The organism is Psychrobacter sp. AH5 (assembly GCF_040371085.1).
Taxonomy (GTDB): Bacteria; Pseudomonadota; Gammaproteobacteria; order Pseudomonadales; family Moraxellaceae; genus Psychrobacter.
The window spans coordinates 1,441,787-1,672,472 of sequence record NZ_JAMBMT010000001.1 but is presented as its reverse complement, the minus strand read 5'-3'; the positions used below and the strand labels follow the sequence as shown (position 1 = coordinate 1,672,472).

General features: G+C 42.8%; 189 protein-coding genes, 3 tRNA genes, 2 other RNA genes, 4 pseudogenes and 1 CRISPR repeat array (2 of these 199 cut by a window edge). Of the genes and pseudogenes, 121 read left to right on the top strand and 77 right to left on the bottom strand.

Annotation, left to right across the window (positions count from 1 at the left end):
* The 7 genes from M0N77_RS07020 to M0N77_RS06990 form a co-directional block, all read right to left on the bottom strand.
* Nucleotides 1–909, bottom strand: the 5' portion of a protein-coding gene (locus M0N77_RS07020) for a putative DNA modification/repair radical SAM protein (protein WP_353104520.1). 360 nt of this gene lie to the left of the window's left edge; 909 of the gene's 1,269 nt are visible here — the first part of the coding sequence; the start codon lies at nucleotides 907–909; the stop codon falls past the left edge of the window.
* Between the two features lie 183 nt (nucleotides 910–1,092).
* Complete coding sequence (locus M0N77_RS07015; RefSeq protein WP_353104519.1) at nucleotides 1,093–1,848, bottom strand: hypothetical protein; 756 nt, start codon at nucleotides 1,846–1,848, stop codon at nucleotides 1,093–1,095.
* Nucleotides 1,849–2,019: 171 nt separating this feature from the next.
* On the bottom strand, nucleotides 2,020–2,496 hold the full coding sequence (gene greA / locus M0N77_RS07010; protein ID WP_353104518.1) for a transcription elongation factor GreA: 477 nt from the start codon (nucleotides 2,494–2,496) through the stop codon (nucleotides 2,020–2,022).
* Between the two features lie 252 nt (nucleotides 2,497–2,748).
* Nucleotides 2,749–6,006 carry a carbamoyl-phosphate synthase large subunit gene (gene carB / locus M0N77_RS07005; protein WP_353104517.1) on the bottom strand — a complete coding sequence of 1,086 codons (3,258 nt, stop codon included), beginning with the start codon at nucleotides 6,004–6,006 and terminating at the stop codon, nucleotides 2,749–2,751.
* A 35-nt stretch (nucleotides 6,007–6,041) separates the two neighbouring features.
* Nucleotides 6,042–7,007, bottom strand: a complete 966-nt coding sequence (locus tag M0N77_RS07000; RefSeq protein ID WP_353104516.1) for a restriction endonuclease — start codon at nucleotides 7,005–7,007, stop codon at nucleotides 6,042–6,044.
* Nucleotides 7,008–7,009: 2 nt separating this feature from the next.
* Nucleotides 7,010–8,251 (bottom strand): glutamine-hydrolyzing carbamoyl-phosphate synthase small subunit, encoded by a 1,242-nt coding sequence (carA, locus tag M0N77_RS06995; protein WP_353104515.1) that lies wholly within the window; start codon nucleotides 8,249–8,251, stop codon nucleotides 7,010–7,012.
* 271 nt (nucleotides 8,252–8,522) lie between these two features.
* On the bottom strand, nucleotides 8,523–9,086 hold the full coding sequence (locus M0N77_RS06990; RefSeq protein WP_353104514.1) for a phosphatase PAP2 family protein: 564 nt from the start codon (nucleotides 9,084–9,086) through the stop codon (nucleotides 8,523–8,525).
* Between the two features lie 142 nt (nucleotides 9,087–9,228).
* On the opposite strand from M0N77_RS06990, the gene M0N77_RS06985 reads away from it, so the two are divergent.
* The 12 genes from M0N77_RS06985 (at nucleotide 9,229) to M0N77_RS06930 (ending at nucleotide 25,102) form a co-directional block, all read left to right on the top strand.
* On the top strand, nucleotides 9,229–9,765 hold the full coding sequence (locus M0N77_RS06985) for a gamma carbonic anhydrase family protein (protein ID WP_353104513.1): 537 nt from the start codon (nucleotides 9,229–9,231) through the stop codon (nucleotides 9,763–9,765).
* Between the two features lie 114 nt (nucleotides 9,766–9,879).
* Entirely contained in the window at nucleotides 9,880–10,587 is a 708-nt protein-coding gene (locus M0N77_RS06980; RefSeq protein ID WP_353104512.1) for an HAD family hydrolase, read from the top strand.
* A 75-nt stretch (nucleotides 10,588–10,662) separates the two neighbouring features.
* Nucleotides 10,663–11,758, top strand: a protein-coding gene (gene prfB, locus M0N77_RS06975; RefSeq protein ID WP_353104511.1) for a peptide chain release factor 2 whose coding sequence is annotated in 2 segments (ribosomal slippage) — nucleotides 10,663–10,734 and nucleotides 10,736–11,758 — 1,095 coding nt in all. Because the reading frame shifts where the segments join, the coding sequence is not laid out codon by codon here.
* A 92-nt stretch (nucleotides 11,759–11,850) separates the two neighbouring features.
* Nucleotides 11,851–12,135 carry a pyrimidine/purine nucleoside phosphorylase gene (locus M0N77_RS06970; protein WP_353104510.1) on the top strand — a complete coding sequence of 95 codons (285 nt, stop codon included), beginning with the start codon at nucleotides 11,851–11,853 and terminating at the stop codon, nucleotides 12,133–12,135.
* A 202-nt stretch (nucleotides 12,136–12,337) separates the two neighbouring features.
* Nucleotides 12,338–13,471 (top strand): DNA topoisomerase IB, encoded by a 1,134-nt coding sequence (locus tag M0N77_RS06965; protein ID WP_353104509.1) that lies wholly within the window; start codon nucleotides 12,338–12,340, stop codon nucleotides 13,469–13,471.
* Between the two features lie 193 nt (nucleotides 13,472–13,664).
* Nucleotides 13,665–15,335 (top strand): AMP-binding protein, encoded by a 1,671-nt coding sequence (locus M0N77_RS06960; protein WP_353104508.1) that lies wholly within the window; start codon nucleotides 13,665–13,667, stop codon nucleotides 15,333–15,335.
* Nucleotides 15,336–15,392: 57 nt separating this feature from the next.
* On the top strand, nucleotides 15,393–16,178 hold the full coding sequence (locus M0N77_RS06955; protein ID WP_353104507.1) for an SDR family NAD(P)-dependent oxidoreductase: 786 nt from the start codon (nucleotides 15,393–15,395) through the stop codon (nucleotides 16,176–16,178).
* Nucleotides 16,179–16,392: 214 nt separating this feature from the next.
* Nucleotides 16,393–16,953, top strand: coding sequence for a L,D-transpeptidase family protein (locus tag M0N77_RS06950; protein WP_353104506.1), 561 nt, complete (start codon nucleotides 16,393–16,395; stop codon nucleotides 16,951–16,953).
* 335 nt (nucleotides 16,954–17,288) lie between these two features.
* Complete coding sequence (gene clpB / locus M0N77_RS06945) at nucleotides 17,289–19,886, top strand: ATP-dependent chaperone ClpB (protein WP_353104505.1); 2,598 nt, start codon at nucleotides 17,289–17,291, stop codon at nucleotides 19,884–19,886.
* A 253-nt stretch (nucleotides 19,887–20,139) separates the two neighbouring features.
* Nucleotides 20,140–21,396, top strand: a complete 1,257-nt coding sequence (locus M0N77_RS06940; protein WP_353104504.1) for a PQQ-dependent sugar dehydrogenase — start codon at nucleotides 20,140–20,142, stop codon at nucleotides 21,394–21,396.
* Between the two features lie 145 nt (nucleotides 21,397–21,541).
* Entirely contained in the window at nucleotides 21,542–23,191 is a 1,650-nt protein-coding gene (locus M0N77_RS06935) for a BCCT family transporter (RefSeq protein ID WP_353104503.1), read from the top strand.
* A gap of 255 nt (nucleotides 23,192–23,446) precedes the next feature.
* Complete coding sequence (locus M0N77_RS06930) at nucleotides 23,447–25,102, top strand: BCCT family transporter (protein ID WP_353104502.1); 1,656 nt, start codon at nucleotides 23,447–23,449, stop codon at nucleotides 25,100–25,102.
* 181 nt (nucleotides 25,103–25,283) lie between these two features.
* Here M0N77_RS06930 and M0N77_RS06925 read toward each other — a convergent pair whose 3' ends face one another.
* From M0N77_RS06925 to dnaQ, 7 genes are all read right to left on the bottom strand, one after another.
* A complete protein-coding gene (locus M0N77_RS06925) occupies nucleotides 25,284–25,643 on the bottom strand; it encodes a DUF3144 domain-containing protein (protein WP_353104501.1) in 360 nt (119 codons plus the stop codon).
* 104 nt (nucleotides 25,644–25,747) lie between these two features.
* Nucleotides 25,748–26,914 (bottom strand): methionine adenosyltransferase, encoded by a 1,167-nt coding sequence (metK, locus tag M0N77_RS06920; RefSeq protein WP_353104500.1) that lies wholly within the window; start codon nucleotides 26,912–26,914, stop codon nucleotides 25,748–25,750.
* A gap of 276 nt (nucleotides 26,915–27,190) precedes the next feature.
* Nucleotides 27,191–27,886: an endonuclease III gene (nth, locus tag M0N77_RS06915; RefSeq protein WP_353104499.1), complete on the bottom strand. Its 696-nt coding sequence runs from the start codon at nucleotides 27,884–27,886 to the stop codon at nucleotides 27,191–27,193.
* A gap of 67 nt (nucleotides 27,887–27,953) precedes the next feature.
* Nucleotides 27,954–28,808 carry an RnfABCDGE type electron transport complex subunit B gene (locus tag M0N77_RS06910; protein ID WP_353104498.1) on the bottom strand — a complete coding sequence of 285 codons (855 nt, stop codon included), beginning with the start codon at nucleotides 28,806–28,808 and terminating at the stop codon, nucleotides 27,954–27,956.
* 92 nt (nucleotides 28,809–28,900) lie between these two features.
* A complete protein-coding gene (gene nudC, locus M0N77_RS06905; protein WP_353104497.1) occupies nucleotides 28,901–29,875 on the bottom strand; it encodes an NAD(+) diphosphatase in 975 nt (324 codons plus the stop codon).
* Nucleotides 29,876–29,894: 19 nt separating this feature from the next.
* Entirely contained in the window at nucleotides 29,895–31,577 is a 1,683-nt protein-coding gene (locus M0N77_RS06900) for a hypothetical protein (RefSeq protein WP_353104496.1), read from the bottom strand.
* Nucleotides 31,578–31,647: 70 nt separating this feature from the next.
* Nucleotides 31,648–33,240: a DNA polymerase III subunit epsilon gene (gene dnaQ, locus M0N77_RS06895; protein WP_353104495.1), complete on the bottom strand. Its 1,593-nt coding sequence runs from the start codon at nucleotides 33,238–33,240 to the stop codon at nucleotides 31,648–31,650.
* A 308-nt stretch (nucleotides 33,241–33,548) separates the two neighbouring features.
* On the opposite strand from dnaQ, the gene M0N77_RS06890 reads away from it, so the two are divergent.
* On the top strand, nucleotides 33,549–34,118 hold the full coding sequence (locus M0N77_RS06890; protein WP_353104494.1) for a hypothetical protein: 570 nt from the start codon (nucleotides 33,549–33,551) through the stop codon (nucleotides 34,116–34,118).
* Nucleotides 34,119–34,194: 76 nt separating this feature from the next.
* Nucleotides 34,195–34,497 carry a hypothetical protein gene (locus M0N77_RS06885; protein ID WP_353104493.1) on the top strand — a complete coding sequence of 101 codons (303 nt, stop codon included), beginning with the start codon at nucleotides 34,195–34,197 and terminating at the stop codon, nucleotides 34,495–34,497.
* A gap of 116 nt (nucleotides 34,498–34,613) precedes the next feature.
* Here M0N77_RS06885 and M0N77_RS06880 read toward each other — a convergent pair whose 3' ends face one another.
* A complete protein-coding gene (locus M0N77_RS06880) occupies nucleotides 34,614–35,108 on the bottom strand; it encodes a YkvA family protein (protein ID WP_353104492.1) in 495 nt (164 codons plus the stop codon).
* A 194-nt stretch (nucleotides 35,109–35,302) separates the two neighbouring features.
* On the opposite strand from M0N77_RS06880, the gene M0N77_RS06875 reads away from it, so the two are divergent.
* Entirely contained in the window at nucleotides 35,303–36,520 is a 1,218-nt protein-coding gene (locus tag M0N77_RS06875) for an LD-carboxypeptidase (RefSeq protein ID WP_353104491.1), read from the top strand.
* A 280-nt stretch (nucleotides 36,521–36,800) separates the two neighbouring features.
* Here M0N77_RS06875 and M0N77_RS06870 read toward each other — a convergent pair whose 3' ends face one another.
* Entirely contained in the window at nucleotides 36,801–37,733 is a 933-nt protein-coding gene (locus M0N77_RS06870; protein WP_353104490.1) for a hypothetical protein, read from the bottom strand.
* A gap of 724 nt (nucleotides 37,734–38,457) precedes the next feature.
* Between M0N77_RS06870 and M0N77_RS06865 the strand changes: the two genes are divergently transcribed.
* The 6 genes from M0N77_RS06865 to M0N77_RS06840 all read left to right on the top strand — a co-directional run bounded on the left by M0N77_RS06865 (nucleotide 38,458) and on the right by M0N77_RS06840 (nucleotide 43,424).
* Nucleotides 38,458–39,150 (top strand): inovirus-type Gp2 protein, encoded by a 693-nt coding sequence (locus M0N77_RS06865; protein ID WP_353104489.1) that lies wholly within the window; start codon nucleotides 38,458–38,460, stop codon nucleotides 39,148–39,150.
* A 197-nt stretch (nucleotides 39,151–39,347) separates the two neighbouring features.
* A complete protein-coding gene (locus M0N77_RS06860) occupies nucleotides 39,348–39,638 on the top strand; it encodes a hypothetical protein (RefSeq protein WP_353104488.1) in 291 nt (96 codons plus the stop codon).
* A 55-nt stretch (nucleotides 39,639–39,693) separates the two neighbouring features.
* Nucleotides 39,694–40,689, top strand: a complete 996-nt coding sequence (locus M0N77_RS06855) for a DUF932 domain-containing protein (RefSeq protein WP_353104487.1) — start codon at nucleotides 39,694–39,696, stop codon at nucleotides 40,687–40,689.
* 123 nt (nucleotides 40,690–40,812) lie between these two features.
* Complete coding sequence (locus tag M0N77_RS06850; protein ID WP_353104486.1) at nucleotides 40,813–41,952, top strand: lambda-exonuclease family protein; 1,140 nt, start codon at nucleotides 40,813–40,815, stop codon at nucleotides 41,950–41,952.
* Nucleotides 41,953–42,092: 140 nt separating this feature from the next.
* The gene (locus M0N77_RS06845) at nucleotides 42,093–43,004 is read left to right on the top strand and encodes a hydrolase or metal-binding protein (RefSeq protein ID WP_198328700.1); all 912 of its coding nucleotides are present in this window, start codon (nucleotides 42,093–42,095) and stop codon (nucleotides 43,002–43,004) included.
* A 168-nt stretch (nucleotides 43,005–43,172) separates the two neighbouring features.
* Nucleotides 43,173–43,424, top strand: coding sequence for an AlpA family transcriptional regulator (locus M0N77_RS06840; RefSeq protein ID WP_198328699.1), 252 nt, complete (start codon nucleotides 43,173–43,175; stop codon nucleotides 43,422–43,424).
* Nucleotides 43,425–43,673: 249 nt separating this feature from the next.
* Here M0N77_RS06840 and M0N77_RS06835 read toward each other — a convergent pair whose 3' ends face one another.
* Nucleotides 43,674–45,488: an NAD(P)/FAD-dependent oxidoreductase gene (locus M0N77_RS06835; protein WP_198328698.1), complete on the bottom strand. Its 1,815-nt coding sequence runs from the start codon at nucleotides 45,486–45,488 to the stop codon at nucleotides 43,674–43,676.
* 345 nt (nucleotides 45,489–45,833) lie between these two features.
* Here M0N77_RS06835 and M0N77_RS06830 point away from each other — a divergent pair.
* Nucleotides 45,834–47,058, top strand: a pseudogene (locus tag M0N77_RS06830) (IS3 family transposase).
* Nucleotides 47,059–47,614: 556 nt separating this feature from the next.
* On the opposite strand, the gene M0N77_RS06825 reads toward M0N77_RS06830, so the two are convergent.
* Nucleotides 47,615–48,598: a polysaccharide deacetylase family protein gene (locus M0N77_RS06825; RefSeq protein ID WP_198328696.1), complete on the bottom strand. Its 984-nt coding sequence runs from the start codon at nucleotides 48,596–48,598 to the stop codon at nucleotides 47,615–47,617.
* Between the two features lie 140 nt (nucleotides 48,599–48,738).
* On the opposite strand from M0N77_RS06825, the gene M0N77_RS06820 reads away from it, so the two are divergent.
* Nucleotides 48,739–50,151: a cytosine permease gene (locus tag M0N77_RS06820; protein WP_353104485.1), complete on the top strand. Its 1,413-nt coding sequence runs from the start codon at nucleotides 48,739–48,741 to the stop codon at nucleotides 50,149–50,151.
* 106 nt (nucleotides 50,152–50,257) lie between these two features.
* On the opposite strand, the gene M0N77_RS06815 is transcribed toward M0N77_RS06820, so the two are convergent.
* Entirely contained in the window at nucleotides 50,258–51,154 is an 897-nt protein-coding gene (locus M0N77_RS06815; RefSeq protein WP_353104484.1) for a competence protein CoiA family protein, read from the bottom strand.
* A gap of 111 nt (nucleotides 51,155–51,265) precedes the next feature.
* Here M0N77_RS06815 and M0N77_RS06810 point away from each other — a divergent pair, with 111 nt between their 5' ends.
* From M0N77_RS06810 to M0N77_RS06780, 7 genes are all read left to right on the top strand, one after another.
* The gene (locus M0N77_RS06810) at nucleotides 51,266–52,342 is read left to right on the top strand and encodes a hypothetical protein (protein WP_353104483.1); all 1,077 of its coding nucleotides are present in this window, start codon (nucleotides 51,266–51,268) and stop codon (nucleotides 52,340–52,342) included.
* Nucleotides 52,343–52,585: 243 nt separating this feature from the next.
* On the top strand, nucleotides 52,586–54,625 hold the full coding sequence (locus tag M0N77_RS06805) for a class I SAM-dependent DNA methyltransferase (RefSeq protein ID WP_353104482.1): 2,040 nt from the start codon (nucleotides 52,586–52,588) through the stop codon (nucleotides 54,623–54,625).
* Nucleotides 54,625–55,947: a restriction endonuclease subunit S gene (locus M0N77_RS06800; RefSeq protein WP_353104481.1), complete on the top strand. Its 1,323-nt coding sequence runs from the start codon at nucleotides 54,625–54,627 to the stop codon at nucleotides 55,945–55,947. The genes M0N77_RS06805 and M0N77_RS06800 overlap by 1 nt, the downstream gene beginning before the upstream one ends.
* A 3-nt stretch (nucleotides 55,948–55,950) precedes the next feature.
* Nucleotides 55,951–59,013 carry a type I restriction endonuclease subunit R gene (locus M0N77_RS06795; protein WP_353104480.1) on the top strand — a complete coding sequence of 1,021 codons (3,063 nt, stop codon included), beginning with the start codon at nucleotides 55,951–55,953 and terminating at the stop codon, nucleotides 59,011–59,013.
* A 2-nt stretch (nucleotides 59,014–59,015) separates the two neighbouring features.
* On the top strand, nucleotides 59,016–59,669 hold the full coding sequence (locus tag M0N77_RS06790) for a SprT family zinc-dependent metalloprotease (RefSeq protein ID WP_353104479.1): 654 nt from the start codon (nucleotides 59,016–59,018) through the stop codon (nucleotides 59,667–59,669).
* A 132-nt stretch (nucleotides 59,670–59,801) separates the two neighbouring features.
* Complete coding sequence (locus tag M0N77_RS06785) at nucleotides 59,802–61,898, top strand: DUF262 domain-containing protein (protein ID WP_353104478.1); 2,097 nt, start codon at nucleotides 59,802–59,804, stop codon at nucleotides 61,896–61,898.
* Nucleotides 61,899–62,071: 173 nt separating this feature from the next.
* Nucleotides 62,072–62,968 carry a DUF6615 family protein gene (locus tag M0N77_RS06780; RefSeq protein ID WP_353104477.1) on the top strand — a complete coding sequence of 299 codons (897 nt, stop codon included), beginning with the start codon at nucleotides 62,072–62,074 and terminating at the stop codon, nucleotides 62,966–62,968.
* Nucleotides 62,969–62,989: 21 nt separating this feature from the next.
* On the opposite strand, the gene M0N77_RS06775 is transcribed toward M0N77_RS06780, so the two are convergent.
* From M0N77_RS06775 to M0N77_RS06755, 5 genes are all read right to left on the bottom strand, one after another.
* Nucleotides 62,990–64,354 (bottom strand): integrase arm-type DNA-binding domain-containing protein, encoded by a 1,365-nt coding sequence (locus tag M0N77_RS06775; RefSeq protein ID WP_353104476.1) that lies wholly within the window; start codon nucleotides 64,352–64,354, stop codon nucleotides 62,990–62,992.
* Between the two features lie 162 nt (nucleotides 64,355–64,516).
* A tRNA-Leu gene (locus M0N77_RS06770) sits at nucleotides 64,517–64,603 on the bottom strand.
* A 148-nt stretch (nucleotides 64,604–64,751) separates the two neighbouring features.
* Nucleotides 64,752–64,825 (bottom strand) — tRNA-Cys (locus M0N77_RS06765).
* 144 nt (nucleotides 64,826–64,969) lie between these two features.
* Nucleotides 64,970–65,104 carry a putative transporter small subunit gene (locus tag M0N77_RS06760; RefSeq protein ID WP_353104475.1) on the bottom strand — a complete coding sequence of 45 codons (135 nt, stop codon included), beginning with the start codon at nucleotides 65,102–65,104 and terminating at the stop codon, nucleotides 64,970–64,972.
* Nucleotides 65,105–65,209: 105 nt separating this feature from the next.
* Entirely contained in the window at nucleotides 65,210–66,859 is a 1,650-nt protein-coding gene (locus M0N77_RS06755; protein ID WP_353105590.1) for a sodium:solute symporter family protein, read from the bottom strand.
* A 335-nt stretch (nucleotides 66,860–67,194) separates the two neighbouring features.
* Between M0N77_RS06755 and folD the strand changes: the two genes are divergently transcribed.
* The gene (folD, locus tag M0N77_RS06750) at nucleotides 67,195–68,091 is read left to right on the top strand and encodes a bifunctional methylenetetrahydrofolate dehydrogenase/methenyltetrahydrofolate cyclohydrolase FolD (RefSeq protein ID WP_353104474.1); all 897 of its coding nucleotides are present in this window, start codon (nucleotides 67,195–67,197) and stop codon (nucleotides 68,089–68,091) included.
* Between the two features lie 120 nt (nucleotides 68,092–68,211).
* Here the strand turns inward: folD and corA are convergent, their stop codons facing one another.
* Both corA and M0N77_RS06740 read right to left on the bottom strand, forming a co-directional pair.
* Complete coding sequence (gene corA / locus M0N77_RS06745; protein WP_353104473.1) at nucleotides 68,212–69,426, bottom strand: magnesium/cobalt transporter CorA; 1,215 nt, start codon at nucleotides 69,424–69,426, stop codon at nucleotides 68,212–68,214.
* A 41-nt stretch (nucleotides 69,427–69,467) separates the two neighbouring features.
* A complete protein-coding gene (locus tag M0N77_RS06740; RefSeq protein ID WP_353104472.1) occupies nucleotides 69,468–69,857 on the bottom strand; it encodes a DUF2237 domain-containing protein in 390 nt (129 codons plus the stop codon).
* A gap of 495 nt (nucleotides 69,858–70,352) precedes the next feature.
* On the opposite strand from M0N77_RS06740, the gene M0N77_RS06735 reads away from it, so the two are divergent.
* The 12 genes from M0N77_RS06735 to M0N77_RS06680 all read left to right on the top strand — a co-directional run bounded on the left by M0N77_RS06735 (nucleotide 70,353) and on the right by M0N77_RS06680 (nucleotide 86,484).
* The gene (locus M0N77_RS06735) at nucleotides 70,353–71,678 is read left to right on the top strand and encodes an ATP phosphoribosyltransferase regulatory subunit (protein ID WP_371834191.1); all 1,326 of its coding nucleotides are present in this window, start codon (nucleotides 70,353–70,355) and stop codon (nucleotides 71,676–71,678) included.
* A 202-nt stretch (nucleotides 71,679–71,880) separates the two neighbouring features.
* Nucleotides 71,881–73,170 (top strand): adenylosuccinate synthase, encoded by a 1,290-nt coding sequence (locus M0N77_RS06730; protein WP_353104471.1) that lies wholly within the window; start codon nucleotides 71,881–71,883, stop codon nucleotides 73,168–73,170.
* 267 nt (nucleotides 73,171–73,437) lie between these two features.
* Complete coding sequence (ndk, locus tag M0N77_RS06725; RefSeq protein WP_353104470.1) at nucleotides 73,438–73,869, top strand: nucleoside-diphosphate kinase; 432 nt, start codon at nucleotides 73,438–73,440, stop codon at nucleotides 73,867–73,869.
* Between the two features lie 414 nt (nucleotides 73,870–74,283).
* The gene (gene rlmN, locus M0N77_RS06720; protein WP_353104469.1) at nucleotides 74,284–75,510 is read left to right on the top strand and encodes a 23S rRNA (adenine(2503)-C(2))-methyltransferase RlmN; all 1,227 of its coding nucleotides are present in this window, start codon (nucleotides 74,284–74,286) and stop codon (nucleotides 75,508–75,510) included.
* A 227-nt stretch (nucleotides 75,511–75,737) separates the two neighbouring features.
* Entirely contained in the window at nucleotides 75,738–76,655 is a 918-nt protein-coding gene (gene pilW, locus M0N77_RS06715; protein ID WP_353104468.1) for a type IV pilus biogenesis/stability protein PilW, read from the top strand.
* Nucleotides 76,652–77,464: a RodZ domain-containing protein gene (locus M0N77_RS06710; protein ID WP_353104467.1), complete on the top strand. Its 813-nt coding sequence runs from the start codon at nucleotides 76,652–76,654 to the stop codon at nucleotides 77,462–77,464. Before pilW ends, M0N77_RS06710 begins: the two co-directional genes overlap by 4 nt.
* A 35-nt stretch (nucleotides 77,465–77,499) precedes the next feature.
* A complete protein-coding gene (ispG, locus tag M0N77_RS06705) occupies nucleotides 77,500–78,615 on the top strand; it encodes a flavodoxin-dependent (E)-4-hydroxy-3-methylbut-2-enyl-diphosphate synthase (protein ID WP_353104466.1) in 1,116 nt (371 codons plus the stop codon).
* Between the two features lie 134 nt (nucleotides 78,616–78,749).
* Nucleotides 78,750–80,045: a histidine--tRNA ligase gene (hisS, locus tag M0N77_RS06700; RefSeq protein ID WP_353104465.1), complete on the top strand. Its 1,296-nt coding sequence runs from the start codon at nucleotides 78,750–78,752 to the stop codon at nucleotides 80,043–80,045.
* Between the two features lie 97 nt (nucleotides 80,046–80,142).
* Nucleotides 80,143–80,967, top strand: coding sequence for a tetratricopeptide repeat protein (locus M0N77_RS06695; protein WP_353104464.1), 825 nt, complete (start codon nucleotides 80,143–80,145; stop codon nucleotides 80,965–80,967).
* 167 nt (nucleotides 80,968–81,134) lie between these two features.
* A complete protein-coding gene (gene bamB, locus M0N77_RS06690) occupies nucleotides 81,135–82,340 on the top strand; it encodes an outer membrane protein assembly factor BamB (protein ID WP_353104463.1) in 1,206 nt (401 codons plus the stop codon).
* A gap of 398 nt (nucleotides 82,341–82,738) precedes the next feature.
* Complete coding sequence (gene der / locus M0N77_RS06685) at nucleotides 82,739–84,181, top strand: ribosome biogenesis GTPase Der (RefSeq protein ID WP_353104462.1); 1,443 nt, start codon at nucleotides 82,739–82,741, stop codon at nucleotides 84,179–84,181.
* A 386-nt stretch (nucleotides 84,182–84,567) separates the two neighbouring features.
* Nucleotides 84,568–86,484, top strand: coding sequence for a HAMP domain-containing sensor histidine kinase (locus tag M0N77_RS06680; RefSeq protein ID WP_353104461.1), 1,917 nt, complete (start codon nucleotides 84,568–84,570; stop codon nucleotides 86,482–86,484).
* A gap of 52 nt (nucleotides 86,485–86,536) precedes the next feature.
* On the opposite strand, the gene M0N77_RS06675 is transcribed toward M0N77_RS06680, so the two are convergent.
* Together M0N77_RS06675 and M0N77_RS06670 are read right to left on the bottom strand one after the other, a co-directional pair.
* Nucleotides 86,537–87,703: a D-alanyl-D-alanine carboxypeptidase family protein gene (locus tag M0N77_RS06675; RefSeq protein WP_353104460.1), complete on the bottom strand. Its 1,167-nt coding sequence runs from the start codon at nucleotides 87,701–87,703 to the stop codon at nucleotides 86,537–86,539.
* Between the two features lie 525 nt (nucleotides 87,704–88,228).
* Nucleotides 88,229–88,663 (bottom strand): MCR_0457 family protein, encoded by a 435-nt coding sequence (locus M0N77_RS06670; protein WP_353104459.1) that lies wholly within the window; start codon nucleotides 88,661–88,663, stop codon nucleotides 88,229–88,231.
* A 533-nt stretch (nucleotides 88,664–89,196) separates the two neighbouring features.
* Here M0N77_RS06670 and M0N77_RS06665 point away from each other — a divergent pair.
* The gene (locus tag M0N77_RS06665) at nucleotides 89,197–89,988 is read left to right on the top strand and encodes a peptidoglycan DD-metalloendopeptidase family protein (protein ID WP_353104458.1); all 792 of its coding nucleotides are present in this window, start codon (nucleotides 89,197–89,199) and stop codon (nucleotides 89,986–89,988) included.
* A 163-nt stretch (nucleotides 89,989–90,151) separates the two neighbouring features.
* Nucleotides 90,152–92,326 carry an ATP-dependent helicase gene (locus M0N77_RS06660; RefSeq protein ID WP_353104457.1) on the top strand — a complete coding sequence of 725 codons (2,175 nt, stop codon included), beginning with the start codon at nucleotides 90,152–90,154 and terminating at the stop codon, nucleotides 92,324–92,326.
* 7 nt (nucleotides 92,327–92,333) lie between these two features.
* Here M0N77_RS06660 and M0N77_RS06655 read toward each other — a convergent pair whose 3' ends face one another.
* Nucleotides 92,334–92,678, bottom strand: coding sequence for a multidrug efflux SMR transporter (locus tag M0N77_RS06655; RefSeq protein WP_353104456.1), 345 nt, complete (start codon nucleotides 92,676–92,678; stop codon nucleotides 92,334–92,336).
* Between the two features lie 309 nt (nucleotides 92,679–92,987).
* On the opposite strand from M0N77_RS06655, the gene M0N77_RS06650 reads away from it, so the two are divergent.
* From M0N77_RS06650 to M0N77_RS06630, 5 genes are all read left to right on the top strand, one after another.
* Nucleotides 92,988–94,241, top strand: a complete 1,254-nt coding sequence (locus M0N77_RS06650; RefSeq protein ID WP_353104455.1) for an FAD-dependent oxidoreductase — start codon at nucleotides 92,988–92,990, stop codon at nucleotides 94,239–94,241.
* A 113-nt stretch (nucleotides 94,242–94,354) separates the two neighbouring features.
* Nucleotides 94,355–94,693, top strand: coding sequence for a RidA family protein (locus M0N77_RS06645; protein WP_353105588.1), 339 nt, complete (start codon nucleotides 94,355–94,357; stop codon nucleotides 94,691–94,693).
* Between the two features lie 335 nt (nucleotides 94,694–95,028).
* Nucleotides 95,029–95,520 (top strand): hypothetical protein, encoded by a 492-nt coding sequence (locus M0N77_RS06640; RefSeq protein ID WP_353104454.1) that lies wholly within the window; start codon nucleotides 95,029–95,031, stop codon nucleotides 95,518–95,520.
* A gap of 204 nt (nucleotides 95,521–95,724) precedes the next feature.
* On the top strand, nucleotides 95,725–96,153 hold the full coding sequence (locus M0N77_RS06635) for a tetratricopeptide repeat protein (protein WP_353104453.1): 429 nt from the start codon (nucleotides 95,725–95,727) through the stop codon (nucleotides 96,151–96,153).
* A 186-nt stretch (nucleotides 96,154–96,339) separates the two neighbouring features.
* Nucleotides 96,340–97,866 (top strand): acetyl-CoA hydrolase/transferase family protein, encoded by a 1,527-nt coding sequence (locus tag M0N77_RS06630; RefSeq protein WP_353104452.1) that lies wholly within the window; start codon nucleotides 96,340–96,342, stop codon nucleotides 97,864–97,866.
* Nucleotides 97,867–97,984: 118 nt separating this feature from the next.
* On the opposite strand, the gene M0N77_RS06625 is transcribed toward M0N77_RS06630, so the two are convergent.
* Nucleotides 97,985–99,190 (bottom strand): glycerate kinase, encoded by a 1,206-nt coding sequence (locus M0N77_RS06625; protein ID WP_353104451.1) that lies wholly within the window; start codon nucleotides 99,188–99,190, stop codon nucleotides 97,985–97,987.
* 124 nt (nucleotides 99,191–99,314) lie between these two features.
* On the opposite strand from M0N77_RS06625, the gene cobT reads away from it, so the two are divergent.
* From cobT to M0N77_RS06595, 6 genes and pseudogenes are all read left to right on the top strand, one after another.
* On the top strand, nucleotides 99,315–100,397 hold the full coding sequence (cobT, locus tag M0N77_RS06620) for a nicotinate-nucleotide--dimethylbenzimidazole phosphoribosyltransferase (RefSeq protein ID WP_353104450.1): 1,083 nt from the start codon (nucleotides 99,315–99,317) through the stop codon (nucleotides 100,395–100,397).
* Nucleotides 100,398–100,456: 59 nt separating this feature from the next.
* Nucleotides 100,457–101,266: an adenosylcobinamide-GDP ribazoletransferase gene (gene cobS, locus M0N77_RS06615; RefSeq protein ID WP_353104449.1), complete on the top strand. Its 810-nt coding sequence runs from the start codon at nucleotides 100,457–100,459 to the stop codon at nucleotides 101,264–101,266.
* Nucleotides 101,267–101,444: 178 nt separating this feature from the next.
* Nucleotides 101,445–102,011: a histidine phosphatase family protein gene (locus tag M0N77_RS06610; RefSeq protein ID WP_353104448.1), complete on the top strand. Its 567-nt coding sequence runs from the start codon at nucleotides 101,445–101,447 to the stop codon at nucleotides 102,009–102,011.
* Between the two features lie 178 nt (nucleotides 102,012–102,189).
* Complete coding sequence (locus tag M0N77_RS06605) at nucleotides 102,190–102,708, top strand: DUF308 domain-containing protein (RefSeq protein WP_353104447.1); 519 nt, start codon at nucleotides 102,190–102,192, stop codon at nucleotides 102,706–102,708.
* A gap of 136 nt (nucleotides 102,709–102,844) precedes the next feature.
* Nucleotides 102,845–103,344: pseudogene (locus tag M0N77_RS06600) on the top strand (GNAT family N-acetyltransferase).
* Between the two features lie 104 nt (nucleotides 103,345–103,448).
* A complete protein-coding gene (locus M0N77_RS06595; protein WP_353104446.1) occupies nucleotides 103,449–104,309 on the top strand; it encodes a universal stress protein in 861 nt (286 codons plus the stop codon).
* 74 nt (nucleotides 104,310–104,383) lie between these two features.
* Here the strand turns inward: M0N77_RS06595 and M0N77_RS06590 are convergent, their stop codons facing one another.
* A complete protein-coding gene (locus M0N77_RS06590) occupies nucleotides 104,384–105,382 on the bottom strand; it encodes a helix-turn-helix domain-containing protein (protein ID WP_353104445.1) in 999 nt (332 codons plus the stop codon).
* Between the two features lie 175 nt (nucleotides 105,383–105,557).
* Between M0N77_RS06590 and M0N77_RS06585 the strand changes: the two genes are divergently transcribed.
* The 3 genes from M0N77_RS06585 (at nucleotide 105,558) to M0N77_RS06575 (ending at nucleotide 109,165) form a co-directional block, all read left to right on the top strand.
* Nucleotides 105,558–107,363, top strand: coding sequence for an acyl-CoA dehydrogenase (locus M0N77_RS06585; RefSeq protein WP_353104444.1), 1,806 nt, complete (start codon nucleotides 105,558–105,560; stop codon nucleotides 107,361–107,363).
* 43 nt (nucleotides 107,364–107,406) lie between these two features.
* On the top strand, nucleotides 107,407–108,210 hold the full coding sequence (locus M0N77_RS06580) for an SDR family NAD(P)-dependent oxidoreductase (RefSeq protein ID WP_353104443.1): 804 nt from the start codon (nucleotides 107,407–107,409) through the stop codon (nucleotides 108,208–108,210).
* Nucleotides 108,211–108,403: 193 nt separating this feature from the next.
* Complete coding sequence (locus M0N77_RS06575; protein WP_353104442.1) at nucleotides 108,404–109,165, top strand: SDR family oxidoreductase; 762 nt, start codon at nucleotides 108,404–108,406, stop codon at nucleotides 109,163–109,165.
* A gap of 107 nt (nucleotides 109,166–109,272) precedes the next feature.
* Here the strand turns inward: M0N77_RS06575 and M0N77_RS06570 are convergent, their stop codons facing one another.
* Nucleotides 109,273–110,535: an alkane 1-monooxygenase gene (locus tag M0N77_RS06570; protein WP_353104441.1), complete on the bottom strand. Its 1,263-nt coding sequence runs from the start codon at nucleotides 110,533–110,535 to the stop codon at nucleotides 109,273–109,275.
* Nucleotides 110,536–110,755: 220 nt separating this feature from the next.
* Here M0N77_RS06570 and M0N77_RS06565 point away from each other — a divergent pair, with 220 nt between their 5' ends.
* On the top strand, nucleotides 110,756–111,931 hold the full coding sequence (locus tag M0N77_RS06565) for an AraC family transcriptional regulator (RefSeq protein WP_353104440.1): 1,176 nt from the start codon (nucleotides 110,756–110,758) through the stop codon (nucleotides 111,929–111,931).
* Nucleotides 111,932–112,023: 92 nt separating this feature from the next.
* On the opposite strand, the gene purH is transcribed toward M0N77_RS06565, so the two are convergent.
* The 6 genes from purH to mrcB all read right to left on the bottom strand — a co-directional run bounded on the left by purH (nucleotide 112,024) and on the right by mrcB (nucleotide 119,640).
* Nucleotides 112,024–113,604, bottom strand: a complete 1,581-nt coding sequence (gene purH / locus M0N77_RS06560) for a bifunctional phosphoribosylaminoimidazolecarboxamide formyltransferase/IMP cyclohydrolase (protein WP_353104439.1) — start codon at nucleotides 113,602–113,604, stop codon at nucleotides 112,024–112,026.
* Nucleotides 113,605–113,819: 215 nt separating this feature from the next.
* Nucleotides 113,820–114,119 carry a DNA-binding transcriptional regulator Fis gene (gene fis / locus M0N77_RS06555; protein ID WP_353104438.1) on the bottom strand — a complete coding sequence of 100 codons (300 nt, stop codon included), beginning with the start codon at nucleotides 114,117–114,119 and terminating at the stop codon, nucleotides 113,820–113,822.
* Between the two features lie 48 nt (nucleotides 114,120–114,167).
* Nucleotides 114,168–115,091, bottom strand: coding sequence for a DUF3426 domain-containing protein (locus M0N77_RS06550; RefSeq protein WP_353104437.1), 924 nt, complete (start codon nucleotides 115,089–115,091; stop codon nucleotides 114,168–114,170).
* 80 nt (nucleotides 115,092–115,171) lie between these two features.
* The gene (gene prmA / locus M0N77_RS06545) at nucleotides 115,172–116,098 is read right to left on the bottom strand and encodes a 50S ribosomal protein L11 methyltransferase (RefSeq protein ID WP_353104436.1); all 927 of its coding nucleotides are present in this window, start codon (nucleotides 116,096–116,098) and stop codon (nucleotides 115,172–115,174) included.
* A 101-nt stretch (nucleotides 116,099–116,199) separates the two neighbouring features.
* Nucleotides 116,200–117,057, bottom strand: coding sequence for a tetratricopeptide repeat protein (locus tag M0N77_RS06540; protein WP_353104435.1), 858 nt, complete (start codon nucleotides 117,055–117,057; stop codon nucleotides 116,200–116,202).
* 135 nt (nucleotides 117,058–117,192) lie between these two features.
* Complete coding sequence (gene mrcB, locus M0N77_RS06535; RefSeq protein WP_353104434.1) at nucleotides 117,193–119,640, bottom strand: penicillin-binding protein 1B; 2,448 nt, start codon at nucleotides 119,638–119,640, stop codon at nucleotides 117,193–117,195.
* Between the two features lie 349 nt (nucleotides 119,641–119,989).
* Here mrcB and M0N77_RS06530 point away from each other — a divergent pair, with 349 nt between their 5' ends.
* Nucleotides 119,990–122,806, top strand: a complete 2,817-nt coding sequence (locus M0N77_RS06530) for a heavy metal translocating P-type ATPase (protein ID WP_353104433.1) — start codon at nucleotides 119,990–119,992, stop codon at nucleotides 122,804–122,806.
* Nucleotides 122,807–123,060: 254 nt separating this feature from the next.
* On the opposite strand, the gene M0N77_RS06525 is transcribed toward M0N77_RS06530, so the two are convergent.
* Nucleotides 123,061–123,783 carry a Bax inhibitor-1/YccA family protein gene (locus M0N77_RS06525; protein WP_353104432.1) on the bottom strand — a complete coding sequence of 241 codons (723 nt, stop codon included), beginning with the start codon at nucleotides 123,781–123,783 and terminating at the stop codon, nucleotides 123,061–123,063.
* A 364-nt stretch (nucleotides 123,784–124,147) separates the two neighbouring features.
* Between M0N77_RS06525 and M0N77_RS06520 the strand changes: the two genes are divergently transcribed.
* Nucleotides 124,148–125,254, top strand: coding sequence for an NAD(+) kinase (locus M0N77_RS06520; protein WP_353104431.1), 1,107 nt, complete (start codon nucleotides 124,148–124,150; stop codon nucleotides 125,252–125,254).
* Nucleotides 125,255–125,318: 64 nt separating this feature from the next.
* Nucleotides 125,319–125,630: a DUF1315 family protein gene (locus M0N77_RS06515; RefSeq protein ID WP_353104430.1), complete on the top strand. Its 312-nt coding sequence runs from the start codon at nucleotides 125,319–125,321 to the stop codon at nucleotides 125,628–125,630.
* Nucleotides 125,631–125,745: 115 nt separating this feature from the next.
* Here the strand turns inward: M0N77_RS06515 and M0N77_RS06510 are convergent, their stop codons facing one another.
* From M0N77_RS06510 to M0N77_RS06490, 5 genes and pseudogenes are all read right to left on the bottom strand, one after another.
* On the bottom strand, nucleotides 125,746–126,120 hold the full coding sequence (locus M0N77_RS06510) for a HopJ type III effector protein (protein ID WP_353104429.1): 375 nt from the start codon (nucleotides 126,118–126,120) through the stop codon (nucleotides 125,746–125,748).
* Between the two features lie 188 nt (nucleotides 126,121–126,308).
* A pseudogene (gene csrA / locus M0N77_RS06505) lies at nucleotides 126,309–126,476 on the bottom strand (carbon storage regulator CsrA); the annotation flags it as partial.
* 383 nt (nucleotides 126,477–126,859) lie between these two features.
* Nucleotides 126,860–128,146, bottom strand: coding sequence for an aspartate kinase (locus tag M0N77_RS06500; protein WP_353104428.1), 1,287 nt, complete (start codon nucleotides 128,144–128,146; stop codon nucleotides 126,860–126,862).
* A gap of 269 nt (nucleotides 128,147–128,415) precedes the next feature.
* Nucleotides 128,416–131,088, bottom strand: a complete 2,673-nt coding sequence (gene alaS, locus M0N77_RS06495; protein WP_353104427.1) for an alanine--tRNA ligase — start codon at nucleotides 131,086–131,088, stop codon at nucleotides 128,416–128,418.
* Between the two features lie 160 nt (nucleotides 131,089–131,248).
* On the bottom strand, nucleotides 131,249–132,910 hold the full coding sequence (locus tag M0N77_RS06490) for a TIGR00341 family protein (RefSeq protein ID WP_353104426.1): 1,662 nt from the start codon (nucleotides 132,908–132,910) through the stop codon (nucleotides 131,249–131,251).
* Nucleotides 132,911–133,244: 334 nt separating this feature from the next.
* Between M0N77_RS06490 and M0N77_RS06485 the strand changes: the two genes are divergently transcribed.
* A complete protein-coding gene (locus tag M0N77_RS06485; protein ID WP_353104425.1) occupies nucleotides 133,245–133,457 on the top strand; it encodes a hypothetical protein in 213 nt (70 codons plus the stop codon).
* A 151-nt stretch (nucleotides 133,458–133,608) separates the two neighbouring features.
* Here the strand turns inward: M0N77_RS06485 and M0N77_RS06480 are convergent, their stop codons facing one another.
* The gene (locus M0N77_RS06480; protein WP_353104424.1) at nucleotides 133,609–134,997 is read right to left on the bottom strand and encodes a L,D-transpeptidase family protein; all 1,389 of its coding nucleotides are present in this window, start codon (nucleotides 134,995–134,997) and stop codon (nucleotides 133,609–133,611) included.
* Between the two features lie 378 nt (nucleotides 134,998–135,375).
* Here M0N77_RS06480 and prmB point away from each other — a divergent pair, with 378 nt between their 5' ends.
* The gene (gene prmB / locus M0N77_RS06475; protein WP_353104423.1) at nucleotides 135,376–136,551 is read left to right on the top strand and encodes a 50S ribosomal protein L3 N(5)-glutamine methyltransferase; all 1,176 of its coding nucleotides are present in this window, start codon (nucleotides 135,376–135,378) and stop codon (nucleotides 136,549–136,551) included.
* A gap of 85 nt (nucleotides 136,552–136,636) precedes the next feature.
* On the top strand, nucleotides 136,637–137,740 hold the full coding sequence (gene aroC / locus M0N77_RS06470; RefSeq protein ID WP_353104422.1) for a chorismate synthase: 1,104 nt from the start codon (nucleotides 136,637–136,639) through the stop codon (nucleotides 137,738–137,740).
* A 135-nt stretch (nucleotides 137,741–137,875) separates the two neighbouring features.
* On the opposite strand, the gene M0N77_RS06465 is transcribed toward aroC, so the two are convergent.
* From M0N77_RS06465 to M0N77_RS06455, 3 genes are all read right to left on the bottom strand, one after another.
* Nucleotides 137,876–138,085 (bottom strand): hypothetical protein, encoded by a 210-nt coding sequence (locus M0N77_RS06465; RefSeq protein ID WP_353104421.1) that lies wholly within the window; start codon nucleotides 138,083–138,085, stop codon nucleotides 137,876–137,878.
* A gap of 100 nt (nucleotides 138,086–138,185) precedes the next feature.
* Nucleotides 138,186–139,913: a two-component system sensor histidine kinase CreC gene (gene creC / locus M0N77_RS06460; RefSeq protein ID WP_353104420.1), complete on the bottom strand. Its 1,728-nt coding sequence runs from the start codon at nucleotides 139,911–139,913 to the stop codon at nucleotides 138,186–138,188.
* A gap of 2 nt (nucleotides 139,914–139,915) precedes the next feature.
* Nucleotides 139,916–140,704 (bottom strand): response regulator, encoded by a 789-nt coding sequence (locus tag M0N77_RS06455; RefSeq protein ID WP_353104419.1) that lies wholly within the window; start codon nucleotides 140,702–140,704, stop codon nucleotides 139,916–139,918.
* A 277-nt stretch (nucleotides 140,705–140,981) separates the two neighbouring features.
* Between M0N77_RS06455 and M0N77_RS06450 the strand changes: the two genes are divergently transcribed.
* From M0N77_RS06450 to M0N77_RS06405, 10 genes are all read left to right on the top strand, one after another.
* A complete protein-coding gene (locus M0N77_RS06450) occupies nucleotides 140,982–141,653 on the top strand; it encodes a dienelactone hydrolase family protein (protein WP_353104418.1) in 672 nt (223 codons plus the stop codon).
* A gap of 180 nt (nucleotides 141,654–141,833) precedes the next feature.
* Nucleotides 141,834–142,192: a transfer-messenger RNA gene (ssrA, locus tag M0N77_RS06445) on the top strand.
* A 163-nt stretch (nucleotides 142,193–142,355) separates the two neighbouring features.
* Nucleotides 142,356–143,597, top strand: a complete 1,242-nt coding sequence (locus tag M0N77_RS06440; RefSeq protein WP_353104417.1) for an integrase arm-type DNA-binding domain-containing protein — start codon at nucleotides 142,356–142,358, stop codon at nucleotides 143,595–143,597.
* A 119-nt stretch (nucleotides 143,598–143,716) separates the two neighbouring features.
* Nucleotides 143,717–145,027, top strand: coding sequence for a hypothetical protein (locus tag M0N77_RS06435; protein WP_353104416.1), 1,311 nt, complete (start codon nucleotides 143,717–143,719; stop codon nucleotides 145,025–145,027).
* 191 nt (nucleotides 145,028–145,218) lie between these two features.
* Nucleotides 145,219–145,509 carry an AlpA family phage regulatory protein gene (locus tag M0N77_RS06430; RefSeq protein ID WP_353104415.1) on the top strand — a complete coding sequence of 97 codons (291 nt, stop codon included), beginning with the start codon at nucleotides 145,219–145,221 and terminating at the stop codon, nucleotides 145,507–145,509.
* A gap of 3 nt (nucleotides 145,510–145,512) precedes the next feature.
* Nucleotides 145,513–145,755, top strand: a complete 243-nt coding sequence (locus tag M0N77_RS06425) for a helix-turn-helix domain-containing protein (protein WP_353104414.1) — start codon at nucleotides 145,513–145,515, stop codon at nucleotides 145,753–145,755.
* A 2-nt stretch (nucleotides 145,756–145,757) separates the two neighbouring features.
* Complete coding sequence (locus tag M0N77_RS06420; RefSeq protein WP_353104413.1) at nucleotides 145,758–146,294, top strand: KilA-N domain-containing protein; 537 nt, start codon at nucleotides 145,758–145,760, stop codon at nucleotides 146,292–146,294.
* Nucleotides 146,281–146,811 (top strand): hypothetical protein, encoded by a 531-nt coding sequence (locus M0N77_RS06415; protein WP_353104412.1) that lies wholly within the window; start codon nucleotides 146,281–146,283, stop codon nucleotides 146,809–146,811. Before M0N77_RS06420 ends, M0N77_RS06415 begins: the two co-directional genes overlap by 14 nt.
* A complete protein-coding gene (locus tag M0N77_RS06410) occupies nucleotides 146,804–146,986 on the top strand; it encodes a hypothetical protein (protein ID WP_353104411.1) in 183 nt (60 codons plus the stop codon). Before M0N77_RS06415 ends, M0N77_RS06410 begins: the two co-directional genes overlap by 8 nt.
* Nucleotides 146,983–149,100 carry a DUF3987 domain-containing protein gene (locus M0N77_RS06405; RefSeq protein WP_353104410.1) on the top strand — a complete coding sequence of 706 codons (2,118 nt, stop codon included), beginning with the start codon at nucleotides 146,983–146,985 and terminating at the stop codon, nucleotides 149,098–149,100. Before M0N77_RS06410 ends, M0N77_RS06405 begins: the two co-directional genes overlap by 4 nt.
* Before the next feature lie 380 nt (nucleotides 149,101–149,480).
* Here the strand turns inward: M0N77_RS06405 and M0N77_RS06400 are convergent, their stop codons facing one another.
* Genes M0N77_RS06400 through M0N77_RS06390 form a run of 3 tightly spaced genes read right to left on the bottom strand, consistent with a single transcriptional unit; the run spans nucleotide 149,481 to nucleotide 151,759 of the window.
* Nucleotides 149,481–150,371, bottom strand: a complete 891-nt coding sequence (locus M0N77_RS06400; RefSeq protein WP_353104409.1) for a hypothetical protein — start codon at nucleotides 150,369–150,371, stop codon at nucleotides 149,481–149,483.
* Nucleotides 150,372–150,377: 6 nt separating this feature from the next.
* Entirely contained in the window at nucleotides 150,378–151,214 is an 837-nt protein-coding gene (locus M0N77_RS06395) for a hypothetical protein (RefSeq protein ID WP_353104408.1), read from the bottom strand.
* Between the two features lie 47 nt (nucleotides 151,215–151,261).
* Nucleotides 151,262–151,759 carry a hypothetical protein gene (locus M0N77_RS06390; protein ID WP_353104407.1) on the bottom strand — a complete coding sequence of 166 codons (498 nt, stop codon included), beginning with the start codon at nucleotides 151,757–151,759 and terminating at the stop codon, nucleotides 151,262–151,264.
* Between the two features lie 633 nt (nucleotides 151,760–152,392).
* On the opposite strand from M0N77_RS06390, the gene M0N77_RS06385 reads away from it, so the two are divergent.
* From M0N77_RS06385 to M0N77_RS06375, 3 genes are all read left to right on the top strand, one after another.
* Complete coding sequence (locus M0N77_RS06385; protein WP_353104406.1) at nucleotides 152,393–152,773, top strand: hypothetical protein; 381 nt, start codon at nucleotides 152,393–152,395, stop codon at nucleotides 152,771–152,773.
* 375 nt (nucleotides 152,774–153,148) lie between these two features.
* A complete protein-coding gene (locus M0N77_RS06380) occupies nucleotides 153,149–153,448 on the top strand; it encodes a helix-turn-helix domain-containing protein (RefSeq protein ID WP_353104405.1) in 300 nt (99 codons plus the stop codon).
* A gap of 76 nt (nucleotides 153,449–153,524) precedes the next feature.
* Nucleotides 153,525–156,785, top strand: a complete 3,261-nt coding sequence (locus M0N77_RS06375) for a type ISP restriction/modification enzyme (protein WP_353104404.1) — start codon at nucleotides 153,525–153,527, stop codon at nucleotides 156,783–156,785.
* An 875-nt stretch (nucleotides 156,786–157,660) separates the two neighbouring features.
* On the opposite strand, the gene M0N77_RS06370 is transcribed toward M0N77_RS06375, so the two are convergent.
* Entirely contained in the window at nucleotides 157,661–157,900 is a 240-nt protein-coding gene (locus tag M0N77_RS06370; protein WP_353104403.1) for a hypothetical protein, read from the bottom strand.
* A gap of 287 nt (nucleotides 157,901–158,187) precedes the next feature.
* Here M0N77_RS06370 and M0N77_RS06365 point away from each other — a divergent pair, with 287 nt between their 5' ends.
* Nucleotides 158,188–159,114 carry an IS30 family transposase gene (locus M0N77_RS06365; RefSeq protein ID WP_353104402.1) on the top strand — a complete coding sequence of 309 codons (927 nt, stop codon included), beginning with the start codon at nucleotides 158,188–158,190 and terminating at the stop codon, nucleotides 159,112–159,114.
* 111 nt (nucleotides 159,115–159,225) lie between these two features.
* Here the strand turns inward: M0N77_RS06365 and rplI are convergent, their stop codons facing one another.
* The 5 genes from rplI to ppsA all read right to left on the bottom strand — a co-directional run bounded on the left by rplI (nucleotide 159,226) and on the right by ppsA (nucleotide 164,467).
* Nucleotides 159,226–159,741, bottom strand: coding sequence for a 50S ribosomal protein L9 (gene rplI, locus M0N77_RS06360; RefSeq protein ID WP_353104401.1), 516 nt, complete (start codon nucleotides 159,739–159,741; stop codon nucleotides 159,226–159,228).
* Between the two features lie 20 nt (nucleotides 159,742–159,761).
* The gene (rpsR, locus tag M0N77_RS06355; RefSeq protein WP_010198808.1) at nucleotides 159,762–159,992 is read right to left on the bottom strand and encodes a 30S ribosomal protein S18; all 231 of its coding nucleotides are present in this window, start codon (nucleotides 159,990–159,992) and stop codon (nucleotides 159,762–159,764) included.
* A gap of 16 nt (nucleotides 159,993–160,008) precedes the next feature.
* Nucleotides 160,009–160,398, bottom strand: coding sequence for a 30S ribosomal protein S6 (rpsF, locus tag M0N77_RS06350; RefSeq protein ID WP_353104400.1), 390 nt, complete (start codon nucleotides 160,396–160,398; stop codon nucleotides 160,009–160,011).
* A 299-nt stretch (nucleotides 160,399–160,697) separates the two neighbouring features.
* Nucleotides 160,698–161,738 carry an RDD family protein gene (locus M0N77_RS06345; RefSeq protein ID WP_353104399.1) on the bottom strand — a complete coding sequence of 347 codons (1,041 nt, stop codon included), beginning with the start codon at nucleotides 161,736–161,738 and terminating at the stop codon, nucleotides 160,698–160,700.
* A gap of 344 nt (nucleotides 161,739–162,082) precedes the next feature.
* Nucleotides 162,083–164,467 carry a phosphoenolpyruvate synthase gene (gene ppsA / locus M0N77_RS06340; protein ID WP_353104398.1) on the bottom strand — a complete coding sequence of 795 codons (2,385 nt, stop codon included), beginning with the start codon at nucleotides 164,465–164,467 and terminating at the stop codon, nucleotides 162,083–162,085.
* 442 nt (nucleotides 164,468–164,909) lie between these two features.
* Here ppsA and M0N77_RS06335 point away from each other — a divergent pair, with 442 nt between their 5' ends.
* A complete protein-coding gene (locus tag M0N77_RS06335) occupies nucleotides 164,910–165,749 on the top strand; it encodes a pyruvate, water dikinase regulatory protein (protein WP_353105587.1) in 840 nt (279 codons plus the stop codon).
* A gap of 220 nt (nucleotides 165,750–165,969) precedes the next feature.
* Complete coding sequence (gene sthA, locus M0N77_RS06330) at nucleotides 165,970–167,619, top strand: Si-specific NAD(P)(+) transhydrogenase (RefSeq protein ID WP_353105586.1); 1,650 nt, start codon at nucleotides 165,970–165,972, stop codon at nucleotides 167,617–167,619.
* Between the two features lie 92 nt (nucleotides 167,620–167,711).
* On the opposite strand, the gene M0N77_RS06325 is transcribed toward sthA, so the two are convergent.
* The 5 genes from M0N77_RS06325 to M0N77_RS06305 all read right to left on the bottom strand — a co-directional run bounded on the left by M0N77_RS06325 (nucleotide 167,712) and on the right by M0N77_RS06305 (nucleotide 174,160).
* Nucleotides 167,712–168,938, bottom strand: a complete 1,227-nt coding sequence (locus M0N77_RS06325; protein ID WP_353104397.1) for an ABC transporter permease — start codon at nucleotides 168,936–168,938, stop codon at nucleotides 167,712–167,714.
* The gene (locus M0N77_RS06320) at nucleotides 168,938–170,203 is read right to left on the bottom strand and encodes an ABC transporter permease (RefSeq protein WP_353104396.1); all 1,266 of its coding nucleotides are present in this window, start codon (nucleotides 170,201–170,203) and stop codon (nucleotides 168,938–168,940) included. Before M0N77_RS06320 ends, M0N77_RS06325 begins: the two co-directional genes overlap by 1 nt.
* A gap of 6 nt (nucleotides 170,204–170,209) precedes the next feature.
* A complete protein-coding gene (locus M0N77_RS06315) occupies nucleotides 170,210–171,394 on the bottom strand; it encodes an efflux RND transporter periplasmic adaptor subunit (RefSeq protein WP_353104395.1) in 1,185 nt (394 codons plus the stop codon).
* A 79-nt stretch (nucleotides 171,395–171,473) separates the two neighbouring features.
* A complete protein-coding gene (locus tag M0N77_RS06310) occupies nucleotides 171,474–172,349 on the bottom strand; it encodes a YihY/virulence factor BrkB family protein (RefSeq protein WP_353104394.1) in 876 nt (291 codons plus the stop codon).
* A gap of 146 nt (nucleotides 172,350–172,495) precedes the next feature.
* On the bottom strand, nucleotides 172,496–174,160 hold the full coding sequence (locus M0N77_RS06305) for a TolC family protein (protein ID WP_353104393.1): 1,665 nt from the start codon (nucleotides 174,158–174,160) through the stop codon (nucleotides 172,496–172,498).
* Nucleotides 174,161–174,450: 290 nt separating this feature from the next.
* On the opposite strand from M0N77_RS06305, the gene glpK reads away from it, so the two are divergent.
* From glpK to ppiC, 9 genes are all read left to right on the top strand, one after another.
* A complete protein-coding gene (gene glpK / locus M0N77_RS06300; RefSeq protein ID WP_353104392.1) occupies nucleotides 174,451–176,061 on the top strand; it encodes a glycerol kinase GlpK in 1,611 nt (536 codons plus the stop codon).
* Between the two features lie 515 nt (nucleotides 176,062–176,576).
* Nucleotides 176,577–177,125 carry a hypothetical protein gene (locus tag M0N77_RS06295; RefSeq protein ID WP_353105585.1) on the top strand — a complete coding sequence of 183 codons (549 nt, stop codon included), beginning with the start codon at nucleotides 176,577–176,579 and terminating at the stop codon, nucleotides 177,123–177,125.
* Nucleotides 177,126–177,516: 391 nt separating this feature from the next.
* Complete coding sequence (locus M0N77_RS06290; RefSeq protein ID WP_353104391.1) at nucleotides 177,517–178,539, top strand: endonuclease/exonuclease/phosphatase family protein; 1,023 nt, start codon at nucleotides 177,517–177,519, stop codon at nucleotides 178,537–178,539.
* Nucleotides 178,540–178,753: 214 nt separating this feature from the next.
* Nucleotides 178,754–179,446, top strand: a complete 693-nt coding sequence (locus M0N77_RS06285; RefSeq protein ID WP_353104390.1) for a TetR/AcrR family transcriptional regulator — start codon at nucleotides 178,754–178,756, stop codon at nucleotides 179,444–179,446.
* A 232-nt stretch (nucleotides 179,447–179,678) separates the two neighbouring features.
* A complete protein-coding gene (gene arfB, locus M0N77_RS06280) occupies nucleotides 179,679–180,092 on the top strand; it encodes an alternative ribosome rescue aminoacyl-tRNA hydrolase ArfB (protein ID WP_353104389.1) in 414 nt (137 codons plus the stop codon).
* A 107-nt stretch (nucleotides 180,093–180,199) separates the two neighbouring features.
* Nucleotides 180,200–180,883 carry a cupin domain-containing protein gene (locus M0N77_RS06275; RefSeq protein WP_353104388.1) on the top strand — a complete coding sequence of 228 codons (684 nt, stop codon included), beginning with the start codon at nucleotides 180,200–180,202 and terminating at the stop codon, nucleotides 180,881–180,883.
* Between the two features lies 1 nt (nucleotide 180,884).
* Complete coding sequence (locus M0N77_RS06270) at nucleotides 180,885–181,547, top strand: glutathione S-transferase (RefSeq protein ID WP_353104387.1); 663 nt, start codon at nucleotides 180,885–180,887, stop codon at nucleotides 181,545–181,547.
* Between the two features lie 159 nt (nucleotides 181,548–181,706).
* Nucleotides 181,707–182,420, top strand: coding sequence for a hypothetical protein (locus M0N77_RS06265; RefSeq protein ID WP_353104386.1), 714 nt, complete (start codon nucleotides 181,707–181,709; stop codon nucleotides 182,418–182,420).
* Nucleotides 182,421–182,955: 535 nt separating this feature from the next.
* A complete protein-coding gene (gene ppiC / locus M0N77_RS06260) occupies nucleotides 182,956–183,234 on the top strand; it encodes a peptidylprolyl isomerase PpiC (protein WP_353104385.1) in 279 nt (92 codons plus the stop codon).
* 120 nt (nucleotides 183,235–183,354) lie between these two features.
* On the opposite strand, the gene M0N77_RS06255 is transcribed toward ppiC, so the two are convergent.
* The 3 genes from M0N77_RS06255 to M0N77_RS06245 all read right to left on the bottom strand — a co-directional run bounded on the left by M0N77_RS06255 (nucleotide 183,355) and on the right by M0N77_RS06245 (nucleotide 185,380).
* Complete coding sequence (locus M0N77_RS06255) at nucleotides 183,355–183,966, bottom strand: class I SAM-dependent methyltransferase (RefSeq protein ID WP_353104384.1); 612 nt, start codon at nucleotides 183,964–183,966, stop codon at nucleotides 183,355–183,357.
* A gap of 1 nt (nucleotide 183,967) precedes the next feature.
* Nucleotides 183,968–185,041, bottom strand: a complete 1,074-nt coding sequence (locus M0N77_RS06250) for an HNH endonuclease (protein ID WP_353104383.1) — start codon at nucleotides 185,039–185,041, stop codon at nucleotides 183,968–183,970.
* A gap of 264 nt (nucleotides 185,042–185,305) precedes the next feature.
* Nucleotides 185,306–185,380, bottom strand: a tRNA-Gly gene (locus M0N77_RS06245).
* A 249-nt stretch (nucleotides 185,381–185,629) separates the two neighbouring features.
* Here M0N77_RS06245 and M0N77_RS06240 point away from each other — a divergent pair.
* The 3 genes from M0N77_RS06240 (at nucleotide 185,630) to M0N77_RS06230 (ending at nucleotide 188,554) form a co-directional block, all read left to right on the top strand.
* Nucleotides 185,630–186,331 (top strand): IS1 family transposase, encoded by a 702-nt coding sequence (locus M0N77_RS06240; RefSeq protein WP_353104321.1) that lies wholly within the window; start codon nucleotides 185,630–185,632, stop codon nucleotides 186,329–186,331.
* 153 nt (nucleotides 186,332–186,484) lie between these two features.
* A complete protein-coding gene (locus M0N77_RS06235) occupies nucleotides 186,485–188,143 on the top strand; it encodes a thiamine pyrophosphate-binding protein (protein ID WP_353104382.1) in 1,659 nt (552 codons plus the stop codon).
* Nucleotides 188,144–188,278: 135 nt separating this feature from the next.
* Entirely contained in the window at nucleotides 188,279–188,554 is a 276-nt protein-coding gene (locus tag M0N77_RS06230; RefSeq protein WP_353104381.1) for a DUF4031 domain-containing protein, read from the top strand.
* 61 nt (nucleotides 188,555–188,615) lie between these two features.
* Here M0N77_RS06230 and M0N77_RS06225 read toward each other — a convergent pair.
* A pseudogene (locus M0N77_RS06225) lies at nucleotides 188,616–189,284 on the bottom strand (DsbA family protein).
* A 306-nt stretch (nucleotides 189,285–189,590) separates the two neighbouring features.
* Between M0N77_RS06225 and M0N77_RS06220 the strand changes: the two are divergent.
* Nucleotides 189,591–190,127, top strand: a complete 537-nt coding sequence (locus M0N77_RS06220) for a cytochrome b (protein ID WP_353104380.1) — start codon at nucleotides 189,591–189,593, stop codon at nucleotides 190,125–190,127.
* 154 nt (nucleotides 190,128–190,281) lie between these two features.
* A complete protein-coding gene (locus M0N77_RS06215; protein WP_353104379.1) occupies nucleotides 190,282–190,713 on the top strand; it encodes a PACE efflux transporter in 432 nt (143 codons plus the stop codon).
* A gap of 39 nt (nucleotides 190,714–190,752) precedes the next feature.
* Here the strand turns inward: M0N77_RS06215 and M0N77_RS06210 are convergent, their stop codons facing one another.
* Nucleotides 190,753–192,255, bottom strand: a complete 1,503-nt coding sequence (locus M0N77_RS06210; protein WP_353104378.1) for an ATP-binding protein — start codon at nucleotides 192,253–192,255, stop codon at nucleotides 190,753–190,755.
* Nucleotides 192,256–192,313: 58 nt separating this feature from the next.
* On the bottom strand, nucleotides 192,314–193,030 hold the full coding sequence (locus M0N77_RS06205; RefSeq protein ID WP_353104377.1) for a response regulator transcription factor: 717 nt from the start codon (nucleotides 193,028–193,030) through the stop codon (nucleotides 192,314–192,316).
* A gap of 182 nt (nucleotides 193,031–193,212) precedes the next feature.
* Between M0N77_RS06205 and M0N77_RS06200 the strand changes: the two genes are divergently transcribed.
* The 4 genes from M0N77_RS06200 to M0N77_RS06185 all read left to right on the top strand — a co-directional run bounded on the left by M0N77_RS06200 (nucleotide 193,213) and on the right by M0N77_RS06185 (nucleotide 200,116).
* A complete protein-coding gene (locus M0N77_RS06200; protein ID WP_353104376.1) occupies nucleotides 193,213–193,731 on the top strand; it encodes a hypothetical protein in 519 nt (172 codons plus the stop codon).
* Between the two features lie 337 nt (nucleotides 193,732–194,068).
* Nucleotides 194,069–196,316: a CRISPR direct-repeat array (repeat unit 28 nt; unit sequence TTTCTAAGTCACCTATGCGGTGATTAAG).
* Nucleotides 196,317–196,716: 400 nt separating this feature from the next.
* On the top strand, nucleotides 196,717–197,058 hold the full coding sequence (locus M0N77_RS06195; protein WP_353104375.1) for a 4a-hydroxytetrahydrobiopterin dehydratase: 342 nt from the start codon (nucleotides 196,717–196,719) through the stop codon (nucleotides 197,056–197,058).
* 123 nt (nucleotides 197,059–197,181) lie between these two features.
* Nucleotides 197,182–198,588, top strand: coding sequence for a Na+/H+ antiporter NhaC family protein (locus M0N77_RS06190; protein WP_353104374.1), 1,407 nt, complete (start codon nucleotides 197,182–197,184; stop codon nucleotides 198,586–198,588).
* Nucleotides 198,589–198,739: 151 nt separating this feature from the next.
* A complete protein-coding gene (locus tag M0N77_RS06185) occupies nucleotides 198,740–200,116 on the top strand; it encodes an MBL fold metallo-hydrolase (RefSeq protein ID WP_353104373.1) in 1,377 nt (458 codons plus the stop codon).
* Nucleotides 200,117–200,197: 81 nt separating this feature from the next.
* On the opposite strand, the gene M0N77_RS06180 is transcribed toward M0N77_RS06185, so the two are convergent.
* Nucleotides 200,198–200,911, bottom strand: a complete 714-nt coding sequence (locus tag M0N77_RS06180; RefSeq protein ID WP_353104372.1) for an SIMPL domain-containing protein — start codon at nucleotides 200,909–200,911, stop codon at nucleotides 200,198–200,200.
* Nucleotides 200,912–201,131: 220 nt separating this feature from the next.
* Here M0N77_RS06180 and ffs point away from each other — a divergent pair.
* The 10 genes from ffs to msrB all read left to right on the top strand — a co-directional run bounded on the left by ffs (nucleotide 201,132) and on the right by msrB (nucleotide 213,325).
* Nucleotides 201,132–201,228, top strand: an RNA gene (ffs, locus tag M0N77_RS06175) — signal recognition particle sRNA small type.
* Between the two features lie 150 nt (nucleotides 201,229–201,378).
* On the top strand, nucleotides 201,379–202,197 hold the full coding sequence (locus M0N77_RS06170; RefSeq protein WP_353104371.1) for a DNA polymerase III subunit psi: 819 nt from the start codon (nucleotides 201,379–201,381) through the stop codon (nucleotides 202,195–202,197).
* 144 nt (nucleotides 202,198–202,341) lie between these two features.
* Nucleotides 202,342–203,451, top strand: a complete 1,110-nt coding sequence (gene serC, locus M0N77_RS06165; RefSeq protein WP_371834221.1) for a 3-phosphoserine/phosphohydroxythreonine transaminase — start codon at nucleotides 202,342–202,344, stop codon at nucleotides 203,449–203,451.
* Nucleotides 203,452–203,789: 338 nt separating this feature from the next.
* A complete protein-coding gene (locus M0N77_RS06160; protein ID WP_353104369.1) occupies nucleotides 203,790–205,634 on the top strand; it encodes an extracellular solute-binding protein in 1,845 nt (614 codons plus the stop codon).
* 89 nt (nucleotides 205,635–205,723) lie between these two features.
* The gene (gene gloB, locus M0N77_RS06155; RefSeq protein WP_353104368.1) at nucleotides 205,724–206,503 is read left to right on the top strand and encodes a hydroxyacylglutathione hydrolase; all 780 of its coding nucleotides are present in this window, start codon (nucleotides 205,724–205,726) and stop codon (nucleotides 206,501–206,503) included.
* A gap of 59 nt (nucleotides 206,504–206,562) precedes the next feature.
* A complete protein-coding gene (locus tag M0N77_RS06150) occupies nucleotides 206,563–207,633 on the top strand; it encodes a microcin C ABC transporter permease YejB (protein ID WP_353104367.1) in 1,071 nt (356 codons plus the stop codon).
* A complete protein-coding gene (locus tag M0N77_RS06145; protein WP_353104366.1) occupies nucleotides 207,633–208,706 on the top strand; it encodes an ABC transporter permease in 1,074 nt (357 codons plus the stop codon). Before M0N77_RS06150 ends, M0N77_RS06145 begins: the two co-directional genes overlap by 1 nt.
* A 1-nt stretch (nucleotide 208,707) precedes the next feature.
* On the top strand, nucleotides 208,708–210,369 hold the full coding sequence (locus M0N77_RS06140) for a dipeptide ABC transporter ATP-binding protein (RefSeq protein WP_353104365.1): 1,662 nt from the start codon (nucleotides 208,708–208,710) through the stop codon (nucleotides 210,367–210,369).
* Between the two features lie 122 nt (nucleotides 210,370–210,491).
* The gene (locus M0N77_RS06135) at nucleotides 210,492–211,805 is read left to right on the top strand and encodes an iron-containing alcohol dehydrogenase (RefSeq protein WP_353104364.1); all 1,314 of its coding nucleotides are present in this window, start codon (nucleotides 210,492–210,494) and stop codon (nucleotides 211,803–211,805) included.
* Nucleotides 211,806–212,098: 293 nt separating this feature from the next.
* Complete coding sequence (gene msrB / locus M0N77_RS06130; protein ID WP_353104363.1) at nucleotides 212,099–213,325, top strand: peptide-methionine (R)-S-oxide reductase MsrB; 1,227 nt, start codon at nucleotides 212,099–212,101, stop codon at nucleotides 213,323–213,325.
* Between the two features lie 130 nt (nucleotides 213,326–213,455).
* Here msrB and folE read toward each other — a convergent pair whose 3' ends face one another.
* Complete coding sequence (gene folE, locus M0N77_RS06125) at nucleotides 213,456–214,064, bottom strand: GTP cyclohydrolase I FolE (protein WP_353104362.1); 609 nt, start codon at nucleotides 214,062–214,064, stop codon at nucleotides 213,456–213,458.
* A gap of 286 nt (nucleotides 214,065–214,350) precedes the next feature.
* On the opposite strand from folE, the gene M0N77_RS06120 reads away from it, so the two are divergent.
* Nucleotides 214,351–215,160, top strand: a complete 810-nt coding sequence (locus tag M0N77_RS06120; RefSeq protein ID WP_353104361.1) for an enoyl-ACP reductase — start codon at nucleotides 214,351–214,353, stop codon at nucleotides 215,158–215,160.
* A gap of 114 nt (nucleotides 215,161–215,274) precedes the next feature.
* Nucleotides 215,275–215,955, top strand: a complete 681-nt coding sequence (locus M0N77_RS06115; protein ID WP_353104360.1) for a YoaK family protein — start codon at nucleotides 215,275–215,277, stop codon at nucleotides 215,953–215,955.
* 108 nt (nucleotides 215,956–216,063) lie between these two features.
* Here the strand turns inward: M0N77_RS06115 and M0N77_RS06110 are convergent, their stop codons facing one another.
* Nucleotides 216,064–216,222, bottom strand: a complete 159-nt coding sequence (locus tag M0N77_RS06110) for a hypothetical protein (RefSeq protein WP_353104359.1) — start codon at nucleotides 216,220–216,222, stop codon at nucleotides 216,064–216,066.
* Nucleotides 216,223–216,384: 162 nt separating this feature from the next.
* On the opposite strand from M0N77_RS06110, the gene M0N77_RS06105 reads away from it, so the two are divergent.
* Nucleotides 216,385–217,806, top strand: coding sequence for a DASS family sodium-coupled anion symporter (locus M0N77_RS06105; protein ID WP_353104358.1), 1,422 nt, complete (start codon nucleotides 216,385–216,387; stop codon nucleotides 217,804–217,806).
* Nucleotides 217,807–217,905: 99 nt separating this feature from the next.
* Here M0N77_RS06105 and M0N77_RS06100 read toward each other — a convergent pair whose 3' ends face one another.
* Entirely contained in the window at nucleotides 217,906–219,078 is a 1,173-nt protein-coding gene (locus M0N77_RS06100; protein WP_353104357.1) for a cupin domain-containing protein, read from the bottom strand.
* Between the two features lie 164 nt (nucleotides 219,079–219,242).
* Here M0N77_RS06100 and M0N77_RS06095 point away from each other — a divergent pair, with 164 nt between their 5' ends.
* Nucleotides 219,243–219,425 carry an NF038104 family lipoprotein gene (locus M0N77_RS06095; RefSeq protein WP_353104356.1) on the top strand — a complete coding sequence of 61 codons (183 nt, stop codon included), beginning with the start codon at nucleotides 219,243–219,245 and terminating at the stop codon, nucleotides 219,423–219,425.
* Here M0N77_RS06095 and M0N77_RS06090 read toward each other — a convergent pair.
* The 3 genes from M0N77_RS06090 to mnmA all read right to left on the bottom strand — a co-directional run bounded on the left by M0N77_RS06090 (nucleotide 219,422) and on the right by mnmA (nucleotide 222,797).
* A complete protein-coding gene (locus M0N77_RS06090) occupies nucleotides 219,422–220,057 on the bottom strand; it encodes a DUF2238 domain-containing protein (protein WP_353104355.1) in 636 nt (211 codons plus the stop codon). The two genes, M0N77_RS06095 and M0N77_RS06090, sit on opposite strands and share 4 nt — an antisense overlap.
* A gap of 33 nt (nucleotides 220,058–220,090) precedes the next feature.
* Nucleotides 220,091–221,482, bottom strand: a complete 1,392-nt coding sequence (gene purB, locus M0N77_RS06085; RefSeq protein WP_353104354.1) for an adenylosuccinate lyase — start codon at nucleotides 221,480–221,482, stop codon at nucleotides 220,091–220,093.
* A gap of 88 nt (nucleotides 221,483–221,570) precedes the next feature.
* A complete protein-coding gene (gene mnmA / locus M0N77_RS06080; RefSeq protein ID WP_353104353.1) occupies nucleotides 221,571–222,797 on the bottom strand; it encodes a tRNA 2-thiouridine(34) synthase MnmA in 1,227 nt (408 codons plus the stop codon).
* 192 nt (nucleotides 222,798–222,989) lie between these two features.
* Between mnmA and ispF the strand changes: the two genes are divergently transcribed.
* From ispF to M0N77_RS06045, 7 genes are all read left to right on the top strand, one after another.
* Nucleotides 222,990–223,481 (top strand): 2-C-methyl-D-erythritol 2,4-cyclodiphosphate synthase, encoded by a 492-nt coding sequence (gene ispF / locus M0N77_RS06075; RefSeq protein ID WP_353104352.1) that lies wholly within the window; start codon nucleotides 222,990–222,992, stop codon nucleotides 223,479–223,481.
* 142 nt (nucleotides 223,482–223,623) lie between these two features.
* Complete coding sequence (gene grxD / locus M0N77_RS06070; RefSeq protein WP_353104351.1) at nucleotides 223,624–223,974, top strand: Grx4 family monothiol glutaredoxin; 351 nt, start codon at nucleotides 223,624–223,626, stop codon at nucleotides 223,972–223,974.
* Nucleotides 223,975–224,149: 175 nt separating this feature from the next.
* Nucleotides 224,150–224,680 carry a hypothetical protein gene (locus M0N77_RS06065; RefSeq protein ID WP_353104350.1) on the top strand — a complete coding sequence of 177 codons (531 nt, stop codon included), beginning with the start codon at nucleotides 224,150–224,152 and terminating at the stop codon, nucleotides 224,678–224,680.
* A 165-nt stretch (nucleotides 224,681–224,845) separates the two neighbouring features.
* Nucleotides 224,846–226,741: a tRNA uridine-5-carboxymethylaminomethyl(34) synthesis enzyme MnmG gene (gene mnmG / locus M0N77_RS06060; RefSeq protein ID WP_353104349.1), complete on the top strand. Its 1,896-nt coding sequence runs from the start codon at nucleotides 224,846–224,848 to the stop codon at nucleotides 226,739–226,741.
* 38 nt (nucleotides 226,742–226,779) lie between these two features.
* On the top strand, nucleotides 226,780–227,739 hold the full coding sequence (locus tag M0N77_RS06055) for an AEC family transporter (protein ID WP_353104348.1): 960 nt from the start codon (nucleotides 226,780–226,782) through the stop codon (nucleotides 227,737–227,739).
* 89 nt (nucleotides 227,740–227,828) lie between these two features.
* Nucleotides 227,829–228,038: a ChaB family protein gene (locus M0N77_RS06050; protein ID WP_353104347.1), complete on the top strand. Its 210-nt coding sequence runs from the start codon at nucleotides 227,829–227,831 to the stop codon at nucleotides 228,036–228,038.
* A gap of 30 nt (nucleotides 228,039–228,068) precedes the next feature.
* Nucleotides 228,069–229,121 carry a Gfo/Idh/MocA family oxidoreductase gene (locus M0N77_RS06045; protein ID WP_353104346.1) on the top strand — a complete coding sequence of 351 codons (1,053 nt, stop codon included), beginning with the start codon at nucleotides 228,069–228,071 and terminating at the stop codon, nucleotides 229,119–229,121.
* A 290-nt stretch (nucleotides 229,122–229,411) separates the two neighbouring features.
* On the opposite strand, the gene M0N77_RS06040 is transcribed toward M0N77_RS06045, so the two are convergent.
* Nucleotides 229,412–230,059, bottom strand: coding sequence for a hypothetical protein (locus tag M0N77_RS06040; RefSeq protein WP_353104345.1), 648 nt, complete (start codon nucleotides 230,057–230,059; stop codon nucleotides 229,412–229,414).
* A 510-nt stretch (nucleotides 230,060–230,569) separates the two neighbouring features.
* Nucleotides 230,570–230,686: the 3' portion of a hypothetical protein gene (locus M0N77_RS06035; RefSeq protein WP_353104344.1), read on the bottom strand. 48 nt of this gene lie beyond the right edge of the window; only the last 117 of its 165 coding nucleotides appear in the window; its start codon lies beyond the right edge, outside the window — the gene reads right to left on this strand; it ends in the stop codon at nucleotides 230,570–230,572.

Here is a 230,686-nt window from a genome sequence, read left to right as displayed (position 1 = left end):
AACGATTTCATGCGCGCCAAAACCATAAAAACGCATCAGCCAGTCTGCTTGATACAGACGATTCTCACGTATCATTGGCACCGGCGTCCCAATCGCTGGCAGACGTGAATCCGTCAACATCGGTACATAACCGGAATAATAAACGCGCTTGAGATCATACTGTTTATAAAAGTGACTTGAGAGCTGAATCACTTGCAAATCAGTCTCGTTGCTCGCGCCAACGATCATCTGGCTAGTCTGCCCTGCTGGCACAAATTTTGGCGCTTTTTTATGAGTTTTACGGCTCTCTTTAATGGTGATGATTTCAGTTTTGACCGTCTCCATCGGCGCTTTAAGCTCATCGTGCGACTTTTCTGGCGCTAATAGAGCCAATCCTGATTTGGTCGGAATTTCAATATTGACGCTTAAGCGATCGGCATAAAGTCCGGCTTCTAGTAGTAATTCTTTGGAGGCGCCAGGAATGGTCTTCAGGTGAATATAACCGTTAAAGCGCTCACGAGTACGCAAGATTTTTGCCACTTCCACCAAGCGCTCCATGGTGTAGTCGCCACTTTTAAAAATACCTGAGCTTAAAAATAACCCTTCGATATAGTTACGGCGATAAAATTGCATGGTCAAATCAACCACTTCTTCTACACTAAAAGCGGCGCGCGGCGTGTCGTTACTTTTGCGAGAAGTACAGTAAGCGCAGTCATAAATACAATGATTGGTCAGTAAAATCTTAAGCAAACTGACGCAGCGTCCGTCTTCGGTATAACTGTGGCAGATACCGGTGGCTGAGGCATCGCCAAGACCGCCGCCTTGGTTTTTGCGCGTGCCAGCAGAGGAGGAGCAAGAAACATCATACTTAGCGGCATCGGCCAAAATATTGAGCTTACCTTGAAGTCTTTCGTAATTGATGGTTGCCATAAGTGCAAATTACCCATTCATTAATAGAATACTATTTTAGCAAATGGCTCTGTAAGTCACTGTAATTATTGAAGAATTGGTAAAGATATGCGACAACTGTTGTCGCTTGATGGCATATAAAAAAAGGCCTTGAACCAACAAGACCTTTTATTAATTTTATTGCAAGCTATTTAACACAAGTCATTATTGCACTTTAGCGCGAATAACTACCGTCTGTGGAGAGTTGGCAGGCAAGCTAGCTAAGTTCCACTTTAGACCAGAATAATTCTCTTGCACTACGACAGTATTGCCGACTTGTTGAATGGTTTGATAGCTATCGCCGCCAGTCGTCGCCAAAGTAGGTAGCGGACTGTTTAGCGACACCACTCTAACGCCATTGGGCAGCGAGACCATAGCATTGATATCACTAATAGGTCGCGTGCTACTATTGGTATAAGTGGTGTGGTATTCGATGATGTCACCTGGCTTAATACTATTGGCAGGCACCGCCACATCACGGCCATTACTATCTTTTAGAATCTTCATCACTTTGGTGTTGGCATTAACGATACCAGGAGTGCTAAAAGTTGGATTTAACTGCAAAGCGTCCAAAGTTAGCGTGGTCGTAGACGGACTGGTAATCACTTGACTAGTCACGGGGCCGGTAGTAACTACATCGGTAGTGATCATGGTCGATGAGCCTTGATGAAGGGTATAGCGCGGCACAGTAGTCACTTGCGTCACAGCATAAGGCATGCCGTCACGCATACTAATACCGCTTGGCGTACTAGTAATAGTCGCAACTTTACCGTCAGAGTATTGCTCAACGACAGTAGTGCTGCCAGTGACCGGCTGATTAATAGTAATCTCAGAGGCGGCGCTAGCGCTAAAACTCAATAGCATCAAGCCGGTCACGCCAGCCGCCAAAACCGTCTTTTTGATAATATTATCTACGCTCATAATAAAGTCCTCAAAATAAATACTCAGCTATTGGATGAAAATCTAACTGATTATCTGCTAAATATAGAGGGCTAGAACAGTAGCATTGTGTAATTGGAATAAAAAAGACCCCAAATGATAAAGGAGAATGCCTTTAATCCGTTGAGGTATTTTAAGAAAGGCTGAGCTAAATTAGCTATAGATCACTTTCATCACTTCGTACTCGACCACACCTTTAGGGGTTTCGATACGCACTTCATCGCCTTCAAATTTGCCGATTAAGCCGCGAGCGATAGGCGAGTTGACTGAGATTTTGCCAGCCTTAAAGTCTGCTTCATCGTCGCCGACGATTTGGTAGCGTTTTTCCTCTTCAGTGTCCATGTTTTCAATAACCACGGTCACGCCAAAAACCACTCGACCTTCTTGTTTTAAGGTTGAGGTGTCGATTACCTGAGCGCCGCCAAGTTTGGCTTCGATATCACGAATACGCGCTTCACAAAAGCCTTGTTGCTCACGAGCGGCGTGATACTCCGCGTTTTCTTTGAGATCGCCATGTTCACGAGCTTCAGCAATAGAGGCGGTGATACGCGGACGATCCACCGTTTTTAATTGTTTAAGTTCCGCTTCTAGAGCGGCGTGTCCTTCTGGAGTCATAGGGTAACGTTGCATGTTTTTTCCTTAAACCAATAACAGCACACCATCTCCTACTCCCAGTGAATAGTGAGATGGTGCTGTTATTATGACAATGAGTGTGCCATATAATATAGGCATAATATGGGGGTAAAACGACCTAATAAAAAGCATAGTAGCAGTGATGCCACTATGCTCTTTACAAAACTTTAAGAAGTACGATTTACAATAAGCTCTAATCTACTGAATTTATCAAGTTAAGTCAATAGAATATAACTACCCCTCAAAGCGCTACTGAGCGACAGGCTTAGCTTGTGCATGTAAGTCTTGTAGCTTATAAACCGCAAACGGCAAGTCAATAGCGTAAGATTTGCAGACCGCTTCTGCTGCGCCTAGTGTGGTGACATAAAACACTTTACCAAGTAGCGCGCTACGGCGAATAGAGAAGGAGTCCTCTTGCGCTTGCTTACCTTCAGTGGTATTAATAATCAAATCAATCTTGCCGTTTTTGACCGCGTCAACGATATGCGGGCGACCTTCGGTGACTTTATTAATCTGCTTACACTCAATACCATTATCCGCCAACACCGCTTGCGTGCCCGTCGTCGCGACGATCTCAAAGCCATAGTCTTTAAGCTGACGCGCCACAGGGACGATTTGTTCTTTGTCGCTATCACGCACCGAGATAAAGACCGTTTTGGTCTCGCCCTCAACAGGCAATCCGGGCAGGCGCTCATTACTACCGATAACGGCTTTATAAAAGGCCTCGCCAAAGGTTTTACCTACGCCCATGACCTCCCCAGTCGATTTCATCTCAGGACTTAGAATAGGATCAACGCCTGGGAATTTGGCAAAGGGAAAGACTGACTCTTTTACCGCATAAAATGACGGCACAATCTCAGTAGTAAATCCTTGGTCTTTTAAAGAAGTACCCGCCATACAGCGAGCGGCCACTTGTGCTAATGAGGTACCGATGCACTTTGAAACGAAAGGCACGGTACGAGCGGCGCGTGGATTGACTTCCAAGATATAGACGGTTTCACCTTTGACCGCAAACTGCACGTTCATCAGACCGACGACGCCAAGCTCTTTTGCCATAGCAACCGTTTGCTCGCGCATCACATCGCACAGCTCATCCGATAATGAATAAGGCGGTAATGAACACGCTGAGTCACCAGAGTGCACGCCAGCCTGTTCGATATGCTGCATGATGCCGCCGATCACTACGTCAGTACCGTCACAGACACAATCGACATCGACTTCAACAGCATCATCTAAGAAGCGATCAAGGAGTACTGGCGCTTCGTTCGACGCTTGTACTGCGGTGCGCAAATAGTGCTTAAGCTCGTCTTCGTTATAAACGATCTCCATCGCCCGACCGCCTAATACGTAAGAGGGGCGTACTACTAGCGGATAACCGACGTCTTTGGCTTTGATTAAACCATCCTCTAAGCTAGTGGCCAAAGCGTTGGTTGGCTGCACTAGGTTTAACTGCTGAATCATGTGCTGGAAGCGTTCGCGATCCTCAGCGCGGTCGATAGCATCAGGGCTAGTACCGATGATGTTGACGCCAGCTTGCTCTAGCGCGCGAGCAAGTTTCAGTGGCGTCTGTCCACCGAATTGCACGATAACGCCATCAGGTTGCTCAATACGGACAATCTCTAATACGTCCTCTAAGGTGATGGACTCAAAGTAGAGGCGATCTGAGGTATCATAGTCGGTCGAGACGGTTTCGGGGTTGCAGTTGACCATGATGGTCTCATAGCCATCTTCGCGCATGGCAAGAGCCGCATGGACGCAGCAGTAGTCAAACTCAATGCCTTGACCGATACGATTCGGGCCGCCACCTATGACCATGATTTTCTTTTTATCGGTTGGATTGGCTTCACATTCGCTATCGTAGCTTGAGTACATATAGGCGGTGCTGGTGGCAAACTCTGCCGCTGCGGTATCGACGCGCTTATAGACCGGATGGATATTCAAATCCCAACGCTTGGCACGTAGCTGCTTTTGCGAGATACCCAGTAGTTTGGCTAAACGCAGATCAGATAAGCCTTTGCGCTTAAAGCTACGCAGGTTTTTCTCATTTAAATCACCAAACCCAAGCGCTTTGATATGCTCTTCGGTTTTAATAATGTCTTCGATTTGTACCAAGAACCAAGGATCGACGTTAGTGAATTTAAACACTTCATTGACGCTCATGCCGATACGAAAAGCATCGCCGATATAGAAGATACGATCAGGGGTGGGTACCGTCAAACGATTGATAATCTCGCTACGGGCTTTTTCAGGTTTCACTGCCGCTAAGTCAATTTGCTCATCGAAACCATCGGCGCCAGTCTCAAGGCCGCGCAGCGCTTTTTGCATCGACTCTTGAAAGTTACGGCCGATAGCCATCACTTCACCGACTGATTTCATCTGCGTCGATAAGATATTATCCGCTTGCGGGAACTTCTCAAAGTTAAAGCGTGGAATTTTGGTAACGACATAATCAAGCGTTGGCTCAAAGCTAGCAGGAGTAGCGCCGCCAGTGATATCGTTTTGCAATTCATCCAAGGTATAACCAATCGCAAGCTTCGCCGCGATACGGGCAATCGGGAAGCCGGTTGCTTTTGAGGCTAGTGCTGATGAGCGCGACACGCGCGGATTCATCTCAATGACCACCATGCGACCATTTTTTGGGTTAATACCAAACTGCACGTTAGAGCCGCCGGTCTCAACCCCAATTTCGCGCAGTACTGCCAGTGAAGCATTACGCATGATTTGATATTCTTTATCGGTCAAAGTTTGCGCGGGCGCCACAGTGATAGAATCGCCGGTATGCACACCCATCGGATCGAAGTTCTCAATGGTACAGATGATGATACAGTTGTCGTTTTTATCACGTACTACTTCGGTCTCGTACTCTTTCCAGCCGATTAGTGATTCATCAATCAACAGCTGATGAGTAGGCGATAAGTCAAAACCGCGCTCACAAATCTCGATAAACTCTTCGCGGTTATAAGCGATACCGCCGCCTGAGCCGCCCATGGTATAAGAGGGACGAATAATACACGGATAGCCCATTTTTTCTTGAGTGGCAAACGCCTCTTCCATGGTATTTGCGATCTCAGCGCGCGGACACTCAAGGCCGATACGCTTCATCGCTTTGTCAAATAAGTCGCGGTCTTCTGCCATCTCGATGGCGTCTTTGGTCGCACCGATTAGCTCACAGCCGTATTTTTCTAACACGCCATTACGGTCCAGCTCTAGGGCACAGTTGAGTGCGGTCTGACCGCCCATGGTTGGCAAGATAGCATCAGGGCGCTCTTTATCGATGATTTGCTCAACGGTTTGCCAAGTAATCGGCTCGATATAAGTGGCATCAGCCATTGCCGGATCGGTCATGATAGTGGCTGGGTTTGAGTTGACTAAGATCACTCGGTAGCCCTCTTCGCGAAGGGCTTTACACGCCTGCGCGCCTGAATAGTCAAACTCGCAAGCTTGACCGATGACGATGGGGCCGGCGCCAATGATAAGAATGCTTTTTATGTCGGTACGTTTTGGCATAATGTTTTTAAGTCCTATTTTGGCGGGTGGGGATTTCAATTTAAAATAGTGTGTTCAGATTTAGTTAAATTGGTATCATCAGGCATATTATCCCAATAATCTGTATCAAGTTTTTTTATGCTAATAGTTTGTTCAACCTGAACACCTAATCCATATTTATAAATATATTCAGCAAGTTTTTGACCGTCTATTAAAGCAATTCTTGCATTAGATAAATTTTGCGCGTAAGCAATTGCATCGGCAGAAAATCTTGAAGTAGTTATGAATACGCCTTTGTTTGCGTTATCACCAAGCAAGGCACCGGCGAAACTCTGAATGTCTGGACGTCCAATAGCGCTGGCTTTGTTATAACGTTTTGCTTGAATATGTATTCTTCCTAAGCCTAATACATCTTCATAAATTTCACCGTCAATACCACCGTCTTTGACATACTGTGTCACTCGGCCTGCTTTTTCAACTGCACCGCCATATCCCATTTTTTGTAGAAGCTCAACAACTAGACGCTCAAAAGATAAAGGCGTTTTAGTTAAAATAGTATCTAATATTTCGTCATAAGTTTCTTGGCGAATAGTTTCATAAGAAGCATACAACTGTTCTTGAGGTGTATTGGTGTTTTGATTAGGATGCTTATCTTGAATATCTCGTGTTAACAAGGTTTGATTTGATTTCTCCGCTTGTCTTTCTGCCATTTTTTGCTTAACAAAGATATTAATATCTTCGTTACTCTTATTTAAAAAGGATTTTCCTAAACCATTGAGTTTGTAGTAACCCCTTTTTGGTCTATGTAACATTCCTGTAAGAGCGAAATAACTTAATGCCCAAGAAATCCTATCAACTAATATAAGTCCATTACCTGATTCATATTCCTCGGATGCTTCTTCCTTGGTTAGGTTAAAATGTTTTATAAGAGGTTCTGTAAACTCAGATTTTTTCCATACTTCACCATCATTTAGAAGCATCAGTATAGGCTTTCTCAAGTCATCAAAATGTGGAATACTCATTGCTATTTCTTAGCCTTTTCCATCATCCCAGCAAACTTAGCAAACAATTCAGCCGCATCATGCGGGCCAGGACTGGCTTCTGGATGGCCTTGGAAGCTAAATACTGGCTTATTGGTTAGCTCAATGCCTTGGTTAGTACCGTCAAAGAGTGAGCGATGAGTGGACTTTACATTATCCGGCAAAGTGTCTTCATCGATTGCGAAACCGTGATTTTGACTGGTAATCATGACTACGCCCGTCTCAAGATCTTGTACCGGATGGTTGGCACCATGATGGCCGGTTTTCATCTTGATAGTATTGGCACCGCTGGCAAGTCCGACAAGCTGATGACCTAAGCAAATGCCAAAGGTTGGAATGTCGGTTTCTTCGATGATATGACGGACGCTATCGATAGCATAGCTACACGCCGCTGGATCACCAGGGCCATTTGATAAAAAGATACCATCTGGATTCATCGCGATGACGTCTTCAATAGGCGTTTGCGCCGGCACAACGGTGACTTTACAGCCGAGGTCTACTAGCATACGCAGGATATTGGTCTTGGTGCCGAAGTCATAAGCTACCACGTCATATTTATGCTCAATATGCGTACCTAACTGTTTGAAGAAGCCACCGGTACCGCTGTCATGGCTGCCCGGCGCATCACGATTAAGCAAGGTGTCTGATAATTCCCAAGTGCCTGCTGTCCACTCAAAGCCTTCAGGATGGCAACATTCTTTTGCCAAGTCCATGCCTTCTATACCAGCGAATTCTTTGGCCAGTTGTAGAGCTTTTTGCTCGTCTTCAGGGCTGATTTCATTCCCGTTAGAGGCGGTCAAGATACAACCGTTTTGCGAGCCTTTTTCACGTAGTAAACGAGTCAATTGACGAGTATCAATCTCAGCGATAGCGACGGTATCGTGACGCTGTAAATAGTCGCTAAGCGATTCGGTGCTGCGAAAGTTAGAAGTGGATAAAGTCGCATCACGAATGATTAGGCCTTCAGCCCAGACTTGATGCTTATAATCGACGTTACCCGATTCACCATCTTCATCATTAGTACCAGTATTGCCGATATGCGGATAGGTGAGGGTGACCAATTGACGCGCGTAGCTTGGGTCGGTTAGGATTTCTTGGTAGCCAGTCATGGCGGTATTAAAAACCACTTCACCGACCCTATGACCGCTGCTACCGATACTTACCCCTCGAAAAATCGTCCCATCTGCTAATGCCAAAATTGCTTGTGTTTGTGTCGATGAATTCAAGGGTTTGCCTCCGCTATTTATGTTGATTGCCGTCATTTTTGTAGAAGTGAATTTGGTAATGAATCGATAATTTATGCTTATTTTTATGAAGCGATAAAATCAACTACAGTCAAAATTTTTCCACAAAAAAGCGAGAAGACAAATAGATGAAAAGATACTTGGTTCACATATTGGTGAAGAGTAACTTACATCATGTCCACTCGCTTAGGCACAGATTTTGAGCATTGTACTAAACTTTGATAATGAGAGCTAGTACTATTATTAAAGTAAATCATTTAAATTGATAGTTGACCGTCAAGCCATAATAATCGGGCGATAAATTAGGCGCAATGAGCAGCTGATCGTTATAGTTGGTGGTAAAATACCAGCTGCTTACCATGCCCAAAGCCGCTCCCGCTAACACATCTACTGTATCGTGCTCATCTGCTTCTAGCCGACTATAAGCGACAAAACCTGCGCCTAAATAGGCCGGAATGCTATACTCAAGTCCATAACGCTGATGGATGAAGCTTGCGCTCTGAAAAGCTGCTGAGGCATGACTAGAAGGAAAAGAATTATCACCGTCGCCATTGGGTCGCTCTTTATCAATAACCGCTTTTAGCGCATAAGTGGTCGCCACAGTAGTACCAAAAGCCTGATAAAACTGCTCACGGCCTTGCTTGTCATCCTTATAATAAGTGCTACCATAAGCGATAGCTGGTATCGCTATGGCAACGACACTTCCTGCTTTCTCTAAGCTCGAGTCGCTGCCTGCATAACTGGTTGTCAGTAAAAAAGGGCTACTGGCCAATAGCAGCAGCAAGACAGAAGAGCGAGTTGTTACACGAAGAGTCATGGCAGGATTTCCAAAGAGGCTTTTCACTATCACTATCAAAGTGCTATTATTCGCAGCGTTAGTGAGTGAGTCTTGAGCGGCCTTATTTTAGGACAACTGGCTCATAAAACCTATAAAATTTTTATAATTAACAAGGATCGTTATGATTTATCAATATTTAGATAAAAAACCTGAATTTGCTTCTCCCTTTAACGGTTGGGTCGCTGATACCGCTCGCGTCATTGGCGATGTGTACTTAGGTCACAAGGCCAGCGTTTGGTTTGGCACGGTAATTCGCGGTGATAACGAGCGCATTCATATCGGCGACTACAGTAATGTACAAGAAAACAGCGTTATCCATACTGATGCTGGTATCGAAGTAAAAATCGGCGATTATGTCACCATTGGACATTTAGCGATGCTGCATGGCTGTGAAGTCGGTGATAACAGCCTAATTGGTATTGGTGCGGTAGTCTTGAATAAAGCCAAAATTGGCAAAAACTGTATTATCGGTGCTAAGGCCTTAGTCACCGAAGGTAAAGAGATTCCTGATAATTCGCTGGTGATGGGCGCACCTGCTAAAGTAGTGAAAACCTTAACTGATGAGCAAGCGGCGATGCTCAAGCTATCAGCCGTGCATTACGCGGATCGTTGTCAAAAGTTCAAAACCGGCCTGATTGAGATGCAGCAGCCAGAATAAAGCCAAAATACTTTTATAGTTTTTAAATGTTTATAGTTTCTAAATGTAAGCAAGCGTCTTAATTTAAGGCGCTTAAATGAGCACGTTATCCCTTATCCCCAGCGAGTCTATTTTATGAATAAGCCTTCTACCCCAAGCCTCAATGATGAGCGCATCTTAGCGTTATTTGATCTCGACCATACTTTGCTCGATGTCGATAGTGATTATCTTTGGGGCGAGTATATTGTCAAGCACGGCTTAGTTGATGAAGCGGAGTATCGCACCGCTAATCAGAAATTTTATAATGACTATATAGAAGGCACGCTTGATGCGACTGAGTACAATGAGTTTGTCGCGCAGTTTTTAGCAAGTTTACCGATGGACAGGCTACACGCGCTACGAGAGGATTATATCCAGTCTGAGATTGAGCCGCATATCCGCCCCAAAGCGATGGAGGTATTATGTCAACACGTTGAGCTTGGTCATGAGGTGGTGATTATCTCAGCGACCAATGATTTTGTGGTCTCAGCGATTGCTAAGCGCTTTGGTATTGAGGCGGCTAATGTATTATCAACGCCATTAGAGATTAAAGATGAGCGCTACACCGGAAAACTCACCGATAAGCCGAACTTCAAAGAAGGTAAAATTTATCATCTTGATAAATGGCTGGGTAAGCAGCAAATAGATGGTAACAAGTTCGATAAAACCTATGCTTATTCTGATTCCAAAAACGACATTCCATTACTGGAGTGGGCGGATGTCGCGGTTTGTGTCTCGCCGGATGATGCATTACATGCGCACGCTTTAGCACATCGCTGGGCGGTTGAGGATTGGTCGATTTAGAGCTATTTAAAAGTACTCTACAAGCTATACCTTTTATTAAAATGAAAACTATATAACCTCAAAATAGGAACCCCGATGGAAATCAACCCCTACCAAGAGCAAATCAAAGACTTATCCGAGCGTGGACAGGACCTGCGGAGGTATCTTTGACTTCGATGGTAAGCAAGAGCGCCTAGAAGAAGTCAATTTAGAGATGGAGAGTCCCGATCTTTGGAACGATCCCGAGCGCGCGACCAAAATCAGTAAAGAAAAAAGCCAGCTCGATAGTGTCATCGATGTGGTGGTGTCACTTGAGACCACGCTTGAGGACGCAGCAGCTATGCTAGAGCTCGCGGTCGAAGCGGATGATAAGTCGCTACTTAAAGATGTGCAATCAGAATTAGACGATGCGGAAAAACGCGTCGCTGATTTGGAGTTTCGCCGGATGTTTAGCGGCGAGATGGACCCAAACAATTGCTATTTAGATATCCAGTCGGGTAGCGGCGGCACGGAAGCGCAGGATTGGGCGGAGATGCTACTACGCATGTACACGCGCTGGGCGGAGTCGCACGGCTTTAAGGTAGACGTCATTGAGGTGTCTTCCGGTAGCGTTGCCGGTATTAAATCTGCCACTATTGAGATCAAAGGCGATTACGCTTTTGGTTGGCTACGTACTGAGATTGGCGTACACCGTCTGGTACGCAAGTCGCCGTTTGATAGTAATAATGGTCGTCATACCTCGTTCGCTGCGGTGTTTGTGTCGCCTGAGATTGATGATGATATTGAGATCGATATCAATCCCGCTGATCTACGTATCGATACTTATCGCTCATCAGGCGCGGGTGGTCAGCACGTCAACACCACGGATTCGGCGGTACGTATCACTCATGAGCCAAGCGGGGTGGTGGTGACGTGTCAAAACGAGCGTAGCCAACACGGTAACAAAGCCACGGCGATGAAAATGCTGCGTGCCAAGCTCTATGAGCTAGAGATGCAAAAGCGGATGGCGTCGCAACAAGCGGTGGAAGATAATAAATCCGATGTGGGTTGGGGTAGCCAAATCCGCTCGTATGTGCTCGATGATTCGCGGATTAAAGATCTGCGCACTGGCGTTGAGACTTTTAATACGGGCGCGGTATTGGACGGCGATTTAGATCAATTTATTGAGGCTAGTCTCAAAGCAGGTTTGTAAACTTTATTACAAAGTAAAATGCTGGGCTAAAGCACCAGCCTACAATAATTAAATTTTAATATTAACTGTTTAATAAACCTTAAGGAAAAATAATGCCAAGCGTGAATAACTATTTTGATAATAAAGTGACCTCTATTGCTTTTCAAACGGCAACGAAGCCTGCGACTGTCGGGGTGATGGAGATAGGCGAGTACGAATTTGGCACTAGCGAGTTTGAAACTATGAGTGTGGTTAGTGGCGCATTAACCGTTAAGCTACCCGATAGCGAAGAGTGGCAAACCTTTAACGCTGGCGAGCAATTCACCGTTGAAGCCAATCAAAAATTTAACGTTAAAGTCGAAGTCGAGTCCGCTTATTTATGCACTTACGGTAAATAATGCTATTAAACCAAAACTAATATGACCAAAAACGTCAAGCTCATCGTTTGGCGTTTTTTTATGGCGATCTATTAGAGAAGTTTACCTTTACATAGCGCTATATATTATCGGCGTCAATTTAACAGTAAAAAGCGCTTTTATTCATTATGCTTAAGCCTTAGCAGTTATCATAGGCAACGAGAAATATTAAGGATTTTCACTTATGGCGAATAAGGCTCAAGCAAAGGCTGCTGTAGATCTGCGCCACGATTATGAGCGCTTAGCCAAGCGAGCAAAACTGCGTTATGTCAGTGATGATGAACCAGGCTTCACCCGTCGTCGTCATGGACGCGGCTTTACTTATCGTGATCCAAATGGCCAGACGGTTAAGGATAAAAAACTGCGCCAGCGGTTTGAGGCTTTAGTGATTCCGCCTATGTGGTCCGAGGTGTGGATTTGTCGTCATGAAAACGGTCATTTGCAATCGACAGGGCGTGATGATAAAGCACGCAAGCAGTATTTGTATCACAAGCTGTGGGATAGCGTGCGCGATCAGGCCAAGTTTGCGGCGATGATAGGGTTTGCAGCCGCGCTCCCTAATCTACGGGCGCAAGTTGAAAAGGATCTAGAGGCACAAACCTTATCGCATGATAATGTACTAGCGGCAGTGGTCAAGCTGCTCGAGACCACTTTGATCCGTATCGGCAATAGTCGCTATGCTAAGCTAAACAAAAGCTATGGTCTTAGCACCCTGCGTAGCAAGCATGTCTCTGAGACTGATAATGGTCTTGCTTTTGATTTTGTCGGTAAAAGCGCCAAAGCTCATCATATCGAGCTGCAAGATGAGCGTTTAATCGATATTGTCCAGGCCTGCTCAGAGCTGCCAGGCTATCAGATTTTTAAATATCTAGACGATAATGGCGATAAGCAAGTGGTTGACAGCTCCGATGTTAATAGTTATTTGCGTCAGCATCTTTGTGAGGATATTAAGACTGAATCGGACTGCACGAATAGACTCTATAGCGCCAAAGACTTTCGCACTTGGATGGCTAGTGTGCTGGCGGCCAGTTATTTATATGACGAGCTGCAGAACGGTGAAGGCGAAAAGATTTTAGCCAGTGCGCCTGATAGCAAATTGCGTCAAAATCTAGTCACTGAGATGGTAAAAAGTGTCGCAGAAGAGCTGGGTAATACGCCGACAGTGTGCCGCAGCTCTTATATCAACCCCATCATTATTGATAAGTTCTTGGCGGGCGAGTTCTTTGAGGCGTATAAACAGGCGCGACGTGGACGTACCAAAAACTATCAAAGCGTGGAGGAAAAAGCGCTGCTTGGTTTCTTATCTAGTATAAATTAATTTTTAATACTAACTGTCGCAGTTAGTGTCATACATTTATTAAAACCGATACGCTACGTATTGAATTAATAATCAAAATACGTTACTAATAGAGCAAGTTATCAAAGTATGGCAAAGCACTTGGTAGCTTATAATTTTTAATAATGATCGCTCAAGCTTATAAGCTTGACGGCTTTTGCTAAAGGATTAGCTTATGACCTCTACCACCTTCACTTCCCAAAACTATTACGAGTATTATAATAATTTTGATATGTCGTCACTACTGACAGAGATATTTGGCGATTATCCTGAGGATCGTCTTAATGCCTACATGGCTTGTTGTGGCCGTCATATTCGAGCAGGACAAGGCAATAAAATAGCGCTAGTACATGAAGATACCGCCAATAACATTACTCGTATGAGTTTTGCTGAGCTTGATAAAGCCAGTGCTCAGGTGGCTAATCTATTGCAGTCTTATGGCGTAAAAGTAGGCGATCAAGTCGCTACGATGTTGCCTCGCACCCCTGAGCTATTGGTTATTGTGCTGGCAACTTGGCGCATTGGAGCAGTGTATCAGCCGCTATTCACCGCCTTTGGCTATGATTCGATTAAGTATCGCATGGATAAAGCTGATACTAAAATTGTCTTTACCAATAGTGAGAATCGTAGCAAATTTGCCGATTTAGCAAAGCAAGCAAAGATGGTATTGGTTGGAGAGAATGAAGATCAGCAGTGGCCTGACGATGATTATCATAATAGTGTCGCAGGCCAGGCGCAAAGCTTTGCGCCAGTAGAACTTAAGACTGATGCGCCGTTTTTGCAGATGTTTACCTCAGGCACCGTCGGCAAATCGAAAGGCGTCAGCGTACCTTTAGCCGCATTGCCAGCGTTCTATCTGTATATGCGTTATGCGATTGATTTACAGGAGTCGGATAACTATTGGAATATGGCCGATCCGGGCTGGGCTTATGGTCTTTATTATGCGATTACAGGGCCATTATTATTAGGTATCACTACTCACTTTAATGAAGCAGGCTTTGATGCTGCTGATACCCGCGACTTTATGCTGCGTCATAAAATTACCAATTTGGCCTCATCACCGACGGCTTTTCGTATGATGAAATCAAGCGGGGTTTTCCAAAAACCCACTGATGAGCATAGCGATGAGCACCCTTCGTTACGTGTCGCCAACTCTGCAGGCGAGACTTTGAACACCGAAGTCGTCGGCTGGGTTGAGAGTCATTTGGGCTGCAAAGTTTGCGATCAATACGGACAGACCGAGACGGGCATGACTTGCTGTGAGCATCATGCACTTGAGCATAAGTGTCCGGTAGGTTCGATGGGGTTGGCGCTGCCTGGTCATAGCTTGGCGGTCTTAGGTGAGGAGATGCAAGTACTCCCAGATGGCGAGCAGGGGCAGCTGGCGGTAGTGGTTAGTCAGTCGCCAGCCTTTTATTTCCAAGGTTATAGCTGGAATGAGAAGCAAGCCTTTTTTGGCGATTATTACCTGACAGGCGATGTGGTTGAGCGCCATAGCGATGGTACTTATTGGTTCTCAGGCCGCGACGATGATATTATTACTACCGCCGGATACCGCGTAGGGCCGACCGATGTCGAAAACAGTGTCATGGAGCATGAAGCGGTCGCTGAATCTGCGGCGGTGGGCATAGCTGATGAAGCGCGTGGCCAGATTATAAAATCCTTTGTGGTGCTCAAAGAGGGTATCGTAGGCAGTGATGAGATTGCACAGCAAATCAAAGCCTTGGTAAAAGAGCGACTATCGGCTCATGCTTATCCGCGTGAGATTGAGTTTGTTGAGGCTTTGCCCAAAACCCCAAGCGGCAAAATACAGCGCTTTTTATTACGCAGCTTGTCCGAAGGTTAAACCAGCAGTTTCAGCCATTTATTGATAGCAACTTTCAAAAAGGTTTAAGGAATATTTATGCAAATTAAGGACAATAGCTTTTTGGTGACAGGCGGGGCGTCAGGGTTAGGAGAAGCAGTGGTTCGCGCTATTGCTGCGCAAGGCGGCAAGGTGGTTATCGCTGATCTTAATGAAGAGACGGGTAAGGCTTTGGTCAGCGAATTAGGGGACAAAGTGCGTTTTGTGCGCTGTGATGTCACTAGCGCTGATGAGGTGCAAGCGGCGGTAGACTTAGCGGAACAAGACTTTGGCGGACTTCAAGGCTCTATCAACTGCGCGGGTATAGCGGTGGTACAAAAGCTGTTAGATCGAGACAATAATCCCGCCGATTTAGAGGCTTTTACTCGCGGCGTCACTATCAATCAGGTCGGTTCATTCAATGTTGCGCGCTTGGTGGCCTCAAGTATCGCTAAGCGTGTCGCGGCTAATGCTAGCACGAACACGGAACAAAACGCGGATAATGGCATTATTATCAATACTGCCTCTATCGCCGCCTTCGATGGGCAAGTGGGGCAAGCCAGTTATGCCTCCTCCAAAGCGGGCGTGGTCGGGATGATGTTGCCGCTAGCGCGTGAGCTGACTCGTCATGGTATCCGCGTGATGACTATTGCCCCAGGCGTATTTGCGACGCCAATGATGGAGAGCTTACCGGAAAAAGCGCGTACGCAGTTAGAGGGTGCGGTTCCTTATCCTAAACGCTTAGGTGTCCCAAATGAGTTTGCCAAACTAGTAAGCCATATTATCGATAATGCTTATCTCAATGGTGAAGTCATTCGCTTAGATGGCGCGATTCGGATGGTATAGTAAATATTTAGTAAAATAAACGCTTAAGATTATAAAGTGCTACTGGTATAAACCTTGTTTGCTACGTCCCCACAGGCTGCGCAATAATCATGCCAGTAGCGCTACGTTGTTTTTAAACTGTACTTATTATCGCGTTCTTTATTTATTCATAATCTCTGCACAAATTTGACATAGTTATTTGCTACCTTTAATAAAACTATAAGAAGCTAAAACTATGTCATTTTCTTATCTAACTTCCCGAAAAACCATATTTATCTGTTTGGCTATGCTGACACTTATGGTAATTGGTGTACTAAGTGTGAGTGCGCTAGCCGTTGCAAAGGACGCTGCTAAAACCATTCCTGCTAGTGTCACAATCGACAAAGTCTATGTCGATAAATCTGAGCGCGTATTAAAGCTATTGAGCGGCGACAAGGTAATCAAAACCTACCACGTTGCTTTAGGGGATAGTCCGGTCGGTCACAAGCAGCAACAAGGCGATGAGCGTACGCCTACTGGTCATTACATCCTTGATTATAAAAATGAGAACTCTATTGCTCATCGCTCCATTCATATCAGCTACCCCAATACTACTGACAAAGCCCGTGCCAAAGAGCTTGGCGTCAGTCCCGGCGGCAATATTATGATCCATGGTCAGATGAATGGTTTTAGTCATTTGGCATGGTTTAACCAGCAGCGCGACTGGACCGATGGCTGTATTGCCGTTACCAATGCTGAGATGGATGAGATTATGGCAGTTTATAAAGCGGGTATGCCTATTGAGATTGTCGAGTAGAGATAAAAGGGTTTGAGGTAAGTCGAGGTAGCGTACTTTTAAGCATTATATCAGTTTATAGTGATTGAACTATACTGACAGCAGCTAAATCAGGAGCTAAATAGAATAAGAGCCTTTTAAATTATAGGTAATTTTTTAATTTGGTCTTGAAATATTGGTCATTAATAGTTACTTAATTGTCATGGATTTATACCACTGCTATTAGTAAGGTTTTATATTTAATTTGCTTGAAATGCTAAGCCGTATCCCTTATATAGATAGCAACCAAAGGCAAACAGATGAGTCTAGTACTTATAAAAATCGGTTGCCAATTACAAATTATCAGAGGATAACATATGAGATTTGAGAAGTTTACGCAAAAACTGCAATCTGCCATTCAAGAGGCGCAAAGTCTAGCGTTAGGTCGTGACCATACTGGCATTGATCCGGTGCATTTATTAGCCGTGCTACTACAAGATGAGTCTAATATATCGATTTGCCAGCAAGCAGGCGCTTCTATTCCAGCTTTGAAAAACGGTGTGGCAAAAGCATTGGACAATCAAGCAACTATTAGCGAACCGACGGGCGATGTCAATCTAAACCCAAACTCCGTTAAAGTATTGAACCTTGCCGATCGCCAAGCACAAAAAGAAGGCGATGACTTTATCGCGACTGAATGGGTATTATTGACCTTAGCAGAGCAGGGCGATACCAAAAAAATATTTGAAAGTGCAGGGGTGACCGCTGCCAAATTAAAAGCGGTGATCGAGCAGTTGCGCGGTGATGAAACTGTCAATAACCAAAACGCTGAAGATCAGCGTGATGCGCTAAATAAATATACCATTAATTTAACTGAACGCGCGGAGATGGGTAAGCTTGATCCAGTGGTTGGTCGTGATGAAGAGATCCGCCGTACTATTCAAGTCCTCTCGCGCCGTACCAAAAATAACCCCGTGCTTATCGGTGAGCCAGGGGTGGGTAAAACCGCTATCGTTGAGGGTTTGGCACAAAAAATTATTAATGGGGACGTACCAGAAGGTCTACGTCATAAAGAAGTATTGTCGCTAGATTTGGGCGCCTTAATTGCCGGGGCGAAGTTCCGCGGTGAGTTTGAAGAGCGACTCAAAGGCGTGCTTAGTGATTTGGCTAAGCAAGAAGGTAATGTCATCTTATTTATCGACGAGCTGCATACCATGGTGGGCGCAGGTAAAGCCGATGGCGCAATGGACGCTGGTAATATGCTCAAGCCTGCTCTTGCTCGCGGCGAGCTGCACTGTGTTGGCGCAACCACTCTTGATGAGTATCGCCAGTATATCGAAAAAGATGCCGCCCTTGAGCGCCGGTTCCAAAAGGTGCTGGTCGATGAGCCAAGCGTTGAGGATACCATTGCTATCTTGCGCGGTCTCAAAGAGCGCTATGAGCTGCACCACGGCGTCGATATTCAAGATAGCGCTATTATTGCAGCGGCGCGCATGAGTCATCGTTATATCACCGATCGTAAGCTGCCGGACAAAGCCATTGATTTGGTCGATGAGGCAGCAAGCCGCTTACGGATGGAGATGGATAGTAAGCCTGAGTCTTTAGGTAAGCTTGATAGCCGTCTGATTCAGCTCAAAATGCAGCGCGAAGTGCTCAAAAACGAAGAAGATGCTGGCGCAAAAGCGGAACGTAAAGCTTTGGATCAGCAAATTGAAGAGCTTGAAAAAGAATACGCCGATCTCAATGAGATTTGGCAAGCTGAGAAGGCACTGGTTAAAGGTAGTCAGCAGCTCAAAGACGAGCTAGATAAAGCACGTATCGCTTATGACAAAGCCAGTCGTGAAGGTGATTATGAGACCATGAGTCGCCTGCAATATGAAACCATTCCTCAGCTAGAGCGCCGTATCACTGAGTCAGATTTGGCTGAGCAAAAAGAGCAGACAGGTGAGAATAGTGGTATTAAGCTGCTGCGTAATAAGGTCACTGATAATGAGATTGCCGAAGTGGTTAGCGCCGCCACCGGTATTCCGGTTAGTAAAATGATGCAAGGCGAGCGCGATAAACTCATAGCGATGGAAGACAAGCTGCATGAGCGCGTCATCGGTCAAGACGAAGCGGTACAGTCGGTGGCAAACGCGGTACGTCGTAGCCGCGCGGGATTATCAGACCCGAATCGTCCCTCAGGATCGTTCTTGTTCCTTGGACCAACGGGCGTGGGTAAGACTGAGTTGACTAAATCATTGGCCAATTTCTTATTTGATAGTGAAGACGCGCTGATCCGTATCGATATGAGCGAGTATATGGAGAAGCATAGTGTTAGCCGTCTCGTCGGTGCGCCTCCTGGCTACGTAGGCTATGAAGAAGGCGGTGCTTTAACAGAAGCGGTACGCCGTAAGCCTTATAGCGTGGTGCTATTTGACGAAGTCGAAAAAGCGCATCCCGATGTCTTTAACATCTTACTGCAAGTGCTCGATGATGGCCGTTTGACTGACTCGCAAGGCCGAGTCGTGGATTTTAAAAATACCGTTATTATCATGACCAGTAACTTGGGCTCGCATAAGATTCAAGAGATGGTTGGTGAGAGCTACGAGGATATCAAGGCAGAGGTGATGGAGTCAGTGGGCGAGCATTTCCGTCCAGAGTTTGTGAACCGTATCGATGAGATTGTGGTTTTCCATGCCTTAGGTCAAGCGCAAATGGCAGGTATTGCTGATATTCAGATCGATCGTCTACGCACACGTTTGCAAGATCGTGAGCTTGATATCGCTTTATCTGATGAAGCGATGAATCAGCTAGTGGCGGTAGGTTATGATCCGGTTTATGGCGCGCGTCCGCTTAAACGTGCCATCCAGCAAGAGATCGAAAACCCACTATCGCTAAGACTGCTGGCCGGTGATTTTGTCGCTGGTGACATTATCAAGGTCGATGTCGGTCAAGATGACAAACTCACTTTTGATAAGCTTAGAATGAGTTAATAGCGTTTTAGCTTACTAATTTTTAATCTAACCCTTTATCTGCCATAGTAGATAAAGGGTTTTTTGTTGCGTATATTGTATCTAAGGATGCCTTTATCTGTTCTCTTTAGGCTGCGTGTACCAGCACCGAGCTATCTTTTACAGGGATAAAGTGACAAAACGCTGAGCTAAAGACACTGCCTGCTTCAGATAGCTACAATGTTAACAGTGCGATGCTAAAAGTGCGATTATAAAAATGCAAAGGATGAATATTATGTTAATAAATAGCCTAAGTATTAAAAAAAGCCAAACTATTTTATCATTGACTATAAGCGCCTTACTATTTAGCACGTCAGCTTGTTCTGAGCCGACCAATAATGCTACACATATAGCCAGCGCTAGTGATAGTTCTAATAGTTCTAACAAGCAAACTAATGAGCAATCGAGCGCTAGCAAACCTAGCTTTACTACGCAAACCATCGCCACTTTTGATGAGCCTTGGGCGATGAGCGCTTTGCCTAAAAGCGCAGGTGAGAATGAGCCAAAACTACTAGTCACCCAAAAAACAGGCGAGCTATTTATCGTTGATACCGCAACTGGCAAAAAAGTAGCAATCGCAGGTGTGCCAAAGGTCGCTTATGGCGGGCAGGGCGGACTTGGCGATATCATTCTAGCTCCGGACTTTGCCACTACTAATAACGTCTACCTTAGTTATGTCGAAGCAGGTACAGTCAGCGAGAGTAATAAATATGGCGCCAAAGTTATCAAAGCAAAGTTTGCCGGAGTAGACAGCGTCAACCCAAGTCTACAAGCGATAACCCCCATCTGGCAGCAGACACCTAAGGTTGAAGGCCAAGGTCACTATAGTCATCGATTGCTGTTTTCTCCTGACGGCAAATATCTATATATCAGCTCAGGCGATCGTCAGCAGAAAGATCCAGCGCAAGATATGAGCGTCAATTTAGGCAAGATCATTCGCCTATATCCTGACGGCTCTGTACCGGCGGATAATCCTTTTGCCAGTAATAAAGACATTAGTAGTCAGTTTTGGAGTATAGGACACCGTAATGTATTAGGAATGAGCTTTGATAATAAAGCTCAGCTTTGGGCGCATGAAATGGGGCCAAGAGGCGGGGATGAGTTTAACTTGATTAATAAAGGCGCTAATTATGGTTGGCCGTTAGTGTCCAATGGTCGCAATTATTCAGGTACTGATATTCCAGATCACGACACTCGTCCTGAATTCGCTGCGCCCAAAATCAGTTGGACACCAGTCATCTCTCCCTCTTCAATGAGTATCTATAGCGCAGGCAGCCATAACGACTTTCCTACTTGGGAGGGCAATGCGCTACTTAGCGGTCTGTCCTCACAAGCTCTGATTGTAGTGACTATGGACGCTACTAATCAAGTGTCAGAGCGCTATCGTTATGATATGAATGAACGCATTCGCAGTGTTTTAGCGGTCGATGGCGAGGTGTTTTTATTGGAGGATGGTAATAATAGTAGATTATTAAAACTGATAGCTAGTTAATTATACAGCGGTTTAAAGCCGCAAAATGGTGGAATAATACGAAGGCTACTGACGTATTCCTATTTGGTTATAGTAGGTAATCTATTGATAATAAAGGGTTACTTTGTTAAAGTAACTTTCCTAAAAAATTAAGGTTACTAAACAGATGGATCATGTCAAGGTCGAAAGATTGGGCCCGTTTCCAAGAGTTAATAAACCTGTTTTTATCACCTCAGGTCTGTTAATTGTCGGTTTTATTATCTTTGGTACGTTTTTTACCGAAACAGCCGGCGCACTATTTAGCTTTTTACAAAGCTTTATCACTACCAATTTTGGTTGGTTTTTTATTTTACTAATGAACGTCGCTTTGGCGTTTTGTATTTATCTTATTGCGAGTCGCTATGGTGATATTCGCTTAGGTAAGCAAACGGAGCGCGCGCAGTATCCGCTATTTTCTTGGATTGCTATGCTGTTTTCAGCGGGTATCGGTATTGGACTGGTGTATTGGGGTACCGCCGAGCCGCTATATCATTACATGGCGCCGCCAGTGGGAGACGCGGAAACTATAGAGTCCGCCAAGCAAGCGATGAATATCTCCTTTTTGCACTGGGGTCTACACGCTTGGGCGATCTATACTATTGTTGCTTTAGCGCTAGCTTATTTTCATTTTAGACGCGGTTTACCGCTCTCTATTCGCTCCACTCTTTATCCTATTTTAGGTCAAAAAATATACGGACGTTGGGGTCATACGGTCGATATTTTAGCGGTATTTGGCACAATGTTTGGGGTAGTCACTTCTTTAGGCTTAGGGGTGATGCAGATCAACTCAGGTCTTGAAGGCTTGTTTGGCATTCCTAATAGTATCGGCGTGCAGTTTGTCATTATTACCTTTGTGACGCTGCTGGCTTGTGGTTCACTGATGCTAGGTTTGGATAAAGGCATCAAGCGCCTGAGTGATATTAATATGGGCTTTACTGGCGTATTGTTAGCCTTTATGGTTATCCTTGGCCCAACGCTATTTATCTTTGATAGCTTTTTTGAGAATATCGGTAATTACTTAGCGGCGGTGGTTCCTCTGAGCTTTTGGGGTGAGGCTTATAGCGGTACAGATTGGCAGGCAGGCTGGACGATATTTTATTGGGCATGGTGGGTCAGCTGGGCTCCATTTGTTGGTGTGTTTATCGCTCGTATCAGCCGTGGCCGTACTATTCGCGAGTTTGTCTTAGGGGTACTACTGATTCCTATGACTATTTTGTTTTTTTGGTTCACCACCTTTGGCGGCGTTGCTATCCATATGGAGCTATTAGCAGCTTTGGATCCTTTGTTGGCTAGCCCGGGTCTAGTCGAAGCGGTACAAGCCGATACCGGTAGCGCTATCTTTAAGCTGGTTGAGTACTATCCATTGACCAAGCCGATTACTTTTTTGATTGTCATTATGATTGTCTTATGGTTTGTGACGTCATCGGATTCAGCCAGTTTTGTCATTGATATGTTGACCGCGGGCGGCGACACTAATCCGCCTAAGATCCAGCGTCTATTTTGGGCCATCATGCAGGGTCTTATCGCCGCTATATTATTAGCAGCAGGAGGCTTAGGCGCGCTACAAGCGGCGGCTATCGTAGCTGGTCTACCTTTTGCTATCGTCGTTTTTGTGATGATGTATGCGCTATGGCGCGGCCTTGGCCGTGATCGCTTGATATTGTATCGCGCGCAGCAGCAATTTATAACTGACGAGTCAGTCGATCATAATACTGCTGACGAATTTACAGATGAGCATCTGCTAAAAGGTCCGCCAAAGATTGTGCAAGGTGATTAGTCTTTCATCTTGCGCTAAATGCTAGAGCTACAAGCCCCAATCTATAACTAGGTTGGGGTTTTTTTTATCAAATGAGCTAATAGCTAACGCTAGCTAATCTCACTTTTTAAACCTCAAAAACCAACTCAGCTTCACAAATTAAATTTGATTATCACCCAAATATATCTGTATATTAAAAAAGCTTGCAACAGCGTTGCATTTGATAATTAGGCCATATCTTGATATGGTGACGCAATTTTATACTTTGGAAAGTCTATGGATCACGTAAAAGTTGGCCGCTTAGGCCCTTTTCCACGGGTAAGTAAACCGGTGTTTTTGACCTCAGCGATTTTGATTTTAGTCTTCATTATCTTTGGTGCTTTTTTTAATGCCCAAGCTGAAGTGCTCTTTAATGCCGCAAAAGCCTTTGTCTCTTTGCGCTTTGGTTGGTTCTTTATTGTGGTGGTGAACTTAGCTTTAGTCATGAGTATTTACATGATATTTAGCCGATATGGAGATATCAGATTAGGTCATCAAACCGAGAGGCCTGAGTATAATTTAGTCTCTTGGATTGGTATGTTGTTCTCAGCTGGTATCGGTATTGGCTTGCTGTATTGGGGTACTGCCGAGCCTCTTTATCACTTTATGGCGCCGCCTTTAGGGACGCCTGAAAGCGTTGAAGCAGCTAAGCTTGCGATGAACATCTCCTTTCTACATTATGGTCTTCATGTCTGGGCGATCTATGGCATGGTGGCGTTAGCTTTGGCCTATTTTCACTATCGGGTCGGTTTGCCATTGGCTATTCGCTCAACACTATATCCGCTCATTGGTAAAAAGATTTATGGCCCTATGGGGCATACGGTAGATACGCTAGCGGTATTCGGTACTATGTTTGGGGTAGTGACCACGCTAGGCCTTGGGGTATTACAGATTAACTCAGGCCTTGAGAGCTTATTTGGTATTCCAAACAACATCACCGTACAGATTATTCTAATTGCCTTCATCACAGTATTAGCAGGGATGTCGCTGTTTTTAGGATTAGATAAAGGCATCAAGCGTTTAAGTGATATCAATATTTTATTCACCGCTGTGCTGTTAAGCTTCGTGATTATCTTAGGGCCTACGCAGTTTATTTTTAATAGCTTCGTTGAAAACGTCGGTAATTATTTACATCAAGTGATTCCGTTAGGTCTGTGGACTGAGTCTTATGAGGGTCAAGAAAACTGGCAGTCGTCTTGGACTATTTTTTATTGGGCTTGGTGGATCAGTTGGTCGCCATTTGTTGGTGTGTTCGTCGCTCGCATCTCACGTGGCCGTACTATTCGCGAGTTTATCTTAGGCGTGTTATTTATACCTATTACTATTTTATTTTTATGGTTCACCGCTTTTGGTGGCTCAGCAGTACACTTGGAGTTGATGGCAGCAATCGATCCTAACATAGCAAGCCCAGGTTTGATCGAAGCAGTAAAAGCTGATACTGGTAGCGCTATCTTCAAGCTAATGGAATCTTATCCACTAACCTCAGCGGTAAACTTGCTCATTGTGGTTATGATCGTACTTTGGTTTGTGACTTCCTCGGATTCTGCTAGTTTCGTTATCGATATGCTAACCTCTGGCGGTGATACTAACCCACCAAAGATACAGCGTCTATTTTGGGCAGGTACTGAAGGCGTTATCGCTGCGGTACTATTAGCAGCGGGCGGCTTAGGCGCTTTACAAGCCGCTTCCATTGTTTCAGGCTTTCCATTCGCTATTGTGATTATGATTATGATGTACTCGCTGCTGCGTGGTTTGAGCCGAGATCATCTGATTCTTTATCGCAATCAGCAGTGGTTTATCACCGAAGAGTCAGCAGAGCATAACTCCGCTAATGAGTTCCGTGATGAGGAGCTGTTAACTGGTCCTCCAGCTATTGAAAAGACGGATGAATAAGTGTTAATTTAATAATTCGTTGCCCAAAAATTAGTCGCTTGATTATAAGATTTCAATAAAAAATGCCTAGCTTATCTAGATAAGCTAGGCATTTTATTTTAATGATAATAATCTAGGGCTCGCTTGTACTTAGCTTTGGAGGATAGGCTGTTTTTATTTATAAAGACTTTATTAAACAGTTTTATTCAGCATTGCCGTTTTTATTGAGCTGTACATAATTATCAAAGTTCTGTGCATAATCGGTCAAATTGTCACTTAGCATTTGACGGTACTGCTTGACATAAAATTCAATAATATCTTCTTTTTCTTTGGCAAAATCCTCACCTTTTACAAAGCCAATAGAAGCAACTGAAGCGCTATAACGCGCCGCGGCATATAGTAGAGATGCGCCAACTTGTCCGGAATGCGCTTTTTCGCCCAGTTGACTATTTGCCACGCCAATAATCTCATCAGCTCGTTGATAAAAAGACTGCATTTCAGGAGTAATCTCAACGCTGTTATCGGTGTTTTCCGTATCGTTTTGTACATTATTATCGGACATAAAAGACTCCTATTAGGTGATATTAATTAAATCGTGTCTTATCTAAATGGTGCAAGTTAAGTGGTGCAATGCCAATGTTGTCAGTCTGGGTCTAGTACTGGCAATTATAAACCCGCATCGGCCTTTAGAATCTCAGCTTTATCGGTTTTTTCCCAAGTAAAGGCCGTCTCAGAACCAGGACGACCAAAGTGTCCAAAAGTAGAGGTTTGCTGATACATAGGCTGCAATAGATTAAGCATACGAGTGATACCATAAGGGCGCAAGTCAAAATGCTTACGAATCAGGCGAATGATCTCATCGTTATCGATTTTATTGGTGCCAAAAGTATTGATAGAGATAGAAGTCGGCTCTGCTACGCCGATGGCATAACTGACCTGAACTTCACAGCGATCAGCAATGCCAGCAGCGACAATGTTTTTGGCGACATAGCGTACCGCATAAGCCGCGCTACGATCGACTTTAGAGGGATCTTTACCACTAAAAGCGCCGCCGCCATGACGAGCCATACCGCCGTAAGTGTCAACGATGATTTTTCGACCTGTCAAGCCGGCATCACCTACCGGACCACCAATGACAAATTTACCGGTTGGATTAATATGATAGCGTGTGCCTTTGTGCAGTAGCTCGGCGGGTAGCACTTGCTTGATGATATTCTCCATCACCGCTTCTTGTAGATCCGCTTGTGAAATACTTGGATCATGCTGGGTTGAGAGCACTACCGCATCGATAGCGACAGGGCGATTACCCTCGTAGTTTAGCGTGACTTGCGCCTTAGCATCAGGACGTAACCACGGCAGCTCACCGGCGCGGCGCAGCTCAGATTGACGCTGCATCAAGCGATGAGCGTATTCAATAGGGGCGGGCATTAACACTTCGGTCTCGTTACTGGCATAACCAAACATCAAGCCTTGATCGCCAGCGCCTTGTTCTTCTGGGCTGCTACGATCAACGCCTTGCGCAATCTCAGGCGACTGTTTGCCAAGCATATTGATAACCGCACAGGTTTCGCCATCAAAACCTAAGTCTGAATGATGATAGCCGATACCATTGACGGTATCACGGACGATACGTTCAAAGTCGATATTGGCGGTGGTTGAGATCTCGCCGGCTAGCACTACTGCGCCCGTTTTTACTAAGGTCTCGCAGGCCACACGAGCATGCAGATCTTCACGCAAAATGGCGTCAAGTATGGCATCGGAGATTTGATCAGCCATTTTATCGGGATGGCCTTCACTGACAGATTCTGAGGTAAATAAACTATATTCACGCATAATGGGATCGCTTAATGGCAGGGACTGTTACAAAAAATCAGTCATTATTAAATGTTATAAAAATAAAAAAAGTGGCTCAAAAAAATTACCATATCTTACCGTGATTTGCCCCAAAACTCTAGGGTGTCTTTGCGACTCAAGCAAACTAGCAAATCTCTTGATCGGGATAAACAAATCTAAATTTTCAAAATTATTGAATAGTAGTGCATTACAAATTGCTATGATGGGTTGTAAATCTAAGCACTTATACCCTTAAAAAGCTATAAACCTAAATGATTATAATTCCAAAAATTTAGCCTTATCCTTAAACATGCACTCTTCATAAACCGGACATTGACCACATTTTGGCGTGCGCGCCTGACAAGTATAACGCCCATGTAAAATCAAATAATGATGAGCGTCTAGCAGCATATCTTCTGGAATACGCGCCACTAACTTTTTCTCAACAATTAACACGTTTTTACCGGTCGCTAGGCCAGTGCGATTACCGACACGGAAGATATGAGTATCGACCGCCATAGTGGGCTGACCGAAAGCGGTATTAAGCACCACGTTAGCCGTTTTGCGCCCAACGCCGGCAAGAGATTCTAGATCTTTACGATTATCAGGCACTTGGCTATCGAACTTATCGATCAGATCACGGCAGGTCTTGATAACATTTTTGGCTTTAGCGTTATAAAGGCCAATATTCTTAATATAGGGTTTTAGACCTTCTTCCCCTAATTCCCAAATCGCTTCGGGAGTATTGGCTACCGGATAGAGCTGCTGGGTAGCGATATTGACACTGACATCTGTCGCCTGCGCGGAGAGGATAACTGCAATCAATAGCTCAAAGTTACTATTGAACTGCAGCTCAGTGACAGGCTCCTCTATAGTCGCCGCTAGTTTGTCAAAAAAAGGTCGTACATTACGCTTTGGCATCAGTCTTGAGGGCGGCGTATCGGCGGTTTTATGTTTGACAGTTTTACTCATAAAAGGGGGTCTTTATTTGCTGTGAATTCTTAGTGTAAAAGCTTTAGGGAGAAAGTAGCTTGAGGCTTTACAAGCCGGCGAGCTCATTTTGCAGAGCGATAAGCTCGCTTTGTTTTTTATCATTAGGCCGGAGGCTCAGCTGTTTTTCTAGCTTTTTAATCTTGCTACGCAGCTTGGCAGCTGCAATAGTTTGCTTGGCTTGTTGCTCACTGATATCTAAAGCTTGGCTCGCTACATTATTGAGTTTGGCTTCCACCATACTAACGACTGGCTTGGCATTACTACTGTCGGCTAGCTGCTTGGTCACGCGCTGCAAATGCGTATGATAACGCTGACGCAGATCCTGTTGCTCCTCTTCGCGTTCAGTCTCGGACAGCTGACGATGGACGGTCACCAAATCAATGCAATCCACCGGACAAGGCGCTATACATAGCTCGCAGCCGGTACAAAGATCGGTAAAGATAGTATGCATATGCTTACCAGTACCGACGATAGCATCGACCGGACAGGCAGGAATACACTTTGTGCAGCCAATACAGTCGTCTTCACGAATGATAGCGCGCACCTCAGTTGGGCGGCTAGTAGCAATATCTATCGGCCATTTTGATGGCTCAGCAATGACCGGTGCACTGCTATCGCTGCTTTCATCAGAGTGGATAATGCTGCCAATAGCGTCAGTCACTGGCTGTCCACCAGGCACACATTTATTATACGGCTCATTGTCGACCACAATCGCTGCCGCATAAGGCAGACAGCCATCAGGATGATCGCAAAGGCCGCACTGAGTCTGCGGTAAGCAGCTATCAATACGCGCAATCTTATTTTGAGTAGCCGCCGGTAGCGTCTCAATCGTCAGGGTATCGAATAAAATAGGCAAATTCGTCAAGCGTGTTAATAAGGGCTTAGCGTGGTTATCAGACATTGAATACTGACCTTAAAGCGGACATAAATAGCAGTAAATAATAATGGGAATAAAAGGATTAGGATGAGACTAATACTAATGGCAGTTCATAGTTAACAAAGCTCAACTCCTTGTTCCTCAGCGATTTGAGCAATCAATTCGTAGGCGATGCTACCTTTAAAAGGTATCTTCGGCAAGTCTGATAAATCAAAGAAATCGGCATGAGAGAGCTCATCTTCTTGCCAAACAATCTCGCCACTGGCGTAGTCAGCTCGAAACCCTAGCATTAAGTTTGAAGGAAAGGGCCAAGGTTGACTACTAACATAACGAATATCAGTTAAGTGTATATTCACCTCTTCATAGACTTCACGAACCACGGCATGCTCTAGGCTTTCACCGACTTCGACAAACCCAGCAATCAGCCCGTATTGTAGCGGCAGGCTAGTCTGACCATAACGATGGTGATGCGCGAGTAGTACTTGCATCTCGCCTGTTTGCGGATTGGGGCGGGTAATAGCGGTAATAATGCAAGGCTGTACACGCGGATATTGGCGTAAGCGACAAACGCTACAAACCATCGCCCGCTCACCGGTTTCGGCTGCAGCTACAGGCGCACTACAGCGACTACAAAACCGAGTATCCGCTTGCCAACGCAGCAGCTGAATGGCTTGGCTGAGCTGATCGGCTAGCGCAGGCGCAAGCTGAGTGACGAGCTTACGGTAGGAGATAAAAGCGTATATAGGCGCTACTTTATCACTCTCACTCTCTAAAGCCGTCTCTACTATAGTTTGTAGATCAGCACTGGCGGTTATCTTTGGCAGCGTTAATTGATGCAGGCGAGCATAGTCATAACTTATAGCGCTGGTTGCCGGTGCACTGCTAAGCTGAGCTTGGCTGATTGCACAATCTTTATCATCCTGTTGCCAGTAACTAGGCGCTAAGCTCTCTAGCAGCTCAACCCGGCCTAATTGATAACGGGGCTGCTCACTAGTTAGCTCAGCTGCTAGAGGGAGAGCAAAAGGCTGCCAACCATCCAAAGTATGGCGACATAAGATAGCTTCTTTTTCAAAAACAAAGGTATGACTCATTTAAATCAATCCGGAATAATTAGGCGGCTAGTAGCTGACTCAAGCTGTGCTGACCGACATCTAGCGAGCGCTTATTCACCGGTCTATTATGCTCAAAACCATCTAATCGGTAGTCCACGGACATTAGCACATCTGCTATACGGCTAAGCATTTGCTCATCAAATGGCTGCTCAGCTGATAATTGCTGCTGTATAAAGCTGGCGAGCTGACTAAACATGTAAGATAATGTAGGTAGCGCCAAAAATCGTAAAGCTCCTGCCACTTGATGGATCAGCTCTGGTATCGGTGTTAGCAGCGCTAGCTGATTATTACCTTCTGCTGAATAATCTATAATCGCTTGCTCAGCTTTTATAATATTACTGCGACTTTCTTGTACTAAAATATCATAAGCAGTATCAAGCTGATGCAAAGAGATTTGCTGACTATTGAGCGATAAGTTAATAGCGCCAGGCGTATGCATTTTTGCCATTGCGATAGCAGCGTTTTCGGCAGCCATCAAAGCCAATAACAAGTCATCAAAATCCTCAGAGATAGGATTATGCCAAGTTGCTACTGCTTGAGCGGCCTGAGTCAATAAAGCGGCGGTATCGTTTAGATTAAACAGGCTTAATGTGGAGCTTAGCTCCTTTATGTTGGTTGCAATATCCTTGGGCTGTATAGGCGTAATACTAATATCATCTCTACGAGCATAGCTATCGACTTGTTCTTTGATGATACTGATTTTTTGTTGAATTAAGTCATTAGAGATATCTGTTATGGCACGATTAGGGCCAAATAAGAAGCGTTTCATCTGTTCAAGCTGCGGTAAGTCGAGCTGATTATTGGCGTACTGCTCACGTAGTTTAAGCGATGGAGCATTTTCACGACTACAAGCAAAGCTGACAAGATCGGCAAAGCGAATATCCATCACCGGCAGATAGCTATTAAACTGCTGCTCTAGATAGATCAACAGATGTTTTTGACTCAAAGAGAGTGGTAGCAGCGTCTCGATATCGGTAACGGCTGCCAAAGCTGCTTGCCAAAATAGACTGTTACTATATCCGGCTATCAAAGCACAAGCGCTGCTCATAGCCTTAAGCTTTTCGGCATCGCTTGCAGATATCTTGCCGTCTTTATTGGTTAATAATACACTCAGACCGCTACGATAGACGTTAGTGAGCAAATGACTATCTAGCCCTAGCGAGTCTAGCGACTGAAAGTTATTTTCAGGATTAGCGATGATGACGCTACTACTACCAAAATTGGCAAAGTGATCTGCGGCAATAGGCTGTTTATTACTATAAGCATTTAGCTTATTAATGATAGGCAGCAATAAAGAGGGCTCTACCGTTTCTGTCAATAGCACAAACTCTATGTAGCGATCGAGCGTGATTATGGCCTCTGAGAGATCCATAATAAGCGCGTCATGGTGGTGATCTTGACTGTCATAAAGCTGCTGCATGCCTTGGGCAATAGCGGTGCTTAAAAACTGACCGCCTTTGAGGGAGATTAGCTGAAAAATGTTTGATAGCTGGGTTAGTACTTCTATTGAATCAAGAAGCAGCGGTGCTTGCGAGTTGTTATCATTAAAATCGCTTAGATGAATCTCCGCGTTTTTTAGAGTGACTATAATCTCACTATGCAATAAATGTAGGGAAGGTAAGTCAAAATTAGTGATACTAAGCGTAGGGGCGCTTAAAGTGGTTTTTTCGGATTGACTCATAGTTTTCCCTTATAAATTATAGATAATACCGTTTAGAGTGAATAACTTTCCCTGTGCTATCTTGTCGTACTTACCAATGAGCTAGACTGTCGCTCATTACTGGATAATCAGCGGCAAGGTTAGTAAACCAATCTTGATTGGCCTGCTCATCTTTACTAGACTCTAATAGTAGTGCCGCTAGGTTAGCAAAGTTGGCATGAGTGGTTTGACCATCCTCGCTGATACTATCCTCTTCAATCGCTAATGACACCTGACCACCGGTCATCGCCAAATAGACTTCAGCCAAAATCTCCGAATCCAGTAAAGCGCCATGAAAAGTACGGTCTTGCTTACCGACATCTAAGCGGCGAACTAGCGCATCAAGAGTGTTTTTTTGCCCCGGATATTGCTGTTTTGCCATGAGTAGGGAGTCAGTGACTTGCACTCGCTCAGCAAAATCGTTCAGGCCAACTTTAGCAAATTCCATGTTCAAAAAGTTCATATCAAACGAAGCATTGTGAGCGATAATCTCAGCACCATCCATAAAATCATAAAGCGCTTGTGCCACTTTATCAAAGGTCGGTTTATCTGCCAAAAAAGCCTCAGAGATACCGTGAATACGAATGACCTCTTCATCCATCCCGCGCTGCGGATTGATATAGACATGCAGCTTCTCACCAGTAAACTTACGACCGACTAGCTCTACGATACCGACCTCTATCACTCTATCGCCTTTTAGCGCGTCAAGTCCGGTAGTCTCGGTATCCATAATTAGCTGACGATTACTCTCACCTTTGTGAATAGGCTTTGGCAGTAACGGCTGAAAATACGGATTGGCACGGCTAGTATCACCATCGAATTTTGGTAAATCAGCTTCTTGAGCGGCAGAGTGCTGCAAAGTAGTATCATCAGTCATAGCATGGCCTGTAGTCGTGTTACTTACAAAGTTAGGTGGTTGATCTTTATCTGCCACTTCATTGATCTCTTCATCCTCAATATCTTCAATATCTTCAATATCTTCAACATCGTCAAATTCATCCAGACCTAAAGGATCAAAGCTCAGCCAATCGTCTTTATCAACCTTATTAATAGCTGCATTATTTACTGGCGCGCTAGCAAGCGCTTTTTTTTTATCAGTATCAGTATGTGTTTGGCTGATAGTAACCGTAGAGGAGGGCTCGCTACTAGCTGTGACTCCAAGATTGGCCAGCTCATCGGCTTTTTCGTTACCCGCGTGACCTGCGTGACCTTTGACCCAGTGCCATTCTACATTACGATGTTGGCGCAGAGTATCTAGCTGTTGCCAAAGATCTTGATTAGCGACTGGTTTTTTGCTCGCTGTTTTCCAGCCGCGTTTTTTCCAGCCCTCAATCCAATCAGTAATGCCTTTTTGTACATAGCTTGAGTCGGTCCAAATCTCTAAAGTTGTCTCAATCGGACTGTGCTCTAAAGCTTTTATCGCGCCCATCAATTCCATACGGTTATTGGTAGTCATGGCTTCACCGCCATACAAATCCTGCGTGTGTCCATCACTAAAGATAAGATGCGCGCCCCAACCACCTGCGCCAGGATTGCCTTTACAAGCGCCGTCAGTAAAAGCGATAGTAGTATTAGCTTTAGCTGCCAACAGGTCAGCTGATTTGGCGGTGAGAGAGTTAGGGCGGATAGAAGGATAATCGGACATATAAATTCAAGGCTCTGGCAAAGGCAAAATCAATGGCAAAATCGATGGCAAAAATAGTGCCACTATTTACTATAAAAGGTGCTCACGATTATAGCAAATCTGGGCTTGATAGGGCGATTACAATACATAAAACTGTAATACCACATATCTAAAAAGCAAGGCTTGGGTTTTTGAGTTAAAATAACGCTTATTGAGCAAAATAACGCCAATTTTTTGACAATTTATCTCTACTCTTTGACGCCGCTTTAAGCTCAAACCAAAGAAGCTAAAACCAAATACCACTTCACTCCCTAATGCAGGAATACCTCATGATGCCTAGACGCTCAAAGGTCACTAATCGCTCATTTTTCAATCTTATCTGCTCTGCTATAGCTAGTAGCCTACTAATACTCGCGCTAAGCGGCTGTAATAATAGTAGTACTGATACCGAAATGGAAGCAGCTACAGTGGCAACGCAGACAGATCTGTCATTATTTGCAGGGTGCTATACGGTGAGCTATGACGAGCCTGCGCAGATTAAAGTCAGCGAACAAGATGGTAATTGGGTGATGCAAATGAAGGAGCCAGCTAGCGCTAATCGAGTTTGGGATGATCCAGAAGCCTTGGAGCTGATTGACAATAGCGAGATTCCCAAGTTTTTCTCTATTGATCCGGATAATGTCGATGCGGTGATCGCTCGTCCTGATAGAGTGTTAGTATTAGCACATGTCAAAAGCGCTTATGCCAATATCGATCCGCTACTTGATAGCGAGTATTTATCTTATATCTACAAAGGCGCAAACACTATCTACCGCGTAGAATGCGATGAGGTCAATACTGATATATTAGCTGATCCACACGCCGATATCGTCATAGATAATGTCAATGAGAGCGTATAAAGTTTGAATGTAAATCAAGTAATATAGCCTAAGCGGTACAAGCTAATCTTTAAATAATAAGTCTAGAGCATACGTTATGAATTTTTTGAGTTATGTAATATTAGGTGGTCTCTCTTATGGCGCTGGTTGGCTCATTCGCACTAAAGTATTAGATGAAACCACTCCAGATGAGCCTTACAGTTTGAAGCATCCGGCTATCTTGGGTTATATGGGCGGGTTTTTTATTATTATGCTAATCATCTCTTGGTTGATTGGCCGCTATTTGTTAGGTCATATTACTATTGATTTGCCCTTTATTATCGTCAATAGTTTGGTGGCGACTTTTGTTTTCTCCTTTGGTGTTAATCCAGAAAAGTCACGTTATGATTTACCAAAATAGTGGCATATCAAAACGATAATAAAAGTAACACGCTCAACAACAATAGCTTGTTGAGCGTGTTTTTTGATTTAATATTTATTTTGTCAAAGCCTTAACAAACTCAATAACAAAGTGAGTTAAGCTTTTTGTTTGCCATCATTGCTGTTATTATTTTCTTTATCTTTTACCTCTGCGCTTTTTTCTTCCTCGTCCGTGTCTGATTTTGAGCTTTTTTTCGTAGTTTTTGTTTTATCCTTGGTCGTCTCTGACTGCTTGTCTTTCCATTTTTTGTATTTTAATAAGTCTTTTTCTATTAGCTTGAGACAAAAGCCTAATACTAAGGCGTCATCCACTTGGCCAATAAATGGGATAAAGTCTGGAATGATATCAATAGGATTTATCACGTACAATAAACCGACTACCGCCGCTGAGATGGTCTTATAAGGAATATCGCGATAATGACCCTGATAATAGTCTTTGACTAAGCTTACTAGCAGTAATAAGTCCTTCGCGTAGCGCTCAAGTCCGCGGCCATTCTCCAGCTGATCGTTTATTTTATCCTCTTTACTGACAATCAGTTTAATACTGTCGATCAGACCTTTTTCATCTTGTGGTTTGTCTTTATCACTCATAGTTATAATCCTTGTTTATGATGGGCTTGTTACTGCTTTTATTACTATAGCAAGAGTAATGGCAAGCGCCAAATAAAGGGGTAAGGTAAAATGTAGCGTTTTAGTGCTGTAGTTATTATTAGATACTGCGTCAGTAAGCTTACTATTAGTACCAACAGCGGCTTTACATAGACTATTTTTATAGAGTAAAAACAATGAGCAATACCTTTTTTGAGCTTAATCGTCGACAGTTCTTGCGGCACATAGGAGTAGGGGTAAGCGCCAGTTTGCTGGCTAGTCAAAGTATGGTCAGTGCTTGGGCGGACGAGGATTTATTAGGCAATAATACTGCCGCGTTTACTAAAGATGAGCTGCCAATCGTTACGGTAAGTGAAAATTCAAGCTATCAGCAAGTTGCTCAGACTAACCAATGTATTGCTGCTAGTATTGATACTAGGCTATTTGCAAGCTCCAATGTCGGTAGTAATGAGGCTCGTAATAAAGTTGCCTTGCAGCGGGTGGCCTGCGCTGGATTTAAAGTACAAAACCCTGAGGTAGTCAGCCGCCAGTATTTGCGCTTTGCAGGTACCGATACGCGGCGGGCAAGCGACTTACAAAATATCGCTACCGGCGCGATCAAAGCGCCTAAGCTACTGCTCGGAGTGCGCGGCGGTTATGGGGCCTCGCGCATATTACCATTGATTGACTGGACGACGCTTGGTCGTGTTATGAAAGAGCGCGGCACTATATTGGCAGGCTTCAGTGATGTCACGGCTATTCAATGTGCGTTACTTGCCAAAGGGGGCATGAGCTCGCTTGCCGCCCCTATGCTGTATAGCGAGTTTGGTAAAAATAATCCTGATCAACTCAGCTGTCGCAATTTTGTAGAAGCGCTCAGCAATCCTCGCCTGACTATCGATATTAATAGTGCTGAATTAACCAATCCCAAACTGCCTACTATCTTGGCCAATAAAGAAACGCAAACGATAACGGGCACCATCTGGGGTGGCAATCTCAGCGTCGTTTCTGCTTTGACTGGAAGTGAGTATCTACCCCGTATCGATGGCGGTATTGTGTTTTTAGAGGATGTTGGCGAGCAGACTTATCGTATCGAGCGCATGCTTTATGAGTTGTATCTAGCAGGGGTGTTTAAAAATCAACAAGCGATAGTGTTTGGCGCGTTTTCTGGTACGGGTGAGGACAGCTATGACAAGCGTTTTGATGTGGCAACCGTAGTTCATCAGCTGCATAAGCTCACTGGGCTACCGATTTATAACGGTATGCGCTTCGGCCATATCGCCCAAAAGGCAAGCTTCCCGTTGGGAGCGACTTGTCAGATCCGTGCTAATTTGACTGGCGGCTATCAGTTAAGCTTTTTGGACTATCCGACTATTAATGCTAGTGCTATTAATGTTGAGGGGTTGTGGGCTTAGATAAGGTGGTATTAGTAGCCAAACTTGTGCTCAAGCTCATCAGCCTAGCTGTGAGATATTAAAGAATTTTTAGCCAAAAAAAAGGCTTCCAAATAATTGGAAGCCTTTTTATTTACTACTATAATGGTACCCGGAGCCGGAACGATGCTTTATACTTAAGCAATTGATTTTTATAAATATTTTAAAACGCTGGATCTATAGTGTACACAATGGTGTACATGAGATTATTACTTCATTATTTGTTAATAGTGATCAGATAAATAAATTTTATCACAACATACTAAATATTAGCAGTCTGATGAGCTGTCTCAATAATATCAGTAAGCATTTCAACTGAGCTTATACCGTAAGCTCTGGATAATTCGGACAACTGCTTTTTAGCTTTTCTTGTTAGAAGAAGATCCTGTGCTGCTTCTACGTCTTTTTTGTCTCTGAATTTTTTCTGACTCCATGCCTTACGCATACTTGAGATAAAGTATTTTTTATGAGCAGTAGGTATATATTGGAGATTTAAATTATGAAAATTATCCATTGCATCTAAGCTTGCACAAACTCTGGCAAACATATCTTCATTAGTTTGAGCCAAAAATAGCTTAGCGCCTATTAGCATACCAGCCTTACGAAGATAATCTGTAGCCCAATATAGTTGATCTGTATTTTTAACATCAATCCAATCTATATATTTATTTTCCGTAAGTATTGTATGATGAAGTGCTTTCGTATTATTAATAATTTTTATTTTATTTTCTAAATAAAAGTTATGACGATTAATAAGGCGTGGTTTTTTACTATCATTTGAATCAAATGGCAGGTTAATTTGATCATTTTGTTCTAACAATATGAAAGAGCAGTCTATGCCAGTTATTAAGTAATCCTCATAGTTGCTAATATCATTACTAGCAAAATGTATCATTGGCATAAGATGTTCTTGGTAATAGTTATAGAACCATAGAGATGTTCTTAAGTCTTTCGTTATCCAGTCTATGTTGTCTTGAGGTAATAAAACACCTTTCAAATCATTAAGTAGATCTAATAAATCTTCTTCATCTAAGTTTACTTGATCAATTGCTCTGAGCAGATAGTCTTTATTCCTAATTATAATAATTTCGTTATTATGGAACTGTAGAATACTCAGAAAAATAGCTATCTCTCGTTCTGTTAATTCATTAACTTTATGTAGCAATTTATCTTTAGTAGTTTGATCACTTGACATAGGAAGTTCCATATAGTTGAGGTCGATTTACTTATAAATTGTAAGTATTTAAGTGATATCAGAATAAATACCATAAGACATTATAATATCATATCAGTGCTTTTATCGTAGTATTTATAGTAATACTATTCCAACTATGATCCTTATAAATTGCGGATATACTCTACTTACGTAGCAATCTGCTAATTATATATCTTTAATGAATAGTGGTAATTTTTTATCAATCAATTACTAAACCACAAAATCAGGATTTGATTTAACTGTTTCAATTGCAAGCAATTAGCTAACTCCATCTTCACAGTCTTACCTAAAACACAGTAATTTGCTGTGTTGGGTTTTTAATAAACCCAAGGCTAGCTTACAGAAAACTTGATTTTGGATACTCATGGAAAGACGGTACGATAATATAGGTTATATTAAGTACTGCTTAACTAAGGCGGATGCTATCCGCACTTAACAGTAAAAAAATATACAACCCTATGAATATATGTAGCACCCATTCAACTTTATATTCATAGGAAAACAAGACATGATCTATTCACCTGTTAATCAGTCTCAACTCATCTCTAACGTCGACAGACTGGTTAGAGATGTATTATTTGGTACCATCAATTTCCAACAAATCAAAAGTCAGTTGAACGAGTTCTATTATTCGTTTATGATCAGCCTTAATTCTGAAGACAGATACTCAAAACCACTCCAAGCATTTATAGAAACCACCAATATGATTATTGGTAACGATTATCCTTACAACGTCTTTTGGGATGATGAAAAAACAGGGCTGTTTATTAAGTTACTACCAAATTATAAAAAGACCATTAAGCAAGATTACAATGCGTGGCGTTATCAAAGTAATCAAAACAGCAAAAGCTTAGAGCCTAATATCAGAACCCTTATCGCAGATCATCCAAGATTGTTGTTTGTGAGAGTGGATTTAAAATACATACAAGAGATCAGTCATCACATTACTATCCGTGATTTTGACTTTCATATGAAAAAGTTAAGAGATGCCATTCATAATGGCGATACTTGTTTTAAGCATTTACTTCACCATGCTTGGTCATTAGAACATGGTGAAGACAATGGTGGCTTTCACTGTCATCTGCTATTGATCTTTGATGGTTCAAAACATTACAAGGACAGTTATTTGGCTGATCAAGTTGGACAAAAATGGCGAGAGATTACTGAGGGCGTTGGCTACTGCTTTATCTTAAATACTAAAGAATATAAGGAAGGTCTTGCACGCTACGGCAAACTTGGTATCGGGATGATCCATCGTAACAACATGCAAGAAGTCGAGAATGCGGTTAATGCTGCTTTGTATTTAACCCGTCCTGATAAGCGTGATAAAAGTTATCAACGTCTTAAGGTGTCTGTACCCAACATGAATACCTTTGGGCAAAGCATGCTTCAATAGCTTAGTAAAAGGGAATCAATGTAGGAAAAGCGTAGAGGTACTATCTCATAGCAAAGTAATCTTAGGTATATAGTACCCCTATGAGATAAGACAGGTAGCCTCGCTTACCTGTCTGTTTAACACTCACTCATTCATCCTAGTTAAAGGTCTGCTTCATTGCAGGCCTTTTTTTATGCGCAATAAAAAAGGAGTTCTCTATGAGACCGATCTGCCCTCACTGTCATTCATCAAACGTCACAAGTAATCTACCTAGTGCAAGTTCATCTACTATCTTTGAGCAACTGTGTTCACAATCTACCCTTTCAGGGCTTGGCGTGAGTATCTGCAAGTACTACAAAATCAATTCAACGATCGGTGTGGTGATAGGGTCAGCAATGGCATCTGCAATCAGCTTGGCTAAAGACAAGCGACAGCAGCCACCGTTGATCACTTTATCTGAAAGACCCCGTTATTCATGTCATACCTGCTTATCAACCTTTACGTTCTAAAGTACCCCTACAACCCATTAAGTAAAACCATTAAACAATAAAAAGGAAATTAATCATGGCACATTTAATCGAATCAATGGCATACGTTGGCGATACCCCTTGGCATGGACTAGGGCAAGAGTTGTCACCCAAGCAGCCTATCGAAGTCTGGGCACGTGAGGCGGGTATGGATTGGCGTATTGAATCATCGGATGTCAGCTACATGGCAACCAATGATAAAGGTCAAAACCTGATCATGCCTTTTGACAATAACAAGGTACTGTATCGCTCTGATAATTTAGAGCCGTTATCAGTAGTCAGTCAACGCTATCAAGAAGTACAACCCAGTGAGATTCTAGAGTTTTATCGGGATCTGACCGAGCAAGCAGACTTTGAGCTGGAAACGGCAGGTGTGTTAAAAGGTGGTCGTAAGTTCTGGGCCCTCGCTCGAACTGGTCAATCAGCAACACTACGTGGCGGCGATGTCAGTCATGGCTATTTGCTATTAGCAACCGCCTGTGATGGGACATTAGCGACCACAGCACAGTTTACTAATATCCGTGTGGTATGTAATAACACCTTAGCGATTAGCTTAGCTGATGGCTCAGGAGGCGTGGTCAAAGTTCCGCATAGTACTACCTTTGATGCCGACAAAGTCAAACAGCAATTAGGCGTATCCGTTAGCCAGTGGGATGACTTTAATTATGAGATGAAGCAGCTCACCAATAGACGAGTAACCCAAGCAGAAGCCGCCAATTATTTAAATCGGGTGTTTAACGATGTCAAAGACGATGGCCTTATTCTGTTTAATACCGCTAAGAAGGAGAAAGAAGCGGTTCCGAATGCTCGCGCCATGAATCAGGTGATGACGATGTTTAACGGTCAAGGACGCGGTGCGGATTTAGATTCTGCTAAAGACACCGCTTATGGCTTACTCTCTGCGATGACAGAGTTTGTCGATCATGAACGCCGTGCCATGTCGCAAGATCATCGCCTTGACTCAGCTTGGTTTGGTGCCGGGGCAAAGCTTAAAGATAAAAGCTTGGATGAAGCGCTGCGCTTAATTGCCTAATCTCTTAATGACTTTGTTTACTTGATGAATCAACCACGCCTTTAAGCGTGGTTTTTTTATGCCGTCAGCAAGGTTATTTGAATTAACTAATTACCAATAATAAATCTAACGAAGGAGTTCATTATGAACATGATCGCATTAAACAATACAACTACTCAGCCAAGAGTTAAACGTGTAACCGTTAAGGGCAAAGCATCGCGAATTGCTAAGCCTGAAACCAAGGGTAAACCAGCAGAGCTAACGCTAAAGCAAAATGAAACGGTTGGTAGACCTACTCAAGCAAATACATCAACCACAGCTAAACGTTTGGTCAACACCAAAAACCTAAGTCGTGAAGACTGGCTGCAATTTCGTAAGCAAGGTATTGGCAGCTCGGATGCTGCTGCTGCCTGTGGTATTCATCCTTACCTTTCCATGCTTGAGCTATGGATGATTAAGACAGGACGTATGAGCTCAGATATCGATGAGAGCTTAGAGGGCTACTCACCGCTGTATTGGGGCAATACCCTAGAGCCAATGGTCGCTAAATACTATCAAGAGCATACAGGTAATAAGGTACGCCGCGTAAACGCGATCTTGCAGCATCCTGATCCTGACAAAGCCTTTATTCTGGTGAACTTAGACTATGCTATTACAGGGTGTACAGAGGCGCAGATACTAGAGTGTAAAACTGCTGGTGAACATGGTGCTAAGCTATGGAAGCATGGCGTGCCTTTATATGTCACCTGCCAAGTACAGCACCAGTTGGCAGTCACAGGTAAACAGGCTGCTCATATCTGCGTGCTGCTTTGTGGTCATGAAGCGAAGATTTATAAGGTTGAGCGTGATGAGCGCTTGATTGCATCCATCATCGAACATGAGCGGTTATTCTGGCAGTATGTGGAAGCCGATACCCCGCCAACGCCTGATCATTCTGAATCCGCAGCGAGAGCATTAAAGCAGCTGTATCCAACCCCTGAGCCATCAAGCAAGGTTGATCTGCGAGAGGACGATGGTGCCAATAAGTTATTTGAGCAACTGCTTAGCTACCGTGACTATATGCAAGAGCTAGAGCAGCGTCATGACCAAGTGAAGCATCAGCTGCAAAGCTTAATTCAAGATAATGAGGTCGCAGTGTTCGAGAAAGGGGCTATCTCGTGGAAGCGCTCTAAAGACAGTATTGGCTTGGATAGCAAGGCGGTCATTAAAGCCCATCCGGAATTACTCGAGCGGTTTAGTAAAACCCGTCAAGGCAGCCGTCGATTTGTTATTCTTAATGACTAAGCTATCAGTCATTTAATTATTAACACATTCATCAACCACTCAAAGCCAATCAATCAAAGTAAGCACATAATAGCCCATCCGTCATAGGTGGGCTTTTTTATGGCTAAACAAAACCTATCAAACACAAAAGGAACATGACTATGATTAAAGGTCTAACTATTACCCCACCAGTTTTAGGTCGTATCAGCATTGGGCGTGTCATTGTAAAAGATGGCAAACGCTTACCTGCTAAAGACGATCAATTCACCATTACCAGCCAAGTTCAAAACAAGGATGGCTGGATCAATCATCCACTTGATGCAAAGCTACGCGCAAATAGTGACGGTAAATTGAGGCAAATACCAGTACGCATGCTGTTTAACGATCCGACACTAAACCTGAGAGCTGAGTACACACTGTTTGATCGACAAACTGGACGACCACTCTGCGTCGGTGACGGTGAGCAGTGTCAACGTCGAACGAATGGTGGCGTTGAGCAATTGCCTTGCCCATCACCTGATCGTTGCCCATTAGCACAAGGCGGTGCTTGTAAGCCGTATGGCAGGCTATACGTTAATCTCAGTGAAGATGATGAGCTAGGAACATTCATCTTTCGCACCACAGGCTTTAATAGTATTAGAACGCTTGCAGCAAGGCTGAGCTACTTTGCTGCGGTATCAGGCAATAAGCTGTCATGTCTACCACTGCAATTAACGCTAAGAGGCAAAAGCACCACGCAAAGCTATCGCACACCGATTTACTTTGTGGACCTGACCTTGCGTGATGGGGTAACACTTAAAGATGCGGTACAACATGCCAGAGTGATTGATAATGAGCTAAGTGAACACGGCTTTGATCAAGCGGCACTAGAGGAAGCAGCAAAGCTTGGTTATGTGAACTCGTGCTTTGAGGTTGATAGCGATGGTCTGCTTGATGTGGTTGAAGAGTTTTATCCAGTAGAAACAGATGACATCAGTAGCAATCAGCAAGGTAATTATCAGAATGGGTTAGCCACTCGTAACGTGAATAGCATTGAGAAAGGATTACGACAAAGCGTGACAGCGGTGAGTTAAACCTATCAAGCCAAATAGGTGACATAAAGAGGAGCGGATTCATTCTGCTCCTTTTTTTATAGTTTCGTTCAAGGCTAACGGTCGGACTGTATAGGATGCCGTAAAAAAATATAGGACTCCCTAACTGTATGAGAGATAACGCTCTCATTAACTTACAAGGAGAAAACAATGGATAATTTAAACGCAGCACAGCCAGTAATCGAGCAATGCAATCATATACCGCAGCTACTTAGTGTCAAAAAAGTCATAGAATATACAGGTATCAGCCGCTCAACTATCTATGCAATGGGCGACGTAGATTCTGATCAATATGATCCAACATTCCCTAAAAAGCTCCAACTGACACAAGTGAGAGTAGCTTGGGTGGCAAGTGAGATTGCGGAGTGGATTAATACTAAGATTGCTGAGCGTTCAGCTTAGATGTATCTGACCGCTCTAGCCCTAAGAGTAGGGCGGTTTATTTCTTGTATTTAGCATTAGTAAAATAAAAAAGTAGATATTTTAGAGGTATTAAAAATCCTAAAAAAGTGTAACGAGGATGTTATCTGTATAGATAAAGCTGTTTTTAACAATAGTAGCTTACCTAATAAAAAAGCCATACTGAATTACATCAGCATGGCCTTTAAAATTACTACTTTTTATAATTTACTTTGAGTAGTGGCGTTCAGATCACTCTAAGTGGTGAACCTCCTGTAAACCATAAACTGGCGTTTCTATCCCTTCCATTCTGGCTTTAAGTTGCAATGATAAGTATTGAGAGTAATGTCGCGACTGATGAAGGTTTCCACCATGGAACCATAACGCATCTTGTTGCGTTGGTCTCCACATATTTCTTAGCTCGCCTTCCCAAGGACCTGGGTCTTTAGCGGTATCTGAGCCCATTCCCCAACATTTACCAACTTTATCGGCTACCTCTTGTGAAATAATTTTTGCAGCCCAGCCATTCATGGAACCATATCCGGTCGCATATACAATTAAATCGGCTTCTAACTCCGACCCGTCAGTTAAGACTACTGAATTAGATTTGATATGATCGATACTTACATTGGATTTAAGTTTTATTTTACCTTTCGCTACAAGATCAGAAGCACCTACATCAATATAATAACCAGAACCTCGACGTAAATATTTCATAAATAGACCAGTATGATCTTCACCAAAGTCAAGCATAAAGCCTGCATCGGTTAGCTTTTCATAAAAGTCAGCATCTAGTTCCGCCACTCTACGGTAAACGGGCTCATGAAATTGTGGCATGATTTTAAAAGGTATTGAGCCAAAAGTGAGGTCTGCCTTATATGTAGTTATTCCTTTTTCAACCGCTTCTTCAGAATATAAGCCACCTAATACTTCTTCCATTAATGTGTCTGATTTAATAATATGCGTTGAGGAGCGTTGTATCATAGTTACGTCTGCGCCATTTTCCCAAAGGGCGGCACAAATATCATGCGCTGAGTTATTGGCACCTAGTACAATACATTTCTTTCCTCTATAAGCCTCACCACCTGGGTGTTGGCTTGAGTGATGTTGCTCTCCAGAAAAATCTTCCATGCCAGTAATTTCTGGAATATTTGGTAGTCCTGACATACCAGTAGCTAAAACCAATTGCTGAGGGTGTAATGTTAAACGCTCACCCGCTCTATCAACCTCTACATTCCACTGCTTTAGTTCTTCATCAAATTCAGCGCTAATACACTCAGTTGACCCCCAATAGTTCAACTCCATAATCTTAGTGTACATTTCCAGCCAATCACCAACTTTATCTTTTGGAGTAAATACTGGCCAGTTCTCAGGAAAAGGAAGATAAGGCATGTGGTCGTACCAGACAGGATCATGCAAACATAATGACTTATAACGATTACGCCACGTATCACCTGGTCTAGGCTGCTTATCAATAACAATTGTTGGAACTTCGAGTTGTCTCAAGCGAGCTCCTAAACCTATACCACCCTGTCCACCACCAATGATTAAGCAATAAGGTTGCTCGCTATAACCAAGGTTCTTCTCTTCAGCTTCACGTTTTTCCTGCCACGTTAAACGATTGGGGTCAGCACCGTGTTCAGCACCTTTTGGGCGTAATCTTTTACGCTTTTCAGGGAAGTCTTTGAGCTCAACCATAGTCGTTAATAAGGTCCAAGCTTTGCCGTTACGCAGACGCAAATGTCCATAGCCTTTCGCCACCTTAGTGTTAAAGCTTATCCAAGCTTCTATAACGCCATCATTTTCTACCGCTTCTCCATCAAGCTTCCAGTTATACGGTTCAGTCGTTTCTAAAGTATGTGAAAGCATGTCTTTAATTTCATCTTGACCTTCTAACGTTTTTATATTCCAAGTGAATGAAATTAAATCACGCCAAAATCCTTCTTCTTCAAAATACTCTGCTGCTTTGTCTATATCTTTTACACGCAAGGCTTGATCAAAACCTTCCAGCCAATTAGTTACTTGTTGACTTACAGATAGCTCGCTATCTAATTTTTGAATAGTCATAAATTCCTCTCCATGGTTATTTTTATTTACTCTATTGCTGAAATCCATATGCAGCAGTAAAAATTTTACTAATCGCTAAATAGCATGCTTTTCAAAGTGAGTCGAAAAGTATAATCTGTTGATATAAGTGAGAATCATTTCAAAAAAAGAATATACCAAATAGAAAGTATATTTTTTACGGACAATATCTGCTTGTAAGAGCTATAGCTCTTAAAAACTATATCTCTTAAAGACTATATCTCTTACAAGTAGGTATTGTCAATTATAGCGTACGGTTGTTTGAACTATGCTGAATAAACCGTACACCTAAACTTGGTAAACTAAGCACAATAACAGGAGTTTACCATGACCAAGAAAATTAGAACTTACAGCCCAGAATTTAAAGCAGAAGCCGTCAAGAAGATAGCAGACAATAACGGCAATATTTCAGCGACCGCAAAGCAGCTTGGCATCGCCATGCAGACCTTATCAAACTGGCACAGTAAAGCCAATCAAGGCAAACTTATCGGCACAGAACAATATGATCCTGAGCTTATGGCAGCTATTCAGGAAATAAAGCAGCTCAAGCGGCAGCTTAAAGTTGCCGAAGAGGAGCGCGAAATACTAAATGAGGAGGGATAAAGCGAAGCACTGCTTCGCCCCGACGCAAGGTGAGAGCTATGCTCGAGTTGGCGACGGCGTACTTCGCGAAAAACAGTTAGTAAAGTACGCCTTTATCAAAGACAACCAGCAAGTCTTTAGCATCAGTAGAATGTGCCGCGTACTCAGCGTTAAACCATCAAGCTACTACGACTGGCTGAGTCGTGAAATCAGCTGTCAGCAGATACACCGCAATCAGTGCGAGCTACTAGTTAAAGCCGCTCATAGTGAAGCTCGTGAGCGCTATGGTGTTGATCGACTGCATGCCACGCTCACCGAGCAAGGGCATAATATTAGTCTATACATGGTCAGAAGCATCAAAGAGGAACACGGCATCAAATGCCGTCGTCACAAGCGTTTTAAAGTGACAACCGACTCTGATCACAACAAACTTGTCTATGACAACGTGCTCGATCAGAAGTTTGATACCAATCGTCCCAATGAATCTTGGGTTAGTGATATTACTTACATCTGGACAAATGAGGGCTGGCTGTATTTAGCAGGCGTTAAAGACTTATACACTAAAGAGCTTGTCGGTTACGCTATCAACAAACGCATGACCGCAGATTTGGTCTGCCGTGCACTCAATATGGCTATTAAGAACAAACGACCCAGCCAAGGGCTAATAGTCCACTCTGACAGAGGCAGTCAGTACTGTAGCCACGCGTACCATAAGATCATCAAGCAGCATCAGTTTACAGGTTCAATGAGCGCTAAAGGTAATTGCTTTGATAACGCGCCCATAGAAAGCTTCTGGGGCATATTGAAGAATGAGCTAGTATATCACCAGGACTATAAAACAAGATTTGCAGCTATCAGCGATATCGTTGGATATATTGAGCTGTATTACAACCAAACGAGAATTCAAAAGGGCTTGGGCTATAAATCGCCAAGACAGGTGTGGTTTGATTATTATCGTCAAGCTGCGTAATTAAAATCTCCCAAGTTTAACTGTACGGATTTGACAGCAGGGGTCAGTTCTCTGATATTCTACAACCTCGATACTATATGGTATTCATACTCACTTTCAATTGGATTGCTTTAGGATAATGATTGAAAACATTAGCCTTTTCAACTGCCTAAGAGTGATGTTGTTTAGTTTTCAGGTATGCATTTCTTATTGTTTCTGGGGATACGAAAACATTTTTTTAGCTATACACATGTTGATGGTTATATTGAAATAAAGAGGGGTTCTATAAATGAAACTAAGTCAACTTAGCAGTATGTTGAATCTTGTGATGATGGAGTTTCCCTGAAAATTGTGTAACTGCTTATAATCCACTAACCAAAGAATAGGTAATGAGTAAAGTTTACGACATTTCGATCCTAACTGAACAGTCGAAAAGGTTAAGGCAGTTTATGTGGGTAGTGAGACAAATCTCAGAATAATATACTAAAAAACCTCTTAATTTCATTAAGAGGTTTTATTCTAATATCACTAACTATCTATATTTAAACCCTAAAAGTATAAAACCGACGTATGTCACTTACTTATTAAGGCAATCTTCTGGAGATGCAGGACGTGGAACCTGCTCAATGAATTTTTTTGCAATATCATCTCTATGCATAAATACTACGTCTTCTTTAGATTGTGCATAGCGAATAAATTCAGCCAAACCATGTGCACGTGCTGGGTTTCCAGTAATGCGCGGATGTATACCAATAGACATCATACGACCACAGTCGTCGCCATCTTCTAACAATTGGTCCAACATACGTGATGCTGTTTCAACAAAGTCTGATGGTGCTCCAAAGCCTGTACCTATGATATATCGACAGTCGTTACTGACTAAGGAATAGGGTATTACTAAATGTGACTTTCCATCCACAAAAGTCCAGAATGGTAGATCATCACCATAGTAATCTGAATCATAAGTGAAACGTCCATCTTCGACTAAAAGCTCACGCGTGTTAACTGACATTTCACGGCAATACCATCCTATGGGCTGTCGTCCAAGTGTCTTTTGGAAAGAGTCCATTGCTAAATTTATGAGATCTTTTTCTTCTTCACGTGAATACTCATAATGATCAATCCAACGATAACCATGACCAACAATCTCGTCTTTGCGCTCATTCATTTTTTTTGCAACATCAGGATTGCGTTCAAGTGCTACGGCTGCAGCAAAAAAGGTTGCTGGAACTTTATAACGATCAAATATTCTAAATAGACGCCAAATGCCTGCTCTAGATCCATATTCATACATTGATTCTTTAGCAAGATCACGCTGATCATCTACTTCAAACGGTAACTCATGCATGCCATCATTCATACCATCGCCCATAGCAAAGGTTTTCTCAGACCCTTCTTCATAGTTAACAACGATATTAATTGCGACTTTCGCACCGTTATTCCATCTTATTTTTGGAGGGTGTTCTCCGTAACCTTGTATTTCGCGATTGGGTCCGCTCACATTTGGTAGATCGTCGTTACGATACCAATGATTTTTTGAAAGCTGCTCTTTTCTAGACATATTAACTCCCTTTAATAAAGATATTCTTCCTATATACCCTATAACAAAGAAGTGAGTAAGTAAATCTTTACATTTGTCATTATATGTTGTAATGATATAGAGAATGAGGATGTTAAAAAACTTCAATGGAGGGAATACGTATGTCTGATCATCTACATACAGCTCAGTTGGATGAGCAAGATAGTCATGAAGAACATATGCTTACACCTGTGCCAACCAGTGAAAGACGTTCATGGTGGGCGATGTTTGCGATTTGGGTAGGTTTTGGCTATGTACCTACGGGACTTATTATTGGAGGACTATTAGCAGGCCAAGACGGCAATCCCGGAATGTCTTTTACTGATGCTCTGATTGCTATATCAGTTGGAGAGGGGGTCTTACTAGTACTTACGTTTTTACTTGGTTTTGCCGCTATGAAGACTGGATTGAACCTTTCTCTTATATCTCGCATTTCCTATGGTAAAAAAGGCATGATCCTACCTATGCTAATTATGGCTTGTTTAACTTTAGGTTGGTTTGCTTCAATTGTAGGTATGGTAGGTGATATCTTCAACGTAGCACTAGGAGATGTAACAGGAATAACTGTTATTAATGGCCTTAGTCTAGAATATATTTTAATTTGTTTAATATGGGGAGCTGTTTTTACGTATTCTGCATGGAAAGGTATAGCTGCAATTGAAAAGATTTCAAGTTTCGCGGCACCATTTGTTTTGGTCATCGCTATAGTTGCTTCTTATATAATGGTCAAACAGTTTGGCGGTTTTGATAAAGTGATGGTTGAGGCTTCAACACGAGAAGGGTTATCACGAGGTACTGCAGTTACTGTGATGATTGGTGCTTGGATCGCTGGCGTTATTATGGGTGTTGATATCTTTCGTTATGCTAAACGTACGTCACATGTTTTTATTGGTGCAATGGCCTGCTTCGTATTAACTAACCCTCTTCTGAATGTTGTCGGTTATTTAGGTGCTATAACAACTGGAGATGCGAATTTTATAACGTGGATGGTACAAAATGGGCTTGTCTTAACGGTAATGGGTGTTACATTATGGGTCGTAGCTCTTTGGACGACTAACATGTCTGAGCTTTACTGTAATGCTTTATATATCGGCCCTTCAGCTGAGTCTATGGGCATTACATTACCACGTGGTAAAATCGTTATTACAATGGGAGCTATTGGTAGTGTATTAGGGGCGTTAGGCTTTTATAGTTATTTTTTCAGTGATTTTATTACAATTCTAGGAGCCGCATTTGTGCCCTTGGCAGGACCAATCCTAGCAGATTTCTACATCATTAGACGTTCTGAATATGCGACAGCAAATCCTAATGATATGCCACCAGTACGATGGCCTGCCATAATTTCATTCATAGTTGGAGCGATTATGGGAGTTTTATTTCAGTATAAAATATCTATACCATTTGATTTCCCCGCAGGTCTAGCGGCATTAATAATTACCTTTGTTTTACATATTGTTCTATCTTTTGCTATGTCTTCGCGTGCTGAACAAAAGCAAGTCATAAGTCCTGGTTTTTTATCTCCTATTTCAAATTAATCTAGATATGATAGAGTTTAGACAAAAACTCCTATAGTTTGTTATAAGGTAAGGCCTTACTATCAATGCTGATAGTAAGGCCTTACCTTGAATGCACTGGATTAGCTCATTGCTTGGGGGAGCTATCCATCTCTTGTAATCGTCGCAAGACGGTGTCTGAAAACGGCTTAAAGTAATTCCATGACTTATATTTTTGGTTGTACTGACCACCGCCTTCGTTACGCCATTGCTTTAGTATCTCAATGACATCATGGTTGTAGGTCACACACTTAATAGATACCATGCCTGAATTAAAGACCCTGACATCTACCCAAGCGTGTTTGATGGTAAAGCGATAGATGGTATAGCCTTTATCAAAGCTTCCGTTGTTATTCTCATCAGTACTGCTCTGGCAATTATAAAGAGGCTCAGGTGATGGTGCAGGGGCTATTGGTACTGCTAACGATTTCGGTGCTGGAAATATCCACTGCTTATTACTGACACAGTCTAAAATGTAATCTTTGGCTTCCTCACTTGGCAACTCAATACCTTGTGTGATGATTCCTCTCAAATCGATCTCAACGGTCTTAATACCTAATTGCTTAATAAAATCCGCTTTATCGGTATCGATGAAAGAAGTCACAGCAACTTCAATAAACATCATTTCCCCGTCAACCGTTGCGACTATATCAGGCCGAATACAGCCAACAGCTTGTTCCTCAATCAGCTGATCAAACTCCCAAGTTTTATCCTCGCTATTTTCGTCATCAGGTAGTGATGGCAGTGTTAAATACCTCTGTTCCATAATGACTTGCTTGGCAAACTTGTGTAGGATACTTTCAGGGTGGATAGTGCAGCTTTCCTTATTGTTGAGATGCGCAAAATGATGCTCATTTTTCTCACCTTTACGAGCCACTACAGGCTCACCACATTCAAAGCAAAAACACATACAAGCCAGCCCTCGCTCGACTTGCTTAATATTGACGATTTGCTTTTGCTCATTAACAGCGATTGACATTGACATAGTTACCATCCTCTTGTTAGTTGGTTAGGAGTGAGGTAATTATGAGAAGAATTCTGCCTCTGGAACAGACTGCTATAGGGGATATAATAGGGTTTTAATCGGTATTTATCTATGAAAAACATACACTTAGTTGTTTTTGAAGAGCTCAAAAAACAATTGCTTAATTTTCCAAGAAATACTTTTTATGATCATTGTCTAAGAATAATAGTTGACGCACAGCTCAACAAACTAAAATATTCAGATGAAGAGTTTGAGCCTGAGAAGCTATCGAGGCAAGTTATTTACGCCAAAGCTAGAGGCGTAAATGAAAATACTGTAAGCAGTGAAATCGCTAAAAATAAGATAAAAACGGATAGATTAAATATAGAGTTAGTAAAGTTTATTGAGTCACAACCAGACTGTGAACAGGCGTTTAATGATATAGGCTATTTGCCAGAAGTTATCTCATCTTTATCAGAGGGTGGTGCCAAGAACAGAACCCTCGTATGGATGAGCATTAAAGCTATTGAAAATGAGGAAGTAGATGAAGAGCAGATAGCTGGATCTGCCGTCATTGACTCTGATGACATTGAGGATGATGAATATTTAAGTAGTGTTACTTATGAGCGAAAAGCGGCTTCTGAGATTAAGCCATCTTTATTCACTCGGCTTTTCTTCAAAAAGGGTGAGCTAAAGATCTTAAGCTTTCGAGGCGTTTTGCTAATGGTTTTGCTGATGCTAAGTTTTTTATTGGATATCTTTATTGCTATATTTTCCTTACTCGTCATCTTATTGCTAAGCGACTTGCCAAATTTTAAGCTTTGGCAAGCCATAATTTTTGTAGCATTCATTCCTCTGGCTTATCTTAACTGGCGATATTTCTTTGTGCCGTTATATAGACTGCCTTATTACCGTGTTGTTAAAGCGCCTATGTTCTTTGCAAATATTAATGTCGTAAATGCGGATATCGAGATGTATTGGGACAAAGATAGGCTGAATGTAGCGAGAGTCACAGAGTTTACTGCAACTTGTCCAATTTGCTCAGGATTGATAGAGCTTGCTGATGGCAAGCCTGATCAAAAGCAGCCGCTAGTAGGACGCTGTAGAGAAGCGCCTCATGCACATGTATATAGCTTTGATCGGATGACGATGAAAGGATGGTTTTTGGGAGTGGATAATTTGCTAAGATGTGAAAATCCAAATACTTAAATATTGGTGATCTACGAATTTTAGTAGGTGAGGTATCATAAAGTAATTAGTAATTAAATAGATAAGTCGTTTAATTGCGCGACACAAATTGACGTTTTAAATGGTGGAAGGATTGTAAATTAGTATCCAATGAACCACAATGTAATGATACATGTAAGGCATCATGATCTAGTTTTAAACATCTTAATCAAATTTTTTAAATATATCTGAAGCAATTATAGGCAGCAGTTTAACGGAGCAAAAATGATTAGTAAGCAAGCATTAGGTAGTACTCTTTTTGGAATGGCAGATATTCTACGAGATAAAGTTGAGGATTATAAGTCATATATACTATCACTCCTATTCTTTAAGCGCTTATCAGACAACTATGCTTGGGAGATTGAGCATGGCATCAAAGAGTTTGTAAAAGAGTATGGCGTAGAGCCTAATGAAAAACAAAAACAAAAAATTATTAAGGACAAACACGACTTTATTATTCCTGAAGGTCATTTTTGGACAGATGTCCGAAACGCACCATTGGATAGAAAAAACGATGCTTTAAATAAAGCCGTTAATGCAATTGCTGATGCTAACCCATCACTTAAGGGCGTCATCAATACAGTACGCTGGAATGAGCCATCTCCAGATGGTTCTGGTGGTAAAAAGTTGCATCCTGAGGTTGTTAGCCTTCTAGTTAGCTATTTGGATGCAGTAGATTTAAGTAATAGAAATGCTTCAGTAGATATACTTGGTGATGCTTATGAATACCTGATTAAGCGATTTGCAGACGAAAATAAAGGTGGCACTACGGCTGGGCAGTTTTATACCCCGCAAGAAGTCGTTGATATTATCGTGCGTTATCTAAAGCCTCAAAAAGGCACTACATTATACGATCCAACTTGTGGTTCTGGAGGCTTCTTAATTAATGCCGCCAAATACATCAAAAAAACCACAGGATCTCAAAAAAACATTCGGTTATTTGGGCAAGAGGATGTGTGGAATACTTGGGCAATTGCTAATATAAATATGATTCTTCATGGGTTAGACGCTTCTATCGAAAAAGGGGATACTCTAAAAGACCCTAAATTTACTGAAGAAGATAATAGTTTAGCTATAAAGAAATTTGATTATGCCACTGCTAATTTCCCATTCTCACAGGAAAACTGGTGGAAGAACGGTGAACCTAAGAAGAACAAAAAGGGTAAACCTGAAACTAATAAGGATGGCTCTCCTAAACTGAGCTATCCAGGTAAAGAAGAGTTCAGTGATCAATATAAACGTTTTGATTATGGCATTCCGCCTTATTCAAATGGTGATTTCGCATTTCTACAGCATATCGTTGCCTCAATCAATGAAAATGGTAAGGCTGGTGTAGTATGCCCACAAGGGGTATTGTTTCGTGGTCAGCCTGAAAAAACGGAAGAAGAGGATGGACAGAACCGCAAAGCGGATGATGAATATTTAATTCGTCGTGGTTTTTTACAAGGTGCAGTTAATAAGGACGGTGAGTTCGTTAAGGGCGTCAACATTATTGATGCCATAGTCGTATTACCGAGCAACTTGTTTTATGGAACGACAATACCTGGCTCAATCTTGCTTATTGATAAAAATAAACCAGAAGAGCGCAAAAACAAGGTGCTGATGGTCTATGCTGCTAGAGAGGGCTGGTATAAAGAAGAGTCCAATATGAATACGCTTATGCCGCAAGATATGCTGCGTATATCTACCATATTAGAGAGCTGGGGTGATATAGAAATAGCCAAAGCGTGGATAGACTCGCAAAAAACGCGGCTGCGTGAACTTATTGATGAAGAGCTAGCTTTTAAACTAAATGAAATAGAGATTGATAGTATTGATGACATTGAGTTTGCTAAGAATAAAATAATAGAAGCGGATGAGCAGATATTAAAGCGAGAGTCTGAAGATAAAAAGCCAACTAAAACGATGATCAATAACAAAGTAAAGGGCGAAGATTTACTCGAAAAGCTGATCTTTGAAAAAGAACAAAAAATATCAGATGCTCAAGAGCAAGCAAATAAAGAGCGACTGGCTATTGATGAGGTCGAAACTGAGTTATTAACTGTACTAGCTGATCCACAGCTAAGTAAGCGTTATTTCTCTGTAGTAGATATGGAAGAATTGGAAGAAAACGAATTTAACCTTAATATTCCACGTTACGTTGATACTTTTGAGCCTGAAGAAGAAATTGATTTAAAAGAAGCAGTTTCAGACTTTAAGTCGTCATTAGTTATTGAAAGTTCGTTTGATGACTTACTTAAGGAACTAATGGAGGTAATTCAATAATGAAAAAAGTTATTGAAAATTTGCCTATAGGCTGGACTGAAAAGCAATTGAAAGATAACAACACCTTTATGCGTCGTGGCAAGTCTCCTATTTATAGTGAAGATGATCAGGGCTTGTTTGTCGTTAATCAAGATTGCATTAGATGGAACTGCGTTAATTTAGAAAAGGTTAAATATCATGTAGTACCTAATCAGATAGATGATTCTTTCTATTTGCGTGAAGGGGATATTCTAATCAACTCTACAGGTACAGGTACTATAGGTAGAGTAAATCAATGGTCATACTCTGACGTTCAGGCAGTTGCGGACAGTCATGTTACTGTACTAAGAACGACGGAAGATTCCATTGATAGTACATATGCTCGCTACTTTTTGACATCTGAACTTGGTCAACGATATTTGGAGTCGGTCTGCTATACAGGATCAACAAATCAGATCGAGTTATCAAAACGTTATTTTTCAAAACTTAAGCTACCCTGTGCTCCACTTCCTGAACAAAAAGCTATTGCTGGCATTCTGTCTACAGTAGATGAATCTATTGAAGCAATAGAGAATAGTATTCTTTCAGCAGAATGCCTTAAAAAATCACTAATGCAAAATTTACTAATTGGCAAGTTGAAGCCTGATTGGACTTGGCGAAAGGAAGATGAGTTCTATAATGATGATAAGCTTGGAAAAATCCCAAAAGGCTGGTCTGTAGTAAAAGGAAATATAATTACTACAAAAATTGCTAAAGGCCAATCACCTAAATGGCAAGGATTTGACTATCAATCTTCAGGCATACTGTTTATAACAAGTGAAAACGTTAGAGATGGATATATTGATGTATCTAAGCCAAAATATCTACCAATTGAGTTCAATAATAAAATAAAAAACAGTCAGTTAATTAAAGGCGATATCTTAATTAATATTGTAGGAGCTTCTATCGGACGCTGTGCAGTCTATGATTTGAATGTCAAGTGTGCTAATACAAATCAGGCAGTTTGTGTTTTTAGGTCTAATGAAGGTAACGATAGTAAATTTTTAGCCTATTATCTACAAACTGACAAAACACAGAGAAGGCTTCTTGGTTCGCAAGTTGAAACCGCACGAGCAAACTTATCTTTAAGTGATTTTAGGAAGTTTAAATTTGTAATACCTGAGTCACTTACTGAGCAAGTTTTAATTGCTGAAAATATAGATAAGGTAAACAATATTGTAGTTTCTAAGAATGCTAAAGTAAAAACTCTTAAAAGTTTAAAAAAATCATTAATGCAAAACCTATTAACAGGAAAAGTCCGAGTGGATGTGGACAAAATAAATAAGCTATTGGATAAGGCGTAAGTCATGGGTAAACTGTCAGAACTTAAAGGTGTTGAGAAGCCAGTCACGGAATGGTTATCTAAGATGGGTTGGGTCTTTGAAAGTTGTAATGACTTAAAAAGGTATAACCGACCAGTTGCCAATCCTATTATCGACACAATTCTTATTGATAAAGTCGCTAGTATCAATCAGGTTTCAGTCGATATCGCCGAGAGAGTGGTAGAGCAGTTAACTCACAACTTTAATAATTTTAACCCGACTCTTGGAAACGAAGCTTTTTTAGAAAAGCTTGTAAAGGGTATTACTTTATCAGTAGACGGTGAGGATAAAGATTTCTGTTTTATTGATTTTAATGATATTTGGCAAAATAGCTTTATCGTCACCAACCAGTATTCAGTACAAGGCTTGGAATTGGTAAGGACGGATATCGTCCTGTTGGTAAATGGTATTCCATTAGTGCCTATTGAAGCAAAACAACGAGCACGCAAGGGCACGAACTGGCTCGAAGGTGTTAAGCAGTTTTCTACCTACAAACAACGTGCTGATAAATTCTATATGTGTCACGGCTTTGGTGTGGCATGTAATGGGCGCATTGCAAAATACGGTATTCTAGGCGCATCTTCGTCGTATTTCAACGAATGGAAGAGTACTTTGTTAGAAACAGATTATCCCAACCCTATCTTGGATGAAAATAATGATCTATGCCATACCTCAATAAATGAAGAAGATGGTTTTTATCACTTCGATGTAGAGCGCTTACCTAACGGTAAAGTCTTAGAGCAGATGAAGCTTGGTATAGTTGGTCTGTTACAACCAGCTCGAGTGCTAGATATTGTTAAAAACTTTTTGGTCTTTGAGCGAGCTGAAAGCAGTGTTATCAAGAAAGTAGCACGCTATCAGCAATTTCGTGCGGCTAATAAAATCGTGCACCGAGTTGCAGAGTCGGATTTAAAGCAAGGTGTAATATGGCATACTCAAGGGTCAGGCAAAAGCTTGACCATGCTATATACCGCTTATAAGCTTCGCAATACTCCCTCACTTAAAGATCCAACCGTATACATAGTAGTCGACCGTAAGGGGCTTCGAGAGCAAATAGGTGGGACTTTCGATGATTGCGACTTTCCTAATGTTAGGCCTGTCCACAACATCGGCGATTTAAAATATATTATTGATAAATCACCAGCAGGGGTGTTTATCACTACAGTGCAAAAATTTAGAGAGCTTGGTAATGTCCAAGACTCTCGAGATAACATCATTATACTTATTGATGAGGCACATCGTACTCAGTATGGTAACTTTCAGATAGAGCTACAAAACGTTTTGCCTAACGCGCGTCGTTTTGCGTTCACCGGCACACCAATCCCCAAGACTCATCAAGAATTTGGTATAAAAAAGGAAGAAGGCTCTCATGAGCATTATCTAGACAAGTATAGCATTCAAGACGCTATCGAAGACGGAGCTACTGTACCCATTCGCTACACTTTCGGTCCGCAAGAATGGTTTCTTGACAAAGATAAGCTCAAGCAAGGCTATGATGAGATTGCGGCTGATTTAAGTGAAGATGAAAAGAGACTAGTAGAGAGAAGAGTTCAGGCGTGGAAGGTTTTTTTAAAACATCCTGATAGAATCGAAGTTCTTGCCAAAGATATTGCTCACGATTTCAAAGAAGGTGTTGAGCCTCAAGGCTATAAGGCACAGCTAGTAGCCTGTGATAAAGAAGCGTGTGTTCTTTACTATAATGAGCTACTAAATTATTTTGATCAATCAGAAATGACGATTATCTTCTCTACAGGTAATTATGAAGAAGGTGAGAAGTACGAGCTGTTCAAAGATCATTATAAAGAAGATAAAGAACGTCGTAAATTAATTACGAACTTTAAAAAACGTATTACTCCTAAAGAATTGAAGAGTGGTAATAACCTTAAAATCATTATTGTTTGCAATATGCTTCTTACTGGATTTGATGCACCCATTGAACAAACCATGTATTTGGATAGTCCAATTAGAGACCACAACTTACTACAAGCAGTTGCTCGTACTAACCGCCCTTATGATGACAAAATATCTAATCTATCTAAAGAGTTTGGTCGCATTGTGGACTATGTTGGCGTATTCCAAAACTATAAAGCAGCTTTAAATTATGATCCTGAAGACATCGGAGAGTTTGAGGATGTTGAGAGTTTAGTAGATCAGTTTCCTAAGGTTTTAGAAGCGGCATTAAAGCCTTTTGAAGATATAGAGCTAGAAGATAGTTACGAATGCTCAATGGCAATTGTACGCAAATTAAATGAATTAGACCAAGGCAAATTTGAACAGGATTATAAAGAAGTACTTCAGTTATGGGAGGCAATATCACCACATCCTAAACTAAGAGAGTACCGCAATAAGTATCTATGGCTCAATGTAATATATGAGATTTATCTGGAAGAATTTAAACGCTTGGACTTCGATGCTGAGATATATGCAGCTAAAACTAGAAAGCTGATAGAAGAAAGCGCTCAATTAATTGACTTTAAGGGACATCTGCCTGAGGTCACTATTGATTCGAACTATCTGGATGAGTTAAGACAAACTAAGTTGTCTCCATCAGATAAGGCAGAAAAAATTATACGTGATATTGAAACAGTCATCCGCAGGAATGAAGTAAATAGTGCAGCATATGTTGAGTTTCAGAACCGATTGGATGAGCTAGTAAAAAAGAAAAATGAAGAAAATCAGGCGATTGAGCAGCTTTTACTTGAGCTAGGAAAGCTTTACGATGAACTTGATGATATTGCTACCTTGCCTCAAAAAATGGGATTTGCAGATAAAGGGACGTTTGAGATCTATGCCCACATTAAAAACGCCAATCTAATTAGCTTTAATGATGAGTTAACCAAAGAGCTTGCTAAGGATATAGTAGAATTAATTGTTAAAAGGAAAATTTACATTGGTTGGCAGGATATACCTAAAGAAGTTACACGTTTGCAGGTTTATATTGAAATATTTGCAGCTTCAGACAAATACCAAGAGTTGGGTATTGAAGATGACTCGCAACTTATGGATGCTATTATGCTGAGTATTATTAAGTATTTTGGATTAAATTAAAAATGTCATCAAAGAATTACATAATAGAGAAAAAAGATGTTAAACACGCCAGAATAAGGGTGTCAGAAGATGGACAAGTCAGAGTTCTTGTGCCGACTTCATTTGCTGATAATGAAATAGAGGCATTAATTACTAAGAAATCAAAATGGGTCACTAAGCAGCAGTCTTTTTTTAGTAAGAAAATCCAGATTGAGTTGGGCCGTAACCAACTCTTAATGTTTGGTAACAGGTACTCTTACTTCTACGATGAAACTTGTAGTACTAAAGTCATCATTGACCATGAATATAAGACAATTCGAGCCAAAAAAGATCTGCTAGATCCCGTTGTTCAAAAAAAGTGGTATAAGGCTGAAGCCAAAAAATACTTAGTGCCTAGAACTAAAGAGCTAGCAGGAAGGTTGAATTTCACTTACAAAGCTGTCTACATTAAAGATCAAAAAACTAAACTAGGAAATTGTTCTAGTGATAAAAATATTTCTCTAAATTGGCGTTTGATTAAGGTGCCAACTCTAGTATCAGATTATATTATCATTCATGAACTTGTACACACAAAAATCATGAATCATTCAGCTAAGTTTTGGACGTTATTAAAGTCACTGTATCCTGATTATAAAGAGGCGATTAACTGGCTTGATAAATACGGGAATAGCTTATAAGCATACAGTAACAATATAGAGGGTTCAATCTACCTCGTTATTGGAATCAATTAAGCTATACCCAAATTCTGAAGTTATTGTAGTGATCAATTAATAAATGACAAAATTAATATCAAGGAAATATTTACAGCTATGAAAGCAACAGAAGCCAAACTCCTTAAATTCCTGCAAAAGTCACCACAATTTGTTATTCCTATTTATCAGCGTACCTACTCATGGACCGAGCAACAGTGCCAACAGCTGTGGGATGATATCATTCGAGCAGGTAGTAATGACGCTGTAGGAGGTCATTTTATTGGATCTGTTGTTTATATCGAGCAAGGTTTATACCAAATATCAAGTCAGTCTCCATTGTTAGTTATAGATGGACAACAGCGCTTAACGACGGCTATGTTACTGTTAGAGGCTTTATCAAGGCATCTTGGTGACAGCGAGCCAATAGAAGGGTTCTCAGCAGAAAAGTTACGTAACTACTATTTGCTTAATCCTTATGAAAAAGGTGAACGCAAATATAAATTAATATTGACACAGACTGATAAAGACAGTCTTTTGGCGTTAGTAACACAGAAGCCACTTCCAGAGAATCATTCACTTCGTGTTGAAGAAAATTTCAATTTCTTTGATAAGAAGATCGAAAAACTGAATAATAATTTGGAACAACTCTGCCGTGGTTTAGCTAAGCTAATTATTGTTGATATCGCTCTAAGCCGAGATCAAGATAATCCACAGCTGATTTTTGAGAGTATGAACTCTACTGGTAAGGCATTGAGCCAAGCTGATCTGATTCGTAACTTTGTACTAATGGGGTTAGAACCAGAACATCAAGCTAAACTATATAATAATCATTGGCGACCGATGGAAATTGAGTTTGGTCAGGAAGGATATGGCAGCTATTTTGATAGTTTTATGCGCCATTACCTTACTGTTAAGACTGGGGATATACCGCGTATCGACGGTGTCTATGATGCCTTTAAGCAACACGCGCAAAATGCTGAAACAATGGGCTTAGGTGTAGATCAGCTAGTAGCAGATATCCACGCATTTGCAAGCTACTTCTGTGCAATGGCACTAGATAAAGAGGCTGATAATCAACTGTCTATGGCGTTCAGAGACTTGCGTGAATTAAAGGTCGATGTAGCTTATCCATTATTGCTTGAGTTATATGACGACTATAGTCAAGGGCAGCTTACTAAAGAGGACTTCCATACAGCAATTCGCTTAATTGAAGCTTATGTATTTCGCCGTGCAGTCTGTGCTATTCCTACCAACTCTCTAAATAAAACCTTTGCCACTTTTCATAAATCTTTGGATAAAGAACGTTATTTAGAAAGTTTTAAAGCGCATTTACTAGGATTGCGTTCTTATAAGAGATTTCCACGTAATGATGAGTTTAAGCGTGATTTAGTTCTCCGCGATTTGTATACCATACGTAGTAGAAGTTATTGGTTACGCCGTTTGGAAAATTTTGAACGCAAAGAGCGTGTTCCAGTGCACGAATATACCGTCGAACATATCATGCCTCAAAATGAAAAGCTTTCCAAAGAATGGCAGAATGAGCTTGGTGAAGAATGGGTACGAGTGCATGAAACCTATCTACATACCTTGGGCAACTTAACACTCACTGGTTATAACTCTGAATATAGTGACCGTCCATTTACTGATAAACGCGATATGTCAGGTGGTTTCAAGTATAGCCCTCTTATACTCAATGAAGGCTTAGGTGCTGTAGAATTATGGAATGAACAAGCAATCAAGGCTAGAGCCAATCAACTTGCTAATCGTGCTATTAAAGTTTGGGATACTCCTTCGCTGACTGAAGAGGTATTAAGAACTTATCAAAATACTCCACCAAAGCAAGGAAGTTACACATTAGCTGATCATCCTCAACTAAATAAAGGAATGCCCATGCGCGAGCTTTTTGAACAGCTACGCAATGAAATAATGGCACTTGATCCTAGTGTCACTGAAGATATATTGAAACTTTATGTTGCGTTTAAAGCGGATACCAATTTTGTGGACGTTGTTCCTCAAAAGAGTAGACTGCGTCTCACTTTAAATATACCCTTCCATGATCTAAATGATCCTAAAGGTATAGCTCGTGATGTTACCAATCTTGGTCGATGGGGAAATGGGGATGCTGAGGTAGGAATTAATAATATCTCTCAGGTGCCTTACGTCATGGGTCTGATTCGCCAAGCTTTAGAAATACAGATGGGTGAGGGCGTATAACTCTCTACAGTAATTCTGCTAGACATAAACGCTAACACAAACAGCTTTCTTATAAATAATAGTTATCTTGAATTGTGCTTGATGAAAAATCGGTTTTTTGAAGATAGTATATGCCTGTAAGACGATTGTTTTTTAAATACAACTTATTAATTTGATAGCTAGGAAAGCCTAATATGAACATGTGTGAAAAACATAAAGAGGTCGAAAGGCAAGTAGTAGAATTTACTGAAAATGTTAGACACGTAGGCGAAGAATCTATTACCGACTATTTATTTTGGAAGTGGGCAGATATTAATAAGTGTTTCCAACATTTAGATTTCAGACACTATACTAAACTTCAGGAGAGCAAGACATCAGGCGCTGACTTTAGAATGGAGATTTGGTTAGTAGGTAAAACTCAGAGCTTGCCTTTACTGTTTCAAGCGAAAAAAATTAGTAAAGAGCATAATAAATACGTTTCAGCTATTAATTATCCAGACCAATCGAAGGGACAAATTACTAAATTATTAGGTCACGCTAATATAACTAAAAAAGTGCCCTTATATATTTTTTACAGTGCTTCTTCTACAAGTAAAGTTAATATTGTTTCACGCAAGCTTCTCAAAGATTCTGGTGTATTCATAGCCCATGCTAAAACTGTGAATAAACTTGCACCGCAGAAGCCATATGCGAAGTTATCAAAGACTAAACTACTCTCTAAAAGTATCCACTTTCATGAGTTATTTTGTTATGGACAGGAATATCTCGACCAGAATAATAGCAACATCGTAGGGCTAATTATAGAAAGGCTTTCAGCTTTAGTAGATAGTTCTGAAGAAATTACCAGTTGTGTAGTATCTTCAGAAATGTTGCCAGACTATGTGACTAAGCTTCTATCGGAGGAAATAGAGGCTAAGGAAGAAGATTATAAAGATGCTGAGAAGGCATATATAAGAAATCGTGAATCAGTAAAAGCTTACATAGCTAGCATCGGAATCCCAGATAACAATATTTTTTATGATGATTATAATGACTCTAATAGTCATAGTTTAATGAGCACAAATATTGCTGTATATGATCTTAGAATATAGTAGTACTTATTAGCTGAAAGACTATGCCTCTTCCTTCTTAAGAAGTTCCATTACTTTATCCTCTCCCAGCTGATCAATCAATGCTTGGAGCTGCGCGGTAGAGTCAGTTTTGGATTGCGCATCTGCTTTAAATTCTGCTGTATCTCTGCCTTCTCGCAAAGCATCTAAATAATCAGCCCACTTCTGCATCATATCACTACGATCATCAATGTACTCAAATCGACCATAGGCGGTGCCATTAGGATCTTTGGTTGTATGTCCCAAAGCCATCTCAACAAGCACGAGAGGATACTTTAAATGCTCTTGTAGGATGGTTTTCGCTGTCGCTCTAAAGCCGTGAGCACAATGAATGTCTTTGTAGCCCAAATCTTTTAAACGCTTATTCGCTGTCGCATCAGAGATGATCTGATGCTTTTTTGCCGTCTCACTGTAGAAGACGAATTTAGTATGACCATTGATTTGCTGCTGCGCGCGTAAGATAGCCACTGCCTGACGAGGTAGGGGCACGACCATGTCCTTAACCATGTTTACCTTGCCTTGTCCTTTGAGCGGCTTTAATGTCCACCTACCAACATCTAAGTCGACGTCAGCCCAGCGCATGCGCCTGAGATCTCCATTACGCACGAACAGTAACGATAATAGCCTAAGAGAGTTGATAGTGTTTGGATCACCTTCTATTGTCTCGATAGCTTTAAGTAATTTAGCCAAGTCCTTCGGTTTAGTAACCGCAGGACGATGACCGTAACTTGACTTAGCTAACTGGCTTTTAATGAGCGCCGCAGGATCACTCGTACAGAAGCCTCGTGCCCCAGCATAGATAAAAACATCACTAGCAATACCAGCACAGCGCTCCGCCTTATCTGTGGGCTTGCCAGCTTTGTTTAATGACTTAGCTTGGATGTCTAAAAGCACTTCAAGCATTCTAGGTGAGTCGATTTCACTGATAGGCTGATCACCAATATATGAGCATATTAGCTCCAAGCGACCTTTCTTACGAATTAACGTATTACCTTTTTGAGTCTGCTCTAAACTATCAAAGTACTCCCAAGCAAAATGATTAAATGAGTTTTTAGTTTTACTAATAATACTATTCTTTAATTCTTCACGGTGATTTTTAGGATCAATATTACGACTTAGTAGCTCTTCATAGTCACGCCAGATTTCACAGGCACGAGCGAACGAGACGTTTGGATACACGCCAAGCGATATACGTTTATTTTTTGAGTGAGTAGGAGACAGGTAGCGATAAACCCAAGACTTAGTGCCGTTAGGTCTGACCATGAGATACAGCATGGGGTAGTTTCTTACAGAGACCAGATATTCTTTGTCTTCGGCCTTGTGACTGCTGATGCTGCGATCAGAGCTGATTGGCTTGCGTATTCCCATGACTGCCACCCAATGTACATTTAAAAGTCAGTGTACATAGTAGTGTACATCAGATGCATGGATTGGGATAGATATTAAAAGACAGTATAGGACGTCAGATACAGCAAAGCCCCTGATATCAGGGGCTTTGGCTACTCTATGAGATAGCATAGAACTATGTAATGGTACCCGGAGCCGGACTTGAACCGGCACGCTCGTTAGAGCGAGGGATTTTAAATCCCTTGTGTCTACCAATTTCACCACCCGGGCAAAACTTATTTTATCCAATATGTAAGCTAGCTGATAGACCGTCTAGTTACTAGATAAGTGCTCGCTATTATAATCGGTTATCTTAATAATGCAAGTCAAAATTGACGTGATTTTTATAAATAATGCGATAAATAGTAAAGCTAAAAACTGGAGGCTGGGGTCGGAATCGAACCGGCGTCTACGGATTTGCAATCCGCTGCATAACCACTGTGCTACCCAGCCAAGGGTCACTATATTAGCAAAATTAATTTAAATTACAAGCTATTTTTTGACTAAATTAATCTTATTTGCTAATCATAATTATCCTTTTGCTAACGATAATAAATTAACCTAGCTATTACAATTAGTTAGCGTGATAAAGCTTAGTTAGACAATATCCTTATTATTGCGTTTGGCTTTTTTGATATCACGATAGGTCGCAGTACAAATCAATACTAGTACGGCTAAGGTAATAGCTGGCCATATTAGGATATAAAGTCCATAGATAAAAGTGTTGTCCATATTGTCTCCTTTCGAGGCTTATAAATAGATAACGCTTAGCACAATAGTTGCCAATCGCTATCTATCAAAAATTTAACTACTACTATTTTTATAAAAAGTATTTCATTAAGATTTTGAAGGTTGCGGTAGTTTGGCTTTTTTATCGTAGTCGCCAACGCGCTGTTTGATCAAGTCAAATTCGAAGCGCTCATTGCTCATGAGACTCACTAATGTACAAACGATAGCACTGACGCCATAAGCAGTTAACGAGGCGACCAGCACCATATAATCACGTAAGAAGCCAGTGGCAAATATCAACATCAAAATTAAAGTAATAAGGGCTGCGCCCATGCCAGCCTTGCGACCCAAAAAGCCAAAGACCATCAGGCCAATCACCACTGCCGCGCCAACGCTGGCCATAGTTTCGAAGAATAATGCACTAATACCGGTGATAGGGATCAGCTCAAAACGGGCGATACAGAAGAATATTAAGGCGACAATAACCGCTGAGGTAAACGCGGCATTAGTTACGCGATCCCAGAACACACTAGCAATGACAGGGAACACTACCGCGCCCCATAAAGCACCAACGAATACTAACATGACCAAGATATCAAGCTTGAAGCTAGCAAAAATTAGGCCAGCAACTGTAGCGACAATCATAGTGCCGCGACCAACAAGCATCATGGTTTTTGGTTTTGCTTGGCCTTTTTTGGCGATGTTTTTGCCGTAGACATCAGCCATCATAATGGTTGATAGCGCTGATAAGTCTGAGTCAGCAGTGGAGGATAAGGAACCAATCACTAAGATAAAGAATAACGCAATAAAGATGGGGTGCAAATAACTACTGACCATTTGCGGGATTAGATTATTCATATCACCATTTAACGGCTCAATACCGATAGTTAAGGCCATAAGGCCAATCATACCGAGGCCGATGACGATACCAGCATAACCGACGGTAGCGGTGACAAAGGTGGCTTTGATTTTGGTTTTATCGATAGCGAACAAGCGCTGGGTAATGGTCTGATTACCAATAGCGTAAGCTAACACCGCGACAAAGAAAGGCGCGCCTTGATTTAAGAAGGCTTCTGATGAAAAGATATCTTGCTGCTCTAAGGTTAAATTAGACAGCTCGCTGACCATCACTTCAGGACCACCCATAGAGAATAATACCGCTGGAATAATGACCACGCCGATAGCCATTAAGGCGACAAGCTGAGCAAAGTCGGTAAACACCGAAGCCCTGAAGCCGGAGGTTAAGGTATAACTCAATACACCGATACCAGCGATAAGTACCCCAGTCTGAAAAGACAAAGGCGATAATACCGATACTAAAGCACCTGCAGCGGTAAAATTGACCATCAAGCTAATTAAGCTGCCCATAATATTAGATATGGCTAAAATCAATTGGCTTGATGAGCCATGGCGGGCGTGTATCAGCTCGCCTAAAGTGTGACCGTTTGGAGCCAGTTCGCGAAAGCGCATCCCAAAGGGGTAGATGAATAAAATCATCAGTGCGCCCCAAAAGCCGTAATGAATCGGACCGGATATACCGTATTTATAAACGGAGGTTGCCGCAGCATAAAAAGAGGCCGCCCAAATCCAAGTGGCCGTCATACTAGCCGCGCCCATACCAAAGCCTACGCCATGACCGGCTACCATAAAACCTGTGGTCGACTCCTTGTCTTTTTTGATTAATAACGATAGAAGGTAAGTCCCTCCATAAAAAGCTAAAAGTAATAAAATAACGGTTAACGCTGAAAACTGAAACAATGTCTCATTTTGCAAGTTTACACCTAACTATAATCATAAATGTGATTGAAAATAAAAGAATATTAAGCTTTATAACCTTAAATATTAATTTTGTGTTAATAACCTAACACAGATGTAACTTCAAATCTAATGACACCGCAGTAAACTATTAGTCATAGCAAGAAGGTAGATGCTATAAAAACAGTAATAAAAGGCTCGCCAATAACTAAAAAATGTAAAGAGTTTTATTTTAATAAAGCTCAATAGCTGGGTTTTTGTAGGCAACAGAGGTACAATATCACGCGTAAAATCATAGCCAATCCCTCTATGTTTATTGTCAAATTCTTGGAGTTATCATGTCTAGTTCGTCAAACATCAACGAGTCGTCAACGGAACAAAATTCTGCTACTGTTTTGGACGGTAAGGCGCTTGCCAAACAGATAGAGCAATCACTAAGCCAAAGGGTAGCGGCCATCAAAAATAAGACCGGGCGTACGCCAAGCCTTGCGACAATTTTGGTTGGTGCTGATCCAGCTTCAGCGACTTATGTACGTATGAAGGGCAACGCTTGCACACGCGTGGGTATGGACTCTATCAAAGTTGAGATGGCATCTGAGACCACCACCGAGCAGCTAAAAGCTAAGATTGATGAGCTCAATAGTAATCCAGATGTACATGGTATTTTGCTCCAGCATCCGGTGCCAAGCCACATTGACGAACGCGCTTGCTTTGAGCAAATTGATCTGGCAAAAGATGTCGATGGCGTGACTTGTTTGGGCTTTGGACGCATGAGTATGGGGGAGACAGCTTTCGGCTCTTGTACGCCGCAGGGCATCATGCATCTGCTAGAGCATTACGGTATTGAGCTATCGGGTAAGCAGGCGGTCGTCGTTGGTCGTAGTCCAATCTTAGGAAAGCCTATGGCCATGATGCTGCTCAATGCCAACTGTACCGTAACGATTTGCCACTCAAAAACCGAAGATCTACAAGCTCACATTGAGCGCGCTGATATTGTCGTCGGGGCAGTAGGCGTGCCTGAGCTCATTAAAGCCGATTGGATCAAACAAGGCGCAGTAGTCGTCGATGCAGGCTTCCATCCTACGGATAATGGCGGCGTCGGTGATATAGAGCTGACGGGTATTGAAAGTATCGCTAGTGCTTATACGCCAGTACCGGGCGGCGTGGGACCGATGACAATCAATACGCTTATTCGCCAAACGGTTGAGGCAGCGGAAAAGGCGGCGGGCTTGTAAAAACAGTCGTTACTTCTATTTGGTAATAAAGATTCATCTCATAAAATAACCCCGGTAAGTTGCATACACTTATCGGGGTTATTTCTTAACGTTAGACCTTTCAAGAACATTAATTAAGCACTACAACCAGCCTAAACGCTTAAAGTTGTAATATAAAAATCCGCAAAGTGAGATGATGATTGCCATGATGACTAAGTAAGAGTACTGCCAATGCAGCTCTGGCATAAAGTCAAAGTTCATGCCATAGATACCTGCTATCGCCGTAGGTACTGCCAAAATACCTGCCCAAGCGGCAAGCTTTCTGACCACCTCATTCTGTCCCATATTGACCATAGCCATATAAGTATTCATGACCACACTTAACATCTCATTTAGACCGTTAATAGCGTCTAGTGAATGTAGCAAATGGTCGTTGACATCTCTAAAATAAGGCCGTGCCGCTTGAGAAAATGAGGCGACTAAATCACTCTTTTTGTGATTAATAAAAAAGCTACAGATGTCTTGTACGGGCAAAATCACCGCGCGCATATGTACCAGCTGTGATTTTAGCTCATACAAGTTACGCAGCGTGGTTTTATTAAATTCGTAAGTAAAAATATTGCGCTCTTGCTCACGCAGATAATTGCCTAAACGATCGGTCACAGGCATATAGTTATCAACGATAAAATCAAGAATGGCGTGTAGTACAAAGATGGGCCCCATACGCAGCTTTTCAGGGCGACGACGGCAATGATCACGAACTGGGGCATAAGAGTTTGAAGGGCCGTTACGAATAGTAATCAGATAGTTTTTACCCATAAAGACAGCAGTAGTGCCATAACGAATGACATTGTCCTCAAGCTTTGCAGTACGAATAACCACAAAGATAGTGTCATTGTCATAGTTCTCAACTTTAGCGCGTTGATAATCGTTAAAAGCATCTTCAATGGCCAGCTCATGCAGATCAAAAGCGCTTTGCACCTTAGCCATAGTTTGCAAGCTTGGCTCATAAAGTCCTAGCCAAATAAACTTATTATTATTAGTCAGCGCTTTACTGACATCGCCTAATTTTACCTCGTCGAGCTGTTCGCCTGTTTTACGCGAATAAGCATAGCAATTGACTACCTCATCAGCGCTAAAGGGCTCAATCTCTTCGTAACGCTCAGCCTCAGGATCGTAGACGGTCATAGTCTCTATAGTATCTTCGACGGTAGCCTCAGCATCACCATAGATGTAACTGTCATCATCGACCAAGTACGAGCGCTCCTCCTCATTGTTGGCATAGAGGTTGTCGATATTGGTATCAGCGGTAATACGAGTGGTGGTCTTGACTAGTAGGTCTTCATCGCGATCCATATACCCTCCTTGTCTTTATAAGGTATAAAGCTCTAAAGGCTCTATAAGGCATAACGCTTTAGCGTTTCGATATCGACTAGAGTTAATAAGCTCTCGTGACAGGCCTCTAACTTAATCATCGGCGCAATATCGAAATCAAGCGCCTCCACCCAGCGCAGCGCACAAATACACCAATAATCGCCCGGTTTTAAGCCAGCAAAATTATACTCAGGTAGAGGGGTGATTAAATCATTGCCGCGACTGGCTGAGAAATTCAAAAACTCACTTGTCATTTTGGCGCAAACCGTATGCTGTCCGACATCTTGATTGCCAGTATGACAAAAGCCGTTGCGATAGTAGCCAGTGATAGGGTCAAAGCAGCAGCTAGCAAGCGCTGTCCCTAAGACGTTAGTTTGGTTGATAGCAGGATTTGGATGATAATTAGTCGACATAGTAACTCTCAAAAACTTCTCAAAAAATATGCGCTAGTGTAACATGGGTATAGCAGGTTGGCATAAGCTAAATCAGCGCGTGAGATAATGTCAATTAGTAGAATAACCGCCGGTCATTAACCACAATTGTGACTAGTCGAATGTTGGCGGCTATGATAAACTAAAAGCTCAAGCTATAAATTCAGTGCCGTGAGCCTTTTGCGTTAGTACGTTTAAAAGCTGGGATTTGCATGTCAGTTGTTTTTAGAGCATTGTTTTTATTGTACAAAGATGATTTTGTTGTACAAAAATAGCTTTTATCATTCCAATCTATTCGTTATTAAAATACCATAGTTAAAACTACCTATTATAGCAGACCTGTTATTTACAAAGCCGAGCGGCTTTATCATAATTAGGTTAATAATAAGGCGTGCTAAAAATATAAAGCGCTCATAACATTTGTGTCAATGTAACTTATCTGTCGCGTTTGTGCGATAAGCCAAACAAGGATTTATTGTGTCTGTCAGTTCTGATTCTACTAGTTTTGCTCAAGCCTCTGCTGAAGCCCCAGTCGCTACTCAGCAGCATAATAATAATAAAAATAATCAGCAAGCGATGAGTAATACCCTGCCTTTTTTGAGTAATTATGCTGCCGAAGTCGCTAATAATTGGTTACTACCGGATGGGGTCGCTGATGTCTTATTTGAGGAGGCACAAAAACAAGAGGTGCTTCGTCATCAGCTCACTCAGCAGCTTATTACTCATGGTTATAAGCTGGTTTGTCCGCCGCTTATTGAGTATACCGAGTCCTTATTGAGTGACGCCTCAGAAGATCTTAAGCGTCAGACCTTTAAGATTATCGATCAGCTCACCGGTCGCTTGATGGGCTTGCGTGCTGATATAACGCCGCAAATCTTGCGTATTGATGCTCAGCACGGCGAGGGCGTGGCGCGTTATTGTTATGCCGGTCACGTGATTCATACCCTGCCTTCAGGGCTGTTTGGCTCACGCACGCCGCTACAGTTAGGGGCTGAGATCTTTGGCTGTGATGATCTAAAGGCAGATATTGAGCTAATAGATGTACTATTTACTATGGTCAATGGTCTAAAGCTCAAAGCTAGTTTGCATATTGATTTGGGTCACGTCGCGATATTTAAGCGCTTAGCGCAATTGGCTAAGCTCTCTGATAGTGATACCGATCAGCTGATGAATTTATACGCTAATAAGAATTTGCCTGAGCTCAAACGCATTAGCCAAACCCTACCAATGGGTGAGGACTTTTATGCTTTAGCGCGTTTTGGTCACAACATGGATAGCTTATTAGCTAAGCTCTCAGCTAGCGCTAAGCAAGATAAGCAAATCGCTACCGCCGCTGATGAATTACAGCGTTTGGCTACTCACTTACAGCAGCAGTGGCAGTGTCAGGTTAGCATCGATATCACGGAGCTTTCAGGCTATCATTATCATACCGGTATTGTCTTTAATGGCTATATCAATAGTGAGACTCAGCCGCTAGTGCGTGGTGGCCGTTTTGATGGCATGCAAAGTCAAGATAGCCAATTAATCCAAAACCAGCCGCCACGTGCTGCTACTGGTTTTAGTATGGATATCAGTCGTCTGCTTGCGCATATCGAGCTTGCAAGCGCGCCAGTAGTGATTGTCGATTATAGTGCTATGACAGATGCTGATGATAATCAAAATCAGGCGTTGCAACAACAAATTGATCAATACCGTCAGCAAGGTTATCGGGTCACGGTGCCGTTAAATATTGAGGATAGTCCAGCTGGGGTCACTCATCGTCTCAGTCTCATCGATGAGCAGTGGCAATTATCTACTATCTAACTTTTAATAGTATTAGAGTTTAAGCACAGAGAGTTAGCAGAATAAAACATTGATTAAAGAATATTGATTAAGAAGTTTTTCAAAGCATTTTAATTTTATCGTTTAATTTTCAGCTAAAAGCTTTAGTATGACTTTTAGTTTCGCTTTTTGTTTGATAAGCGTTTTATCAAATTATTTAAATACATTATTGTAAGGATCTATCATGGGTAAGAATGTCGTAGTTTTAGGGAGCCAATGGGGCGATGAGGGTAAAGGTAAAATCGTCGATTTGCTTACCGAAAAAGCTTCAGCCGTTGCGCGTTTTCAAGGCGGCCACAATGCGGGACATACGCTAGTCGTTGACGGCAAAACCACCGTACTACATTTGATCCCGTCTGGCATTTTGCGTGAAGGCGTGACTTGCTTTATCGGTAATGGGGTAGTGCTAGCTCCTGATGCACTGCTCAAAGAGATGAAAGAGCTTGAGGACAATGATGTGCCCGTCCGTGAGCGTCTACGTATCTCACCAAATTGCCCGCTGATTATGCCTTATCACGTGGCACTAGACCAAGCGCGTGAAGCCAAGCGTGGTAGCGGTAAAATCGGTACGACGGGCCGCGGTATTGGCCCCGCCTATGAAGATAAAGTCGCCCGCCGTGCTATCAAATTAGCCGATCTGTTCCGTGATGATCTAGAAGAGAAACTACGTAACCTTATCGAATACCACAACTTCCAATTGACTCAGTATTATAAAGTAGATGCCATCGATTTTGATGAGACTTATCAGCTTTGCCAACAGTGGAAGGCGGAGATCACTGGTATGGTTTGTGATGTCACCGAAGAGCTGAACCAATTGCGTTTGGCTGGCAAGAATTTGATGTTTGAAGGCGCGCAAGGTACGCTTCTAGATATCGATCATGGTACTTATCCGTTTGTGACCAGCTCAAGTGTTACCGCAGGCGGGGTGTCTACGGGTACTGGTATTGGCCCATTATACTTAGATTATGTATTAGGTATCACTAAAGCCTACACCACGCGCGTCGGTAGTGGTCCGTTTCCAACAGAATTATTTGACGATGTTGGCGCGCATTTGGCTAAAGTCGGTCATGAGTTTGGCGCAACGACTGGTCGTGCTCGTCGCTGTGGTTGGTTCGATGCTGAAGCATTACGCCGCGCGGTGGTGCTCAACTCATTATCTGGTATTTGCTTAACAAAGCTTGACGTATTAGATGGTCTAGAAGAGCTACTTATCGGTGTCGGTTATAATCTGCCAGAGACAGAGTGTGCAGGCGCTCATGATGCTGAGTTTTATGAGTCAGTAACGCCAAAATATGAGACGCTACAAGGGTGGAGCGAGTCTACCGTTGGTATCACAAACTATGATGATTTGCCAGAAAATGCCAAGATTTATATCAAGCGTATCGAAGAGCTGATCAATTGCCCAGTCGATATTATCTCAACCGGTCCTGATCGTGAAGAGACTATCGTGCTGCGTGATCCGTATGATGCATAAGTGATCCGTATGACGCATAAGTGATCCGTATGATGCGTAAATCATAAAAATAATATAACTAAATCCCAGTGCCTTAATATGTTAAGACACTGGGATTTTTCTTTATGGACTGTAATAATATTTACGGTTTTGCAAGGCACAGCCCTAAATTAACCCTATCATTTATAGTCTTAATCATTATAATAGGCAGCACTTATTTGCTAAGCATAAGGCAGTCATATTTTGACGCCTTATTTTATTTACTTCACTATTTATTAGGAGCTTTTCATGGCTAACGAACGTACTTTATCTATCATCAAACCTGATGCGGTTGGTAACAATAATATCGGCGAGATCTACAGCCGTTTTGAGAAAAATGGTCTAAAAATTGTTGCGGCAAAAATGCTACAGCTTGATGACGAAAAAGCGGGTGGTTTTTACGCTGAGCACGCTGAGCGTCCATTCTACAACGATCTAAAATCATTCATGATGTCAGGTCCAGTACTAGTATCAGTACTAGAGGGCGAAAACGCTATTGCTAAGCATCGTGAAATCATGGGCGCAACCAACCCAAAGGAAGCGGCTGAAGGAACTATCCGTGCAGATTTTGCTAGCAGCATTGATGAAAACGCCGTTCATGGTTCAGATTCTGCTGAATCAGCTCAGCGCGAAATCAGCTACTTCTTCGATGATAACGAAATTACTACTCGTACTCGTTAATACTACCCAAACGGTTTAGTATTTATCAGGGTAGGGGCGTTGCTATTGGACGTCGTTTAGCTAAGCGGTACAAGCTTATCAATAGTAGCGCCAAACGGCTTATACTCTATGGGGTGTAAGCCGTTTGTGCTATAAAGTGTAAATATAGCGCTAGCAGTGGATGGTTGAAATAGGCAGTCGTTAGCCTAATATTCATTATTGCTTTATAATTAGCGATAATTTAGTTTAAAATAGCTCACCCTAAGTATTTAAAATTAATAGCGTTATCAATCCCTTATCAGCACCTTTTTATCAATGCTTTAGTTTTTGATCCATAAAATTGATTGCTATTGATGATGACCGCGCTCATAGCGGATTGCTCATGCTTCACAATACTGCATTGCTGTTTTAGCTTATGCAACAAGGTTATTTATTATGTCAGTGCATCAAACGTCTAATCCGTCAGCTCCTCTTAAAACCAATTTATTAGGCATGACACAGTCGCAGCTTAGCGATTATTTCAAAAGTATCGGCGAGAAGCCTTTTCGGGCGACCCAAGTCATTAAGTGGATTTATCAGCACGGCGTCACTGATTTTGAGCAGATGACCAACCTTAGTAAAGGCTTACGTGATAAGTTGTCAGCTAATGCTTGTGTCACTGCGCCTAAAGTCGTTCATCGTCAATATAGCGATGATGGCACGCGCAAATGGGTGTTTGAAGTCACCGGCGGCTCCTTAGTTGAGACGGTGCTTATTCCAGCTGATGATAGTAAGATCGATGGCCGTAAGACACTTTGTATCTCCTCGCAAGTGGGCTGCGCGCTTGATTGCAGTTTTTGTAGTACGGGCAAACAAGGCTTTGAGCGCGACTTAACCGCTGCTGAGATTTTAGGTCAATTATGGGTCGCTAACGCTTCTTATATGAGTGATGACAATGACAGTTTAGCCCATGTTGATCATAGCTTGTGGGAAAATAAAGTCACTAACGTGGTGATGATGGGTATGGGCGAGCCGCTACTGAACTATGAGCCTGTGGTCAGCTCGATGCAGCTGATGCTAAGCGATCATGCGTACGGCTTATCTAAGCGCCGCGTGACGTTATCGACCTCAGGGGTAGTGCCTAAGATGTATCAGCTGGCCAAAGATATCGATGTGGCGCTCGCGATCTCTTTGCATGCGCCTAATGATGAGCTGCGCGATGAGCTAGTACCTATTAATAAAAAGTATCCTTTAAGCGAGCTGATGGCAGCTGCCAGAAACTACGTGTTCGATATCAATCCGCGTCACAAAAAGCACGTCACTATTGAGTATGTGATGCTCGATGGTGTTAACGATAGCGATGTCCATGCTCGTCAATTGGTGGCGCTACTAGGCGATTTGCCTAGCAAAATTAACTTGATTCCCTTCAACCCTTTTCCGCACGCAGATTATGGCAAATCAAGCAACAACCGCATCCATGCCTTTAGTGATATCTTAAGTCAGGCCGGTTTTGTCTGTACTATCCGTCAAACGCGCGGTGATGATATCGATGCCGCTTGTGGTCAGCTAGTAGGGCAAGTGGCTGATCGTACGCGCCGCTCAGCTAAATGGCAGCAAAGTATCAAAGATAGAAGCGCCCAGAAGGTGATTATCAAGGACAGCCCTTTTAAAGATAAGGCTTAGATACAATAATAGCCTAAGCAAAATTAGAGATATTTTAGAAATCTGATTAACATACTGATAGAAAGTTTTAGCTTTTGAAAACGGTTATATCGTTATCTAGAGAGATCAAGTAAGACTAAGTCGCAACTTAACTGTACTTAATGCCGCTAAATCCATTACACTAAAGCCTTTTTAACTCGCCCTGTGTCATAAATGCTGGTGCTAGTAAAACCAAGGATTTGGATGCTATGAATGACGCTAATACTAGTAAATTGAGATATTTGTCTATGAAAAAAAGACAGTCTATAACTAATAAGCTGCTCATAAACCAGCGATTGGTTATAGCAAGTAGCTTGATAGTTTTACTATTAACAGCCTGTCAAAGTACTACTAACCCTGATTTGACGGGCAGTACTCGTTATCAAAGTCCAAATAGCGAAAATAGTAATAAAAAGAGCGATAAACAAGAAGTGGCCCGAGTCAGAACCTCACTTGCAGCGCAGTATATTCGTAAAAACGAGCTTGATGCTGCGCAGCGCCAACTCGAAAAAGCTTTTGCTGCCAATAGCCGATATGCGCCCGCCTATGATATGATGGGCGTTTTATTACAGCAAGAGGGTAGCCGCCTTAATCTTGAAAAAGCGGATGAATATTTCAAAAAGGCGATCGCCCTGGACGCGGACTTTGAGCAAGCTCGTAATAACTATGGCGTTTATTTATCACAGATGAAACGCTATAGCGAGGCGGCCGCGCAGTTTGAGATTGCCGGTTCTGCATTAGGTTATGAGGGCCGTATTGGTGCTCTTGAAAACCTAGGTCGCACTTATTTGCAACTAGGCGATAATGCCGCTGCCGCTAAGGCTTTTTTGCGTGCCTTAGAGGGCAATCGCAATAGTTTAATCGCTCATATCGAACTGGTTGATTTATTACTAGAACAAAATCGTGTACAGCAAGCCCAGCGCTTGTACGATGAAACTTTAATATTGGTACAGGGGCAGGGAGTCAGTCCGCGTTTGATGTTACAAGGTATCAAACTAGCCGCTGCACAAAACGATATCAAACAGCGCCAGCAATTATCGCGTCAGTTATTATCCGCTTATCCATTAAGCATCGAGGCAAAACAACTTAAGATTTGGCTAAACAATCCAGAGGCACCATGGCAATGACCGAACCATCACTAAATACCCAACTTAATGCGCAAAAATCATTTGGTGCCATGTTGCAGCAAGCCCGTAAAGAGAAACAGGTCAGTATTGAGACTGCGGCAGCTGAGCTTTTTATTCTCAAGCGTCACCTTGAGGCGCTTGAAAACGAAAATTTTGCCGAATTACCACAAGTGGCTTTTGCTCGCGGTTTTGCTATTAATTATGCCAAATACTTACAGCTAGATCCCAATAGCGTTGCTAATGCTTTTGATATGGCTTATCCCAATGAGCTAAAAGCGCGTTCAGCTACGAATGCTGAGTCGCTACTGCGACCTATGGGTACTTTGCAGCGTGATACGACCAGTCGTATTCGCTTCAACCCTTTGTTGATATTTGGCGTGATTGCGCTGATTATCCTAGCGGTATTTTTGTTTCGTATGGTGAGTAATGCCAGTCAAGACGTAGATGAAACCACGCCGGTAGCAGAGGATATTAGCTCCATTGAACAAGCGCAAGGCGCGGCAATCATTACAGAAAATGACGGCGTTGGGGCTTCTGGTTCAGCAATTAATTTAGGCGGTGAAGTGCAAAGTAGTGCTACTTTAGAGGTTAAACTTACCGATGCAGTCGATGTCGATATCACAGACGCCTCGGGCAATAGTTTGATGAATGGTGAGCAGACCAAAGGCAACTATACGCTAATAGGGACACCGCCATTTAGTATCCAAATTGATGATGTTGATAATGTCAGCTTAGTCCTCAATCAACAAACTGTAGCTCTTGATCAGTACTCAGCAGGCAATCGCGCTATATTTGAGCTTGCGCCATAAACTTTTAATATTTTTACTTATGTAAAGGATTTTGTATGTCAACGTCAACGCCTATTCATCGCCGTGTTACTAAAAAAATATATGTAGGTGATGTGGCCGTTGGTGGCGATGCGCCGATCAGTGTGCAGAGTATGACCAATACCGATACTTGTGATGTGGCCGCCACCGTCGCCCAAATCGAGCGCTGCGTAGAAGCGGGTGCGGACTTGATGCGCGTCTCTACTCCAACTATGGATACGGTAAAAGCTTTTGGCGAGATTCGTAAATTGGTCAGCGTACCGCTTATTGCTGATGTGCATTTTGATCATAAAATTGCCTTAGCAGTAGCGGCGGCTGGTGCTGATTGTCTGCGTATTAACCCAGGTAATATTGGTAGTGATGCTAAGGTTCGTGAAGTAGTAGCCTGTGCCCGTGATTACAATATTCCTATTCGTATCGGCGTTAATGCTGGATCTTTAGAAAAAGATATTCAGCGCAAATATACTGAGCCCACGGGCGAGGCGATGCTCGAATCTGCAATGCGTCATATCGATATTTTAGATCGGCTTAATTTTGATCAATACAAAGTATCCGTCAAAGCCAGTAACGTATTTTTGACCTTAGATGCTTATCGCTTGATATCGGCGCAGATTGATAATCCCTTGCATTTAGGAGTGACAGAAGCGGGCGTTTATCGCACGGGCGCGGTCAAATCTGCTATTGCTTTAGGCGGTTTGTTGCTTGATGGTATTGGTGATACTATTCGCATCTCTTTGGCCGCTGAGCCGGAAGAGGAGATTAAGATCGGTTTTGATATTCTAAAATCACTCAATATTCGCTCCAATGGCGTAAACTTCATCGCTTGTCCTAGCTGCTCGCGTCAAGAGTTTGACGTTATTAAAGTGATGACGGCTTTAGAGTCGCGTTTAGAGGATCTACGTGAACCAATGAATTTGTCGGTTATTGGTTGTAAAGTAAATGGTCCAGGTGAGGCTAAAGAAGCCGATATCGGTATCGTTGGTGCGTCTCCTAAATCGTTAGTTTATCGAATGGGCGAGAAGAGTCATCTAATCGATACCGATAATTTAGTGGATGAGATTGAGCAGATGGTGCGCGCTCACGCTGAAGAATTAGCCAAATCACGTGAGAATGAAATCATTCGAGTTAGATAGTTGTTAATAAAACAGTCGTTAACTAAACAGTGTCGTTATTAAAATAATATTGGCAAGACTTATTTGCCAGAGTGCTTAGCATAAAAATCACCTTTATAAATAACCGTCTTAAAGTTTGAGGATAGAAGCGTACCATGATCAAAGCTATTAAAGGGTTTAATGATATCTTGCCAAGCCAGTCAGCGCAGTGGCTGCAATTGGAGGCAGTATTAGCTAATATTTTGGGTCGCTACGGTTATGAGCATATACGCTTACCTATCGTTGAGCAGACCGATCTATTTGCCCGTGCTATTGGCGGTGCGACCGACATTGTTGAAAAAGAGATGTATAGCTTTGCCGATAAGTCAGAGCCACCAACGCCTTTAACGCTGCGCCCTGAAGGTACTGCAGGAGCGGTAAGGGCGGTTATCGAGCATAATCTACTGCGCGGTGATACGCCCAAAGTGTGGTACATGGGGCCGATGTTTCGCTATGAGCGTCCACAAAAAGGTCGCTATCGTCAGTTTCATCAATTAGGCGTTGAGAGCTTTGGTAGCCCGCTACCTGATGCTGATGCTGAGCTGATTGCTATGACCCACCTGATGTGGCAACAGCTTAATCTCAAAGATGAGATGCGCTTACAGCTTAATAGCTTAGGCGAGCTTGATGAGCGTCAGGCTTATCGCGAGGCGCTAGTTAGCTATTTGACCGATAAGCAAGAAGAGCTTGATGAAGATAGCAAGCGCCGCTTAACGACAAACCCTTTACGTATTTTAGATAGTAAAGAAGCTAGCACACAAGCGCTGCTTGCTGATGCTCCTAAACTTGCTGATTTTTTGGGTGAGGAGAGTGTCGCGCACTTTGAGCAAGTACAAGCGTATTTGACAGCATTGGGCATCGATTTTGAGATCAACCCACATCTAGTACGGGGCCTTGATTATTATAACAAAACCGTATTTGAATGGGTGACCGATAAGCTTGGTAGCCAAGCTACGGTTTGTGCCGGTGGCCGCTATGATGGTCTTATTGGTCAATTAAAATCTATCGGCGCAGATAACGATAAACCGGTGAAGTCTGAGCCAGCGGTTGGTTTTGCTATGGGTCTTGAGCGCTTATTATTGCTTATCGAAGCCGTCGCGCCTTTTGAGCAAACCTCAGCTTGTGATGTATTTGTAGTAGCGCATCCGGATGTCTATGGCGCGGGTATGGCTTATGCTCAAAACCTTCGTTATAAGCGTCCTGATCTGCGTATTAAGATGGCGAGTGCCACTAGCCTAAAAGCACAAATGAAAAAGGCGGACAAATCAGGCGCGGCATTGACGGTTATTTTGGCTCAGCAAGAGCTTGAGGATCATACTGTTAGCATTAAAAACATGCAGACAGGTGAGCAAACTACCGCTGCTCAAGAATGGCTGTTAGATGCCGCTAACTTTTCAATCAAATCGTCATAAAACCAGCGAGCCTAAATAAAGCGTTCCCCTTTTGGGGGTAATGCTTGTAGCGTTATAAAATAAGCATTCATTATAAATCTCAATCAGGTAATTACCCATGGCTTTGAATCCTAGTTCGCCAAATTCAGACAATTCGATGCAAGCGCTTAAGCAATACGGCGGCAATATTGTGACGATTATTTTGCTTGCGTTAGCGGGTTATTTTGGTTGGACTTATTGGCAAAATAACCATGCGCGTGTCGATACGGTAGCCGCCGATCAGTATGCCGATATCCAGTTATTGAATGAACAAGTGAGTTTAGCAGCTCAAAACCCAGATCTAGAAGCTGAGGCATTAACGGCACTGGATGCAAGCCGTACTCAGCTCAATAGTGATATCGACAGCTTAGTTAGCGCTCATCGCGAGTCTATTTATGCTTGGCAGGCGCTAATGCTAAAATCACGCTTGCAAGCGGATAGTGATGACTTTGCCGCCGCCGCCGATAGCCTAAAACAGGCTTTAGCTATCGAGCTTGACGACGCTGGACTCAAAGCGATAACGCGTTTACGTTATGCGCAAGTATTACTAGCTGCCGGGGAGGTGGAGGCTGCTTTGTCTGAAGCCAAAAGTGATTTGCCTAGCTCGTTTGAAGCCAGTCAACAAGAGTTATTGGGCGATATTTATCAAGCGCAAAATAATAATGATGCAGCCATCAAGGCCTATAATAATGCGTGGAAATTATTAAGCGCTCGTAATGAGCCGCGTGCAGTGTTGGCATTAAAAATGGAGAGCCTAGGTCTATATCCTGAACCTATAGAAGCGCAAACTAGCCTTATTGAACAACCTGCTAGTCCTGAGAGCAGCGCTCAAGCATTAGCCACGAGCGATGTTAGTGTTAGCGAGATTAACAATAGCAACGAGGCTGCACAACAAGCGCAGTAAAGTCATCGTATAATCTCTTTATTTTTGTAGTTTTATCAGATTTGGGTGTTTTGTAGTTGATACCTTTATCATTTATATCTATATTTATACCCGTAGCAAAGTATAGTGATGGCTGGGCAACGACCGACAGCCAATTTATTGACCGTTAATTTTGTAGTGAGAATATAATGACCCGATTTGTTCAGGCAAGCCAGACTACCAAGCACAGTACTATAAAAAAGACTGTCATGCAGGTGGCAGTAGTAGCGTTAATGGCTACCGCTGCCGTAGGCTGTAATCGTGGTATCAAGCCGGTGGTCAATGATCCTGTCAAACTAGTACAAATTGCACAGCCTATTAGTGTGCTTCAGCCTGTATTTAGTGTCGATACTGGTAAGGGAGCGGGCAAAAAAGATCCTCTAGATTTGCAAGTAGGCTACGATAACGGTCAAATAGTAGTGGCGAGTCGCGGTGGTAATCTAAGCGGCTTTGATAGTACCGGACAGCGCTTATGGTCATTCGATGTCGGTGAAGAGATCACCGGCGGCGTGGCTTTAGATGCTTTTAGTCAGACGGCCATAGTCAGTACTCGTAGCGGACAGGTTATAGCTTTTGATAGTACCACCGGTGCTAAGCGTTGGCAAAAACAGTTATCCGCTTCGGTGTTGACACCGGCGCTTGTTACTAGCAACCGCGTTATTTTATCAGCGACTGATGGCTTTTTGCATGGTCTATCGCTACAAAACGGTCAGTCGGTTTGGCAGTTTTCTACTAGAGTGCCCACGATCAGTGTGCGCGGCGCCGCTGAGCCAACATTATTAGATGATAAGACTGCTCTATTAGCTACGGCTGATGGTCGTTTGCATGCTATTACGGTCGATGATGGCTTGCCACAGTGGTCACGCCGTATCGGTATCGGTACGGGTAGTAGTGAAGTTGAGCGCATGAGCGATGTCGATGGTATGCCTATCGTTGATAATAATCAGCTGTTTGCTATTAGCTACAGCGGTCAGCTACTAGGTATCGATTTAGCCTCTCGAGAAGTGATGTTTGTCAATGAATTGGCTAGCCTCAAATCGTTAGCGGTCAATAACCAGCAAGTTATCGCTACAAGCTTAGAGGGCAAAGTCGTCGCCTATAACCGTAGCACTGGTGAGATACTGTGGGAGAGTGATGAGCTTGCTTATCGTCAACTTACCAATCCGGTGATGATCGGCAATTATATCGCGGTTGGTGATTTGGAAGGGGTGGTGCATCTATTCAATCCAGCCTCAGGTGCTATCGTCAGCCGCGTAGAGACCAAAGGCGCTTTGAGTAGCCTAAAAGTTGTTGGTAATCGTTTGATGACTCAAAGTAAGGCCGGTCAAGTGGCCATTTGGCAACTGCCGCGCTAGCCATCATTAGCCGCTAGCTATAGGTGGCTTGATTATACTGGTTCGATATAAAGACGATAGCTATCTTACGCTATAATATAAGGTAGCTACTGTATTGAGTAACGGCTATAAAACCACTAATAGACACCAATAGACTTATCTTTAGTAAACGCTGCCAGTTCAGCGTTTCATGCTTTTTATTAAAGCTTGTTTAAAACGGTGAATTCACGTACCCTTGCGCGCTTGTCTTTAGACGATTGCTAATTTAGTGCTGGCTACTGGCTATGACAGCCTAAAGTATCGTCATCAAGGCCAACCTCACTGCTATTATTATTTATCATCATTTATTTAGGTCTAGGATAGTTGGTAGCCTATTGCTATCATTATTATCTGTTACGGACTATTATTGAGAGTAACCCATGAGTATCAAGCCTGTAGTGGCTTTAATCGGTCGCCCAAATGTAGGTAAATCTACCTTATTTAATCAATTCACCAAAAGCCGTCAAGCGCTAGTAGCGGACTTGTCTGGGCTGACGCGTGATCGTCAATATGGCGATGCGGTGTATGAAGGTAAAGCCTTTATCGTGGTAGACACCGGCGGTATAGGTGAAGCGGATGATGGCAGCGGCAATATTGATGACTATATGTCTGAGCAGTCGCACACCGCTATTCATGAAGCGGATATTATTGTCTTTGTGGTGGATGCACGAGCGGGTATGATTGGCGCTGATGCTGAGATTGGTAAGTTTTTGCATACCTTAGGCAAGCCTGTCTATGTGGTGGCTAACAAAGTCGATGGCGTCCATGATTCAGCGCCGGCTGAGTTTTATGCGTTGGGGTTAGGCGAGCCTTTCCCGATGGCGGCCAGTCACGGGCGCGGCGTAGGCAACTTGCTAGAAGTCATTACCGCCGATATGCCAGAGCAAGAAAATATCCAAGAGCCAAATGGCCTAAAGCTGGCGATTATCGGTCGCCCTAATGTTGGCAAGTCAACGCTAGTGAACCGATTACTTGGTGAAGATAGAGTAGTGGTGTTTGATATGCCCGGCACCACTCGAGATAGTATTTATATTCCGTATCAGCGCGAGGGCAGAGATTATGTATTGATCGATACAGCTGGAGTGCGCCGCCGCGGTAAAATCGATGAAAAGGTCGAGAAATTCTCAGTCATCAAAACTTTGCAAGCTATCGAAGACTCAAACGTGACGGTGATTGTCATTGACGCGCAAGAAGGTATCGTTGATCAAGATCTGCACATGATTGGTTATGCGTTAGATGCAGGACGCGCTTTAGTGGTCGCGATCAATAAGTGGGATGGTTTAAGCGTTGAGCAAAAAGACTATATCAAAATTGAGATGGATCGCCGCTTTAACTTCATTCCTTACGTTAAGGTGCACCTGATATCAGCTTTACATGGTACCGGCGTGGGTAATCTTTATCCGTCCATTCTAAAGGCCTATAAATCCTCGATGTTTGAGGTCTCAACCAATCGCTTAACACAGATTTTGCAAGATGCCGTCGCCGCCAATCCGCCGCCAACGGTAGCGGGTCGCCGTATTAAGCTGCGTTACGCGCACATCGGTGGTCACAATCCGCCGGTAATTGTGATTCATGGTAATCAGACCGGCTCACTACCTAAGAGCTATCAGCGCTACCTTGAAAACCAATTTCGTCAAGTGTTCAAGCTTGAGGGTACACCGCTTAATGTCGTTTTTAAGCTCAATGAAAACCCTTATGCCAATAAGAGCGATACGCCAACCAAAGCCAAGGCTCAGCAGCTAAAACAGCGCGAGCGTAACCGCGCGCATAAGTATACCTCACGCGATAAAAAAAGTGACAAGCGCAGCGACAAAAAACGCTAATAGTTATCTCTTTAGGGTTAGAAGCTATCTATTGTGAAAAGCTGTGAAAAGCTACTAGAGTCGATAGAGGCATTTATTGACTCTAAAAAATATCAGTAAAGGCAAGGAATCATTCGTATTCCTTGCCTTTTTATTTTATAGTAGGGCTTTGCTTCTACTCCTGTGTTGATGGCGATGTTTAGTTATTGTCAATAATGTCGTTACATCACTGATCTAGCTTTTTAGTCCTACCATTAGTCATATAACTTCAAGCGCTGCTACTTTAAGTCGATAATATGAGCAACCTATTCTCAACCTCTTTTGCTAGCTTTATTAGGCGATTGATTGTTCCAACCTTTTTAGTGGTCTTTATCATTATCTGTGGTTGGTCTATAGTGTATGGTTTTGTGCAATATTATAAACAGCAGCGCTCACATGTGCAGCAGCTCTCAAAGTTACTAGTGAATAGTGCCTCAACGGTAGATGGCGCCAGGCTAGTTGCTAGGCAGATTAATGTACTATTAGATAATAACCCGGCCTTAAGTAACATAACTTTTTATTCCTCTGATTCTCCTATATTGGCAGTGGATGCCAACGATATTAACGATACCAATGAAACTAACGATATTAATAATATCGAGCGCAATAATCGCGATTGGTATAAAGCTCTATTTGCCGATAGTATTAGTTTTAATAGAGCGGTAACTAGCCGTTATTTGGGCAGTAGTCATTATTATAATGCTGCACAATTAGCAGCTATTGATAATCAAAGTCGCAACACCGAGAGCGCTAATGCTCAAGAAGCTGAGCCCTTGGGCGCGCAACAAGTATTGATTGGTTATATCAATATTAGCCTAGATATAAAACAACTACGTTTGCAGTGGTTATCTCAAAATTATTTGCTGTTATTGGGTATTTTTTTGGTTAGCATTGCTAGTTTATTTTATCTGCTGCGTCGTCTAAAAGGCGCAACTAAAGAGATAGCTGAGCTACCAAAAGTGTGCCAAATAGTAGTAAGCAATCCCGACATTGAGCAATTACCCGTTATTCAGCAGCATTTTAAACTTACAGAGCTGACAGCTATTCGTCTGGCTTTGGTAGGTTTATTTGAGCAGCTAAAAAAACACCAACAACAGCTTGAGGCGTTAGCGGTATTTGAGCAGCAGTTATACAATAAGGACTTGTCTTTAAACGTACAGCGCAACAACTTTCAGAGCATGATCACTCATGAGTTAAAAACCTCATTAAATGCTATCTCTGGCGGTTTGCAATTACTTGATAATTACTATCTGAGTATGGAGCAAAAAGATACTTTAGCTATTATCAATAAAGGTAGCCAGCATTTAGAGGCGACCATTGAGCGTATCATTCAGCTTAATAAAATAGAGAAAGGGCAGATCAGTATCAATCTTAGGGTGTTTAATCCGCTACAGCTACTCTCAGAGCTAATAGCTGAATTTGAAGCAGCCGCTAAACAAAAAGATTTGGAGCTTATTAGTCGTATTTATCATATAGATTATGAGCTTGAAGGCGACGCTAATAAAATAAAACAGATCTTGAGAGCTTTGATTGAAAACGCTATTAAATTCACTGAAAGTGGCCAGATTATTATTGAATCGCAATTGACTCATTTTAATAAAAGTATTCGCTGGGAGATTAAAGTAAGCGATACCGGTATAGGTATTGATAAGAGGTATCTAAAAGACATTTTTGAACCCTTTTTTCAGATAGATCCAAGTCGGACGCGTGATTATGAAGGGGCTGGAGTGGGCTTACCAGTGATTAGCCAAATAGCGCAGTTATTAGGAGCCTCTATTGAAGTTACTAGCGAGCTTGAGGTAGGGAGTCAGTTCACTATCATTTTACCGCTACAAAACGCTTATCAGAATAATTCTCACTACTCTGACTCCCAGTATTCTAATCTGCAGTACTCTAGTCTTCAGTATTCTAAAAAACCGCTTTCTGCTCTAACTATTATTTATTATCATAATGAAAAAATGGGCGTGATAGCTGACCGATTGCAAGCTTTGGGCGCAAGAGTTATGGCTAAGCAGCACGAGTTTGCAGTCTTACAAGAGCTTGAAGCGTCGAAAGTCGATATAGTTATGATTGCTCAAGAGCTATTACCAAAACAAGCCGCTCATCTAGCCAAATTAATTCGTGCAAAAGAAACAAGCTACCGAGTACTAATCATTTATTGGTATCCTGCGCACCAAGAGCGGTTTTTGGAGAATTTTGAATATTTGCTTAAAGCGGCAGGAGTAGACTATTGCTATGCTGCAACTCAAGATAGTAGGACTCTTTATCATCTATTAAAAAAATAATAAAAAAGGCCAAGCATAAATGCCTGGCCTGTTAGTCTGGACTATCTAACCACTAAAACAAGTTTTGTGCCCAGCGTACTACGTGCTCCCACATACGACTGAAAAAACCGGATTGAGCGACATCATTGGTAGCGATGATAGGCACCGAGGCGACTGCTTTACCATCGATTACCGCCATCATTTTGCCGATTTCTTGACCTTTAGTGATAGGCGCTTGTAAATTCTCAGGAATATCGACTACCGTAGTGATTTTATTCTTTTGCGTTTTGGTGGTGAGTATTTGTAGGTTATCAGCTGTAGCAAGCTCAACCTCTTCTGCTTCACCAAACCAAACCGGCACTTTGCTGACAAATTGTCCAGCAGGCGCTTTGGTGACCGTAGTAAAATGACCATAGCCCCAGTTGAGCAGCTCACGAGACTGATCAGCACGCGCTTGCTGACTCTCAGTGCCCATAATTACAGAGATCAGACGCATACCATCGCGATTACTTGAGGCTACTAAGCAGTAACCTGCCGCATCGGTATGACCTGTTTTTAGACCATCAACAGTTGAGTCAGTGGCTAATAAGGCATTACGGTTCCCTTGCGTGATGCCATTATAGGTAAACTCTTTTTCAGCGTATAAACTATAGTAATCACCGCTGTTTTTGATGATAGCGCGGGCAAGCTTAGCCAAATCAAGTGCTGATGCTCGGTGGCTCTCAGCTGGCATGCCGGTTGGATTGACAAAATTAGTATTCTCCATACCTAATTTTTTGGCTTGCTCATTCATCAAAATGGCAAACGAGGCCTCAGAGCCTGCGATATGCTCAGCCATAGCTGTTGAAGCATCGTTTCCGGATTGAATGATAATACCGCGTAGCATATCGATAACACTAGCTGTCTGATTGACAGGAACATACATGCACGATTGACTACTAGTACCGCGGCACCAAGCATTCTCACTCATCAAAACCTGTTCATCTTCCTTTAGATCTCCTGAGGCCAAACGTTGTTCGATGATATAACTGGTCATCATTTTGGTTAGTGAGGCCGGCGGGAGAGGCTGATTGGCATTTTTTTGAGCCAAGATCTCACCCGTATTGTAATCCATCAATACATAAGCCGTATTGTCCATCTCAGGTGGCTGAATAGCGCCGCTAGCGGCTACTGCACCCAATGAGACGCTAACACCAATCACTAGCTGTACAAGCTGTTTTTTTACACGCTTAACTGTCATAAATTGTTACACCACATCATGAATCTAAAGACATCTACTAACCGCATTAGTAATACTAAAGAGTTAAATAATTACTAATTTTAATAGATATAAAATGAACACCTATCTCAAATACCTGTTTAGATATGACAAATAAGTACGATAAATTTGAAGTCATCCGCTCACTGCTGATCGTTTTTACAATCACCGTATAAGTGATTATTTCCTAAAACTAGCTTAATCAAAACGGCTAGTGAGCTTACTCATTAACGCTAGCAAGAATAATCTAAAAAGGCTTAGTCATCAATAGCTAAGCACACGATTGACGAAATTTATAGTCCTTGAAAGCAACAAAAGTCAGTTGGGTTACTCTTAGAGCCTATAAAAGCTTAGTAAGTGTTAGATCAGCACTTTATCGCTAATAATCCTTTGCACAAAAAAGCTTGCCATGCTGCTCTTAGATAAGAATAGCGATAGCAAGCTGTTATAATTACTTTATACGAGTATTACTTTTTAAGCCTTAATGACACGACTTACCAAGCCAATCTACAAAGCAGCATTGGCTAGATCTTCACAAAGCGCTTTATTTTCACTTTTTGAGAATTTCATAGTCCAGCTACGAATGCCTTGTAAAATTTGGCGATAATCTTGCTGAGTAGATAAGTATTGAATCGCCGCTTTAGGGTCTTCTAATGAGGGCATCAGCTCATGCAATTGCACATTATAAGACTTATAAAAACGCTGTTTTTGGTTGCCATAGAGCATAGGCGGACAGATCTCTGACAATACTTGCATCACTGCAATCTCGTGCTTGGTAATATTCATGCCCGACATATCTAAGGGAATAGTAGTGGCTACATTATCTGCTGCTTGGCTAACTTGGGATAACATCGCAGCGGACATGATTAGACCTGCAATGCCAATTTTAGAGGCCGTTTTTTTGGCAACAAAAAAGGTAGATAAAATCAAATTATTATTCATCCGGTATCACGCTCGCTTAACATTATTGAGTGGTCTTATGGTAATAGGAAAAGCTTAAAATGTCACATAAAATATCGGCCAATGTGTAGATGTATTGTGACCTGAGAGCCAATCACAGCAACATAACGGTAGTATATTTATCTACGTTACTCTATCATTAACCAATAGCGTAATATTGTTACATCACCTCAATGATATAACCCTGCTAGTAGTAGGTATTATAACCTAATACTTTGACTTCACTGCAAAAAAGGTTGGACAGCTCGTTCAAAGATACTAAAAAAAGCGAGAAAGAAGCGAAAAAGAAGCGAAATTAAAACCTTTAAAATTCTCTAAGAAACAGCTTTTAGTAACGGTGTTGCTAGTGCGCAGAGAATGGCTCAAAGGATAGGTTTATTACCAGTGATAAAGCGGCTAGCGAATCGATTTGACATCCTCTTGATAAAGCCTTAGTTTATCGTTCTATACTAGCGCGTGTCGTAACTGTATTTTATAGCATCTCCATGAGTCGAATGAACTATAGGAAAACTCGTATGAAAACCCTCACTCTCAAATCGCCGCTAACAGCTGCTTTTATTGGCTCTTTGAGCATAGCTATGCTTACTGTGTCAGGCTGTGCCACCAAGCCTACCTACCAAAATAATAATGTCTCAGGCCCTCAAATTGTTACCAATAATCAAGGCGTGCCTAATTATCATCTAGTCAAACGCGGCGATACCGTGAGCCAAATCGCTGAGCGCTATCGCTTAAATTATCGCCAAATTGGCGCGCTCAATAATCTTGATAGCAAATATACCATCTACACCGGACAATGGCTAAAGCTGTGGCAAGGAAATCAAGCGGCTAGCACTACTACTTATAATGCCAATAATCGCCCGCCGGTTAACACCCGCCCAACCTATACGCCTAGCCCTGCGCCAACGCCAGCCCCTGTTTATCAAAATACTGCCAACTCTACCTCAGGCTATCAGTATCCTACCCAAAACCAAGTCATCCGTAATTTTGATAGCACTACCGGCAATATGGGAATGTGGTTCGCTGGCCGTGAGGGCGATCCGGTACTAGCCAGCCAAAGCGGCACTGTTCTGTATTCTGGCAATGGCCTAGCCGAATACGGCAACTTGATTATGATTCGCCACAGTGATAATTACATTACCGCTTACGCGCATAACAGTCAGCTGTTGGTAGCAGAGGGCGAGCAGGTGCAGACGGGTCAACGTATCGCCACGATGGGCAGCACCGGTCAAACTCAGCAAGTGGCGCTGGAGTTCCAAGTTCGTCTCAATGGCAATCCTATCGATCCTCGTGCAGTATTAGGCCGTTAAGATCTAAACCTCTAAATCCTGCCAATTGTGATTGTTGTTAGCGCTGGTCATTGATACTATTAATGGCCAGTTTTTTTATATCGAACATCTTTTGTTATCAAGCAAAAAGTATAAATCGAATACTATAAATTCAAAGCCATCAAGCCAAAGGTTATCGCTCCTAATGTCAGCTACCGTTTTTAATACTGAATCCTACCAATATCCCCAAAACTTCGCTGATATCAAGCCCAAACTTGAGCGCTTGCAACTGGCTATCAAAAAGCTTGAGGCTAATTTGATTGACGCTGATGACAATGTGTTAAAGCCGCGTTTGCGTGCAGAGTTAGGTCTAAAAGTCGATTATGCTCGTGAGCTAAATCCTAATCAATTGCTGGCTGCGACCACTATCGCAGGTAAAGCTTTAGTCATCGCCGGCGCAGGTTCGGGTAAAACTAAAACCTTAACTTATCGCACCAGCTATCTATTAGAGAACGGCGTGGCGCCCAAACAAATATTGCTACTAACCTTTACTCGTAAAGCTGCTAATGAGATAAAAAGTCGCGCCAAAACCCTGCTTGTCGATACCTTATCTGAGGATGAGTTAGCAGAAGATACTTTACCGACCAGCAAAATGCTCAATGATATTACTAGCGGCACTTTTCATTCGTTCTGTAATCGGCTACTGCGGCAGTACTCAGGCCTACTCGGTATTAATCCGCGCTTTACTATTTTGGATACCGGGGATAGCGAGGACGCTATAGATCTTATTTTCAAAGAAAAAAAGTATCCGGCTCAGACTAAGAAACAAGCCTTTCCGCGCAAACGTACTTTGCAAAATATATTCTCTACTTCTAGAAATCGCCGCATTGCTATCAAAGACTTAGTTGAGGATAGCTATCCTGATATCGCCATTCATATTCCTATTATCGAGCAGCTAGCTATTGATTTTCATGAGTATAAACGCGCCAACCACCTATATGATTTTGATGATATCATCAGTCAAGTGGTGCGTCATCTAAAAACCAATGACAAGTTCCGTCAGCTCTTGCAGGACAATTATCGCTATGTGATGGTGGATGAGTATCAAGATACTAATATTCCGCAAAAGCAGCTCATTGATCTGATCTGTGCTCCTGCTTCAGTATCCTTAATGGTGGTAGGTGATGACAATCAAAGCATCTACGCCTTTCGCGGCGCTAATTATGAAAACATCTTACTGTTTGGTGAGACTTATCCTGAAGCGAGCTTGATTAAGCTTGAGCAAAACTATCGTAGTACGCCGGCTATTTTGGACTACATCAATGCTTTATCTAAGCAAATCACTCTAGGCTATCAAAAGCAGCTCTATTCGAACGCGACTATCACAGGCGATAAGCCTGTCTTTAGCCGGGGCAGCGACGAGACCCGCGAAGCCAAAGATATCGCCGATAAAGTCGTTGAACACAAAGCCGACTATGATTATAACGACTTTGCGGTGCTATGCCGAACCTCATTTCAATCTAACTATGTACAGCTAGAGTTTATGGAGCGCGGCATTCCTTTTATCGTCGTTGGCGGTATTAAGTTTATTGAGCGCCGCCATGTCAAAGACGTACTCGCCTTTGTCAAAATCCTTTATAACCCCAATGATACTATCGCTTGGCATCGAATTTTAACGCTGTTTAAGGGGGTAGGGGCGGTCACCGCTACGCGCTTAACGCAAGCGATCAATAGCGATGACAACTCGTTTGAGCCGCTGTTACTGCCCAAGTTTAGTAAAAAAAGTCCGCAGCTTGCGCCGCTGCATAGCACCTTGAGCAAAGCGCAACAAGCTCAGTCAGTTGAAACTATCATTGAGCTGATCCTTGATTTTTATATTCCTATCCTAAAAACAGTTGAGGAGAACTGGCGCGAGCGCAGTGAAGACTTTCGCGTCCTCAAAAACTTAGCGACTGAGTATGGCAGTCTCGATGACTTTTTAGAAAACCTAGCACTTGATCCACCCAATGATTCAGTGGCAGCAATGGACACGCCCGAAGATGATAATAATGACAAAGTCACTATCTCGACCATTCATAGCGCTAAGGGACTTGAATGGCCGATAGTGTTTGTCAACTCACTAGTCGATGGCATGACCCCGCACTATCGCTCCTTAGATGATTTTGAGGAGTTAGAAGAAGAGCGTAAGCTGTTCTACGTCGCTTGTAGCCGTGCGAAAAATAAGCTGTACTTGACCGCGCCTGATTATTTTGCCAGCTACTCAGGCTACTTCGATAAGCCTTCAAGGTTTATTGCCGAGTTGCCAGCGGATAAGGTTGAGGTTAAGTCAGCGAAAAAAGGTTTAGCAAGACTGGCAAGCGCCGATCCGGTTTGGTGGTGAAAAAGTCCTAATGTCCCACCGTTTTTGAGAATACATTAATCACAATAACTCCGCTGATAATCAAAGCGATGCCAATAATCGCCGGTATATCGATGCTTTGCTTAAAAATAACAAAGCCAATCATAGCGGTTAGAATAATACCCACGCCGCCCCAAATAGCATAGGCAATACCTAAGGGAATAGTCTTGATGGTTTGTGATAAAAAATAAAACGAGCCAATATAAAGTACTGCCATAAAGAGCGTCGGCACTAAGCGCGTAAACTGCTCAGATTTGACCAAAAAAGTCGTGCCCAAGACTTCAAAAATAATAGCTAACATCAAAAAGCTATAGCCGACTAAGATAGGACTCAAAGCGCATACTCCAATATAATCATGACAAGGGTAAATTTAAGGCGTCTATCATAAACTCTTATATACTGGCTAGCTAGGATAACCCTGTTACTAAGTGCTAAGCACTAAATGGCCAGTACTAGCATATTTTTTATAAAAATAAAAAGCGCTTTCAATAACTTATAACTAAAAGTATTTTAGCCAAAATTTATTATTAATAAGTGCTTTAATCTTCGCTATAATGCGTTACCATAACCCCTTAAAGTGCTCTGGGTTATTTATCTTATCATTCTACAAACTCTATTTCTCCTCCTACTTTAAGGGTATGTTATGCGTTATGACGTTATAGTTATTGGTGCGGGCATGGTCGGCACCTCAATTGCTTGGCATCTACAAAAAAACAATGCTAAGGTGCTGATGCTAGATCGTAAGCTGCCGGGTCTTGAGACCTCTTATGGTAATGCAGGCCTCATTCAACGAGAAGCCATTCATACGCATCCGTTTCCGCGTCAGATCACTGAGATGGTGAGAGTGCTGCCCAATCAAGGCACTGATATTCGCTACCGAGTTCCTGCTATTCTGCGTTATCACCAAGCGCTATTGCAGTACTGGAAATTCTCATCGCCCGCTTCAGTCAAGCAGATAGAAAGTGAGTGGCAGACCTTGATTGCTCATTGTACTAGCGAGCATCAAACCATGATTGAGGCCTCAGGCGCTGATGAGCTGATCACTCGTGATGGCTGGCTACAATTGCACCGCTCAAAAGAGACGCTACAGACGGCTATCGAGACGGCGATAAAAGATCGCGAACAGGGCGTTGAGCATAGAGTATTAAGCTTGGATGAATTAAAAGCCTTAGAGCCCAATGCTAATTTTGATGGTTTCGTTGGCGCTATCCATTGGCTAAACTCTTGGCAAGTGTCAAACCCAAGCTCTTTGGTCAAAGCTTATGCCAAAAACTTTGAGCAGATGGATGGTACGATAGTAGAGAGTAATGTGACTAAGATTGAGCCTGAAGAGGGTCAGGGCTGGAAGGTGGTTACCGATAGCGAGACTTATTATAGTGATAAGCTAGTTATTGCCGCCGGTCCTTGGTCCAATGAGCTGATCAAACCGCTTGGTTATGATCTGCCGTTATTCCCGATGCGCGGCTATCATCAGCATTTTAAAGTGCATGACAAAAACACCATTCATCACAGTATGTTTGATATGGATAAAGGGTTTGTGATGGGGCCCATGCAGCAAGGTATTCGTATCACTACCGGTGCTGAGATGACCACGATGAACGCGCCCAAGAACTTTGGGCAGTTAAATACCGTGCTAAAACTTGCACGCAAAATATTACCATTAGAAGACGCAGTAGAGAGCGAAGCTTGGGCCGGCTCGCGTCCTTGTATGCCGGATATGAAGCCGGTCATTGGTCCTGCTGGCAAGCATGACAAGCTATGGTTCGCTTTTGGTCACAGTCATCAAGGCTTCACGCTAGGCCCGGTCACTGGTCGCCTCATTGAAGAGCTGATTCATGATAAGCCGCTAATGGTCGATGTTGAGCCGTTTAATGCGCAGCGTTTCTCTAAAAAATAAGACTGGTTTTGCCGCTATCTTTTAGTTTGTAATGCTCTAAGATAGCGGCTTTCACGTTTTAGCTGTTTTTAATGATTGCGTAATAAAATTCTATAAAGTAAGGATAGATAATGATTAAAAAGCTACATAGCACTCAGCGCATGAGTAAAACCGTTATTTATAATAAAACCATTTATCTGTGCGGGCAAGTAGGTAACGCAGAAGACGATATCAAAGCGCAAACTTTGACTTGTCTTGAGAAGATCCAAACACTATTAGAAGAAGTCGGTAGCGATAAATCAAAGCTATTATCGATGACCGTTTGGGTAAAAGATATGGCCGACTTTGCAGCGATGAATGAGGTTTATGATGCTTGGTTTGAAGGTATCGAGCCCCCTGCGCGCGCTTGCGGGGAGTCGGCACTCGCGCGTCCTGAGCTACTTGTTGAGATGATCGCTATCGCTGCTGAGTAAACAGCCATTGTCAACGAGTCACAAAGCAGATAATGGTTGCAGATCTTAAAAGTTTTGGTGGTGTTTTAAAAAGTATGCTGGCGATAAAAGTCAATAAGAAATCTATGCTAAGTTCTCTGATTCTATAGGGCTTTCAAGGCTTCAAAAATTGTTCAAATTTTAATCAGCATACTTTTTGACACACCACCAAAGTTTTTAGTGCTAAATAATCTTATTTAAGGCTCGTTTATTGTTTTGATTTGCGTTATGCTGTTAACCATATTATATATTTTTATATTATATTTAATATGAGCTAGTAGTAATAATCCTAAATATAAGCCTTAATGGAGAAGACGATGAAAAAGATGCTGACCGCTTTATTAGCAGTAGGCGCAACCTCGTTGATGATTGGTTGTAGCGCTAGCAATGCCATGGTGCAAAAACCTCAAGCTGCCCCTGTAGTGAAAGACCCGGTAGCTAAGTCATCGGTGCTATTTAATGTGACCTCAGAGGATCCCCAAGTGCAGCTGATGTCTATGGTATTGACTATGCAATCAGCAAAACAAGGGGCAGATACTCGAGTATTACTCTGCGGTAAAGCGGGTGATATGGCACTGCGTGATGCACCAGCAAGCGCCACTACTGGTCAGCCCCCTTTTAATATGAGTCCACAAGGCCTTATGAAAGCGGTGATGGAGAATAGTAATACTAAGGTTGAAGTCTGCGCGATTTATCTGCCGGGTAAAGGGCTTGATCCCTCAGCACTGATTGAGGGCGTTGGCACTGCAGACCCCTCAGATATTGCTGAGCTGATCACTGATCTTACAACAAAAGTGGTTAGCTTTTAGATAATAGCGCTGACAGCGATAAAGACTTATCATAATAACAAGGGCAAGGTATAAACAATCTTGTCCTTTTTGCTGGCTTCTCATTTTTATTAACCGGGTTATAAACGTCACAATAAGTATCTCAATATCGTGTTTTAAGTTATACTTCTTTATTTGCTCATAAGCTCTCATTAATAAAAAGCTCTTGTCTATAAAGGTAATACCATGATTAATACCAAAATTTATAAGGCTATTTATATCTTAGCCGAAGAGCTACTTGAGGCTGACCGTATAGGCGATCAAGCCGCTTTTGATAAATTGTATGGCGACTTGCAAGCGATTTGTACCGATAATGAAAATAGCGATAAAGATCATCCCGAGCAGTGGGAGACTTTGGCAGATTTTACCGAAGATCTGGACCAAGCGTTAGTAATTTATGAAAAAGCATTAGCCAAAGCGGCCGCTATCAATTCAAAAGATCATCTAGCCTCTATCGCTTTTTCTATGGCGGTACTACAAATTGAGCTAGCTCAGACGGATGCGGCGATAAAAAGCTTAGAAAATGCAAAAATATCAGCAAATAAGATCGAAGATAAGGAATTTAAGGTTGAAATAGACGAATTGCTTGCTAAACTATTGGCACAGAAAATATAAGGTAAGCGTAATAGTCAAAGTAATAATCAGGCTACTTTGTTTTATGCCAGCTAGTAGTTGCTGTTTATATTTTATGATGTAGTGGTTTGACAGACGAGATGAGGTTGTATTATATACCTCTTCTCAACAGGCCCTTATTGCTCAAATAGGGGTTAACATTAATAAGGAAGTTATTAGGATAAAAATATGAGCTCAAACAACCATGAACAACGCGTACAACACGAAGGTTTACGTGAAAAGATTATGTCTGCTGAAGAGGCGGCCTCATTTGTAAAAAACGGTATGACTCTTGGTATTGCAGGGTTTACCGGTGCAGGCTATCCTAAATTCGTACCAACGGCTATTGCTAATCGCGCAAAAGCGGCTCACGCGAATGGCGAAGAATTTAGCATCGGTATGCTAACAGGTGCCTCAACTGCTCATGACTGTGATGGCGTATTGGCAGAAGCAAACTGTGTTAATTTCCGTGCTCCTTTCCAGTCTGATCCAGTAATGCGTAACAATATTAACGCCGGTCAAACCGATTATGTTGATATGCATTTATCACATTTTGAGCAGCAAGTACGCTTTGGTTTTTATGGTGATATGGACATCGCCTTGATTGAAGCGACCGCTATTACGTCTGAAGGAAAAATCATTCCTTCAATGGGTATCGGCACCAATAATCAGTGGCTCAAATCTGCCAAAAAAGTCATCATTGAAGTCAATGCGCGTCAAAATATGATGTTAGAGAACATGCATGACATTCCAGAAGACATGGGCGAGCCGCCGCATCGTCAGCCGATTCCTATCGTTGAGTCTGCTAACCGTATTGGTACGCCGTACTTAGAGTGTGATCTTGATAAGATTATCGGTATCGTCATGACTGACGCGCCTGATCGCAATAGTAAATTCGCTGATCCTGATGAAAATTCAAAAACCATCGCTTCACAAATCATTGAGTTTTTGGATCATGAAGTCAAACAAGGCCGTTTGCCTAAAAACTTACTACCGCTACAATCTGGCGTTGGTAACGTGGCAAATGCGGTGTTAATGGGTCTTCAAGATAGCCCGTTTGATAACTTGATGGGTTATACCGAAGTTCTGCAAGATGGTATGCTTGATCTAGTGCTAAGCGGTAAGATGACCTCAGCATCTGCCACGGCATTATCGTTCAGTCCTGATGCGCTACAACGCTTTAATGATAATATTGAGTTTTTGCGTAACAAGCTGATCCTGCGTCCCCAAGAGTATACCAATCATCCAGAAGTGATTCGCCGTTTAGGTATTATCGCGATGAATGCGATGATTGAAGCGGACATCTATGGTAACGTCAACTCAACCCACATCATGGGTACGAAGATGATGAATGGTATCGGTGGTTCTGGCGACTTTACCCGTAACTCGCATTTCTCATTTTTTGTGAGCCCATCAACCGCGAAAGGCGGCGCGATCTCAGCCATCGTACCTATGGTCTCGCATCACGACCATACTGAGCATGATGTGATGTTCTTGGTGACTGAGCAAGGCTTTGCTGATCTGCGTGGTAAGTCGCCGCGTCAGCGTGCCCAGCTGATTATCGATAAGTGCGCGCATCCTGATTATCGTCCTATGCTCCAAGACTACTATGACCGCGCTCAAAAAGCAGGATCTCTGCACACGCCGCATATCTTGACAGAAGCCTTGTCATGGCATCAGCGTTTCGTCGAAACTGGTGATATGCGTATTAAATAAGCGCAAAAAGCTTAGTCCTAATTCGCTCAGTTTATGACAATGCCCCTTAGCTATTATCTAGTTAAGGGGTATTTTTTATGAAAATATGGTTGAGATCAATACGAGTCTATTATTTAGGCTATAGTTTAGGAGCTTTATTACTGAGCTGTTGACCTAGGCGTAGCGCTGCTGCCAAGTTTGCGGCAGTGGTTTCGATATTATCGTAGCCGTTTTTTAGTACTTCATCGATAGTGCTAAGCTTTTGAATACTAGGCAGAATTACCGCAAAATCTTGGTTTTGAGCCGCGTTTAAAGCAGAGGCGCTTTTGGGCCGATCAACCGCGCCGCAAATAGCGATCACAGGTTTTTGCTGAGCTTTCGCCAGCTTGTGGATAGCGCCTGCCACTTTACCCATCGTGGTTTGCGCGTCAAGCTTGCCCTCTCCTGTGATAATTAAATCAGCTTTAGCAATATGCGCAGCAAGATCAGTTGCCTTAGCGACAATATCAAATCCAGATTGCAACTCTGCATTTAAAAAAGCCATTAAGGCAAACCCCAGTCCGCCCGCAGCGCCTGCACCTGCAGTATTGTGATAGTTTTTATGAGCATTGCCTTGCGCGTTTTGAGCTATAAAAATATCGGCAAAATGCGCTAACGCTTTATCTAAGATCTTAACTTGCTGCTTATCAGCGCCTTTTTGCGGGCCAAAAATGTTGCTGGCACCATTGCTACCGTATAAAGGATTGGTTACATCACAAGCCACTCTAAAAGCCGTTGTTTCTTGCGATAAGATTTGTTTAATGTTTGCGTGCATAGTCGAGCTATCTATTCGCTGCAAATTGGCTAGTTGCGATCCGCCTGGCGCTAATTCATTATTATCGCTATCATAAAACCTGATACCCAACGCGGTTAACATACCAAGCCCCGCGTCATTGGTGGCGCTGCCGCCAAGGCCAATGATAAAACGCTGTGCCCCGTTAGCTAAAGCAGCTAAGATCAGCTCGCCGACGCCATAACTACTGGTGATTAAAGGGTTACGCTCGGCGTCTGTCAATAAAGCCAACCCGCACGCTGCAGCGATTTCTATCACAGCGGTGTTATCAGCTAACAGCAGATATTTGGCCGTAATAGGCCGCATCAGCGGATCGTGGACGGTGGCTGTCATCCAGCGTCCTTTAAGCGCGTAGGATATGACGCTTGTAGTGCCTTCGCCGCCGTCTGCCATCGGCAGTAGCGTATAATTCGCCTCTGCAAAAACTTGTCTAAACCCTGACTCAATAGCGCGGCAAACGTCTATAGCATCAAGGCTTTCTTTAAAAGAGTCGGGTGCGATTAAGATATTCATTGAGAGCTCTTTTATCATATAAAGGTAAAGGTGGTTAAGTCTGTCAATCATAGCATTATCAGTAAAATAATCTGCTACCATAGTCAGCTATTTTTATTTATTGAATAACTAAGATTAACCATTGATGACACCTCCAAACATTACCGCTGTTGCCAATGAGCAACTTTATCAGCAGCTCAAGCAGATTATCGATAATAAGACAAAACCACTCGGCGCGCTTGGGCGCTTAGAGTCGCTTGGTCTGCAACTAGGTATGATCCAAGGCAGCACTCAGCCGCAGATTGAGCAGCCGCAGATAAGAGTGTTTGCCGCCGATCATGGCTTGACTAAGCATGGCACTTCAGCCTTTCCTAGTGCGGTAACCGCGCAAATGGTGCATAACTTCCTAAATGGCGGCGCGGCTATTAATGTATTAGCGCGTCAGCATGATATCGAGCTTAAGGTTGTGGACGCCGGCGTTGATGCCGATTTTGATACGCATCCGCAATTACTCAGTGGCTATAAGGTTAAAAAGGGCAGTCGGGACGCGCTAACTGAGCCTGCGATGACAGACGAGGAGTGTTTGCTGGCGCTTAATAATGGTATGAGCGTGGCCAAACAGCTAACCGGTAATTTGCTAATCGTCGGGGAGATGGGCATTGGCAATACTTCAGCGGCAAGTCTGTTGCTTGCACGTTTAGGCGATTTGCCAATAGCCGATTGTATCGGCCGTGGTACAGGGCTTGATGATGCAGGACTCAAACATAAACAGCAGATACTCAGCCAAGTGCTACAGTTTCATCGTAAGGCTAAATCGCCATTTGCAGCACTCGCGGCTTTGGGCGGGCTTGAGATTGCGATGATGGTAGGAGCGCTAATACAAGCGGCTAGTGATAGACGGATATTGTTAATCGATGGTTTTATCGCTAGCGTGTCCTTATTAGTGGCCGAGCGTCTCGCGCCAGGAGTTGTTCAATATGCAGTATTCGCTCATCATTCAGTCGAGCCGGGTCATGCGCAATTATTAAAGCTATTAAATGCTGAGCCGCTACTTGATATGCAAATGCGCTTAGGCGAGGGTAGCGGCGCGGCGTTAGCTTATCCGCTATTACAATCAGCCTGCGCGATTATCAATGAGATGGCAAGTTTTAGTGATGCCGGCATTAGCGAGAAAAATAGTAGTGAAAAAAACAGTAGTGCGAACAACAATAGCGAGAAAAACCAATAATGTCACCGCTACCCAAGCTATTTAAACCGCGTAGACCAAAAGCTAATTTAGATAACAAAATGAGTGCTTGGAGACGCTTTAAGCACGAATGGACGCTTTTATTAGTCGCCATGCAGTTTTTAACGCGCTTGCCTGTACCTGCATTTACTCATTATGAGCCTGATTGGCTGCATCAAAGTAGTCGTCATTTTCCTGCCGTCGGTTTAATGGTTGGGCTACTATGTGCAGGCGTGTTTTGGCTAACCAGTATAGGGTTTAATCCATTAGTTGGCGCAGTGATTAGTACGGTTTTTGGTATTCGGCTGACAGGTGCTTTTCATGAAGATGGCCTTGCCGATACTTGTGATGGGCTTGGCGGTGGTCTGACTCGCAAGCGTACCTTGGAGATTATGAAAGACTCGCGCTTAGGTACTTATGGGGTTTTGGGTTTGGTCTCCGCGCTACTAATCAAAATCACCTTGCTAGCGACTATGCCGATACCTGTCACCGTGGTCGCTTTGATTATCGCTCATAGCGCCTCACGCTTGCTTTGTATCAGCCTAATAGCACTATTGCCTTATGGCGGCGATACCCGTCACGCCAAAGCCAAACCGATGGCGCAGCAGTTAACCCCGATACAAGCGCTATTTGCTAGTAGTTGGGTAGTGATTGGGCTGGTTTTAATTGGACTAATCTTTCCTGACGCTATTAAGCAAATTAGTATTTGGCAAGGGCTGCTCGCATTAGCGCTAGCACTGATAGCGACCGACTATATGCGCCGATTATTGCGTCGTCGTTTGCAGGGTTATACTGGTGATGGACTTGGCGCGACTCAGCAGTTAAGCGAAGTGGCTATTTATGCAGGATTGGCCGCCACTCTACCTTTTTGATATAGTCGATACACTTTAAAAATGACATAGCGCTGCTGGGATGAATTTTGTGCAGGCTCGAATGCAAGCAGCACGCCAGCAAAATTTATACCAGTAGCGCGCTTAAATCTATAACAGTTTTACTTTCAACTGGCTATAAATAGGTTTTTTAAAGTGATATTTATGAGGATTATTCTTAATGAAACTCTATATCTGGCGTCATCCTAAACCAGTTGCAGCAAAGGGCATTTGTCTGGGGCAAACAGATATGACAGTTGATCGGCGCAAGCTGAAACGTTTGGCCAATCAGATCGAGCGCTTTGCTTGTGTGCATAAATTGCCTAAAGTGATTTGGGTTAGTCCGCTACAGCGCTCATTAAAAGTCGGTGAGATATTGGCGCAGCGAGGTTTTCAATTAAATATGGCTGGTGAGTTATCTGAGCTTAATTTTGGTGCGTGGGATGGGCAGGCTTGGCAGCACATTACTAAGCAAGAGATTGACGAGTGGTGCGATCATTTTACCGATTTTAATTTTGAAACGGGTGAGAGTCTAACGCAGTTATTTACTCGAGTAGAGCACTGGCTAAAGACGCGAGCACATGATGATGAGCCTATCTTAGCGGTTGGACATGGAGGCTGGATTAACGCCGCCAAAATGCTAGTCAATCATCAGCCTATACCGCAGCTGGCTAGCGATTGGCACTCTGCTGCGGCTTATGGTGAGCTTAGCACTTTAGAGCTTATGACTATAACTGCTAATAAATAACTAGAATTTTTTAATTGTTAACTGATGTTTGCCCGCAGTTAGCAGAGTTATCAGCCTAATTCAATGACGAAACTTTACTATTAACAGGATGGAACAAAGCCATTACCACTAGCTGACAACAAAAATTATCGTTAAGGGTATAATTTATCGATTATTAAATGGTAACTAAGGTTGTCTTATGAGTCGGACTTTATGGCTAGTGATTGGTGTTATTAGTATTCTTGGGGGGATATTTGCTTTATTCAATCCGCTTAGTGCAAGTTTTGCCGCTGAGCAGTTGGCAGGCTTTATCTTTTTATTTGTTGGTATATTACAATTTATAGCGCTGTTTCGTGCGCCTAGTACCAGTGGTAAAGTTCTAGCTGCTCTAGGTGGGGTATTGGGCGTGTTTATTGGTATTGAGCTATTACAAAACCCTATGCAAGGCATCTTAACTTTGACCATGGCGATCGCTATTTTATTTATGGCGACAGGTCTAGTTAGAATGGTGGTAGCTTTTGGCCTCAAAGGTAGTCCTGCTTTTGTACCGGTATTATTATCAGGCCTAATCTCTATAGCCTTAGCGATTCTTATTTTTAGTGGCTATCCGCAATCCTCAATCTATACCCTTGGCGTATTACTAGCGATTGAGCTAATCTCTAACGGTGTTTCTTTGATTATGTATTCGCGGGTACAGCTCTTATTAGAGCGCCATTGATAATTATTGATATTCACTCGCTTATTAATGAGTTATAAAACCTATTTGAATTATGATAAAACTTACAGCTAAGCTTGAGACCGAACGACTCATATTAAGACAATGGCAGCCAAAAGATTTTGCAATATTTGCGCAAATGAATGCTGATAGCGATGTCATGCAATATTTCCCTAAAGTGCTGTCAACAGAGACTAGTAACATCATTGCTAATAAGTGCCAGCAGTTGCTAAAAGATAACGGTTGGGGCTTTTGGGCAGTCAGTCTAAAAGGCGACTCTACAAAGAATGATAAATTTATTGGCATGGTTGGTCTAAATAAAGTACATAAGGATATGCCATTTGCCCCTAATGTTGAGATTGGCTGCGCTTGCATGAAGAGTATTGGCGCAAGGGCTACGCGTTAGAAGCAGCAAAAGAATCGTTAAAATTTGCCTTTGAAGTATTAGATCTAGATGAAGTGGTGGCTTTTACCGCGGTGATTAATAAGCCTTCACAAAGGTTGATGCAGCGTCTAGGCATGAGCAATAGTTATCAAGACTTTTATCATCCTATGCTAGACTCTAATCATCCATTAGCAAAACATGTATTATATAAAATAAGCCAAAAAGATTGGCAACAGTCTATGATCAAGGGATAACTGGTTGGTTTAAAGTTTTTGAAATCATTAATATCTGCTAATAAGCTGTTATAAATGGTAACTATGTTATTAGCATTAATTTAGACGATTATTGGAGGATTGTCATGGCGGCTCAACAACACATTTTAGCTTGTATCGACGGCTCAGCAGTCACTGAGTCTATCTGTGGCTACGCGGCATGGTATGCTGATCGACTTAGTTTGCCCGTCGGATTATTGAACATTATCGAAGTGCCAGCTTCGGTAAGGCGCGACTTATCAGGCTCTATTGGCATAGACAGTCGGCAAATCCTATTGCAAGAATTGTCAGAGATAGACGAGCGCCGAGCTAAGATCGCCAATAACTATAGCGCCGCTTTGGTGAAAGATGCCAAAAGCTATATTAATAAAAACTTCACTGTACCTGTTAATATCTATCAGCGCCATAGTAAATTATTGCCCGCCATTGAGCATTTTAGCGATATGAATCGCGCTATCGTGATGGGACGCCGCGGCGAAGATCATAAAAATAGCCGGATCAATATCGGTAGCCAAATCGAAACCGTTGCTCGCGCCTCAAGTGTGCCTATCTTAATTTGCTCAGAGCCATTTAAAGAGCCAAGCTCCTATATGATTGCTTTTGATGCTAGCAAAACGGCGATTAAAGTCATCAAACGTATTGCCAAAAGTGAAGTATTAAAAAAGCTGCAAGGTCATTTGGTGATGATAGGTAATCATGACGCCACCTCAAAAAACAGCTTATCAGCGGCGGCAGCTGAACTGCTTAACGCAGGTTATAACATTGACTGTCATCATCTACCGCAAGGCGATGCCGTCAATGGCTTATTGACTTTTCAATTAGAAAATAACATCGATATCATGGTGATTGGTGCTTATGGTCATTCTAAATGGCAGCAACTATTTTTGGGTAGTACCACGACTGAGATTTTGGCGAGTACCGTCTCTCCGGTTATTTTGGTGCGTTAGTATTAACTAAGGTTAAGGATTTTTGAGGCTTAGGCTGGGTTTTTGACTCAGCATCTTGCTACGCAACTTTACTGTTAAATCGCCAAGCGTGAAAATTTATCGCGATATTCTTTGGGGGTTAGCTCTGTCGCTCGTTTAAACAGCCGAGTGAATGATGAGATGTCGCTATAGCCGACTTGGTAGGCGAGCGATTTTATCGTGACCTCGCCTGATTCTAGTAGCCTTTTGGCCTGCTCAATTCTTACTGCTTGGATATACTCAATCGGCCGCATCGCCACGCAAGCTTGAAAGCGCCTGTTCAAGGTGCGCGGCGTCACGTTAATCATCGCTGCAAGCTCGCTAACTTGTAGCGGCTGCTCAAAGTTGTTTTCGATAAATTCCTGTACTTGCTTTATGAGCGTATCGCTATGCGGCTTATGCAAAGTCACATTGATATAGCTATTTTGACTGCCTCTTTTACTATCAATAATCTGCGTCTTTGCCACTTGGGTAGAAACTTCGCGTCCACAATAGCGCTCAATCAGTAGTAGCGCTAAATCATAAAAAGCGCTGCCTCCTGCCGCACAAAATATATTACCTGACTGGGTGACAAACTGATTTTCTTGCAAATTAACTTGTGGGTAGTCCGCTTTAAACTTATCAGCATAGCCCCAATGCGTCGTTGCTATTTTGCCGTCGAGTAACCCTGCTGCCGCTAGTAGAAAAGCACCGCTACAATTACTAGCGATATCGGCCTGCGTTGCCGCTAAGCGTTGCAAGTGAGGTAACAGTGGTGCATTTTGTCTCAGTACTTTATCTATCGAATCGCCAATGGTGGGAATGAGTAATAAATCACAACTTGCTACCTTACTGATATCGCAATGCGCTTGAATGATAAGTCGATTACTGGCTCTAATGTCGACGCCGCCTAAGCTTGCAATTTGTACTCTAAATCTCGGCTGTACTTCCAAATCCAAAAATCGCTGCCAGCTTACCCCAGTAAAAGAAAACAAATCAAGCGCTCCTGAGAGCACGCTACCAAGCACGCCGTCAAATCCGAGAATGATGACTTCATAAGGCTTTGCTTGTGGCATGAGATGTATCCTTAATGCTTTAAATTAAAAATTAAATGTCTTCTTTCACCTTAATTATGTCATAAATGACAATACGGTATAGCGCTAAATTAGCTTACTATTAATCAATAACTGAGTTTATTAAACTCTACTTAAATTTATGAGCTTCAATAAGCTCGAATAATAAGGGATTATTATGGCTGCCGATACTTTGATTAATGACTTCGAATTACCTTTTCAGTTGTACGATGTTTTAGATAGCGAAGCGTTGACTGAGCATAATAAATTTGCTGAGCATAGCCGCGACACTTTTGATGCGGTATTAGATACCGCCAAAAAGATAGCGACCGATTTGTTTTTACCGCATAACCATTTGGCTGATAAAGATGAGCCAAAGTTTGATGGCAAAACCGTTAGCATGATTGATGACGTTAAGGTCGCTTTTGACGCTTTTCGTGAGTCAGGATTTATTGCTGGTCGTTATAGCTTTGCAGATGGCGGCATGCAATTACCAGAAACGGTGATGACCGCAGTGGCGGGTTATTTTATGGCGGCAAATCCTTCTACCACCGCTTATCCTTTTTTGACCTCAGCGGCTATTAACGTCATCGCGCATTTTGCTAGCGATGAAGTCAAAGAGGCTTTTATGCCGGGAATGCTAACGGGCGAATTTACCGGAACGATGGCTTTGACTGAACCACATGCCGGCTCGTCATTAGCAGATATCAAAACCACGGCAACTCTTCAAGAAGATGGCTCTTATCGTATCAAGGGTAGCAAAATCTACATCTCTGGTGGCGACCATGAGCTATCCGATAATATCGTGCATTTAGTATTAGCAAAAATACCCGGTGGGCCCGGCGGCGTCAAAGGCATCTCCTTATTTGTGGTGCCAAAATATCGCCTCAAGGAGGACGGCTCAATCGGCGAGCGTAACGACGTGCATTTGACAGGGTTGCTACATAAGCTAGGTTATCGTGGTACCACTTCTACCGCTTTAAGCTTTGGTGATAAAGGCGAGTGCTATGGCTACTTAGTGGGCGAACCGCATTTTGGTCTGCGCTATATGTTTAAGATGATGAACGAGGCGCGTATCGGCGTTGGCTTTGGCGCGGCGATGATTGGTTATCGCGGTTATCAATACTCGCTTGATTATGCCAAAGATAGAACCCAAGGCCGTATTGCCCCGAATAATAAGCCTGAGCATGAGGCGACTGCTATCATTAATCATGGTGATGTTAAGCGGATGCTGTTGGCACAAAAAGCTTATTCTGAGGGCGGTATGGCTCTGTGTCTATACGGCTCAAACCTCATTGACCGCATCAATACCAGCGACAATGAAACCGTCAAAAATGAGCTATCAGAATTGCTCGATTTGTTAACACCAGTCATCAAAGCATGGCCTTCTGAATATGGGCCTAAAGCCAATGACTTAGGCATTCAAGTGTTAGGCGGCGCAGGCTACACGCGTGAATATCATGCTGAGCAGTTTTGGCGTGATAATCGTCTCAATCCCATTCATGAAGGCACAAACGGCGTACAAGCACTAGATTTGTCATTTCGTAAGCTATGGCAAAAGGGTGGTCTTGGCATTCAAATTCTTAAGCGTGAAATCACCCAAGATTTGCAAAGTATTACTACGCCTGAGACCGCAAAACTTGCCGGAAAATTGATGCCTTATACGGAGCATTTGCATGAAGTATTAGTGCATTTGAGTAAAATTTTACCGACTGAAAAAGCCATTACTTTGACCGGTAACGCGCAAGCTTTAATGAATATTTTTGCTTCCATCGTGGTGAGCTGGATTTGGATTCGCCAAGCTAGCATTGCCGAGCAACTGCTCGCTAATGAAGAAGATAGCGATAAGCAAAACTTCTATCATGGCAAAATTCAAGCGGCGAAATATTTTATCGATTGGGAGTTGCCCACTATTCAGCGCGACATTCAATTATTAACTAATGACAACTCCGTCTGCACCGATATGCAAGCGGAGTGGTTCTAATAATCAGTAGTAAACTATAATCAAAACTTTAAAGGGATAAATCATGACTGCAAACGGAATTGAAGCAACCACTCTCAGCAACTTACCTGCCTCAAACGTCGAGGGTAAACGTATTCTAATCACTGGCGGCGCTTCAGGTATTGGCGCAGCTAGTGCGAAGCTATTAGCCAGTCGCGGCGCAAAAGTGGTTATCGGTGATCTGAACGAGACGCTAGGCGATAGCGTCTATAAAGAGGCGTTAGCGGCAAATCAAAGTATTACTTTTAGACGAGTCGATGTCACTGACGGCGATGATGTCCGCGCGCTATTTGAGTTTGCTATGAGCGAGCTTGGCGGTCTTGATGTCGTCATCAATAACGCTGGTATCGACCATGCGCCAAAACCCATGCATGAGCTGAGCGATGATGAGTTTGATCGTAATATCGCGGTAAACTTAAAAGGCGTTTGGCATTGTATGCGCGCCGCAGTAGCTTGTATGGCTCCGAACGGCGGTGGTCATGTGATAAATGTGGCTTCTATTGCTGGCTTGCGTTCAGCGCCGCTACTGTCCGCTTATAGTGCCGCTAAGCATGGGGTTATGGGCTTAACCAAGTCGGCAGCTCACGAGTATGCACGGGTCAATATTCGCTTTAATGCGGTTTGTCCAAGCTTTATCGATACGCCAATGGTACAAAACACTATGGCGAAAATGGATGAGCGCGCACAACAAGCGACTATCAAAGCCAGTCCGTTACGCCGCCTAGGTAAAGTAGAAGAGGTGTCAGGCGCTATCGCTTGGCTGGCTAGCGATGAGAGTAGCTTTATGAATGGTCATTCCTTTACTTTAGATGGCGGTATGTTGGCTTAATAATTTACAGTGATATAGTCGACTCACTTTAAAACAGATACAGGGCAGCTGGGATGAATTTTATGCAGCCTCTGTCAGCGTAGACACAGCACGCAAGGAAAATTTATACCAGCTGCACGTTAATATTAGCGTATCGACTTTATTTTGAACTGACTATAGTTAATTCTAAAATTTTTAAATAGAAGGAATAACAATGAAAGATTTATTTGATTTAACCGGTAAGATTGCTTTAGTCACAGGCGCAAGCCGTGGTATTGGTGAGTCTATTGCTCGTCTTCTTGCTTCACGCGGCGCGCATGTCATCGTCTCTAGTCGCAAGATTGACGCTTGCCAAGCGGTTGCTGATAGCATAGTCGCTAACGGCGATAAAGCGAGCGCCTATGCCTGTCACGTGGGCGAGATGGATCAGATCGAAGCCATATTTGCGCATATCAAAAGCGAGTTTGGTCAAATCGATATCTTAGTTAATAATGCCGCGGCTAACCCTTATTATGGTCATATTTTGGACACCGATCTTGGCGCTTTTGAGAAGACGGTCGATGTTAATATTCGCGGTTACTTCTTTATGTCGATCGCGGCGGGCAAGATGATGAAAGAGCAGGGCGGCGGCGTTATTCTGAATACCGCTTCGGTCAATGGTATCGTCGCAGGCGACAAGCAAGGTATTTACTCGATTACCAAAGCGGCGGTGATTAGCATGACGAAATCCTTTGCCAAAGAATGTGGCCCGCTAAATATTCGCGTCAATGCTTTATTGCCAGGTCTGACCGATACTAAGTTTGCCTCAGCATTGACCACTAATGATAAAGTACTAAAAATGGCGCTGCATGCGATTCCATTAGGGCGCGTCGCTGATCCTGATGAGATGGCAGGTACGGTCTTGTACTTAGTATCTGATGCTTCAAGCTATACTACGGGCGCTTGTGTGCTAGTAGATGGCGGCATGCTCGCTTGATTTGATAGCTTTATAGTTTAGTCGTTTTGAGCAAATAAAGCTTTAAAAAGGACAGAATAATAAATAGTCTGTCCTTTTTTATGGATAAATTTAATCTCAATGATATTTTACTTATCATCCCAACGCTTAGATCTCAAACGTCCAAACAAGTCTAACCCTTTTTCTATGCTATCTGTTATACGCTGCATCATTGGACTCAAAGGCTTAGGGTGCATATTGACTTTACTCATGTCATTATCATAGTGCGCCTTAACGCGCTTATTCATAATAGCAAACCACAAGGGTGGAATATAAGCGGGCAGGATCATAGACGCATAGCCAATAGGCAACTGCGGTGCTTCATCGAAATGTCGCAATAGCTGATAAGCGCGACTCGGATGCGCATGGTGATCAGAGTGACGTTGCAACTGGTACAAGAATAAATTAGTGACGGTATGATTGCTATTCCAGCTATGCTCAGGTTGGGTACGCTCAAAGCGACCTTTTTCGTCCTGCTGTCTAAGTAAGCCATAATGCTCTAAATAATTGACCACTTCCAATAAACTAAGTCCATATATGGCTTGCAAGCCTATAAATGGAAGAATTCTTTTTCCAAACACTTTGTAAAGAAGGGCATAAAGCGCTACAGATAACGCCCATCCTTGTAATAATTCATTGTCTGGATGCCAAAAGCTTTTTTCTCGGCGCGCGAGACGTTCGCTCTCAATATTTATCGATGAGCGCAATCCGCCTATTACGGTACGGGGCAAAAACTGCCAAAAACTCTCATTATACTGACTACTTGCAGGATCTTTTGGGGTAGCAACCCAGCGATGATGACCAAAGTTGTGCTCTATGGCAAAATGTCCGTAGGCCGCTGGTGCTAAGCTTAAACGCGCTAAATTACGATTGAGACGATCAGTCTTATGTCCCAGTTCATGGGCGGTATTAATAGCGACACCGCTTACTATACCTGCCGTCAACGCCACTCCTAATCGATTGTACCAAGGCAGATCTCGTTCGATATATTGACGAGCCAACAATATAAGGGCAGTATATTGCAGCGGTATAAAAGCATGGGCTATCCATCGATAATAAGGATCTTGTTCCAGCGCTTTCATAGCATTATCAGGAGGATTGCTATCATCTCTGCCCACGATGACATCTGCAAGCGGTATGATGGCATGGATGAGTAAAGTGCCTGCCCACGCCATGGCTGTGTTTTTGAGGTCAAACCCTTTTTGATCCCTTAATCCTATTGCAAACAAGCAGCCTAAAAATGGTAAAGCTGGGCTACAGAGCCAAAAGCGCCGTTTTGGATCTTGCCAAGCTGACTGATTGACAGCATTTTGAATAATGGCATTTTGCTGACTATTTAAAGTTTTAGTCATCATACTATCCTTGTATCAAAACTATAGGAATCTCAAACTCTACTGAAAATTATTAAATAGGGTGACGCTTATAATGCATTATGAGCTTTAGAAGGGGTCAAAACGTCGCTTAAATACACTGATATCTCACTTTGCGTCCAAAACGCTTTATCAGTGTCCATTTATCATTAAGTTTTCGTTATGTTAATCTTACTTTAGTAATTTAAGCGTAGGCTAAGTCATGGATATTTTGAGTCGTTTGTTCGATGAGATGCACTTACAACAAGTACAATATATTAGCGTGCAGGCAGGGGGTGAATGGCGACTTGAACAGCACAAGCGCGATTATCTGACATTTATCGTCGTGATGAGCGGTGAGATAGTTTTGTATTATGCCAATCAGTATCAATCTATAACCGCTAACAATATGATTATGCTAACTTCGAAACAAGGCTACCGCATTCAGTCCAGTCCTGATATATCTAAAGCGGTTACTAGTACTGACATGCCAGCTCATAAACAAGGCCAGATCAATTTAGTGATCAATGGTTCTAGCCGTAAAAACGATACTCTTATCGAAACCCACACTGATACTAATATTGAGAACAAAGAGAGCGAACAAATAAAGAGCACTCAAATAAAGAGCACTATGCTAGCTAGGTTTATCGTCGTGCGTAGCCAGTTTGATAGGGATATGGCAAGACCACTATTGTCCTCATTACCAGATAGCTTACCGCAGCCCACTCAACAGCACTCCGCCTATAACGAAGTCGTTAAAATTGGCTTACAGTTTTTTCAATTAGAAGTAGGGCTACAACGACCAGGCAAGAGCACTATGCTAGAGCGGCTGGCTAGTATGCTTATGATCGAATGCATAAGAGAGTATGTCGAGCAACTAGAGACAGTCTCGAGCAGCAAGCAGTACGTCACTGCTGTCACTCATCCTACCAAGCAAAAAGCTGAGCTATGGGCGGACGCTCCTTGGCAGCTAACCCCGAAAACAGCGGTAGAAAGTTTAGCGGATGATAGGTCGTCTAGCGCTACAAAAGAGCATAATAACGCTCATTGGCTCGCCGCTCTCAAAGACCCTTATCTATCAAAGACTTTATACTTGATGCACAGTTATCCACAAGAAGCTTGGACGTTGCAAGAGTTGGCTAAAGAGTCTGGGCTATCGCGCTCAAGCCTGAGCGCGCGCTTTAGGCAGCTGATTGGCATTACTCCACAAGCTTATCTTAGTCACTATCGCTTGCGACTTGCCGCTAGGTTTTTGCGGCAAGAGCAATACTCTATCGGCAAGATAAGCGAGCTTGTCGGTTACGCCTCTGATCATTCTTTTAGTGGCGCTTTTAAAAGGCGCTATGGTCAGTCGCCAAGTCACTACCGTAAAGCTTTTATTCAAAAGTCAGTCAAATAGAAAACCATAAAAAACCGCTTAGTATTATAAAATGCTAAGCGGCTAGTTTATCAATAGATTAACAAACGATCTATTCTAAAACCCTATCACTATTAATGACGGAAATGACGCATACCGGTGAACACCATAGCTATGCCATGCTCATTGGCAGCAGCGATAGTCTCATCATCGCGCATAGAGCCGCCCGGCTGAATGATAGCAGCAATACCTACCTCAGCGGCATTGTCGATACCATCACGGAACGGGAAGAAGGCATCTGATGCCATCACTGCGCCTTCGGTTGCAAGGCCGGCGTGCTCCGCTTTAATCGCGGCAATGCGTGCAGAGTTGACCCGGCTCATTTGGCCTGCGCCCACGCCAATAGTACGCTTATTTTTGCCATAAACGATAGCGTTTGATTTGACGTACTTAGCTACTGTCCAAGTAAATAACAGATCAGCAATTTGCGCCTCGGTTGGCTGCACGTCAGTGACGATTTGCAGCTCATTAGCGCCGATTATCGCCAAATCTTGCTCTTGGACTAGTAGGCCGCCATTGACGCGTTTGTAGTCAAACTTAGCCTTGTGCTCTGTCAATGCTGGCAGCTCACCGCATACTAAGACACGAACGTTTTTCTTGGCGCCAGTTACGGCTAACACGCCCTCTTCAATACTTGGGGCAATGATGACTTCTACGAATTGATTATCAATAATATCTTTTGCAGCGGCTACAGTGAGCTGCGTATTAAAAGCAATAATACCGCCAAAAGAGGACTCAGGATCGGTGCTAAAAGCGGTACGATAAGCGGCTACTTGGTCGGAGTCGATAGCCACGCCGCAAGGGTTAGCATGCTTGACGATGACACAAGCTGGCGCACTAAAGGCTTTTACGCACTCAAGAGCGGCGTCAGTATCAGCGATATTATTATAAGACAAAGCTTTACCTTGTAGCTGCTTTGCGGTGGCAATCGAAGCATCTGCGCCACTTGAAGCGCTGTTTTCGACATAAAAAGCCGCTTGCTGATGCGGATTTTCACCGTAGCGCAAATCCTCTACTTTATCAAATTGTAGATTTAGCGTACGCGAAAAAGCTTCTGGCTGCTGAGTCTCATTAACGCGGCTACCTAAAAAATTAGCAATCATGCCATCGTATTGAGCAGTATGCTCAAAGGCTTTTACCGCCAAATCGTAACGCAAAGCTGGCGTAAGCGTCGTGCCTTTACCCAATGCGCTAAGTACGCGATCATAGTCAGCAGGACTTGTGACGATGCCCACGTGAGCATGGTTCTTAGCCGCGGCGCGAACCATGGTAGGGCCACCAATATCGATATTTTCGATAGCCTCAGTCATAGTAACGTCAGCGCGCGCGATAGTTTCAGCGAACGGATATAGATTGACCACCACCATATCGATACGCTCAATAGCATGCTCGCTCATAATCTTATCATCGATACCGCGGCGACCTAAGATACCGCCGTGGATCTTAGGGTGTAGAGTTTTGACGCGGCCATCCATCATCTCAGCAAAACCGGTGTAGTCTGAGACTTCGGTGACTTCGATATTATTATCTTTTAGCAGGCGGTAAGTACCACCGGTAGATAGCAGGCCAAAACCTGATTGGATAAGACCTTGCGCGAATGCTACGATACCGGCTTTGTCAGATACTGAAAGAAGAGCTAATGGTTTGCTAGTCATAAAATCATTCCATAAAAAAAGCCTGAAAGTGAAAAGTATTCGACAGTAAATTAACACTATGACTGTTTGATACATGACACTTTAGGCAAGGTAGTATAGGCAATGTGCGCTAAGGAGTAGCCCGTTTGTTCATTGCCATGTTTAATTAAGGGTGGTCAGCTTTTGTCTTTTTTACGTGATTACATCAGTGGCTTTAATTCATTCAAAGCAGTTATTTACATCAAATCGTAGCATTTTAGCTTTTTTCGTAAAGTACCACGGTTCAATCCTAGCACTTGCGCGCATTTTGTTTGATTACCGCGCGTCTTTTCAAGGACAACCTTTAGTAAAGGCAGCTCAACTTCTTTTAAGATAAGCTCATACAGATCGGTTGGTAATTCATCGCCTAATGCCGAAAAATACTCACGAACCATACGCTCGACATGGTAGCGTAGAGGCTCTGAGCCCTCAGCAGGTTTAGTATAATGAACGCTTTGGGCAAAACGGTTGGCTGGAGATTGCGCATAGGGTGCCATAAGGTAATGTCCTTCATGATGTTCAGTCAATAACTTTAGTAAATCACTTTAATAAATAGCTTTTATAGTCACTTGGCTAATTTGTTTAGCGCTGATGGGAATAGTGAATATAAAAGGTTTACCGTAACCTGCTGCTAACTGCTCTTGACGACCTATCAAATAATCCTCTGGTAGGGCGATGAATTCACCAAGTAGAGAGTCATGGTCATAAATACTAACTTTAAGGCTAGGAAGCAGTTGCGTTTTGGTGCTTTGATTCTCTAAAGTCGCTTTTATATCGGTAAAGGTGTTAGCGTTTTCAATCTTGCTAGCGCTAAAGTCAATATCGGTAATGATAAAAGCCTCTAGATCAGCAGAAGGCAAGCTACAGGCCGCTATAGCACAGACGGTCTCTAAGCGAGCGGCGTGATCTGGGTTTTTGAGCAAAGTGTTTAGATTAAAAACAACATACTGCGCAAATAGCGCTAGCACTAAGACTAAACAACCTATTAGCCATAATAGCGTAGCTAATGAACGCCGCTTTTTATCCTCTCCCCACGAGAGCTGTTTTTTATCATCTGCTAGTATTTTGTCTGGTACATAAAGCGGTTTTGAGAAAATACTTGCAGCCTCACTTTTTATCGAAGACGGTGAAGCGTCCCATACAGCGCTAGTTAATGATTCATCCAAGGGCTGATTAAGCTTTTTTTCTGTCGCGCTCGTTGAATAATGAGGTTGACCTTCGTTATTTAAATTTAAAATCAGCTCTTCTAACCAAGAATTATCACTATCGTGTTCAGATTCTGAGTCGGTAGAGCTAACACAGGTAGCTTTATCAGCCGAGGCTATCAAATGCTCGTTAATAATAAAATCGTGCTGACAATGACCACAGCGCATTGGAGTATTGGGATGATGCAATAGCGACGTTAACTCTAGCGGCAAATCAAAATATGAATAGCAATTGGGGCACTGGGTTTTGATTTGCGTCGTCATGTTATCCATTCCAAAAGCTGCATAAACTAGCCCTAACTATGGACTGCAGTGGATATCGTAACAGATGTAATTAGATGTTGCTAGTCTGTAAACGTTCCTGATAAACGTTGCCAGTGATGATCCTCTTGTGCCGTAAAAGCATGCTTAGGATCAAGAGTAAAGTAAGGCTGATATGCCTCAGTCACAGCTTCGGTTTGCGACTCAATAAGTCCTGCTAACACGATTCTGCCTTTAGGAGCGATAAGGGTAGCAAAATAAGGCGCTAAGCCAATGAGCGGCTTTGCCAATATGTTAGCGACTATGATATCTACTGGTATCACCTTATTATTGGCACAATAGTCGTTGAACTCTTCAGGTAAAAAAGCCAGCAGGCGATCATCGACATGATTACGCTCAGCGTTTTGATTAGTTGCTAATACCGCTTGTGGATCAATATCTACCGCATAGACTTGGCGCGCCCCTAATAATAAGGCGGCAATACCCAAAATACCAGAACCGCAGCCATAATCGATGACCACTTTATCTTGCAAACTCTCTGTAGTTAGCCAGTCTAAACAAAGGCGAGTGGTGGCGTGGTAGCCGGTGCCAAAAGCTAAGCCTGGATCCATAATAATATTGGTGGCCTCAGGAGCCGGCGGGGTCAACCATTCAGGCACAATCCATAGGTTGTTAGCGCACTCTATAGGCTGGTAATGGGTCATCCATTCGCGCTCCCAGTCCTTATCTTCGATAGCGCTCAGCCAAATACGACTGGCTTGTACTTGCGCGGCAATCTCATGGCTTAATTGCTCAACCGCTTGCCGACTACCATTTTCAGAGCTTGCATCAAAGATACCAGTCAATATTACTTCATCCCATAACGGCGATTCACCTGGCAGCGGCTCAAACAGTGGCTGATCACCGGCATCGTCTAGCATGATGGATAAAGCGCCCGCTTCTAATAATAATGCCTCAGCAAGATCGACGTTGGTTTTTTCGCACTGTAAATGCAGTTGTTGCCATGCCATAAAAATAACCTTAATAAGTAAAAATAAGCTAAATTTTGAATTAGAACGAGTCAGTTATAGATTTATAAGTTCAATAAAAGTCTTGTAACCTAGCTTCATCGCTAGCGTAGCGCTTGCTGCGCCTCTTTGATAACGCGAGCATTATTTTGAGCCTGCCCAGATCTGAGGATAAGCTGCCATAGAGCGCGGCGACGACTAGCGTCTTGTGAGACAGTGAGGCCGCGACGAGCCATGGCTTCAGCTTTACGAGGCTGGTTTTTCTTTAGCGCCACTTGTGATAAATAAAAATAGACCGCCGAGGATCTAGGAGCTAAGCGCTGAGCCCGCGTAAAGCTACTTTCCGCCGCGCTAAGATTGCCAGCTTTTAGCTGAGAGGTGCCCATTTGCATAAGATTGCGAAACGCTGGCAAGTTGCTATTACTACTAGTAGATTGACGACTTTGCTGCTGCGAATTTTGTCGTGCCCGCTCCAATAGCTCGCTATGTGAGGGCAATGTGGGCTGCTGGGGGACAACGTAATCGCCTCTACTAGCTGGAGGAGTAATCACCGGCGGCAGCACGGTCTCAATAGCACTATCACTAGGCATCGGTGGTAATGATGAGCTATAAGTTGCAGGTTGCGAGCTGTTATCGTTATATAAAGCATCGTCATAGACAGGATAAGAAGGGGAAATCTCTTCTTCAGGCGCAGTATAAGGCTCAATAGGATAATCATCATCACTATAAGCTTCATAATAGCCTTGATCACCATCTCCAGACTGAGCCGTGCTAGTCACCGTTTGCTCTGAGCTAATCGGTTTTTGGCTAATCGCCGGGACAGAAGGCACAGTTTGGCAAGCCGTTAATACTAAAGCGGATAGCAAAATAGAAGCTAACAGCTTTAGATTTGAGGTCAGTAAGCGTAATTTAAAGAGTACTACGAATAAAGCGGGTGATTTTTGCGGTGCTAATATCGTCATGTCAAACCTGCTACCTTTACTTTACCTAATGTATTAATAATCTCATAATTAGCAGACTATCTACTCGATATTATAGCTAGTAGATTATACGGACTTAATCGGAGCTACTCAACATATCCTACCCATTCCTACCAATCAAAACCACTCAAGCGCTCGATCATACCAAGTATCTGCATTTCTCTCATCGCCGTTATTCTGTGTTTCTTCATCAGAGTTAACTTGCTGCTTATTATCTCCCGCTTCTGGCTGCGCAGGCTCAATACTAAACCCTTGCTCACGCGCGCGCTCTTGTTGATAAAGCTGCAAAGCACAATCACTAGCTTCTTTTGGCAGATAAGCCGACATCACGGGCAAATAGCGGGCGTTAGCGCATTTTTCATTAGACAGCTTGCCTGAGTTATTCTCAAGCCATAACCACTCGATACCTTCAGGCTCAGCCATCGCCACCGGTGTCAGTTTAAGCCTGCGCATATAATCCACCCAAACTGGTAGCGCTCCGGTACCACCGCTTAGACCAATAGGTTTATTATCATCGCGGCCTACCCAAACCACGCTGACATAGTTGCCACTATAACCGGCAAACCAAGCGTCGCGGTAGTCGTTAGTGGTTCCCGTCTTGCCGGCTATATTAAGGCTGCTACCCAAAGAATTGGCCCGGCGCCCAGTGCCCTCTTTTACCACTTGTTGCAAGGCATAGTTAGTCAAAAAGTTCGCTTCTGGCGGCAAGCTACGCTGGGTGTTTAGTCCGGTGCGCTGCAAAATACGACCGCGATCATCGATAACCGTCCGAATACTATGAATAGGAGTACGAAAACCGCCGGTGGCAAAGACTTGATAAACCCCAAGCATATCCATAGGGCTTAGGTTAACAGCGCCTAACAATGTTGAAGGGTAAGGCGGTATTTTCTCCTCAATGCCCATGCGGCGAAGCTGTTTGGCAAAGGTATCTAACCCAAATTCCATACCCAAACGTACCGCACTTTGGTTATAGGACTTGGCTAGGGCAGTCGATAAGGGCACAAAACCGTGATCACGGCCATCGTAGTTTTTGGGGTTCCAGTCGCCATCTTTTAGAGTAATAGTAATAGGAGAGTCATCTACGGAGCTGGCTAGGTTATAGCGGCCACTCTCAAGAGCGGTCATATAAATGATGGGTTTGAGCAATGAGCCTACCGGACGTTTGGCGTCTACTGCACGGTTAAAGCCAGTAAATTCGCTACCGCTACCGACCACAGAGACCAGCTCGCCGGTTTCAGGATTGGCACTGACTAAAGCCCCTTGCAGATCTTTGGTTTTGCTACTACTGCGGCGCAGCTCACCTAGCTTATTATCCACAGCCTTGTCAGCCGCTAGCTGGGCAATAGGATCGAGGGTACTGATAATGATAAGTCCTTCGTTTTTGAGATCATCTGAATAATAAACGTCGTTTAGCTCACGTTTGACAATGTCCAAAAAGTCAGGGAATTGGCTTTTGCCCTCGACAGGTTTATCGACTACGCCCAAAGATTTTTCGCTAGCAGCTTCAAACTCTTCTTGGCTTAGTGTACCCATAGCTTGCATATTGCTAAGCACTACGTTACGACGAGTTTTGGCCGCTTCGGGATGACGACGAGGGTTATAGACGCTTGGGCCTTTAGCCATACCCACTAGCATGGCTTGTTGATCCAAGCGTAGCTCGTTTAGAGGTTTGTTAAAATAAAACTGTGAAGCCAAGCCAAAGCCATTGATAGAGCGATTGCCGTTTTGACCCAAGTAAATCTCGTTTAGATAAGTTTGTAGTATCTCATCCTTGCTATAATGCAGCTCTAGCAGTACCGCCATCAGCGCCTCGTTGGCCTTACGCTTCATAGTACGGTCTGAATTTAGATAAAAGTTCTTTATCAGCTGCTGAGTGATGGTAGAGCCGCCTTGCATAGAGCCGCCCGAGAAGTTGTTGGCTACTGCTCGCGCGATGCCTCTTATTGAGATACCTTTATGCTCATAAAAACCGCGATCTTCGGTGGCAATTAGCGCGTCTATCAGTGGCTGTGGCACCTCGTCTAAAGAGACCACTAAACGATCTTCATTGCTATCTGGATAAATACCGCCAATACTGACCGGTTCTAGGCGAATAATACCGGTGTCATTTGGCTCAGTGCTCTGAATGCTTTTGATTTTTTTATTAGCAATAGTCATTTTTATGACTTGTTCTTTATCGACATCATTAGCGCTATAACTAAAGCCGCGAGTATGGATAAAGTAAGTGCTACCAGATTTATGGAAGCTACCGGTGCGATCATAATCTTTTTTATTTTGGTAATTTAGCAGCTCAAGCCAAGTTTTCATCGTCTCATTATCGACGTTAGCCCCTTGGTATAATTCAAGCGGCTGCGAGTAAACCTTGGCTGGAATATCCCAACGTTTGCCTTCAAACTTATGGGTAATAGTACGATCAAGCTTGATCAGATACAGGGCTAATAAAACCATAGCCACGATGACAATGATTAGCAAAATACTGCTAAAAACAATCCCGCCTTGTTTTGAGGGCAGGGAGCTTATCACCCGTTTTGGTGACTGCAGCTTAGTAAGATTAGGTTTTTGCACTGATAACACACCGTTTTGACATAAAAAAACTGCCTCATAATGACGCAATTTAACAAATTTTTCAATCTATCATCTCAGCTTAAGCGTTTATAACTTAGATTCGCTAAACCGTTATAATAAATGAGCTTAATAACACTAGTATGGAGATTGGATAGATTCTGAGCAGGGGTACGTTTTGAAGGTTTGATACGTGTTAATAGTAAAAGGGGCTTTTAAATGCTCAGCCACTTTTAATATTGATTATAGCTGCCATATAAGATAATGGCTTGTGCCTATGTTTATTATGTTTTTTATATGAAATCGTAACCTACTTGTCCAACAGATAAGTCTGTCAAAAATAAGAGCGACTATGTCCAGTTCTTTTACATCATCCTCCAAGTACTCCTCCGCGTCTGATGCTCGATACGAGGATAACTCTATCATCGAAGGCTTAGTGTTGCCCCCGGCTGAGCACTGTTTTCACTGCGGTGATCCGGTACCCAAGCCCCCATTTCACGCACAGATATTAGGAGAGTCGCGTGAGATGTGCTGTATGGGTTGTCAATTGGCGGCTCAGAGTATCGTTGAGACTGGACTTGAGCAGTATTATTTGGATCGCTCGGAGATTAACCGTACCGCTAGCCTGCCAACTCAGCTGACGCGCCTCGAAGCTTATGATCATGATGAGATTAAGTCGCAGTTTGTTTATGCGCAAGATGGCTTGTCAGTCGCTGAGCTCTCGGTCAATAATTTGCGCTGCGCCGCTTGTACATGGCTGATTGAGTCGCGCTTGTATGAGATTAATGGCATCGATAAGTGTCAGGTCAATCTGACCAATCAGCGTATGCGCGTCATTTGGAATGAGGACAAGCTGCCGATTAGTCGTATTTTGGCAGTCATTAATGAGATTGGTTACGAGGCCAAACCTTATCGGCAAGATACTCATGAGGCGATGCTCGCTCGTCATAATAATCAGATGCTATTAAGGCTCGGTATCGCTGCATTGGGCTCTATGCAAGCGATGATGTATGCGGTGGCGATTTATTTTGGTGAATATAGCGACATGTTGGTCTTTCAGCGTGACTTTTTGCGCTGGGTGTCGCTATTTGTCAGCATTCCGGTGTTCTTTTATGCTGGCGTGCCGTTTTTTACCTCCGCATGGGCGGCGATTCGGGCGCGTCAAGTCAATATGGATGTGCCAGTCAGTGTCGCTTTAATAGTGACTTTTTTCGCCAGCCTCTATGCCACGGTGACTGGACAAGGGGAGACCTACTACGACTCGGTTAGTATGTTTATCTTCTTCTTATTGGCAGGACGCTATATCGAGCACAATGCCCGTCTAAAAGCGGCCACGATGGCGAACGATCTAGTAGTGGTTGAGCCGATACTGGTCCAAAAAATCGCTGAGGACAAAGCTTCTGCTAATCATATTTTAGAGCGTTTGGACAGTTTGCAGCAATCAGAGCCGTTACCGGAGCAGCAGGTCAGTGCATTGCCTAACTTTAAGCAAACTATGGACGCCAGCGTTAAGCAGCTGACCGAAGAGATTGCTTTAGCCTGGCAACAATCAACCGCTGCGAGTGAGGCTTCTACTGATTCATCTATAGCGAATAAAATGGTCACCGCCCACAGCTTGCAAGTAGGCGATATCATTATGGTTGAAGCTGGTGCTGAGATCATCAGCGATGGTATCTTACTTAGCCCAACCGCTACTGTGTCACAAAGCTTGCTTACTGGTGAGGGCGACTTAATCATCAAGCGTCAGGGCGATTATATCGTTGGCGGCGCGCAAAACGACAGTCAGCCATTTGAGATGCTAGTGACGGCCTTGCCAGAAGACAGCCAAATGGGGCTGATCGATCGGCTAATGAACCGCGCTATGAGTGAAAAGCCCAAACTCGCTCAGCAAGCCGATAAGCTCGCGCGTTGGTTCGTGGCACGTATTTTGGTGTTATCGGTACTGGTATTTATTGGCTGGTACATTGTTGATCCAAGCCAAGCTATTTGGGCGACGGTGGCGGTATTGGTCGCTACTTGTCCTTGCGCCTTGTCTCTAGCAACACCGATTGCCTTGACGGTGGCGACCAATAGGTTGGCGAGCTATGGCTTTTTGACCACGCGTGGTCATACGCTACAAACTCTTGCTGAGATTACTCATGTAGCTTTTGATAAGACCGGCACGCTTACCTTTGGTAAGCCGAACTTATTGAATATTGAGCTATTAACTTCTGCTGCAGCGTTTAATAGGTTAACTCAAAACAAGGCTAGCTTAATTGAAAAAAAGACAAAGGTTAGCACGGCAACGGACTACCAAGACCAGCTATTATCGATAGCAGCAGCGCTTGAGGTCGGTAGTCGTCATCCCATTGCTCACGCGCTACTTACCGCCGCTTATCAGCTGCATCTGCCTGCCACCCAAGATCTGCAGCATTATCCAGCGGGCGGTGTTGAGGCGATGATTGATGGGGTGCTATACCGTATCGGTCATGCCGAGTTCGCTATGGACACGGCTAATAGCAATGGCCGTTCGCAAACGTTAGATATTGATTTACTTACTCATCGAGCCAGTTCCGCGGTAGTATTATCTTGCCAAGCGCTCGTGGATGATACGGCTAATAGCGAGCCTAGTTGGCAAGCGCTCGCCTGCTTTTATTTCAATGATAAAGTTCGCGATAGCGCCAAAGCGACCCTTGATAGCCTCAAAGAGCTTGGTATAGAATCTATCATGTTGACCGGAGATCCTAGTCCGCAAGCGCTAGTCATGGCGGACTCTTTGGGTATGTCGGCTGCTTTCAACGGTCTGTCACCAACCGATAAAGTCAATCATATCCAGCAGCTACAGAGCGAAGGAGGGGTGGTATTGATGGTCGGTGATGGTATCAATGATGCGCCAGTACTGGCAGCCGCTGATGTTTCTACCTCAATTGCTGGCGCGGCAGATCTTGCGCAAGTCTCAAGCGATAGTATTATTCTAAATGGTCAAATCGAAGCTATTAAGTCTGCGAAACATATCGCTAATAAGACTGAGCGCATCATCAAACAAAACTTCCGCTGGGCGCTCGGCTATAACGGCATCGTCTTGCTGCCAGCTATCTTCGGTTATGTGCCGCCTTGGCTTGCCGCTATCGGTATGTCGCTAAGCTCATTGTTGGTAGTACTAAACGCTTTACGTCTCAAACGGGCTTAAATTATCGATTGTAAAATCAACCCACTATAAAATAAATGCAGTGCTGCTGGGATGAATTTTATGCAGCATCGAAACAGCGTAGACACAGCACGCAAGTAAAATTTATACCAGTAGCACGCTGTAATAGCTGCATTCTTTTTAATTAGGATTTACTATAGTTTGGATCTAAAGCCTAGACCATAAAAAACCGCCTGCTAGCTATAACAGGCGGTTTTGCTTTTAGTTTCAAAATTGAGTAGCGAGAAACTTTGAAGTTAGTCTTGTAAGTAGCTAAGCAAACGCATAAATTCAATATACATCCACACTAGCGTTGCCAAAATACCAATACTAAATAACCACTCGTAATCTTCTGAGATACCAGCCGCTACGCCCCGATCAATATTATCAAAATCAAGCAGTAGCGTAAAAGAGGCGATAACAATGACAAATAAGCTAAAGCCGATAGCGATAGCGCCGCCTTCAAACAAGAAAGGCAAGCTTGAACCAAAAGCCAAAGACAGTATCCACTGAGCGACATACACTAGCATAATAGCGATAAGCGCTGAGGTGACAATCGAGCGAAACTTCTCAGTGACTTTGACTAAACCCGAGCGATAAAGCCCTAACATGACCGCGGCGGTGACAAAGGTCGCACACATAGCCGTAACTGGCACACTTGGGTACATTCTCATAAAGAACAATGAGATACCGCCCAAAAATAGCCCTTCAAGCAAAGCGTAAGGGATAGCTAAAGTTTTGGCTTTTTTGGGTTTAAACGTCATAAAGATAGCTAAGCCAAAAGCGGCAAACATGCTACCAAAGGCTACCATAGTGATAAAGCCTTGTGATAATCCTGCCATTAGCGCGTAGAAGAAAAAGCCTACACCTGTGATAGCAGCCAGTCCAAGTAATAGACTGGTCTTTTGTATTACACCCTTGACGGTCATTGGCTCGCCGCCGATCGCAAATTCTGCGCGACTGACAATAGGATTGGCCATACATATGTCCTTAATATAAAATAGTATAAAGTAACGCTACTTTAGCAAAACCGCTATCATTGTCAACTGCCTTTGCGTGAGCGCTATTAGCTCTCAGCACTAGTATTGATGGGTTATAGCTCGAATTGAGCATCGACTAAAGCACTAACGACAAACTCGCTCTTTATAAGAGAGATAAGCAGTGCTATCAGCCTGTTAAAGTAAGCGTTTGATAGTCTATAGATGGGGCCGATTACCACAGTTAACAACGCTTATTAAAAAAACATGCTAGTTTAACGACTCATTTATCGCTATCATTAGCCTAATAATTGATGCCATCGCATCATTCACCATTGCACCTCTTTAAGTTTGGTCGAGTCGCTTTATGGAAAACTCTGCGCAGTCAGAACGATTGCCACACTTGCACGAATCAGAATTATTTCATGCTATAAAAAACCCAGCCTTTCGCCGTATTGGTCTGATGGGACGCGCCGGTAAACGTAGCGTTATTCAAAGTCTTATTCAAGTGGCGAATACCGTCAATGAGATGAATCTGACGCTAATTATGGATGTGCAAACCGCTAATCTGCCGACGCTGAATTTGGTGGATATCGAAAAGGTAAAAATCGTTAAGCGTAGTTTGATTGGCGAGATTTGTGATTTAGTCATAGTAGTCGGCGGTGATGGCTCTATCTTGCATGCTGCCGAAGCTTTGGCGCGTTACCGAGTGCCGGTACTGGGAGTCAACCGCGGTCGCCTTGGATTTTTGGCTGATGTCAAACCCAATGAAGTGGCTTTTAAATTACGGCAAGTATTGATGGGCGATTATCAGCTTGATCATCGGTTTTTATTGACGATGGAGATTCGAGAAGGCGACAACATTCTTCACGAAGATATGGCATTGAACGATATCGTGCTACATGCTGGTAAATCAGTGCACATGATCGACTTTCAGATGAAGATTGATGGTCAAGATGTCTATCGTCAACACAGTGATGGCTTGATTGCCGCTACACCTACAGGCTCAACCGCCTATGCGCTCTCAGGTGGCGGGCCTATTATTCATCCAAGTATGGACGCTATTTGTCTGGTGCCCATGCATCCGCACACCTTATCGAGCAGGCCGATTGTGGTCAGCGGTAATAGTGAGATTTGTATTCGTATTCATGAGGACAATCGTACCCAGCCGATGGTAAGCGCTGATGGTAAGCCAAGTGTGCCGCTTGAACAAGACCAGCGCCTCTATATTCGTAAGCATCCTGATAAGCTAACATTATTACATCCTCCTGGCTTTGAGTTTTATGAAGCCTGCCGCACCAAGCTGCACTGGAACGTCCATGCCGAAGAGTTTAGTTTAGATAGCGATGACGATGATGATATTGAGGATGTGGCAGATATAGTAGACTCTGAGAGTGCAGATATTGCTAACATTGAGTTTAATGACAATACTAGCGGTTATGGTGCTGATGACGATAGCGAGAGTCCGCGATGATGATAATTTGTCATAACAAAATTAGCCAAAAACGCTTATAGATAGCTAGAGGAGAGTAGGTAAGATGAATAAAGAGACAATACTAGCCAGTTTGACCCCTGAGATAGTCGATAAATTTCGGGTAGCGATTGAGATTGGTAAATGGCCAGATGGTCGACCGCTAAGCGCTGAGCAGCGCGAGACTTGTATGCAAGCGGTGATGGTATGGGAGCATGAGCATCTGCCGCCCGCTGAACGTGTGGGTTATATTCATAAACCTGTCAAAGATGATGGTACTATTGTGGGCGCTGAATGTGATGTTGAGCACGAGCACCATTATCCCAATATGCCAAATCCTAAAGGCGCTATTCAGCCGGTTAAATTTAGAGATAAGTAGCAATAAGCTGACTATCTTATTAAAACTAGACAGATACTAAAAATCCACGCTATAGCGTGGATTTTTAGTCATTAAAATTATAAATGTTAAAGCCTATAAACCAAAGGTGATGTATCTACAGTGCCGTTGTATCAACCGTTGGACGCGGCGTTAGTGGGTTTTTTTGCATCAAAAATCCCTGCCAGCCCCAATGTAAAAAGTTACGGATATTGGCGTGATCAGTACCGTTAGGAGTCGCTTGCACCTTATCAAAATGCTCACCAAATAGTCTAAGCGTATCAAGCTGACTGAGTTTGTGATGCTTAGCAAAGCCAAAAATTTTGGCGATACCTTCATTTTCGCCAGCAGCATTGTGCAGCATACCGTTGACAAAAGGTGCTGGGGTATAACGATAAAAATCATCGATAAAGCTGATAACATCGTTAAAACCTAAAGCTTTTTTATTCAAGCCATTAAGCAGGGCCGAGACGTCTGATTGGCGGATGCTCATAGTAGGTGACCTCAAAGCAAATTAAAGGGATAGAAATGAATAGCTGATAGTGATAGTGGTCAATAAACCATTAGCTATAAGCTATCAAGCTCTAGTTTAGCAATTAACATTTAACGATTAAAATAATCTTCATCATCAAAAGACGGCGCAAAACTACCTTGCTCAAGATGCTGCATTTGTGATTGTACCGTACGCTCTTGTTGAATGCGCTGATAGATCTCTTCGCGATGTACCGCGATATCTTTTGGAGCATTAACCCCAATACGGACTTGATTGCCCTTGACGCCCAAAACCGTCACACTGACTTCATCGCCAATCATTAAAGTTTCGCCCACACGGCGAGTCAAAATTAACATGCGTCACGCTCCTTATGTCGCAATAAAAAATTAATACTTCTCATATTACTTCTCAATTACTAAATATCACTGAATAAATCACTAGCAGACTATGGTTTAGCCTAAATCGTCTAAAATAGCCGCTAATAAAATTATAAATCTCATTTGCCCAAATGAACGACCCATTATAAGTGCCATAACTCAAGCTGTCACGGATTTTAACAATACTACAAGGTAAAGTATCATTTATAGAGAGTATCGGTCAGTATTTGGGTATTAATAATATAAAAAACAGAACCTATAAAGGTTCTGTTAGGGTGTTAATTAGTCTTACAATAATCAATAGCTTAAATTTATTAGCCAAATAGTCACCATAAGGCTAAATGGCTAAATCTGTAGAATAATTATTGGCCAGCTACCTGACTATCCCCATCCGCGCGATCAAGACCAAAAGCAGTATGTAAGGATTTGACCGCTTTTTCTAGATGTTGATCTTGAATCAGTACAGAGACTTTGATCTCACTGGTCGATATCATCTGAATATTGATATTGTTTTCAGCTAAAGTTTGAAACATAAGGCTAGCAACGCCGGCATGTGAGCGCATACCGACACCTACCAAAGAGACTTTGACCACCTCACTATTACCAAGTATTTCTTTAGCGCCAATCTCATCTTTGACTTCATCATTGAGTACTTTCATCGCTTTATCTAAGTCAGTGCGATTGACGGTAAATGTGAAATCAGTGGTGCCGCCGGTCGATAGATTTTGGACAATCATATCGATCTCGATATTAGCGCGGCCAATAGGAGTGAGGATTGCAGAGGCAATGCCAGGGTGATCCGGGACGCCGCGCACGACAATTTTTGCCTCGTCACGGTTAAAAGCGATACCTGAGATAATTGCCTGTTCCATACTGTCTCCTTCATCTATGGTAATTAAAGTACCCACGTTGTTTTTAAAGTCGTCATCAAAGCTGCCATCGTTATTGTCATCAAAGCTCGATAACACCCGCAGTGGTACGCCGTACTTGCCAGCGAACTCTACGGAGCGGATTTGCAAGATTTTGGAGCCAAGGCTCGCCATCTCTAGCATCTCCTCAAAGGTGATTTTTTTGAGCTTTTTCGCTTTTGAGGTGACACGTGGATCAGTGGTGTAGACGCCATCGACGTCAGTATAAATTTGACATTCATCAGCGCCAAGAGCTGCTGCAATAGCGACGCCGGTCGTATCTGAGCCGCCGCGCCCTAAGGTGGTGATATTGTCATGCTCGTCTATGCCCTGAAAGCCTGCGACAATCACCACGTTACCGGCATCGAGCTGCTCGCGAATATTTTTGTCATCTATGCTTTGAATACGGGCTTTGTTGTGTGAGGTATCAGTCTTGATGGCGACTTGACGGCCGGTCATAGAGCGCGCGCCAATCCCAAGCTCTTGAATAGCCATAGCCAGTAGAGAGATTGATACTTGCTCGCCGGTTGAGACCATCTGATCGTACTCGCGCGGATCAGGCTGATTGCTAATTTGACGCGCTAAATCGATTAGACGGTTGGTTTCACCGCTCATGGCGGATACTACTACGACTATTTGGTGACCGTTATCGTGCCAACGTTTGACGCGTTTGGCTACGTTTTTGATACGGTCAATACTACCCATTGACGTGCCGCCGTATTTTTGTACTATTAACGCCATAAGAATTTACCTGTTATTCATCAATTATCGATTGTTAGCGCTCATCAAAACTCATTAATATTTTAATTCACGTTAATAATGATAAAACCATATTATTATTGAAACGCTGACCTTTATACCATACTAGCGCTACAAATTTAAGCCACCATAGCGCTTAGATATATGGCAATTAATTATCAATGCTATAACCAACTGCCATCAACTACCTCTAAAGTTTAATTTGCCTTATAAAAGTGCTTTCAATTTACCAAGGCTAACTTAGTAAAATCTTAGCCAAGCTGATCGGCAATCCAAGCAGGTAGCGCGGCTATTACAGCATGGGTATTCGCCGCTTTTGGCGCGCCGCCTTGCGCGTAGTCAGGCTTACCGCCGCCTTTACCGCCAAGCTCGCCCGCTAAGTGACGAATAATATCACCAGCTTTGATACGCGCGGTCATAGACTTAGCCACGCTAGCTGCTAGAGCTAACTGCTCGTCTTTATCGCCTAGTAGCACGATAATGCTATCAGGAAGCTTGGACTTGATATCATCCATCAACGGTCGAATCGATTTGCCATCAATACCGCTTAGAGTGCTGATAAGTACTGGCGTTCCGGCAATGGTTTGCACTTCACTGAGTAAATCGGCCGCTTGGGCGCTGGCAAGCTTTTGCTGTAGACGCTCAAGCTGCTTCTCTAAATCGCGCTGCTTGTCCGCCATGGTTTGTACGCGCTCAGCAACCTCTGGACGTTTGACCTTTAGCTGGCTTGCTAGAGTGCTTAGCTGCTGATCATTTTGCTGCACGTATTTGATAGCGCCCATTCCCGTGACGGCCTCAATCCGGCGAATACCAGCAGCGATACCTGACTCGCTAGTGATCTTTAATAGGCCAATATCGCCTGTACGCTCAACGTGCAAACCGCCGCATAGCTCAATAGAGAAGGGCTGACGCTTGTCATTGACTATCTTTTCGGTACCCATCGTTAATACGCGAACATCTTTACCGTACTTCTCGCCAAATAAGGCCACTGCGCCTTTTTCCATCGCTTCATCGATAGCCATATTCTCAATACAGGCTGGCGTATTGGCTTGGATTTGTTCATTAACTAAGCGCTCAATTTGAGTAAGTTGCGCGGCACTGACTGGCTTATCATACGCAAAGTCAAAACGCAGCACTTCGCTTGAGACTAGCGAGCCTTTTTGACTGACGCTATCGCCAAGTATTTGCCGTAGTGCGGCATGTAAAAGATGCGTCGCTGAGTGGTTTTTGGCACTAGCAGCACGGATACTCGATAGCACTTTTGCCTCAGCTGATTGACTGGCCTCAATCGTGCCCATGCTGACCACGCCATAATGGATAATGGCTTGGCCGGACTCTTTAGTATCTTGTACGGTAAAGACGCCGGTTGACGTTGAGATCTCACCCAGCTCACCGACTTGGCCGCCGCCCTCAGCATAAAAAGGCGTGCGATCAAGCACAATAACGCCCTCAGAGCCTTCTTCTAATGTTCCAATCGGATTACCATCTTGGTACAGAGCGATGATAGTGACGTTGTCATCATTTAACTGCTCATAACCGATAAACTCGGTTGGCGTATCTACTTGAATAACGCTACTATAATCGACATCGAACTTGCCAGCATCACGAGCGCGATCGCGCTGTGCTTGCATGTGTTCATCAAACTCTTCTTCGTCAATGATGATACCGCGCTCACGAGTGATATCAGCAGTCAGATCAAGCGGGAAACCATAAGTATCATACAGCTTAAAAGCAGCCGCACCTGAGAGCGTATCGCCGTCTTGTAAGGCTTCAAGCTCAGTAGCAAGCAGACGTAGGCCTTGGGCAAGCGTCTTGGCAAATTGCGCTTCTTCTTTTTGAATCGCCGTTTCAATCACGCTTTGCTTAGCTTTTAATTCAGGATAGGCGTCGCCCATCTCACGGACTAAAGGCGCGACCATCTTATAAAAGAAATCACTCTCAGCGCCAAGTTTATTGCCATGACGGACCGCACGGCGAATCACTCGGCGCAGTACATAACCGCGTCCTTCATTACTTGGCAGCACCCCATCAGCGATCAAAAAGGCAACCGCACGAATATGATCGGCAATCACCTTTAAGGAGGATTGCTGCTCATTCTTAATCTGCAAAATAGCAGCGGCAGCATCCATCAAATGAGTAAATAGATCGATCTCATAGTTGCCGTGCACGCCTTGCATAATGGCGCTAATACGCTCAAGCCCCATACCCGTATCGACACTAGGCGCGGGTAGTGGCAGCATCGTGCCATCTTTTTGACGATTAAACTGCATAAACACGCAGTTCCAAATCTCGATATAACGATCGCCGTCTTCCTCAGGAGTACCAGGCAGGCCGCCTTCGATATCAGCGCCATGGTCATAAAACACTTCGGTACAAGGGCCGCAGGGACCGGTATCACCCATGGTCCAAAAGTTGTCAGAGGCATAAGGCGCGCCTTTATTATCACCGATACGAATAATACGCTCCGCTGGCAAGCCAATCTGATCATGCCAAATATCAAAGGCTTCATCGTCAGTCTCGTATATCGTGACATACAGACGATCTTTATCGATAGCCAGCCACTCTTTTGAGGTCAAAAACTCCCAAATATAAGCAATACCAGCCTCTTTAAAATAATCACCAAAAGAGAAATTTCCTAACATCTCAAAAAAAGTATGATGACGCGCAGTATAGCCGACATTATCAAGATCGTTGTGCTTGCCGCCAGCGCGAACGCATTTTTGTGAAGTGACCGCTCGGGTATAATCGCGCGGCTCTAAACCCAAAAAGGTCTCTTTGAACTGATTCATCCCAGCATTGGTAAACAGTAACGTTGGATCATTATGCGGAATTAGGCTCGATGAGGAGACAGGGGTGTGCTCTTTGCTCACAAAAAAATCAATGAAAGCTTGACGAATATCGGCTGTTTGATGTGGCTGGCTCACAGCGGCTCCTTAATAAACAATGGTATTAGCGGTTTTGAGACAATTAAAACAGCGTTTAAATCGTCATAGAATATATAAATTTGCTCGCGATTTTAGCACATACTGCGGGTATTGAACATTCGCAAATAGTCACTGTTAGGGCTGATAATAAAGGTAGAAGCTAATTGGTCAAAATAGCCGCATCGGTTTTATCAAGCTTATCGGTCACTAGCGGATTGGCCTCAATCACTTGCACGGGCAAATAGCGCAGTTGTAGCTTTATTGGCAGATAGTCTGGAAAGTTGGCTGCCATATTTTCACTAATGATTGCCTCAATTTGGCGCACATCATAGGAGCTGGGAGTAGTCTCACCGCGAATAACCGCCCGCACTATTTGATTTTCATCTGAGGTGTCAAACTGAGTATTAGTTAGCACATTGCCTTTATCAATAAAGTAGCTACTTATAGCCTCTTTGGTACTGCTCTCAAACACTTGCTGCTTGGCATTGGTTTGCAGATTGATACTCAAATAAGTACCCAGGCCAGCAAGCAATAATAAAGTCACCGCGTTACGGCGTAAAAAAGTTAAGTAGGTGCTTGATTTATAATCATCATCGATTAAGCGGCGAAAGCCTAGCAGCCAAAGCACTAACGCATTGGTAAATTGAATAGCGATAATGTTAGTAATAGCCAGTAGCAGCGCCCCAAAGCCAAGCTGCATCTCGCCATGAGCAAATAAGATACCACTAGCGGCGAGTGGCGGTACTAAGGCTGTTGCGACCGCCACGCCAACCACGGCCACCGACAAGTGCGGCGACACCATTGCATAAGCACCTGCAGTGCCGCCTGCTAAGGCTATCATCAAATCCATAGAAGTGGGCTGAGTACGAGATAAGATCTCAGCGGTCAAAGGCTGCTCGTTATGCAGCAGACCAATCAAAAATCCGACAATTACCACCAAAGAGACGCCTGCTACTACCGTAAATAGTGACTTCCACAGTAGCGGCATACGGTGGTCAATAATAGCTAATGCTACGCCAGTGATGGGCCCTAACATCATCGCCACTAACATCGCGCCGATCACTACCGCAGCTGAGTTGGTCACTAAGCCATAGCTTGCGATAATAGCCGAGAGAATGTTCATAATAAAGTACATTTTACTCGGTAGCGCATTGGCCTCAATTTTGACCCGTACTTCTGGATAATCTACTTTTTGATTGCTAAATTGCTCAGCGACAAACTGTTTGTAAGACTCAAGTTTGGCTTCTTTTTTGTCCTTTATATCATCACTCGCGCTATCGTCCGTGTCCGTGTCCGTGTCCGTGTCCGGCACTGGCTCGGCGTCATTTTCGCTCTTTTTGGGATTATTAGTACCATTGCCCGCACTGATAACAGTGGTATCGCTGTCAGTCTCTATGGCGCTATCGTCAGCATTACGGGCTAAAGCTGCTAAATTATCCGCTTTATTTTCTTTGATAACTTGCAACTCAGCGCTATCTGGATAAGCAGTTTCAGGAGGGCTATTTTCAACAGTGACCAAAACCTCTTCTTCACTAATAGCCGTCAGCGTCGCTTTTGCTTCAGGATAATAAATCTTAGCCTCTTTTGAGTGACTATCGTCTTCGTTATGAGGGTCTTGTGCTTGCTCATCATTGGAGTTAGTGGTTGAATCGGCATTTTGTGAGTCATTTTCTAAAGCGTTGCTTTTTAATACGCAACATTCTGGAAAGTCACCGTCTAGAAAATTTGAGCTTTGATTTTGCTCAGCTACCGATGAGGCTGAGCCATTGCTATCATCTTTAATAGCTGCTGCTGGCGAGGTAATGTCAAGTTTTGAGGTCATAGGAATTGAGCTTTCTTAAAGATGAAGAGAAAGTCATATTGTAAAGATAATTATATAGAAGGGTACAGGTTTTTATTACTAGAAAGATAAACAGGCAAGCTGTAAGAAATGATCAAAACTAGAATAGTTTTTGTGAGAGAACCGCTTTAATAAATAGCTTTAGCACAGAATTTTTAAGCTTTTTTAGTTCGGCAGATAACTCCCTAATAATAGCATGGTTTTTTCTAGTAGTCAGTTAATTTTACTGGCTTTGGAGTCCAAAATAAATACTTACTAATTTTGTGGTTTTAAGGTATAAAGTAACTATACCCACACAAATTATAAGGATTGCATTATGAACTGGCCATTATTCTCCGTTATCTACTCTATTGCCGCTACTGTCATCGTTGGAGTATTTATGATCGCCGCTTTAGTGACAGGATGGAATCAAATCCCTCACATCCAAATAGCAATAGCCGTAGGGTTGGTAGTTTCTATCCCGTTTGGGATATTGTTTACCAAAAAAGTAGGTAGCATTACGGGTAATGAAGAAGGCTATAAAGCCTAAAGACTTTTTAGCAAAGTCCAGCTTGTAGACTTAGTAGCTTGTAGACTTAGTACTATCCTTAAAATTACCAAATCCATTTCTGCATAATATAAAAAAACAGCACCTTTTAAGATGCTGTTTTTTTATTATTAAACCTTTCATTCAAAGTCGTTTACTGTAGCTCAACAGTCGCGCCATTTTCGATATTGGCATAAACCTCTAATACGTCCCAGTTGGTTAGACGTACACAACCTGCTGACGCTTGACGACTGATACCTTCAGGCTTCGGCGAGCCGTGGATACCATAAGAGGGTTTTGAGAGTCCCATCCATACTACACCTACTGGGCTGTTAGGGCCTGGCGGTAGCATGTGTACTTTTTTGTCGCTACCTTCACCGACCGTCGCTTTGTACCATGGCATTTTTACTTTATTAACAATCTTAAAGCTGCCTTGCGGTGAGGGTGTGCTAGTACTACCGATAGTAGTTGGATAAGCTGCTACTAACTTATCGCCGTTATAGGCATATAGAGTTTTGTCAGCTTTATTAGCGACCACGCGATTGATACGCTGGTTTAGCGGGCCACGATTATTCAAGACAGTGATAGTTTCGCCCACTTTGTAGCTTTTATTCTTATTAAGCTTATCAAGATAACGAACATCCATATGGAAACGCTCGCCTAACATCTCCTTAATGTCTTGGTAGTACAGGCCTTTGACTTTTGACTTAGCTTCTGAGCTTGAGGGCAGAGGTGCAAAGTTGGTTTTTACATCCTCTTCGGTGATGGTATAAGTTACCAGTACTGGCTTGTTAGCAGGAATATTTTTAATCAAAGCATTCCAAGTTTTTTGATCCATCTTACCTGTCGCTGGCAGACCTTTCATGTTTTGGAAATTGACCAAAGCTTTTTTACTGTTCATACCCCAGCCGCCATCGATAGGACCAGGCGAGGCGTGATTCCAATCTAACAAAGCTTGTAGTTTGATGGTCATCGCTGAATTGACATTCATGTTTGGCGACCAAGTGGCGCTGTTGACTTGTTTGGCATAATTAGACAAGTTCAGCGTGGTATATCTTTTACCGTCTTTATCCTCGATGCTCTTGATAGCAGAGTTGTCACCGATATTTTGTAATTGAGCATTATCTGTCACCTCAAAATTTGCGGTGTCAGTGCTAGTCTCAGGACCTGCAACAGCTTGACCTTCACTAATGTCATCAGTGCTATCAGATTGCTCATCTTTTAAGGTTAGCTCTTCTACGCTCATGTTGTCAGCGGCAACGACATTTGCTTGACTAGCACGTTTACTATCAATGAGCTGCCCCATACTATCCGCTGCCGGCGGGCGTTTGGTTTGCGCTTTATTAGGCTTAATCGCCTCAGTAGGTAAAGTAATACGGGTATTGCCATCATCGATTGAGCTGCTACGACTCTCCTCGACATTTACACCCGATAAGCTAGAGATGCTCGGTAGATTATCTGCAGGTGCAGCAAAAGCACTGATACTGGCACTTAAGCTAAGAGTAGCAATCGATATAGCGGAAACAATAGGTTTTATTTTCATAATATACAGTCACAAATTGAAGGTTACGATTGGGGTATTATGCTCATAATCTGGACGCTTCGCAAACTTTTGACACATCTTTTTGTAGTAATCGCTTGCAAGACGTCAGCTGTTGACGTATCGCTAACAACAGCGTAATAATCTGGCTATAATCTAACGATGATATTGCTTAGAAACTAGCCCTAGCAATTTTTTGGTAAGATATAATTTATAAAGATAGCTCTATATTGGCGATGCTTAAATTTATGTTTAGTGCAGCAGGTTTTGTGCCAGTAAATGTGATGGTAGAGTGGGGTATTGATTGGCGTCATAGGCGGTTTACGTCTATAATGCGATGAATAAAGTTTACGCTAGCAAACAAATTATAAAAGAGGCATTATGTCAGACGAGCAGATAATCAGTGCAGAAGAGTTCCAAAAACAAAGCCAACATCAGTATGACTATAATGGGGATCATTTATCTGATGATGATTTTGATGGCGACGATACTGAGCATGGCCAATTCGCCAATTTTCATAGCGAGCTTGAAGAGGCGCGTCAGCAGCTAGTCACTATTCGCGACTTTATCCGCTTTTGTGTCACCCAATTACGTAATTATGATGTTGTGGTCGCACAAGGCACGACTGATGAGTTCGCTGAAGCTTCTGCTATCGTTTTGCATTCTTTATCACTCGATTGGTCAGCCAATGAGCAAATATTAGATTGCCGTTTGACCTCATCGGAGAAACAGTCAGTACTTGAGCTATTAGAGCAGCGTATTAGCGATCGTAAACCTTTAAGCTATCTGATTAACCTAGCTTATTTCTGTGATCTGCCTTTTTATATAGATGAGCGCGTGCTGATTCCACGCTCGCCGATAGCTGAGCTTATTCGTCAACAATTCTATCCTTATTTTGATGTTAATGAGCTAGCACAGCCTGTTGGTATCAAGACTGGCGAGGCATCAGCTAAGTTTTTTGAGCATGGGCTTGAGATGAAACAATTAACCCAGCCTGAGCGTATCTTGGATCTGTGTACCGGTTCTGGTTGTATTGCTATTGCCTTGGCGACGCGTTTTGTTGATGCTTTGGTGGACGCCGCTGACATTGATAAAGGCGCGCTTGAGGTGGCGATGGTCAATGTCGATCACCATGATTTGGGTCATCAAGTCAACGTTATTGAATCGGATTTATTTAGTAAGCTGCCAAGCGATAACCAATATGAGCTTATCGTGACCAACCCGCCTTATGTCGATGCCGCTATCATGGCAGATCTGCCGCCGGAGTTTTTGTATGAGCCTGAGCACGCGCTAGCAGCAGGTCAGGATGGTCTTGATTTGGTCCATAGAATTTTATTTGAAGCAGCTGATTATCTAACCCCTGAAGGTCTGCTAGTCTGCGAAGTGGGCGATAGCGAATGGGCGCTGATGCAAGCTTATCCTGATATTCAGTTTGATTGGCTCAAGTTCGCTCATGGCGGCCATGGTATCTTTGCTATTAGCTATGCTGAGCTAATGGAGCATCGTCAAGCCTTTGCTCATTACGTGCAGTTGTTAGAGGCTAATAACGCTCAATAGGCATATCGATTAAGGGTGATAACGCTAATTACAGATGTTATAGCTCTTATTATTAATAAATAGTATTAGATGTTTAAGGATAGACATGGCAGGTAATAGTATAGGTAAGCTCTTTAGTGTCACCACTTGCGGAGAGTCGCACGGCGCAGGTTTATTAGCTATCGTTGATGGCGTACCACCAGGTATGGCGCTATCTAGTGAAGACTTACAAGTCGATTTGGATCGCCGTAAGCCTGGGACTTCTAAGTACGCAACTCAGCGCCGTGAAGATGATGAGGTGGAGATTATCTCAGGGGTCTTTGAAGGTAAGACCACAGGCACCTCTATTGGCTTACTCATTCGTAATACCAATCAAAAATCCAAAGATTATAGCGACATCAAAGACACCTTTCGTCCTGGTCATGCCGATTATACTTACAGTATGAAATACGGCTTTCGTGATTATCGCGGCGGCGGACGCTCTTCGGCTCGTGAGACTGCTATGCGCGTTGCTGCAGGTGCTATTGCTAAGAAGTATTTGTTTGAGCGTTTAGGCGTGCAGATTCGCGGTCATGTCACTCAGATTGGTAATGAGTACAGCCAAGTGACCGATCCTAGCTTAATTGACTGGGAATTTGTCAATAGCAATCCGTTTTTTTGCGCTGATAGTGAAGCGGTGCCGCGCTTTGAGAGCTTGATTGATAGTCTACGCCGAGAAGGCACTAGCTGCGGCGCTAAGCTTGAGATTATCGCCAGCGGCGTACCAGTAGGCTTAGGCGAGCCGGTATTTGATCGCTTGGATGCTGAGATTGCTCATGCGATGATGAGTATCAATGCGGTCAAAGGGGTGGAGATTGGTGATGGTATGGCGGTCGCCGGTCAGTTCGGTCATAAAGCGCGTGATGAGATGACCCCTGATGGCTTTACTGCCAATCATGCAGGCGGTATCTTAGGCGGTATCTCCTCCGGTCAAGATATTAGCGTCAGTATCGCGCTCAAACCCACCTCAAGCATTACCACAGCTGGCAAGAGTATTAATACTGATGGGGAAGCTATCGATATGATAACCAAAGGTCGTCATGATCCTTGCGTTGGTGTACGCGCAACCCCTATCGCTGAGGCCATGCTAGCGATTGTATTGCTCGATCATTATCTACGTCATCGTGGTCAAAATGCCGATGTGGTCGCGCCGGTTATGTCGATTACTTAGTGCTTTGAGAACGCTTGATTTGTTAGTAAAAAGCCTTTTACCTGTTGATGAATAATTATCGATAAGGTAAAAGGTTTTTTTAGCTTTAATGCCTTGTTCTATAATAAGTTAAGCGTTGAATAATAAGCATTTATACTAAGCGGCTAATGAATAACAGTCCACCGCCACACAATGCTGATGTCTAAACACTAATAACAATTGCTGACTCGGAATCGCAAGCCAATGAGCAAAAGCAATACTATCAATATTTTTGTTAGCTAAAAGCTGCGTACAATCATGACGACTATAGCCTAAGTAAGATTTTATTGATTGGCTAGCGCTTGTTATAGAAAGGTTAGGTTTCATAGCAGTTATTCCTGTTTTGATAGCAAGTTTGGATAGGGCTATCGTAAAATAACCAGGTATAAAAGCTGTGCAACAATGATGAAAATTTGATGAATTATGCTTAGTTAGCTAACGGTAAAGTAACACGCACTATAACACCTCGAGAGTGACTTCCAAGGTTCTCAGCTGTATTATCATCTACGTTACTGATACTAACGCTACCGCCGTGATGTTCAATCACTTGCTTGACCAAAGTTAAGCCCAGTCCTGTGCCTTTTTTTAGATTATTTCTATGCTGCTGCGGCGATTGCTTTTGATGCGAGAGGCTAAAATAACGATCGAAAGCTTTGGCGATAGCATAGTCGGGGAGAGGCTGACCGTCATTAAAGATATCAATAGTTACGCTCTGATCTGCCGTTGTCACCTCGATATTTACTTCATTATCAGCAAAATAAATAGTATTGTCTAAGACGTTTTGCAGCGCTTGCACTAGCCAAAAGCTATCGCCATTAATCATTGTTTTATCGAGTAACACCGACGGATGTTCTTCGTCTATGTCTTCAACACTATAACCATTAATGAATAACTTCATTGCAGATAAACCACGTTGCTGCGCTTTAGGTGCGCTATCTTTTATTAAGCTGTTCAGCATAGGGATAATGGAGATGGCTTGACGATTTAATCTAAAGGTCGGCTGCTCAACTTTGGCTAATAATAATAGCCTATCTATTAATTGCTGCATCTTAATACTTTGCTCGCCAATTGCTTGGGTCAGCATTTGCCTATCATCGTCATCTAAGCCCTCATCTTCTAATAGCTCACTGCTAGCGCGAATGGCGGTTAATGGACTTTTTAGCTCATGGGTCAGCGTATGCACATAATCACTGACATAAGCTCTATTTTCTAGGCGGTGTTTCATCGACTCGATAGTATCGGTCAAGCTGTTGAGCTCGTGAGCTAAATAAAAATAAGGTTTTTTAGTGTCTTCAGCGAGAGCGCCAGTGTAGCGCGTGACCAGGCTAATACTTTGTTTGAGCCACCAAGCCACTAGGCCGGCTAAAATAAGCGCCGCAATACTAATGAGCAGAGTAGTCACTAGCATACGCTGACGAGTATTATCGAGGTAAGGCATAACGCTATCGACGGGTTTACCGACGCTGACCACACCGATAAGCTGGCCCAGATTATTTTTTATAGGCTGGGCGACATACATAATAGAGCTATCACGCTTGCTATTAGCATCTGGGGTACTACGCGCGCCGTATTGACCTTTGAGCGTTAGATAAACATCATTCCAGCGGCTGTAATCTTCGCCTTCAGCGTTGCTAGGCGCGGGCAGGGAATCATAGATCACCATTCCTTTATTATCAGTCACATACAGGCGAAAGCTGCTGGCTGTTTTTTGTTGATACTCAGGCTGCTCCTCTAGCTCATAAGAATATTTGCTGTTGATATCTTTAACGCTAGCAGGCTTTGCTATAAAGGCGCTATCCAACTGGCGCTGATAGCTGGCGTCTAATAGTTGCCCAGACTGCAAAGGCGCTTGTAGGTTAGCAGCCATCATCTTGCTGGTATCTAATAAGGTATCCTCAATGACTTGCTGCGCGGTAGGTTTGACATGTTCAAATAATTGGGTAAAAACGACCGTACCAGAAACGATTAATACTAAAGCTACCGCCAACCAGATTCGAAAAAATATACTTAGGTTTAATAACTTATTAGGCTGATCCTGCTGCTTAGCCGTACCAATCGGATGCAGTTTGGTATACCAATTACTTTGCTGCAGCTGCGCATTAGACTCGCTAGTAGATTCAGTCTTAGGATTATCGCCAGCTTGATTATTAGTCATTATTATGGACACAAGGCATAACCCAAACCGCGATGGGTATGGATAACGTCGATATCAGGATGAAGAGTCGCGAGCTGCTTGCGAATAGATTTGACATGGCTGTCTATCGTGCGAGCCAAACGATGATCAGGATAGTCGCTAACGGCATTTAACAGTTGTTCACGGCTAAAAACTTGATTTGGAGCGTGTAATAAAGTTAATAAGATTTTGCGCTCGGTATTGCTAAGCTCGAGCTTTTGCTCATTCCAAGTTAACGTATAATTTAGAGGCTGATAATACCAATGACCTGATGAATGCTCAAAAGTTATTGCTTGCTCTGCTGTCTGTTTCACCAGTTGATCTTCGTTATCGAGCTTCTGCTCAGCGTCTTGAGGTTTTGCTTGCTGGCTTGAGAGCTGTTCACGACGCCAAATCGCTTTTAAGCGAGCGACTAATTCCCTTGGACTAAAAGGCTTGGCACAATAATCATCGCCGCCCATCTCTAGCCCCAAAATACGATCAACCTCGTCACTACGCGCGGTCAAAAATATAATAGGAATATCTTTTAGACTATTAATATCAGCGGCATGGCGAATCTGTTGGCATAGATTTAAGCCATCACCATCTGGAAGTCCTACATCTAAAATAATAGCCGACAAGTCCTGTGACTCAGCATTATCTAAGCTATGGAGCATCGGCAACACGCTACTGGCGTTATCAAGCCAAGTCATTTGCCAACCCTCACGCTTAGCGGTCACTTGCAACGACATAGCAATGGCCGGATCGTCTTCTACTAATAGGATATGAGTCATAGGATTTTCCCAATTATTTTATTGGCTAAAAGTAGAGAGTTTATTGAAGACTGCTTGCTGTGTTTTTTGATTGAGCATTGAAAACTCAATATCTAACATCATAAAGCATAGTCATTGTTAGAAGTCTGGTAAAGCTATCCTAGCATGGAAAGCTGATAAAATTATGCGTTAAGCAAGCAAAGATTATGAAGAATTTATGGATTAAAATAAGTTTAATCTAATAGCTCTTAATGCTATAGCGAATGTTGTTTTATTCTAGTTCAATTAAGGAGAAAGTATGAGCAGTTATCTAGAGGTAGTCACGGTTGAGCATAACCCTTCGAATAAGCCGATTGATAGAGCGGTGATTTGGCTGCATGGTTTAGGAGCCAGTGGGCATGACTTTGAGCCAGTAGTGCCGCAATTGGGTCTTGATGATAATATGGCGGTACGCTTTATCTTTCCGCATGCGCCGCAAATACCAGTAACGATTAATGGCGGCATGGTGATGCCGGCTTGGTACGACATACTAGAGATGAGCCTTGAGCGCAAAATTGATGTCACTCAAATCGAGCGCTCAGCGCAGCAAATTCGCGATTTGATTCAGCGTGAGATTGAGCGAGGTGTCAAACCTGAGCATATCGTTATCGCCGGTTTCTCACAAGGCGGGGCAGTGGCCTATCATGTGGCGCTGGGCTACCCGCAGCGGTTAGCTGGTCTTATGACTTTGTCGACTTATCTAGCTACTAATGATAATCTTGAGTATAGCGATATAAATAAAGGCTTGCCGATACTTATTGAGCATGGCGTACAAGATCCGGTCGTGCCCGTTGTCTTAGGTCAGCAAGCTCAGCAATTACTAAGCGATAAAGGCTACAGCGTTGAATACAATACGTATCCAATGGCGCATCAGGTCTGTATGCCGCAAATTCAAAATATCGGTAAATGGTTAAATAAGGTATTAGCTTAAAGCTCTGTATTCATAAATCATTAGCTATTGAAAATATGCTGGTAAGCCATATATATAAGTTAGAGTTATTAAGTGAATGAATAAGCTTTGAAGGTAATTATTAACCTGTAACGTAATGTAATAGCTGTCTATTAGCAGTTGAGAAAAATCTTAAGTTCGCTTATAATACTCGATCTTATTGGGGATGTTCTGGCTTCGACGCTGGTGATGAAACTCAATGATGCATGTCGAGAGTGTATGTCCTCTCGTAAATCAAACATATATTGTTATAGTCGCAAACGACGAAACTTACGCTCTAGCAGCTTAAACCCTGCTTACTGCGCTGCCGATTACCTATAGTTGACCAGCCCAGTTGAAGCGTCCGAATATAGGTTCGCCACAAGGGATTGTCTCAATCGCTTGGGTTCAAAAGTAGAGAATCGTCCAATCCATCCTGCCTGTCGGATCGGTGCGGATTAAATCCAAAGACAGAATCTAAACATGTAGAGTCATGAGCGTAATGCCGGCGGACGCGGGTTCAACTCCCGCCATCTCCACCAAACATTGATAAAGGGCTGACCGTCATAGACCGTCAGCCCTTTATTTTGGGCGTTTTTCAGGTTTTCACTACCTTATAGGGGTATGGCGTCCTATATAGAATGTTGGTATTATTGTTGGTATTAGAGTTTATACACCTTTTCAATACCAACAAAGGATAGTCAAATGCCCTTAACTCATACGGTCATTAATAAGCTGCAGCCAAGCGATAAAGCTATCGAGAGCAAACGACCTGACAAGCATAGTGACGGTAACGGGCTGCAACTATGGGTTAGATATACGGGCGTCAAGTCATGGATCAGCGCCTACCGCTGGCAAGGTAAGCAACAAACCCTCACTATTGGTACTTATCCAGTTATGAGCCTACAAAGCGCAAGGCAGCGCAATATTGAGATCAAACGCTTAATAGCTGAGGGTGTGAACCCTAAAGACCATAAAAAAGAGCAGCAAGCCAGCCAAGATGGTTCTAATATTTTCGATAACATAGCTCAATCATGGTATAGCGAGCGCAAAACCTACCTAGCACAAAACACCTTTAGCCGTAACTATTCCGCCTATATGCGCGATGTAAAGCCCTCCATTGGTCATAAAAATATAAACGACATAACCGCGCCTGACATATTGGCTATTGGTAAAGCAGTAGAGAGCCGCGGCGCTAGTGAAATGGCAAGGCGTACCATTAGAGAGATAGGGCAGATATTCAAGCACGCTATACGCAATGGACTAGCCACGCATAACCCAGCCACCGATTTAGCCGAAGCAATCAAACCACATAAAACAGTCAATCATAGTCGAATCACTAGCCAACAATTACCTAAACTATTAAAAGACATTGATGCTTATGGTGGTGACCTATTAGTGAAGCTAGGCTTATGGTTTATGTGCTATACGTTTGTGCGTACCAATGAAATTAGGTACATGGAATGGCAAGATGTGGACTTTAAACGTGGCTTATGGACTATACCAGCTATAAAGATGAAAGCTGGGCGCTTGCATATCGTGCCACTAGCACCGCAAGCAATAGCAATACTAAAGCAAATAAGAGAGCTAGGTTTTTCCGATAAATACGTTTTTTTTAATACCTCAACCCGTAAGCCGTACAGTCAAAGCGCATTTATTAATGCCCTATGGAACATGCAATATAAAGGCAAGATGACAGGGCACGGCTTTAGAGGGCTTGCTAGTACCACATTGCATGAGCAGGAATACATGCACGAAGCGATAGAGCTACAGCTGGCTCATGATAGGGAAAATAAGATCAGCGCAGCTTATAACGGGGCGCAGCACTTGCAATACAGAATTAATATGATGAACGAATGGGCAAGTTTCGTTGATGATGCCTATGCTGGCAAGCTGGACAACGTGATCCGTGCAGACTTCAAACAACAGACACAAAAGCATGGCTAACGTCATGCTATAACGACTATGCAAGGCTAGGACTAATTACCCGAACGACAGCTATTTACACACCCTTATGCTGTCACTGCCTTGCACCTACTTTGATTAAAGGGTGTAGGGGTGTGAATGTGAGTTCTTTAATTGATGAGCTAGAAGCACGGAAAAATGATTTTATTCTAGTAGCAGATGTAATAAATCTAATGGCAAATGCGACAAATAGTACACCATCTCAAGTATTGGATTATCTTGATACTAATAATATTGATGAACGTCTCACCATATTTTATATGGACGAAAGATATAATTTTCATTCATATAGAAAGCCCTTAGTAGGTTTGGGTTATGAGACAGAAACTACTTACTTTGCCCTAAAAGATGCGATGATGTTTGAACCAATTAATAAGCATGGCATTTTTGGAAAAAACCAAGTCACAAACAATGTGATTAATGATGTTTATGAGCGTACCTATGATATTAATCATCATAAAAGAAATCGCGAGGATGATTACCTAACGTTAAGTGAAACATTAGATTTTCTTAACTCTAAGAAAGGTTTTAATACTTCAAGTTATGATTTAAGGAAATTAAGAGATTTGGCGAGGAAGAAACTTCTGACGCCGTGCTTTTACTTTAGTGGTTATGTTGGTAGTTTCTCATTTGAAAACACAAAGAATTTTTATGTAGAAGTTATAACAGGCTATTTCACGTATAGACTACTGGCAGAAGAAGTTTGCAGTTCGGACGATTATATAACTATACCATCTTGTGAAACTGGTAATGAAATCAGAATTTATAGAATTCTCGAGAAACACACAGCGGAATATGTAGATAATGACAATGGCGTATTTTTATTAGAAAAGAAACCTCAAGGATTTCATGATACTGAAAAAGTAGAACTAAAGTGTATTGAAGCGGACGAGATTAGGTTTTCAAAGCGAGAAATAAATAGTTATATAGCTTCACTTACCAATAGTAATGAAAACCAAAATGATTCCTCTGTACAACATGATAGTGAATTACTTGCAAAGCTAGAAAAGTTACAAGCTGAGAATGACAATCTTAATTCTAGGTTGAGTACTGCTAGAAACACTTACAAGCAACACAGAAACGAGATAAAAGCGCTCCAAGAAAAGATTAAACAGGCAGATATTGAAAAAGCGAAACTTATTGAGCAGCTTAATAAAGTAGAATTAACAGACAAGCCAGCTATTATTGAAAATAATACAATCCTATACGTTACCCCAGCCATAAGCATAATGAATGAAGTTATTGCAGAGTTTTGGATTGATTATGATCCTAATGACCCAGCACCTAAACAAAGCACCATCACTGACTGGATAACAGATAAATTTGATGATGTATCAGATGCTTTAGCACTAAATATTGATAAAGTTTGCCGTCATACCAGTGCAAGGAGTGGAGGGAAATACAAAAGGTAGTTAAATTTTCGATCTATTGCTATAACATCATTGAGCCCTTGTGTATCAAGGGTTTTTTAATGCCCTAATATCAATGATATTGCTATTACATCATATCAAAAGTCCTTGCCTGATAGCCGTACCCACTCTCTATTCTATCCATATCGCAGCACATCGCAGCGGTGCAAATCATACGATATGGAGCAGTTAAGATGACACACCCCACTCAAAACACCCCAGTAATTCCCTCTACTGATAACACCTCTCACGATACCGAATCAACCACTGTAAACAGTCTATCTATGCAACTGCCTACTACAGGCATGGGCAGAGCAAAGGACATTTTGCCGTTCCTACCCTTTAGCAAAACTACCTTGTTTGAATGGTCGAAAGATGGACGTTTCCCAGCTGGCAAAAAGCTATCACCAACGATGACCGCATGGAGCTATGCGGACGTTCACGAATGGCTGAACTCTCACACCTCAACCACTAGCGAGGTGTAGATCATGAGCACACGGCAACCAAAAAAGAGCTATAAGCAGATTATTCATAATCACATGCTGGCAGGTCACAGCATATCTACTTATGAAGCCTTTGATCTATGGCAAATAACGTGCTTTTTACAGCGGATCAGCGAGCTAAGAGCGCAAGGCGTGGTTATCCAAGATAAGACCATCAAACGCAACGGTAAGACGTTTAAACAGTATTGGATAGATCAGCAGACACCGCAAACCGTAGAGGGGGTGTAATCATGCTTACTATCTCAAACAGCAACATAGATATGCAAGACGGGCTTTACTCACTCAATGACCTACACAGAGCCAGTGGCGGACTTAAACGACATCAACCAAGTAACTTTATTCGTAGAAAACAAACTCAAGAATTAATAACTGAAATAAAGACTGAAAATTTTAGATCCTCAGAAATGAGGAGCTTAGAGCCAATAAGGGTTGTAGAGGGCATACAGTTAGACGGAGCACCACAAGGTACATTTGTATGCTATGAGCTTGTTTATAGCTACGCAATGTGGGTTAGCCCACGCTTTCACCTACTGGTTATACGTGCCTTTCACTCAATCGCCGATCAGCAAAACCAGCTTAGCCAGCGACTCAATAACTTATGCCATGATTTACAGGTGGTTGATACTGCACTCACTAGCGCAGGTCGCTTCCTTTGCGTTGGTGGTAAGCAGATCAAGCCACAAATACAGCAAGATATTAATAGCACTCTAAAGCAGATACATCCCAGCCTTTTTAACGTGGAGGAAGTAAGAAATGAGCATAGATAAAAAAACCAATCTAAAAGCCGACCACGGGAAGCACAGCGACAGCCAGCTCTACAAACGCAGCTTACTACTTAGCCTTACTGTTTTTATAGCATGGGTGGTAGGTATTGGCTTACTACTATCATTGGTCACATGCCAGCCAGTCCATGCAAAACCGATTGCAAGTGATAATAGCAGCGGTTACTATATAGACCTCTCAAAAATCACTAGCGGACAAGCCAGCCGTTATTTATTGGCTTTTTTTGTGCCTGATAGTAGTGCAGCCTCTCAAGCTGTTACTGTGCCATCAAGTACCGCCCTAAAAGCGCATTTACGCGCCACAAGGGGGCACTCCCCCATATCTATAGCAAATCATTTGCTAACCGACTATGACGGGTTGACGCTGCAAAATACAATAGCCGCAAGGCGAATATGCGGGGCGGCTTCTAGTGATGCCGAGAGTAAGACCCGTCACCCTATATCTTTACCGTATAGTGTGACATTAACTCATAAATCACTAGGAGGTAGCTATCATGGCTAACTCAATCAGCACGACCTCAAACACTCAAGCCACTACCAATAGAACATTAGCCAATCAAGCCATTAACGGTGTACATGATGACGGCTTGTCTATGGTTCAAAGTAAACAGCGCAAATTTAACAAGTATAGAGCCATGCGCCAGCCTAACCAATCGCAGGTAAGGGGGGCTGAATGACCACCACACCAAAAAATACCCATGAAAAAGCCCGTGCATTCAGCACAGGCTTTGAAATGATAAGTAGGTTTAATGCAGCCACACGGCAAGGTCTGGCAGATGACAATACACTATTAAATTTATATAACCTATGTGAGCAGTTAGGCATACAAGATAAGTTATTGAGCATTGATGACAATATTACCATAACTACAGGCTTTGATACAGGAACGATATCGCCTACAGCTGGCACGATAGGGCTAGTATTGAGCAGTAACCAAGATCAGCCCGTAACCCTTGCCAGCGTCACACCTAATGGCAGTCAAAAGCCGTTAATCATTGACCGTATGCAGCCGTCTGCCTTAATCATTGGGACGTTAGATAGCACCTGTGAGCTGATAGCCGTTGATAACTTAGATGACGCTGTAATGCTTGCTCAATGCTTAATAAATGACAATGTTACGGTACTGGCAAGCGTTGATAGTCTGCTATTCAATGGCATGGTAAAGCATTTTGCCGAAGTTTATCCCGTGACTATCTTTACTACCCTAGATCAGAAAGACAAAGTTTGTAAGCCGTTCAAAGGTGAGAACGTAAAAGCCATTGTTACCAGTGATAGAAACGTCTTAGAACATTTAGAGTATGGCAATCTAAGCTATAGCGACATATTAACCCTTGATGATACAGCCATACTCGATTTACAAGCTGAGATATGGGGCGAACCTGAACCATTAGCCAATAGCCCAAACAAGCCCACGCCATACCCCATAGATGCGTTCACAGGCTTGCTACAGCACGTTGTTAAGGCAGTAGCACATTACACGCAAGCACCTACAGCTATTGCAGGTCAATGCGTTTTAGGGGCACTGGCACACATGGGGCAACGGTTCATTGATGCACCGATGGGACACGGACACATGCCAACCAGCCTAATATTAATCACAGAGGGCGAAAGCGGTAGCGGTAAGTCACAAGCTATGGGCTTAACTCACTTCAAAATACGTGAGTATGAGAAGCAGCTATATGCTGATTATCTTATTGCCTTGTCATCATGGGAGAATGACAGGGTAAGTCTTAAAGGTAAAGAGCTAGCCGACTTCTTAGAGTCCAACCCAAAGCCCCAAAATCCTAAGACCATGTTCAAAGAAGCGACCATTGAGCCGATACTCGATAAGTTTATTGATGGCAGTATCAGTAATGCGTCATGGACGACAGACGAAGCCGCCCAATTCTTTAACGGTCATACCATGAAAGGCGATACTGCAGGCAATGCCTTATCATCATTAACAACGCTATACAGTGATGGTGAAGTGTCCCGTTTACGCTCGCAAAAGTCTGCCTATGCAACACCGCACACAGACGCTTATAACGTGCGTATGACGCTATTACTACAAGGGCAGCGAGTTATCTTAGAGCCAGCACTAGCCGATCCCGTTATGAATGGACAAGGGTTTTTAGCCCGTGCTTTGATTGCCTGCCCTGAGGACTTGCGCGGCCAAAGAGTATGGAACGATGAGCAGCGCAATAATGACAGCCCGTATGATAATGACTACTTAATAAACTACTGGGCACGTTGTCAGAGCTTACTTGATCCATTGCCAGCCAATCTACCCAATGACAGCACAGGCGCACCACAGCGCATTAAAATGCAATGGGCAGACAAACAGACTAGGCAAGTTTTCAGTGACTTTAAACAGGCAATAGAAGACAGACAGGCACACGGGCAGCCTTTAGAGTATCTAAAAGCGTATGCCTCACGCATGGCGGAGAATGCCAGCCGTATAGCGTCATTGATGGCGTTCTTCGATAGACGTCATACAATCACTACTGATGATATTAAACGGGCGTTTATGCTTGTGGAATACTCAACAGCCGAACGCTTGCGCTACCTTGATGCAACTCCAACAGGTGAGCAGAACGACAGTGAGAAGTTAAGCAGCTGGCTAGTGGATAAAGCAAGGGCTAAAAATCCGCCTATCTTGAATAAGTCGTTTGTGTCACAGAACGCACCCAATACCCTAAGAGGTAAGAAACTTAATGGCTTGCTCGACGACTTAGAGAGTATGGGGCATATCAGGTTAGAGAGTGAGGGGCGCAGGCGTTTAGTATGTATCAACCCTAAGCTGATTAATTAGCTACCCTTAAAAAGCTGCTATAGTTGCTAAACTTTATCTAGCCCTTGCCAGTCGAGGGCTTAACTTTAGGTAGTGCGCTGCTAAGCATAGCTAAATTTGCTAATCTATCGCTAAACTTAGCCAAAACAGACGAAATTTAGCAGAACTATAGCAACTTTAGCGACCCTTAGCAGGTAGTGAGCTAACCTACAAGACTTGACAACAAAGGCTTATGACCAACTTTAGCAACTATAGCGACTTTTTAATTGATTAATAAAGCGCGCTTAACGCAAGGTAGGCGATGAGTAAATAGTAAAAATTGCCACTAGGGCGGTTAGAGAGAAGCTTGAGTAGTTATTCGCAAGTAATTAAAAGCCTTATTACTAGAAACAAATTTTTGTTTATGCGTAAGTAAAATTTAATATATCTTCATATAGTTTCTTTAGGTCATCAGACTGAACAAACTTTAAAGGTATGTTAGTACGGTCTGCCATATATTTAACATTATTTGATGTTTTATTTATGTGCTTGATTATGTTTGTGTAATTCTCTTCGCTAATGTCACTATTATCAGGTGTGGGGCAATAGATAAAGAATCCGGCTCTGCTTTTTCCTCCCGATATCTCACATGCTGTTTGTAGGTTCATGGCGCCAAGCGTATCTAGGTTATATCCTAAATAAGCTTCTGGAATGAAGTCTGCTGATACCAACGTACCAAAAAAGTTGTTTTTGAAAATATCCCCATGTTTCCAAATAGGCATATTTATCTCAACTTTGCTATCACCGCCAATAATAAAAGGCTCTTCACGCAAGATATCCTTGAAGCCTTCTGGGTTGGCTTTGCGTAAATCTTTGAATAATTTTTTACGTAAAGAGTCGGTATTTATTGATTGACGTTGGGTTGATTGAGTCTCCATATGATCGCAAATCAAATTAATATACTGTCCATACAAGCTAGATAGTATTTGGTCAATAGTTAAGCCTTGAGTAAATAAGGGTGCGGAATAACTCAAATGAGGTGAAGCAATAACAGTATCGCCCAATTTCACAGCGATATCTTTTGCATAGTTAAGCATATTTTGAACTTGGGTCGCACCCTCTTTACCGTATAAGCACTCAAAGGCCTTAGCATTTTTTAACATACGAACATGACGATTGTCTTCATTATCATGAAATACGATGCCAATATTAAAGGTTTCCTGAGCAATTAAGTTTGGAGTAAATTTAATTACTTGGTAATGGCCAGATACTCTATGCTGTTCGGTATTTTCTAGTAAACTCTTCCAGCTCATCACTAACTACCCCAGTAAACCATAACGATTGCTTATTAATTCGTTCACATTATCCGTTCGCCATTGTAAAAAATCCAAGAAAGATTGCCAATCTTTTTTATTATTTGTGGCAAAGTTATCTATCCAGAACTTCATCTCAGGTAATAAGTGTTGATGTGACAAGAAATAATCTTCAGCAACGGAGATGAAGCGATTACCTTTCCTGACATCAGACTCTATCTCATTTTGATTAATTGAAGCAAGTTGGTTTGAGTAATTGAGTTGAGGCTGGAGAGAGCTGTAATTCCAGTTTGGATTACTGCTATCCTCAGTTGCTAGAAATCCATTGTCGATCATGCAAAAAAGATTATTTCCCGTATGAATAAGGTTGCGTGGATAACGGTCAGTATTCGCTATTACCTCATCAAACACAACAGCCTTATTAAAGTCTTTCCATTTAATTATCTGATTGCGCAGCCAGTCATTTAAGGTATGAAACTCGTAGTGTGTGCTAGTAGCTGCCGTGGTAAAAAAAGCAGGTAATGTTTCTTCCTGATCAACACACCCCTGCATTTCTTTGGTAAGTAACGGATAAAAAGGACGAAGCATTTTAGTTGGTACTAAGGCAACTCCTGCAAATTCTGGCTGAGGTATATTTGAAATTGTGCCATATAAATAACCAAGAATCTCATTCAGCAAACCACGATTGCCTTCTTGTAATGAGTAAAATTTAAAATATACAGAATGAGGTTGATTGTTTAGAAGCAAGCTACCCATTAATACGTTGCTAATAGGGTCATTTTTTTTAGCTTGAATAATGCGCTCTATATCAAATGGCATAACAAGATTTAGTATTTTTTTCATAACAACATCCTATGATTAGTTGATCATCTCAACTTTTTCTTATGCTCTTAAAGAAGACTGTTTTGAATTATTGTCATTAGAGAGTCTAGATTATCCCAGCCCGCATCCACAATTCTTGTTGTCAGGTGTTTTATACTCTCAGCGGGCAGCTCTCGAAGCGCGTCAATCATTGTCTGTTTACGTTCAGTTGGTAGATTAGAGGACAGAATCATAGACTCTAGGATTGTCCTAAACTGTTCGGCTTCAAACTTAATAGTCACTACACCTAAGATGGCTGATAGCCCGCCATCATCTGCAAGAAAGTCCATGCCTATATGAGTGATAGAAGCCAAATGAGGTTGGAAAGATTCACCTTGCATAGACGGCGATACAAGCAGGCTCTTTTCAGAAATGAGTTTATGATCTTTGAGGTAAGCCAAGTTGGCGATTAACTTATAGTAATCATCACTTCCGTAATCATATTTTTCACTAATGTTCACTGATGAGGGGTAGGTTTCACTTAATTCAGTCAAAATAGCCAACTGCATTTCTCTATCTAACAGCATAATCACGTCCTTATATTAGTCTCAATCCAAAGGCCTCAGGTTACACATACCTTCAGCCCTATCTCTCTAGCATCATCCGAGTCAGCACCTTTCTTACTTGTATTACTCATAGTTTGATAAACCACATGCTAATCGTTGTTAGCAAACAGCTAAATATTAATCGACTTTAACCGATTAGTAAGCTTTGAGCAATATCGGCAAGCAACTATAAGCTACGACACACTGTAGATTGCAGCATTATATGCACAACAAATAATAATAAGCTTTAGATTTTGTTCTAATTTCAGATCTAGTCAAAGAACTATCATTGGAATTTGACCATAATAAATATGGTTGATGCTCGCACTCCTGACAGAGGGTGCTAGTTTTCGGACACGTTAGAGGGGGAGCTATAAATCGAGATTGAACAGGCAAACCAATGAACACCGCCACCATTCACACGCACAAGAAAAAAACCGTTTCAAACAGAAGTTAAAAAACTTTCGCGACAAGTAACGTAGGCGCGTGACTTACAGCCACTATGAGTAGGTTAATGCCATGTTAAAAAGTTAAAGCGTGACTTTTATTAATCATACTAAGGTATGGTTCATAGAATGGATAAATATAGGTGGATAGATGAATAAGTTAATCTTCATGATCTTACTATCATTGACAGCTTGCCAACCTATTGCGGATTACGACACTGATACTGATGATGATATAGCAGTCGTTGATATTTTTTGGTCATCTTATGGCAATGTTAAGCAATACCCATTTACTATTAAATCTGGACATATTGCTTGCAGTTTCAACGAAGTAGATTTTTACCCCGATGATACGGCTAATGATGAGTCAAGCATAGGTTGGCCACTAAACAAAGTAGCTCAAGATAGTCTAAAATCTAGTGGTATGAAGCCAAACGTGGAGAATGCTATCAAGCCTAATGCTGATTTGTCCGAAGCTATTAGAATGGGGTTAGATAGGTGTAAACAGGTACAACAGCAATTAGATGAATTTAGATCAGAGATTAGTTAATAGAAAAAGCAAACTTGTTTAATGATTTAGATGTATTGCACTGTAAATATATTTTGATAGACTTCAAGATAGCTAAATCCATTAAGTAAACAAAACAATGTTTCGTCACCCCTAGACCTACTATTTCGTACATAGTCTTTATCATTTAAGTACACTTATTTTTCAGTTATTTAGATCACTTTAAGATGCCCGTCTGTCCCACGCAAAAACTAAGGTACAGCAAAAAGAATCAAAGGTAGGCGTTCATCGTCTGCCTTTTTTTATATCTGATACTCCTATCATTATTATAATGGACTGAAACCAATAGCCCAAAACTCGACAAAATATAACTGTATTGTTGTATCATGGTGACATATAAAAACAGGGGTCTAATCTATGACGCATTTTAGCGCACTAAATGATTATGTAGCAGACTTGCCAGCCGATAGACAACAAGCGATCAATAATAAATCCAAGATATTAAGCCAGTCTATTGAGCTTGCCAAATTGCGCAAAATTAAACAGTTAAAACAGACCGAACTTGCCGCCATAATGGGTGTGTCACAAGCCAGCATATCAAAGGTAGAAAGTGGTAAGGATATTCAGCTATCGACCTTGCAAAACTATGTTAGAGCGTTGGGTGGTGAGGTGAGTATCATCGCTAAGATGCCAAACAGTGACGTGATATTGATATAGCACTCTCACCCTATAGGCGAACCCCCACGACTTTTATATCTTGTTTCAAATCTTATAATCCAACCTAGGAATATCTATGTCAGATAGCAATCACCAACACGTTAGCGATTACGTCAATAAAGTAGCATCAAGGGTTAAATTAGGTCATAGCTCAGAACATACTTTCCGTAAAGATTTAGAGGATTTGATAAATCATTTAGCGCCTGATGTGATGGTAACCAATGAGCCAAGCCAAGTAACGGACTGCGGTAACCCTGACTTTTTGATTAGTAAAAAAGAGATTCCTATTGGTTTTATCGAAGCCAAAGACGTTGGCAAAGACTTAAACTCTAAACAGTACAAAGAGCAGTTTGATCGCTATAAGGCCGCACTTGATAACCTCGTCATCACGGACTATCTACGCTTTCAGTTTTATGTCAATAGCGAGCGCATTCATGAAGTCTGTGTCGGTGAGTTAGTCGCAGGCGTAGTGCAGTCGCATGACAGTGAGTTTGAGCGCTTGGCTGAGCTACTGCGTGACTTCTGTGTCTATGTTGGACAGACCATCAGGTCAGCCCAGCGTTTGGCTATCTTAATGGCTGGCAAGGCAAGGCTGTTAGAGAATATTCTATATCAAGCACTGACCAGTGATGAAGATAATAATGCCAATACTGACTTACGTGATCAGTTCAATACCTTTAAGTCTGTGCTTATCCATGACTTAACCCCTAGTGACTTTGCCGATATTTATGCGCAAACGCTAGCTTATGGCATGTTTGCCGCCCGTCTGCATGATGACACCTTAGATACTTTTAGCCGTCAAGAAGCGGCGGAACGCATTCCCAAAACCAATCCATTTTTACGAAAACTATTCTCTCATGTTGCTGGTGTCGATATTGATGACCGTATCAAAACCACTGTCGATAACTTAGCGGATGTATTCCGCGCCACTGATGTCGCAGCTATCCTAAAAAACTTCGGTAAAACTACCCAAACCCAAGACCCGATTATTCACTTTTACGAAACATTTTTGGCGGAATACAATCCCAAGCTTCGTAAGCAGCGCGGTGTTTGGTACACGCCTGAGCCAGTGGTAAAGTTTATCGTGCGTGCTGTGGACGATATATTGAAGTCTGAATTTGATTTACCCGAGGGTATCGCTGATACCAGTAAGATTGAGATAGAAAAACAGACACAAACCCCTGATAGTCGTACTAAAACAGGCTATAAGATGGTTAAAGAGTTGGTGCATAAGGTACAAATCCTTGATCCTGCAACTGGCACGGGTACATTCCTTGCCGCCATTATTCAGCATATTTTTCATGATCAGTTTGAGAATATGGGCGGCATGTGGAGCAGTTATGTCGAGCAAGATCTATTACCGCGCTTACACGGCTTTGAACTACTGATGGCAAGCTATGCAATGGCACACCTCAAGCTCGATATGCTATTGACCGATACAGGCTATCAGCCGATTAAACCTAAGCGTATGCAAGTCTATCTCACCAACTCACTAGAAGAACATAATCCCGATACAGGGACGCTATTTGCTGGCTGGCTGTCTGCTGAGGCGAACGAAGCTAATGCGGTCAAACGTGATGCGCCAGTGATGGTTGTCATGGGCAATCCACCGTATAGCGGAGAGAGTACTAATAAGGGTGACTGGATCATGTCCCTTATGAAAGATTATAAAAAAGAGCCAGGTGGTATTGAAAAATTAAATGAGCGCAATTCAAAATGGATAAATGATGATTATGTGAAGTTCATGCGTTATGGGCAACATTTTATAGAAAAGAATGGCGAGGGTGTCTTAGCCTTTATCAATCCGCATGGCTTTTTGGACAACCCAACCTTTCGCGGTATGCGCTGGCAACTGTTAAATACTTACGATAAAATTTTTACTATTGACTTGCATGGCAATTCCAATAAACAAGAAACTTCTCCTGATGGCAGTAAAGATGAAAACGTTTTTGATATACAGCAAGGCGTTTCTATAAATATATTGGTTAAAACTGGCAAGAAAAAATCTGGTGAGCTTGGTAAGGTTTATCATTTTGACTTGTATGGAATCAGAGAGGATAAATATGATTTCTTAACAGAAACTAGCTTAGAAGATATCGATTTCTCAGAAATACCAAATCATGCCCCAAACTACTTTATGGTAAAAAGAGATTCTAAAGTTGAGAATATATATTTGAATGGTTTTAATGTAGAAAAATTATTTGTTGTAAACAGTGTGGGAATAGTGACAGCTAGAGATAGCTTCACCCTTCATGAAACTGAAAATGAAGTTATTGAGACCATAGAAAGTTTCATAAATCTCGAAGATGAAGAGGCTAGAAAGAAATTTCATCTAGGAAAAGATGTAAGAGACTGGAAGGTCAGCTATGCTAGGAAAGATATCGAAAATAACTATAAGAATGGAAAAGGTAAGATAATAAAAATATCTTATAGACCATTTGAAGATAAATGGACTTTTTACACTGGAAAATCAAAGGGTTTTCATTGTTATCCTAGAAATGAAGTAATGAAGCATATGTTGCATCAATCCAATACAGGTTTTATAACTGCGCGAAGTAATAAGTCTGAATCATGCGATCATTTTTTTATTACTGATAAACCTATAGAAACGAAGTGTGGCGAGAGAACCACTCAATCAGCTCTATTTCCACTTTACCTATATCATGAAGAAGACAACCAAACCGAGTTATTAGGTGCACAAGAAACCCCAACCCGAACCCCAAACTTTGATCCTGAAATCGTGGCAGCCATTGCCAAAGCCATTGGCTTAACCTTTACTAATGAAAAATCTGATGAGGCTGGCACGTTTGCCCCGATAGATACTCTCGATTATATCTATGCAGTATTACACAGCCCAACATATCGTGAGACTTATAAAGAATTCCTAAAAATTGACTTCCCTCGCGTGCCTTATCCTAGCGATGCCGATACGTTTTGGCAGTTGGTGGCGCTCGGTGGCGAGCTACGCCAAATTCATTTGTTAGAATCCCCGAAGCTTGCCGCACAGATTAAGGCGCTCAGCCTTGGCTATCCAATAGGCGGTGATAATTCGGTTACTCGCAAGATGACCAAAACCAGCGTTGGCTTTGAGCCTGACGAAGCAGATAGCAGCATTGGCAAAGTTTGGCTTAACGATACTCAGTATTTTACCAATGTGCCTTTAGTGGCATGGGAGTTCTATATCGGTGGCTATCAGCCCGCGCAAAAGTGGCTAAAAGACCGCCGTGATCGCATGCTAGACCATCATGATATTAAGCATTACCTGAATATCATCGCGTCACTTAGCTTAACAAATGAGCTGATGCAACAGATTGATAATATCAACGTAGTGGGTTAAATCGGTATAATAATAAAATTACGTTAAGATAAAGTAATCAGAGGTAGGCGTTAAGCGTCTGCCTTTTTTTGTGGCTGGCAAGCATTAGCACTGACACTACTAAACACTTACCTTTAAGCGCAAATAGTTGATCCATGCGAGTAGATGCACGATAAATAAGCGATTGTGCGCGACTGTAAATGACGTTTTTATCGCGCAAATAAACAGTAATACTGACACTTTACACCCACCAGATGCGGCCGATGCACGAGAAACGCAATCGAATCACAGTTAGAAGCGCACATATTGCGTGTATTGTGCAGGTTAGAGTTGTACGGGCGCTCATATTTCGCTCGTTCTCGCGCATTCTTTGATGCTTATTGAGCGAAAAAATATACTGTAATATGGACGTTACGGGGCTATACAGGCAGCACGCACAAAAAATGCGCGATAAACGCTTAACTTTTAACGACATGGTGAGCGAAGTTAAATATATCGAGCGAAATTAAGCGTGACGTCAAATAACAGCACATCAGCGCAATAAGTTACAAATAACATCTAAGTAAAATAGTCAGTATTCAACAACAGTTAAAACTAAAATCTATTGTTGGTATTATGGTTGGTATCGTCTATTTTAAAAAGATTAATAACTTCTATTATCAATTACTTATAAGTGTAGTTTAGTTTCCGCCATCTCCACCAAATATTAAAAATCCGATCACGTAATGTGGTCGAATTTTTTTATATCTAAGTTTTAGCAGAAATTGCAAAAAATTTGTCTTGAGTATGTTCAATAGGTATTGACATAGAACAAATAGCCGAAGCTTGAGTAAATACGGTGTAGGTTAATGATCTAAGTCAAAACTGCGAACGCAATATTTAGAGAAGGAGTGGTATTAAGCGTAGATTTGATTGTTTAATTTATCAAAATAAGCGTTTGCCATTTTTCTTTCCATAGTTTCAAAACGAATATATATACCTGAGCTGTCTATAGTGGCATACCAGTGCTCATCGTTACAACCTGTTGGTATCTCAAAAAACTTATCATTGACGTATTCGCCTACCGTATAGACTTTACCTACTGAGTAAAAAGCATTGCCACTCGTGCAGACTAGTTTATCACCGGTTTGAATCATATCTTTATCCTAATCTTATTGATGAATTCTAAAGCTACATATAGTAATAGACTACTGTTGAATAAAAAACCAATAAGGTTATGAGCGGTCGAATAAATGGTATAGACGGTAGGCTTCCTTATATATAAGTTATTGTTTTAACAGGATTAAATATATTTTCTAAATTGATAATAGTAATAGTTTCTTAGATTAACACATGAAGTGCAATTTCAAAGAGCAGGTGAAAAAAAGACCTAGATGCGCTAGCATCAAAGTTTTTATCCACCGACCAAAGTGAGATTGCAACCATGAGCTATACGCATCTAAGCCTAGGGGAACGATACCAGATTTATGCCCTAATAGGGGCAAAACATAGTATTAATTTCATAGCTCGAGAGTTAAACAGAAGTCCCAGTACCATATCAAGAGAGCTTAGACGCAATAAAAGCCTACGAGGTTACCGAGCAAAGCATGCTAATAACAAGGCTTGTGACAGACGGGCTAACAACGCCACAACTATTGTGGCTGACATCTGGGCATGGGTGACAGACAAGCTTAAAGAGAACTGGAGTCCTGAGCAAATATCTGGCGTTCATGCTGGTATCAGTCATATGAGCATTTATCGCTATATTTGGCGTGATAAGAGGCAGGGTGGCACATTGTGGCAGTGTCTCAGACGTAAAGCCAAACCATACCGGCAGCGTCTAACCGCTGAGACTCGAGGCCGTATCAATGACAGAGTCTCGATTCATGAGCGCCCTTGTATTGTTGAAGAACGCTCACGTATTGGTGACTGGGAAGCGGATACCGTTATCGGTCAGCATCACAAGCAAGCGATTGTCACGCTCGTTGAACGTAAAACGGGGCTGCTGAAGATGAAGCGTGTGGGTCATAAAACAGCACAGCAAGTATCAGAGGCAATGATAGAACTCTTAGCGCCAGTGAGTTTGCAGGTTAAGACCATTACCTCTGACAATGGTAAAGAGTTTGCTCAGCATAAGAAGGTGAAACAAAAGCTCTTTAGCCCTTTCTTCTTTGCCGATGCTTATGCGTCATGGCAGCGAGGAACCAACGAGAATACCAATGGCCTTATCAGAGAGTACTTGCCTAAGGGTTGTGACTTTAGACAAGTCTCTGATAATGAAATACAGGACATTGAGAACAAACTAAACAACAGACCAAGAAAACGATTAGGGTTTAAGACGCCTATGCAGGCGTTCTGTAATATTAATTAGCGTTGCACTTGGTGTGTTAATCTAAGTTTTAAAAAATTAATTCTTTAAATAAAAAAACCAGCGACTCAAAGTCACTGGCTCTTTTTGCATTCAAAATAGAGAGTCTAACAATTACTCTTCAGAATAATCTTCGTTCTCATCAGTAGCATCATCTTCTACGGCTTCATCTTCGTCATTGCCATCTTCAGATAAGATAGTGACCAAGATAGTAGCAGTAACGTCATGATGAAGCTGGATATCAACATTGTACTCGCCGATCTGACGTAGTGTACCTTCTGGAAGTTTAATCTCAGCACGGTCAACTTCTAGACCTGAGTTAGTCAAAGCTTCAGCGATATCACGAGTACCGATAGAACCGAACAATTTGCCTTCATCACCAGATTTAGCACGCATAATGACATTAACATCAGTTAACGCATCAGCACGTGTTTGAGCAGTGGCGATCTCTTTGGCTTCTTCAGCTTCAAGCTCTGCGCGGCGCGCTTCGAACTTTTCGATGTTAGCTTTAGTAGCAGGAAGAGCTTTGCCATGAGGGATAAGAAAGTTACGTCCGTAACCTGGTTTTACATCGACAGTTTCACCGAGTTTACCAAGGTTGACGATACGCTGTAACAAAATAATTTGCATGAGTCATTCCTAGTTAACGGTTAACCCTGATGGTTATCAGTGTATGGTAATAGCGACAAGTAACGAGCTTGCTTGATAGCAGTAGCTAGTTGACGCTGATATTTTGTAGAAGTACCGGTAATACGACTCGGTACGATTTTGCCATTGTCACTGATATACTGTTTTAGCAATTCAACATCTTTATAATCGATGTGAGTGATGCCTTCAGCAGTGAAACGGCAGAATTTGCGACGGCGATAGAAACGTGCCATGAGTATTCTCCTTTAATTAGTCTTCACTGTTGTCGTTGTCATTGTCGTCTGAACGACGTGGAGTAGCTTTGCGTGCACGTTTTTCATCGGCATTCTTAGCTAGCTGCGACTCTTCAGTGACCGCTTCATCACGGCGCATGACTAAGCTACGGATGATGGCGTCGTTATAACGGAATAATTCTTCAAGCTCTTCTAAAGTCTCACCGTCAGTTTCGATGTTGAAAAGAACGTAATGAGCTTTATGAATCTTGTTAATTGGATAAGCCAGTTGACGACGGCCCCAATCTTCTAAACGATGGATAACACCGCCATTGTCTTGAACCAACTTGATATAGCGTTCAACCATACCGACTACTTGGTCGCTTTGGTCTGGGTGTACAATTAACACCACTTCGTAATGTCGCATTTGGACTCCTTACGGATTAGTAGCTATCAACCCTATGTTAATAGCAAGGAGATTTATAAGGTAAGCTCAAAGCTATTATGATAAATAGTAGACGTTAAGCTTAGGATATAAAGCGCCGTATTATAACAGCACTCAAGATTTAACACAAAGGTTAATACTGTGGATAAGCACAAAAGTATATAGCTAGCGTTTAAGAGCTAATAAAACCCGCCATAAAAAAGCAACGCCTGAGCGCTGCTTTTGCATAATACTGTATTAAGAACTGCTGACTTATATCTTAATAGCCTAACAGGTAGAAGCTACTTAACTTTAGGCTGCTTAATAAGCTGCTTGCTATCGGCCTTTACTACTAAGGTTTTGGCAAGTTTATCATGCCAACCGATATTTTCAGGACTTTTTGAAGCCATATAATAATGAATAGCAATCAGCACAAACCCTAAAAAGCTGGTAAACGAGAACAATAGGTTATAGATAATAATCAACAATACAGTGCGCGTCATAATAAGTCTGAAAAAAGAGGGTAGTTTGTGCGTCGTTTGATCCACCACACGAATACCGGTAATTAGCTTACCTAATGACTGCCCCCTCAGAGTAATAAACACCAGTTGCAAAGCAAACAGGCCAAATACCATCACCTGTGACATCATTAAAGTGCCACTAGGAATGCTTTCTATCAGTGTCATCGAATACTGGTAAGCGGCGTCCATATTTTGGATGTCTTGAAACTTAGTATAGTCGATATCCATCTTGGTTAGTGCCAATACTAGCGGAAATATCGCCAAGATATAGAGTAGACCATTGATGGCAGTAGCTAGCATTCGCGACATAATAGGCGCTAAAATCACATCGCCAATGACCACATCATTAGCGCCCGCTACTTTAGTATTAGCAGACTTATTTAGTGAGACGTTATTAGAGGAGGTATGATTACGATTGGTGGTCATATCAACTTTGGATTTTTTGCTACTATCGGTACTAGCGCGCTCAGGCTTACCATAGAGTCTATCGATAGAGAGCTTTTTGCCATTCAAACTGCTTTGATTAGCTTTATGAATAGTGCTATTAGTACTGTCATCAGAGTCATCTGGAAAAACAGTGACGTTATTAATGATAGAGTCGTCATCGCTATCGTTATAAGTCGTTATGGTGTTGTCAGCGGTCGGTACAGGACGATAGCTATACTGATTTGCTGTCAAGTCGCCGAGACGCTGCCAATTGGCTAAGCCTTCATGCCAGACTAAGTCATCCAACACGACTTCGCCTGAGGCCAGCATGATATTGAGCTGATCTAAATTATAAGGCCCTGCTTGTACATTATTTCGAGCAAGAAAAATTTGCATAGTTAGTTATATCTTAATTCGCTGATGATAAGTTTTGGCTTTTATAAGTCATGTTATTGGGTCAAAGTTGCTTTTAACAAGGTCAATATCACAGTAGCCGTGCCACAAGCTTAGGTATAATAATAGCTTATTGTAAGGCTTTTTTGTAATGACGGTCAGCAAATAGATCCCAATAGTAAATACGACTTAGGGTCTGCTCGCTGTTTTATCAAAACGAATGATAATCAGCAAACAAACCCTAATAATAAGACCAATCAAAGCCATGACTTCAATGATCTATTTTGAGACAGTCACAAAAATGAATCGTTATAACCGTCCTTTTATGATGATTTATTTATAGACAACTATTTTGCTTCTTCACCGGCTAAAAAGAACCAAGTATCTAGCACAGAATCAGGGTTTAGCGACACGGAATTGATACCTTGCTCCATCAGCCAAAAAGCTAAATCAGGATGATCGGATGGGCCTTGACCACAAATACCAATGTACTTGCCAGCTTTGTTACAAGCTTGAATCGCCATAGATAGTAGCTTTTTGACCGCAGGATCACGCTCATCAAACAGATGCGAGACAATACCTGAATCACGGTCTAGACCTAGCGTTAACTGAGTCAAATCATTTGAGCCAATAGAGAAACCATCGAAATGCTCTAAGAATTCTTCAGCAAGTAGCGCGTTAGTTGGCAGCTCACACATCATGATGACGCGTAGGCCGTTCTCGCCGCGCTTAAGACCGTTTTTCTCAAGTAGCTCAATCACTTGCGCCGCTTCACCAACGGTACGCACGAAGGGGATCATAATCTCAACGTTAGTTAGACCCATCTCATCACGCACGCGTTTAAGCGCTTTACACTCAAGCTCAAAGCAGTCGCGGAAATTGTCAGAGACATAACGACTAGCGCCGCGGAAACCAAGCATTGGGTTTTCTTCAGACGGCTCGTATAATTTACCGCCCAATAGGTTGGCATATTCGTTCGATTTAAAATCTGACATGCGTACGATAACGGGCTGATCCATAAAGGCAACCGCTAGCGTTGAGATACCTTCCACTAATTTATCAACATAGAAGTCAACGGGTGAAGCATAGCCTGCGATACGTTCATGAATGGCTTGTGACACCTCACGTGGTAAGCTGTTCATATTAAGCAGCGCTTTTGGATGCACCCCGATCATACGGTTGATGATAAATTCAAGACGGGCAAGGCCAATCCCTTCATTAGGCATTTGCGCAAATGAGAAAGCACGATCAGGGTTACCGACGTTCATCATCACTTTAAATGCCAGCTCCGGCATAGACTCAATAGAGTTGGTTTGAATATCAAAATCAAGCTGACCTTCGTAGATAAAGCCGGTATCACCCTCAGCACAAGACACAGTGACGTCTTGACCATCGACCAAAAGCTCGGTGGCATTACCACAACCAACGATTGCTGGCACACCAAGCTCACGCGCGATAATAGCGGCGTGACAAGTACGACCACCGCGGTTAGTAATGATAGCGGAGGCGCGCTTCATAACCGGCTCCCAATCCGGATCCGTCATGTCTGACACTAGCACATCGCCATCTTCAACTTTATCCATCTCATTTAGGTTACTAACGATACGCACTTTACCTGCGCCGATACGCTGACCGATTGAACGACCTTCACATAATACTTTGGCATCGCCAGTTTTGATGATGTAGCGCTCCATGACATTGCTGTCTTGGCGGCTCTTAACGGTTTCAGGACGCGCTTGCACGATGAAGATTTGACCACTATCACCATCTTTTGCCCACTCGATATCCATCGCTTGGCCATAATGCTTCTCGATAGTCATCGCTTGTTTGGCAAGGGAGGTCAGCTCGTCAGTGGTCAAAGAGAACTGCATACGATCTTGTTTTTCGACATCGACCACTTTGACAGATTTAGCGGTGCTACCTTCCTCACCATAGATCATTTTTTTATGCTTGCTACCCAAGTTACGACGGATAACTGAAGGCTTACCAGCAGTTAGTAGACGTTTTGATAGATAAAATTCGTCAGGGTTAACCGCGCCTTGTACGACCATCTCGCCAAGGCCATAGCTTGAGGTGATAAATACCACTTCATCAAAGCCGCTTTCGGTGTCTAAGGTGAACATAACGCCCGCCGCGCCCGTCTCTGAGCGTACCATACGCTGTACAGCAGCTGATAGCGCTACGCCTTCATGCTCAAAACCTTTATGCACGCGATAAGAGATAGCGCGGTCATTATATAGTGAGGCAAATACTTCTTTAATCGCGATCAGTACGTTATCGATACCGCGAATATTTAGATAAGTTTCTTGTTGACCAGCAAAGGAGGCATCAGGCAAATCCTCAGCAGTCGCAGAAGAGCGCACCGCAACCGCGATATCTTCGCCGCCGCTCATCTGCTCAAATGATTGACGCACGTCCGCTTCTAGATCTTTTGGCAGTTCTTGCTCGACAATCCAGTTACGGATCTTTTTACCGGTAGCAGCAAGCTTATTAACATCATTCACATCTAAGGTTTTCAGCTCGCTATTGATCTTATCAAGCAGACCGGTTTCATTCAAAAAGCGGTAAAAAGCGTTTGAGGTTGTGGCAAAGCCGCCAGGAACGCTAACACCCAAATCTGATAAGTGGCTGATCATCTCGCCAAGTGAAGCATTCTTACCACCGACCATCTCAATATCGTCTTTTCCTAACTGATCAAGATTGATTACAAGTGCTGTTGATTGCGTTGCCATGATAACTCCAGAAAATAAGGTTATTTAGTAAGGATTATAACGGTGGATTATAACGCTATATTTAGATAATTTCGAGAGGATAATGAGATATTTCTCGAAAAAGATACAAAATTTAGAGTTTCTCGTTATTTTTGGATTTGGAGAGTAGAGTAACGATGATTTGACCTAGTCTCAGTAGCCCAAATGTGGCTGGAGTATTGCTAAAACCTTTTTTTATAGGTCGTAAGTTATAAGCTTGGATAACAGGGATGTTTTATAAAGACAATAGTAAGCTTTTGGCTATAACTTGGATTACTATTCATGGTCTATTATGAGTATAATGTTAGCTATAAATGTGGTTACGCCATAATAATAAATACTCCACCGGGCATTGAGGTTATAAGCTATGTATTCCAATAATCCATCTGAACAAAATAAGCCGACTATTCAGAACCGTCATGCTATGAGCTTGGACAATTCGCAAACGATAAGAAGTGCTTTTTTTATCTCTGATGGTACAGCGATTACCGCTGAGACTCTGGGCCGCTCTATTTTAAGTCAGTTTGCCTCGGTGCCTTTTGAGACGCGAGTCTTACCTTATGTCGATAGCTTAGAGCGCGCAGAAGATGCAGTAGCACAGATCAATATGGCTTATCAGCGCGATGGTCTATTGCCATTGGTGTTCGATACCATCGTCAGCCCTGAGATTCGTGAAAAAATCAATTCAGCTCAAAGTTGTAATTTGGATATGTATGAGGGTCTTATTGGCCGTATCGCTGAGGAGACAGGCGTTGAGCCCGATGGTCATTCAGGACACGCGCATGATAATGTCGATTCAGAAACCTATAAAGAGCGTATTGATGCGGTACATTTCGCTTTAGATAATGATGATGGCGCGCGTACTCGTCATTATAGTATGGCTGATATTATTCTCATTGGCGTCTCGCGTTCTGGCAAGACACCGACTTCGTTGTACTTAGCACTACAATTTGGTATTCGCGCAGCGAACTATCCGCTGACGGAAGACGACTTATACGATAATCAATTACCAAAATCTTTGCGTGAGCACAAAGATAAGCTATTTGGTCTAGTGATTAACACCGATCGCTTAGTGAAGATTCGTCAAGAACGCCGAGCTGGCAGCCGCTATTCTAGCTATCAGCAAGTGCAACAAGAGCAGCGCGCCATTCAAGGTATCTATATCTCGCAAGGTATCCCAAGCCTTGATGTCTCTGAGATGTCAGTAGAAGAGATTGCGACACGCATATTGCAAATGACAGGTCTAAAACGTCGTATTGGCTAAGTATGCTAGCATAAACATAGTAATACCTAATTCTTAATATAGCATATTGCAAAAATGACGCTCATCAAGTACGGTGGGCCTCCTTTATAGTAGAGCATCGCGCACTATGAGGTTAGTTTACAATAATTAGTTAAGCGAGCCTGTTGGTGATACAGGTTTGCCGATATAGCACAAATTATCGATATTAAAATCACCTAAATCAATAAACAAAGAGGTTATGATGGTAAGCAAGCGTAAAGGTGACGACACCAATGATACCGGTCTAGATACTAACACCGAGGTATCGAACAAGGACAGTGGCAGCGCGCCAACTACGGCTCCAGACCAAACCGAAGATATCAGTAAAAAAGAAAAAATCGAGCAAACGCATGAGCAAGTGACCGAAGATATCATGCACCATCCGGACTTGGTTAATCCGCTTGATGACAAGCGTATTGACGTAAAATCAGGCTTTACCAAAGATTCACAGCGTATCAAAAGCGACAAGCACGATTTTGAGTATGATGCTGTCATCTTAGGAGCCGGTCCTGCTGGTGAGGCGGCTGCTATGAAGCTGACTAAGTCTGGCAAAAAGGTAGCGGTCATTGATCCTCGTGAGCAGGTGGGCGGTAACTCTACTCACGTAGGTACTATTCCTAGTAAGGCTTTGCGTCAATCAGTGTTTAACCTGATTAACTTTCGCCGTGATCCGATGTTTACCAAAGCATTAGAGTATCAGCAAGTCCCGCTAAATAAGGTACTGGCGAACGCCAGAAAAGTCATACGCAGTCAGGTCAGTACGCACACGCGTTTTTATGAGCGCAACCGAATTGATGTTATTCAAGGCTGGGCAAGCTTTGTCGATGCCAATACTTTGCGGGTAGAAACGGATGAAAATATCTTTGAGACGGTCACCTTTAATAAGGCTATTATCACTGTGGGTAGTCGACCTTACCGTCCGGAGATTTTAGATTTTGATCATCCGCGTGTTTTTGATTCGGACAAAATACTACAGATGGATTATGTGGTCAGAAAGATTATTATTTATGGCGCCGGTGTGATTGGCTGCGAATATGCTTCTATCTTTACCGGTCTTGGTTACAAAGTAGATTTGATCAACAACCAAGGTAAGCTGCTAAGCTATCTTGATAGCGAGATCAGTGATGCTCTAGCTCATGACTTTAGACAATTTGGCGTACTTATTCGTAACAACGAAGAGATTGACCATTTAGAGACTCATGATGAGCATATTATTTTGCATTTAAAGAGCGGCAAAAAAATAAAATCGGATGCTATTCTTTGGTCTAATGGCCGCTCAGGAAACACCGAAGGTCTAAATCTAGAAGCTATCGGCCTAAAAGCTAACAGCCGTGGTCAGCTAAAAGTCGATGATAACTATCGCACTGAGGTCGCTAATATCTATGCTGCTGGTGATGTGATTGGCTGGCCCTCCTTAGCGTCAGCTGCCTATGATCAAGGCCGCTGTGCTGCTGCCTTTATGGTGGGTGATGAAGATGCAGAGCCCGTCTCTAGCGTACCGACAGGGATTTATACTATTCCTGAGATCTCAAGTATCGGTAAGACCGAGCAAGAGCTCACCGATGAGCAGGTGCCTTATGAGGTCGGTCAGGCTTTCTTTAAACATCTAGCCCGCGCGCAAATCATTGGTGAGCGCTCAGGGGTACTAAAGATCTTATTCCACCGCGAGACTTTGGAGGTTTTAGGCATTCATTGCTATGGTAACCACGCCTCAGAGATTATCCATATTGGACAGGCGGTAATGAAATGCAACGCAACTTTAGAGTATTTTGTTAACACTACCTTTAACTATCCTACTATGGCAGAAGCATATCGAGTAGCGGCGTTAAATGGCTTGAATCGAGTGTTTTAAACGATAGCATGAATGGATAACGATAGAAAAGCGTCTGTATATTTTATAGGCGCTTTTTTTATGCTTAATCTATTATTAATATACAGCTATTATTAATAAACAGCGTTATCTTTTTGCGCCATGCGCCAACGCAAAAGTAGTAGCCCTATAAAATAAAATAACCATAGGGCTACTAATACACAAAAACCAGTCGCTACCTGCGCTACGCTAGCACCCATTTGATTGAGCTGTACCGAGGTATTGATCGCTGGGGTGGTAGGCACTAGCCAACGTAGCACTTGCAATAGCTGTGGTAATTGATCGGCAGGCCATGGATAACCGCTCACAAAAAACATCGGTAGGGAGCTAAAAATCAAAATCTGCATACTGCGCTCACGCTGACGAAACCACAGTCCTAAGACGCAGCCAAGCGTAGCAACCGTTGGACAAAACAGCGCTAAGAATAATAAACTCCCTAGCATATTAGCGCCGCGGGGATAGTGATGTAATTCAAACGCCCAGCCATAATAAAAACAGCCCACCAAAAAGCTTAGCAGACTAAGCGCCGTTATACGTCCAAACCAGCCGCCTATACTCGCTGTATGATTGCGCTGCTCATACCAAGTGCCAATGAGCATCGCTGTCGCCATCAATAAGGTCTGCTGCAAGATAATAATAGCTACCGCGGGCACGACATAAGCGCCGTAGCCTTCTGCCTTATTGTATAAAGGATTGATTTGTAGAGGAATGGCTTGGGTATTAGCGGCCGCCGTTGGTAGATAAGCGCCTTGGGCGACATTTTTTTTGACCTCAATACCTGCCGATACCGTACTGATCGCTTGTAAAAAGCCTAACTGCACATTTTTATTGAGAATAAAGTAACTGCCGTTCCCAAGCACGCTGACGCTAGCGGCTTTACCGGAGAGCACTTGCTGCTCAAGGCCACTAGGAATCACTAAGTAGCCTGCGATTTGATCGGCCCAAAGCGCCTCTTTTGCTGCTTGCTCATTGATAAAACTCGAAGTATCCAGCTGCGGACTAGCGCTTGAGTAACGAATAATAGTGCGTGATAGATCGCTATTATCATAATCAATAATGCCTACGGGCACATGATTGACCACCTCAGAAGAGTAGGGCCAAGGATAAAAAAATCCGTAAATGACAGGAGCGATGAGCAACATCAAGACCACCCCTTTATCGGTAAAGATGTCTTTTAGGGTCTGCACAAAACTAGCTAAGAAACCTAAAGAGGCTGATGAAGACGGTTTATTTAATGAAGCTTTGTTTTGCTTAATAGCAGCCTTTGACTTTGATAAAGACTTTGATAAGGGCTCTGACATTAGCGAGCTCCCCAACGTTCAGGATGCGCAAGAGCCCGTTTCGTTAATAAGGCGCTAAGCAGCGCGGCAATAATAGTGGCTAGCATGAGCCCATAAATAATAGGAGAGGATAGCGCTAAAGGCGCTTGCATTTGTAGCTGAGCGATATGCAGCTTTAGGTAATGAGTCAATGGTAGCGCATCCGCCCAGTACTTAGCCTTGTCACTGATAGCAATGTAGGGAAAAGTGACACCGGCAAAAGCGTAAGAAGGAGCAGAGATAAAGCCAGTGGTAGACAGACCCATTCGCAGTGATAGCGGGATCAAAGTAAAGATAGCTCCTAGCCAAAAGGATAGTATCATAAGCAAAATCAAGCCCAAAAATACCGCCATCAATGACTGTAGATCAATGTTTTGTTGATAAGAGGCCAAACCTACCCCTAGCGCTGACCACAAAATAAAAGCTAGCATCGGCCAAAAATATTTACCAATTAGCGCAACTAGTAATACGGCAACGCTTACTGATGACTTCGTAGGCGGTAATTCATCTGCTGATGGATTAATCGGCGGGTCTTGTAACAGCCTATAATCGGATTGATTGCCGTTGATAAAACCGTACCATTTATCAAGCTGCTTATCACGTAGTTCACGGCCGATAGTCGTCGCGCCGATGACCATCGCTAAGATATGCAGTAACGCTGGGATAACCGTTGAGGCCAAAAACTGCTGATAGTTAGTAGCAGCGTTAAACAGGCTAATACGCTGAATACTAATAGGCGAGTAGTCAATAGCCGCTTGTGAGGGCGCTACTCCTTGTTTGATAAGTCGCTGGATTTCAACTCCAGCCGATAGCGTAGCGGTCACTGCCTGCACGCTATTTTGGATAATACCAGAATGGGTACCATATTGAGCGTTGACTTGTAGTACTACTGGTGAGGGCTTGCCGGAGAATATATTTGTTGAAAAATTATCGGGTATAATTACTACTGCATAAATATCACGCTGCAAAATAGCAGCCTCAGCATCGCGAGAATTAGCATAAAAGCCAGCTATATTAATATTAGGATGAGCATCTAGATAGCGCACTAAAGTGCTAGTTACTGGGCCATCCTCTTCTGCGATTACACCGATAGGAAGATCAGTGATTTGCGTTTGCGAAAATATCCACCAAACTAGCAAAACCGTTAGCAAAGGGATCCATAATACCATCGCTAAGTCCCAACGGTTCTGTAATAAAAACCGGCGCTCATAAGCGGCACTGCGGACAAAAGCCTCTAGTAGACGCATAATGGGTTACTCTTGGAGCTGCGGGCTTGAGGACTTTGCTAGCACTGGCGAGGCTGCCGGATCAATAGTGACAATGACACTCATACCCGAGCGAATACGCGCGTCAGGGGAGCTGGGTCGCGCCTTTATCTCAAAGGTACGTACATCAAAACCATCATCGCTATTGGTGGGACGATAAGTGGCAAAGTTGGATAAAGTTGAGGTTGCATAAACGGTAAACGACTTAGTGTAAGGTCGCTCAGTGGTAGATAGGGCCGGAATGAGACCAGTAAACTGCTGGCCAATAGCGAATTGATTGAGATAAGTCTCAGTGACGTTTAACACCACCCATTGATCGTTAGTATTAACCAAGGTTAATAATGGTACTCCTTGCCCAATTACTTCGCCGGCGTTGACAATCACATTATCGACCACACCTGTGATAGGGCTTTTTAGATTAGCCTCTTCTTTGGCAACTAAAGCCTCTTCTAATTGGGCATCCACTTGCGCCACTTGCGCCGCCGCCGCTGATTTATCCTCAGAACGAGCCCCTTCCATCGCCAGCTCATATTGCAAGCGCGCCGCTTCGGTTTGATCTTGAGTGGCTTGATATTGCGCATAAGCTTCATCACGCTTTTGCCGAGCCATTAAGCCTTCTTGATACAAGCGATTGACACGCTGATAAGTATTGGCCGCCAAGTCTGAAGCTGCTTTATTAGCTTGCCATGCGGCTTTGGCCTGTGCAATCTCTTGAGGGCGAGCACCGTTCTCAGCTTTGTCTAGTTGGCTCTGCGCGGCTTGTTTGCCTGCGCGAGCTTGATTGATTTTGGCATTAATCTCCGGCGAATCCATCTCAATGAGCTGCTGCCCAACTGCTACCATATCGCCTTCTGTGACAAAGATTTGTGCTATACGTCCTGGTACTTTTGCGGCAATAGAGGTTTGCTGCATTTGCATCTGCCCTTGCAAAGTAATGCTTGTAGGCGCGCTTGCCTGATTACTCTTGTAGAGTCCATAAGCGATAAGGGCTAGCACGCCTATAATCACTAGCGCAAGAATGACTTTTTTTATAACGCCAGACTTATCAGCCGCTTTATTGCGAGGGTAGGCGGGTGTCGTTTGCTCTAGGTTAGCCGTATCAGTAGCGGTTTGCTTATTATCAGTAAGGTCTGAGTGATTCAAATCATCAGCTTCATTATGAGGGTCAGGCATGACAGCGTAATTCCTAGAGCAGTAAAATTTTAAGTAAAGGGTTAATCAGCAATAAGGGTTAGTCAGCTAGGCTATAAAACTAAGGATTTTCAGGATAGACTCGAATAGCATCTGCTTTTGAGCCCTCGGACACCTCAAAATTAAACACCGCGCCAAAAGCTACAATAAAAGCGGAATAATACAGCCATAGCATAATAACTACTGCCGCTGACAGTGCTCCAAACTCAGCACTATAGTTATTAAAGTTTTGTACATAAATAGAAAAAAGGATAGAGAGTAAAATCCAAAGAACGGTTGCTAAAGCGGCTCCTGGCATCAATTTTTTTAATGAGATAATGTCACGATTAGGCGCAAGACGGTAGAAGCCTAAAAAACTGATAAATATTATGCCTGCCAGTATAGGCCACCTACTCCAAAGCGCGATAGTCTTCGCTATATGCTCGAATGGAAAATATGCCGCCACTAGAGGTACAATAGCGATGGAAGATATGGCTATGATTAACACTACCAATGCGGCAAAAGTTAGCGTCAGGGCTCGAATAGTACTTGCTATAAAGCTGCGCTGCTCACTGATTCCAAAAGCGATATTGATAAGAATGACTAATGATTTGATGCCTTTAGAACCTGCATAAAGCGCTAATAACGAGGAGAGTAATAAACTAAAAGTCAAAGCTGAGGCGGTATTAGAGACTAGCTGTGTTAAACGAGAGTCAAGAACGTCGTAGACTGACGGCGGTATATACTGACGTAACAGTGAGATTTGTTCTTGCATCTCAGCTGGCGAGAAGGCCAGTCCATACAGCAGCACAAATACAGCCATTACAGGAAAAATAGACAAAAAGCCAAAAAACCCTACACTAGCACAGTGAGCCCAGATATTGGAGTTATTGGCTTCGCCCCATGTTCGTAATAGTAGCGACGGTAATTTTTTAATTTTAGTGATGGCAATATTCATAGCATTATTATTCTTAGTTGAGGATTTAATAGTAGAGAAATCAAATATAGTCAATCCAGTATAAAAAAGATACAACCGAGCTGGCATGAATGTTGTTAAGCAAGCCCTATACTATTAAAAACTTTCATTAATTTTAGCGTTATTCACTACTCACTATACAACGTCGGTAGCCTTATATCAGCGGCATTAACATAAGCGTTAAAAGCTAGCGGAGTACCGCAGCTGAGCATCAAACTCGCTAATGCCTGTACATAATCATTGGCCGCTTGTGCTTGTTCAGTGCGCGCTTTTAGCGCTTGGGTTTGCGCTTGCACCACCTCTATAGTGGTATTTACGCCTTCTTGTAAACCAAGACGCCGCAGCCGTAATACCTCTTGCGCTAAATCAACATTGCTTTGTAGCGCTTGATAACGAGCTTGAGCATTATTGACATCGTACCAACTCTTTTCTACTAGTAGCAATAAATTATCGCTGACTTCAATCTCTGATAAATCCGCTTGACGAATACTAGCCTCGCTTGAGGCAATTGACGCAGTCTTATCAAGACCGCCCCACAGCTTCCAGCTCGCAGAAACCCCAGCTATCCAGCTAGGGTCGTTTTCAACTTGCCTATAGCCATACAGCAGTACAGTAGGTTTATAACCCGTATCTGAAAGCGCGCGTAACTGCTGTGCTTGCGCTCGCTTTGCGGCTACCTTTTGTAAGCCGGGATGGTTATTGAGCGCTAGATCTTGAAAGTAGCTGACATCGGGTAAGGGTTTACTAGAGACGAACAGCGGGGTAGTGGGTTTGATGCGGTAATCAGTCCGCAGTAGCCGCTGCAAAGCAATCATCGCTAGACGAGCACTATTACTAGCATTAGTCGCTTCGCTCTTGGCATCTGCTAGCGCCGACTGAGCTTGCAAGCGATCGACACGCGAGATAAAGCCCTCTTCAAAGAGCCGCTTTGCCATATGGTCGGTTTGCTGCAAAGTATCATAAGCATCAGCGCGTAAGTAAGCGGCGATAATGGCTAACTGCGCATTAAAGTAACGCTCAATTAAAGTATTATAAAGCTCGTTTTTATCCAAAGTACCATCCGCTATTGCTTCTTGGGTACGCGCATTAGAGATGCCAGTCAATGCTTTGGTGCGTCCAGCGGTATAAATGGGCCAAGCGACACCGAGCCCAGCACTGGTAGTAGAGCCTGAGCGCTTAAAATCATAAGAATCAGGAATACGATCACCTACCAATTCCCCAAAGTTTGGCAGATCTGGAATAGCTGGGATAGAGGGGAGGACATTATCGACGCTATTATTAACCTCATTCACCACTCCGTTTCTAAGCGAGGACAAATCGACATCAGCGTCTAGATGGTAGGTGCTAGCTGAGACTCGCGCAAACACAAAGGGATTATCGACAGTAGCTAAGGCATCGGTTTGTAAGCTACTAGCAGTAATGGCAGCTTGATTGGCAGCAAGCTTAGGCGAGACTTGTAATAATATTTGCTGCGCTTGCTCCAAACTCAAAAAGCTAGAAACCTCTAAAGCGTAGCTATTATCGATAAGCTTTTGGGTAGTAGGATCTATTAGCGTCGTTAATGCAGGGTTAGCCGTTGTGGTAGTGTTTATAGTGGTACTGTTTATAGTAGAGCGGTTTATAGTAGCGCTGGTTATATCATAATTAACGTTGTCGTCACTATTATTATTAACGTTATAAGCCTCACTGATTGGCGTAGTCACTGTAGACTCAGCCGCTAGCGCCTGACCTGCGGCACTGCCTAATAAAGGCACAATAATGATAGTAGGCAGAGATAATAAAGCGAATTTCATAATAGGAGTAAACCACTCATCAAAATTAGGGTGCTAGGAGGTGCTTAAAATCGACTACGGCATTATAGACCTGCTAAGGTTGACGCACCAGTATTGAGTTTTAACCAAAATTCTTTGATTATAGCTATAGTAAATCAACTAGGACTATAGTTTAACGTTATTGTGAATAATCGCATCGATAAAATAGTTTAACAACAACTGATAAACGTTATCTAACTAATAGCCTGTGGCTTTTTGCTATATTAGTATGCGTTAGATAGTAGCCGTTAGACAAAATCTAGGAGTAGCACATGGCAGGGTATATTTTAGCTTTAGATCAAGGAACGACCTCCAGCCGAGCCATCTTGTACGATGATAAGGCGCGTCCTATCAAGATAGTACAAAAGCCTACCACGCTCAAAACACCTAAAGCAGGTTTTGTCGAACAAGACGCTAGGCAAATATGGCAGACGCAAATCAGCTGTGCGCACGATGTGATCAATCAAGCCGGTCTGTTGGCCACTGATGTCAGCAGTATCGCTATTACCAATCAGCGCGAGTCTATCGTGATTTGGGACAAACGTACGGGCGTGCCTCTTGCACCCGCTATTATTTGGCAAGATAGACGTACCGCAGGCTACTGCGAATCATTGGCTACGCAGCCAGCATTGCTGAATCAAAAAGATAATCATCAAAAGAAGCAAACGCTCTCTGAAATGATACGAAGCACTACAGGTCTGCGCTTAGACCCTTACTTTAGTGCCAGTAAAATCGCTTGGCTGCTTAAAGATAACCCTAAGATTGCTGAGCGTATAAAAGCTACAGACGATCACGGTATCGCCGTTGGAACGATTGACAGCTGGCTTATTTATCAGCTGACAGGCGGCGAGCATGTCATAGAAGTGACCAATGCCTCAAGGACCTTGTTATACGATATCAATAAGCTGGCTTGGTCAGATGAGCTTTGCGCGCGCTTTGATATTCCTATGACTATCTTGCCTAAAGCTCTGCCCTCAGATGGCGACTTTGGTAAAACCAAAAAAGGCTTATTCGCCAAGCAAATCCCCATTCAAGCGGTACTAGGAGACCAACAAGCCGCCTTGTTTGGTCAAGGCTGCCTTGAGGCTGGCATGGCAAAAAACACTTATGGTACTGGCTGTTTTATGCTGATGAATATAGGACAAACGCCAAGGTTAAGTGAGCAAAAGCTTTTAACTACTATAGCTTGGCAGCGTAAAGCTAGTGCTAGCCGCACCGATCAATCCTCTCTTGGACAACTGGTGCAATCTGGCAAACGCATATTGCAACCTTCCAAAAGACAAACCACTTATGCCTTAGAAGGTAGTGTCTTTATGGCAGGCGCTATCGTGCAGTGGCTGCGCGATAATTTGGGCATGATAAAAAACAGTAGTGATATCGAGCGCTTGGCTCAGCAGGTCAGTGGTAGCGAAGAGGTGGTGTTACTACCAGCCTTCACCGGTTTAGGCGCTCCTTATTGGCGCTCAGATGTCAGTGCTAGCATCACCGGCATGAGCCGCGGTACTAGTAAAGCTCATATCGCTCGTGCGGCGCTGGAGGCTATCGCCTATCAAACCTACGATGTGCTAGTGGCTATGCAAAAAGACAGCCCGCAAGCGCTTACAGAATTACGAGTCGATGGCGGCGCAGCCAATAATGATTTATTGATGCAGTTTCAAGCGGACTTGTTAGGCGTACCTGTATTACGGCCAAAAGATACCGAAATTACCGCAAAAGGAGCGGCTATATTGGCGGGTCTAAATAGTGGCTTATACGATAATAGGATTATGAAAGACTCATGGGAGATTGATCGCTGCTTTGAGCCTACTATGAGTGCCGATAAGCGTAATCAACATTTGCAAAAGTGGCAAGGGGCTGTGAATAGAGCACTAATATCTTTTTAAGGTAGCTGTTTAAGTTAATTCTTTAAATGAACTCTTTAAGTTCACTTTTCGAGTCGTACGATAGTAAAATCAAAATTATGGTATAGATACATAGATACCTAAAAGGCTATTAATTTGTGCAATTGCGCCATAAAAATACATCTTGTAACGTAAGCTAATATCGAAGATGACATAGCTTACATATCCGCTGTAGCTAGTCATTATTAGTTATTCATATACTGTAAGGGTAATAATGATACTGGCTAAATAAATTTTGAATAATAATAACTTACATCATCAAAGTTTGTTTTTAGCCAAAGTAAAAATACTTAAGCTTTATAGTATAAATATAAGCCATATAAATTCATCCATTAAAGGAATTAATTATGAACCATGATAATCGCGATAATATAATAAATAACGAACCAAGAGTAGACGCGAATGGCAATGTTATTGATGCTGACGATCGCGTCATCACTAGTGACAATATGGAGATTGCTGATAAGCAGCGTATTATTGATGACAATGCTCGCCGTATGGCCGATCAAGAAGTGGTTGATAGAAGAGTAGTCACTAATGATCCTGATAATATTGACCGCAGTGAAGTCAAGCATATGTCAAAAGAGACCAAAGATGATCTTAACGCTGATATGATTACTGGTGAGCCAGGTTCGCATCCCGTAGGTACAGGGATTGGCGGAGTAGGCGGCGCAGCAGCAGGAGCGGCCATTGGCTCTATGGCAGGCCCGTTAGGTACGCTGATTGGCGGCGCTATTGGTGCAGTAGTAGGCGGCGGTGCTGGTCATGCTTCAGCCGAAGCCATTAATCCCACTCATGAAGAAGCTTATTGGCGTGCTGAACATGCCAATGCAAGCTACTATAGAGATGGCTATGATTTTGATCGTGATTTGCATCCAGCCTACGCTGTAGGATATGCTAATCGTGCTCGTTATCCTGCCGATGCTCGCTTTGAAGATCACGAAAATGACTTAAAGCGTTCTTGGGAAGAGGTAAAAGGTGAGTCGCGTATGCAGTGGGAAGAAGCGCGCTTAGCATCACGTGATGCATGGAATAGAGTTAGCTAATTTTAAGTTATTAAGCTATGTTTATTTAGCTACTAGTTATTTAGATAATAAAAATATCACTTATAACTATAGATTGTACTACTATTAAAAGGCTTCTAGAATTTATTCTAGAAGCCTTTTTTTAAGTAATACTTATTTAGTAAACAATAATTAGTACCGTTATAAATTAGTGCCATTCTAACTAAGTACAATAGATAATAACTGAGTACAATATAGATTTTATATTAGCAATGTTAGCAACATAATAGTTAGTATCGGTGTACAAGTGTTTAACATTGTCATAGCATGGTTATGCTATGTTAAGCCCTCAAAGATTAGGATTTATCGCTGCTTTAGGTACAACAACACAATATACTTCTTATAACTTTATAATAAAAACAATAGGTCTTTTATGAGCCAATATGACGGGGCTAACAAACACTTTTATATTGCTACTGCCAACTTACTTAATTTTGCCAATCCTAATCGTATTTATTATGACAATGCTCCTGCTTACTCTAATGAGGATTATGAGCATAAATTGCAGGGTATAAGTGATTTACTTGCCAAGTCCCATGCTGATATCATGGCAGTGCAAGAAGTTTGGGATAGTGAAGCGCTTGAATCTTTAGCTATCTCGCTGGGCTTTAAAGCCAGTGATGTGATTATTCCATTGGCTAGCAATGATAAAGCTAGTCCTTATACTCAAGGCAAAGGCGCTCAAGGAACTCCTGCTGTCGGTATTATCAGCCGCTTTGAAACGCTAGAGAGTACTTTATTAGAGAATGTCAAAAGCTCAGCGGTAATTGATATACCCGATATTGGTGCTTATCAAAAATTTCAACGTCCGCCGCTATTAGTTAGAGTAGATGCTTTTGGGCAGCCGATTACTATTATTACCGCTCATCTAAAAAGTAAACGAGCTTTTTTCTTACGAGATGAGAATGGCGATTTACTAGAGGATATGGATGATCCTAATATCCGGGTTCGTGCCAAGCTTCGCAGTTTGTGTATGCGAGCAAGCGAGGCCGCTTCGATTAGGATGGCTATTATTGAGCGTCTGCATCGTACTCGTGAGCCTTTGATATTGCTAGGAGATATGAATGATGTCACTGGTAGCGTGACTACTCAGTTGATGACAGAGACAGGCGAGGTAAATTATGATAAAAGTATGCGCGATGTGTCGTTATTTGACGCTGCTCGAGTTCAAGCTCGTTATGGTTGGATGAAAGATGTGGCTTATACCCATATTTATCAGGGTATGCCAGAGGTTATCGATCAATTATTTGTCTCAGAAGAATTTTTGCCTGAAAGTAAATTTGCACTAGGTCATGTTGAGAGAGTAGATTATTTTAATGATCATCTAAAATGGGACTTTGCCGACAGAGTCACTGATCATGGTATTATACGAGCGAAAATAAAACTTTACGGCTAGTGCCTTGTCGGATTAGTCAATACATTGTGGTTCTATCCCATATCTAGCCCTTGCTTGTGAAAAGACAAGTGTTTATGATGCGCTCTCATCGTATGGTAGCGATTATTATGATAATAATGCTTATCATTATACTACCAACTAAGCGCTTAATTCGGCGCTGATAAACGAATGAAAGCAAATTATAAAAAATAGGATTAATATTAAGAGGTCTGTAATGAGTGAACAAAAAGACGATAAAATCGAAGATGTGCTAGTGGATTCAGAGCTAGCAAAAAAACTGGTACCTAATAAATTTAAGTTTACCAGTCAACAAGGCCGTGCTCGCCGTCAAAAATTATTGATGGGTGCAAAAAAGCTTAGTGAAACAATGCCTATCAATGATATTACATTGGCGGCGGTCTGTGAAGAAGCGGGTATTCCACGAGCTTCTGCTTATCACTTTTTCCCTAATGTTGAAGCGATATTTTTGGCATTACGCTTTTTAAATGCCATTGATATTTTAGAGATATTAGCGACCGTTGAGACGGTAGATTATGATAGATGGCAGGGATATCTAACGGCGCTGATTGAGCGTTGTGTCAATATTTTTCATGATGATGAGACAAAAGCTAAGCTTATCTATGATACCAATACTCCTGATTTTGAAGGAGACAGCTTTGGTGAAGATATCGATCATCAGATCGTTGAATTGGTATATGAGCGCTTATCTGAGCGTTATGAGATGCCAGCTTTTGAGAGTATAAAAGAGATTTTATTAGTCACTTATAGCATCATTAACGCGATATTTACTTTATCTTATCGTCAACACGCTAGTATTACTGAGCATTATGTCCAAGAAGCAGGAACGGCGTCAATTGCTTATCTGCGCTGCTACTTACCAGAGAAACTACCGCGTAAAAACCGTTAGGTTATAGATATAAGCTGTCATTTAACAAAAAGCCGACCTGATGTCGGTTTTTTGGTTTTTACTGTTTAGTCTCACCACTATAGTACAGGGTTAAGACAAAACTAGTATGGTCGGATATTGTATTGTTATAAGCTGTCGCTATCATGATTATTATCTAATTATCAATAATATACATTAACCTCAAAACGATAACCAGTTAAAACTATGATGTTAAAATTGTGATGTTAAAACTATGATATTTATTACTAATGACATTTGCCTCCAAGACCATGAAGTAGACATTAGCGCCATACGAGCTCAAGGTGCTGGCGGTCAAAACGTCAACAAAGTCGCTTCTGCTATTCATCTGCGCTTTGATATAAGGGCGTCTAGTCTTAGCGAAACCCAAAAACAACGCTTATTGGCAAGTAAAGATAGCCGAATAACTAAAGAGGGAGTGTTTGTACTCAAGGCTCAGCAGTTTCGTACCCAAGAGCGCAATAAAATTGATGCTATTGAGCGCTTACAGAGCTTTATCAAACAAGCCAGCTACGTCAATAAAACTAGAAAAGCGACTAAGCCAAGCCGAAATGCCAAACGCAAACGGGTAGATGAAAAGACTCAGCGCGGTAGAACCAAAGCACTAAGAGGTAAGGTGGAGTATTGACTATTGATTAAGCTACTTAGATAAAACGGTTAATACAACAAGCGCCAAAATTCAACACTAAAAATTAAGCGCTAAACTTTAGAATAATTAAAAATTAGGACGACTTTATGCTGATCAATGCTGATTTTTCTCAACGGGTGTCACTACTACCAGAGCAGCAGCAGTGGATTGCCTCTCCGCAAAGCGGTGTCGAGCGGATAATGCTCGATCGTATTGGCGCAGAAAAAGCTCGGGCTACTAGTTTAGTACGCTATGCTCCTCATTCTCACTTTCCGCGTCATTATCATCCAGGCGGCGAGGAGATATTAGTATTGTCCGGGACCTTTTCAGCCGACGACACTGATTATCCAGCAGGCTGGTATTTACGTAATCCGCCCAAGTCAGGACATCAGCCTTATAGTGATGAGGGTGCGATTATCTTTGTTAAGCTGCGTCAAATGAGAGCTGATGAACAGCGTCATGTGACCATCGATACTAACGATAAGTCAAGCTGGCAAGTGAAAGACAATCGTGAGATTTGTCCTTTATTTACCGATAGTAGCGAACAGGTTATGCTGCAGCGCTTGAAAGCTAATGAGCCACTATTTACTGCACCTATTAGTGGTGGCGCTGAGATACTAGTCTTAGAAGGTGAGCTGATAGAAGAGCATCAGGTTTATAAGCGCAGAAGTTGGCTACGCCTGCCTATCGATGTAGCTCCTTTAATAAAAGCTGGCGAGCAAGGAGCTACGGTTTATCTTAAGATTAATCATTTATCCGCAATCATTGGTGCTGAAGTAGCAGGAGTATAATGTGCAAACCAATACCGTAACTTCTTCATTGCCTTGTTTATACTCGTTTCGTCGCTGTCCTTATGCTATGCGTGCTCGCCTTGGTTTATTGTTTGCCAACACAGAAGTGGAGCTACGCGAGATTATTTTAAAAAACAAGCCGCCAGAGATGTTAGCGATTAGTCCTAAAGGCACGGTACCAGTTTTGCAACTGCCTGATGGTACAGTTATTGAAGAGAGTCGTGAGATTATGAGGTGGGCGCTTGGGCACAACGATCCACAAAGGCTGCTTGATAAAAAGGTTTTAGAGCAAGCTGGTGTACTGATTGATAAAAATGACAATGAGTTCAAGCATTGGCTAGATCGCTACAAATACGCTGACCGCTACCCAGAGGGGACTCAGGCAGAGTATAAAGAGCAGGGCGAGATGTTTTTACAAGCTTTAGAGAGTCTGCTAACAAAAAATACTTACCTATTAGCAGAGAGGGTAAGTATTGCTGATATTGGCATTATGCCTTTTGTGCGTCAGTTCGCTCACGTCGATCGCGAGACTTTTTATAGCTTACCTTATCCAAATTTGCAGCGCTGGCTACAATATTGGCTAGAGCATCCGCTATTTGTACAAGCTATGACTAAGTATCCGCTTTGGCAAGAAGGAGATGAGGTCGTTGTTTTTGCAGGTTAGAGTGAGGTTTTATGTTCTAAATTCAAGCATTATTTGATTATTTATTAGCGACTATATAGCAGCATCAAAGATACCAATAGACAGGAGATTTATATCAAAGCCCACTTGCAGCAAACTGTTGATATAATACCTACCGTCATAACTTAAAGACAGAAAACTATGGAACAAAGAAGAGACGCTATAGAACAAAGACCGGTATTTATGCCAAGAGTCAACAGTGACAATCTGGTCAAAACGGATATGATTAGCATCGAGCGCCATGTAGGATTTGCCAGTCGCCAAAAGAAAAAAACCATCAATGATATGCATCAAGTTATTCGTAAAAAGTATGGATTCAATAATGTCTTAGAGCTATCTAGTAAATCAGGTAACAAGTTGAGCTTTTTGCTCAGTCCACTCAGCTTACAGTTAACAGATGAAGAGAGTGGCGGGCAATATAGCGTTGAAAACATCTTTCAAGCCAGTAAAGTTTTTGAGTACGGTGGTCCGTTTACTGATTTGTTAACCGCCGCGCCCAGACAAGCCAAAAAAGATGAGCGCTTAAAAACTTTAGGCGAGCTGATTGGCTATAATGACTTTGGTATGGAGTGGAATATAGCGCCTTTAACAATGTTTTATGATTGGCTGTATGTCAACGCGCTAAAGCAAAATGTGCATCTGCATGGAGAGGTTAAGCAGTATCAAGCTTTTACCGATATTGAGTTTAATCCAAAAAAATCTATCCACTGTGCCGCTTATTCGCTAGCTCTATTTGTAGCGCTTAATAAACGAAACTTGCTAGATAATGTCGAAGACCCCATTGCTTTTTATGATCTGTGCGATGGATTTAAAGTAAGTAACACTGAGCAGCTTTTGCAGAAAGGTTGGTTTTAAGTGTTGAATTAGCTGTTACTACTGAAAAATAACGTTGAATAGCTGTAAGTACTAATTATAAAGGCCTCGCTACTTATTAGGTAGCGAGGTTTTTTTTCTGACTTTAAAGTTAATTTTAATCTATCAAATTCAACTAAACTTAATCATTAATAATTAGAAAATGGTTAAGCATTGTCGGTTTTTACTGAACGATAGTCTATTTGTGCTCAAATAAAATATAAAGCACTGATTGATTTATGTTTTATACAGATCTTTAATGATCAGCAAAATAGCTTTATTACAAATAAAATAAAGCTCAGCAAAATTTAGTAAGAGCATATTAGTTTTATAATTCTAAAAGCTGTCATAGCTTAGTTAAGTGAGTAATAATTAGGGTTAATAATGAGTACGTGGATGTGGATGGCTGTTGCCAGACAAACATTAATCAACTTACCCAAAAGTTGGGAGGTAGATTGCTTTGCTCGCAGTCATCACCGGATTGCCGTAGTAATGATATAATGCCGCGATCATCAATACTTTATAAAAGGTTTATATTATGGCTCGCAGCGCTAGCGCATTACACATTTTGGTCAAAGACAAAGAGCTGGCGGAGGATATTATCGCTAAGCTCAAAAAAGGCGCTCAGTTCGACGTGTTGGCTAAGAAACATTCAACCTGTCCATCAGGTAAAAAAGGCGGCAGCTTAGGGGAGTTTAAAAAAGGCGCTATGGTGCCAGCTTTTGATAAAGTTTGTTTTAACAGTGAGCTCTTCACCCCGCATTTAGTCAAAACCAAATTTGGCTGGCATGTGGTTAAAGTGCTTTATAGAACGTAAGTATTAGAGTCTAAAGTGACATAAAGATTTGAGCTGTTGTTAATAAATGGGACACACAAGAAAGCCAGACCATTTAAGCGCTCTAACTTATTTATTGCTTAATGTGAGAACTTAAGTTAGTCATCGCTTAATTAGAATATTAAACCACGTTTTAGTTTTATCGATTCTTTGATCTTCGGTTAGCCAAATTGTATCGCTGAAATTATAATTGAGCTTTTGCTTAATGAATTGCCAGCGCCTTTCATTCATATCACAAAAAAAACGCCCATTATCGAAGCGCTCATGATTACCATGTTTAAAAGAGATATAAAAAACGCCACCCTTTTCTAGCATCGCTAATAGTGTGTTTATTAAAGTGGATAACTCAGTAAAAGGTACGTGTAATAACGACGCACACGCCCAAATCCCGCTGAACTTGTTTGGTCCATTCTTTTGCACTAAATCACTAAAAGTGCAGCTCTGCCAATCAATATCGCTATCATGATGACACTTCGCCCAATCAATCAGTTGTTGGCTACCATCAATAGCGGTCACCTGATAGCCTAAACTTGCAAAATATACCGCATCGCGACCAGAGCCGCAGCCTATATCTAAAATATGGGAGTCATCAGAATTTGATAAGTGATTAATAAAGGGCTGATACAACGTATGCATATCAACATCGAGAGTTTGCTTAATGAAGTCATGAGCATGTTTATTATAAAAATCTAGCGTATTGGAATGGGTATTCATATTAAAATAACTGACTGGCTTTTGGCATAGGCTGCCAAATGTGAAGTAAATGTTCTTTTGAAAATTTAAAAGACTTTTGCAAAAAATACTGCCGCGAGCGTTCATTTTTTCCTGTTTGCATTATCAACGTTTCACGTAGTGGATGATGACTATTAATCAGGTATTCATTACGCGTATGTAGACGTTGTAGTAATTGCGGGGCGGGTACTTGGGCAAATTTGCCGTTTTCGCCACGATTGCAATCGGTGCAAGACAATACTAAGTTCCAAACGCCATCGACATTCACCGGACGACAGCAACCCGCATTTGCTACTTGTGGTTTTAACGTATGCGGAAAAAAATGATCAACATCAGCAAGCATGGAGTGATAGGAGGCAATGCTGATAGGCGTAAAGCAATAAAAACAGCGACTTTTTTGATAGCCATTTAACGCCCCACGAGAGCATGTAATATCAGTACGTCTATGGTTAGTATCTTGGGTAAATAGCTGTTTCGTCGCGTTATCGTATTCAACACTTAATAGGTTTTTATTCATATTAAGCGCCCACGCTTTTTCAACCAAATTCCAGCGTGATTCTGTTTCTTGGTTGAGGTTATCAGCAGAATTGTCAAATACATAAAATAGCTTGAACAGGTTATCTGTTAACCGAATGCCTTTGTTATATTTGCGCTCATCTATAAAAAACTGCTCATCAATCACATCAAAAAATCGCTCATTCACCGCCTTGGTGTTGACCACATGAAACGCATCTAAAACATATTTAAAACCTTCTTTGGTAGTGATATGCATCAGCTCGTCTTGACCGATAGCTTGATTGTTAAAATCATAACAAGCATTGATAAACTTACCACTTTTAAAAGTGCTTTGTTTGGGGTTATGTTTTAAATGTTCACATAGGTGCATGGCGTAGGGTAAAGCTAAATCCTCTAAGCTGATCAAATCAGAGTCTTTCGCCAAACTAATATCAATTAGGCTTTTAGCAAGAGCAAACTTATAAGAGGCGGTATTTTTACCAAATAGGATAATGGCTCGCCAGTAGTTTTCTAACGTGGGCTCAACATCGATAAAGTTCATTATTTACTCAAATATGCTACGGTGATATACGTTTGTAATGAGCCGTTTATATTAATAGTACTTTACGCTAGATGTACTTTTATCTCATTTAACGTCATTTTGCAAGGGCACCAAATGGCTATTCGATAAGAACTGAATATCTTTATGAATTTTCTTTACCGTATTTGTTTAGAGTAAAGACATTGCTAAGAAAATAAGTATCTAATTTTAAACAAAAAAAAGCCTCACTGCTCATATAAAGAGAAGTGAGGCTTTTTAAGTATTTGGAGCGGGATAAGAGATTCGAACTCTCGACCCCAACCTTGGCAAGGTTATGCTCTACCACTGAGCTAATCCCGCTAATTATCAGTAGCTGAACTATAGTATTCAAGATATGAATTGATAATAGTATCGCCAGTTGATGACAGCACATTATACGCAGTTTTTTGATGCTGTCAATAGTTTGTGTCGAAGAAAATAAAATTTGGCAAAGTCGCTATGTTATCGAACCCTTATCTTGTGATATAACTTATTTGGTGGTGTATCAAAAAGTATGCTGGGGTAATAAAGGAAGGGTGACAGCCGAAGCAAGATGATATATTTGAGGTTATGAAGACACAAATACAGATCAATTGCCCCGACTGTCACAGTCTTAGTCTAAAGAAAAATGGCATAAAAAGCTATGGCAAGCAGAACTACCAATGTAAGGACTGCAAACGTCAGTTTATTGGCGATCATGCAGTAACCTATAACGGCTGTCACTCTAGAATAGAAGATCTCATACGACTGATGACTGTCCGAGGTTGTGGTGTTAGAGACATAGCCGTTATAGCCAAGGTTAGCATCGGAAAAGTGCTTAGCACCATAGGCTCATCCATTTACAAGATTGTACCTAAGAAGCACTATTATGAACGCTTAGAGGTTGATGAGTTCTGGACTTACGTGTATCGCAAGAAGCGTAAAGTCTGGCTCATCTACGCTTATGACCGTGCTACTAATGAGATTGTCGCTTATGTCTGGGGCAAACGTGACCTAAAAACGGCTAAGAAGTTAAGAATACGTTTAAAGCAGCTTACAGTCAGCTATGGCTCTATTAGTATGGACAACTGGGACAGTTTTATAACCGCCTTTAAAAGTGATAACAAACGAATTGGCAAACAGCATACGATAGGGATTGAAGGCAATAACTGCCGTCTTAGACACCGATTGCGTCGAGCGGTTAGAAAGACTTGTTGCTTCTCAAAAAAGCTTGATAATCACTTTAAAGTATTCGATCTGGTGTTCTTTTATGTCAATTATGGCTACGTCTGATGCCAGCATACTTTTTAGAACACCACCACTTATTTTTGTATTAAGTATTCCAAAGTATTTCTATAAAGCCTTTGACTAATAAGAGATACGAACATGACTTTATAACGACTTAGTCAGTCACCATACCTACATAAAATTATAAGGATAAACACTATGAGCCAAGCTTATACTATTGCTGACTATCTATTTGACCGTATCAGCGAGGCCGGTGCTACCGAAGTATTCGGAGTACCTGGCGACTATAATTTATCATTTCTTGATAACATTATAAAATCAGATAAACTGCGCTGGATCGGTAATACCAATGAGCTCAACGCTGGTTATGCTGCTGATGGCTATGCTCGTGAGCGTGGTTTTGCAGCTCTAGTGACGACCTTTGGCGTAGGGGAGCTGTCGGCTATTAATGCCACGGCGGGCTCCTTTGCTGAATATGTGCCAGTATTGCAAGTTGTGGGCACCCCAACGATTCAGCAGCAGCATGACAAGCGCCGTCTGCATCACTCCTTAGGAGATGGTACTTTTAATCATTTTATCAAAATGGTCGAGCCTGTCACTGTCGCCCGAGCGCAGATTACCGCTGAAAATGCCGCCTCTGAGATTGATCGGGTGATACGTATGGTACTCAAAAAGCATCGTCCCGGTTATTTGATGTTATCGCCTGATGTAGCAAAATTATCTATCTATCCGCCAACGACCAAGCTCAATGATAGCCAAGAGGATATCACTAGCCAAGCTGCACTTACTGCTTTTAAGCAACAGCTAAGCATGTTTTTGCCGAATAAGACTACGACGTTGTTAGCTGATTTGATGGTACATCGCTTAGGATTACAAAACGAGCTAAAAGCTTTAATTGCCGATACTCAGGTGCCTTATACTACCTTATCATGGGGCAAAACTTTGCTTGATGAACAAGGCGAGCGCTGGGCGGGTACTTATGCCGGCGATGCCTCACGTCCGGTGGTCAAAGATGCGGTTGAGAACTGCGAGTGTTTGATAAAAGTGGGCGTGCAGTTTACCGATACCACTACTGCAGGTTTTAGCCAAGATATTGATGATAAGAGAGTCGTTGACTTGCATTATGAACGGGCGAGCATCGGCGGACAGAACTTTGCTCCTATTGCGCTAAAAGAGTCGCTGCAAGCTTTGCATGAAGTCATGACTTCAGGGATTAAGATTATTCCCAAGCCATTTTGTGAGTCAGTAGCTAAGTTTGAGCAGCAAGGCGGTGATAATGAGGCTATTTTACAAAAGGATTTATGGCACATCATTGCAGAGCATTTACAAGCGGATAGTGTCGTTTTTGCGGATCAAGGAACCTCCTATTTTGGCATAAGCGATGTCAGATTACCGGATGGGGTGACTTGCTATGGACAGCCGATGTGGGGCTCGATAGGCTATACCTTGCCAGCAAGCTTAGGAGCAAGTTTAGCTTCTACAGATAAGCGCGGTGTGCTGCTGATCGGTGATGGTTCTGCACTGCTCACTATTCAAGAATTATCCATCATGATTCATCATCGCACCAATCCTATCATAGTGTTAATTAATAATAGCGGCTACACGGTTGAGCGCGCCATTCATGGGGAAAATGAGCGGTATAATGATATTCCTAACTGCGACTGGCAGCGGATGCCGCAAGTCTTTGGAGGTAATGAGGATAACTGTTTGTCTCTTAAAGTAGAGACGGCAGGCGAGCTTAAAGAAGCACTCAAAAAGGCTGTCGCGACCGACGATAAGTTGATTATGCTAGAGGTGATAACCGATAAGCATGATATACCACCGTTACTAGCTGAGGTGACGGCCGCCCTAAAATAAACGCTCAGCACCAAACCAAGCGGTTATTTAGTAATAGAAGCTGAATTGCCGCTTTTTAGAGCTATTTATTTTGAGAGTAATCTATAATCATAAAGACTACAGATGACAGCTGTCATTGATTAAGGAGTCATAACGATGGCCATTTATGTCGATTTTGTCAGTATCGAGTTTAGAGGCTACAAATGGTGTCATATGCTTGCCGATAATCTACAAGAGCTGCATGAGTTTGCCGCTCTAATAGAAGTAGATAAGCGTTTATTTCATCGTAACGCCAGTTATCCGCACTATGATATCACTGTGCAAATGCGAGAGACCGCGCTGTATCATGGCGCTATCAAAGCCACTAGAAAACAAATCATTAAGGCGGCCAAAAAGCTAAAAAGTGAGTTAAATCAAAGCGAATTAACCTAAGCTTAATTTAGTCAAAACAGCTGCAACTGAGCTTAAATGTAAATAAAAGAATTGTCTAAAACTATTTTGGCATATCCGCTAATTGCTTCAATATGCTAGTAAAATTTTCAACACCTTGAGCACCACTGACTAAATGCTGCTCATTAAAAACAATAGCGGGTACGCTTTGTACTCCCTGACGCTGCCAATGCTGCTCTATTTCACGAACCTCTTGAGCAAAGCGCTGATCTTGCAACACCGCTAATGCCTCGTCACGATCAAGCCCAGTCTCTGCCGCTATATCCGCTAATACTTCATTATCAAAGATATTACGGCCATCGGTAAAGTGCGCGGTAAACAAGGCTTGTTTTAGCTCATGCATTTGCCCTTGACTCTCAGCCCAGTGCAGTAGTTAATGCAAATTAAAGGTATTATGCATACGCATATCATCTGTAAAATTAAAGTCAAAGCCAACCTCAGCGCCTGCCTGAGTGATCCTAGCTCGGCTTTCATCTGACTGCTGAGCGGTTGAGCCGTACTTCTCCATGATATGCTCGCGCATGTTTTGCCCTTCGCTTGGCATATTAGGATTTAGCTCAAATGGATGCCAATGGATCTCATAATCGGTATTGGTTTGTCTTAACGCTTCATCTAACTGTTTGTAACCAACCACACACCACGGACAAACCACGTCTGAGACGATATCTATTCTAAGTGGCTGCTTTTTAGGACTGTCATTATTATTACTCATACTATCTCCTTGTTATTGTGAATTCACACTTTGCTCTGAACTTACTAAAGCTGAGGTCGTCCTCTTATAACTGTGAACGACAACAGTTATTTTCAATACTAACTGTTTTTATGGTTACAAGCGGTGAGGTTATCGTCGACTATTATTACTTAATGACTACTAAAGTGCGACTAAATGTGTGTAAGGGCAGTCTTTTGCTGATAGATTTGCTATCATTAGCGCCATTATGAGTAGCAGTTTCACAATAAGGCATCCATCCGTTAATAGCGGTGCCGCTAGCAATCGTTTCTATAGCAAAGGTGAATTATGAGTCAGCTTCAATCTACAATAACGACCATGAATAAATGGCCAGTGGTAAGCCGTGTTTTTCATTGGATTAGTGCGCTGCTATTAGTAGTGACTTGGGCGCTAATATTTCTTTATGATAATACGGATGATTCTTTTTATATCGCTCTTCATAAAGCCTTTGGTATAAGTTTGCTATTTTGGATGCTAGCTCGGGTCATTAGCCGCGTCTTTGTCAAAGCGCCGCCCGCAGCCCCCATGCCAAAATGGCAAGATATAATTGCCAAGTTCACCCATTTTGCGCTCTATGCATTACTGATTGCGATGCCGATAGCAGGGCTGCTAATGTCAGTCTATGGCGGCCGCGCTGTTGATATGTTTGGCTTGTTTGAGATTCCAGTGTTTGTGACCCCAGATCGTGGTTTGGCTCGTACCTTTAATGATTGGCACACCGATATTATTTGGCCACTGATTTTAGCCTTTACCGCCGCTCATATTTTGGCTGCGCTCTATCATCAATACATCAAAAAAGACAAGCTTATCAATCGTATTTTATAAATGCTAATAGAGTTATTCAAAAACAAGTCGTAATATTTATTTTTAAGATAAAGCTTTGTTTGATAACTATTTTTATATCAATAAACCTATTACGATGTACTCATAAGTCGGTAGCTCGTAGAGGCGATTTGTTCAGTATTTAGTTAGGATAGTAATGCGTAATAAGAAAGACCGTATCCGTCATACTCTAAGCTTTGAGATTATAGGCTTGCTCATATTTGCGCCATTGGCAAGTTTTGTCTTTGGTTTTGAGCTGCATACTATGGGAATTATGGCAGTAGTAGGCTCAATCATCGCTACCGTTTGGAACTATTATTATAATATTCTCTTCGATAATGCGATGATGAAATGGCGAGGTAGAGTCCAAAAGACGGTAGCCATTAGAGTTTTTCATGCAGTGTTATTTGAGGGTGGCTTACTGTTACTATTTATGCCAATCATAGCGATTTATCTAAGTATCAGCCTTTGGGAAGCGTTTAAGATGGATATCGCTATGGCGACTTTTTATCTAATATACGCTTTTGTATTTAATTGGGCTTACGATAAAGTATTTCCTATACCCAACACCGAGACTGTGCAAGCTTAGCTTGAGATGTGATTATTTTTAACTTCTATAACCCATTTGCTAATTCACCGTAGGTAACCTGATCTCTATTACTAGCCCACGATTGTTATCCTGACGATTATAAGCACGAATCTGACCACGGTGCGCCGTTATTACCGCATGAACAATCGCTAAACCTAAGCCATAGCCGCCCGTTTGCCGATCACGAGCCGAGTCAAGGCGAACAAAAGGCTGAAAGATACGCTTCAAATCTTGTTCAGCTACGCCGCCACCTTCATCGGTGATGCTGATTTGTATAGCACAGTCAGTGTTTAGAGCCGATTTTTTTACTGTAGAATAGCTCTTGTCATTTAGCCCAATCTTATCGACCTCGACGCTAACGTTACCCTGCACAGGCGTATGTATAAAGGCGTTACGAATCACATTTTCAAGCGCACTATACAGCTGCTCATAATCACCTAGTACGGTGGATCTTTCACTATCTTTAGCTGGCTGCCAGTACCAATGCAGCTGTTTATGCTGAAACTCAAAGCAGACATCTTCACCAATCTCACTAATAATATCGATAAGATTGACCGGCTGTTTTTCTGAGTCATCACTAGTGTATTGCTGCATTTGCAAGGACTGAATATGAATAATCTGTTCGATTAGCTCATTCATCCGCGCCGACTCTTTATCGATACGATTGAGATAACGCTCAGCACTTGGTGCAAAGTCGCGAGTCAGCTCGGTAGCTACTTCCAAGCGGGCAAGTGGTGAGCGTAGCTCATGCGAGATGTCACTGAGCATCTGTTTGCGTGCCAGCTCACTGTCCGCTAGACGAGTCGCTAATTGTGCGACATCTTTTGCTAATAGACCCAGCTCATCTGCGCCAAGCTTATAAATAGTAGGATCGATTTGATAATTACCCTCTATTAATTGGCGTACCGTATGCTGCAGCTGACGCATGCGACTCGTCATCGTCCGACTAAGCCAAAAACAAACTAACAGGCTAAATAAAATAATTAGTATCAAGCGCACCATAACATGGCCACGTTGTAGCTCAACTACTTCGCTAAAAGGCAAGTTGGGCCGTATCTGAATAATAACTAGTTGACCGTCTGGCAAAGTAACCGTGGTATTTGCTACTTCAAAACGCTCAGTATTTCCTAACACTGTTTGCTGCATGGTCTGCTTTGGGCGGCTCATAGTCATCGAAAAACCAAAAGTCAGCGAGGCGTTAGAGTGCGAGCGTCCTCTATGATGGGGCATACGATTATATCTAGGAAAAATAAGCGCTCCTTGTTCATCATAAAGGCTGATCTGATTCATAAAACGGCGGTCTTCTTGATACAGCTGCCTGACTCTAGCCATATCGCCCGCTTCTAGAGCGTTTATTATTAGCTCACGTTTGGCCAATATACGCTCAATTTGTACCTCCATACGCGCATTTAACGCGCGCTCAGTTAGCCAGCGCTCCACTAAAATAGAGCAGATGGCGGTAAATAAAATCGTCAGTAGCAAACTTAAAAATAAGCGCCAAAACAGTGTCAAACGATTTTCAAGTAGTGTTGTCTTTATCATGGATTTGTCAACAGTCAGGACATTATTGTTGATAGTAGCGTTATAAGATAGCGATTTATTAAAGCACTAGCTGATAACCTTTGCCACGAACAGCCTTGATGGGTTCATCGTGAAAGGGTTGTAGTTTTTTACGTAGGCGTGAGACATGCACATCCAAGCTTCGATCAAAAGGCTGTAGCTCACGCTGCAATACTTGCTCTGAAAGCCAGTCTTTACTGACCACTTCGCCTTTTTGTTTGATCAGTGCTAGTAACAAGTCAAACTCAGTGCCAGTGACCTGTATGGGGGTACCGTCTATAGTGCAAAGGCGTTGGCTTTGATCTAGCTGCAAGCGGCTCTCGGGCAGCGCCGCCAGCTCAGCTGCGGGAGTTGCTGTACTTTGAGTACGTTTGATCACTGCATTGATACGGGCGAGTAGCTCACGCGGATTACAGGGTTTGGTGATATAATCATCCGCGCCAAGCTCTAGACCGATGATACGATCGATCTCCTCTCCTTTTGCAGTCAGCATGATGACCGGTATGTTACTGATAGCAGGCAATTGACGCAGCACACTGAGACCGTCCATCTTTGGCATCATAATATCAAGAACTAACAAATCGTATTCAGCACTTTTTATAGTCTGATTAGCAAAACTCTTAGACATCTTTTGCAAGCGCTCGACAACCGCTTGTCCATCATGGACACAGTCGCAGTCAACACCGTGATTTTGCAGATATTCTTGTAAGAGCTGTGTCAGCTCTTCATCATCATCACCTAAAAGTATCTTTGCCATATCTGTTCTCTTTTATATTGTTTATTTTATTAGCATTTTTAATCTTTGTATTATCTAACAAAGACTCGCGGATAAAGCAAAAACGTTACCTTTCTTAATGTTTCATAAAGGTTTGTAACCTTGTACTGTCGTATGATGTGTCCTGTCAGTAAGCTTAAACAAAACCAAGTAAGGATATCACAATGAAAAAACTAGTAATGGCTTCAGTAGTAGCACTCTCCAGCGTATTTGCAGTAAGCGCCTGTACTAGCGTTGGCGCAAATACTAATACGCCAGCCTCAACCTCTATGCAAAAACATCACAAAGGCGGCATGAAACAGGGTCATATGAAAGGGTCTTTTTCACAGCTTAATCTTAGCGATACGCAAAAAGCGCAAATGCAAGCCATCAGACAAAATAGTCATAATACACATGTGCAAACTCGTGCCGCTATGGAGGCGGTGCTAACAGATGAGCAGCGTAAACAGCTAGCCGATATGAGAGCGCAGAGACAGGCTCATCATGGCATGCATAAAAGAGGGGGGCATAATATGGGCAAACAAGGATGGTCACAGCTCAATCTGACAGCCACTCAGCAAGCTCAAATCGAAGCAATTCATAACGATCCTAATAGCAATCGTTTGCAAAGACAGCAAGCGGTAATGGCAGTATTAACGGCTGAGCAACGTGCGCAGCTTGAAGCTTTAAAGTCACAAAGATAAACTAAGGGATATCATCGAGCTCAATAGTTATCGCTTATATCAAATAAAAGCTAGCGTAACTCAGCTAGACTATCAAAACAATAAAAAGCGTATCAGCCAGTCTGATGCGCTTTTTTTGTCTCTGCTTATATTTAGTTTTCGATGGCTCTCATAAGTCACCTATAGGCGTATGAGGCGAGGGTATTCTGAACATTTAGGAAATGTTCAGCTCGTCGCAAGGGGAAATCTATGATTTTCCTATTCAGTCTTTACTAGTAATTATGACTTCTGGTTTTGGAAACACTATCCAAAGCGTTTCCTTTGCAAGCCTAAAATTGGTATACAATTTTTTAACGGCTTTCTAAGTCACCTATGCGGTGATTAAGGGTCAGGAATGGGTCGTAAAGCCGTTTAAAGTTTTCTAAGTCACCTATGCGGTGATTAAGGCGGTGCAGCAGATCAAGCGGCTGATGATACTTTTCTAAGTCACCTATGCGGTGATTAAGCTGGGACGGGTTACTTAAACGCAGGTAAAACATTTCTAAGTCACCTATGCGGTGATTAAGCGGGTGTTGTCAATAACACGGTTAATATGAGTTTTCTAAGTCACCTATGCGGTGATTAAGCAGTGCTAGCATTGCCAGTAAAATCACCGTCATTTCTAAGTCACCTATGCGGTGATTAAGTGTTGGCGATTGATTTGCGGGAAGTTATGAGATTTCTAAGTCACCTATGCGGTGATTAAGCAACGCCGCTCAAAGATATATTAGGATATTACTTTCTAAGTCACCTATGCGGTGATTAAGCACAACGGCGTGAAGCGTGGTTATCCTGATTTTTTCTAAGTCACCTATGCGGTGATTAAGACAATGCCTGCTTGGGCAAGCCGCCTGTCTTTTTTCTAAGTCACCTATGCGGTGATTAAGCTTGTAACTTCGTTTTTGGTGTCGAAACAATATTTCTAAGTCACCTATGCGGTGATTAAGTTGTACTGCTAGATACGACTAACATTTTACTGTTTCTAAGTCACCTATGCGGTGATTAAGGCTCCGTATCAATCAAACTATTGCCAATCTAATTTCTAAGTCACCTATGCGGTGATTAAGAACAGCGTAGTTGAACCATCATAAAATCAGTTTTTCTAAGTCACCTATGCGGTGATTAAGTAACAGCCCCACCAAAGTAAATATTATTTAGATTTCTAAGTCACCTATGCGGTGATTAAGACGGTTCAGGTTCGGATTCAGGTGGTGGTTCATTTCTAAGTCACCTATGCGGTGATTAAGTATAGCTCGCCATGAGTGACAACCCTAGTAACTTTCTAAGTCACCTATGCGGTGATTAAGCAGACGGTAAAGACGGCGCAGATGGTGCGCGTTTTCTAAGTCACCTATGCGGTGATTAAGATCTGCACCATCTGCACCCCTTTCACCTTGTGTTTCTAAGTCACCTATGCGGTGATTAAGAGTCGCAGAACTCAGGAAGCTCGAACGGTTCATTTCTAAGTCACCTATGCGGTGATTAAGAGGCTAATTAAGATGTATGCTCCGTCCATAATTTTCTAAGTCACCTATGCGGTGATTAAGTTTGCCAAAAAATAGGCGGGTGTCATGCTTAATTTCTAAGTCACCTATGCGGTGATTAAGCAACAATAAAAAGTCTAGATGATATTCGCGATTTTCTAAGTCACCTATGCGGTGATTAAGCCCAAAAACATCAGAAAAACACTGGTTCAGGTTTTCTAAGTCACCTATGCGGTGATTAAGATCATAGAGGTTAGTACGCCAAACTCATAGAATTTCTAAGTCACCTATGCGGTGATTAAGCAAGAGTGGGATGCTCATCCAGCGTACACCAATTTCTAAGTCACCTATGCGGTGATTAAGACAGACGAGTGGTTTTGAATATGCACTCTGCGTTTCTAAGTCACCTATGCGGTGATTAAGTTAGCGGTATCCGCCAAGTTTGGTGTAGTCTGTTTCTAAGTCACCTATGCGGTGATTAAGACGGGTTACTCGCAAGGCGGTCATGTCGCTATTTTCTAAGTCACCTATGCGGTGATTAAGAAGTATATTTAGTCTTGCTGTAGTCGTACTTATTTCTAAGTCACCTATGCGGTGATTAAGAGATAGGCGTTCTGCCACCTCAAATCAATCAATTTCTAAGTCACCTATGCGGTGATTAAGCACCAGCTTCGCAACCTTGAGACTGACCGAAATTTCTAAGTCACCTATGCGGTGATTAAGGTCAAGATGATTATCAATATCTGGAAAAGGCTTTTCTAAGTCACCTATGCGGTGATTAAGAGTGGGCAACTAGAAACCCACGGTGTAATGCATTTCTAAGTCACCTATGCGGTGATTAAGAACTTAAAAGCCTTTCATCAAGCACGCTTATTTTTCTAAGTCACCTATGCGGTGATTAAGTTAGTGTTTTAGCAGAGCGCTGTAACGAATAATTTCTAAGTCACCTATGCGGTGATTAAGTTCTTTACGTTATCATATTTTACTTTCAGATCTTTCTAAGTCACCTATGCGGTGATTAAGTCACTATCTGCTTGTACGCCCTTGCTAAACTTTTTCTAAGTCACCTATGCGGTGATTAAGAAGAAGTATACCTTAAAAAAATGAGCTACAACAAGGCTTAGCGTGCGAAAGACCCTATTTTACCCTACCTTTTTGGCTTCATCATAACCTTTTGATTTTACTAATTTTATTTAATTGGCTTAAAAAAAGGGTTTTTTCTTTAACTTTTGAATTATTTAATATTAGCTCAAACCAAAACTATCGATTTTATATAAAATAGCCTTTTTATAATTCATTCGACAAGGTTTGATAGGGATAATATATATTATAGTGAGAGTATTTATAGAAGTGACGCGTATCACGATTGTCAAACCAGTACTTAAATGAGCGGATCGATATTGAGTTGCACAAAAACGAAAAGTTAAGCGTAGCTCTGAGAACTCATAGCTCTAAAACACTAATAAACGCAGAAGGAAAGGTCATGTCAACTTTAGCAAAGGCTAACTGTCAGGCTTGCCGTGCTGGTGCACTTAGCGCGTGTACTAGCGAGGTAGAAGAGTGGTTACTGCAAATTCCTAAATGGTCATTGATAAAAGTGGATGGCATCGAGCAATTACAGCGGCAGTTTAAATTTAACAATTTTGTCGCGGCTATGAGCTTTGCTAATGAGCTTACTGAGATTGCTGAGCAACAGGATCATCATCCTGCGATTTTGGTCGAGTGGGGCAAAGCTACTGTCACTTGGTGGACACATAGCATTGCAGGTTTGCATCGCAATGACTTTATTATGGCGGCAAAAACAGATCAGCTACTAGCTAAATAATTCAACAGACCCTAGCCTCTTAGATAATGAGGGTGGCAAAAATAGCCGTAACTCAGTAAACTTGTCCACCTAAAACCCAATTCAATAAACACTATTTAGCCAATTATCGTTGGCTAGCTAACGATGTGTGATGGCACCAAACCTCTAACCCAGATATCAGCGCAACTGGCTTTTATGATCTCCGCCATCGTTATCGCTGTCATGGGTGTAACTATGATAGGGTTTGGCTGGGTGCCGCATTTATCTTTGCTACTTGCTATTTGTGTGCTACTCGCCATTGGCTTGTTTAAGGGCCTAAGCTTTGATGATATGCAAGCGCAGATGGCATCAGGGGTTATGAGTGGTATCGGCGCGATTTATCTATTTTTCTTTATTGGTTTGATGGTCGCGACCTTGATGATGTCAGGGGCTATACCGACTTTGATGTATTATGGTTTTGAGCTGATATCGCCGGAGTTTTATTACATATCCGCTTTTGTTTTGACCTCAATTATTGGTATTGCTTTAGGCAGTAGCTTGACCACAGCGGCCACTTTGGGCGTAGCGTTCATCGGAATGAGCCATGCTTTTGATGCCAATGTAGCTATTGCCGCAGGAGCGGTAGTATCAGGCGCGTTTTTTGGCGATAAAATGTCGCCCTTATCAGATACTTGTACGATTGCCTCCTCAGTGGTGGGTATCGATCTGTTTGCACACATTCGCAATATGATGTATACCACTGTCCCAGCGTGGCTATTGACAGTGGTACTATTTTGGTTCTTATCTGGTAGCACCACTGGCTCAGATCTTAACCAAGTGACTTTGCTTCAAGGTCAGCTGATTGATAGTGGTCTCATCCACAACTATGCCGTATTACCCTTTATTGTGTTGATCGGGCTCGCGCTTTTACGTGTCAACGCTATCTATACTATTATTTGTACCATCATCGCAGCCTTAATTATCACTTATATACATAGCTCACCAAGCCTTGGTGCCTTGGGTAGTTATCTGTTTGGCGGTTATGCTCCTGCTGAGTCGTTAGAGCTAGGGGAGGTGGGCGGTATGCTATCGCGCGGCGGCGTACAAAGCATGTTTTTTACTCAAATGATCGTGATATTAGCGCTGAGCCTTGGCGGCTTATTGACAGCACTGGGTATTTTGCCTGCGCTATTGTTAGGCATAAAATCCTCTTTGACTTCCTCCGGACGAGCGATATTTGCCGCTGCTATGTCAGCACTTAGTATCAATGTGCTTATCGGCGAGCAGTACTTAAGCATTCTCATTTCAGGGACTACTTTTCGCTCAACGTTTGAGCGCTTGAATTTGCATCCCAAAAACCTGTCTCGCACCATCGAAGATGCGGGCACGGTGATCAATCCGCTAGTGCCTTGGAGTGTCTGCGGTGTCTTTATTAGTCAAGCATTAGGCGTACCTGTGCTTGATTATTTGCCTTATGCTTTTTTCTGTTATCTATCGTTACTATTGACCTTACTGTTTGGTTTTACTGGTATTACTATTAGTTCTGCTAACGCTGCAATAGTTAAGGATTAACGCCTCTAGTGACTCTTAGCTTATCGCTTATAAGCCTAAAAATAGCTTGTTAATATATGTTATCGTATATTGATGCCAATCCTTTATCTGTGCTAGGTTAAAAGCAATTCATAGTAATAACTCTAGCTTAATACGATAATAGGAGACAGCTATGCTGTTTGAGACGATAAAAACCTCAGGACTCTCGCACCTCTCATATTTACTTGGCTCTGATGGTCAAGCAGCAGTGATTGATCCGCGCCGCGACTGTGATATTTATGTCGAAAAAGCGCGAGCAGCAGGGCTGAGGATTACTCATATATTCGAGACCCATCGTAATGAAGATCTGGTGTCTGGTGCACCAATGCTAGCAGCACTGACGGGCGCTAGCGTCTATCATGGGCCCAATCCAGAGCAGCCTGTTGTCTATGCACAAACGGCGCGTGAAGCAGATAGTTTCGCTATCGGTCAGCTTGAGATAAAGGTATTAGAGACGCCCGGTCATACTTTTGATCATCTGGCTTATGCCATATATGATAGCGCTTATCCTGAGCGCGCCGTTGGGGTGTTTACTGGGGACGCGCTATTTGTCGGTGATGTGGGGCGTACTGATTTTTATCCGGATCAGCGAGAAAAAGTCGCCGGATTACTCTATGACTCTCTACAAAAAATCCTAGCTTTGGGCGATCAGGCGATAATTTATCCGGCTCATGGTGCCGGTTCGGTTTGTGGTTCGGGTATGGCAGATCGTGAGTTCTCAAGCGTCGGTCATGAAAGGCTCAATAATCCAAGATTACAAATCCAGAGCCGAGAGCAGTTCATCGAAGACAAGATTAGCGAAAATCATTATCAACCGCCATATTTTAGACTAATGGAGCGCCTAAATATGCAAGGCGGCGAGCCTGCGCCTATTATTATGCGGCCGCCCAATCTAACGCTTGAGCAACTGCATAACTGCGACGTCGATCACTTAATAGATATTCGGGAGCCATTATCTTATGCTTCAGCGCATCTGCCGGGGTCGATGAGTTTACCTGTCGGTATGATTCCCTCCTTTGCTGGCTGGTTCATCAGTGAAGGCGAGCGCGTAGCACTAGTAGCCGAAGATGAGCAGCAACTAGCGACAGCGATGGAGCATTTAGTGCGAATAGCGCTAGATAATATCGTAGGAGGCTATGTCGGCGTAGTATCCGCTGCCAAGCAAGGCGAGAGTGTAGAGCAGATAGCGATGGTAACGACGGATGTCGTCAAATATCGCCTCCAAAGACATAAGGATAATGTAGATAGCGGCGATGATACGTGGACATTACTCGATGTCCGCGATGCTGATGAACGTGCTGAGGCGGCTATAGAAGGCTCTGAGCATATTTATGTCGGTCAGCTCAATGAGCGCTGGCGTGAGCTGGACAAAAACCGCCATTACACTTTGATGTGCGCTAGTGGCGAGCGTGCAACGATAGCAGCAGGGTGGCTGGCCAGCCAAGGCTTTGAGCACCTTGATATTTATCTTGGCGGCATGAGCGCGTGGCAAGCACAAGCAAAAAAATAGCCATAAAAAGTAGTAGCTATAGTCAATTAAAAGGTCAACTGACTATAGCTAATATCAATGGTACTACGACTACAAAGTTATTTATTTAGACAGCTCAATAGTGCCATTGGCAGTAACAGAGACGGTACTATTACCAGACTCAAAGTTTTGGCTTGGGACAGAAGCGTCGGCACTAGTGGTGCGCATGCTGCTGTACATAGGACGTGGGTAGTTGTCATTGCCAGTGTTGAGATTGACGTTTATGACCCGATAGCCGCGAGCGTCCCAAGCGCGAGTTAAGTTTCTGGCTTGCTGCTGAAAAGCGCGTGAAGCCTCAGTCATAAGCTTTCTCTCAAGCGCGTCTTTTTTGAGCTCTGAGACGCCAAAGGTTAGATTATTCATCACTAAAGTTTTTTGTAAATCAGCAATAAGCTGGCTAGTGGCAGTAAAATCAGTACTCTTGATATCAATGTTTGCCTGACCTGTCCAACCGATAATTTTATCGTTTTTATCATAACGCGGATAAGTGCTTTGCTGACCGGTACTAACAGTAACGGTGGGATAGCGCTTGGCAATTGCCAGCGCTCTATTAATAGAAGTATTTAGCGTAGTCGCTAGAGATTTGGCATCGCCCGCTTGCGCTTTTTTATATAGGCTCGCTCGTACCTCATCATTGGCAATCTCTTCTTTGACTTCGGTCTGAAAAGTAATCTGATCATAACCTGTTGGCTCAGCATGAGCGGGGCTAATAAGAGCGCTGAGCAAAAGCGCGCTACCAGAAACCAAAGCTAAGTTGCTCGATAAGTTGTTTTTCATAATAAATCCTTTAAATAAGTCAGCGGTAAAATTAAACAAGTTAATAGTATTTTTAGACAAGATTAACATAGCAAATTTTATAATAAATAATATTAGCATTTTGTCACTAAGTTACTGATTTCTTCTTTAATCAAAGCTAAGAGTAGTGCTTGCGGTAAAGATAACAGCGATAGGGGTTGTAAAATAAGAAAAAGTAAGTATAATTTGCAACTGGTGGCTCCATTGGTAGCCTCGCAACATTGTTCTATGAACCCCGCCAGGACCGGAAGGTAGCAACGGTATTAGTTTCAATGTGTGCCGAGGATGTGCTGATGGAGTCGCTTTTTTTTGTCTTAAAAATAGTTATACCCCCCATTTAGCCCTTATTAGTCAAGGGTTTTTTTTGGTCAAAATTTTGTGCTAGCCTTGCATACGGCGGGCTTAAACGCTACGATATTGAGTCTAAATGAGTAGGATAATTCGCCCAAATGAGTGATAGCCAAACGCCTTTATTATCTACTGAGCAGTGCTTAGAGCTTTTGGCCTATCAGCGGCAAGCTCAGCAGCGACAAATTTTGGCGATGATGGGTATTGGGCAATGGGTAAGGCCGGACACGCCAACGCTAAAGATTAGCGATATCGGCGATAGCGAAACACCGCAGCTAGTGTCAACATTCGACACACTTAGCGAGCAGCAGCCAGCATTTGCTCAGCCTACTCAGCAGCAAGATAGTTTGAAAAGTAGCCAAGCAGAAGACGCCTTTACTAGTGCGCCAGTCGTTGAAAATAATACTGATAACAACATAGCTAGTGCAGAGACTGCAAATAAGTCTTATAACTTTAATGATTTAAATAGTTTCGTTGAATCAGAGCGAGTTGAAGAAGCGGTTAATACTAGCGACGCTACTAGTTTAGAATCGAGCCATTTAGACCCTATTAACTTTGAAAAAGTAGCGCCTTTTGATTTGCAAGGGGGACGTTATGGCGATTGGGTGTTAATCGTTGATATTCAAGCGCTCAATAATGATACGCAAAAGTTGTGGCAAAATATCACTCAAGCGCTATCATTACAGTGTGAGACTAGCTCCTTTCCTATTTGTGAAGGTATGGATACCGCAGAGCTTGCTAATGCTAGCCTGGCCGGTTATATCTTTAGAATTGCGCAAAGTGAGGATATAAAAATAGCAGTATTGACGTCCTTGCCTGAGGGTTTAATGCATCCCAATTTCGTTGAATCTCCAAGCTTAGAAGCAATGCTTACTGATAGTGCCCTCAAGCGTCAGCTCTGGCAGCAACTCTCTAGCTAATGGTTCTTTAGCTAATAGTTCTTTAGCTAATGTTTCTTTAGCTAATGATTACGTTATAAAATATCCCTACAAATCAACTTTATTAGATAACTCAACCCTTTTTTATCTCATTGCTTATTATTTAGGACTGCTAATATGTCAGACATGTCAGGTAATACCACCCCCTACCGTGTGCCAAACTTTTCTGCGGGTCCGGCGACCATTCCTACCGAAGTTTTGCAGCGCGCGCAAAGCGAGATGCTCAATTGGCAAAATCGCGGCGTATCAGTGATGGAGGTGAGTCATCGTAGTAAAGAGTATATCGCTATTACCGAAAAAGCGGAGGCCAAACTACGCTCCTTAATGGCTATTCCTGATAATTATAAAGTGCTGTTTTTGCAAGGCGGCGCAAGTTTACAGTTCTCTGCTATTCCGCTGAATCTATTGAACAACGGCCGCGCTGATTATTTATCTACGGGTACTTGGTCAGATAAAGCTATCAAAGAAGCTAAGCGCTATGCCAAGCTAGGTTTGGGTGAGATTAATGTGGTAGCTAGTGGCAAAGATAGTAATTTTACTGACGTTCCAGCGCCGAGCGAATGGAATATCAGCGCGGACGCTAAGTATTTTCATTACTGCGCTAACGAGACTATCCATGGTCTACAAATCTTTGAGCCACCCAAAGTTGATGTACCGCTCATTGTCGATATGTCCTCATGCATCTTATCGCAGCCTATTGACGTCTCTCAATACGGTATGATTTATGCTGGCGCACAAAAAAACATCGGTCCTGCAGGATTAGTTATTGTCATTATCCGCGAAGACTTGTTAGATCAAGCTAGCGATTGGTGCCCCTTGCTGATGAACTATACCCATCAAGCCGAAAAAGAGTCGATGTCTAATACGCCAGCCACTTATTCATGGTATTTAGCAGGACTGGTGTTTGAGTGGTTAGAAGAGCAGGGCGGTGTTGAAGCTATCGGTAAGATTAATCAGCAAAAAGCTGATTTATTGTATAAGACTATCGATGATAGCGCCTTTTATAATAATCCTGTCGCCAAAGACTATCGCTCTATTATGAACGTGCCTTTTACTCTAGCGGATAGCAATTTAGATAAAGTGTTTTTAGAAGAGTCAGAAAAAGCGGGCTTGCTGCATCTAAAAGGTCATCGCGATGTTGGCGGTATGCGCGCTAGTATCTATAACGCAGTGCCACTTGCGTGGGTACAAAAGCTTGTTGACTTTATGCAGGACTTTGAAAAAAAACACGCTTAATTGGCCAAACAATTAAGATGGCTCGTTCATTTTAAAGGACGTCACTTTATTAGCGGCGTCTTTTTTTATGCAGTCGCTAAATAATATTAAGCAGCATTAAGCAGAATTAATTAGTATAAAAAACGAGCTTACTAAAAATAAGATCGTCAAATATGACAAAATCCATTTGTGCAATTGATTAGGTTAAAAAAGCGAAGTTTGGTATGATAAATTTAGCATTACTCATTTATCAATGATAAGTATCTGTATTATTTATTTAGCCCAAGCGTTTCATTGATGAAAACCTGCCTTCAACGTTACCTGCATTCAATATTAATAGTTACTGCGACCGATAAGTTATGATGAAATCAGCGTTACTAAAAGCTATCTGGTTAAACGCTACCTCTTTGAGCGTAGCAATAAGCTTAGCTTCTATCAGTCACGCTGAGATTATCTCAACCAAAGCCCTTGATCATAACAGCACCGCTGAATATATCGATGCGCCCTTCATGCCTTATGCCAATCCTGAGGCGCCAAGTGGTGGTACTTTGTCACTTGATGCGCGCGGCACTTTTAATGCCGCTAATAAGTGGATGACCACCGGTGTGGCGATGGTTGGCACCGATTATATGTACGATACGCTAATGACGGGCTCATTGAATGAGGCCTTTACCATGTATCCGCAGCTAGCGACAGGCGTGACTTACGATACTGAGGATGCCAGCTGGATTATTTATCATCTCAATCCCAAAGCGAAGTTTTGGGATGGTACGCCGGTGACCAGTACGGACGTCAAAGCCACTTATGAGGCGATATTAAGCAAAGGGCCGATGTATATTCGCAGCTATTTGAGTGATATAAAAGAAGTGCAAATTATCGATGAGCAGCAAGTAAAATTTATATTTAAATCCGGCGATAACAAAGAGATCTTATTGACGGTAGGACAGTTTCCTATCTTTGCCAAATCCTCGGTTGATGCCGATTTTGAAAAAATAACTTTGACGCCATTGATGGGCAGTGGCCCTTATAAGCTAGGCCGTGTCGATGCTGGGCGTTCAGTCAGCTACGTGCGTGACCCCAATTATTGGGGGCGTAATCTAGCGGTCAATCGCGGTCGCTATAACTTTGATATAATCAAGTTTGTCTATTATCAAAGCGATGAGATTGCCTTTGAAGGCTTTAAGTCGGGACAATATCGCTTCCGGCCTGAAAATAAAGCCTCTAACTGGGCAACGGGCTATAATTTTCCGGCGATCAAAGCGGGCATGATAGTAAAAGAATCGATAAGCAGTCAAAATCCTGTACCGATGCAGGGATTGATTATGAATCTGCGCAAGCCTTTGTTTCAAGATATTCGGGTGCGTCAAGCGCTTAGCTTAGCGTATGATTTTGAATGGATGAATAAGACCTTATTTCATGGTCAGTATGAGCGCTTGCAGAGTTTTTTTCATGGATCGGAGTTGGCCGCTAACGGCACGCCTTCAACTTTGGAGATGCAAGTATTGACGCCGTTACTCAAGGAGCTTGAGCCTAGGCAGCGTCAAGGCGTATTGAGCGAATGGCAATTACCCAAAAGCGATGGCAGCGGTTTTAATCGTGATAGTTTACTCAAAGCTCGTCAGCTGTTACTGGATGCTGGGTTTTATTATCAGGATATGAAGCTTTATCAGCCGAATGGTCAGCTTGCCCAAATTGAGATTTTGATGACCGGTGATAGCTTGAGCCGAGTGCTATTGCCTTATATTCGTAATATAGAGCGCTTAGGATTTACCGCCAATCTACGGCAAGTGGACGGCCCGCAATATTATGAGCGTACCCGTAGTTATGACTATGATATGACCACTGATGTGTTTGCACAAAGTCTATCACCTGGTGCTGAGCAAGCGGCGTTTTGGGGTAGTACGGCGGCAGATGAGCCAGGTAATCACAACACTATCGGCATAAAAAATCCTGCTATCGATAAAGTAGTAGAAGCGCTTGGCGACGCTGAGAGCCGGGAGGAGATTATCCTTTATACTAAGGTGCTCGATCGTTTGCTGCGAGCCGGACATTATTTAGTACCTTTATATGGTAAATCGGGCACTAATGTCGCTTATTGGAACCAATATCGTCACGCAACTTTGCCGACCAATGCTGTAGGGATAGATTACTGGTGGGTGGATAAAGAAGCTGAGGCCAAGGTAGATAGCTATTTACGGCGTTAAGATGTTAGATAAAATTAATCTCTTCATAAATCATAAATCAAAATTATTTCTATTAAAATTAAGTAGACAGTTAATAATAAGGGTTCAATATGACTATTCAAATCCATCCTATCAAAGCTTTTAATGATAATTATATTTGGACACTTATCAATAAGAATAATAAACAGGCGATTGTCATCGACCCCGGTCAAGCCAAACCAGTAGCCGATTATATGGAGGAGCATGGCTTAGAGCTGACCTCCATTTGGACTACTCATCATCATTTTGATCATATTGGCGGGGTGATGGAGCTACAAGAGTATTTTCCTATGACTCACATTGTGGCTCATAGCGAGCACGGCGTTGAGCAGGATCAAACCATCAAAGATGGTAGCAGCGTTAGTGCTTGGGGCTGTTCGGCACAAGTTTGGGATATTCCAGGTCACACTGCAAGTCACATGGCTTATGTCCTCGATATCGAGGGACAAAAACACTGTTTTTGCGGCGATACCTTATTTAGTGCCGGTTGTGGGCGTGTGTTTACCGGCACTATCGAGCAGCTTTATCAAAGCTTTAGACGTTTGAACGGTCTGCCAGACGAGACATTGCTCTATCCTGCTCATGAATATACTGCCAATAACTTACGCTTTGGCTTAGCTATTGAGCCGGGCAATGTGGCAATGCAACAAGCATTGGCGCAAGCAGAAGAGCAAACGGCAGCAGGGGCGTGTACTTTGCCGGTGACTCTAGCTCATGAGCGCGAGGTTAATGTGTTTTTGCGAGTGGATGAGCCTAGTGTCATCGCTGGCGTAAAAACCAAAATGGATATCGAAGACGAAGAGCGTTTAACGATATTTGCAGCCCTCAGAGCGCTTAAAAACGACTTTTAGGCTCTTTATTTAATCTTTACTTTATCCACTTAATATTGCTCTTTTAGGAAGTCATCAATATGGGTCGTTATATCTTAAAAAGATTACTGCTGATATTACCGACGCTATTTCTAATACTGTTAGCCAATTTTGTGATTGTACAAGCCGCTCCAGGTGGCCCAGTAGAGCAGCAACTAGCCTTAATTGAGCAAGGCGCGAAAGATAATGCGCTCAATAGTAGTGTAGGCGCCGGTAGCGCTAGCGGCAATACCAGTACTTATCAAGGTACGCGTGGTCTGTCTGAGGAGATGGTAGCGGCGATTAATGCGCAGTATGGCTTTGATAAATCCGCTCCTGAACGCTTTTGGATTATGCTAAAGAGTTATGCGCAGTTGGACTTTGGCCAGTCTTTCTTTAAAGGGCAGACGGTCACGGATCTAATCGTTGAGAAGCTACCGGTGTCTATCTCCTTAGGGCTTTGGAGCACTTTGCTGATATATATGATTGCCATACCACTTGGCATTTATAAAGCCATGCATCATGGCTCAGCCGTTGACAAAGCTACCGCTATGCTATTAGCCGTCGGTCATGCGATACCGGTGTTTGTCTTTGCGGTGATATTATTGGTATTTTTCGCAGGTGGCAGTTACTTTAATATTTTTCCACTGCAAGGTCTGATCTCAGAGAACTTCGATCAATTAACGACGCTCGGTAAAATAAAAGATTACTTTTGGCATTTAGCGCTACCTTTATTAGCAAGCACGGTAGGCGGTTTTGCAGGTTTGACTTATTTGACTAAGTTTAGCTTTTTAGAGGAGCTTGGCAAGCAGTATGTACTGACTGCGCGTGCCAAAGGTTTAGGCGAGCGCCAAGTATTATATGGTCATGTGTTTCGTAATGCCATGCTAATCGTTATTGCTGGGATTCCAGCCGCTATCGTTGGTATTTTCTTTGCCGGCAATTTTTTGATTGAGATTATCTTTAAGCTTGACGGATTAGGCCTGCTTGGTTTTGAAGCCATTCAGCAGCGCGATTATCCGGTCATATTTGGCACATTATTTATCTTTACTTTACTTGGCTTACTACTGCAATTAATCAGTGATCTTAGCTATCATCTGATTGATCCTCGCATTGATTTTGAGGGTCGCTAATGGCTAATTATTCTACTTCTGCCGCGCCGCCTGCTATAAATCAATCAAAAGCGAAACGGCTAAATCCAATATGGCAGGCACGGCTCGATCGTTTTCGTCGTAATCGCTTGGGGGTAATCTCCTTAGTTATCTTTACTATCGTTTTTGTGCTTTGTATGGCAGTCAATGTCATTGCTAACGACAAGCCGCTGCTAGTAAGCTATGACGGTAGTTACTATGTGCCCGTGCTCAAAGCTTATCCTGAGACTACTTTTGGCGGTATTTTTGAGACCGAGGCTAATTATAAAGATCCAGCGGTACAACAGCTAATTGAGGCAAAAGGCTTTTATGTAATGCCGCTGATACCCTTTGCCGATCAAACGCCAAACGTTGAGTTGGGTTTACCTTATCCGGCAGCGCCCAATGCTCAGAACTGGCTAGGCACTGATGATCAGGGCCGTGATGTGCTAGCGCGTATTCTCTATGGTATGCGGGTATCTCTACTATTTGGTTTAGCCTTGACTTTAGCTGGCGCGCTGATAGGAATAATCGTTGGCGCTATTCAAGGCTATTATGGCGGCTGGGTTGATCTAGCAGGGCAGCGCTTCATGGAGGTTTGGGGCGGTTTGCCGCAGCTATTTATGATTATTATATTGGTCAGCCTATTTAGCCCTAGTATTTATGTCCTGTTTGCCTTGATGCTGTTATTTGGTTGGATGGGTTTAGTGGGTTTAGTGCGAGCTGAGTTTTTGCGCGCGCGAAATTTTGATTATGTACGAGCGGCGCGTAACTTAGGGGTCTCTGATAGTCAAATTATGCGCAAACATATCTTACCTAACGCTTTAGCTTCAAGCTTATCGCAGCTGCCTTTTATCTTAACTGCTAATATTATTGTGCTAACAGCGCTTGATTTCTTGGGTTATGGTCTGCCGCCTGGTTCACCATCGTTAGGCGAGCTGATGGTACAAGGCAAGAATAACTTGGATGCGCCGTGGTTGGCGTTATCAGGTTTTTTTAGTTTGACCTTTATTCTATCGTTGCTCATCTTTATTGGTGAAGCGTTACGTGATGCTTTTGATCCGAGGCGTAGCTAATATGACTAGGCACAATACAGCGCAAAACACTGAGCAAAACGCGCCTATCTTAAGCGTTACTGACTTGAGCATTGTGGCTGATAGCGGTGCAATATTGGTCGATAGGTTATCTTATCAGCTTAGCCAAGGACAGACGCTAGCTATCGTTGGCGAATCGGGATCAGGAAAATCCATCGCTAGTCTGGCGTTATTGGGCTTATTACCAAATAGCCTAAGCATAAGCGGCAAAGCTAGCATTGCTGGTATTGGTGAGCTTGCCATTGCCAGTAGCCAATATAGCCGTGCTAATGCGAAAGCTCGTAATAGGGCGCTCAAGTCCATTCGCGGTCAGCGTATCGGTATGATATTTCAAGAGCCGATGACCGCGCTCAATCCGCTGCATACCGTCGCCAAACAAATCGCCGAATCACTGCGTCTAAGCGGCATCCCTAAGCAGCAATGGCGCAAGCAAACCCTCGCGTTATTAAATGATGTCAATATTACCGATGCTGAGGACAAACTAAAGCGCTATCCGCATGAGCTCTCAGGTGGCCAACGTCAGCGGGTGATGATAGCGATGGCCTTAGCGCAAAAGCCTGATATCTTAATCGCTGATGAGCCGACCACCGCGCTTGATGTGACCCTGCAACATGAGATACTCTCGCTACTAAATGCGCTAAAAGCTGAGCATAATATGGCGATGGTTTTGATCAGTCATGACCTCAATCTGGTCAAACGCTATAGCGATGAGATTATCGTTATGCGTCAAGGTCAAACTATTGAGCAAGGCAAAACCGCAGCTATTTTCGATCAGCCAAAAGCGGACTATACGCGTACGCTAATGCAGCAAGACTTTGGTCAAGCGTTAAAGTTTGCTGATGATACAGCGATTAACGATAATCCTGTATTACAGGTTAATAATCTACAGGTTGACTTTCCGATAGAAAAAAACTTATTTGGCGGCACTAAACGCTGGTTTGAGGCGTTAAAAGATATCGCTATCACTCTACCCGCTGGGCAAGCTTTAGGCATCGTCGGTGAGTCCGGCTCTGGTAAGACCACCATTGCCCTTGCCTTAAGCAAGCTGCTTAGCAATCAGGCAAAAGTTAGGGGGCAAGTACTAGTCAATGGACAAGCGCTATTTACCTTATCTAATAACGAATTACGTCAATTTCGCGCGCAGATTCAGATGGTGTTTCAAGACCCCTTTGCCAGTATTAATCCGCGCATGACAGTGATGCAAATTATCGAAGAAGGGCTACTGGTACAAGGCGTTAGTAAGGATGCTCGTCAACAAGCGGTTATAGAGAGTCTACAGACGGTACACCTGCCAGAGGACTTTATCCATCGTTATCCGCATGAGCTCTCCGGCGGTCAACGTCAGCGAGTCGCTCTAGCTAGAGCGTTGGTAATGCAGCCAAAGCTACTGATACTCGATGAGCCGACCTCAGCGCTTGATAGCACTACCCAAGTCACCGTGGTTAATCTACTACGAGAAATCCAAGCCAAACTCAATATTAGCTACGTTTTTATCAGTCATGACTTAAAGGTAGTACGGGCTTTGTGCCAACACATTATAGTGCTAAAGCAGGGCGAGTGCGTAGAGTCAGGAGCAACAGAGAGGTTATTCAAGCATCCGCAGCATCCTTATTCTCAGCGCTTATTGCAGGCAAGCACTGTCTAACAGTGAGAACATATGAGTTCATAATAATAGTGATATATAAAAAATGACAGTGGTACAATTCATTTAAACACTAGTTTGCTTTTTGGCTAAACTATTCATGCACTATTGAAAAGGATACTTCTATGACTAGCAAAAACTCCACTCTTACAAAATTAATGAATAACGATACGCTCCAACACGCTGGCTACTTAGCCGTAGCAAAAACACGCGCTAAAGTGCTAAAAGTGTTCTCGCACCTTATTCCACTACCCAGACCACTACTATTCGTTGGTGAAGACTCCTGTACTGAGCTGTGCGATATGATTATCAATGAGGGCGCTACTAACGTCTTTATCGTTACGGATGAGGTGCTAAATAAGCTTGGTATCCCCAAAAAAGTGACCGATTATCTAGATAAAAATAACATTCGCTATCAGCTCTATGATGGGATTACCCCAGATCCTACTTTTGCAGTAGTGGAAGAGGGGTTAAGCCAAACGGTTCATGCAAAATGCGATGCGATAATTGCTATTGGTGGCGGTTCGGTGATTGATGCGGCAAAAATGATCGCGATGTCGCAAGGCAATAACTGTAAGCCGCAAAAGCTTATCGGTATTCTCAAAGCTAGAAAGCCAGGAGTGCCGCTGTATTGTATTCCTACTACCGCGGGTACCGGTTCAGAGGCGACCCTTGGCGCGGTAGTATCAGACAACGACACTCATCAAAAAGCGCTGTCTATTGATCCGCGCATGATTCCGCTCGCGGCAGCCATTGATCCGGTGATTATGAAAGGCATGCCGCCTCATATCACTGCTGATACCGGTATTGATGTCTTGACTCACGCTTTAGAGGCGTGGATGAGTGCCAACGCTAGCGTCGAGACCGATTATTACGCGGCTTCTGCGACCAAAGCGGTGATGCATTATTTGCCTATCGCTTACAAGAACGGTGATGATTTAAAAGCTCGTGAACAGATGGGTATTGCTGCCCATTATGGTGGTATTGCTTTTAATAAAGCTGGTCTTGGTTATGTGCATGCTATTGCTCATCAGTTGGGTGCTCATTACAGTATTGCTCATGGCCGTGCCAATGCTATCGTGCTGCCTTATGTGCTTGATGTAAACCGCAAAGGTAGCGAGAAAAGACTAGCCAAATTAGCCAAAAAGATCGGCATTGTTGAGCATGGCCAAACGTCTCAAACCGATAAAGAGTTAGCCAGTTATTTTATTGAGCAAGTACGCAAGCTTATCGAAACCGTGGGTATTGATCCAACGGTCAAAGGTATGAGCGAGAGCGATTTTGATGATATCGCCAAGGCCGCTGCCAAAGAGGTCAGTGACACTTATGCGGTGCCCACTTATATGCCGCCAGCAGGTATCAAAAAGATATTGCAGCAGATTAAAACCACTAGCGAAGAGCGCATCAATACAAAGGCTAAAGAGGATAAAGTCGCTTAAGTCATTTGTCGCTTAGATTAGGGTATGATTGATATCTTTTAATTCCATAAATTGAAATTATAATTAGAGTCTACTACCTTAAAGGTAGTAGACTCTTTTTTTGCCCGAAGCTTTAATAAATGTTAATCAGCGGCTAGGACTTTTTAGAAACTATAAATAATACATATCTTACAGTATTGGAATATTTTTGTAATGCTTAAGCCTTACTATAGTTCAATAGGGCGTAGTGACACAGAATAAAATGGTGACCACAGCATATGATATATACTAAAAACAACCGCTAGGAGTGCTTTATGAATTTTAGAAAACCGGCCAAAATCATTAGTATGGCTATCTTGACTAGTAGTGCCTTTTTGCTAGGCTGTAGCTCTACAGACAACACTCCTACAGTAAAAAATCCTACTGCCGATAACCCTTATGCTCCGACCGACCCTAATCTTGCGGTGGCGACTGTTGCTGGTGGCTGTTTTTGGTGCGTAGAGGCGGGCTATGAGAAGATACCTGGGGTGGTAGAGGTCGTATCAGGCTATAGCGGTGGCGACACAGATAATCCTACTTATAATACCGTATCAGCGGGCGGCACCGGCCATACTGAGGCCGCTCAAATTTATTATGATCCTACTAAAATTACTTATAATGGCATTGTGCAAGCGTTATGGCGGATAGCTGATCCGACCGATGATAAGGGACAGTTTGTCGATCGCGGCACTCAGTATCGTCCGGCTATTTTTTATCACAATGAGCAAGAGAAGCAAATAGCAGAAAAAGCTAAGCAAGATCTACAAGCCTCTGGCGTCTATGAAAAACCAGTAGTTATTGAAATTGTCCCTGCTAGCACCTTTTATCCGGCTGAAGAGTATCATCAAGATTATTACAAAAAAAACCCACTGCGCTATAAGGCTTATACCTTCAATTCTGGTCGTTATCAGTTTATCGAAAGCGTCTATGGTAAAGACTATGAGCTAGACTTTTCGCAGTTTAAGCCCAGCGCCAATGACACTGTAGCACAAACCGCACAAACAAACTCGAGTACAACCGCTAGTAATACGACAACTAAAGGCTTTGATCCTAAGAGTTTTGTTAAACCCTCACAGGAAGAGCTAAAAAAATCACTTAGCAGTATTCAATATAAAGTAACGCAAAAAGAAGGCACAGAGCGTGCTTTTGATAATGAATATTGGGATAATAAAGAACCGGGACTCTATGTTGATGTGGTATCAGGTGAGCCTTTGTACTCTTCACGCGATCAGTATAAATCAGGAACTGGTTGGCCAAGCTTTACCCGCCCCTTAAACCCTGAAATGGTGGTAGAAAAAGCAGATTTCGGAATCTTTGGTAATCGTACTGAGATTCGTAGCCGTTATGCCGACTCACATGTTGGTCATGTGTTCGATGATGGCCCAGCACCTACGGGTAAGCGCTATTGCATGAATTCAGCCGCAATGCGTTTTATTCCACTCGATCAGATGGAAGCAGAAGGTTATGGCGCATGGATTGATGATGTAAAAACTAACGGTTAATTAGAGGGGAAGTTTCATTGATAGTAGCTAATCGGTGATGTAGAAAAGGACACTTATAAGTGTCCTTTTTATTGTCTAATAGTTATAAATTATAACCGCATTTAACTTAAGAAAGCATTTAAAAACGGCTCTAAAACGCCGCTCTACGAGTTGGCAAAGCATTCAAAAACTCATTACGCGCTTGATTGTCATGGACATATTCGCCCAGCATAGCGGTGCTACGGGTGGTTGAATGCTGCTTACCCACGCCGCGCATCATCATACACATGTGTGAGGCATCCATTACTACTGCCACGCCGCGACAGCCTGTGACATCCATTATAGCTTGTGCCACTTGCTCGCTAAGATTTTCTTGAATTTGTAAGCGCCGCGCAAACATATCGACGATACGAGCGAATTTTGATAGTCCTAGTACGTGACCGTTAGGCAGGTAACCAATATGGGCGATACCATGAAAAGGAAGCATGTGGTGCTCGCATAAAGAATAAAACTCTATATTTTGTACTAGTACCAGCTCACGATTGGTTGAGGGAAATACCGCCTCATTAACGACTTCCGCTAAGTTTTGATGGTAGCCTTCGGTCAAGTGCGCAAAAGCTTTTGCAGCGCGCATAGGCGTATCTTGCAGGCCAGGACGCTCTAAATCCTCACCCGTTGAGCCTATCAGTTGACGATAAGACTCGATGCTCTCTTGATAATTTGATGCTAGGTTTGATACTAAGGTTGAGTCATTACTCATAAGTTTGGCAGCCATCCAAAATGTGGGTATCGCTTAACGCTAAATCCTGTGGTATCGAAGACAGCTTGTCTTTGATTGCTATAAAGATTTATAAAATTGTGCAAGCTTGGAAGGGCTGTGATTATACTAGAAATCTGCGTAACTTCATACCGCTGTAAATCATGGTAAAAGGATTTTAGTTTACGACTGTTTACTTAAATCGATTCGTGTATAATAATAAGCCGTTCATTTAAATTATATTTAATCATCATATTCGATAGTTATAATCGCCAAAAAAGGACATCTTATGCTACTGCAAGGCCAACGTTTTGTCGTTACCGGTATCGCCAGCAAACTCTCGATCGCTTGGGCTATCGCTGAGGCACTACACCGCGAAGGCGCCTCTTTGATTTTGACTTATCCTAACGATAAGATAAAAAAGCGGGTTGATATGGCGGCTGAACATTTTGAGGCCGATTTGGTGCTTGAGTGCGATGTTGCCTCTGATGAGTCTATTGCTGCCTGCTTTGAGCAAGTCGCTGCGCATTGGGGCGATGGTATTGATGGAGTGGTACACGCTATTGGTTTTGCGCCAATGGATCAGCTCGATGGCGATTTTGTTAGCGCTACCACTCGCGAGGGTAGCCATATTGCTCATGATATCTCAAGCTATAGCTTTGTCGCTCTTGCCAAAGCGGCGCGTGAGCTGCTAGCTATGCGTCATGGCTCTATGCTGACTTTGACTTATGAAGGTAGTATTTCAGTACTACCAAACTATAATGTCATGGGTATGGCAAAAGCCAGCTTAGAGGCGAGCGTGCGCTATTTGGCGACATCTATGGGCAGCGAGGGTATTCGCGTTAATGCTATCTCCGCTGGTCCTATTCGTACATTAGCGGCTAGTGGCATCAAGTCTTTTCGTAAAATGCTTGATATCAGCGAAAAGATAGCGCCACTACAGCGTAATGTCAGCCAAATGGAAGTGGGAAATGCGGCGCTATTCTTATTATCACCATGGGCCTCGGGTATCACCGGCGAGATTATGTTCGTTGATGCTGGCTTCAATACTGTCGCCATCAGTGAGCAACTAATGATGCTTGATGAGACTGATAAGTAGTAGGATCTATCGTCAAAAAAGACAGCCTAGATGGCTGTCTTTTTTAATGGGGCGAGTTTAGTGTATGATAGGCGCTTTTTAGAACGTCATTTAATAAGTGCTTAGGCGATAGCTATGATAACCAAATTACCAAAATGGATACTGTGGGGCGGAGCAGTATTAGCGTTTAGTGCCGGTAGTGTCAATAGTATCGCGCTGCTTGGTTTTACCAATTTGTCGGTATCGCACGTCACAGGTAATGTTAGTTTATTTTCAGCGGCTATCGCGCATTTTGATGGGCGTAGCGTGTTATTGATAGGCGCATCTTTGCTAGCTTTTTTGGCAGGCTCTATCTTAAGCGGCTTTATTATTGGTCAAAACTCTTTAAAGTTAGGTCGACGTTATGGCAGCGCCTTATATTTAGAGGCGACATTATTGATGCTAAGCTATTGGCTTTATCAGCAGCATGATTATTTAGGACAATTGGCCGCAGCGATGGCTTGCGGCCTACAAAACGCCATGGTAGCCACTTATAGTGGAGCAGTCATTCGCACGACTCACTTAACGGGTCTAACCTCAGATATGGGCGCTGCGATTGGTAACTGGATGGCAGGACGCTCCATTAGTAAGCCAACCTTAGGTTTTCAAGCTATTATTTGGTATTGTTTTTGCGGGGGCGGCGTAGTAGGGGCTTTTTTATATGCCAAAATAAATTACGCCGCTTTTATAGTGCCTATTATTATAGTATTGGCTGCTGCATTTATTTATAATAAAGTCTCAGATCGGCTTCCTGAGAGACGCCGTCCGACATTATAGACGATGGTATAGAGTCATCAAAAAAGCGCTCATCATATGATGGGCGCTTTTATGGTTTATATTCATTGGCTTTAATTTATACGCTGATGAATAGAGCAAGAAGAGAATTTACTCATCTTCGTTATGATCTTCATGCTCATGCATACCTTGCATCATGTCTAAGGCGGAATCATCGGTACGCTGTTGATCTTCTTTATCAAGACCATCTTGATTGATATCTGTAGGTGCCATCTTGGTAGTTGAATCGGCGGTATCACGATTTGACATGTAGTACTCCTGATTAGTGTTATCTCGTACTTATGAGTGAACTTTATAAGTATGAGTCACTAGTTATCCCTTGTACACAGTACAACTGCATAACTTTGGTGTCTGTGTGTAACAAAAAACTCCATGTGTTAAAACTCTGTTTTAGCAAAATAAGGATAATTTATGTCAGAAAAAAAGTTAGATAGCCATATTCCCGATGATGGCAACGAGTATCTGTTTACCGATACTTTTCCTAAGGGTACGGGTAAAGGGCTAATAGTTGTGGCGATTGCCGCTATTATTAGTATGGTTATTTATAACATACTACCCTTTGAGGTCAACGCCAATAAAGGTTTGGCTATGTTGTTTTTTATTGGTGCATTATGGCTAACTGAAGCAGTGCATGTGACTATTACAGCGATATTGGTTGTCGTCGTAGGAACTTTGATCGGCATACCAGAGTTTGATGCTGAGGTAGGTTTACAAAGCTTTGCCAATCCTACTATTTATCTATTCTTTGGCGGTTTTGCCTTAGCAGCGGCTTTGCACGTACAGCAATTGGATAGAAAAATCGCGCTGAAAATTTTATCGATGTCTGGCGGTAAACTTAGTACCGCAGTTTTTTTGATATTTGCAGTGACTGCATTTTTATCGATGTGGATATCGAACACGGCGACAGCAGCGATGATGTTACCCTTGGCGCTAGGTATCTTGACGCAAGTGGATCGTGAAAAAGACCGTGGCACTTTTGTGTTTGTACTTTTGGGTATAGCGTATTCAGCAAGTTTGGGCGGTTTGGGAACTATCGTTGGCTCGCCGCCAAACGCTATCGCTGCCAAAGCTCTAAATATCGCCTTTGTGGATTGGATGAAGTTTGGTATTCCTATCATGTTGGTGCTATTGCCTTTGTTATTAGGGGCCATGTATTTGGTACTAAAGCCTAATCTCAATCGCAAAATCACTCTTAATCAAGATGAGCCGATTGCTTGGACGAAGACTCGCGTCTTGACGATTATTGTCTTTATTATTACCGCGCTAAGCTGGATATTTTCTAAAAAAATTGGCGCCGCTTTATCCATTGAAGATACTGATGCAGTTATTGCTTTGACAGCAGCGGCAGCGGTGGTGAGCTTGGGCTTAGTGTCGTGGAAGCAGGTCTCTGACAATACCGATTGGGGCGTACTCATGCTATTTGGCGGCGGCATTGCGTTATCTAATATTCTCAAAATATCTGGCGCGTCTCTAGTACTAGGTCAAAGTGTCGCCAATGCCTTATCGGTAGCGCCGCTGATTATCATTATGATTGCCGTTTCAGCATTTATTATCTTCTTGACAGAGTTCGCTTCTAATACGGCGTCTGCTGCGTTACTGGTGCCTGTTTTTGCTGCTATTGCTGAGCAGATGGGCTTACCTGCTGAGGTATTAGTATTGGTCATCGGTATCGGGGCTTCTTGTGCCTTTATGCTACCAGTAGCTACGCCGCCGAACGCCATTGTCTTCGGTACTGGTTTGATTAAACAATCAGAGATGGTGCGTACCGGGGTCATCCTTAATATTATCGCCACTATCGTGGTTGGTTTATGGGCGTATTTATTCTTGATGTAATTTGCTAGGCCGTCACAAGCAAAAACCGCTATCTAAAAGCTATTAGGTAGCGGTTTTTTTGGGCTTACATTCAACTCATTGTTTTGAATAACTGTGAAATCAGTCAGGATAATTCACCCAAATCCAGCCATTCTCAAGCCATTCCATCAATTCATCAGCATCAATCGCTATCACGTCATTCGCGCTTAGCAGCTCACCATCTGCCAGTCTTTTTAATAATGCCACTGCTGTATCCTCAAGGCCATCAAGGCGCTGACCGTTGGCATATAACCTATCGCCTGCGTCAGTCTGAGTATAGAGCAAGCGATTGCTATAGTCCGCTTGCAGCGTTGCGCCCTCTTCTAGCGCTTGCATAAGCTCATCTGTATTTAAGCTCTCTTCAGGAACGAGCGCATCGTACTGACGCTTACTGACCACCTCAGAGACTGCTTGGCGAATTATGTCATCACCGCGCGTAGATTGTAGCATTTGTAGTAATTGCTCTTTAATCGCCTGAATGCTGTCAGCTTGAAGCTCACCTGAGGCTTGTAGCGTTTGTAGCAGTAGCATCGGAATAAATAACTGACTGTCATTAGTCGCTACATCAGCGATACTGTCGATAATTTGCATCAGATTCGGACGGCGACAGCCAAAAGAAAAGGTCAGGCAATCGTCCTGTGCTACGCCAAAATGGGATAGTTTGGGCGGGACATACAGCACGTCGCCAGCTTGTAGAATCTCCTCAAAGATAATCTCGCCCATATCATCAAAGATACGAATCGGCTCATCCGCTACAAACTCGGTATTTTCGTCACAGAATTTGCCCAGCTGCCAGCGCCGTGAGCCATAACCTTGTGCCAAAAATACATCGTAATCATCATAATGTTTGCCAACAGAGCCGCCCTTTGGCGCATAAGAGACCATGATATCATCACGCTGCCACTGCGGAATAAAATCAAAAGCTTGCCAGAGCTGGCCAAGCTTGGGTGACCACTGCTCAAGGTTCTGTACTAGCACCGTCCACTGCGGAGGCAAATTATCAAAGTCAGACTCAGATAATGGGCTTTTTTTAATTTGCCATTGGGGTTTATCAATAGGCTTAGTTGCCGCTTGGGTCAGTAAGCGCGCCGCAGCGTCTTCTTCTAGCGCTAGTCCAAGCATATCTTCCGGCTCAAACATACCGATAAGCTGCGGCAGGCCTTGCTTGATAAGTAACGGCTTTTTTTGCCAGTAGTCGTTGAGAAATTGCTCAGGCGTCATGCCATCAGGTAGACAAAGGGGTATAGAAGTCATGGTTCAATCCAAAATATCAAAGGCTTAAATCGTAATAGGTTTTGGGATATTAAGACTTTAGTTATAAACAATGCGAGTATATTTTGTGATAAAAGCTAGCTTTACTTTAGAATTTATAGCGAATAGTTTATGATTGTTTCTCATTCTACTGTCAGTAAAAACTTATGAAAAAATTACAACTTATCGCCATAGTGACTAGTCTTTTGTTCTTACAAGCTTGCGTTCATAAAGTCGTCACTGTACCCGTAAAAGTCGCTTATAAAACCACCAAAGGTATCGCTAAAGGCACGGTCGCTGTTGGCAAAGCGATCATCCCAGGCGATAGTGATGATAAAAAAGACGATTAAAGCGTCGTTTTGGCTTTAGACTTTAGCCATATAAAGACAGTCGCTGCCAGTAGCCCGCCAACAAGTGCCAAAGCCATATCTTTGTGCGCATCCCAAATATCGCCTTGCTGACCGTTGTAAGCCTCAGCCGCTTCTGGCGACATGGTCATAGCTAGCGCCCATTCAAATAGCTCATAAAGCGCGCTACTAGCGAGGTTGAGCATTAAAACTAGCGCTATCAATTGCTTAGTGTCAGCACTATTAAAGGCGTTCTTAAAACCATCAAACATCAAACCAAACAGCAGTAAGCCATAGCTAAAATGTACCAAGCGATCGTACATATTGCGCTGCCAACCCATAAGCTCACTCAAACGAATACCAAAAATTTGCAGCGTCCAATCATCATAGGGCACATAAGAATACAAATAACGCGCGCCAACGATATGAATAATTAAAAATAGCGTCGCTAACACATAAGACTTTGAGCTGATTTGCCAAAAGCGGTACGCGTATAATATAAAAGCTAAAAACAGCAAAGTTCCGGCTTGATGCAGCAAGTAGCTTGACCAGGCCAAAGGCTGAATACTCGCTAGCACCATAACGAGGATTACCGCTATAGTGCTAAAAAGTATAGGTCTAAAAGAGGCGCTCATTGGCTATCTGACTGATAAATAACAGCTTATAAGCTACAGCTTAGCAATCCACTCTTTGATATTACGAGCTTGCTCGGCGGCATTGCCGATATAAGTCGCTGGAGTTAAATCACGTAGGCGCTGTTTATCCGCATCACTGACGTCACCAAGCTCGTCGCTCTCTACAAAGGTTAGCATCGCTTCACGAGACATCGCATTACCGCGAGTCAAGGCTTTGAGCTTCTCATAAGGGTTTTCAACGCGGTAGCGGCGCATAACGGTTTGAATCGGTTCCGCTAGTACTTCTTGCGCTTGCTCCAAATCATCATTGAGACGCTGCGCGTTCAGCTCTAACTTGCCGACACCTTTTAGACAAGCGTCATAAGCGATCATGCTTTGTGCTAAGCCCACCCCAATATTACGCAGTACCGTTGAGTCGGACAAGTCACGCTGCATACGTGAGATCGGTAGCTTCTCACCCAAATGCGCGAGCATAGCATTAGCAACGCCTAAGTTGCCTTCTGAGTTTTCAAAGTCGATAGGATTGACTTTATGCGGCATGGTTGATGAGCCGACTTCACCATCTTTAAGACGCTGCTTAAAATAGCCTAAGCTGATATATTGCCAAATGTCACGGTTAAAATCGATCAAAATGGTATTAAAGCGTTTGACCACATCAAATAATTCAGCGATATAATCATGCGGCTCAATTTGGGTAGTATAAGGGTTGAAAGTTAACTCTAAACGCTTATCAATAAACTGCTCAGCATGCGTCTGCCAATCGACATCAGGATAAGCTGAAAAATGAGCGTTATAATTACCGACCGCGCCATTAATCTTGCCTAGTAGCTCTACTTGCTGCACTTGCTTGATTTGACGGGCTAAGCGATAAGCGACGTTAGCCATCTCTTTGCCTAAGGTAGTAGGGCTTGCGGTTTGACCATGAGTACGTGACAGCATCGGCTGATCGGCGTGAGCGATAGCCAAATCGACGATACTGTCGGTCACTTGCTGCATCTTGGCAACCACTAGCTCGCGGCTGTCTTTTAGCATGAGTGCATAAGATAAATTGTTGATATCTTCGCTAGTACAAGCAAAGTGAATAAACTCTAAGCTGTCCTCTAATTGCTCGTTACCACGAAACTTATCCTTGATAAAATACTCAACCGCTTTGACATCATGGTTGGTCGTCGCTTCGATATCTTTGATCGTTTGCGCGTCATCTTCACTGAAATTGTCAACGATACTGTTTAAAAAAGCAGTGGTATCTTGATCAAATGCTGCCAACTCACCAATAGCTTCATTATCCGCTAGCGACTGTAACCAGCGAATCTCAACGGTGACGCGAGCTTTAATCAGCCCAAATTCTGATAAATAAGGGCGTAAGCTGTCGGCTTTGGAGGCGTAGCGACCATCGATTGGGGAGAGGGCAGTCAATAAATTCATAGTAATACCTTTAGGTTAATAAATAAAAATGTAAAATAAAATCAATAAAAATAGTCTATTAGAACTATTAAAAAGTTATAAACAGCGATTAAAGCTCACACGGCGCATCGATAGACTCAATAACCCCGCCGCCAAGGCAGACCTCATCGATATAAAACACTGCCGATTGACCAGGGGTTACCGCGCGCTGGGGCTCATCAAAAACGACTCTTACTTGCAGCCCTTGCTCATCGATAGCAAACACACGGCAGGCTTGATCCGGCTGACGATAGCGCGATTTTGCCATACAGCTTAAGCCCTCGCTAGTAAAAACAGCTTTTGGCGCTAAGCCATCGACCCAGTCCATTTTATAAGCCTGCAGCTCCGTGCTCATCAGCATTGGATGCTCGTGACCTTGACCGACAATGAGCTGGTTTTTATCTAAGTCTTTAGCTAACACAAACCACGGCTCCTCCGGGCGGTCTTTGACCCCGCCAATGCCAATGCCGCCGCGCTGTCCTAAAGTGTAATACATCAGCCCATCATGCTGACCAATGATATGACCATCGTCAGTGATGATATCGCCTTTTTGCGCCGGTAAGTACTGCTGTAAGAAGTCTTTGAATCTACGCTCCCCAATAAAGCAAATACCGGTAGAGTCTTTCTTTTTAGCCGTCGCTAAATCATGCTCTTCAGCGATTTGACGCACGATTGGTTTTTCAAGCTCGCCGACTGGAAATAAAGTTTTGGCGATTTTATCACCGCCAACTGCATGCAGAAAGTAGCTTTGATCTTTATTATTATCAAGGCCACGCAATAGCTGCGCCACATCCATGCCATCAGCATTTTTATAATTGACACTGCGGCGTGTGTAATGCCCTGTCGCAATGTAGTCAGCACCTAGAGTCAAAGCATAGTCTAAGAATGCCTTAAATTTAATCTCTTTATTGCATAAGATATCAGGATTTGGCGTACGACCTGCTTGATATTCGGCTAAGAAGTGCTCGAAAACTCTGTCCCAATATTCCATAGCAAAGTTGGCGGTGTGCAGTGTCATGCCGATCTTGTCGCAGACCGCTTGTGCGTCTGCCAAATCATCCATCGCTGTACAGTATTCGGTGCCGTCATCCTCTTCCCAGTTTTTCATAAACAGACCTTCGACCATAAACCCTGCTTGCTGCAAGAGAACGGCGGATACCGAAGAGTCAACACCGCCTGACATGCCGACGATGACGCGCACTTGACTTGGGTGTTGAATATCGGCAAGGTTTAAGGCGCGATGGGCGGGGGTAGTATCTGAAACTGAGGCGACAGAAGCATTTAGCATAGCTGACATAAAAAGGCTCAACAACTTGTGATAAAATAAGCCCCATATTATAACAGCTAATTGAGATGTGTTGGCAACAGTAGCCAATGGCACGGACTTATTAGTGATCAATTTATGACAGTTTTATTCTCAACTGGCTATACGTTGTTTAACTAAGTTGCTAGTTGTGAGGTATTATTTCTAACTTTGGAAGTTTTAATAATGATAAAAATAGGTCAAGGCATTGACGTTCATGCTTTTCATAATAATGGCGAGCAGCAGCAATACGTGATACTCGCTGGCGTGCCGATTGAGCATACCCATAGCTTGCTGGCGCATTCTGATGGCGATGTAGTGCTTCATGCGTTGGCTGATGCGCTGTTAGGAGCTCTAGCAATGGGCGATATCGGTCAGCATTTCCCTGATACTGATAGCGCACATGCCGGCCTCGATTCACGGATATTACTGCGTTACGTCTATAATAAAATACTGGCTGCAGGCTATAAACTTGGCAACGCTGATATCACCGTGATGTGCGAGCGTCCAAAGCTGGCTGCGCATAATGCAGCCATGCGCGCTAATATCGCAAGCGACTTGCAAACCGATATCTCTAATATCAGTGTCAAAGCGACCACTACTGAGAAGTTAGGTTTTACTGGTCGTCAAGAAGGCATTATGGCGAATGCGGTGGTATTGTTAGTGCCAAAAATATAAAAGTAGCGGTATAAAGCACTATTTATAAAATAGGTTATAATCGTCTAACTGATAGACCCTCTACTTGTAATAAAGTTATCGCTACCCCATGTAGCACATATTGACAATCAAATATCCACAACCCTTATTAATAGGAGCTAATATGAGCGAGCAAACCCCAAATACCGATACCAATGATGTCGAACAACTGATCCGTGATCAAATTCGTGATAATAAAGTGATTCTTTATATGAAAGGCACGCCGCAGTTTCCGCAGTGCGGGTTTTCAGCACGTTCTATTGAAGTGCTAACGCAAATTGGTCGTCCCTTTGCTTTTGTTAATATCTTAGAGAACCCAGAGATTCGTGCGACACTGCCAAAAGTTGCCAACTGGCCGACTTTTCCGCAGCTATGGATTGATGGCGAGCTGATGGGCGGCTCAGATATTATCTTACAGATGTATCAATCAGGCGAGCTTAAGCCTTTAGTAGAAGCCAATAGCCCTGCTGCTTAATAACTTTATAAGACTATAAGTTTAACGTTATAAGTTAAGTCTAACAAAGCCTGAGTGAGCCAGTAGTGGCCGGCTCAGGCTTTGTTGTTTTTGAGGTATTTATCCCCATATATGGCTGCATACTTATAGACATAAAGTTGTATAAATAAAGTCAGATAAATAATAAGAGGCTATTATGACGAATCAAGCAACCCAATTCCAAGCTATGGACGTAGAGGCTCATAAAAATGCCGCTTTAGAAAAACGCCGCGAGCATCTAAAGAATGAATCAGCGCGAATTATTGAGATAGCGGACAACGAGCCAAACTCAGCGCTTAGATGTATTCACCAGCTTAGCGTAGCGGGCGGGGCGACTGAGCCGACTTATTTAGCTATTGAGCGCCGTATTGTCGCCGATCAGGATGCGGCAGGAGCTTATCACTTTGCGCTTTTAGCACAAAATACGCCAGATTTACCTATTGATGCGCGTCAGCTTATCGAGTTAGTCATTGATAAAGGCGATAATGAGCAGCTTTTAGCTCTATTAAAGAATTTACCGTTACCGCCTGTAGAGATGATTAAGTCAAAGATTTTGATGAGTGATGATGGCGAAGCTATTGGCCTTATGAATGCTTATCTGCAAATTAATCCAGAAGGTTATGGTAGCCAGCATATGCTGGTGAGCGGGCATGCCGATCAGGTAGTGCCATTAAATCAAGAAAAATAGAGTCAGGACAAAGCTAGCAATAAGCAGATAATGCTATCTGTTACGCATACTAATACCGACTAAAAATTGGTATAATTAGCGCTTGCTTTTTCTAAGCAAATTTTTATGGTTCATGAATTTCACATCGGTTTTTAAAGTTGACTCTAAACGTCAAGCGAGGCTCAAATGCAATACCCAAAAACTTACGACGTAGTGGTGATCGGTGGCGGTCATGCTGGTACCGAGGCGGCTCTGGCAGCAGCGCGTATGGGTGCGCAAACCTTGCTATTGACGCATAATATCGAAACATTAGGTCAGATGAGCTGTAACCCAGCTATTGGCGGTATCGGCAAGTCGCATCTCGTACGTGAGATTGATGCGTTAGGCGGCGCTATGGCGCTTGCTACCGACAAAGCTGGTATTCAGTTTCGAGTATTAAATAGCCGTAAAGGTGCAGCGGTTCGAGCCACGCGCGCGCAAGCGGATCGTATTCTGTATAAAGCCGCTATTCGTCATACACTTGAGAATCAGCCGAACTTAGACTTATTTCAGCAAGGCGCGGATGATATTTTGGTTGAGAATGGTCGCGCGACGGCTGTCGTCACTTCAACGGGTATTATTTTCAAAACCCAGACGGTTATTTTGACCTCAGGGACTTTTTTAGGCGGAGTAATACATATTGGTCTTGAGAACTCCAAAGGCGGACGGGCAGGGGATCAGCCGTCCATCAAACTTGCCGATCGTTTGCGTGAATTAAAGCTACCTGTCGGTCGTCTCAAGACAGGTACGCCAGCGCGTATCGATGCCCGCACGGTAGACTTTAGCGTGATGACAGTGCAGCCCGGCGATACGCCGCTACCAGTGATGAGTTATATGGGCGATGTGGCTATGCACCCTGAACAGGTTAATTGTTATATCACGCATACCAATGCGCGTACCCATGACATCATCCGCGACAATCTAGATCGCTCGCCGATGTTCTCAGGCAAGATCGAAGGCGTGGGGCCGCGTTATTGCCCGTCAATTGAGGATAAAATACACCGCTTTGCTGACAAAGACAGCCATCAAATCTTTATAGAGCCGGAAGGGTTAACCACCCATGAGCTTTATCCTAATGGTATCTCCACCAGCTTACCGTTTGATGTGCAATTAGAGTTTATCCATAGTATGAAGGGCTTAGAGAGCGCCCATATTACCCGTCCCGGTTATGCGATTGAGTATGATTATTTTGATCCGCAAAACTTAAAACCCACGCTTGAGACCAAGTCCATTGATGGGCTATATTTTGCCGGACAAATCAACGGCACCACAGGCTATGAAGAGGCGGGCGTGCAAGGCTTGCTGGCAGGCACTAATGCGGCACTCGTGACCACCAACAATCCTGATTTTGATACGTGGACACCGCGCCGCGATGAGGCGTATCTTGGCGTATTGGTCGATGACTTAATCACCCATGGTACTACTGAGCCGTACCGGATGTTTACCAGCCGTGCCGAGTATCGTCTATTATTGCGCGAAGACAATGCCGATCAGCGCTTGACTGAGACTGGTCGTAAATTGGGCTTAGTTGATGATACCCGCTGGCAAGCCTATCAAGAAAAAATGGAGGCCATCGCTAGCGAGTCGGCGCGTCTAAAAGATATGTGGGCGACGCCAGTGAATGACTTGGGTAAGCAGCTCACTGCACAAACAGGTGAAGTATTGTCCAAAGAAGCCACCGCTTATGACTTGCTAAAACGTCCGCAAATTAACTTTGCTGATATCGCGGCTATTACCGACTCTAAGGTTGATAGCCAAGTTGGTGAGCAGATTGAAATCTCGGTCAAATATGCCGGTTACATCGATCGTCAGCGTGAGGACATCGAGCAGATGAAGCGGCTTGAGAATACGGCGCTACCACTAGACTTTGATTATAGTATCGTCTCAGGTCTTTCTAATGAGATCGTACAGAAACTCAGTAAAGTGCGGCCAGCCACTCTAGCGCAGGCAGGGCGTATTAGCGGCGTGACGCCAGCTGCTATTCAGCTGCTCGCGATGACGGTGAAAAAACACAAAAAAGCCAAAGCGGCACTGGAATCATAAACGGCTTTACTAAAAAGCTTCCCTAATTTGGGTCCCTTATGATCGCTGCGGTTATCTTTGCCATTACTATCGTACTGCCCAACCTTTTTTTGATGGGGTTAGGTTTTTTTATGCGCCGTAAAGGACAAGTCAGTCAAGCGTTTATCGACCAAGCCTCTTATTTCGTTTTTAACTACTGCCTGCCAGCTTTGTTATTCTTCAGTGTCGTCGATAGTGAGGTCGATTATGCTAAGCAAATCACGTTGATAACGGCTGGTATAATCGTCACTTTTATTTTATTTATTGGCAGCGAGCTTTACGCCAAACGCTTTATCACTGACATCAACGATCAAGGTGTTTTTGTGCAAGGTATCTTTCGTAGCAACATGGCGATTATCGGCCTTGCTACCGTCGCTAACGCTTATGGCGCTGTAGGCTTAAGTATCGGCGCGGTCTATATGGGCATTGTCACCATCTTATTTAATATTCTAGCGGTCATTACCTTAAGCCGCGTCTCTAAAAGTGCTGATGATACTCGGCTTACTCGCAGCCTGATGGTAATAAAAAAGGTATTTACCAATCCGCTTATCCTAGCGCTACTTGCCGCCTTTATTTATAAGGCCTTAGCTTTGCCGCCGATACCTAAAGTCATTCATACTACCGGTGATTTACTAGCCGCAGTGGCATTGCCGCTAGCACTGATTTGCGCTGGTGCCAGTATCAATCTCAAATCTATGCTCAGTCTGTCAGGCTTATCAATGCAGGCAAGTTTTGGCCGTATTATTATTGCACCAATACTCGCTATTGCGGTTGGCTTAGCTTTTGGTTTGACAGGTGTGCACATGGGGGTATTATTTCTGATGGTAGCGTCGCCAACAGCTGCTGCTAGTTATGTGATGGTTAAAGCGATGGGCGGTAATGATATTTTAGCGGCCAATATTTTAGCCTTTACTACGGTGGTAGGGCTGTTCGCTATGGCTATTGGCGCGGCTATCTTGCGGGCTTTGGGGCTAATGTAGTCTATAAGTATTACAAGCCTTAACCAAAACGCTATAGCCGTACCGTTTCTTTATTCTTAATATAATTAAAACGAAAAAAGGAGACAGCTATGCCTTACGATAAATTATCAGACTTACCGGACAGCGTAAAAGACAACCTTCCCAAACACGCGCAGGAGATATTTCAAGCGGCCTTTAATAGTGCCAGCGAGCAATATGATGACGAATCACGCCAGTTTGCGACAGCATGGGCGGCGGTTGAAAACGTCTATCATAAAAATGACGAGGGCAGATGGGTCAAAAAGCCTGATCATAAATAACGCTTACATCGCATCTAAGGATTGTAAACTATGAACTGGCTGAATAAACAAACAGTGATTGATCATCTGAGCATGCCGGCGGCGATAGAGGCTATCGAGCAACTATTGCACGTACAGACTAATCATCCGAGCTGGATAAAAGCACCTGAGCGGCTAGTAATAAAAACTTTCAGTGAGGATATGCTAGCAGATACTGAGCATAATGAAGATAAGCCGAGCTCAGGATCACACCTGTCCATGCCAGCGACTATTTATGATGGCGAAAATGAATATGCCACTGTCAAATTAGTGACTATCTGTCCGGATAATCCTAGCCGTAAGCTACCAACTACCACCGCGCTGATTACCGTTTCTAATAATGCTACAGGCGCAATATTAGCAGTAATGGATGGTATTTATATTACCCAAGTGCGAACAGGCGCGCTATCCGCTATTGCTACTAAACATATGGCAAAACAACAATGCGAAACTGTCGCCGTTATTGGCTGCGGAGGTATGGCTTATGAGCAATTGAACGCTGTACTAACAGTGCGACCAACGATCAAAAAAGTCTACTTATGGAATAGAGATACAAAAAGGGCTGAGCAGTTTAAACAACGGTTTAGTGAAGATTATAGCCAATGGGATTTGGAGTTAGATGTTTGTGAGCACATAGATAAAGCCATAAAGAATGCAGATATCATTAATGTAGCGACCCGCGCTACACAAGGTTTATTTAGTGCTGAGCATATCAAACCTGACGTCCATATTAATGCGGTAGGAGCCTATCAGCCTAGCATGAAAGAGATTAGCAATGAGGTTATTGCCGCTAGTAGTATGGTAATAGTGGACGATAAAGCGAGTAGCAGGCACGAAGCGGGCGACTTAATTCAAGCTGATGAAGCGTCTGATTGTCCTTGGAGGTGGGATAATCTCAGTGGGGACTTGCAGGGGCTAATAACAACAGGTGCTGAAAAAATAGATAAAAATTCAGCAGGCATTACTTTATTTAAGTCCGTTGGTGCTGCAAGTTTTGATGCCGCTGTCGCTTTGTACCTTGCCAAGCAAGCGCAAGCAAGAAATATAGGCGTTTGTTTATCTTAAAAGCTTAAGCGTCCTATTTATCATATAGTCAGTTGAAAGTAAAACTGTTATAGATTTAAGCGCGCTACTGATGTAAATTTTGCTGGCGTGCTGCTTGCATTCGAGCCTGCACAAAATTCATCCCAGCAGCGCTATGTCATTTTTAAAGTGTATCGACTATAGAACAAATAGTACTTATTCAAATTAATAGAATTAAAATTAATAGAATTAAAATTAATAGTATTTAAAGGTGTAATGGACAAAATTCATGCTAAAAAGTAGAAGGTAGTCGCTAATGGACATAACTCATGCTATTTGAGAGACTTTGACCCTAAAAAGTCTTTAATAAACCGTAATTTACGGTAATTATTTAGACCATGATGACTGTGTAATTGTCGCTTGAGCTCACTGAATAATCCTTCAAGAGAATTGGTGGTATTTGGTATGTCTAAATGCTTATATTCTTGATAAGTGAATAACCAATCACTATTGGTTCTGAGGCTACGATAAGCACTTCTAAGGCGCTTATGCGTGTACCACGTTCTACTGTTATCATCATTGGTACTACGTTCATTAAGATAGGCTTCATGAGTCACATACCAGTGATCTAAGCGCTGTATGAACGCCTCTTTATCAAGCAGTTTTATTTCTAAAGTAAGTCGTCTAAGCTCGATACTAGCAATGTTCTTAGGTCGACGAGTGAGGTAGCGGGTCACTATTTGCACCTGATGAAACTGGCACATCTGGCAAGGGGTGCGGGTGAATAACGTACGCAGTCCTCGTCTACCATCACAGGTGATGCTTTGTATATCAACGCCTAACGATGCTAGATGATCCACTCCTTGTTTGTAGGCGCTGTTGGTTTCATGACTCACTATCGCGTAGTAAAGAACGGCTTTAGTGGTATTGTCCATAAAGACCATTAAACCAAACTTGCGACCAAAGTAAGTGGTGTCCATGATGATATTAGCAGTCTTTGGTCGCTTAATCTGATACTGGGTACTGACTTTATCTAAGCGTCTTTGAATGGTTTTAAGACTACAGTGATATTTATCAGCCAGTTGCTTATAGGTCTGTTTTCCCTGAGTGTATTCCGTCCAAAGGGTCTGGTTATTGAGTCTTGTGCCACCTAAAAACTGCCGTCTGCAAGCGAGACATTGATACTGCTGTTTACCAAGCTTGCGTCCGTTCTTCTTGGTGTGTTTATCACGACAAAAAGGGCAGTTTTTTGATTCATGGCGTTGATTCCTTGCAAATATAGACAGTATATAGCGTTAGACCCTACGCCAGCATGAAAAATGTCCATTACACCTATTTAAATTAACGACATTTAAATTAATGCAAGCTAATTTTAATCGATTAAAATCCTTATAAAAAAGCCTCCTACTTTATTGAGTAGGAGGCTTTTATTTGGGACTTTTATTTATAATTAGTCGCCTATTCTAACTCGCTAAATTCTAACCCCTTTGTTAATGACGTTTATTACGTTTTGCTTCCCGGCGCGCTTTACCTTTAGGACTAACGCGATAAGTCAAATAACCAAAAAACACTAAAACTAGGATAAAAGCGACAATGTATACAAATAT

What these genes read in the sequence shown, in the direction of transcription:
- M0N77_RS07015 (WP_353104519.1), bottom strand. Translation starts at nt 1,848, where the DNA reads ATGAGCGTAGATAATATTATCAAAAAGACGGTTTTGGCGGCTGGCGTG.
- greA (WP_353104518.1), bottom strand. Translation starts at nt 2,496, where the DNA reads ATGCAACGTTACCCTATGACTCCAGAAGGACACGCCGCTCTAGAAGCG.
- carB (WP_353104517.1), bottom strand. Translation starts at nt 6,006, where the DNA reads ATGCCAAAACGTACCGACATAAAAAGCATTCTTATCATTGGCGCCGGC.
- M0N77_RS07000 (WP_353104516.1), bottom strand. Translation starts at nt 7,007, where the DNA reads ATGAGTATTCCACATTTTGATGACTTGAGAAAGCCTATACTGATGCTT.
- M0N77_RS06990 (WP_353104514.1), bottom strand. Translation starts at nt 9,086, where the DNA reads ATGACTCTTCGTGTAACAACTCGCTCTTCTGTCTTGCTGCTGCTATTG.
- M0N77_RS06985 (WP_353104513.1), top strand. Translation starts at nt 9,229, where the DNA reads ATGATTTATCAATATTTAGATAAAAAACCTGAATTTGCTTCTCCCTTT.
- M0N77_RS06980 (WP_353104512.1), top strand. Translation starts at nt 9,880, where the DNA reads ATGAATAAGCCTTCTACCCCAAGCCTCAATGATGAGCGCATCTTAGCG.
- M0N77_RS06970 (WP_353104510.1), top strand. Translation starts at nt 11,851, where the DNA reads ATGCCAAGCGTGAATAACTATTTTGATAATAAAGTGACCTCTATTGCT.
- M0N77_RS06965 (WP_353104509.1), top strand. Translation starts at nt 12,338, where the DNA reads ATGGCGAATAAGGCTCAAGCAAAGGCTGCTGTAGATCTGCGCCACGAT.
- M0N77_RS06960 (WP_353104508.1), top strand. Translation starts at nt 13,665, where the DNA reads ATGACCTCTACCACCTTCACTTCCCAAAACTATTACGAGTATTATAAT.
- M0N77_RS06955 (WP_353104507.1), top strand. Translation starts at nt 15,393, where the DNA reads ATGCAAATTAAGGACAATAGCTTTTTGGTGACAGGCGGGGCGTCAGGG.
- M0N77_RS06950 (WP_353104506.1), top strand. Translation starts at nt 16,393, where the DNA reads ATGTCATTTTCTTATCTAACTTCCCGAAAAACCATATTTATCTGTTTG.
- clpB (WP_353104505.1), top strand. Translation starts at nt 17,289, where the DNA reads ATGAGATTTGAGAAGTTTACGCAAAAACTGCAATCTGCCATTCAAGAG.
- M0N77_RS06940 (WP_353104504.1), top strand. Translation starts at nt 20,140, where the DNA reads ATGTTAATAAATAGCCTAAGTATTAAAAAAAGCCAAACTATTTTATCA.
- M0N77_RS06935 (WP_353104503.1), top strand. Translation starts at nt 21,542, where the DNA reads ATGGATCATGTCAAGGTCGAAAGATTGGGCCCGTTTCCAAGAGTTAAT.
- M0N77_RS06930 (WP_353104502.1), top strand. Translation starts at nt 23,447, where the DNA reads ATGGATCACGTAAAAGTTGGCCGCTTAGGCCCTTTTCCACGGGTAAGT.
- M0N77_RS06925 (WP_353104501.1), bottom strand. Translation starts at nt 25,643, where the DNA reads ATGTCCGATAATAATGTACAAAACGATACGGAAAACACCGATAACAGC.
- metK (WP_353104500.1), bottom strand. Translation starts at nt 26,914, where the DNA reads ATGCGTGAATATAGTTTATTTACCTCAGAATCTGTCAGTGAAGGCCAT.
- nth (WP_353104499.1), bottom strand. Translation starts at nt 27,886, where the DNA reads ATGAGTAAAACTGTCAAACATAAAACCGCCGATACGCCGCCCTCAAGA.
- M0N77_RS06910 (WP_353104498.1), bottom strand. Translation starts at nt 28,808, where the DNA reads ATGTCTGATAACCACGCTAAGCCCTTATTAACACGCTTGACGAATTTG.
- nudC (WP_353104497.1), bottom strand. Translation starts at nt 29,875, where the DNA reads ATGAGTCATACCTTTGTTTTTGAAAAAGAAGCTATCTTATGTCGCCAT.
- M0N77_RS06900 (WP_353104496.1), bottom strand. Translation starts at nt 31,577, where the DNA reads ATGAGTCAATCCGAAAAAACCACTTTAAGCGCCCCTACGCTTAGTATC.
- dnaQ (WP_353104495.1), bottom strand. Translation starts at nt 33,240, where the DNA reads ATGTCCGATTATCCTTCTATCCGCCCTAACTCTCTCACCGCCAAATCA.
- M0N77_RS06890 (WP_353104494.1), top strand. Translation starts at nt 33,549, where the DNA reads ATGATGCCTAGACGCTCAAAGGTCACTAATCGCTCATTTTTCAATCTT.
- M0N77_RS06885 (WP_353104493.1), top strand. Translation starts at nt 34,195, where the DNA reads ATGAATTTTTTGAGTTATGTAATATTAGGTGGTCTCTCTTATGGCGCT.
- M0N77_RS06880 (WP_353104492.1), bottom strand. Translation starts at nt 35,108, where the DNA reads ATGAGTGATAAAGACAAACCACAAGATGAAAAAGGTCTGATCGACAGT.
- M0N77_RS06875 (WP_353104491.1), top strand. Translation starts at nt 35,303, where the DNA reads ATGAGCAATACCTTTTTTGAGCTTAATCGTCGACAGTTCTTGCGGCAC.
- M0N77_RS06870 (WP_353104490.1), bottom strand. Translation starts at nt 37,733, where the DNA reads ATGTCAAGTGATCAAACTACTAAAGATAAATTGCTACATAAAGTTAAT.
- M0N77_RS06865 (WP_353104489.1), top strand. Translation starts at nt 38,458, where the DNA reads ATGATTATTGGTAACGATTATCCTTACAACGTCTTTTGGGATGATGAA.
- M0N77_RS06860 (WP_353104488.1), top strand. Translation starts at nt 39,348, where the DNA reads ATGAGACCGATCTGCCCTCACTGTCATTCATCAAACGTCACAAGTAAT.
- M0N77_RS06855 (WP_353104487.1), top strand. Translation starts at nt 39,694, where the DNA reads ATGGCACATTTAATCGAATCAATGGCATACGTTGGCGATACCCCTTGG.
- M0N77_RS06850 (WP_353104486.1), top strand. Translation starts at nt 40,813, where the DNA reads ATGAACATGATCGCATTAAACAATACAACTACTCAGCCAAGAGTTAAA.
- M0N77_RS06845 (WP_198328700.1), top strand. Translation starts at nt 42,093, where the DNA reads ATGATTAAAGGTCTAACTATTACCCCACCAGTTTTAGGTCGTATCAGC.
- M0N77_RS06840 (WP_198328699.1), top strand. Translation starts at nt 43,173, where the DNA reads ATGGATAATTTAAACGCAGCACAGCCAGTAATCGAGCAATGCAATCAT.
- M0N77_RS06835 (WP_198328698.1), bottom strand. Translation starts at nt 45,488, where the DNA reads ATGACTATTCAAAAATTAGATAGCGAGCTATCTGTAAGTCAACAAGTA.
- M0N77_RS06825 (WP_198328696.1), bottom strand. Translation starts at nt 48,598, where the DNA reads ATGTCTAGAAAAGAGCAGCTTTCAAAAAATCATTGGTATCGTAACGAC.
- M0N77_RS06820 (WP_353104485.1), top strand. Translation starts at nt 48,739, where the DNA reads ATGTCTGATCATCTACATACAGCTCAGTTGGATGAGCAAGATAGTCAT.
- M0N77_RS06815 (WP_353104484.1), bottom strand. Translation starts at nt 51,154, where the DNA reads ATGTCAATGTCAATCGCTGTTAATGAGCAAAAGCAAATCGTCAATATT.
- M0N77_RS06810 (WP_353104483.1), top strand. Translation starts at nt 51,266, where the DNA reads ATGAAAAACATACACTTAGTTGTTTTTGAAGAGCTCAAAAAACAATTG.
- M0N77_RS06805 (WP_353104482.1), top strand. Translation starts at nt 52,586, where the DNA reads ATGATTAGTAAGCAAGCATTAGGTAGTACTCTTTTTGGAATGGCAGAT.
- M0N77_RS06800 (WP_353104481.1), top strand. Translation starts at nt 54,625, where the DNA reads ATGAAAAAAGTTATTGAAAATTTGCCTATAGGCTGGACTGAAAAGCAA.
- M0N77_RS06795 (WP_353104480.1), top strand. Translation starts at nt 55,951, where the DNA reads ATGGGTAAACTGTCAGAACTTAAAGGTGTTGAGAAGCCAGTCACGGAA.
- M0N77_RS06790 (WP_353104479.1), top strand. Translation starts at nt 59,016, where the DNA reads ATGTCATCAAAGAATTACATAATAGAGAAAAAAGATGTTAAACACGCC.
- M0N77_RS06785 (WP_353104478.1), top strand. Translation starts at nt 59,802, where the DNA reads ATGAAAGCAACAGAAGCCAAACTCCTTAAATTCCTGCAAAAGTCACCA.
- M0N77_RS06780 (WP_353104477.1), top strand. Translation starts at nt 62,072, where the DNA reads ATGAACATGTGTGAAAAACATAAAGAGGTCGAAAGGCAAGTAGTAGAA.
- M0N77_RS06775 (WP_353104476.1), bottom strand. Translation starts at nt 64,354, where the DNA reads ATGGGAATACGCAAGCCAATCAGCTCTGATCGCAGCATCAGCAGTCAC.
- M0N77_RS06760 (WP_353104475.1), bottom strand. Translation starts at nt 65,104, where the DNA reads ATGGACAACACTTTTATCTATGGACTTTATATCCTAATATGGCCAGCT.
- folD (WP_353104474.1), top strand. Translation starts at nt 67,195, where the DNA reads ATGTCTAGTTCGTCAAACATCAACGAGTCGTCAACGGAACAAAATTCT.
- corA (WP_353104473.1), bottom strand. Translation starts at nt 69,426, where the DNA reads ATGGATCGCGATGAAGACCTACTAGTCAAGACCACCACTCGTATTACC.
- M0N77_RS06740 (WP_353104472.1), bottom strand. Translation starts at nt 69,857, where the DNA reads ATGTCGACTAATTATCATCCAAATCCTGCTATCAACCAAACTAACGTC.
- M0N77_RS06730 (WP_353104471.1), top strand. Translation starts at nt 71,881, where the DNA reads ATGGGTAAGAATGTCGTAGTTTTAGGGAGCCAATGGGGCGATGAGGGT.
- ndk (WP_353104470.1), top strand. Translation starts at nt 73,438, where the DNA reads ATGGCTAACGAACGTACTTTATCTATCATCAAACCTGATGCGGTTGGT.
- rlmN (WP_353104469.1), top strand. Translation starts at nt 74,284, where the DNA reads ATGTCAGTGCATCAAACGTCTAATCCGTCAGCTCCTCTTAAAACCAAT.
- pilW (WP_353104468.1), top strand. Translation starts at nt 75,738, where the DNA reads ATGAATGACGCTAATACTAGTAAATTGAGATATTTGTCTATGAAAAAA.
- M0N77_RS06710 (WP_353104467.1), top strand. Translation starts at nt 76,652, where the DNA reads ATGACCGAACCATCACTAAATACCCAACTTAATGCGCAAAAATCATTT.
- ispG (WP_353104466.1), top strand. Translation starts at nt 77,500, where the DNA reads ATGTCAACGTCAACGCCTATTCATCGCCGTGTTACTAAAAAAATATAT.
- hisS (WP_353104465.1), top strand. Translation starts at nt 78,750, where the DNA reads ATGATCAAAGCTATTAAAGGGTTTAATGATATCTTGCCAAGCCAGTCA.
- M0N77_RS06695 (WP_353104464.1), top strand. Translation starts at nt 80,143, where the DNA reads ATGGCTTTGAATCCTAGTTCGCCAAATTCAGACAATTCGATGCAAGCG.
- bamB (WP_353104463.1), top strand. Translation starts at nt 81,135, where the DNA reads ATGACCCGATTTGTTCAGGCAAGCCAGACTACCAAGCACAGTACTATA.
- der (WP_353104462.1), top strand. Translation starts at nt 82,739, where the DNA reads ATGAGTATCAAGCCTGTAGTGGCTTTAATCGGTCGCCCAAATGTAGGT.
- M0N77_RS06675 (WP_353104460.1), bottom strand. Translation starts at nt 87,703, where the DNA reads ATGACAGTTAAGCGTGTAAAAAAACAGCTTGTACAGCTAGTGATTGGT.
- M0N77_RS06670 (WP_353104459.1), bottom strand. Translation starts at nt 88,663, where the DNA reads ATGAATAATAATTTGATTTTATCTACCTTTTTTGTTGCCAAAAAAACG.
- M0N77_RS06665 (WP_353104458.1), top strand. Translation starts at nt 89,197, where the DNA reads ATGAAAACCCTCACTCTCAAATCGCCGCTAACAGCTGCTTTTATTGGC.
- M0N77_RS06660 (WP_353104457.1), top strand. Translation starts at nt 90,152, where the DNA reads ATGTCAGCTACCGTTTTTAATACTGAATCCTACCAATATCCCCAAAAC.
- M0N77_RS06650 (WP_353104455.1), top strand. Translation starts at nt 92,988, where the DNA reads ATGCGTTATGACGTTATAGTTATTGGTGCGGGCATGGTCGGCACCTCA.
- M0N77_RS06640 (WP_353104454.1), top strand. Translation starts at nt 95,029, where the DNA reads ATGAAAAAGATGCTGACCGCTTTATTAGCAGTAGGCGCAACCTCGTTG.
- M0N77_RS06635 (WP_353104453.1), top strand. Translation starts at nt 95,725, where the DNA reads ATGATTAATACCAAAATTTATAAGGCTATTTATATCTTAGCCGAAGAG.
- M0N77_RS06630 (WP_353104452.1), top strand. Translation starts at nt 96,340, where the DNA reads ATGAGCTCAAACAACCATGAACAACGCGTACAACACGAAGGTTTACGT.
- M0N77_RS06625 (WP_353104451.1), bottom strand. Translation starts at nt 99,190, where the DNA reads ATGAATATCTTAATCGCACCCGACTCTTTTAAAGAAAGCCTTGATGCT.
- cobT (WP_353104450.1), top strand. Translation starts at nt 99,315, where the DNA reads ATGACACCTCCAAACATTACCGCTGTTGCCAATGAGCAACTTTATCAG.
- cobS (WP_353104449.1), top strand. Translation starts at nt 100,457, where the DNA reads ATGAGTGCTTGGAGACGCTTTAAGCACGAATGGACGCTTTTATTAGTC.
- M0N77_RS06610 (WP_353104448.1), top strand. Translation starts at nt 101,445, where the DNA reads ATGAAACTCTATATCTGGCGTCATCCTAAACCAGTTGCAGCAAAGGGC.
- M0N77_RS06605 (WP_353104447.1), top strand. Translation starts at nt 102,190, where the DNA reads ATGAGTCGGACTTTATGGCTAGTGATTGGTGTTATTAGTATTCTTGGG.
- M0N77_RS06595 (WP_353104446.1), top strand. Translation starts at nt 103,449, where the DNA reads ATGGCGGCTCAACAACACATTTTAGCTTGTATCGACGGCTCAGCAGTC.
- M0N77_RS06590 (WP_353104445.1), bottom strand. Translation starts at nt 105,382, where the DNA reads ATGCCACAAGCAAAGCCTTATGAAGTCATCATTCTCGGATTTGACGGC.
- M0N77_RS06585 (WP_353104444.1), top strand. Translation starts at nt 105,558, where the DNA reads ATGGCTGCCGATACTTTGATTAATGACTTCGAATTACCTTTTCAGTTG.
- M0N77_RS06580 (WP_353104443.1), top strand. Translation starts at nt 107,407, where the DNA reads ATGACTGCAAACGGAATTGAAGCAACCACTCTCAGCAACTTACCTGCC.
- M0N77_RS06575 (WP_353104442.1), top strand. Translation starts at nt 108,404, where the DNA reads ATGAAAGATTTATTTGATTTAACCGGTAAGATTGCTTTAGTCACAGGC.
- M0N77_RS06570 (WP_353104441.1), bottom strand. Translation starts at nt 110,535, where the DNA reads ATGACTAAAACTTTAAATAGTCAGCAAAATGCCATTATTCAAAATGCT.
- M0N77_RS06565 (WP_353104440.1), top strand. Translation starts at nt 110,756, where the DNA reads ATGGATATTTTGAGTCGTTTGTTCGATGAGATGCACTTACAACAAGTA.
- purH (WP_353104439.1), bottom strand. Translation starts at nt 113,604, where the DNA reads ATGACTAGCAAACCATTAGCTCTTCTTTCAGTATCTGACAAAGCCGGT.
- fis (WP_353104438.1), bottom strand. Translation starts at nt 114,119, where the DNA reads ATGGCACCCTATGCGCAATCTCCAGCCAACCGTTTTGCCCAAAGCGTT.
- M0N77_RS06550 (WP_353104437.1), bottom strand. Translation starts at nt 115,091, where the DNA reads ATGACGACGCAAATCAAAACCCAGTGCCCCAATTGCTATTCATATTTT.
- prmA (WP_353104436.1), bottom strand. Translation starts at nt 116,098, where the DNA reads ATGGCATGGCAACAACTGCATTTACAGTGCGAAAAAACCAACGTCGAT.
- M0N77_RS06540 (WP_353104435.1), bottom strand. Translation starts at nt 117,057, where the DNA reads ATGACGATATTAGCACCGCAAAAATCACCCGCTTTATTCGTAGTACTC.
- M0N77_RS06530 (WP_353104433.1), top strand. Translation starts at nt 119,990, where the DNA reads ATGTCCAGTTCTTTTACATCATCCTCCAAGTACTCCTCCGCGTCTGAT.
- M0N77_RS06525 (WP_353104432.1), bottom strand. Translation starts at nt 123,783, where the DNA reads ATGGCCAATCCTATTGTCAGTCGCGCAGAATTTGCGATCGGCGGCGAG.
- M0N77_RS06520 (WP_353104431.1), top strand. Translation starts at nt 124,148, where the DNA reads ATGGAAAACTCTGCGCAGTCAGAACGATTGCCACACTTGCACGAATCA.
- M0N77_RS06515 (WP_353104430.1), top strand. Translation starts at nt 125,319, where the DNA reads ATGAATAAAGAGACAATACTAGCCAGTTTGACCCCTGAGATAGTCGAT.
- M0N77_RS06510 (WP_353104429.1), bottom strand. Translation starts at nt 126,120, where the DNA reads ATGAGCATCCGCCAATCAGACGTCTCGGCCCTGCTTAATGGCTTGAAT.
- M0N77_RS06500 (WP_353104428.1), bottom strand. Translation starts at nt 128,146, where the DNA reads ATGGCGTTAATAGTACAAAAATACGGCGGCACGTCAATGGGTAGTATT.
- M0N77_RS06490 (WP_353104426.1), bottom strand. Translation starts at nt 132,910, where the DNA reads ATGACCTCAAAACTTGACATTACCTCGCCAGCAGCAGCTATTAAAGAT.
- M0N77_RS06485 (WP_353104425.1), top strand. Translation starts at nt 133,245, where the DNA reads ATGAACTGGCCATTATTCTCCGTTATCTACTCTATTGCCGCTACTGTC.
- M0N77_RS06480 (WP_353104424.1), bottom strand. Translation starts at nt 134,997, where the DNA reads ATGAAAATAAAACCTATTGTTTCCGCTATATCGATTGCTACTCTTAGC.
- prmB (WP_353104423.1), top strand. Translation starts at nt 135,376, where the DNA reads ATGTCAGACGAGCAGATAATCAGTGCAGAAGAGTTCCAAAAACAAAGC.
- aroC (WP_353104422.1), top strand. Translation starts at nt 136,637, where the DNA reads ATGGCAGGTAATAGTATAGGTAAGCTCTTTAGTGTCACCACTTGCGGA.
- M0N77_RS06465 (WP_353104421.1), bottom strand. Translation starts at nt 138,085, where the DNA reads ATGAAACCTAACCTTTCTATAACAAGCGCTAGCCAATCAATAAAATCT.
- creC (WP_353104420.1), bottom strand. Translation starts at nt 139,913, where the DNA reads ATGACTAATAATCAAGCTGGCGATAATCCTAAGACTGAATCTACTAGC.
- M0N77_RS06455 (WP_353104419.1), bottom strand. Translation starts at nt 140,704, where the DNA reads ATGACTCATATCCTATTAGTAGAAGACGATCCGGCCATTGCTATGTCG.
- M0N77_RS06450 (WP_353104418.1), top strand. Translation starts at nt 140,982, where the DNA reads ATGAGCAGTTATCTAGAGGTAGTCACGGTTGAGCATAACCCTTCGAAT.
- M0N77_RS06440 (WP_353104417.1), top strand. Translation starts at nt 142,356, where the DNA reads ATGCCCTTAACTCATACGGTCATTAATAAGCTGCAGCCAAGCGATAAA.
- M0N77_RS06430 (WP_353104415.1), top strand. Translation starts at nt 145,219, where the DNA reads ATGACACACCCCACTCAAAACACCCCAGTAATTCCCTCTACTGATAAC.
- M0N77_RS06425 (WP_353104414.1), top strand. Translation starts at nt 145,513, where the DNA reads ATGAGCACACGGCAACCAAAAAAGAGCTATAAGCAGATTATTCATAAT.
- M0N77_RS06420 (WP_353104413.1), top strand. Translation starts at nt 145,758, where the DNA reads ATGCTTACTATCTCAAACAGCAACATAGATATGCAAGACGGGCTTTAC.
- M0N77_RS06415 (WP_353104412.1), top strand. Translation starts at nt 146,281, where the DNA reads ATGAGCATAGATAAAAAAACCAATCTAAAAGCCGACCACGGGAAGCAC.
- M0N77_RS06410 (WP_353104411.1), top strand. Translation starts at nt 146,804, where the DNA reads ATGGCTAACTCAATCAGCACGACCTCAAACACTCAAGCCACTACCAAT.
- M0N77_RS06405 (WP_353104410.1), top strand. Translation starts at nt 146,983, where the DNA reads ATGACCACCACACCAAAAAATACCCATGAAAAAGCCCGTGCATTCAGC.
- M0N77_RS06400 (WP_353104409.1), bottom strand. Translation starts at nt 150,371, where the DNA reads ATGAGCTGGAAGAGTTTACTAGAAAATACCGAACAGCATAGAGTATCT.
- M0N77_RS06395 (WP_353104408.1), bottom strand. Translation starts at nt 151,214, where the DNA reads ATGAAAAAAATACTAAATCTTGTTATGCCATTTGATATAGAGCGCATT.
- M0N77_RS06390 (WP_353104407.1), bottom strand. Translation starts at nt 151,759, where the DNA reads ATGCTGTTAGATAGAGAAATGCAGTTGGCTATTTTGACTGAATTAAGT.
- M0N77_RS06385 (WP_353104406.1), top strand. Translation starts at nt 152,393, where the DNA reads ATGATCTTACTATCATTGACAGCTTGCCAACCTATTGCGGATTACGAC.
- M0N77_RS06380 (WP_353104405.1), top strand. Translation starts at nt 153,149, where the DNA reads ATGACGCATTTTAGCGCACTAAATGATTATGTAGCAGACTTGCCAGCC.
- M0N77_RS06375 (WP_353104404.1), top strand. Translation starts at nt 153,525, where the DNA reads ATGTCAGATAGCAATCACCAACACGTTAGCGATTACGTCAATAAAGTA.
- M0N77_RS06370 (WP_353104403.1), bottom strand. Translation starts at nt 157,900, where the DNA reads ATGATTCAAACCGGTGATAAACTAGTCTGCACGAGTGGCAATGCTTTT.
- M0N77_RS06365 (WP_353104402.1), top strand. Translation starts at nt 158,188, where the DNA reads ATGAGCTATACGCATCTAAGCCTAGGGGAACGATACCAGATTTATGCC.
- rplI (WP_353104401.1), bottom strand. Translation starts at nt 159,741, where the DNA reads ATGCAAATTATTTTGTTACAGCGTATCGTCAACCTTGGTAAACTCGGT.
- rpsR (WP_010198808.1), bottom strand. Translation starts at nt 159,992, where the DNA reads ATGGCACGTTTCTATCGCCGTCGCAAATTCTGCCGTTTCACTGCTGAA.
- rpsF (WP_353104400.1), bottom strand. Translation starts at nt 160,398, where the DNA reads ATGCGACATTACGAAGTGGTGTTAATTGTACACCCAGACCAAAGCGAC.
- M0N77_RS06345 (WP_353104399.1), bottom strand. Translation starts at nt 161,738, where the DNA reads ATGCAAATTTTTCTTGCTCGAAATAATGTACAAGCAGGGCCTTATAAT.
- ppsA (WP_353104398.1), bottom strand. Translation starts at nt 164,467, where the DNA reads ATGGCAACGCAATCAACAGCACTTGTAATCAATCTTGATCAGTTAGGA.
- M0N77_RS06335 (WP_353105587.1), top strand. Translation starts at nt 164,910, where the DNA reads ATGAGCTTGGACAATTCGCAAACGATAAGAAGTGCTTTTTTTATCTCT.
- sthA (WP_353105586.1), top strand. Translation starts at nt 165,970, where the DNA reads ATGGTAAGCAAGCGTAAAGGTGACGACACCAATGATACCGGTCTAGAT.
- M0N77_RS06325 (WP_353104397.1), bottom strand. Translation starts at nt 168,938, where the DNA reads ATGTCAGAGCCCTTATCAAAGTCTTTATCAAAGTCAAAGGCTGCTATT.
- M0N77_RS06320 (WP_353104396.1), bottom strand. Translation starts at nt 170,203, where the DNA reads ATGCGTCTACTAGAGGCTTTTGTCCGCAGTGCCGCTTATGAGCGCCGG.
- M0N77_RS06315 (WP_353104395.1), bottom strand. Translation starts at nt 171,394, where the DNA reads ATGCCTGACCCTCATAATGAAGCTGATGATTTGAATCACTCAGACCTT.
- M0N77_RS06310 (WP_353104394.1), bottom strand. Translation starts at nt 172,349, where the DNA reads ATGAATATTGCCATCACTAAAATTAAAAAATTACCGTCGCTACTATTA.
- M0N77_RS06305 (WP_353104393.1), bottom strand. Translation starts at nt 174,160, where the DNA reads ATGAAATTCGCTTTATTATCTCTGCCTACTATCATTATTGTGCCTTTA.
- glpK (WP_353104392.1), top strand. Translation starts at nt 174,451, where the DNA reads ATGGCAGGGTATATTTTAGCTTTAGATCAAGGAACGACCTCCAGCCGA.
- M0N77_RS06295 (WP_353105585.1), top strand. Translation starts at nt 176,577, where the DNA reads ATGGCCGATCAAGAAGTGGTTGATAGAAGAGTAGTCACTAATGATCCT.
- M0N77_RS06290 (WP_353104391.1), top strand. Translation starts at nt 177,517, where the DNA reads ATGAGCCAATATGACGGGGCTAACAAACACTTTTATATTGCTACTGCC.
- M0N77_RS06285 (WP_353104390.1), top strand. Translation starts at nt 178,754, where the DNA reads ATGAGTGAACAAAAAGACGATAAAATCGAAGATGTGCTAGTGGATTCA.
- arfB (WP_353104389.1), top strand. Translation starts at nt 179,679, where the DNA reads ATGATATTTATTACTAATGACATTTGCCTCCAAGACCATGAAGTAGAC.
- M0N77_RS06275 (WP_353104388.1), top strand. Translation starts at nt 180,200, where the DNA reads ATGCTGATCAATGCTGATTTTTCTCAACGGGTGTCACTACTACCAGAG.
- M0N77_RS06265 (WP_353104386.1), top strand. Translation starts at nt 181,707, where the DNA reads ATGGAACAAAGAAGAGACGCTATAGAACAAAGACCGGTATTTATGCCA.
- ppiC (WP_353104385.1), top strand. Translation starts at nt 182,956, where the DNA reads ATGGCTCGCAGCGCTAGCGCATTACACATTTTGGTCAAAGACAAAGAG.
- M0N77_RS06255 (WP_353104384.1), bottom strand. Translation starts at nt 183,966, where the DNA reads ATGAATACCCATTCCAATACGCTAGATTTTTATAATAAACATGCTCAT.
- M0N77_RS06250 (WP_353104383.1), bottom strand. Translation starts at nt 185,041, where the DNA reads ATGAACTTTATCGATGTTGAGCCCACGTTAGAAAACTACTGGCGAGCC.
- M0N77_RS06240 (WP_353104321.1), top strand. Translation starts at nt 185,630, where the DNA reads ATGAAGACACAAATACAGATCAATTGCCCCGACTGTCACAGTCTTAGT.
- M0N77_RS06235 (WP_353104382.1), top strand. Translation starts at nt 186,485, where the DNA reads ATGAGCCAAGCTTATACTATTGCTGACTATCTATTTGACCGTATCAGC.
- M0N77_RS06230 (WP_353104381.1), top strand. Translation starts at nt 188,279, where the DNA reads ATGGCCATTTATGTCGATTTTGTCAGTATCGAGTTTAGAGGCTACAAA.
- M0N77_RS06220 (WP_353104380.1), top strand. Translation starts at nt 189,591, where the DNA reads ATGAGTCAGCTTCAATCTACAATAACGACCATGAATAAATGGCCAGTG.
- M0N77_RS06215 (WP_353104379.1), top strand. Translation starts at nt 190,282, where the DNA reads ATGCGTAATAAGAAAGACCGTATCCGTCATACTCTAAGCTTTGAGATT.
- M0N77_RS06210 (WP_353104378.1), bottom strand. Translation starts at nt 192,255, where the DNA reads ATGATAAAGACAACACTACTTGAAAATCGTTTGACACTGTTTTGGCGC.
- M0N77_RS06205 (WP_353104377.1), bottom strand. Translation starts at nt 193,030, where the DNA reads ATGGCAAAGATACTTTTAGGTGATGATGATGAAGAGCTGACACAGCTC.
- M0N77_RS06200 (WP_353104376.1), top strand. Translation starts at nt 193,213, where the DNA reads ATGAAAAAACTAGTAATGGCTTCAGTAGTAGCACTCTCCAGCGTATTT.
- M0N77_RS06195 (WP_353104375.1), top strand. Translation starts at nt 196,717, where the DNA reads ATGTCAACTTTAGCAAAGGCTAACTGTCAGGCTTGCCGTGCTGGTGCA.
- M0N77_RS06190 (WP_353104374.1), top strand. Translation starts at nt 197,182, where the DNA reads ATGTGTGATGGCACCAAACCTCTAACCCAGATATCAGCGCAACTGGCT.
- M0N77_RS06185 (WP_353104373.1), top strand. Translation starts at nt 198,740, where the DNA reads ATGCTGTTTGAGACGATAAAAACCTCAGGACTCTCGCACCTCTCATAT.
- M0N77_RS06180 (WP_353104372.1), bottom strand. Translation starts at nt 200,911, where the DNA reads ATGAAAAACAACTTATCGAGCAACTTAGCTTTGGTTTCTGGTAGCGCG.
- M0N77_RS06170 (WP_353104371.1), top strand. Translation starts at nt 201,379, where the DNA reads ATGAGTGATAGCCAAACGCCTTTATTATCTACTGAGCAGTGCTTAGAG.
- serC (WP_371834221.1), top strand. Translation starts at nt 202,342, where the DNA reads ATGTCAGGTAATACCACCCCCTACCGTGTGCCAAACTTTTCTGCGGGT.
- M0N77_RS06160 (WP_353104369.1), top strand. Translation starts at nt 203,790, where the DNA reads ATGATGAAATCAGCGTTACTAAAAGCTATCTGGTTAAACGCTACCTCT.
- gloB (WP_353104368.1), top strand. Translation starts at nt 205,724, where the DNA reads ATGACTATTCAAATCCATCCTATCAAAGCTTTTAATGATAATTATATT.
- M0N77_RS06150 (WP_353104367.1), top strand. Translation starts at nt 206,563, where the DNA reads ATGGGTCGTTATATCTTAAAAAGATTACTGCTGATATTACCGACGCTA.
- M0N77_RS06145 (WP_353104366.1), top strand. Translation starts at nt 207,633, where the DNA reads ATGGCTAATTATTCTACTTCTGCCGCGCCGCCTGCTATAAATCAATCA.
- M0N77_RS06140 (WP_353104365.1), top strand. Translation starts at nt 208,708, where the DNA reads ATGACTAGGCACAATACAGCGCAAAACACTGAGCAAAACGCGCCTATC.
- M0N77_RS06135 (WP_353104364.1), top strand. Translation starts at nt 210,492, where the DNA reads ATGACTAGCAAAAACTCCACTCTTACAAAATTAATGAATAACGATACG.
- msrB (WP_353104363.1), top strand. Translation starts at nt 212,099, where the DNA reads ATGAATTTTAGAAAACCGGCCAAAATCATTAGTATGGCTATCTTGACT.
- folE (WP_353104362.1), bottom strand. Translation starts at nt 214,064, where the DNA reads ATGAGTAATGACTCAACCTTAGTATCAAACCTAGCATCAAATTATCAA.
- M0N77_RS06120 (WP_353104361.1), top strand. Translation starts at nt 214,351, where the DNA reads ATGCTACTGCAAGGCCAACGTTTTGTCGTTACCGGTATCGCCAGCAAA.
- M0N77_RS06115 (WP_353104360.1), top strand. Translation starts at nt 215,275, where the DNA reads ATGATAACCAAATTACCAAAATGGATACTGTGGGGCGGAGCAGTATTA.
- M0N77_RS06110 (WP_353104359.1), bottom strand. Translation starts at nt 216,222, where the DNA reads ATGTCAAATCGTGATACCGCCGATTCAACTACCAAGATGGCACCTACA.
- M0N77_RS06105 (WP_353104358.1), top strand. Translation starts at nt 216,385, where the DNA reads ATGTCAGAAAAAAAGTTAGATAGCCATATTCCCGATGATGGCAACGAG.
- M0N77_RS06100 (WP_353104357.1), bottom strand. Translation starts at nt 219,078, where the DNA reads ATGACTTCTATACCCCTTTGTCTACCTGATGGCATGACGCCTGAGCAA.
- M0N77_RS06095 (WP_353104356.1), top strand. Translation starts at nt 219,243, where the DNA reads ATGAAAAAATTACAACTTATCGCCATAGTGACTAGTCTTTTGTTCTTA.
- M0N77_RS06090 (WP_353104355.1), bottom strand. Translation starts at nt 220,057, where the DNA reads ATGAGCGCCTCTTTTAGACCTATACTTTTTAGCACTATAGCGGTAATC.
- purB (WP_353104354.1), bottom strand. Translation starts at nt 221,482, where the DNA reads ATGAATTTATTGACTGCCCTCTCCCCAATCGATGGTCGCTACGCCTCC.
- mnmA (WP_353104353.1), bottom strand. Translation starts at nt 222,797, where the DNA reads ATGTCAGCTATGCTAAATGCTTCTGTCGCCTCAGTTTCAGATACTACC.
- ispF (WP_353104352.1), top strand. Translation starts at nt 222,990, where the DNA reads ATGATAAAAATAGGTCAAGGCATTGACGTTCATGCTTTTCATAATAAT.
- grxD (WP_353104351.1), top strand. Translation starts at nt 223,624, where the DNA reads ATGAGCGAGCAAACCCCAAATACCGATACCAATGATGTCGAACAACTG.
- M0N77_RS06065 (WP_353104350.1), top strand. Translation starts at nt 224,150, where the DNA reads ATGACGAATCAAGCAACCCAATTCCAAGCTATGGACGTAGAGGCTCAT.
- mnmG (WP_353104349.1), top strand. Translation starts at nt 224,846, where the DNA reads ATGCAATACCCAAAAACTTACGACGTAGTGGTGATCGGTGGCGGTCAT.
- M0N77_RS06055 (WP_353104348.1), top strand. Translation starts at nt 226,780, where the DNA reads ATGATCGCTGCGGTTATCTTTGCCATTACTATCGTACTGCCCAACCTT.
- M0N77_RS06050 (WP_353104347.1), top strand. Translation starts at nt 227,829, where the DNA reads ATGCCTTACGATAAATTATCAGACTTACCGGACAGCGTAAAAGACAAC.
- M0N77_RS06045 (WP_353104346.1), top strand. Translation starts at nt 228,069, where the DNA reads ATGAACTGGCTGAATAAACAAACAGTGATTGATCATCTGAGCATGCCG.
- M0N77_RS06040 (WP_353104345.1), bottom strand. Translation starts at nt 230,059, where the DNA reads ATGGACACCACTTACTTTGGTCGCAAGTTTGGTTTAATGGTCTTTATG.